Raw genomic sequence first — 229055 nt, forward strand, 5'->3', positions numbered from 1 at the left:
CTTCAAGCGCCACAGCAGCCTTAAAATTGTCTGAAAAGTTCCGTCGCTTTGTCATTCTCGTATCCATTCGCTTGTGTTGGATACATCTTAGCACGCTGTCCGAATTTGCCGGACCACTTCAGTTGGAGCGTTCCTTGGCCTCACACCAAAACGCCATCAATCCGGTGAAGTGGATTGGTCGGGCAAAATATCCAAATGCGGCGATTGTGACATGCGCCGATTATTATACTCGGCGGCATCAACATTGATCAGTTGCACGAGAAAGCCATCTCGTTTGAAAGAATGGGCAACAAGGTTAGCCGAGCGTAAAGGGCACAAGAAAGCAGCCGTCGCCGCCTCTCGGAAAATTGCCGTCATCTTGCATTGCCTCTGGCGAAACGAAACGGTGTTTGAGCCTGGAATGGAGGGTGCCAGCTGAGAAATTGAGATTTTGAATACCTGCCCGAGAGACAAGGGGTAGGTTCGACGTCCTCCGGGACGGAGGCAGATCGAGCCAGCAAAGCGGCTGAGGTGGGCAACTCCCAACCTCGTGAACGACATTTTGGCAGATCAGTCCCGTACGCCATCAGGAGGCAGGATAATCCCTGACCTCGTAGAGAACCACGGACCCGGAAGACACTGAACCTAACACGCTTGACTTAACCACAGACAGAGAGCCGCTCTCGGACTTAGAAAACATTGCACCCGAGCATCAGCCGATGGGCTATATTAGCGGCGAGGGTGATCTTGAAATCATTTTTGCTTTGGAGCGCGCGGCCCTGGTTGAGTTGGTTGCTGATCGAGGCATGACAGGCGGCAAACTCCGTCCCACAGCATCCATTCATGGCTGATTTGGATCCCACCCCGTCTTTTTTAAGGCCTCAACTACAGCTGCTGCACCTAAAGCCATGATATTGTTGGAAGATGACGCCCAGCCTACAATTGATACTCCACTCGCCACATGAACTGCGACGTCAGATTCGAAGCCAAGCGTTTGACCTCCATGTCCCCAGAGACCATCGCCGATCTTTTCCACCAACCCAATACCGTAGTACGGTGCCGTTAGACTACCGGTCCACATGGTGTCCTTCATCAGTTGCAGAGTCTCATTAGATTTATAAAGGTCGCCCGCAACAAGCACTTCTATAAAACGGTGCATGTCTTCGACGGTCGAAATCACGCCACCAGCAGCCCAGCCTTGTGACATATTCCAGTCCGAAGTCTCGTAGTCAAAAGGCGCTTGAAGGTACGCTCTCGCCAAACCAAAATCGGGATCTGGAACATCGTTCCAGAAGAAAGTGTTTTGCATACCCAGCGGAACAAAGATGCGTCTTTCGAAGACTTCAGCGAGGGGCTTTTTTTCGATGCCTTCAATAATCAATCCAATCAAGATGTATCCAGTGTTACTGTATGACCAAGCGCCTTCTGTACCAGGCGCGAAGCTCGGTGTGCCGTGATCAATCGCGAACTGAACCAGTTCCAGCGGGCTGTAACCTGCTCTGAGTGCGGCCGGATCGGTTACGTCGGCTTCCATGATGCCCGGAGTGCCGTCTGGTGCATTGTCTGTATAGCTGAAGATGCCAGAATTATGTTGAGCAAGCTGGCGCAAAGTGATGCTGTCACCATAAGGCAATCGGCCAGAAATTGTCGGCAGATGACTCAAGAGCAGGTCGTCGAGCGACAGCATACCTTCTTCATGTAATTGCAGTAGCACGGCTGCCGTAATCATCTTCGTGTTACTGCCAATCTGGAATGACATCTGACAATCTATTGGAGTGCCTTCGTCCGGGTTAGCCAAACCGATAGATTTCGTGTAGCGCCAGCCAGGTGCGCGGACGGATAGAACTGCGCCCGGAGCAGTACCAAAGACCTTTCCACCTTCAGATTCCGGATCCACAGCCGATGACAGAATTGAATCGAGCGCTTGGGTGATAATTTCGGGTGCTGTCGTCTCGATTTCGCACCGCCCAAAATTATCAGCTTTCGTTTCAGACCCCGCCACCAGGAAAGCGATCATCAGTATTGCCTGCATCAATGGTCTGCAATCTAGCGGTGAACCAGCCCGAATAAACTTAGGGTCCCTTGCCACGATCATATTTTCACCTCCCTTGGGAATGAGACAAATTTTCGAATGTCATCTCAAGATTATCAATTTCTGAAATGTCACATACGGTGCCCCGCTCCACCGTTCATGGCAGGTACCGAAGCATCAACCATCGCAGAAGTGCAATATTCACAATAGGTGCAAGGCCCCCAATCCAGGGCAGGACTGCATCCGGTGCGCCGGTCGAAAAGATCGTCCACGGCAGCCCAAGTGGCACTAGGAACAAGGCGGAGAGCGGATCGCGTTCCTGTCCAAACCATCCCAAAGTGCCCACCGCCCAAATGAACAGGGCGGCGGCATAGAGCGCTATCAGCACCCAGAAGGAGATGTTTAGGAGGCGTGCCATGGTAGAATTAGAGGCTGCCTTCATTTGTCAAAGACATGATGCCTTCGGTAGTTCCGTCTCCGTAGGTGATGCATTGCCAAGGAGCGGCATCGGGTCCAACCCCAACTATGACCAAGATATTGGCCTCGCGCGGCTCGGACGATAGGATGCGAACTTCGCTGTTCCCGGTCGATTGAGCAACTGCGGCTAAACAATCTTGGTTCGCACGACTCGGAGGCGACGTCGCGGAACCAGTATCTTCCACGCAAGCCGTCAGTAGAGTTCCGAGGAGCATGCCGGAAGTCAGTTTAAAAGCTATATTCATGATCATAGTTTCCTTATCTACAGTTGCAATTTAGTTGCCGTACGAGTTGAAGCACGCAAAAGCCTGAAATCGATTTCCCCAACGCAAATATCAATTGCACTGATTGTATTGGTAATCGCCGAACTCGATGTAATTTCTATTGCCGTCCTTGAATATTAGTAATTCCGATCGGTCTTCTCCCAAAAGCGCGACCATAAACCCCAGTGGCGGCTGTGCATTTCCAAAGTAGCTATAGGCAGTCATCGCACGCGTGGTCTCGCCATTGAAGTCACGATCAGCGGTTGGCCAAGCTGAAGAAGGAGAAGCTGTTCGTCTGGGTGATGATTTGCGCTCCCGTCTCTGCCATAAGTGTCTCCATCGCGGAACTGCCCGTCGGACATGATACAAGATCGGCGGCATCATCAAGAAAGTCGATGGTGAACGCGCTTTCGCCAACAAGTTGGCATTCATCAGACAGGCTCCGAAAGCCACGGACGAAAACAAGATCGGGATCCGGTTCACTGACTGCGATCTCAGCAGGCAACTCTACACATCCTGCGACAAAAATCACCGCTGGTAAGAAGGCAAAGAAGACCACTAGCTGCTTCACGCGAATATTTGTTGTCATTTTACTTCTCCCATTCCGCGGCTGTGCTATGCCACATGCCGTCCTCTGCGTTGACATCCCAGACGCTAGCAGTGACGCAGGGGGTTGGATTTATTCCGCCGCATTGCCACCCATGAACGTCCGTTAGAAGGACGCGGTTGGGGCCAAGATCCACAACATCCCATCCTTGGTTAAGCAAAGAGCCAAGGACGTCACCAACAAGGAAATGCGATATGCATCCGCCAGTTCCGCAATAAAGGGACACGGCGGACGAGCAGGCAAGCGAAGCCTCGTTCAGCACCCAGTCAGGCCTCAGATCCCCGTCCAGGTCCACACGTGCAACAGCGCCCCATTCCAATGCGAATTCGCCGTTTTCAAATTCAGAGCAGGCTTGTTCCGCCTGATTGACCTTTTCTTGAAGTTGAGCTGGGAGCTCAGATATCTCTGAAGCAATGGCAGGCCCCAGCAGGATTAGAGCCGTCGCAAGTAATACGCAGGAAAGCACCCTGAAACTCCAAACTGGGACGGATGCGGCTCTCGATTTTAGTATCAGTTGCATTGGTCGTACTGATAATCGCCAAACTCAATCCAGTTTTTAGCGCCATCCTTGAACACCAAAAACTCTGATTGATCCTCTCCCAATAGCGCGACCACAAACCCTTCTGGCGGTACACTGTTATTGAAGTAGCTATAGGCCGTCATTGCTCGGATTGTTTCACCGTTAACCGTTACGTTAGCGTCCCAATCATCTGAGGCGTTTTCAAGGATGAGGTACTCGATCTGGCGTTTAACCTGACCGCCGCCGCAATAGACAATTCCCTCCGGAGCCTCCATCGTGCTACTTTCCATCTGCCCTCCTGATCCGCAAGCGGATTGCAACGAGCTGATAGCCTTACTTGAACCTTTCAGATCAAAAATCCCATAACTCACGTCTTGGTCCGTCATCGAGAGATTAACGATGGCATTGGCTGATATTTGCTCCAGCACAAAACCGTAATCCTCAGCATCTTGGAAAACGACTTCGACCGGAAAATTGTCTACAATCTGAATAGATGCGTTTTCGGGGCCCGCCTGAAAGGCCCCCGTTTCCGTGGACCCATCTTTCATGAAACGAATGGAAAGACCCTGCTGTTTGGCGATATCTTCGCTGTCTTGATATCCTGCGGGAGCAAACCGAATGCGGTCGCACTGCAATTCAAGGGTCATGTCGCCTGATTGAATAAAGGCATTAGGTTGTGGGGCGCCGCTAAAGCCCCAATCTGCCAAAACGGGTCCAGCCGACACACCAAGCAGTAGACATCCAGTTAACAAAGAGTATTTCATGCGTAGCTCCAAGATTTTCTAGTAAGTTTCAGGGATGGTCCCTCTGTAAAACGTCTAGGACCTAGTTTGATGGGACTGGGCCATATTCATTTGGCCCTTCTTGTGAGGGACGCGAAAGCCACCAGATCATCAAAACCGAGAAGACGAGCTGGAGCACGGACATCACGATCATACCAGTTGCGCCAAGAAAGGATGCAGATCCCCTTAAGGCGTCGGGGTCGGCACCACTGGTTTCCAGTACGGAGAACGCTGCCACGCCCGTAAGCAACATAACCATTGTCGCAATACTGAAAGCGAATGGAATGAGGAGATACCAACCGGGACGGCCAGTATCATGTAAGCGACGCCACCCCGCAGCAAGCATCGGGAGAAGCATAGCCAGCTGGAAGATCGAGTTTAGGGCATTAGATCCCTCACCGGTTTCCGGATTAGTGCCAAAAAAAATTGAACCCAATATCGCAAGCCCGATGCTGACGAGGATCACGAACAGAACGAACCACCAGTACTCCGACCTTTGCGCTCGGCCTGAGAAGACAACATACTTGGACAGACAGGTTTTTATCGATTGCGAAAAGCCCATGTTTGAAATTCTTCATTAGGTTCACTGATTTGATTTTGTATTATGCTTTGCTAGAAGCAAAAATTGCAAGTTTTTTCCGAGATCAGGCCTTAACAACTACAAAGTTCACAGGTCGTAATGAACTCGACAGTGTCGAATTTTGAGTTACTAAATGAACTCTAAGCTTTGAATAGTATTTCAGCGAAAGGCCTAGGATGAACAAGCCTGTACGAATAAATCTGGTTTTGGGCGGAAGCGCGGGCGGCAATTTACGCGCAGCATTCGCATCCCATGAAATGACTGAACGGGTTCATGTTTTCGATGATGATCTGAGCCACGGTCCTCTGAACAACCTTGAGGCACGGGAAGCTTACATGAAAGATATCTACATGCATTATGGGCTTGTGGAAGAAAGCCCGATTCCATGTCTGGCTGATTTGGAGCACCTTTCCCGACAATTGAATCTGGATGACACCCAAGAAGTTTGTATATGGGGGGGGGACAATGCGTCTGAACGGGTTTTTCTAGCGATGGCATGCCACGGCCTGCGCCACTTCAATGGGTCCGTCACCCGCGTTGGGTCCACAGGGCTGACGTCGATGCCCTACATCGGAGCGCAAACTCCTGACCTATTGGCCAGCTTAAGGGATGAGCGAGTAACGATTGATCCGCACACAAGAACTGCTCAAGCCAAAACCTTTCTGCACCACCAAAATACAGGAGGTATTCTGCGCAGGTGGGAAGCCAACGAGATTGTCGATGTAGCTCCAGATTACTACGACACTCTACTCACCAAGGGCTGTCCCAAAGATTGGACATCAGCAGCGCGAGTGGTCGGTACAGCAATGGGCGCTTGTGACGAGCAAAATTTATTGAATGATGTTTTCTTATCGGGAAGGCTTCAACACCTGATTGCGTGCGAAATGATTGAGGCATCCGGCCCCCAAACCAGTTTACGAGACTATGTTGTTAGACGCGAACAGGTCAGTTGAATACCACTCAGCCGAACGCTTAGTGTGAAATCAACGAACTCGCGCCGAAAATGCCAAATGAACCGCAATCATTCCAAGACTCTTGGATAAATCAAAATTGAGGACTGATAGTGGAAAGAAAGACATTGAACCGATTTGCGGTCGTGATTTTGATTTGCCTTTCATTCTGGGCGGGAAGCCGCACATCGCCCTGCAAAACTTTGTAGAGATACTTGGTCTACCAAACCAAATGGTAACGGTGATAATAGGCGCAGTGTTTGCCTTTGGAATAGTGCATACTAAATCAAAGGCAGCCAAGCCCGCTATGCCGCAATTGTCCCCTGTTTTTGTTGATATTCCCCGACTAAAAGACTCGGATGATGGCAAAGAGACCGTACTAAGTCACCGACAATGAAGCGTGAAGAAACCGTTTTTTCCACTGAGCTCGACGAGACTAGCTTTGACGTCCAAACTCCACACTATAGGCCCATCTGCTGCGCCGTTGATCGCGTGTTGGCATAACCCGCTCAGAGCAATCGCTCTACCATTTATCTCACCATTTATCGTGCCGAGGTCGAACCATTTTTCACGGGTTTGCTGATAGGTAAGAGCCAGACTGCCGCACCAAACCAGCAGAACGGCAAAACCCAATAGAAATTTCTTAGATTGCTTCATTTTTGAGTTCTTTGCATTGTGGTTACGGAAACCAATGAATTTTGGGCTCGGAAGCTAATAAAAACAAGCAACAAAAAAACAAAAAACGCAAAACCAGTCATTGGTGCGGCTGCGGCGAAAGTTCACTTTGTCCTGCTCAGCGGACCTCTACACAGATCGCAGCGAACGGCGGCTCACCGCCCTCCTTACCAATACGGCAATTGAAATCATCATTCTTGTGCACTTGCAGCAAATTGTCGGTTTGTCCGCAGACCGACCAAACAGGCTCTGATTTTGCTGCGCGACGCATGAAGGGCCGCTTTCTTTGCTGCATCACAGAAATTGAAGCGCTGAGTCGGCAAGAATATTATTCGTTTTAAGATCAACCGGCCAGCGAAATCGAAGGGAAGCTTTGTCCCGCACACTGTGAGTTCAGTTAGGTGCGTATTTCGCAGATGCAGCGAACGGCAGGTTCAACGGGCCGCATTGCAGCATACAACATGTCCGGCGAGAGGCAGCTAAGGGCCGTTCGTGTCGACACCACGTTTGCCCATGGATACAAACGCAGCGAATGTCGGCTTGGCGCGCTATTTGGGCCCGTAGGCGCTGACGTCAGACGCTGCTTCCTATCATAATAAGTGAACGTGTCTGTTTTCGCTACGTTTCACCCCTCCCTTTTCCGGGCCCTCTCGGCGATCAAGTCCTTCGCCCTGAGGAACTCGGGCGTGCCGGGAGAGAGCCTGTGTTCGTGGTAGTCGAGGCAGAGATCCTTGTCGTCAGATGTCATGCTTGATCCCTGACCAATTGTTCGCAGCACGCTTTGTTTCTCGTCATCGGTCAGTTTCGCATAGTTACTCTCTGTTGTTTGTACGTTCGCGTGGCCAAGGTTTTTGGACCATGCTTTTTCCTCCACGCGATTGGTGCAGAGCCTGTTCCCTAGCGCCGTTAACGTGTGGCGTGCGCAATGGGGGGTATAGGACGTACCCGCAACTTGACTTGCCACGGCAAATGCCTTGGTGATTGCGCCCTCAGATTTCAGGGTTGGGACGGCTCGACGGCTCGACGTGAGGCTTGGCTCCTGCGCCGTAAGTTCCCGAACGGCTGGGAACACCGCGTCCTTCGCCTCAAATCCAAGCTGTGTCAGCTCCTCTATCCATGCAACCACGATCCCCTGCAGGGGGTCCGTTGTGGCAAACCAATCGGCCACATAGCTCTTACCGTTTTTGGCGCGCATGAGCGTACCGTCCTGAGTAGCGGTGCGTTCCGTACAATCGATGTGCTCTAGGCGCAGGGTGCTCAACGCACCGGCGCGCAGTCCTGTGACAAATGCCATAGCTACAATGGCTTGATCGCGCCTCTCTTGTAGAGAGGATGCAGGCATGCCGAGCGCCATCTCTATGGCGGCCTCCATGGTCGGATGGCCCTTGGGCTGCGGGGCCAAGGTCTGCGCGTTAAGCGCGCGGCTTAACGTCAAATAATCCGCCAAATCACGTGGCAGCCGGCGATAGCCGCTTTGGTTAAGGAGCCATGCTAAAAACGCCTTCACGTGTGAGGCTTTATGGCGCACGGAAGAGCGGCTCAAAGCGTCCTCCCCGTGGTGTAGATTTGCGCGCTCGGAAAGATGCTGCCGATACGCATCCACGGATTTGATTGTGAGTGTTCTGAAGCCGGCGCCGCCGGTAAATTCCTCAAATTCGCGTATTGCGGCGAGGTGCGCATCGATGGTGGCTGCTGCATACTGTCCCGCAAAGAACTGCCAGTCAAACAGCACTCCATCGTTCAAGGACACTTGGAAATCTGACTCAGAGCCCGCGTTTGTATCAATACCACCCAGAACTGCTCCTATTCTTTCGTCGGAGATGTCTTGGCTCGTATTGGGATCACAGTATTTTTTGAGGGCGTTGCATTCAGTCTCACCAAGTAACTTCATCACGCTCGCGCCACAGTCTGGGCAGAGTGCGCAGCAGAGGCTGGCCGCCTTTTTGGCGGGGTCAAAACTCATCGAGGCTGGCTCTGGAATAACAGCCGTCTTGCAGTGCAGGCACTTGAACTCTCCACACCGCAATTCTCGTTTGCTCTGGGCGCGGCGCTGAAGGTGAAACCTGTTGAGCTCTGCACCGCGGAACAGCTGCGGTGAAGCTTCCGGCGAGGGGCAGAGCCCTTGCTTAACCCAGTTGCTCAGCGTGTTCCGGCTGCTCACTTTGTAAAGCTTGAGCACCTCATCGACACAATAGACGCGGCTCTTCTTCGCGGTAATGCCTCTGTAGGAACGGCTCATGCCTGCGGCCCTCCAGCTTTAGAGGGCTCCATTGGCTTGAGCGACGCTTCATAACGTTGAAGGTCCGCCAAGCGCCAACGCGTTGTGCCCATAGAAATGTTGACTGGCTTTGGAAAGGCCGGATCATTCTTTGACCAGCGCCAAATCGTCTGCCGAGAAACACTATAGCGCTTGCCGACGTCCCTTACGGACAAGAAGCACTCTTTGGCGGGAGCCGCTTGGATCGAAATAACTGGCCGTTCTTGAGGTGTCTTAAGTGCCGCTAGGGTACTGAATGGCGGCTCGGATCGTTCGGCCGGAACAACAGGAGCATCCGGGACGATAGCGAGATCGTCAAAAAGTTCAGCTTGGGTGGATTTGTGTTCGTTTGAAGCAGACATGCGGAGACCCAATGGAGAGGGTTCTGAACACATCATGCGTTTCGAGAACGATTAGTTTAGTGGTCCTCAAAAAGCAGAGCGACCGATTTTAACATCTTGAGGCCAATTGATACGATATAACCACGCTCCGTCAACAGGAAAATTCCATCAAAAGATTATGTGGGGCTAGATGTGGGGCTGAATGGCGCGCGGCGACATTTTTTGCAGTATTTTCAAACACTTATCGCCAAATTGTGGCGGAGAGACAGGGATTCGAACCCTGGGAACCCGTTAAGGCTCAACGGTTTTCGAGACCGCCACGTTCGACCACTCCGCCACCTCTCCGCGTAGGATCCGTGGGCGGTTTAGTCTGGGGCGAAGAAATCTACAAGCTCTTTTTGCACCGTCGTGTCGAATTGCGCTAATCACGGGCGCTGACTGCAAATTGAAGGGGAGGGTGCTTAAATTATTTGTTAGAATACACTATGTCTATATGAGTCGCCAAAAAGGGGTATGTATGCGGTCTGTTATGTTAGCCATTGTGTTTGTGCTTGGGATCGTTGGCCCCGTCGTCGCCGAACGGGAGGCGGATCTGAATCGATTGTCCGAAATTCTGCTTGTGGATGACATGATCGAAATTTTGTCCGACGAGGGGATGCAATATGGCGAGACCCTTGGGATGGAACTTTTTGACGGGCGTGGCGATGCCGATTGGGAGCGCCGCCTAACGGCGATCTATGCGCAGGACAGAATGAAGGCAGAGTTTCGCGCAAGCTTCGACCCGCTTTTGAGTGACGAGACCCTTGCTGCCGCGCTGGCGTTTTTTAATACGCCCTTCGGCGAAAAGCTCGTGCGGTTGGAAATGAGCGCGCGTCTGGCAATAAGTGATCCCGACGTAAATGCGGCAAGCGAGGCGCGTTTAAAGGCAATGATCCGCAACAACGACCCTCTTTTGCCCCGCGTTCGGGAATATATTAAGGTTTACGACCTTATAGATATGAATGTGGCAAGTTCGATGAACGAAACCTTCGAGTTTTTGTCGGCAATGGGCGATATGGGAGCGTTGACAGACGACATGACCGAGAGCGCAATTCTGGCGGATGTCTGGCAGGATGAACCCCAAATTCGGGCGGATACGACAGAGTGGTTGATGACTTATTTAACCATGAGTTATTCGCCGCTATCCGAGGACGAAATGACGAAAAACATTGCGTTTGGGCGCACAGACGCTGGCCGACAATTTAACAATGCGATGTTCAAAGCCTTTGGGGACGTCTATGCGGAGATCTCGCGTAAATTGGGGCGTGCGGCTGCGGGGTACATCCTGAGCGAGGACATTTAGACGGACCTCTTGCGAGGGCGTTTCCGTTAGCAGACATTGAGACATTAAAAACCCGTTCAGAAGGGGATAATTCCCAAAGGTGCCTTGACTTCGCGGGGGTTTACGAGGATAAGCCGCCATCTTAGTGCGGGATTCCTACGAGATTCCTGTCTTGAGAATGATTTTTTTTACCGCCCATAGGGGCGCGCTGTCCGAGGTGCCATTCTGGCGAAACTCCCAAATTTGGGGACCACAAGACGCGGAAATTGCGAAGGAAGACTAAATGTTTGCGGTTCTAAAAACCGGCGGCAAGCAATACCGGGTTCAAAGTGGCGACGTGCTGCGTATTGAACGTATTGCTGCAGATGCGGGCGAAACTGTTCAGTTCAACGAAGTTCTTATGGTTGGTGCCAATGTTGGCGCCCCTTTGATCGAAGATGCTGCTGTGCAAGCCGAAGTGATCGACCAGATCAAAGGCGAAAAGCTTATTCACTTCGTAAAACGTCGTCGTAAGCACGGCTCGCAACGCACAAAAGGTCACCGTCAACGGCTGACCTTGGTTCGGATTACGGATATCCTTGAAAAAGGTGCTGCGAAATCTGGCGTTAAACTTGCACAAGGCACGGGCTCTGTTCCAGCTTCTGTGGTTGCTGCGATGGCTCCAGTTGTGCCAAAAGCGAAAAACGCTCTTTCTGCACGTGCCGCGGCTGCGGCGGCTCCGAAAGCGGAAACTGCTGTGAAAGCTCCTAAAGCAAAAGCGGCGAAAGCTGCCCCTGCTGAAGCGGCTTCCGGCGCAGACGATTTGAAAAAATTGTCCGGTGTTGGACCCGCGCTTGAGAAAAAACTGATCGCGGGTGGTGTTACTTCCTTCGCTCAGATCGCTGCTTGGACAGATGCTGACGTTGCAAAATTTGACGAGGCGCTCTCGTTCAAAGGCCGCATCGAACGCGAGGGCTGGATTGCCCAAGCTCAAGAATTCACTAAAGGCTAAGGAGAGACCAGATGGCACATAAAAAAGCAGGCGGTTCATCCCGTAACGGTCGCGACTCAGCTGGTCGTAGACTTGGTGTAAAAAAATACGGTGGCGAACTCGTTATCCCGGGCAACATTATCGTGCGTCAGCGCGGAACAAGAATGTACCCAGGTGCTGGCGTTGGCATGGGCAAAGATCACACGATTTTTGCAACATCCCTTGGCAACGTAAAGTTCCACAAAGGCCTTAAGGGCCGTACATTTATTTCGGTTCTCCCAGTGGCGGAGGCCGCAGAGTAAGCCGAAACCTAGTGTTTATTTTTAGGGTCGGCGGAAACGCCGGCCCTTTTTTTATTTCTGTAACATGGCTCTGTTAGACGGGCGAAGGTTCAGGAATTTAATAAAATTTTAAGGAACTCGGTTCACACCCTTGGGTGCCAATATCTAAAGATCACATCTTGAAAGGTTTTCGTGGAATCCCTTGTTGGTTGTGGTTCAAGCCCCCATGTAACGGGGGTGAATGTGATGCTTGGCCGGTTATCGGAGCGGACCAGAGAAAAAGCGGCCTTCCATGAGGGCCCAATAAAGACAGGCGGGAATGGCCCCCACGGGCCTCGTGTCTGTTTGTGAGGTTCGGAGGAGCTTAAACATGAGAGTAGAGACAATTGCAGGTCAGCAAGTAATAGAAACAGAACGGTTTATTTTGCGCCCCGTGCAAAAATCCGACGCAGGCCAGTTGCGCATGTATGCAGGCGATCAACGCGTGGCAGAGTTTACGAGTTCCATCCCACATCCATTGCCGCGCGGCGCGACCCAGAGTTTCATTGAGCGCGCTCTTAATCCGGAGCGCAGTGAAGACGTCTGGATTATGGCCTCGACGAAGGATGAGGTTTTGGGCGTTATTAGCCTAAAAACGATGGACCGTGCGCAATCTGAAATCGGTTATTGGGTGGCACCCGCTTTTTGGGGGGCAGGCTATGCGTCCGAAGCGGTGCGTGCGATTCTTGAGGCGAACCCGCAAAAGTGCAAAACAATTTTCGCAGAAGTCTTCCAAGATAACCCAGCCTCGGCACGGGTTTTGACCAATGCGGGGTTTGAGTACCTTGGCGATGCCGAGAAGTTTTCTGTAGCCCGCAACACGAGTGTGGCCACTTGGACCTATCTTTTGAAATACGCTTAAAGGACGTTTAGGACAGTTTCGTTTCGGCCGCCCTTTGCCAAATATTCAGGCCTCTTCTGATGTTATAGGAGGGTTAAATGCTTCGATCCTTTGTTGAAAAGTAGTTTTGAGAGACATACAGTAACAGTGGTTTTACGGATTTTCGGCGTCAGGGTGCTTTTTGCGCAAAATTGACGGCGAAAATTGTGTTTATGGGGCCCGCAAGAGCCTTGCAGGCTTGAGCCTGCGCCTGAACTCCGATAACGCCTGACACAGTCGCAATGGAAGGCCGCCAGACATGAAGTTTCTCGATCTATGTAAAGTTTATATTCGCTCTGGTGGCGGCGGGGGCGGTTGTGTGTCGTTTCGGCGCGAAAAGCATATCGAATACGGTGGCCCCGATGGCGGCGACGGCGGACGTGGCGGCGATGTGATTGCCGAGGCCGTTGACGGCCTCAATACCCTGATCGATTTTCGCTACCAGCAGCACTTTTTGGCGCGCAGTGGCCAACCCGGAATGGGGGCCCAACGCACGGGGCACGATGGCGCGACCGTCATTTTGAAATTGCCTGTCGGCACGGAAGTTTTGGACGAAGACCAAGAGACCGTGATCGCGGATTTGACCGAAGTTGGGCAGCGGATTGTCTTGGCAAAGGGTGGCAACGGCGGTTTCGGCAACCTGCACTTTAAAACCGCGACCAACCAAGCGCCACGACGTGCGAACCCCGGTCAAGAAGGCATTGAACGCACCCTTTGGTTGCGCCTGAAATTGATCGCGGATGCGGGTCTTTTGGGCATGCCAAACGCGGGGAAATCCACATTTTTGGCCGCAACATCCAATGCGCGTCCCAAAATTGCGGACTATCCGTTTACCACAGTTTACCCGAACCTTGGCGTCGTTGGTGTTGACGGTGCGGAATTCGTTATGGCCGATATTCCGGGACTGATTGAGGGCGCAAGCGAAGGGCGGGGCCTTGGCGATTTGTTCCTTGGACACGTCGAACGCTGCTCTGTTCTGTTGCATTTGATCGACGGTACCGCCGAAAATGTGGCCCAAGATTACCGCACGATCATCCACGAATTAGAAGCCTATGGCGGCGAATTGGCCGACAAGCCGCGCATAACCGCGCTCAATAAAATCGACGCGCTGGACGAAGAAGAACGCGCCGAAAAACGCGCCGAACTTGAAGCCGCCGTCGGTGGTCCGGTTATGATGATGTCGGGTGTGGCAAAAGAGGGCCTTACGGATGTTCTTCGGGCTGTCCGCGCTGAAATCACGGCGGACAAATTGCGTCTGACGAAATCACACGAAGTACCCGAGCAATGGCAACCCTAAGAACGTCTGCTGAAATTCTGGGCGCCTCAAAACGCCTCGTTGTTAAAATCGGTTCCGCGCTATTGGTGGACCGCAACACAGGTCAATTGCGCGAGGACTGGCTCGCGGGATTGGCCGCGGATGTTGCTGAAGCTAAGGCGCGCGGCGTTGACGTTATCCTTGTGTCTTCGGGGTCAATCGCATTGGGGCGCAATGTGTTGGGCCTTCCCAAAGGGGATCTGCCACTAGAGCAATCACAGGCCGCCGCCGCCGTCGGGCAAATTCGCCTTGCGCGCGCCTATGAAAATGTTTTGGCTCCGTTGGGGCTTATCACAGCGCAAGTTTTGGTAACCCTCGAAGACAGCAATGATCGGCGACGTTACTTGAATTCTCGCGCGACCATGGGCCAGTTGCTTAGTCTTGGCGCGATCCCCATCGTCAATGAAAACGACACGGTGGCCACCGATGAAATCCGCTTCGGCGACAATGACCGCCTCGCGGCCCAAGTTGCCGTGACAACAGGCGCGGATGTTTTGGTGCTGTTGTCGGACGTTGACGGGTTTTATAGTGCAAATCCGGGCCTTGATCCCACGGCGAAACGCTTCGATTATATTGAGGCGATCACACCGGAAATCGAGGCTATGGCGGGAGACCCCACCTCGGGCCTGTCCAAAGGCGGGATGAAAACCAAAGTGATGGCGGCGAAAACCGCGACGGGCGCGGGTTGCGCCATGGTGATATCCGAAGGCTCTCCTTTGCGGCCCCTGAAGGCGCTGCTGGATGGCGCGAAATGTACTTGGTTCATCGCCCAAGTCGATCCTCAGACAGCGCGAAAACGCTGGATTACGGCGATGAAACCTCAAGGCAGCCTCCTTGTCGATGCAGGGGCCGCACAGGCCTTGGCACGCGGTAAATCGCTGTTGCCCGCAGGGGTAACCGAAGTGCGCGGCAAATTCGGACGCGGAGATCCGGTTCAGATTTTGGGCCCCGACGGGCCTTTGGGCTGTGGCTTGGTGCGTTACACCGCCGCCGAGGCGCAATTGATCAAAGGCCTTGCCTCGGATCAGTTTCCAGACGTACTTGGATATCCGGCCCGCGCCGCTTTGATCCACCGCGATGACATGGTTCTCTAGGCCGTTTGTGATACCGCCTATGCCAAAAAGTGATTGTGAACAGGCTTGGATTTAAGGCCCAAATAACCTTATATGGCGTCAAGATTATGTTTCCATATTTGAAAGTTGCCCCATGAAAGATAGCGAAAATATTCCCGCCCTGATGAAAGACATCGGAACACGCGCCCGCGCGGCTGCACGTGAATTGGGATTTGCATCGGGGCCTCAAAAGGAAGCCGCACTTCTTGCCGCAGCCGATGCCGTTTGGACCCGTCGGGATGAGATCGTCGCAGCCAACGTTTTGGATATGGAATTTGGCCGTGACAAAGGGTTATCGGCCGCGATGCTCGACCGATTGATGTTGGACGAGGCCCGCATTGAGGCGATCGTTACCAGCCTGCGTGCGGTTGCGGGGCAAAACGATCCCGTGGGCGAGATTCTGACGGAATGGGACATGGAGAGCGGCCTCCATATCAAGCGAGTGCGCACACCATTAGGCGTCATTGGCGTTATTTACGAAAGCCGCCCGAATGTGACGGCGGATGCTGGGGCTTTGTGTTTGAAGGCTGGCAATGCGGTCATTCTGCGGGGCGGTTCTGAGAGCTTCCATAGTTCGGGCGTCATTCATGCCTGTCTGCAAGATGGACTTAAATCGGCGGGGCTTCCCGTTGATGCGGTGCAACGTGTCCCTACACGGGATCGCGCTGCGGTCGCAGAAATGTTGCGCGCCACCGAGTTTATCGACGTGATCGTGCCGCGCGGAGGAAAGGGCCTTGTCGGGCTTGTCCAGCGCGAAGCACGGGTTCCGGTTTTTGCGCATCTCGAGGGAATTTGCCACATCTATGTGGACGCCGCCGCCGACCCAGAGAAGGCGTTGACGATTGTCGTGAATTCGAAAACACGGCGCACGGGGATTTGTGGTTCGGCGGAATGTTTGTTGGTACACAAGGATGTGGCGGCGACATTGGGGCAAGCTATCGTTGACGCGCTCATCAAGGCGGGCGTCGAAGTGCGGGCCGAAGGCATGAATGGGTCTGTTGAAGCCTCTGCAGACGATTTTGGCAAAGAGTTCCTTGATATGATTATCGCCGCGAAGGTTGTGGACGATATTGACGGTGCCATCGCGCATATCCAAAACTACGGCTCAAACCACACCGATTGCGTTATCACCGAGGATCAAGCGGTTGCCGACAGGTTCTTTACCCGCCTCGATAGTGCGATCTTGATTCAGAATGCATCGACCCAATTTGCCGATGGTGGCGAGTTTGGAATGGGGGCGGAAATCGGCATTGCTACGGGTAAAATGCACGCGCGTGGCCCCGTCGGTGCGGAACAACTCACCAGCTTCAAATACATCGTTGTTGGCGATGGCACGATTAGAAAATAGCCCCAAAGAGCGCGGCATTGGTCCCAGAACCAGTGCTGCGCGCTAAAACCGAATGGAAATTTCGGTTTCCCGTAATTCCGCGTTCATTTTCTTTTGTGTGGCTTTCAACGCTTCGGGAACCAGCGCAAAATGCACCAAAGCCGGCGTGACTTCTACGGACGTATTTGGGTCCGACATTACGCCCCAAATTTCTGGGTTGATTTTCATTTTCTCGGCCCGCCCCAGCAATTGCCATTGTGCGCCATCATGCTCGACTACAATATTCCCCCCATAGGGCATCGCGGATTCCAGACATTGGATCAACAAGAAAGCCAGCTTGCCTTCGGAGCGGGGTAGGTCACTCAACACGTTCCACTCATAGGACACCCGCCCACCTGCGCCGAAACTCTTTAGGATATCGCGCAATTCTGAATTGCTAGTCTTTTGCCCCTCACGCGCAGCACCATAGGCCACGCGGAAAAAACGAATCCGTGCGTTGGCATTTGCAACACTCTCAACGATGAGGCCCATTTCGGGCCCGTCTATGCTCCCACCCATTTGAAGCAGTTCAACCCCATTGCCGATTGCGCCCAAAGGGCTGATAAGATCATGGCAGATACGGGATCCAAGGAGGGCGGTGAGGTCTCGTTGATGTGTCGGCATGAATAATCCTAGAAAGCGAAAGTGAAAAAATGAATGATCTATTAGAGCCCGGAATGTTTGTTAGGCATCCCGGAAAACCAGAATGGGGTCTTGGGCAAGTACAATCGGTTATTAATGGTAAAATAACCGTTAATTTTGAACAATGTGGAAAAATAACCATCGATGGTCAAAACGTTTTCTTAACCCCGATATATGACATCGACTCTGAACAAAAGTGACGTGGGGAATTCGGGCGCAAAGGTTGCATGATAGCGCCGTTTTGCCTAGAAGTCCCAGAGTTTAGCGGAGCGCTCCCCATCTATGTCGACGTCTGATCCCAAGTTTGAAACACGCCTCGCGGTAACCGAAGCGGATTTGCGGGCCGCACAGCGGTTGCGGTATGAAGTTTTTATCGATGAGCTTGGTGGGGACGGCCCACTTGTGGATCACGAAGAACGGCTTGAGCGCGATGAATTTGATCCGTTTTACGACCATCTGATCCTGATTGACTCGTCAAAAAATAGCGAAAAAGGCGAGCATGTCGTGGGCGTTTATCGTCTGTTGCGCGGTGAAAAGGCCGCGGATGTGGGGCGGTTTTATTCGGAGAGCGAATATGACCTTTCGGCGCTGAAATCCTCTGGTCGCAGGCTGCTGGAATTGGGTCGCAGTTGTGTGCACAAGGATTATCGCGGTGGCACCGCAATGTTCCACCTCTGGAACGGTCTTGCAAGTTATGTCCTTGACCACAATATAGAAATCCTTTTTGGCGTGGCCAGTTTCCATGGCACTAACCTCGAAGAACTGCGCCAACCCTTGGCCTATCTACATGCCAACCACCTTGCGCCGCCCGAGCTTCGTGTGCGCGTGTTGGAAAATCATTTCCAGTCGATGGACCTTGTTAATGTTGCGGATATTGATCGCCGCGCCGCGATGATCAACACGCCCGCATTAATCAAAGCCTATTTGCGGCTGGGCGGTTTTGTGGGCGAGGGGGCCTATATTGACCATGCCTTCAACACCACCGATGTTTGCCTCTTGATGGATACTGAAAAAATGAATGCCAAGCATAAAAGTTTTTACACCAAGAACCGCGCCACATGAATCCGACGTGGACCTCAGAAACGCTCCCAGAGCAGCCCAAAATAACGGCCTCTGGCTATGTTCGTGCGGTTTTTCGGGGGGTGCCGCTTCTGCTGATTACCACGTTTTGTTTGCTCCTTATGCTCGTGTTGCGGCTCGTTGAACGTCCGATTTACGGATTGCGACGCCCGTTTACGCCTTTCATCACGCAATTTGTCTGTCGGAGCGCCTTTTTTCTGTTGGGGGTTAAGTTCTCGACGCGTGGTGAACGTATGCGGCACAAGGGGGCGGTTGTTGCTAACCACTCGTCATGGCTGGATATTTTTGCTTTGAACGCGCGCAAGCGGATCTATTTTGTTGCGAAATCCGAGGTTGCGCTTTGGCCTGGAATTGGCTGGCTCGCGCGCGCTACAGGGACCGTTTTTATCGCGCGCCGCCCGTCAGATGCCAAAAAACAGCGTGAAATTTTTCAGTCGCGCCTCCTAGCAGGGCACAAACTTTTGTTCTTTCCTGAAGGGACGTCAACGGACGGACTGCGGGTTCTTCCTTTTAAATCAACGCTTTTCGCGGCGTTCTTCGCGCCCGAAGTTGTTGAAGAAACATGGGTTCAGCCGGTAACGCTCAATTATACCTCCCCCGAAGGGGAAAGCGCGGGTTTTTACGGCTGGTGGGGGGATATGAGCTTTGGGGCGCATTTCCTCAAAGTCTTAGCGGAAAAGCATCAAGGATCGGTTCAGGTGATCTATCATCCAGCAGTTCCCGCGCGCGATTTTGTTAGCCGAAAAGGCTTGGCAACGTACTGTCAGCAAACTGTTCAGAATGGATTAACGCCACCGTTGGATTAATGCCAAGGTGGCGCTGCCCTTAACCTTTAATTTTCAAAATCATCGCTCTGAGGGTTTCTAGCGGGTCATCTTTGGACCAGATTTCCGTACCTATGCCAAAGAAGTCGACCATAGGTGCTAGAAGTTCAATGTTTTCGAGCGAGAGCGCACCTTCGGCCACCATGGGCACTTCGATCATTTCGCTCCACCACTGAAACAAATCTAGCTCCGCGCGGGTGCCGTCTCCGAGGGGCGTCATGCCGACGGGACCAAAGGCCACATAGTCCGCGCCGTTTTCGGCGGCGGCCATGCCGTCATGATTTGAGGCACCACAAAAGGCACCGATGATTGCGTCTGCGCCGAGTTCTTTGCGGGCGTGGCGCACCGTGCGCGCACCGTCCAGAAGATGGACACCATCTAGCCCCAAACGCTCGACCAATTGGATGTGACGGTCGATAACAATCGCCACGTCGCGGCTCTGACAGACGTCGCGCAAAGCATCCGCGGCACGCGAAATGCGGTCTTCGTCCTGGCTCGCCATAGCAAGACGTACACAAGAGATCGCTTCGCCGTCTAGAACCCGCGCTAATTGATCGGGAAACTGCGATAATTCGAACTCTGGAGGGGAGATAAGATAGAGTTGTGCGGTTTCGGGCGCGGTTTGATCGTCAGCCATTTTATGGTTCCTTGGTGGATTCTGTGCCCGTCATAACGGGGATTTTTGGGCTTGGCTACTTAGGAGGCAGGCTTTTGGCATTTGCCAGCGAAAGTTCTATCCATTTACGCCGTTTTTCGTCGTCTGCAATGGCTTCTTCGCTGGCGTCGATCATTCCGCCCATGGGACGGCCCGTAAAGGAGAGGGGCGCTGCGCCCTCAATTGCCAAGGCTTCGGCTTCGCGGGCCTTGCCGGGGCGAAACATGCCACCGCCTTTATGAACGCCGCAAACCATATGGCCGCGATAGAGAAAACACATCCCGCCAAACATCTTCTTTTCGGTGATCCCGTCAACATCAAGGAAATCTTCGCGCATCATTTGGGCAAGCCCTTCGTCATATGCCACGGTCTTCTCCTTGCGTTGCGGTTTTGGGGAGCGTAACACGTGCAAAAGCATTCGCAAATCCAATCATAAGAAGGCATATCCTGTGAGCGAAGAAAATTGGCGAGGGCCCCAGCCGTCCTTTATATTAGTGCGTCCACAGATGGGCGAAAATATTGGCGGTGCGGCGCGTGCCATGTGGAATTTCGGCCTTGATCGGATGCGCATCATTGAGCCGCGCGACGGTTGGCCAAATCAAAAGGCCGTCGCAATGGCGAGTGGAGCAGGACGGTTGCTTGACGAGGCGCTGATCTATGGAAACGCGCCCGATGCCTTGGCGGATTGCAATTATATATTTGCAACAACCGCGCGTCACCGCGACCTGACCAAACCCGTGATGACGCCCGAACGCGCCATGGAGCACGCCCGTGCGCTGATCTCGCAGGGTCAGAAGGTTGGTGTGATGTTTGGGCCGGAACGGGCAGGGCTTGAGAACGAGGATATCGCGCGCGCCAACGCGATCATTTCGGTGCCCGTTAATCCCGAGTTTGCCTCCCTGAACCTTGCGCAATGTGCGCTCCTAATGGCCTATGAATGGCGTCGTCAAAACTCCAATGTTCCCCCCGAAGTCGTCGCTATGGCCAAAACCGAGTTTGCACCCGATATTGAGATCCAGAAACTCGGCGATCATTATGAGCAACGTCTTGATGAGGCTGGGTTTTTCTATCCTGAACCCAAGGCCATTAGCATGAAGCTGAACCTACGCAATATGTGGGCGCGGATGCCGATGACGCGCGCCGATGTGCAAATGATGCATGGTATGCTGCGACAACTTCTCCGCAAAAAAGACTAGATTTGAGCCAAGATATGGGCCTAGTTTGCTTGGCCTAAAATACGGAGCGATCCCATGAGTAAACCGCGCACTATATTTGAAAACGTCGGCGATGCGTCTGCGCCCGCCATAGCAAATCCGGGCGGTATTGACCGTGCGCCCAAGGGGGCGCGTCGTGGCATTCGGGCGTGGTTGATGCTGATCTTTGTGATGGTGGCCTTGATGGTTGTGATTGGGGGGCTGACGCGTCTCACGGACTCGGGCTTGTCGATCACCGAATGGCGGCCGATCACGGGCGCCATTCCACCTATGGGCGCCGAAGCATGGGGGCTGGAATTTCTCAAATATCAGGCCACACCGCAATATGAAGCGCTCAATCGCGGCATGGAATTGTCGGAATTTCAATTCATCTATTGGTGGGAATGGGGCCATCGCCAACTTGGCCGCACCGTTGGCCTTGTATGGGCGCTCGGGTTCCTTGGTTTTGCCGTGACGCGCTCTATTCCTACAGGTTGGACGCCACGTTTGCTCCTGTTGGGGGCGATGGGCGGGCTTCAAGGCGCGATTGGCTGGTGGATGGTGGCCTCTGGGCTGGAGGATGGCATGACGTCCGTTGCGTCCTATCGCTTGGCTACGCATCTGGGTCTTGCGTTTGTGATCCTTGGGCTTTGCGCGTGGTACATCCTCCTTCTGGGACGCCGCGAAGTTGATTTGATGAAAGCGCGGCGTGAACGCGAGGCGAAGCTGTTCTCCATGTCCACGGGGCTGATGCATTTTGCCTTCCTGCAAATCCTACTGGGCGCGCTTGTGGCGGGCATTGATGCCGGACGCAGCTTTACCGATTGGCCGTTAATGGCGGGCACTTTCCTTCCGGATGGCATGTTCGAACTCACCCCGCTCTGGACCAACTTTTTTGAGAACGCGGGCCTTGTACAATTCGTGCACCGTATGGCGGCGTACCTACTGCTGATCTTTGCCTTTGTCGTCTGGCGGAGGTCGCGCAAAAGCGGCAAGGCGATCACGCGGCGGGCCTTTGATCTAGTGCTTGTCATGATGATTTTACAGGCGATTTTGGGCGTTTTGACCGTTTGGAATGTTGCGGTTTTGCCCATTGCGATTCAGCACCAAATCGGCGCGTTGCTCCTTTGGGTGCTCATCTTGAACGCCCGCTTTAACGCGCAATATCCACGTGAACAATTGATCCGGAGAGCCTAAATGACAGCCTTTAAGATCCTGATGGATTTCACCCGTCAAACCGTCGCCTTGGGGCAAATTTCGGGACGTTTGGGCTGGGATCAAGAAACCATGATGGCCGAAGGCTCTGGCGCGCAACGGGCCGAAGAAACCGCCGCCCTTGAAGGGGTTTTACACGCACGTCGCACCGATCCAAAGGTCACGCAATGGCTAGCGGATATCCACGACGCGACTCTTGATCAAGCAGGCCAAGCCCAGATGCGCCTGATCCGTGAACAACATACCCGCGCAAGCAAAGTCCCTGGAGATTTGGCGGCGGAAATCGCGCGTGTAACCTCCTCGGCGCAAGGGATTTGGGCACAGGCCCGCGCGGCGGAAAACTTCGCGCAATTCGCACCGACCTTGGAGCGCGTCATTGCGTTGAAACGCGAAGAAGCGCAGGCGATTGCAGGAGATGGCGATGTCTACGACGCCATGTTGCAAGATTATGAACCCGGAACTTCGGCCAAAGAAATCAGCGCGATGTTTGACGCATTGCGCCCAAGGTTGGTAGCTTTGCGCGGGAAAATTCTTGGGTCTGAAACCACCCCCAAGGCGCTGGATCGTGACTTTGATCCCGATTTGCAAATGGCCCTGAGCAACAAGCTTGCCCAAGGATTTGGCTATGATTTCAACCGTGGTCGCCTTGATAAAGCTGTGCATCCTTTCTCAAGTGGCTCGGGCAATGACGTGCGGATTACCACCCGCACAGACCCGCGCAATCCGTTCAACTGTATCTATTCGACGATCCACGAGGTGGGCCACGCGTGCTATGAGCAAAACATCTCACAGGACTATCTGCTGACGCCTGTGGGGAATGGTGTTTCGATGGGTGTGCATGAAAGCCAAAGCCGGATTTATGAAAACCAGATCGGCCGTGGCGCGGCTTATTCGGACTATCTGTTCGGTCAAATGACCCAAACATTTGGCGATATTGGTGTGGCGGATGCTGAGGCATTCTTTGCCACAGTTAACCGTGTCTCCTCGGGTTATATCCGCACTGAAGCTGATGAAATTCACTATAACTTGCACGTTTTGTTGCGCTTTGATCTTGAGCGGCAATTGGTGTCAGGCGAACTGGCTGTGGCTGACCTTCCCGAAGCGTGGAACGCGCGTTTTGAGGCTGATTTTGGCGTGAAAGTGGACAAGCCAAGCAACGGTTGTTTGCAGGATGTACATTGGTCCGTTGGGCTATTTGGGTACTTCCCAACCTACACTTTGGGCAATGTGTACGCGGGCTGTTTGAACCAAGCGATGCGCAAGGATCTTGTTGGTCTGGATACAGAGTTCGCGCAGGGGAACACCTCCCGCGCGACACAATGGCTGGCTCAGAACGTGCAACAACATGGCGGCCTTTTTGAGAGCCGCGACGTGATTGCCCGCGCAACGGGCGGCATAGTGAACGAGCAGCCGCTTCTGGCCTATCTCGAAGAAAAATTCGGCCAGATATATAATCTGTAAGCGTTAAAGGGGCCGGATTTTCAGCTTAGAAATCCGGTTCCCGTCCATTTGGAACACTTCAAATTGAAACCCGTGGAAGGCATAGGTTTGGCCTTGGGTCGGGATCAATTGTGCCTCGTGTATCACAAGGCCAGCAATGGTGTTTGCCGTCTCGTCGGAAAACGCCCAATCGGTCGCGCGGTTGAGGTCGCGAATGGTGGTCGCGCCATCCACAAGGAAGCGCCCGTCGTCGCAAATTTCAATGACAGGCATGTCACCGTCGTCAAATTCATCCATAATTTCACCAACGATTTCTTCGAGAATGTCTTCGAGCGTAATCAACCCTTGTAGTGCGCCATACTCATCGACAACCAAGGCGAAATGGGTGCGCCGCCGCAAGAACTCACGCATTTGATCGTCCAGCGTCGCGGTTTCCGGAATGAAGTAGGGTTCGCGGACAACTTCCATAAGATTGAAGTTTTTCATTGCATCCGCAGGGGCTTGGCCGACTTTAAGTGGTGCGTTTAACCCGCGCAACAGATGTTTTGTATGCAGAATTCCGACAACGTTTTCCGGCTCGTCGCGATAAACGGGCAGGCGGGTATGACGGCTGTTGAGTAAGAGGTTCAGGACTTCTTCCGTGGGCATACTCGCGTCGACCATCTCAATTTGGCTGCGGTGAAGCATGATTTCTTCGACGGTACGGTCCGACAAGTCCAACGCGCCCAAAATGCGGTCGCGATCTTCCTTTTCGACAATGCCTTCTGAGTGGCCCAGTGAAATCGCGCCGGCAATTTCTTCGCGTACAGCGAGGACGTTTTGGTCGGGATCCGTTTGGACGCCAAATAGGCCTAGGATCGCACGCACGAGCATTCGCACAAAACTCACGATGGGCGAAAAGACTGTAATCACGACTGAAATCGGCCCGCTTACACCCGCGGCGGCGGTTTCTGCATTGGTAATGGCGTAGGTTTTGGGTAGTACCTCAGCGAAAATCAAAACGAGCAGCGTCATAATAAGGGTGGCCATGGCCACGCCCGACTCGCCAAACATGCGCGTAAACAACGCGGTCGCCAGTGAGGTGGCGAGGATGTTGACAAGATTGTTGCCCAACAGGACCGACCCGATGAGACGTTCGTTGTCTTCGGTGATGTTTAAGGCACGTTGCGCGCCACGCGACCCCTTGTCGGCTTGCATGCTCAGCTTGCCACGAGAAGCGGCTGTGAGCGCGGTTTCCGAACCGGAGAAAAATGCAGAAAGGATTAACAGGGCAACGATTGAGCCTGAGGTGATATAAAATGCGGTGTCGTACACGGCGTTAAAACATCCAATATGAGGGTGAAATGAGAAGTATATCTGTTATGGGGTGCAAATCTGTTGGGTTCAAGAGCGCTTCAAAGGGCAGGGTCTCAAGGTTTGGCGAGTGGATGGTGCTCAAGGACCAGCGCATGCAGGCGTTCCTCTAACACATGGGTATAGATTTCGGTGCTCGAAAGGTCTGCGTGCCCTAAGAGCGTTTGGATGACGCGCAGGTCCGCGCCATTGGCCAAAAGATGGGTTGCGAAGGCGTGTCTCAATCGGTGGGGTGTGACCAAATCGGGGGAGATACCGGCGGTGACGGCGATTTCTTTTATCAATAAATAGAAACGGTTACGGGTCATGTGGCCTTGTTTGGCACGAGAGGCAAAAAGGTAGGGGGACAGAGGTGTTCCATGTTCTCTGAGGGCCAACTCCTGCAAGGAATCCCGATGTTCCAGCCAATCCGCAAGGGCCTCGCGGGCCGGATCAGAGAGCGGAACCATGCGTTCTTTGTTGCCTTTGCCTTTGATCAAAAGCATCCGTGGATCGCCACGCGTCGCAGCAACGGGCAGGCTGACCAACTCGGTGACACGCATTCCGCTGGCATAGAGAATTTCCAGCAAACAGGTGTTGCGCAAACGATCCGAACGATTGCGCCCATGGGCGGCGGCGGCGTTCAGTAGGCGCTCTACGTCTGCTTCGGAAAGTGTTTTGGGGAGGCGTTTGCTGCGCCCAGGGCCGCGAATTTGCAAACCGGGATGGTCGCCCCGCAAGCCGTCTTCAAAGGCATAGCGATAGAAACTTTTGATCGCCGAGAGTCGACGGGCGCGGGTGGCGATCGAAAACCCTTGGGCGTCGCAATGCACAAGGTAGCGCTCAATACGGGCGCGATCCGCCGTCATTAGGGTATCGTTTTGTGATCCCAAATAGGCCTCGAAATCGGTCAAATCGCGCCGATATCCGGCTTGCGTGTTTTCGGAGGCTGCCCGTTCGGCGGCCTGTGCGGTGATGAAATTTTCGATCTCTCGTGACATCACGCACGCTCAAGGAGCATGAGTTCAAGTGACGCCCGTCGTGCGATATCCTCAAGGCCAACGCTGCGCAAAATAGCAATGGCACGGGTTACATTGTTGAGGTCGCCCCGAGCCCCTTCAGCAAACAATGTGATCGCGCGCAGAATGGCGCTACCGAGATTGCCACCGGAGACTTCGACGTCGTCTGGTGAAAACGGGGTGCTGCGCAGGAACCCATCATGAATGGCAATCGCGCGGGAATCCGACAGGCCGTTCAACTCGGGTTTGCCCTGTGCGAGGCTGACGAGGAAGGCCTCCTCTTTGGAGGTGACCCTGTTCTCGGCAACAGCAGTTTGGGCGGCACTTTCGTAGTCGTCGCTCAGCAATGAGAGCCGTAAAACCAAGGCTGCGGTGTCGCCACTCAAGGGAAACTTCGCGAGGTCCGTGGCGTACTGATGCGCAAGGAAGCCTTCGAGTTGCACGGCTTTCAGGGCGTCCCAGACGAGGGGGAGTGAGGACGAAACCGCTCCAGGGTCTCTGGAATTCACAGCCGTATCAAAGCGTTGTACTGCTTCGACGCGATCCCATACGCCACCAGAGGCCGCAGGGGTTCTATCGGTATAGAGGGCCAGAAGCACGTTGTCAGAGACGGCACCTGAATGAACAAGCCGCTCGGCCGCTTCAAGGCGCGCGCGCCAACCGTTGTTCGCGGTGAGATCCGTATGGGCGAAAGCACGAGGTAGCAAAGTCGTGGGAATAGGCTCGCCGATGGCCGCATAGAGGCGAAACATCAGGGGGCTTGGGCGGACGGAAAGGGGAAGCGGTGGCGCGACATCCGCGAACTCGGGATCCAGAAAACGGGCCAAAACGTCGCCCTCTTCTGGCGAGACATATCCTAGGGCGACGCCGGTTTCAAAGATCAAGGCCGCAGCATTCCAGTCGCCTGTGCGGGCGAGGCAAAAAACGCGGGCGGTGATTGTCGGCGCGAGGTCTGCGGCTTGATTGAGCGCGTCACAGGCCGCGTCTTCGTTCTCGGTGAGGAGGGCGATGTCAAAGCTGCGACTAAAGAGGGCGGGTGTACGCACATTTGCGCGGTCCAGAAGCGCGGCGGCCTGCTCAAGGGCACCGATATCAAGCAATTTATCGATCCGCGTTTGAAACAACACATCCTTGTTCGTGGCATCAAACGTCGGGTCCAATTCGGCCAGCAAAAGCGACATGGTCAACTCTTGCAAGACGGGGAGGGTCTCAACGGGGATTGCGACGATCAAACGCGCGAGATCAACGCTTGAGGATTGCCCCCAAAGCGAGAGCGGGAAGCCCGTTACCGAACTGGGTAACAAGCCCACCGCGTCTGCCGTTTGCTGATCGAGAGAGGTTGTCTCGACGGCATGCGGCGTCGCCGAGGACGTCACGTCGCGGTTGGTCGCGTTTGGCGTCACACTCGGAGCGATCAGTGTTGGTGACAGCCAATCAATCACGGAAAGTGGCTCAACTCTGGACGTCGTAGATTGCGCATTCACAGAAACGGTGGACGCGAAAAACGCGCTCAAACAAAGCGCAAAGGGCAGATGTTTACTGGTCACTGATGGATACCGGAATGCGGATTTCCTCTTGTTCAGGTGTCAGATCCCCAATGTAGCCAAATGCCACAACGGCGACAAACGCCAGAACCACGAGTCCGAGTACAACCTTGAGAATTAGCTTCATTGGTACTGCCTTCTATTTGCCTCAACACCAACATTCTCACCTTGTGGGCGAAAAACATTGATATTGCTCATCTTAGTCGCGTTTTCCGCGAATGTTAGGGCAATTATTTGCCCAATTGCTGTATTTATATATGGCCTTTTGCAGAAGATCACGCCATTCAGGGAAAGAAACCTAAATTTAAGCGGATGGCAGCCAGTTTTGAGCTATAGCTTGCAAAAAACAGTCGTACTAGTGGGAATGATGGGCGCGGGAAAAACCGCGATCGGCAAAGCCCTTGCCACAGAACTCAAAGTTCCCTTTCTGGACAGCGATGAAGAAATCACCAAGGCGGCAAACCGTTCAATTGCCGAGATTTTCGAACGTGATGGCGAGGCTTTTTTCCGCGAGCGCGAGACTGAAGTGATCACCCGTTTGCTCAAAGAGGAGCGGGGGGTTTTATCGACGGGTGGCGGCGCATTCCTGTCGGAACGAAATCGGGATGTGATTGCCAAAACTGGATTCTCCCTCTGGCTTCAGGCCGATCTGGATTTGCTGTGGGCCCGCGTGCGGCACAAGAATACACGACCTTTGTTGCGGACGGACAATCCCTATAAGACATTGAAATCGCTTTATGAGTTGCGTGTACCTGCCTATTCCAAGGCGGAAGCGGTGGTGCTTGGACGGGCTGATTTTTCCATCGAAGACATGCGCGACGCCGTGATCGAAACCCTGCTAACTGTACCAGATTTACTAAAGGTGACCCCATGACAGCCTCCCCCTTGCAAACCGTTTCCGTTGACTTGGCGGAGCGCTCCTACGAGATCAAAATAGGTGAGGGATTGTTGGCGCAATCGGGGGCGTTCATCGCGCCGTTTTTACGACGTCCCCATGTAGCGATTGTGACGGATGAAAACGTCGCCAAACTACATCTTAAGGCTTTGCAGGCGGGGCTGGCCGCCGCGGGCATCACGTCCGAAGCTGTGGCGCTTCCTGCGGGAGAGGCCACAAAATCTTGGTCGCATTTCAGTCGCGCGGTCGAATGGCTTTTGGACGCAAAAGTCGAGCGAAACGATGTGGTTATTGCACTTGGCGGTGGTGTTATCGGCGATTTGGCTGGTTTTGCGGCCGCAGTTTTGCGCCGTGGCGTGCGATTTGTGCAAATACCGACCTCCCTTTTGGCGCAGGTCGACAGCTCGGTCGGGGGCAAAACGGGCATAAATGCGCCTCAGGGCAAGAACCTGATTGGTGCGTTTCATCAACCATCACTGGTTTTGGCCGATATCGATGTGCTCGACACTTTAACGCCTCGCGATTTCTTGTCGGGCTATGGCGAAGTGGTCAAATACGGCCTGTTGGGGGATGCCCGCTTTTTTGATTGGCTCGAGAAAAACGGCCCCGCGATGCTGCAAGGGGATAAGGCGGCGCGCGCCTATGCGGTCAATCGTTCTTGTGAAATGAAAGCCGATATCGTGGCACGGGATGAAACCGAGCAAGGCGACCGTGCCCTCCTGAATTTGGGGCATACGTTCTGTCACGCGCTGGAAAATGCGACAGGTTATTCTGATCGTCTTTTGCATGGCGAAGGCGTGGCCATTGGCTGTGTTTTGGCCTTGGAGACTTCGGCGCGTTTGGGGTTGTGTTCCCAAGAAGATCCAAGCCGTTTGCGCGCGCATTTGAGTGAAATGGGTATGAAGGTCAATGTGGCGGACATTGCAGGAGATTTGCCAAACGCCGCAGCTTTGCTTGCCTTAATGGGGCAGGATAAAAAAGTGGTTGATGGCACGATCAAATTCATTTTGACCCACGGCATCGGCAAGGCGTTTGTTTCGGCGGAGACCGACACCGATGTTGTGCTTCAAGTCCTCAAAGACGCGTTGAACGAGCGATAAAAAAACGCCGCTCTGTTAGGAGCGACGCTTTTGATATCTCGATATGAATGAGGTCTAGAACGGGATTTCGTCGTCGATGTTGCCACCGCCCTGATTTCCGCCACCTTGATTGCCACCACCTTGGTTTCCACCTGACGAATATCCGCCACCGCTTGGACCGGAGTCATATCCGCCGCCGCTTGGGCCAGAATCATATCCACCGCCGCCGCCTTCGGAGCGTCCGTCGAGCATGGTCAATGTGCCGCCGAAGCCTTGAAGCACAACCTCGGTTGAATACCGATCTGTGCCGTCTTGGGCTTGGTATTTGCGGGTTTGGAGTTGGCCTTCGATATAAACCTTGGAGCCTTTTTTGAGGTATTGTTCAGCGATCCGAACCAAACCTTCTTGAAAAATGGCGACGCTGTGCCATTCTGTTTTTTCACGGCGCTCACCCGTGTTTTTGTCTTTCCAATTTTCCGACGTGGCGATGCGCAAATTGCAGACCTTGCCGCCATTCGGGAAACTGCGGACTTCGGGGTCGCGACCCAGATTCCCAATGAGAATGACTTTATTGACCGATCCAGCCATGGCGGGCCTCCCTTTTTCGATTCTGTTTTATAGAGGGCAGGTTACACCATTACAGCCTCAAATCAGCAAGCGGAAACATACCAAATGGCGACAGGGGGCTGGAAATGATCTCAGAAATGGATATAGTCGCGCCAACAATATGAGCGGGTGACAGGTTTTGCAGAAAACAACGTTGGCATTCTTGGCAATTTTAGCCACATCACTGACCGTGGAAACAACACGCGCTGAAGGTTTGGTTCTTGGAACCAAGACGAAAAAAAACCTGTTCTCCGCACAGCTTAGGGTGCTCGATACGCGGGCAGCTTCGCAATACAAAAGTTCAGACCGCCTCCGCCCCAAGCAAAAAGCGGGCCTTATTTTGCCGTTTATGGGCAAGTATAGTGGTCCCTATTTGGCGGTCGCGCGGGATGCTGCGCGACGTCACAGTATTCCTGAAGATTTGTTCTTGCGTCTGGTGCAACAAGAGAGTGGCTGGAATGTTTACGCCAAGTCCCACAAGGGCGCGACGGGCCTTGCCCAGTTGATGCCAGATACCGCAAAGGCCCTTGGTGTTAATATCGATGATCCGGCGAAAAATCTAGATGGCGGCGCACGTTACCTCAAGATGCAATACAACCGTTTTGGCTCGTGGCGTCTTGCGCTTGCCGCCTATAACGCAGGTCCAGAGGCCGTCGCGAAATACAACGGTGTCCCGCCGTATAAAGAGACCAAAAACTACGTCAAAGTCATTTTGGGAAGCTAGGTCATTTCGGTTCGGCCAGTTTAATCACGGGTTCCATTTCGGCCAAATCCTCTTGCGAGAGGTGACACTTAATGTGGTGCCCCTCGGCCAGAATTTTGTCCTTTGGCACCTCGATATCACACAGCCCGTTTGGCACCTTATACTTCCAGCGACATCTTGTTTGAAACGGGCATCCGGTGGGCGGGTTGATCGCTGACGGAATGTCGCCTTTCAACACGATTTGCCTTTTCTCGACCGACGTATCGGCAATGGGAACGGCGGATAACAACGCCTCGGTGTAGGGATGATAGGGCGGCGAAAAAATCTGGTCTGTCGTGCCCAGTTCCACCACATGCCCAAGGTACATCACCAACACACGATCACTCAAATACCGCACGATAGACAGGTCGTGACTGATAAACAGGAGCGTCGTCCCATTCTCGCGTTGAAGTTCCATCAAAAGGTCCGCGATGGCGGCTTGGACGCTGACATCCAGCGCGGAAACCGGCTCATCTGCCACCACGATGTTGGCATCGCCCGCAAAGGCCCGCGCGATGCCAACACGTTGCTTTTGGCCCCCCGAAAGCTGGCGCGGTAAACGGTCGGCAAAATCACGGGGGAGTTTCACAAGATCAAGAAGGTCAAGCATTCGGTCTTTGCGCGCTAGGTCACTGTCCCCAATGCCAAAAACTTCGAGCGTACGGATGATCTGTCGCCCGACAGTCATGGAGGGATTAAGCGTATCAAAAGGGTTTTGAAAGATCATTTGCAAACCCGAGACAACCTTGGTCGACCGTTCTTGAATGGGGGTGGCCTGAATTTCTTGGCCCATGAACGTCACTGTGCCTTCCGTCGCTTCCTCAAGCCCCATCAGGATTTTGGCTAGGGTGGATTTTCCGCAGCCACTTTCGCCAACGATGGCCAAGGTCTCCCCTTCGCGGGCTTCAAAACTTAACGATTCATTTGCCTTGACGGTTCGCTTTTTGCCACCAAATCCAGAACTTGCGACCTCATAGTATTTTTTGAGGTTTTCAACTTTTAGAACCGTTTTCCCAAGCGAGGTGCGCGCGGTTTTACCACCCGTTTCCGCAGTGGCGTCCCAATTGATTTCGTTGGTTCGGAGACAGCGACTGCCGTGGCGGTCGTCGTCTGCAATCGACATCATCGGGATCGCGGATTGGTCGCATCTGCCTGCCTCAAAATAGTCGCAGCGCGGGCCGAAATTGCATCCCTTCGGGCGCTCATGAGGCAGCGGAAAGTTTCCCGGAATTGCCACAAGGGGGCGTGAGTTTTTATCCGCACTTGGGAGGGGGATCGAGCGAAAAAGCGCTTGGGTATAGGGGTGTCGCATCTCATCGAAAACATCGGCAATCGATCCTCTTTCGACGGCCTCGCCAGAATACATGACGCAAAGGCGATCACAGGTCTCAAGCACCAATCCGAGGTTATGCGAGATGAACAACATTGAGGTGCCGTATTTTTTGCCCAACCCTTTGACCAACTCAACAATGCCCGCTTCCACCGTCACATCAAGCGCGGTTGTCGGTTCGTCCAGTATGAGCAGGCTTGGCTTGCTCATCAGGGCCATGGCAATGACAATGCGTTGCTGTTGTCCGCCCGAAAGTTGATGCGGGTAGCTTTTGAAAATACGTTTTGGATCAGGGAGTTGTACGTCTTCTATCACCTGAAGTGCGAGGTCCCGCGCTTCCGATTTCGAAACGGTTCCATGCACCATCGGCACTTCCATCAACTGGGCGCCAATTTTCATTGCGGGGTTCAAACTCGCCATTGGTTCTTGATAAATCATCGCGATTTCAGAGCCACGCAAGGCCAGAAGTTCCGCGGGCGAAAATGTCGCCAAATCCCTTCCCTTGAACTTAATGGTGCCGCCCGTGACTGCACCATTTGTGCCCAAATCCTGCATGACACCAAGGGCGACCGTAGATTTGCCACAACCACTTTCGCCGACAAGCCCCATCGCTTCGCCGGGCATTACCGTGCAGGAAAAATCCATCACGGCGGGGATTTCGGCGTCGCGGGTGAAAAAACTGATCGAGAGGTTCTCAATTTCAAGAATTGGCCCCGTATATGACGTGTCGTACATGGCTTAATCCTTAAGGCTTTCTTCGCGCAACCCGTCGGCGAGAAGATTGAGACCCAAAACAAGGCTCATGAGGGCAAAGGCGGGGGCAAGTGCCGCATGTGGATAACGGGTCAGAAGACGACGCCCTTCGTTGATTGTAGATCCCCAGTCGGGGCTTTCGGGTTCAAGCCCCAGACCGAAGAAACCCAATGTTCCCAGAAGGATAGTCGTGTATCCAATCCGCAAACAGAAATCGACAATCAAAGGGCCGCGTGCATTGGGCAGAATTTCCCAGAGCATAATATACCACGGACCTTCGCCCCGTGTTTGCGCAGCGGCCACATAATCGCGGGTTTTGATATCGAGCACCAAGCCACGCACAATCCGAAAAACCGTCGGCGCATTTACAAACACAACAGCGACAAAAACGACGAGTGTGTTGCCTGAGATGGACAAGTAATCGGCGAAACGGGGCATAAAATCGACTTTTGTTCCCGCTTGGCTAAGGATTGAAAGATAGGCCCAGCCGCCAAGAAAAATAACGGCGCCTGCATAGAGATTGCGTTTTTTCGGCACCGTTCGTAGGCGGGAATTTAACAGAACGACGGCGAATATCAGCGGGAAAAGGAACAAAACCGCAGCTAAATAACTAGGAAGGCCCGTTTCAACGATTTCCGGTGTGACGAGGAGGTAAAACAGCAAAATTACAGGAAAGGCGAGCACAAGATTGGCCGCAAACGAAAAGCTCGTATCCAGTTTTCCGCCATAATATCCTGCGGGGAGGCCAAGGGTGACGCCCACCATAAAGGCGAAAACGGTGGCGAGGGGCACGATCTTGAGGACCTCCCAACTACCAACGATCATGCGCGAAAACACGTCGCGCGCAAGGTGGTCGCCGCCAAGGAGAAAATAGGGATACTGGCCCTCTGGGTTTGGCAACGGTGAGCCGGGAACTTTGTTTTTGAGGCCCGAGAATTGGTCAAGGGGGGGATGGGTTACAATGAAATCCAAGGCTCCGAAAATCGCCGTGAAGACCCAAAACATCACAAGAGTGAAGCCAAGCGTGCCAGCGGTACTATCAAAGAGTTTTCCATAAAGCCCCAGACGCTTTTTCGCACGGATGGAAACCGCAAAGAGCACGACGAGCGCGATCCATACGGGAATGAATTGAATGAAGATACGCAAGCTGATTGCGCCCCAACCGAGAATATCCATATCCATCCCTATGACAGCCTGATGCGTGGATTAAGGAAGACATAGCCAACATCAGAGATCAGCTGTGTTAAGAGGACAACGGCAACCGCAACAACGGAGCAGCCCAGTAAAAGGTCGATGTCGTTATTGCTGGCGGCTTGTACAAGAGTCCATCCGAAGCCTTTGTAATTAAACAGAGTTTCCACAATGACGACGCCATTCAAAAGCCACGGGAACTGAAGCATAATCACCGTAAAAGGCGCGATCAGTGCGTTGCGGAGCGCGTGTTTCATCACGATTTTCGGGAAGCTCACGCCTTTGAGGCGGGCGGTTCGAATGTATTGCGCCGTCATGACTTCGGTCATCGAGGCACGGGTCATGCGGGCAATATACCCCATGCCGTAAGCCGCGATGGTGATAACGGGCAAGGTGAAATTGGCGAAGGTCGCCTGTTTCGCGGCGGTGGTTGCAGTACCTTTAAAGAGGGTTCTGGTGTCGATCCAACCCCAGTCTGAAAGGATTGGCGAGAGGCCCGTTGCAGAGGAGGCAAAGAGGGCAATGAGAATGACGCCGGACACATATTCAGGCGTCGCCGTTGAGAGAATTGAGACCGTCGAGAAGGCGCGGTCGGTACGACTTCCTTCGCGCATGCCGGCCATGACGCCGACGAAAAGGGCGGCGGGAACCATCACCAGCATGACAAAAAACATCAGCTTGCCTGTCAGGCCAAGACGTTTTGCCAATAGGGGGCCGACGTCTTCTTTGAACACGCTTGATGTGCCCCAATCGCCCTGTAAAATTCCGCAATACGTGGCGGCCTCCAAGGGGGAATTTGGATCAATGCACCGCCCCGTGGGGCGACCGTCATCCGTGGCGTAAGTCCAGCCGGGCACCACACCCATCCATTCGCCATAGCGCACAACAAGCGGGCGATCGAAGCCGTTTTTACTCAGCCAGCTAACGACTTGCGCGTCTTCCATGCGCACCGATCCCTGACTCTTGGCGAGCTTTTCAAGGTTGGGAGAAAGGTTCGTGAGGGCGAAGACAATGAACGTCAGGCAAAACGCCGTCAGGACCATGATCGCAACACGGCGCAGGATAAAAATACCCATGAGGCTCCCTAATTAGGGGGACGGGGAGGCACAAAAGCGTGCCCGAAAACTGAGGCCACCAACAAGGGGGCAGCCTCAGAATGAAACGGGTTGGATTATGCGGCCCATCCAATGTTTTGGTAATGAATTTCAAAGGTTGGGTGCATTTCATTGCCAATCAAACCAGCAACCGAATGACGGAACAACGCGCGCCAGAAGGTTTGCAAGGTAACGCCTTGGTCTTGCATGATTTCCTCTAGCTGTTTCATCACAACACGGCGCTCGTTAGCATCGGCAATCGCCAAGCTTTGATCCAGCAGCGCGTCAAACTCTGGGTTGTTAAAGCCGGTTTCGTTCCATGCAACCCCGCCTTTATAGGCCAGCACAAGCACTTGAACGCCTAGGGGGCGGTGGGCCCATTCTGTGGAGCTGAACGGAAATTTCGCCCAGTCATTCCAATAGGTTGCGCCCGGAAGCACAACGCGTTTCACCTTGAGGCCCGCATCCCGCAGCTGGGCGGCGATGGCATCTGTCGTGTCTTTGTTGAAACCGTCGTCCAAGGAAACAAGTTCATGCTCAAAATCGGCCATGCCTTCGTCTTGCATGATTTTAAGCGCACCCGCGGGATCATGGATTGGCTTGGGAAGCTGTGCGTATTCCGGATGAATTGGGCAGACATGGTGGTTTTCGGCAACCACACCAAGGTTGTTATATCCGAGTTCCAACACTATGGCATTGTCCACTGCCATAGCCAAAGCGCGACGCACACTGGCTTTCTCATAGGGAACAATGTCGCCTATAGTTGCCTGTTGGTTCGGACGCGTCACAAGGGTTGCCGCCGTGACAACTGTCGACTGCACGAGGCCTAATTCGTCAAGGATATCAATGTAGTCGCCGGTTGTTTGATAGTTAGTGTCCACTTCTTCGGATTCAAACGCAGAGACCCAAGCCACCGGATCGGTGCCGTAATCGATGATTTCGACGCGATCCATATAGGCGCCATTGCCTTCGTTCCACCATGTATGGTTTTCGTTGCGTACCAACACGCATTTTTCGCTAACGGCGTAGCTTTCGGGAATATAGGGGCCCGTGCCAATTGGATTATCAAAGGGGTCGCCGTGGTTGAGCGTTTCATGCGCTATGGCTGCCGGATAATCGGCCATGCTTGGAATGAGCGAGATGTCAGGGCGTGCAAGATGCAGCACAATCGTGTGATCATCGACGATTTCAACGGCGCCTTCGGCCAATGTTTTGGTCTCGGGGTTGATTAACACGTCAAAACGGGTCGCCATGGAATTGCCTTCCACGTTCCCGTCACACCACCATTCAATATTGAGGGCCACGTCGGCGGCGGTGAACGCATCGCCGTTGTTCCACGTCACACCTTTGCGGATGTTCAATTTATATTCGGTCGCGTCGTCGTTGATTTCCCAGCTTTCGAGCAAAACGGGTTCAAACGTGCTTTCGATAGTGTATTTGACCAGATACTCAAGGAAGCCCCGCGTCACGTTTGCATGCTCGGACCAGTCGTAAAGGCGGGGTTCTTTCATCGCGAGAACGTTTTGCTGAATACGTAATGTCCCCCCCATTTTGATCGCGCCCTGCGCCTTGGCGGGCGTGGCAACACCCACGAGTGATAGAGCGGCCGCACTTGTCATTCCGAGCGCTGTGGCACGTCCGAGGAATTCACGCCGACTAAGAGTTCCGGCTTTGAATTCATTCGCGTAGCTCATGGCTGCTGGATGAAGGGGCTTCCCGTTGATCGTATTCTTCATTTTTATCTCCCTGAGAAACATTCTGGCTCAAAAATCGGACGAAAATACTTACTTTATTGAAGTTTTTTATTGTTTTTCCCGTTCAGTGCGTCCCATAGACGCATCAAACCAGTTCAAGGTCAACGGTTCGGTCAAAATTTTTGACGACCCAATGTGACATTATTCTAGTTTGAAACACGACATTTAGCGCGTTTCTACATGAAAAAAGCGGCACCAGAATGAAATCTGATGCCGCTTGGAATGTGGTCGTCGGAGGGTTTTGCGCGTTAGTTTTCTTTGCGCCAACGCGAGGGTGTGCTGCCGATGTGATGTTGGAAGGCGCGGGTGAAATATGCCGCAGAGCGAAACCCGAGATCTTCGGCGACTTTTTGGATCGGCTCTTTGGTTTCAACCAAACGGCGGCGCGCTTCAAAGAGCACGCGGTCGTTCAAAAGCATGTGTGCGGGGCGTCCACAGGCCTTGTTACAGACCCGCGTCAGGTGGGTTGGGGTCACGCCCAAAGCCTCTGCATATTCTGCAACAGTCATGCCTTCAGTGTAATGCGTTTCAATCATTCCAGCAAAGCGAGCGGCCAAGCGTTGACCCGCCGAGGGCGCTTTATCTTCTAGGTCACTGAGCAGCAGTTGACGTTGCAGCCAGACAGAAAGCAAGCCCGTGTGGTGATGCATTGCGGACGATCGCTCAGGGCGATCACCTTCAAGTTCGCGCTGTAGGTTTTCCAAGATGCCTGTGACTTCATTTTGGGGGCCAGAGTCCCGCAACCGCAAATGAACAGGCTCTTTTGGAAACGACAAGTCGTTGGATTTGGGGATGAAAACGGCGGTGCCAAAAACCAGGGCCGAGGCCTCGAACCCGTGCATGGTTCCCGCAGGAATAAAGATGGCGTTATGGGCGCCATATCCAGACGTCACCCCTGCAACCGTGATGCGCCCTTGTCCACGTGTAAACCACAGCAAAACATCGGTGGAATAGCTGCGCATGGCTTCAACACGCCACCGACCGCCCTTTGCGAGGCGGGCAATTTGCGACATCCGTAGTTCGGATGCGTGCGTTTGTGGAAGCGATTCAATGACCGATTTCAGGGCAGCGTTCGGAACAGATTTCGACTCTGTGTCCTTCTTTAAAAAAGGTTTTGGATCCGTCATAAACTTTGGCAGGCTGGGCGTTTTTTGCATCATATCACATCCAATTTTTGCCGCAGGCAGCGGGCATTGTGCCCACATTACATGGAGCAATCACACTGGATAGGCCACGGCCCGATTGGACCGAAACGTACTCATTATTTCTAGGGGTTCGCATGCGCCATACCGGGCTAAGGAAACGCAATTGAATTTAGACAGTGTTCGTTATGTGAAACTTTGGGGCAGATCGAGGCAATTCTAAAGCGAAAATTGTCGAATATTGAAGGAATGGGGGGAGGAGTTAAAAGGCGTTGCGTTAAGGACGCGAACTAATGGGGAACATGCGAATTCCAGTCGCGCATCTTGCTCCGGAACCACGTTCTTTGACGTTTTGCATACTGGCGACTTGAGATAATCGCCGCCTCAATCGCGGCCTCAAGCGAGAGGCGACCTTCTAGATGTGCGATCAATTCTGGCGCACCGATAGCTTTGGACGATTGATGCGCGGGGTTCCACGTGGGCCACATTGCGTGGGCCTCCTCAATCGCACCCGCCTCTATCATTAGGTGAAACCGACGCTCAATACGGGCCGCGAGCCAATCGCGGTCTGCGTCGAGAACAATAGGGTATGTGTTTGCAAGGGGCAAAAGCGGTGGCGGCGTTTGATCTTGCCAATGCGCAAGGCCAAGCCCCGTTGCTTGTTGAACTTCCCACGCCCGTTGCACCCGCATTGGATTAAGCGCGTCGATCCGGGCCTGTGTCTGGGCGTCAAGTTCCGCGAACATCCCGTCATGTCCTTCCGAGAGACGGCGGGCATCAGCGGTTTCGCGCAGAACATCAGGCGTGGCGGGAATGAGTGCAAGGCCTTGGGTTAGCGCTTGAAAATACAACCCCGTTCCGCCCACAATTACGGGACGCTTGCCCGCGAGCAAAGGCGTGATGTCACGCAGCCAATGCCCAACAGAATAGGGCGCGTCATAGGCGACGTGGCCGTACAACTGGTGATCGGCAGCGGCCATATCAGTGGCCGTGGGGCGGGCGGTAAGAATGTTCCAGCCGCCAAACACTTGCAGCGCGTCGGCGTTGAGAATGACACCCCCTTGCGCGGCAACGATTTCCAGCGCCAGCGCCGATTTTCCAGACGCCGTTGGGCCCGCAATTAGGACGGGCAAATCGAGGGGAATGTCGTGGATCTTGAGCATTCTGAACGCTTCCTTACCGGTGTCACATCGTTTTTTGTCAATTTCCTTGGCCGCAAGCGCCGTTTAGCCGTTGAACCTAGGCCCGTTTTGGGACATTTTGGCCGACAAGGCAAACAGTCAGTCATTGGTAAAAGGGGAATTCGGCATGAGCACTTCTGGCGAAGAAAGTCGCACGGGAACACATCCGACATTTAGTCGGGTTATGCTGAAAATTTCTGGAGAGGCCCTGATGGGCGACCGTGGATATGGCCTCAATCCGCCGACCGTGGAGCGGATCGCCCGCGAAGTTAAAGTTGTGCATGACATGGGTGTTGAGATTTGCATGGTCATCGGCGGCGGCAATATTTTCCGCGGCCTTCAGGGCAGTGCCCAAGGGATGGAGCGCACTACCGCCGACTATATGGGCATGCTCGCCACCGTGATGAACGCCCTCGCGATGCAAAGCGCGCTTGAAGGGCAGGGCATCCACACACGCGTGATCTCGGCCATCCCGATGGATCAGGTTTGCGAGCCCTATATTCGCCGCCGCGCCGTGCGCCACCTTGAGAAAAAACGGGTCGTGATCTTTGCTGCAGGTACCGGAAACCCCTATTTTACCACGGATACTGCGGCCACTTTGCGCGCCAATGAAATGTCCTGCGAAGCGATCTTTAAGGGCACCAAGGTTGATGGCGTTTATGACAAGGACCCCGCAAAATTTGACGACGCCGTGCGCTATGACAACGTGACCTTTGATGAAGTTTTGCAAAAACGTCTGGCTGTGATGGACGCGAGCGCCATTGCTTTGGCGCGTGATAACAATCTGCCGATCATTGTTTTCTCCCTAGATGAACCGGGTGGTTTCAAGGGAATTTTGGCAGGTGAAGGGACGTATACACGGGTGCACGGCTAAAAATTAATCAATTCATACCGAATTGGGTTTCTGGCGCGTGCGTCCTGTTGTCTATACAACCGGTACGCCATGCGGTAAGACGTTTTAAAGTACGTGACACCAAAAAGAGAAGAGCAGAACATGTCCGAAGAATTCGAAATTGATCTTGATGACCTTAAACGTCGTATGGACGGGGGGATTGCCTCCCTTCGGGTCGAATTTGCATCCCTACGGACCGGCCGCGCGTCCGCGAGCATGCTGGAACCCATTATGGTCGATGCCTATGGGCAGAAAACCCCGATCAACCAAGTCGGCACGGTAAACGTTCCTGAGTCGCGCATGGTCACGATCAACGTGTGGGACAAAGCTCTTGTTGGCCCCACCGAAAAAGCCATCCGCGAAAGTGGTCTGGGGATTAACCCCCAGTTGAATGGCACAATTATTATGCTGCCAATTCCGGAGCTTAACGAAGAACGTCGCCGCGAGTTGACCCGCGTCGCCGCGCAATATGCCGAACACGCCCGCGTCTCTGTGCGCAATGTGCGTCGCGACGGCATGGACCAGCTCAAGAAAGCCAAAAACGACGGTATGGGCGAAGATGACTTCAAAATCTGGACCGACGAAGTTCAGGATTTGACCAACACATATATCGCCACTGTCGACAAAACGCTTGAAACAAAACAAGCCGAGATCATGCAGGTTTAAGCAGGCAATAGGGAAGGCACCCCGTGGCCCAAGAGAGCGAAAACAACAGCCCGCACCATGTGGCCATCATTATGGATGGCAATGGTCGGTGGGCCAAGTCTCGAGGGCGGCCGCGCTTATTTGGCCATCACGCGGGCGCCAAACGTGTGCGCGAAATCGTTGAGGCCTGTCCCGATTATGGCGTCAAATACCTCACAATTTTTGCGTTTTCGACTGAAAATTGGAAGCGCACGCAAAGCGAAGTTGCTGGCCTGATGAGCCTGTTTCGCCGTTATATCCAGCGGGAAGCCCAAGCGCTTCTTAAGCAAGGCGTGCGGGTTCGTTTTATCGGAGATAGATTAAGACTCGACCCTAAGCTGCAGAAACTTATTGATAATCTAGAAACTTTGACCGCCGAAAACGATGGGGTGCATTTAACGATAGCGCTCAATTACGGCGGACGCGACGAGGTTGCCCGTGCGACCAAACGCATGGCGCGCGAAGTGGCTGCAGGGCGTATCGATCCTGAATCCGTTGACGTGGAAACTTTGGCGCAATTCCTTGACACGCGGTTCCTCCCAGATCCTGATTTGGTGATCCGGACCTCGGGGGAGGCCCGCATTTCCAACTTCCTTTTGTGGCAATCGGCCTACTCGGAATACGAGTTTACCGACATTTTGTGGCCAGATTTTACGCCTGACGTCTTTGGCGAAATCCTTAAACGTTTTGGCGCACGCGATCGCCGCTTCGGAGCCGTCAGCCTATGAGTCGTTTATCTAAGTGGTCGGATTTAATGCCACGCACGATGTCAGCAATTGTTATGGCAGTTGTTGGGGTTACGGCGGTTTATTCCGGTGGAATTCTGTTCAACACCCTGATTATTTTTAGCCTTGCGGCGATGCTGTGGGAATTGTGGCGGATGATGGCCGAAACCCTCAAGGCGGGGCGAGATTGGCCGATTTTTGCCGCCTACGCCCTTGTGATTGTTTCCGCGTCATGGGCCTTTATCTTTCTGCGTGGTACTCCCAATGGCATTTGGACAATTACAGGTTTGTTTGTCATCGTCGTTCTTACGGATATCTTTGGATATTTCGCTGGCAAAATCTTTGGTGGCCCAAAATTTTGGCCCCTGATTAGCCCGAAAAAGACATGGTCGGGTACGGTCGCGGGATGGGTTTTGGCGGGGATATTTGGCGCGATTGCTGCGCTTTATCCCTATGTTCCTGAGTCAGTTCTGCTTGTCAGCCCCTCAGTCATGGCAACGGCGCTTAGTTTTATGCTTTTGTCTTTTGCGTCTCAGATGGGAGATATCGCCGAGAGTGCATTGAAAAGGCGCTATAAAATAAAAGACAGCTCCAACCTAATTCCAGGGCATGGCGGGTTTTTGGACCGGTTTGATGGCATGGTCGGCGTGGGCTGCGTGTCGGCGGTCTATATTCTCATCGTCCTTGGCTTCGGCGTTTAAACATGCGCCGCATTTCAATTTTTGGCGCGACGGGCTCGATTGGCCAATCTACCATCGACCTGATCAAACGGGCGCCCGACGCCTATCATGTTGTCGCCTTAACTGGGGGGCGGAATATTGCGCAACTCGCGCGGGATGCCATTGATCTCAAGGCCGAAATCGCTGTGACAGGGTTCGAAACTTGTCTTTCCGATTTGCAAAAAGCGCTGGCTGGAACGGGCATTGAAGTTGCTGCAGGACCGCAGGCTTTAATCGAGGCGGCGGACCGTCCAACAGATTGGTTCATGAGCGCGATTGTGGGCGCGGCGGGACTTGCGCCGGGGTTGCATGCTTTGCGCCACGGGGGCGTTTTGGCGCTGGCGAACAAAGAGAGTTTGGTGACGGCGGGCCCGTTGTTGAAATCCGAAGCGGCCAAATATGGCGCGACAATCCTGCCCGTCGACAGCGAGCATTCCGCCGTTTTTCAGGCTTTGGTCGGCGAAGATATTTCGCGCGTGGAGCGTATCATTATTACTGCAAGCGGCGGTGCGTTGCGCACGTGGCCGCTGGAAAAACTGGCGACCGCGACAGTGGCGGAGGCTTGCACCCATCCCAATTGGGACATGGGCCAACGTATTACAATTGACTCCGCTTCTATGTTTAACAAAGCGATGGAGTTGATTGAAACAAAAGAGTTTTTCGGTGTTTCGGCGGATCAAATAGAAGTGCTGGTTCATCCTCAAAGCCTCGTGCATGCGTTGGTTGGATTTGTTGATGGTGGCATAATAGCGCATATGGGGCCGCACGATATGCGCCACGCCATTGGCTATGCACTGCATTGGCCACAACGGGAAAAATTACCCGTTGAGCGATTGGATTTGGCCAAAATCGGCAAGCTTGAATTTTCCGCCCCCGACCTTCAACGTTGGCCTGCGTTGCGTTTGGCGGATGAGGTTATCCGCCGTGGTGGCTTGTCTGGTGCGATTTTCAATGCGGCCAAGGAATGCGCGCTTGATCTGTTTCTCGCGGGCGAGATTGGTTTTCAGGAGATGGCGCAGGTGGTTGAATTGGTGTTGAACAGGCATTGGCAGAATTCCGCAGACAGCCATAAAATTGACGTGATCCCCCTTGATGACGTCCTAAAAGCAGATCACACGGCACGGGTATGGGCGCGTGAATGCGCCAAGACTTTGCATAATTAAGGACAGACCTTGGATTTTTCTTCGATATTCTCTTCACTGGGCGGTGGCGTGTTTACGCTTATTGCTTTTGTCGTGGTTATTTCCGTTATCGTGGCGATCCACGAATACGGGCACTATATCGTTGGGCGGTGGTCTGGAATCTATGCCGACGTGTTCTCGCTTGGGTTTGGCAAAGTTTTGTTTTCGCGGGTCGACCGGCACGGTACAAAATGGCAAGTCGCGGCGCTGCCGTTTGGCGGATATGTAAAGTTTCGCGGGGATGCAGATGCGGCCAGTGGCAAAGATGGCGAGGCCATGGTGGGTCTGTCGGATGCCGAATTGCGTCACACAATGCATGGCGCACCTTTGTGGGCACGGACGGCAACCGTTGCTGCGGGGCCGTTGTTTAATTTCGCCCTGTCAATTTTGATCTTCGCTGGTTTGGCCATGTCTGTCGGGGTGGAAAAATCGCCGCTAACGGTTGGCGAAGTTATTGAATTACCAGCAGGAACTGGAGATTTACGTGCCGGAGACGTGTTGCTTTCGGTCGAAGGGCTTTCACTAGACGGGTCCGAAGGCTTGCGCACCACATTTGACGCACTCAAAACAAATTCGGCACTCTTATCTTATGAAATCACCCGTGAGGGACAGGAAATGACCGTTTTGGGGCCTCAACTCCAACCCGCTTTGGTCAGTGCTGTATCCCCCGACAGCGCGGCCTATGAGGCAGGGCTTGAAGAGGGCGATGTCATCCTTTCCATCAACGAGGAGCCGATCTCTTATTTTGGCCAGTTGATCCCCATTGTTGAGGCCTCGGCGGGTGCGCCGCTCAATTTGATGGTCTGGCGCGCAGGGGCGGAAATGCCTTTTGTGCTTAATGCTCAACGCAGGGATTTACCCACCGCAGACGGTGGTTTTGAAACCCGTTGGTTGATGGGAATTAGCGGGCGGTATGCGTTTACACCGCTCAATGAGGCCGTTGGTCCCGTTGAGGGTTTGACGCTTGGATTTAATGCCACCAAACGCGTGATAACCCAGTCGCTTTCAGGGATGTATCACATGGTGGCTGGGAAAATTTCGACCTGTAATATTTCTGGGCCCATTGGTATCGCCAAAGTAAGCGGGCAGGCGGCTCAAGGCGGCATCAGTGATTTTATCAGTTTTATCGCGGTGATTTCCACGGCCATTGGTCTGATGAATCTGTTCCCCATTCCAGTTCTAGATGGCGGACATTTGGTGTTTTATGCCTATGAAGCCATTTTCCGTAAGCCGCCAAATGACACTTGGGTGCGTGGCCTGATGACAATCGGGTTGGGGCTTATTTTGTCGCTCATGGCGTTGGGGTTGTTCACAGATTTGGTCTGTTAATCAACAAAAAGTTAATATAGCCCAATTTGTGCCATATTTCTTGCCTACAGTGGATTGGAATAGTCAATACACGAGGTCTAACATGCAAACGATTAACAACGGATACCGCGGACTTTCCCTTCTTGTGGGGCTCAATATGGATCGCCTGATTGTTTCTGGCGCGATGGTCGCAGCTTTAATGCTCGGGGCGTTTGTATCGGTGAACCTCGCGATTTAAGACGGGGCAAAACAGCGATCAAACGCTGGGTTGTAGCTAAATTTTGTACGAATAGTAGAAAGCGTCCCTTGGGGCGCTTTCTTGCTTTTGACATAGGGGGCTTTTCCCGCTAGTTAGGGCGGACCTAGGGTTTTATACGGATGGAAGTCCATGAGTGATTTCGCCACCGATGCGTTCAAAAGCATCGTGACGCTTAAGAGGGCGCTTTGCCGCGTCTCAGCGTTTCTTTTTCTTTTCATTTCAGCTGTTTGCACGGTTGTTCCCTCTGGTGCGGAGGCGCAGGACTATACGTTCTCGTCCTTTTCCATCGACGGGAATTTACGCGTGGATTCCGCGACAATCATGACCTACATGGGAATCGTCCAAGGCCAAACCCTGTCGGCGGGCGAATTAAACGCAGCCTACCAAAACTTGGTCGGGTCGGGTTTGTTTGAATCCGTCGAAATCAACCCGCGTGGCAATACCTTAGGCGTTAAGGTCGTCGAATACCCAACAATCAACCAAATTTCGATTGAGGGAAATAAGCGTATCAAGGACGACGCGCTCTTTACGGTTGTACGTTCGCAGCCTCGGTTGGTTTTCAATCCAACAGTGGCCGAGCAGGATGCCGCCTCCTTGGTTGAGGCTTATGAAATCGGTGGACGCCTTGCGGCCACTGTCACGCCACGGATCATCCGCCGGTCTGAAAATCGCGTCGATTTGGTGTTTGAAGTTACCGAGGGCCAAACGGTTGATATCGAGCGCCTCACGTTTGTGGGCAACCGCGCCTATAGTGACACGCGATTGCGCCGTTTGCTTGGCACCAAACAGGCTGGTATCTTTCGCACCTTTGTGAAATCGGACACGTTTGTTGCGGATCGTATTGAATTTGATAAGCAAGTCTTAACGGAATTCTATACGGCGCGCGGGTTCGTCGACTTTGAGGCCGTTTCCGTCACCAGCGAACTTTCCCGTGAACGCGACGGTATTTTTGTGACCTTCCGGATCAAAGAGGGCCAGCAGTTTAGTTTTGGTAATTTAACGGTTTCGTCGGAATTCGCCAATATTGACCCGGCAAAGTATCAAAGACTGATCAAAATTAAGTCGGGCAAAGACTTTTCGCCGGCACGCATTGAAGCCGCCATTCTACGGATGGAAAACAAAGCGCTCAAAGATGGCCATGATTTTGTCCGCGTGGACCCACAGATCGTGCGTAATGATCGCACACGGACGCTGGATGTTGAATTTGCTCTGGTGCGAGGACCGCGGATTTTTATCGAGCGTATCGATATCGAGGGCAACACCACGACGCTTGACCGCGTTGTGCGCCAACAGTTCCGCGCCGTAGAGGGCGACCCGTTTAATCCGCGTGAAATCGCCCAATCTGCGGAACGTGTGCGTGCGCTTGGGTATTTCGAAGACGCCGAAGTGAACACACGCGAAGGAAGCACGTCAGACAATGTTATCGTCGATGTTGATGTGGTTGAAACCACCACGGGTTCGTTAAATCTGGGTGTCGCCTATAGTACGAATGACGGTCCCGGATTGAACCTTGGCTATACGCAAACCAACTTGTTGGGCCGTGGGCAAACCTTCAGTTTCGAGATCAGCACTGTTTCCGATGAAAATTCTGTTAATGTTGCTTTCTCGGAGCCATATCTCTATGGGCGGGATTTGCGGTTTGACATTGATCTAGGCCGTATCACGACGAGCAATACAACGCAGCAATATGATACCACGCGGGATACAATCTCTCCTTCGATTGATTTCCCCGTCAGCGAACGCGGGCGTTTGGGGCTGAGATATCGGTTCCTCGATACGTCGCTCTATAACTCAAGCATCGATAACTCGCGCTTGGTGAATGCGGACGTAGGGGAACGCTCGGACAATGTTCTGGGGTATTTCTATACTTTCGACTCGCGGCGCAGCAAAATTGACGAAGATTACAGTTATGTTTTGCGGTTTGGACAAAACTTTGGCTACATAGACGATGATCCCTTTATGCGTGCGACACTTTTAGCAGGGGCCGAAACCAACGCTTTGGACGGTCTCGTAACTTTGCGCGCCATTGTTGAAGCGGGGTCGTATACTGTTTATAATGGTGGGAAATCCCGCATTACCGATCGCTATTCGCAAACAACCCGTAAGATGCGCGGGTTCGAGAACTTTGGCACGGGACCACGTGACCTGAACGCCGTGAACCAAGACTCTCTTGGCGGCAATCTGTTTTCGGTTCTGCGCCTCGAAGCCGATTTCCCGATTGGGCTTCCCGAAGAATACGGGATTTCTGCGGGTCTTTTCTTTGACGTTGGCTCGATTTGGGGTTTGGATGACACGGCGGGTGGCCCGACCGATGCGGCCTGTCCCGTCACAGATTGTACGGTGGATGATGCGTTCCACTTACGGTCCGTGGTTGGATTTGCGGTGTATTGGAATACACCGTTGGGGCCTTTGCGGTTTAACTTCACCAAAGCAATCAAGAAAGAAGTCTATGATGTGGAGCAGCCGTTTGAACTTACTGTTACAACTAGGTTCTAAGTGGGGCATTGGCGGTTTCGGTCAGCGTTTTATGGCGCTCTCTAGGGCGATTTTGGCCGCAATCTGCGTGATTGTATTTTGCGGGTTCCCTGCGTTGGCACAGAGTCCGGACAGGACAACAGGCGGATCACAAGCTGAGGCCGGTGTCGCGGGCGGATTGAATACTCAGGCAATTGTTCAAGGCAGTTTTGTTATTTTGGACCCTGAACGCCTGTACGCGGAATCCGCGTTTGGGTTGCGAATTCAAGAAGAGGTCAAGGCACTCGCCAAAGAAATCCAGTTGGAAAACGGCAAGTTGACTCGGGATTTAGAGACCGAAGAATTGCGCTTACTTGAACGACGCGCGGTTTTGTCTCCAGACGAATTCCGTGTCCTCGCCGATGCTTTTGACGACAAGGTGCAAGGCATTCGTGATGCGCAGGAACGCAAAGGCCAAGAACTCGGTAAGCGGGCAAGTGAGGGGCGGCAAGGGTTCAACGATGCCAGTCTCCCTATTTTGCGGAAAATCCTAAGAGAGCGCAATGCCTTGGGAATTCTGGATTCTCGTGTGATTTTACTGCCCGATCCAGCGATCGATATTACAAACGAAGCCATTTTACGTGTGGATCAGGTTTTGCAAGATGGCAAACCGTAAGGCGTGGTTTTCACGGGGTTAGCGCTATTGAATGCGCAGCCCAGTTTTGGTACTCAAAGAACATAATAAAAACGCGAAGCGACTGGAGCCTCCATGCAATCCAAAGACATAACCCAAGCAGATCTTGACCTTATTCAACGCATTATTCCCCATCGGTATCCGTTTTTATTAGTGGATAAAATGAAAGACATCGATCCGGGCAAAAGCGCGGTTGGTGTTAAGAATGTAACGATGAACGAACCGCATTTTCAGGGTCACTTCCCCGGGGCGCCGATCATGCCAGGCGTGATGATCATCGAAGCCATGGCGCAATCCGCCGCCGTGCTGGTTGGTCTGTGGCTCGAAATGGTCGACAAGCCTCTGTTGGTGTATTTCATGTCCGTGGACAACGGCAAGTTCCGCCAGAAAGTTGTTCCCGGCGATGTCCTTGAGTTGCATGTGACCGTCGTAAAGGCGCGCGGGATGATCTGGAAATTCCACGGTGACGCGAAGGTTGATGGCAAAATCGTCGCTGAAGCGGATTTCACTGCAATGATTGATTTGCAGGGTGAGGGTTAACTTTTGAGTATTGATCCCAGCGCCAATATCCACCCTTCCGCGGTTGTAGAAGACGGTGCGATCATCGGGCCGGCCTGTGTTGTCGGGCCATTTTCGCATATCGGGGCGGATGTGACTTTGGCGCGGGGAGTCGTACTCAAGAGCCATGTCGTGTTGGCGGGAATAACTGAAATCGGCGATGATTGCGAGATTTTCCCCTTTGCTTCGATTGGTGAGGTGCCACAAGACCTCAAATTTGACGGCGAAAAAACCCGCCTGATTGTGGGGGCGCGCAATCGAATTCGTGAAGGCGTCACGATGAATACTGGCACCACTGGCGGCGGCGGCATCACCCGCGTTGGTGACGACTGCCTGTTTATGACAGGCGCCCATGTGGGCCATGACACCACTGTCGGTAACCGCGTGATCCTTGCCAACCAGGCCGCTCTTGCGGGGCATTGTGTGGTGGCGGATGACGTTATTATCGGCGGCTTATCGGGCATTCATCAATTCGTCCGATTGGGGCGCGGTGCTATTATAGGCGCGGTGACTATGGTGACAAATGACGTCATTCCCTTTGGGCTTGTGCAAGGTCCGCGTGGCGAATTGGACGGGCTAAATTTGGTCGGACTTAAACGGCGGGGTGTGTCGCGGGCGGATATTTCCGCGTTGCGCGCAGCGTTTCAGATGTTGCGGCAAGGTGAAGGCCAGTTCCAAGAACGCGCTATGCGCCTTTCGGAAGATTACGACAGCACCTATGTGGATGAAATTACGCAGTTTATTTTAGGGGAAAGCGATCGCGGCTTTCTGACTCCAAGCTAGTGGCGGCCGACGCACCAAACCGCCTTGCGGTGCTTGCAGGGCGCGGGGATTTACCGCTCCAAGTCGCCGCGCGGGAAGCCGACAGTTTTGTTGTGACGTTTCAGAGTGTTGAGACAAATGCACAGCCTGACTATGAAGCCCGCTTTGAAAAACTCGGCGGGTTGTTCAAGGAATTGCACAAGCAGGGCGTCAAACGGGTGTGTTTTGCGGGAGGTCTTCGACGCCCTGCGCTGAATCCGTTGCGTTTTGATGCAACGATGATGCTTTTGGCGCCACGTTTGATTGCAGCCATGAAGGGCGGCGACGATCACATCTTGCGCATTGTCGTGGAGGTCTTTGAGGACGCGGGATTTACCGTTGTTGGTGCTCATGAAATTTGCCCCGAAATTTTAGCCACCGAAGGGCTTATTGCGGGGGAGGCACCCAACGAGCAGGCCTTGCGGGATATGGATCGTGCGCACGCCATTCTCACGGCGCTGTCACCGGTGGATGTGGGGCAGGGCTGTGTTGTTGCCAATGGGCTTTGTTATGGCATTGAAACCATTCAAGGCACGGACGCGATGCTTAGCTTTATCGCGCAAAACACGCTCTCCCGGCAGGGCGTCCTGATGAAGCGTGCAAAAGTCGGCCAAGAGTTGCGGGTGGATATGCCCGCGATTGGGCCTGAAACCTTGCACGGGGCCCATAGCGCGGGTTTGGCGGGGGTTGTAGTGCAGGCGGGGCAGGTAATGATTGTGGATCCGGTTGAAACCTGTGCGTTGGCCAAGGAGCTTGGCCTCTTTATCTATGGCGAGGCCCGCTAATGCGGGTCTTCCTTATTGCGGGCGAGCTTTCGGGGGACAAACTTGGCGCGGCCTTGATGCGGGGGCTAAAGTCGCGGTTGCCTGACGTGGAGTTTCGCGGTGTTGCGGGGCCGATGATGCAGGCCGAAGGAATGCCCTCCTTGTTTGAAATGTCCGAACTTTCGATCATGGGGATTGTCGAAGTTCTGCCGAAATATTTCGCCCTAAAACGTCGTATTCGTGAGACGGCTCAAGCAGCGCTCGACTGGAAAGCGGATGTCGTCATCAGTATTGATAGCCCTGACTTTTGTTTGCGGGTGGCGAAAATCCTCAAGGCGCAAAGTAATATTCCAACGGTGCATTATGTCGCTCCCAGTGTTTGGGCGTGGCGCGAGGGGCGCGGGCCGAAGATGGCGAAGGTGATTGACCACGTCTTGGCGCTGTTGCCATTTGAGCCGCCCTTGATGCAGAAATCGGGCATGACCTGCGACTTTGTCGGCCATCCGATCGTGGCGGAACCAAAAGCAACTCAAGCCGATGCGGATGCGTTTCGCGCCTCGCACGGGCTCTCTGCCGAGACGCCCTTGATCTTGGCGCTTCCGGGGTCGCGACGTGGCGAAGTGAGCCGTTTAGGCGGTATTTTTGGTGCCGCCCTCGCACAAGCCGTCAAGGAAATCCCGAAAGCGCGCGTTGTGTTACCCATCGCCCCCGGTGTCCGCAATCTGGTGCGCGAATTGGTTGAGGGATGGGACATTTCCCCACCCGTCATTCTGTTGGAGACCGACAGCAGCGCGGCTGGGCAGGCCGAAAAACGCGCGGCGTTTGCTGCGGCGGATATTGCCCTCGCGGCATCAGGCACCGTTTCACTTGAGTTGGCACATGCGCGCACGCCGATGGTGATCGCCTATGATATGAATTGGCTCAGCCGGAAAATGATCGCGCGGTTGTTGAAGGTCGACACGGTGACCTTGGTGAACCTCGTGAGTGAACGCCGTGATGTTCCCGAGTTTTTGGGCGAAAATTGCCGGCCCGAAAATATCGCGCCAGCCCTTGTTGATCTTTGGAAATCCCCACAGAGCCAATTGGCCTCAATGGAGATTACGATGGAAAGACTTGGTGAAGGTGGCGAAGATCCTGGTGCGCGTGCCGCAGAGTCCGTGATCGTCGCCCTCGCGCCTTAATTACCGCGCCAAATCCAGCCGCCCCCGAAAATACGACTGCTGTCATTGTCATAGAACACGCAGGCTTGACCGGGCGAGACGCCTTCTTCCGCCGAGAGCAATTCCACCGTTGCTTCGGTTTCGGAAATCGGGCGCAAGATCGCGTCACGTGGCGGGCGGGTCGAGCGCACTTTGACGGAAATATGCCACTCTTCTTTACTCATCAACGGTTCATCATTAAGCCAGTTGATTTCGCGAATGGGAATGATCCGTGTCGAGAGCGCCGATTTTGGCCCCACAACGACCTGTTTCTTTTCGGGATCAAGCTTCACCACATAAATCGGATCGGTTAGGCCGCCAATGCCAAGGCCACGGCGTTGGCCGATGGTATAATGGATCACGCCCTTGTGGCTGCCCACAACATTGCCGTCCAAATCCACAATATCGCCGGGATCGGCGGCTTCGGGGCGCAACTTAAGGATGACGCTGGCGTAATTCCCGTCGGGCACGAAACAAATGTCTTGGCTGTCGGGCTTGTCCGCAACAACGAGGCCATATTTTTGCGCCAGTTTGCGGGTTTCGTCCTTGCTCGCCAAATGGCCCAAGGGAAAGCGCAAATAAGACAGCTGGTCTTCGGTTGTCGAGAACAGAAAATAGCTTTGATCGCGGTTGGCATCGGTTGCACTGTGCAGCTCAGGGCCGTTGTCGCCCATTTTGCGTTGGATATAATGGCCGGTCGCCATGCAATCGGCATCCAAGTCCTTGGCGGTTTCCAAGAGATCCTTGAATTTCACACGCTCGTTGCAGCGAATGCACGGCACGGGCGTCGCACCCGCAAGATAGGCATCGGCGAATTCGTCAATCACGGCATCTTTAAAAACGTTCTCATAATCAAGCACGTAATGTGGGAAGCCCATTTCCTCGGCAACGCGGCGCGCATCATGAATATCCACGCCCGCACAACAGGCGCCTTTTTTGGCCAGCGCAGCACCGTGATCATACAGCTGGAGTGTCACCCCAACCACGTCATAGCCCTCATCTGCGAGCATTGCGGCCACTACAGAGCTGTCCACGCCACCCGACATTGCAACCACAACGCGTGTCTGGGAGGGCGGTTTGGCAAAGCCAAGAGAGTTAACGGGGTGGGTCGAATCCAACGGCATCTTAATTATCCTAAACAAGGTCCTGCAGAATATAAGAAAATGCGAACTACTAACAAGGGGGCGTTTCATTCTCTCTTAAGGCTGTTTAGGCAAATTCACCTCATGGAAATCGAGGGGAATGGTATGTTTTTGAAAAAAGTTGAGGGCCCGCGTGCAGTTACGCTGCCCGATGGGTCCGTATTAACCCGTGCGGATTTGCCGCCGGAGCAGACCCAACGTTGGGTTGCGAGCCGTAAAGCAGCGGTGGTTCGGGGGGTCGCCTATGGGTTGATTCCCTTAAAAGAAGCCTTGGAAAGGTATGGCTTGAGCGAAGAGGAGTTCGAATCATGGGTCGAAGCCATCGAAAAACACGGTGAATCGGCCCTAAAGTCCACAGCATTGCAAAAATATCGACAACTTTAGGTTGTTAATGGTAACGTTTCTCAATTGGTAACTTGTAGTTAACCAATTTTAGCCAGTGTCGAATGAAGAAGAAGGGTTACCAGCGGAGATTAACAAAATGCGAGTCCTCTTAGTAGAAGACGATCCAACTACATCTAAAAGCATCGAACTGATGCTCACTCATGCGAATCTAAATGTCTATTGTACCGATCTTGGGGAAGAAGGTATCGATCTTGCGAAATTGTATGACTACGATTTGATTTTGCTCGATCTTAATTTGCCAGACATGAACGGACACGAAGTGCTTCGACAACTTCGTTTGGCACGTATCGATACGCCTATCCTCATTCTGACGGGCGAAGATGATACCGAGAACAAGATCAAAGGTTTTGGTTTTGGAGCGGATGATTACATGACGAAACCTTTTCATCGTGAAGAATTGGTTGCACGAATTCATGCCATCATTCGTCGCTCAAAAGGCCACTCCCAGTCGGTCATTAGTACCGGCAAGATTTCGGTCAACCTTGATGCGAAAACCGTCGATGTCTCGGGTAAAACGGTGCATTTGACGGGTAAAGAATACCAAATGCTAGAGCTTCTCTCCCTTCGTAAAGGGACAACGCTCACCAAAGAGATGTTCCTTAACCATCTCTATGGCGGCATGGATGAACCAGAGCTTAAAATTATCGACGTGTTTATTTGTAAACTTCGCAAAAAACTCGCCGAAGCAACAACTGGGGATAATTACATCGAAACTGTTTGGGGGCGCGGCTATGTTTTGCGCGATCCACAGCCAATGGAACTTGAGGAACCCCTTGCCGTTGGTGCCTAACTTGCAAACCATGTTCAGTTTTTAGGTGTAAGAAAACTGTACATGCTCTTTCTCTTCCGCTGGACCTCACTTGTCTTGACGCATAGTTTGCTCTCATGGCAAGCGAGGTCCAATGGAACAGAAAAAACCACAAGACATGATCGAATCTGAAGCGAAGATCGAACTCGTGCGCCTTGCAAAAATATTGTCGAAAGCCAATTCTGACTATCATGGCCTAGACGCGCCCACCTTGTCGGATGCTGAGTATGATGCTCTCAAACGCCGAAACAGCGAGATAGAAGCTCGATTTCCCGCTCTAAGGCACTTCGATAGCCCGAGTGAGAAAATTGGTGCCCCTGCGGAATCCGGGTTTGGCAAAATCACCCATACAATTCGAATGCTCTCTCTTGGAAATGCGTTTGAGGAGCCCGATGTCGAAGACTTTGATGCGCGTATTCGAAAGTTTCTGGGCTATTCTACGACCGAGGCTTTGGAATTTACTGCTGAGCCCAAAATTGATGGCCTGTCGCTTTCGCTACGGTATGAAGACGGTCAACTCGTACATGCTGCGACGCGTGGGGACGGCTCAATCGGTGAGAATGTTACCGAAAACGCGCGAACGATATCTGATATCCCACAAGAACTATTCAACGCGCCCTCTATCCTTGAGGTTCGCGGTGAAGTGTACATGTCTCATCAAGACTTTCAGAACTTGAATGAACGCCAGATTGCAAACGGAGAAAAAACCTTTGCCAATCCGCGCAACGCTGCCGCTGGTTCCCTTCGTCAACTGGATTCAAAGATCACCAAAGGCCGACCGTTAAAGTTTTTTGCCTATGCGTGGGGAGAGCTTTCAGAGCCACTGGCAGAAACGCAATTCAATGCGATTTCGCGTTTAAAAGCATTTGGCTTTTCAGTAAACGATCTGACGGAAATATGTCAGGGGCCACAAGAGCTTTTGGCTCATTACAAATCTATCGAGCAGTCCCGAGCCTCGCTTGGTTATGATATTGACGGCGTCGTGTATAAAGTGAACCTCCTGACTTTGCAAAAACGATTGGGATTTCGAAGCACAACGCCTCGCTGGGCGATCGCACATAAGTTCCCTGCCGAACTTGCTTGGACACGCCTCGAAAAAATTGAAATCCAAGTCGGAAGAACAGGGGCGCTTTCTCCCGTGGCAAGGCTTTCGCCGGTTACCGTTGGCGGCGTTGTGGTGAGTAACGCGACTCTTCACAATGAGGACTATATTCAGGGGCGTGGAAACAAAGGTGAATTAATTCGAGACGGCAAAGATATCCGTGAAGGTGACTGGGTCCAAGTCTATCGTGCGGGCGACGTTATTCCAAAAATTTCGGACGTAGATTTATCCAAAAGGCCTGTTGATAGCCAACCGTTTGTTTTCCCAGAAGTTTGTGAAGTTTGTCAGTCTCCGGCCATCCGAGAAGAGGGCGATGCTGTTCGTAGATGCACAGGTGGTATTATTTGTGCCGCACAAGTCGTTGAAAAGTTAAAGCATTTTGTTTCCCGGTCTGCATTCGATATCGAGGGGCTCGGGGCCAAACAAATTGAGCTGTTTTACAAAGATGGATGGATAGAAAGCCCCGCTGATATTTTTACCCTGCGCGAAAGATACGAAAATGGCCTGAATCAGCTTAAAAACCGAGAGGGTTGGGGAGGTAAATCAGCCGCTAACTTGTTTGATGCAATAGATGCAAAGCGCCAGATTCCCCTCGCGAAGCTTATTTTTTCCCTTGGAATTAGGCATGTCGGTGAAAGTTCAGGTGTACTTTTAGCTAAACATTATCAGTCGTGGTCTAAATTTGTAGCGGGCCTCACATCTGTGACCGTTGGCGGTGGCGACGCTTGGGATGATCTTTTGTCAATTGATGGCGTTGGAGTTGTCATGGCAACGTCTCTCGTGGCCGCATTTCAAAACCCGCGAGAACGCGTTGCAATTGACGCACTCATCTCCCAATTAACACCATTGGATGCGGTATTCAAAGAGGTGGAAAGTAGTCCCGTGGTTGGAAAAATAGTTGTATTCACAGGGACTTTGGAGAAGATGAGTCGCGCAGAAGCCAAGGCGCGCGCTGAAGATCTTGGAGCAAAAGTTTCTGGAAGCGTGTCCAAAAAAACTGATTTGCTTGTTGCCGGCCCAGGCGCTGGATCCAAAGCGAAGAAAGCTGAAGATCTAGGAATAGAAGTCATTGATGAAGATGCATGGCTGGCCATGATCGAAGGGCTATGAGTTCACGTCCAGAAGGGCTTTTCCCATTGTTTTCTGATTTGAAAACACTGGACGGCGTCGGCCCAAAAGCGTCGGAAAACTTCGCGCGAATGAGTATTGGTAAACCGCGTGACCTTCTGTTTTTGTTGCCCTTTTCTGGGGTTGATCGACGTCCGATTACGAGTGTTATAGGGGCCGATGCTCCATGCGTTGTTACTGTTGAAGTCGAAATTCTGAATCACAAACCTGCGGTTAGTCGTGGTCGACCGTACCGGATTTATGTTCAGGATGCGCAAACCACGCTCCAACTGGTGTTTTTTCACGCAAGGCAGGACTATCTTGAAAAAATTCTGCCTATAGGTGAGCGCCGAATTGTATCGGGAAAGCTTGAGGTTTTTGATGGCATAGCCCAAATTGTTCATCCGGATCATATAGTTGAATTAGCGGACGCCACGTCGATCCCTGAGTTTGAGCCCGTTTACCCTTCTACAGTGGGAATTACCCAAAAAGTTATCAGCAAAGCTGTCGCCGCGACTCTGGAACGTCTGCCTGAACTCGGGGAATGGATCGATCCATCCTTAAAGGGAGAGCGAGGATGGGGGGGCTGGAAAGAAAGCTTAAATGCGGCACACAATCCACAGAACAACCAAGATTTGTCGCCAGAGAGCATGTCTCGACAAAGGTTAGCCTACGATGAGTTTTTTGCCCATCAATTGACACTTGCGCTTGCTCGGAATGCTGCGCGGAAATTGAAAGGGAAAGAGACAAAGGGGGAAGGCCTCCTATTTGATAGGGTTCTGAAAACACTTCCTTTTGTTCCGACAGAAGCCCAGTATCGCGCAATCGAGGAAATTCGTTTTGATATGGCACAACCGTATCGGATGAACCGGCTTTTGCAGGGGGATGTTGGAGCAGGAAAAACTCTGGTTGCGCTGGCCGTTTTATTAAATGCGGTCGAGTCTGGCGGGCAGGGTGTGATGATGGCCCCAACCGAGATTCTTGCGCGCCAGCATTTAGAGGGGCTGCGTCCGCTTGCGCAAACTGCGGGTGTGAATATTGAGATTCTTACGGGGCGAGACAAAGGCAAAGAGCGTACGAAAAAGCTTGAGGCTTTAGCATGTGGCGCCATTCAGATTTTGGTTGGAACGCATGCAGTGTTCCAAGATGACGTTGTTTTTAATGATTTACGCTTAGCGGTCGTCGACGAACAGCACCGATTTGGCGTGGAGCAACGGGCGCGGTTGGGAGCTAAGGGGAAGCGCGCGGACGTATTAGTTATGACGGCGACGCCGATTCCCCGAAGCCTAGCCTTGGCGCAATTCGGTGATTTAGATGTTTCCATTCTAGATGAAAAACCGGCGGGACGGCAGCCTATTTCAACGGTTATGGTCACAACAGGGCGTATAGACGAGATTGTTAGCAGCCTGCGAAAAGCCGTTTCAAAAGGTAAGCAAGCATATTGGGTTTGCCCCCTTGTGGAAGAGAGCGAGTTGATCGACATGACCGCTGCCGAAGATCGGTTCAAGGCTCTACGAGCCGAATTGGGAGAAAACGTGGTTACTTTGGTGCATGGGCAAATGCCATCACAGGAAAAAGACCAAGCAATGGCGCAGTTTGTTGCGGGTGAACGGTCTGTGTTGGTTGCAACGACGGTCATTGAGGTCGGTGTTGATGTACCAAATGCAACTATTATGGTGATTGAGCGCGCCGAGAGCTTTGGTCTAGCGCAACTTCATCAATTGCGGGGGCGTGTAGGGCGTGGCGCCGGGAAGTCGACATGTGTTCTTCTTTACCAGCCACCGTTAAGTAAAACGGGGCAGCGCCGTCTCGAAATATTACGCGAAAGCGAAGACGGGTTTCGGATTGCGCAGGAAGATTTGGAGATACGGGGGGCTGGGGATGTCATTGGAACCGCGCAATCGGGTATACCGCGCTTTGCAATTGCAGACCTAGAGCGACAAGCCGCGCTTATGGCCATTGCGCAGAAGGATGCGCGTACGCTTTTGACTTTGGACCCCGAGTTGATCAGCCCACGTGGTCAGGCTGCGCGTTCACTTTTGTGGTTAATGGAGCAAGATAAGGCAATTCGTTTAATTTCAGTGGGTTAGTCATATTTTTGACATCGCGTTCTCATTTGTTCACTAATGTTCTCATTTAGTTCTTTACTTCCTGTTCATAAGATGAGAACAAAGAGGCAACTAAAGTGTGAAGGTGGAGATGAAAATGTTTAGCGAACTTAAAAAAATTATAAGCCGCTCTTCGGGAACTCTGTTGCAGGATGCAGCAGGCTTGTCGGCTGTTGTTTTCATGTTGCTTGGAGCACTTTTTCTACCTGGCTTTGCCTAGTTTGCACTGCCTGTCTGACCCCGCCCAGTGAAGTCGATTTTACGCATCTTGTCCCCATTGTGATGCGCAATCTCATGAAACTGCCTGTTCATATCTTTTCTGTAAGTGCCTCTTCCAGAAACGCAACGAACTTTCGCTGGGCATACTCGCCGCCGTTCCTTCCCCAGGGACGGCGGCTTTTTATTTGAAGTTGTAGGCGATCCGAATGCCGCCCCACAGTCTTCCCTGCACAATAATTGGTGCCGACAAATCTTTCATCATCGTGAATTCGCCGCCTCCCATGTCCCGCCGATAGACTTGGAGGAGGAATGGTTCATTGTTGTTTCCGGACTTTAGCCCAACGCGGTCATCGAAAATGCGTCGATTTCGGCAATTGGCTGTATTCCAAGCCGGGTCGTGGCTTGGTTTCTGCGAAAACTTTTTATTGTGGGTCGGCAAATATCCGTTCCGGTCCACACATGCGCAAAACACGATCCGTTCGTCAAATGTTAGAACCTCTTCCTGGATTATCGGCAACACACGGTCCATGAAGGATGTGAATGGTGCCATTTTTTGCACAGGGTTCGTTCCTGCAATGTCAGAATAGGTTTGGTCAAAGAGTTGGCTCATTCCAATAGCACCTTCAATTATACCAGCTTCAAAGGTATTTGAAACCATCGTGGCGCGCTCTTTGACAAGGTTGATAAACGAAATGTCGTCGCTTGTTCCTCCCATTTCTACTGTTGTTTGAACAATGCTTTCCGAGCGATCAATGAGAGCCTGCACGCGGGTAAATGCCTGTGAAATGCCTTCCGCCGCCTCTTCAACCGAGCCTCCAATAAGATTGAAACTGGGTTCAAACTCCTGACCGGCAGCACGCACATTCTCGGCGTCCGCGGCGATCTGGCTTGCCTGCGCCATGGAGAGTTTTACGCTTTCAGAAATACCAGTAAGGGCGGTATCTGTAAGTTCGGCGCCCGTTAGAACGCTGGTTGCCTTTTCGGAAATACCGCCAGCTTCGGTTTTCATCGACCCGATCCATCCCGACAGGGACGTAATATTGTCGGATATCCCCGCCGCAGCGGCAGCTGTCTTATGGGATAACTCGTTAATGGCTTCGGCCACAACGGCAAATCCGCGCCCTGCATCGCCCGCGCGCGCGGCCTCAATCTTGGCATTAATCGCTAGAATATTCACTTGTCTGGCGATTTTTGCGATGGCGTCGTTGTTCTCTTGGACCCCGAGAAGGGTAGCCTCGACGGTTGTCATACGTTCGTCAATGGTTTGAACCCATTCGGCGACGTCTTTCGTCTGGCCAGAGGTCTTGCGGATATCCGCCATCGAGGTTTCAACAGCCCCATTCATTTGAAAGGAAGCATCGCTCACCTTCTTCACGGCCAGAAGCACCGCAGAATTTGCCTCACTTACTCGAGCCGCCCCTTTGCGGACTTCGGCAAGCGTCCCTAATTGGCTATGCGTTTTTTCATTGATGAGGTCGAGAAAACCCGCAATATCAACAATTTCATACCCCAGAGCAGAAGCCGTTCGGGACAAGGCACTGATGCGGCTGTCCACGGCTTGTCCATTTACAAATTCCGGCGCGGGAATCATTGGCGTCTCCATTTTACGTTTGATAACGCTTAAAGGAGCAGCCTTGCGAAAGTGTTAAGCGCAGTTTTGCGCGCGTGTTTTTTCAATCGCATCCAGCGTGGCGTCGAGCGACAAAAGGATAGAGGCGTGCCGGTTTTTGTACTCGCGCGCGGGCAAAAGAACCTCAAACCCCTCAAAGCGCCCCGTCGGCACGGGGCCGTCTTTTTTGAGCATATCGTGCAATGCGGTGCGCGTCGCGTGGACCTCGTTAAAGCTCGCGCCAACGATGTTTTGCGCCAAAATTGAGGCTGCAGCTTGCCCAAGAGCACAGGCCTTTACATCTTGACCAAACGCGGTAATCTTCCCGTCTTCCACCTCAATATCGACAGTTACGGTTGATCCACAAAGAGGCGCCCGTTTTTTCGCCGTGGCATCCGGTAGCTCAAGGCGGTCCGTCAGGCCAATATTCGCCGCAAGCGCCAAAATGCGCGCGGAATAGAGTTTTATGAGATCGGTATCGGGCATCTTAGGTCCTTTGGTGTTTAAATCTGCGCACCTTTGTCTTAGATAAGCGCTGAAGCCCGTAAAACACAAGGTGTTGCCATGAAATTTGATCCAGAGACACTCGTCTTTAATGACCAAGGGTTGATTCCCGCGATTGCGCAGGATGAAACGGGCGCCGTTTTGATGATGGCATGGATGAGTATCGAGGCGGTGAAGCGCACGCTTGAAACCCGCCGCGTGACCTATTGGAGTCGCTCACGGCAGGCGTTTTGGATCAAGGGCGAAACCAGTGGCCACATCCAGCGTTTGATTGATCTGCGCGTGGATTGTGATGCGGATTGCCTGTTGATGATTGTCGAGCAGGAAGGCCCTGCGTGTCATACCAATCGGCGCTCGTGTTTTTACACCTCTGTGCTTGAGGGCGACAATGTCGAACTCATGGCGCCGATGGCCTAAAGGCCCACCATAGCGCGGATATCCTCGGGCGATTTCCCGTCGGCGCGAAACTTGGCAATGGCGCGCGCGTCGTCCCGTTTGGCGAGGCGTTTACCGTCATCATCACGGATCAGTTTATGGTGGTGGTATTTAGGTGAAGGGAGGCCGAGAAGCTTTTGTAAAACCACGTGAATCTTAGTTGCCTCAAAGAGGTCTTGGCCGCGGATTACATGGCTGACCTCCTGTGCTGCATCGTCCAAAACTACCGACAAATGATAACTTGTGCCCATGCCCTTGCGGGCCAAAACGATGTCACCAACCTCTGTAATAAGCTCATCAACGGTAAAGAAAACCTCGCCCGTTTCGCCGTTCGGGCCTTCGCCGGTTTCAATGAAGGAGAACCCCATTCCAGCCGACGTTTTCTCGGCCAATCGCGCCACAGAGCGCATGCGCAACCGTAGAGTTTGCGCCGAGGGGCGCGGTTTTTCGCCGTAATGCGCTTTAGGAAGGTCGGTGCAGGTTCCCGGATAGATCGTGCCATCAGGGCCAAGGCGTTGCGTGCCTTCTTGTGGCGCACTCATGGCGTCTTGGATGTCGCGCCGCGAACAGTGGCAGGGATACAGGCGTTCGGCGCGCCACAGCGTATCGAGGGCCGTTTCATAGCGCGACATTTGCTCGGATTGCAGCACCACAGGGCGCGGCCACCACAGGCCAAGCCAGTCGAGATCTTCATAGATTTGCGTTTCCCAATGCGGACGGGCGCGGGACTGGTCGATATCCTCGATCCGCAGCAGGAATTCGCCCCCATTCATCATCGCCATGTCATAGGCCAAAAGCGCAGAATAGGCGTGGCCCAAATGGAGCGGGCCCGTCGGGGAGGGAGCGAAACGTGTAATCATTCTTGCGGCGCGAGCCAGTCCGTCCACGCGGCTTTTGCGCGGTCGGTATAGGCTTTGTAGCGGTCTTTGCGTCCGCGGCGGCCATTTTTGAGGCCTTCAACGGGTTGAAACAGACCAAAGTTCACATTCATCGGCTGGAAGGTTTTGGCCTCGGCGCCGCCCGTGATATGATGCACCAGCGCACCCATCGCCGTGTCTTGCGGTAACGCACTCACAGGTTTTTCGAGGATTTCGGCGGCGGCAAAACGACCAGCCAGAAGGCCCATCGCGGCGCTTTCCACATAGCCCTCAACCCCTGTAATCTGACCCGCAAATCGAATGTGCGGTTTGGACTTGAGGCGCATCTGATCGTCCAGCAAAGTCGGCGAATTAATGAACGTATTGCGGTGAATACCGCCAAGACGCGCGAAACTTGCCTCTTCCAGACCGGGGATCATTTTGAGAACTTCGGCCTGTGCGCCGTACTTCATTTTGGTTTGGAAACCAACGATATTCATCAATGTTCCCAAAGCGTTATCACGCCTAAGTTGAACCACTGCATAAGGTTTGTTTTCGGGGTCGTGGGCGTTGGTCAGGCCGACGGGTTTCATCGGACCAAAGCGCAACGTTTCGCGTCCACGCTCGGCCATGACTTCAATCGGCAAACACCCGTCGAAATAGCCAGCGGTCTCGCCTTCATGGAATTCGGCTTGCTCGGCCGCGAGAATGGCGTCGATGAAGGCCTCGTATTGGTCCTTGGTCATCGGGCAATTCACATAGGCTTTGCGCTCTTCTTCGGAGTTGCCTTTGTCATAACGCGACTGAAGCCAGGCGACATCCATATTGATGCTTTCGGAATAAACGATCGGCGCGATGGCGTCGAAAAAGGCGAGGGCGTCGGCGCCGGTTTCGGCTTGGATCGCTTCGCCCAAACCTTGCGAGGTCAACGGGCCCGTGGCGATAATCCAATGGCCGTTTTTGGGTAATTCGGTAATCTCACCATACTCAACGCTGATATTCGGGTGCGCCATCAACGCATCGGTCACGGATTGCGCGAAGGGGTCGCGATCAACAGCCAAAGCGCCACCCGCCGGGATTTTGTGCTTGTCCGCGGTGGCCATGATGAGGCCATTCGCTTGGCGCATTTCCCAATGCAACAGGCCCACGGCATTTTGCTCGTCGTCGTCGGAGCGTAGGGAATTGGAGCAGACCATTTCCGCAAAATTCCCCGTGCGATGGGCAAAAGTTTCGACCTTGGGGCGCATTTCGTGGATGACGACCTCAACACCGAGGTTTGCGGCCTGCCAAGCGGCCTCTGATCCGGCCATTCCGCCGCCGATGATATGGAGTTTTTGTGTCATGGGGGCGATATAAGCTTTCTTTGAACAAGTGAAAAGCCCCAGCGCAAAGGTTAGGGCTTTTGAAGGTCAGAATGTCATCCCGTCGTTTGGGATTTATTCGGTGGCGTCATCCGGTGTTTCAACATCGGTTTCGGCCACGATCTCGGCGTCTTCGATCGCGTCGATCTCTTCTTCTTCGGCTTCGGCGATCCAAGCGACCGAAACAACGGTTTCGCCTTTGCCAGTGTTAAAGACTTTCACGCCACCCGCAGAGCGGGACCGGAACGAGATGCCTTGGATCGGACAACGAATGGATTGGCCATTGGAGGTCGCGAGCATGATTTGATCGCCCATTTCCACAGGGAAACACGCCACAAGTTCGCCGCCGCGCATCGCTTTATCCATCGCACCAACGCCCATGCCACCACGTCCACGCACGGGATATCCGTGTGAGGAGCTGATTTTGCCAGCACCTTTGGCCGTGATGGTCAGGATGAGGTCTTCAGCGGCCTGCATTTCGTCAAACCGTTCTGGAGAAATCGCACCGTCGCCATTTTCTTCGTCATCGACATCGTCGTCGGACTCCACAGCCCCCGCCGCCGCACGGCGCATCTTGAGATAGGCGATGCGTTCGTCGCTGGTGGCGTCAAAGTGGCGAACAATCGACATGGAAACGACTTCTTCGCCGTCTTTCAGCCTGATCCCGCGCACACCCGTTGAGGCGCGGCTATGGAAAACCCGCACATCGGTCGCGGGGAAGCGGATCGCGCGGCCAGAGTTGGTCACCAGCATCACATCATCATCCGGCGAGCAAATTCGTGCATTTACGAGGGTTGCATCGGCGAAATCATCCTCAAACTTCATCGCAATTTTGCCGTTTGAGCGCACGTTAGTGAAATCGGAAAGCGCATTGCGCCGCACGGTGCCTTTTGACGTGGCAAACATGATCTGAAGATTGCCCCATTCACTATCGGGCGCATCCACGGGCATGATCGCAGCAATCGAAACACCGACAGGCATTGGCAAAATATTGACGATGGCCTTACCTTTGGAGGTCCGGCTGCCTTGCGGCAAACGCCAAGTTTTCAGCTTGTAAACCATACCATCGTTCGTAAAGAACAACAGTTGCGTGTGGGTATTGGCCACAAACAGGTTGGTCACAACATCTTCCTCTTTGGTCTTCATCCCGCCAACGCCTTTGCCACCGCGACGTTGGGCGCGGAAATCAACAAGGGGGGTGCGTTTGATGTAGCCACCAGAGGTGACGGTGACGACCATTTCTTCTTTTTCGATCAGATCTTCGTCGTCCATATCGCCAGACCAATCAACGATCTGGGTGCGACGTGGAACCGCGAATTTGTCGCGAACTTCAACAAGTTCGTCCCTGATAATGCCCATGATACGTTCACGGCTGCCGAGAATTTCGAGGTATTCGCGAATTTTGATCGCCAATTCTTGCAGCTCATCGGTGACCTCTTTGACCCCAATCGCTGTTAGGCGTTGGAGGCGCAATTCAAGGATCGCACGGGCCTGAATTTCGGACAGGTTATAAGTGCCGTCATCATTGGCCGTATGGGTCGGATCATCAATCAACTTGATGTATTCCATGATCGCCGCAGCGGGCCAGCGCCGTTCCATCAGACGGGTGCGCGCTTCACCCGCATCGGCGGAGCTGCGAATTGTCGCAACGATTTCGTCGATATTGGTGACGGCTGCGGCCAATCCACACAAAATGTGGCTCCGCTCACGGGCTTTGCGCAATTCAAATGCGGTGCGACGGGCCACGACTTCTTCGCGGAAGTCGATGAAGCACGTCAGGAAGCGCCGCAAAGTGAGCGTTTCAGGGCGACCGCCATTCAGCGCAAGCATGTTACAGCCGAAATACGTCTGCATCGGGGTATAACGGAACAACTGGTTTAACACCACTTCGGCAGTTGCGTCGCGTTTGAGTTCGACAACAACCCGCACACCATTCCGGTCGCTTTCGTCCTGAACGTGGGACACGCCTTCGATCTTTTTGTCGCGCACTTGTTCGGCGATCTTCTCGATCATCGACGCTTTATTAACCTGATAGGGGATTTCGTCGACCACAATCGCAAAGCGGTCTTTGCGGATTTCTTCAACGCGTGTTTTGGCGCGAATAATCACTGAGCCGCGGCCCTCTAGATAGGCTTTGCGTGCGCCCGAACGGCCCAACATAATCGCGCCTGTCGGGAAATCAGGGCCCGGAACGTATTCGATCAATTCTTCGGTGGTTAGGTCTGGATTCACAATCAATGCCAAGGTGGCTTCGATCACTTCGCCAAGGTTGTGCGGTGGAATATTCGTGGCCATGCCAACCGCGATCCCCCCAGCGCCATTCACCAACATATTTGGGAAGCGGGACGGAAGAACCGACGGTTCGCGGTCTTTGCCATCATAGTTGTCTTGGAAATCAACGGTGTCTTTGTCGATGTCGGCAAGGATATAGGCGGCGGGTTTGTCCATCCGCACTTCGGTATACCGCATCGCCGCCGCGTTATCGCCATCCATAGAGCCAAAGTTGCCTTGACCATCGAGCAGGGGGAGTGACATCGAGAAATGTTGCGCCATCCGCACAAGGGCATCATAGATCGCGCTGTCGCCGTGGGGGTGGTATTTACCCATCACATCGCCCACAGGACGCGCCGATTTACGATAGGATTTGTCATGCGTGTTGTTGGTCTCGTACATCGCATAAAGGATGCGCCGATGCACCGGTTTAAGCCCGTCACGCAGGTCTGGAATCGCCCGACTTACGATCACGCTCATCGCGTAATCCAAATAGGAGGTTTTCATCTCGCTGGTGATGGAAATTTGAGGTCCATCGTATACGTAGCGTTCTGGACCGTTTTCTTCTTCGTTTACAGGTGTTTCTGGCGTATCGTTCACGTGGATTTACCGCTCTTTTTATTGAACTCTATATCTTGTTGCCCCATGTATACACGTCCCTGCATATAGGGCGCAATGGGGCGAGCGGAATTAGGGCCGGAAATCCACGAATTCCAGCCCTTTTTAGGGATTTATCCCCGATTTGGCTTCGCGCGCAGCACCATCCCGAACAGATCACGCGGATCATCGGGGTCAGCGACCATATCGAGCTGCTGCATAAACGCTGTGCCTTGGATTTGATCGAGCGCATAGCGCAGGGCAGAAAAGTCCTCGATGGCAAAGCCGACACCGTCAAAGAGGGTGATTTGGTTGGCCGAGGTGCGCCCTGTCTCTAGGCCCGCAATCACTTTCCAAATCTCGTTGACAGGGTAGTCTTCAGCAAGGGCTTGGATTTCGCCTTCAACACGGGTTTGCGGCGGGTATTCCACGAAAATATCGCTGCGTTTTAGGATGTCCACATGCAGTTCTGTTTTGCCCGGACAGTCGCCGCCAATCGCGTTGATATGGATACCCGCACCGACCATATTGTCGCTCAGGATGGTCGCGCATTGCTTGTCGGCAGTGCAGGTGGTGATGATGTGTGACCCTTCGATGGCCTCTTCCGGCGAAGTGCAGGACGTCACATCGAGCCCCTGATTTGTGAGGTTACGCACGGCTTTTTTGGTCGCTGCGGGGTCGATATCATAGAGGCGGACGTTTTGGATGCCGCAGATCGCTTTGGCGGCAAGGCATTGAAACTCGCTTTGCGCGCCATTTCCGATCACGGCCATGGTTGTCGCGCCCTTTGGCATCAGGTGTTTACTCACCAAGGCCGAGGTCGCGGCGGTGCGCAGCGCGGTCAGAATGGTCATTTCTGAAAGCAACACAGGATAGCCTGTGTCGACCGTCGCCAGCAGGCCAAAGGCGGTGACGGTTTGCAAGCCTTCATGAGTGTTTTTGGGGTGGCCGTTCACATATTTAAAGCCATAGATTTCGCCATTGCTGGTGGGCATCAACTCGATCACACCCTCGGCGGAATGGCTGGCGACACGCGGTGTTTTGTCGAAATTTTCCCAATTTTTGAAATCTTCTTCGAGGTAAGCCACGAGGCCCTTCATAAAGTCTTCGATCCCGATGCTATGGACCAAAGCCATCATGTTTTGAACCGAGACGAAAGGCACATAGGCGAGGGAGGATGGGGCGAGGTTGGGCTTGTTCATTTTTGGTATCCTTGTGGAAAAGGGCGTTGTTTTTAAGAGTAACGTGTTGTTTCGCGATCAAAGACGCGACGGCCAAAGAGTGAGGCTGTGAGGTCGACCATCAGTTCGGCTGTGCGGCCGCGATCATCCAGAAACGGGTTGAGTTCAACGAGGTCGAGCGAGCGCATCAGGCCACTGTCGCAAAGCATTTCCATCGCCAAATGCGCCTCGCGCACGGTCGCGCCACCCGGAACCGTAGTGCCAACGGCGGGCGCAATTGACGGGTCCAGAAAATCGACATCCAGCGAGACATGCAGCAGGCCATTTGCTGCGCGCACTTGGGCAAGAAACGCCTCCAGAGGGGCGGCAATACCGTGTTCATCAATCGCGCGCATATCAATTGCTGTGGGGCCATGTTTACCGACGGCGGCGCGCTCAGACGCGTCCACTGAACGCAGGCCCAGATAGCAAATGTGTGCGCCGGGGACGGTGGGCATAGGGGCGAACCCTTCGAACCCCGCAAGCCCCATGGCATAGGCGACGGGGGTGCCATGCAAGTTGCCGGAAGTGGTGGTGGCCAAGGTGTGAATATCGGTATGCGCGTCCAACCAGAGCAGGAACAAGGGGCGTTTTTGGCGTTCGGCGTAATCGGCAACACCCGCGACGCTTCCTAATGACATTGCGTGGTCGCCGCCCATAAATATCGGCGTCCCAACCTCCATGGCGCGCGCACCTTCGCGGCGCAGCGCTGTCGCCCAGCCAATTGTCTCGCGTAAACCGTGGACGGCTGGATTGTCACAGGCAACTTCTGGCCCCAAATCAGGTGCGAAATTGCCCCAGTCTTCGACGTTGAATCCAAGCTCGCTCAGGGCGGTTGCGATCCCTGCGGTGCGGAGGGCGTCCGGCCCCATCAAGCATCCCGCGCGGGCTTTACCGCAATCAATGGGCGCGCCGATCAAGACGCAGGTGGAGTTTTGTTTGGTGTCGGTCATGGGGTTCTCGTGGGTTGGGAAAGCGGAGATACCCTAGATTGATCTGCGAAATGGATGGACAGAAGCCCCATATTCGTATGAAATGGAGGCAGTTGTATCAAATCGGAAGTGATTATGGACGAATTGGATAGGAACCTCATCGCTGCCTTGCGCAAGAACGCGCGCAAAACCCTTTCAGAGCTCGCAGCAGAGCTCAAAACGTCCCGCACAACGGCGCGCGCGCGCATGGAGCGCCTTGTGGCGCGCGGCGATATCGTGGATTTCACGGTGCGTCTGCGCGAGGACGTCGCCCAAGCCCCCGTGCGCGGCCTGATGATGCTGGGGATCGAGGGGCGTGGCACCCATAAAGTGCTGCATCAATTGCTGGGGCAAAATTCGGTGCGAGAGGTCCATTCCACCAACGGAAAATGGGATTTGATTGTCGAGATCAATGCCGATAGCCTTGAGGCGTTTGACCGCGTGCTCTCTGATATTCGCCGCATCGAAGGGGTGCAAACCAGCGAGACCAATCTGCTTTTGACGACTCGCTCTATGCGCTCACAGCAGGTGGTTTAGGCGCGGCTGCGCCATGCTGCGATCCAAACGAACGCGAGGATGAGGGAACCAATCGCGTTCCAGCTGGCCATCGAGAGGTCAAACATTTCCCACGCCACTTCGTCACAGCGCACCAAGGGCGCGCTCATGATTTGCGCCATCAGTTCCTCAGGCGTTAGGTTGGCAACGGGGCCAGATGTGCAGGTCGTCGGGCCTTCCCACCAGTTGCGTTCAACGCCGGTATGAAACAGGCCGATCGCGCTTGTGGTGAGGGCGGCGATGGCACCAAGGGCGGCGAGAATACGCGGGCCACCAGCGAGTATAAGTACGCCTAAAATAAAGGCCACGGCATGGGGGTAGCGCTGCCACAGGCACATCGGGCAGGGCGCAAGGCCGCCGATATACTGAAACCCGAAGGCGCCCAAAAGCATCGCCAAAGAGCCAAAACTTGCGATAATTACGAGTGTTTTGTTCATTATAGCACCTTCACAAAGTAAAATCCGCCCAGCAGCAATACGACAAAAACGATAAATACCAAGCCGAGGCGGCGCTCGATAAAGTCGCGGATTGGTTCACCGTAGACCCGCAAAAGGGCCGCGACAACAAAGAACCTTATGGCACGTGCGATGATAGCCGCGACGATAAAAATCGGCAGGCTGAGCCCCGTGGAGCCGGACAGGATCGTGATGACCTTGAACGGGAAGGGTGTAATCCCCGCGATCAAGACCGCCCAAGCGCCCCACTCGTTGTATTTGGTGCTGAACTCCGCGAAATAATGCTCTTTGCCATAGAATTCGAGAACCGGACGGCCCACGGATTCAAACAACCCAGAGCCGATATAATACCCAAGCAATGCGCCCAGTACTGAGCCAACAAGCGCGACGCCTGCGATAAGCCACGCCTTGGACGGGCGGGCGATAATCATCGGGATCATCAGGACATCAGGGGGAATCGGGAAAACTGAGCTTTCGACAAAAGCAATAACCCCAAGGGCCCAAATTGCATACCGACTCTGGGCGAGGGACATCGTCCAGTTATAGAGAGATCGTAGCATAGCTGCTCTTTAAGTTATTGCGCCTGAAGGCCGTTTCTCACGGTCTAATGTTGGTTTGTCTACGCGATGAAGCGCCAATTTTAAAGGCAAAGTTACCCCGTTAGATAAACTATTGCGTGACGACGGCAAAACCCGCAAAAGAACGCCATGATGGACCGTGAAATTTCCTATCCCCCCTTCGTGCGAAAAATGGTGCAGGCCTATGCGCTGTTTGGGGGGGTATTGTTGATTTTGGCAGCACTGGTAACGGTAATTTCGGTGGGCACGCGCGCGGTGGGGCTGGAAGTTATTTCAGGCGATTTTGAGCTGATTGAACTGGCCACAGGGATCGCCGTTTTCTCCTTTCTTCCATGGGGCCATATGACCGGCGCACACGTCCGCGTTGACGTTTTGGCCGCGCGGTTTGGTCCGCGCGTGTTTCGGGTGTTGGGCGGGATTTCCGATGGGTTGGTGGCCCTGATTGCTACCGTTATCCTGTGGCGCTTCTACCTTGGGTTCGCCGAGAAATTCCCCTATGGAAGCGAGGTATTTCGGTCGGTATTCTCGATGGGCAGCAAACCCTTCTATCCAGAAACCACCTATGAGCTTCAGATCCAGATTTGGCTCCCTTTCGGGTTCTGTCTGATTGGGGCCGCGCTGTTTGCCCTCGTAGCGATTTTGAAGTTTACCGCTGATATTAAAGGGACAAAACCATGACCGGAGTGGAAATCGCGCTCATTGGGTTTGCCCTCATGCTTGTGGCTATTTTCCTGCGCGTGCCAGTGGCGGTAGCCATGGGGATCACCGGATTTGTTGGGATTTGGATCATTCGAGGCAGTGCCTCCGCACCGCTAAACCAGCTTAAAACCCTCAGCTATGACACGTTCTCAAGCTACTCTCTGTCGATCGTGCCGCTGTTTCTGTTGATGGGGCAATTCGCCACAAAATCGGGCATGAGTCGGGCACTCTTTCAGGCCGCTGCTGACTGGCTCGGGCATCGGCGCGGTGGGGTGGCCATGGCGACAGTGGGCGCTTGTGCAGGGTTTGGCGCGATTTGTGGAAGTTCGCTTGCGACGGCCAGCACGATGGGGCAGGTGGCCCTCCCGGAGATGCGCCGCGCGGGGTATTCCGATGCCTTGGCGACAGGTGTTTTGGCCGCGGGCGGCACCCTTGGAATACTGATCCCCCCTTCGGTGATATTGGTGATTTACGCCATTCTCGCGGAGCAAAACATCGCCAAGATGTTTGCCGCCGCCATTGTTCCCGGTATTTTGGCCGCCGTGGGGTACATGATTGTTGTGCGCCTGATGGTGTCCCGCGAAAGCGGTGATTTACGCGCGCCAAAAGTGGCCTATGCCAAGCGCCTGAAATCGCTTCTCGCGGTCTGGCCCGTGATCCTGATTTTTGCCCTCGTAATGGGAGGAATCGCGGCGGATTGGAACTGGGTGAAGCCTGGGGTTCAGGCGCTGTTTACCCCCACCGAAGGCGCGGCAATCGGCATGGTTATTACGGGCCTTTATGGTGCTGCAACTGGGGGCTTAACGTGGAGTGGATTCGTGGAAAGCGTTCTCGCTGCGGCGTCCGCGACCGCGATGATTTTCCTAATTCTCTTGGGCGCTCAACTGTTTAACACCTTCTTGGCCTTCACACAGGCCCCACAAACCCTTGCTGAGTGGATAGGGGGACTTGGCGTGCTTCCGATCATTGTATTGCTTGGAATGTTGGTGTTTTACCTCGTGTTTGGCTGTGTGATGGACTCGCTTTCGATGATCCTTCTGACCGTGCCTGTGTTCTTTCCGATCATCGAAACCTTAGACTTTGGTTTGACTGCCGAAGCCACCGCCATCTGGTTTGGTATCCTCGCGCTTGTAACCGTCGAGATCGGCCTGATCACGCCACCCGTAGGATTGAATCTCTTTATTATCAACGGACTCGCCAAGGATGTGCCCATTGGCCAAACCTATCGCGGTGTTTTGCCGTTCATAGCGTCCGACATCCTGCGCGTCGCACTCCTTTTGGCGGTCCCAAGCCTCGCACTTATTTGGATTTAGCGCGCCGCACCGCTTTTTCGTAAAAAAATAGCATCCCGTGCGTTTTTGCTCTTTTCCCCAGCGCCATGACAGGCTACATCCACCTCGTGGCCCGAGTGGCGGAATGGTAGACGCAGGGGATTCAAAATCCCCCGTTGCAAGACGTGGGGGTTCGAGTCCCCCCTTGGGCACCACAAATCTTTTGAAAATGGCGATATATTACTGATTTAGGTGGATACAGAGGTTTTCTATCCGCCCTGCAATCCACCTTGTTGTTTCCAATTGCATTGAAGCTCATCCATCTAGCCAAATATGGTTTTACCGATCAACGATGTGCCGCCACTTTCGTCCCAGAGAAGACCTTGGTGACTTTTGCTACTAACGGCGGCAACGAGCCCAGATCACCATTTTTCTGCTCGGGTGCCAGCGGCTGCTTTGAGGACGTTGGCCCCCAAAGTCGACAATAACCCCAACAACTAATCTCGGATATGATGATCCGAGGATCGCGCCTCCATCGTTGTGCTGCGATAATATAGCCCAGATAACCTAGTATCATTCCCGCGCCCACGCCCCGGCTTATCTGCGGCCGCGCCAGCAAAAGACCAGTCAAAATAAGCGACATAGCAATCATGATCGGCAAATTGAATGTCAGGAAACGAGAAGAATGCGGTCGGCCGTTGTGTTTCAAAAGGGGCGGCCATGATAGGATAGAGGTGGGCACAATGCTGTGAGCCAATCGAGAAGCGCACGCACCGGTTTCGCCATTGTGCCCTTGCGATAAATCGCTTGGTAAACAACCGTCTCATCCAGTGGTGTGTCGACCCAGACAAGCGTCCCGTCGTTCAGATGCTTTCGCACAATGACTTCAGGGGTAAGCATCAGTCCAAACCCCATAAGCGCAGCTTCCATTTCGTACCTTGCATCGCCAGGATCGACGATCCGCATCGTTTCCGGATCGAAACCCGCGCGCCGGACGAATTCGTGCAACTCGGTTTCCTTGAAACCGTGTTCGGCCACCCACGGCAACGTGGACAGGTCCGACTTTCCGCCGCTCAGCAAGCTCGGGGCGGCGCAGATTATTATCGGTGCCTCAAGCAGCGTCTGCGCCGCATACCCTTCCCATGTGACACCCTTTCGAAGGCCGCGAATAGCAATATCAAAGTTTTCGAGATCGATCGGGCTCTGATTCCCATCAGGAACAAACGAAACCTTTGTATTGGGGTTCTGCGACCAGAAATCGCTGAGGTTCGGTAATATGACAGAATTGACAAAATAGTGGGTCGTGGAAACCCGGACTCCTTTATCTTCTTGCATGCGTCGGGCCTCAGAAACGCCACTTGAAATCAAAGCAAAGGCCTCGCGGAGTGACAGGCCAAGATGACGTCCCGCCTCAGTTAGCACCAAGCCTCGGCCTTCGCGTTGAACCAGTGGAGTGCCGAGTTCGACCTCAAGCTTACGCACCTGCTGTGCGATTGCGGCAGGTGTGACGTTCAGCGTTCTTGCTGCGGCAGAATACCCCTGCATCCGCGCCGTCGCCTCAAAGGCACGAAGTGTCGTCAGGGCGGGAAGATAGTGCAAATCAATATTAGACATATGATAGCCTTACTTAAAGATCAGAAACCATTTTTAACTACGGGAAATGCCAAATTCAATTTAATACTTGAAGAATGACGCAGTTATCGGCAGGAGCATACGATACTTAACATGTGACTGGAGATGATGCGAGCAACGCGCGGGTTTGGCGCGCCAGATATCAAAGGAGAATAAAATGCCCAAATTCATCGTTGAAAGAAATATTCCCGGTGCTGAAAAACTTACTGCCGACCAACTTTGCGATATTTCGCAAAAATCCAACGCGGTTGTGGATGGGCTTGGTGTCCCTTACGTCTGGCACCATACATATGCAGCCGGCGACAAGCTCTACTGCGTGCACGAGGCCCAGAATGCTGAGGCAATCTATCGTCATGCAAAAGAAGGTGGCTTTCCTGCTGATCTTGTTGCCGAGATCAAGAACACATTCGGGCCGGAAACAGCAAATCGCTCAGTTTAGTTGAGACCTCGGTGAGGGCCGAATTGGCGCGGCTCTCACGCAAACCACCTCAAGATTAAAAAATATGCCGGTAACACGTCAAAACCTCTCTGGCCGTAGCCTGAACAATAAGCCGTAATCGCTCGAGCCCGGCAACTTGTAGAGCTATGTCTAACGTTAGCTTCGTCCCGTAGAGCGGAGTTGGAAACAAACGCAGCGAACGGTGGGGCTGAGCCCAATAAACATGATGCTGAGTTCTGCGCGAATGTCGGCTTCGTTGCCCGTGACCATGAAAGTGACAAATGAAAACGCTGTTTTGCCAAGGGATTGTGGCCTAAAGTCGCTTTGCGATTTCAGTGACCTTTTAAACTTGGACAAAAACGACGACCGCTTTTTCCGGACAGGTATTGATCCTAGGCTGCTGTCCGTAACGCGGACCAAGTTGTCGCTCAGCCCGAAGATCGTTGATTGCGGCGAGCAAGTGATCTGTCTCAGCTGTAAATGTGTCCCCCAAGGTATTTCATGCCGTTGTCACAAGCAAAAGTCACGACGCGTTTTTCCCGATCCAAGTTCGACTGAGAGGTCTATTGCTGCGCAAACATTCAGGCCAGTCGAACCACCTCCGAAGATACCCTCCTCGCGGGCAAGGCGACGACACATCTCGACTCCCTTGTTTTGATCCACAGTTCGCACATCACTCAAGACGGATCTGTCAAGAAAAGGAGGCTCGGGAAAAACAGCAATGCCTTCGAACCTGTGTCCGCCCGACATTCCCGTAGTTAAAAGTGGTGACTGCGACGGTTCTAGGGAAATGACTTTTGGTTTGGCTCCAAGCTCATGCATTCCGTCAAGCGTTCCCATCATAGCAGCACCTGTTCCGACTGCGGCACATAAAACGTCGAAGTCCCCTTCAAGCGAACGGGTGATTTCCTGCCCCATCGGCATATAGCCCCGTCGAACATCAGGAGAGCCAAATTGATCTGCATAGTAGTGGGATGGTTGCACCGCCAGTGCGAGTGCACGTTGTTTCATACGCTCCGCGAGCTCGTGCGTGATATTGCCATCAACGCTTTTTTCAACCAGAACCCGCGCGCCGAAAGCTTCCATCGCCTACTGTTTTGAATGAGAAAACGCATCCGAAAATAAAGCAATGAACTTCAAGCCCAGCATTCCGCATACGAATGCCAGAGCCGTTCCGGTGCTTCCTCCTGAGAATTCGACAACCGTATCGCTCGGCTTGACGTCACCTCTCGCTAGGGCCGCGGACAGCATCGAAACCGCCATCCTATCTTTTAAGACCCGGTCGCTTTTCCGGCTTTAGCGTTGACCGAATCAAAATCTCTGCGACCAGCAGATTAAACACCCATGCGAAGATCATCAGCCCGTCGCGCAGGGGGCCCATCGCTTCGGAGCCGACAGCAATGATCCAGGTGATGCCCACGACAGTTTGGGTCGACGCACCTTGAGCGATAGCATAAGCCCGCACCATCGACGCGCTATGTTGAAAAATATTGCGGGATCTGATTGCAATCACGGCCCAGATGATGAGTCCGATCATTGACGTGCCCAAGACCATCCGCACCCAATAAAGTGTGGCCCCCTGAAGCGCTTTGGGAAAGTCATAAAAATGCGTCATCCAAACAGCTGTGAGGGCGGAAACACATCCCGCCACCGCAATCACTCGGCCGATTGCGCGATGCGCCGCCGGACGTTGGCGTCGCAGGCTTGGTATGAACTGTAAGGCCCCAAGAACGCAGAAGATAATGCTGCTGAGGATGTGGAGTGTGATAGGGAGTGGAGCAAGCAATGCCCGTGTGTTAGCTGGTGCGATTTGTGGCCCGCCTGCAAGCTCAAGAACCCGTATCAACCCGCCAATGACCGGAATGAACGAATAGACAAAGATTACGCCAAGGGCGACCCATTCGGATTTTCCTAAGCGAAGTTTGGAGGCTTTTAGATTTGAAGTAATCATTGTGGCCGCCGCGCCCAAAAGGCCGTGCTTGCGACGCCAGCACAGGAGCCGAGGTGAACCGGCTGGTGTCCGACATCGACAAGCTGACAATCTTGCAGCCACGCAACGCCCTGTTGTTCTGTGATCGCCCATGTGCGCCACCTGAGTTGGACAAGTGCGCCGAAAAGTGAGGGGCGCGTCATGCAAACGAACACCATCCCGGCTGGTTTTAGAACGCGGATCATCTCTTTGAGCGCGCGTTGTGGATCCGGCAGATGTTCAAGGACATGCGCGGCCATAACCACGTCAAAAGACTGATCATCATATGGCAATGACAGAACATCAGCTTGCTTAAAGTGCGCGCGCAACCCGGCGTGCTGCATCGTGGAGCTGGCCTGCGCCAGCATATCGGCAGAGGTATCAATTCCATGGTATTCGACCGGACCCGTCAGGATACTATCGAGCGCAATCGACAGGCTTCCACTCCCGATCCCGCAATCAAGGATCCGCGCCTGTGGCCCAACCTGCTTAAGAACTGTTGCGACCCGAGAGGTTAAAAGAGGTGCTTGATACGCGGCTTCCAGTTGAAAGTGACGGGCCGTTCGCTGCCAATGACCCGAGACCGCGTCGTACCGGCTGGCAAGGTCCGCAGGGGAGAGCGGCCGCCTATTAATGAGGACTTCCCAAGAGCCAATGCGACGAGAGGTCATGGGGATTGCCTTTTCCACCGCAGGGGGGAGCGAAGGCCTGAGGTTTTTGTTTTCTGGCTGCGTCATATCTTTTGCCTGCCTAAAGTTGGTCGATGGCAAAATATAGAATGCGGATTACAGATACGGAATTGCGTATCGTTCTTGGTTTGGTATACGTAAATGATGGAGTGGAAACGATCAGCTTTCGACTGGAATCAGGCAAGGGCATTTCTTGTGACCGCTGAGGAAGGGTCACTATCCGCGGCCGCGCGTGCGCTTGGGCTGACACAACCAACGTTGAGCCGCCAGGTCGCGGGCCTCGAAGAAGCGCTTGGAGTGACACTCTTTGAACGAACATCGCGCGCGCTTTTACTGACACAATCAGGCGTAGAGTTGCTTGCACATTTTCGGACGATGGGCGATGCAGCAAACAGCATATCCGTTGTCGCAACGGGCCAATCCCAAGCGGTGACCGGACATGTGTTGATTTCAGCCACAAACCTGATGGCGACGCATTTTCTGCCGCCCGTCCTTAAAAATTTGCGCAAAACCGCGCCAGATCTTCAGATCGAGATTATCGCATCAAATGAGTTAAGTGATTTGCGGCGGCGTGAAGCTGACATAGCAATCCGTCATAGTCGACCCAAAGACGAGACCCTGTTTGCAAAGCGGCTTCGGGATACGACGGCACATCTTTTCGCTTCAAAACAATACCTTGACGAAGTAGGGCGCCCAAAGACGCTCACGGATCTTGAAGGGCTGAAGTTTGTCGGTTTCGACCAGCCTGAACTGCGGCTTGGCTTGATGGCGTCACGTGGGCTGAACCTAACGACCGCAAATTTCAATTTTTCCACCTCGAGTGCAACACTTGCCCTCGAACTTGTCCGGCAAGGCTTTGGGATTGGCATTCTTCCAATCGAGATCGGCGAGGTTTATCCGGAGCTCGAAAACCCATACTTGGCGTTTGAGCCAATCAGCATTGAGACTTGGTTGGTGGCCCACCGAGAGCTTAAAACAAATCTGCGTATCCGCTTGGTTTTCGATCTTTTAGCAAAAGGCATTGGAACGAAAAATTAGAACGCATCCCTCGTGTTGGGGGCTTGGCAGGACGTGTGCGACATTTTTCATCTCGCTAGCCTTAGAATGTGCAATCGCATGGAAGTCCGCTGCATACATCAGTCACGGTGTCCGTGTTCGCGGCCCGCGCCGCATCGCCTGCGAGCCGCTTCTTGCCAGCTTCCATGAAGTCCTTGGACCATTTGTAGAAAATGCCTTTGAAGCACTCTTCTCCTTATACGGGGCGTGTATGGAATATTGTTTCAAACACAACAATGAGCCAATCAGTTTTTGGTCTTGCTTTCCATGGGTTCAAGTAAGTTGGCACACTGAGCTGCTTTGATAAATGGCTCGTGCCACCTCTCATTTGGCGATCACTCGTCCGATTAAAACGAAACGCGCAAATCTGTAATCGTCCGACGAAAGGTAACCCGGCAAATGTCTACGAGATCATCCGCGACGGGGACGTGATCTCATTCAGAAGCATGTCGAGCAACGTGTGAGCCGCTACACGACCGGAATTCCCATGGTAGGGTGCAAAAAAATACGCCCTTTCATCGGCATACTGAGACATCTGACGTTCCCATATCGTATCGTCCGCGAGAATTTTCGGGATATCAAACCGCTTATCAGCATCGATGTTGAGCACCCAATCGCGAATTTTCAGATCCAGAGAGTCTTCGCCCATAAGCTTGCTCTGCGCAGCGTCTTCGATATTCAGTAGGAGAAGCTTTTTCCCAGTGTAGATTGCGCCAAAGGGGGATCCGCCATAATCCGCCAAAACATAATCGGTCACATAGAACATTTGCACGTTGTTGATATAGCGATCAGATAACAATGGTATGCCGTTTTTCCGCAGAATTTCCATGCTCTTGGCATCGGCGTACATTCCTGGATGCAGTTTCACTAAAAGATTATAGTCATCCTTTAGTTTTGCGACGGCGTCGGAATAGGTAGCCACGGAAGACAGCGTCGACCATGTTGGAAGCCACGTCACGACCAGTTTTTTCGGGTCGCATCCTAGATCTTGCAAAATCTTGTCACGGTTCAGCGAATTGTCGAAGTAGGAATCAAATCGCGGATAGCCGATCTGTTTTGTTTGAATTTTCGGATATTTCGCTAACATTTCAGCGTGATACGGCCCCCAACACAAGACGGTATGATACATCTTGTTCCACTCTCGGAAATTCCAGCCAGCCTTGCCGAGCGCATACATCAGGCGTACATGGGTGTGTGCAAGATCGACCAGCTTTGGTCTATTCTGGTCCTTAAAAATAAACGGATGATGGCTGACCATGACGGCAAACTTCATTCCGGTCTCATAGGCACGCTTTGGCGAGATGGCTTGGTAGCCATGCTTGCGCGCGAAAGCAATGATGGGGTCTTTTTCTTCTGCCACGTCCCACGACCCAAGAACGCAAGTCGACTCTCGGGGCATATTCAGCAAGATGCCTTTGTAATGATTGAGCATTTCAAGATCGCGGACGGCGAGAGCGACCCGTGGCACGAAGTGCGTAATTGCGCGCTGCCCTTTTACAGGGGCCACTACAGTTTGATCATTTTTTTGCCGAAACAGAGTGCTTCTGAGGTGGGCTAGATCACGTTTGGCCCGACCTCCTATTCTATAAATTAATGACTTAGGTGGCACTTTTAACCTCGCCGGATTTGACATGTTCAATCGCTATGTTTTTAAGCACCGGGTGAATAACATAGAAGGTCTGCCCCTCAGTGTCATCTTGCTCAACAGTTTTCAGGTTCCCATCGGATGCCGCGTAGTTTTTGAGAACCTTCACCAGTAAATCTGCCCTGATCGCGCTGTCGTAAATATAGTCAATATCGATTTCGCGGGTGGGCGGAGCGTAATGTTCCTTCGCGACAATGTCGCCGGTGTCAATGTCGGGGCTTAAGTAGATTGCCGACACGCCGCACCGATTTTCGGCGAGAAGGCTATAGTAACACGTTGTGCTCCCGCGATACTCTGGCAAATACCCCGAATGCAGGTGCAGGAACTTCCAGTTCTTACACAAGTCGCCGGGCACCAATTCGCCTCCAAATCCTGAATAAATAACAAGTTTTGGTTGAAGCTCTGTGAGGCGGTCTCTGATGCTTTGGTCCGAAATACTTTGCGCGCTAAGGTCTTGCACCGATGTGCCGAACTTTTCGCATACTTCTCTTAGTGGCACGCCGAGCGTGGGGGTGAAAACACCCTTGATTTCAGGAGAGCGCGCGAGTTGTTCGGCCTGTCCAAGTCTAGCTTTGGAACCCATTCCAAAAAGAAGGGTGGCTTGAGGACTTAAACCCGAGTTGACCATCGCCTGTGCATACGCACTTGATCTGGCAGTGTCTGCTGCCAGAAACACAACTCCTTGCAATGTCATGAGACCCTCACCGATAGTACCAAAAAACGTCATCACTCGCGCCAATTTTCTCGCGCAGTATCAAAATATTATAGGTGTAGCTGTTTGGATTGGCAATGTATCCAATTATGGTATCTTGGCGGTTAAAAACCTATCATGTGCGACGGGCTCAACCTGAGGTACACATTTTTAAGTCCACTGGCGCAATTCCACCTATGGGGAAACGTCCGCGGTAAACACTGTACGTGCTCTACCAGCCTAAGTGTCCCATAAATTGCGACGCAGAGAAGGTCCGGAATGTTAGAGCAAGATCGGGTTCCTAAGGGAAAGCCATGCCGAAACCCCAAGCATGGAGAATTCAATTACCCCGCCAACTTAGCCGTAATACCTTCTTCGTTTTGAATAAGGCCAGCCAAGCGACGCTGTAGATCAGTCGAAAGTTGGCTTCGAACCGAGCAAAGGGTGTCGATGACCTTCAATAACGCGTTTAGCTTTGGCAATTTTCCGTCAGCTTGGAACGAGATCACTAAAACTTCGGCAAAGCGCACGTAAAGGTCAAGGTCTTCGCGCTTGGTGCGATCGATGGCGCGAAAATTTTTGTCATAGGCGCGGTGCAAATACTTTGTCGTTTCGAACTTGTGAACAAGCCGGTCGAGCCAAAAACCAGCTTTGCCGGATTGATCGGACTTTTGCAGCTCTGCCATGAGTTGCTCAAGGAGGTCTGCGGTCACAACCGCGCCATTCTCTGGAAGCTGCGACGTGCTTGTTACAGGGAATTCGGATGGCTGGGCTGCTGGCTGCGGCAATTCCGCCAAAACCGCGTCACGGGACGCGCGCCACGCTTGCACCATCGGTGCGCCGACCGCAGGTGTATAAAAGTAAGTATTGCGGTCGTTAAGGCGGTTGCCTTCGGCGTAAGGGTAGCCCAATTGACTCATAGTTTAACACCATTTGCCGCGAGGATTTGCCGTGCCACAGCGTCGACATCAAGGCCCGGTTTGGAATTGTCGATGATCAGATCGGCGGTCTCGGGCCGTGGAAACGGAATATCAACGCCAACCACATGGGTGCGTTCCCCGCGCAACGCCTTTGCATAAATATCCTTGATGTCCCGCCGCACCAACTCGTCCATCGGAACGTCTAAAAAGACCTCGAAATACTTCGAAAACTCCCGACGATTGTCTTCGCGCAAATCGGGGAAAATCGACAGGATCGAACACACCACATTGATGTTCTGCCGGTCCAGCCAACGGCAAAGCCGAAAAATCCGCTCTGCGTTGCGCCGCCGTCCAGAAAGCTCGTGTGAATCCGGCTGAATATTCTCGCGCATGATGTCGCGGATTTCGTCGCCGTCGACAAGCACAGTATTGGGGGCCGCATGTGCCCACAGTTCGTGCACACGCCGCGCCACCGTTGTTTTACCCGCACCGGACAGGCCAATCACCCAGATTACCATTGACTACTCCTTGAAAGTCTACGGGCCAAAAGCCGCATATTTACGTTAGGTTTATGCCTCAAGAGTGAGTTGACCTTCGTCAACGATCTCGTGGGCCACGCGCAAATCAGACGTGCTGTCGACCTCGCACCAACCACCAGAAATCGCCGCGCCATGGATTGTATGACCCGCATTAATCAGACGCATCAGAAGCGACGTCATATCCATTTTGGGACGCTCTTCCTCCGTTGTCACCGACAAAATTGCATCGATTGTCTGACGTGAAAACCGCAGCAGTCCCATATACTGCCCTTCGATCTCAGCGAGAGAGTCTGTCTTGCCGCCGATCTCGGTGAGGATGTTGTCGTTTGAGATACGGAATGTTTCGGCATCCGAAAGCGGGTCCTCAAAGCGGCGGTTCCACTGCGTGAGCCAGTCTTTGTCATAGGCCAAGGCGGTATCACCCGGTGCCGCCATAAGTTTTTTCACGATGGAGGGCGCATAAACGATGTCCGAATAGCTAATGATCACGGGCCCGTCAATTTCTGCGGCCGCGCAGATCAGGCTGCTCACCATGTTGGTGTTTGCCCAATCATCGTTCGGGATGGTTCGATCGGCGTAGGGCGCAAACTGCTCGCCGCGATATCCCGTGACGATGACGATGTCGTCGATACCGGCGCTGCGCAACGCGTCGATTTGCCATGCAACCAAGGGCTTAGACGCAAGTTTCACCAACCCTTTGGGTCGGTCATTGGTCATTTCGCGCATCCGACTGCCACGTCCTGCTGCTAGAATAATTGCTTTCTTTGTCATGATGTCACCACGCTCATAGTTTAGATTTCGTTTGGCTGGATCGTTCCAGTCAACGCTCTTTTGATCAGGTCCAGAAAGCACCGTCCGTAAATAGCTTCCTGATGACGGTAAAATCAAATGCAGGCGATCCGCCGTCCCGCTCGGGGTGCCATTGGATCGCGAGCACTGGTTTTGAGCGGTGCGCAAACCCTTCGACGCAATCGCCAGCCGTCGCAAAAACCTCAAACTCGGGTGCCACGCCGCCGGACAGCAACGCCCCCTGATTATGGTAACTGTTCACGGTCAAAACGCCGCTACCGGCAATCTCGCGAAAGGGGGCGGTGCTAATTCCAATGTCATGACGCACGGCGGTGTGCGAATGACCTGTCGCATCAGAAACCGAGGTTTCGATTTCGCCACCCGTCAATTTATGGATGACCTGTAGTCCGCGACAAACCCCAAGCAGAGGCAAATTCGTTTTGAGCGCATGCTCGTATAAGTGTGTTTCGGTCGCGTCGCGCTCAGGGGCGTCGCCCCAGTCATTTCCGTTCGACAAGATTATGCCGTGTGGCCGAACCGCGGCGAGCCATGCGCTGACATCCGGCAGATTGTTAGGGACGGGCACCAGCACGGCCTCGGGAAAGTGCTCGCCGAAGGCCCGAATCCAGTCGTGACCAAGCGCATCGCGCCGATCAGGATAGGACGGATTTTCCACAACCCGCTGTGTTATTGCAATTATCATCTGATACGATTGGTGGTGGTTTTAAGGGTACCTTGGGCACAATTCAGTTCCACCATGCTGCTGGCCAAAACCTGCTCAAATAACTGCTCGCCGGCGCCGATTGTCGCCGGAATTCGGAACTCTGCGCACCGGATTGCCATATGGGAATTTGCGCCGCCGAACTTGGTGATAAGGCCAAGGATATTGCGGGTGAATATCCAGTCAAAACCGGGGTCGGCGCTCTCGATGACGACGATTTTACCATCGATTTTGTCGTCCACTTCGTTCCCAGTCAAATGAACGATCTCACCCTCCACTGACTTCGACGTTATGAAGTTTGGACGGCTGATCAACAGGGGAACGATGTGAAAATCACTGACCTCTTTGATGAGGTAGGGCAGGTGGAGCCCCATGGTGACTTGATAATCCTTCATGTTGGTTTCGGCAGTGCTGCGCAGATACTCTTCGGTAGAGCGGCCCTTGTTCATCGAATTGACGTCGAGGATTGTTTGGATCGGGATGAAGGAAAGCTCGTCCCTGCTCAGGCCATTCCGCTGCCCCCATGCCGCGATACCTTCGAGCGCGTCAGAAAGGTTTCGCGTGAACACAAATTTGGAATATTCACGGGCTTCTGTTGCCTTGCCAATATAGTCAAACAACGTATCGACATTCGTGTCGTACCCAAAATCATCCAGCAACGACTGGATTTTCGCTTTCTTGTCATCAGAAAGCACAAACCCGACTTCCAGCCCCTCTGGATCACTGGTTTCGACCACAGGCGCGTTGCGCATCCGCTCGATCAATTCAGGACGGCTATCATAGCGCATCGACTGAATGTCGTAGGCGCCGGGCCGCAAATGGCCATAGCGATTGAGGAAAATACCAAGATCAAGTTTGCCGTCCGAGAGCTTGCGCATATCGCTAACAAGGTCCCCGGCAACGGTATTGACCGTCCCCATGAAGGCATCCATATCCGCTTGCGTAAGCACATCCAAACTGACCAGCGATTTCAGGAACGACTGGGCAATAAATCCGTGCCGTGCCAGAATAGAGAACGGCACCGTGCCCAGATCGACGCAGTCTTCTAGGAGCGCGGCAACCGACGAAAGATCGATTTGACTGTGGTAACCCGCGCGTTCATCGCATTTGCGCGACAGCGTTTCAATTTTTTCAAGTTCACTTTCAATCGATGCGGTTTGCGACGTTATCAAGGAATGGGTCAGGCGTTGCAGGCAATCCTTGAAAATATCGCGTTCCCCATCATCGAGAAGACCAGCGCACTGCTCCTCAAATCGCTTATCAAAATCAAAAGAAAGCGTGGTGATCGCAACGTCGAACTCGACCTTATCGTGCAACTGCGGATTGTCGGACAGGCGTTGTACCCAACCATCAACGAGCTTGTGACCGATCGCGGGAGGGAGGTCTGCGGGCAGGTAGGAATGGAAGCTCAGACGCGCATCAATATACGGCTGTCCACCGAACATATACATCAATGGGGAGCCTTGCGGTTCGGCATAGCCCATTTGTTTGCGCGCCAAACGCCATGTTCTATCCGTAATCAGGCGCTGGTAAAGTGACACCGCGAGGGGCCGTGGTCGTGAGCCGATCATTTCGACGGGGTTCCAGTCGGGCATCTGCCCGAAGAGAGACCGACTGCCGTAGACACCGCTCAGCGGCTGAAACCTCGTCGCCGCAAACGCTGACATGCTTTTGATGGCATCGCGGATGCGCAGCGCCATGCCGCGGTTCCAGTTTGCTTGGGTTGTGATCTTGCGCACTTGGAACAGAAAGACGCGGTTGTCTTTGTCGACGGCGAATTCGATATCGAGCGCATCAATTTCTGTGACCGCTTCGATTTCAGCCACCGCATCAAGCACGGCCCTAAAACGTGGAGAATTCAGTGTGTGTTGCGAATTGCGATGTACGAAGAGCGTGCGACCGTTCTGTTCGCCCGACGTAACACTGTCTGTTCGTCCTGAAACGTCATCATAGTTAATGACGTAATAGGGGGCACCAGTATTGAGGTCTTGGGTAAAGACCACGCCGCTCATCGAAACATTGTTGACGTAGACTTGAATGAGAACTTGGTGATTGCGCTCACAGAGTTCCAAGCCCCCCGGATAGCTCTCGATAATAGTATCAATCGCCTGAGAGAGGCTGTCTGTGTCGCCGCCGTTAATATCTAGAAGGGACTCAAACTCGCCAGCCATTGTCGATTCATTGCTATCTTCACCCTGCGCAGAGGAGCGAACCGCAACTTTTTTGTGCTTGAAACGACGTGTCAGAGTGTCAATCACACTCTCGTTATTATTGACCCACTCCTCAACCGAAATAAAGCTAAAGTCTGGGATGATCGACTGCTCAAGACTTGGTCCAAGTCCCTGCAGCGTTTCGGCTTTTGTACCGAACCCAAAACGTCCGACCTCAGTAATTCTTGTCATTCGTGGCGGCTCCTCAACTTACGCATGTCACTTTGTTAGGTACGTGTTTACTTCACTTATTCTGATTCAAGTTCGCGACGGCACCGTTAAAGAATCTGTTTTTATAGCTAAAGAAGTAGATTGTCGGTTTCAAGGTGATACGTGCGAGCGACGCTAATCCCAGCCAGACACGCTCATATATAGTCCGGTACGGACCCAATGAAAAATAAACGGGGTGCTTGGTCTGAGGATTTTATGATTTCGGCGAGGAATACTGTGAGAAGCAATGCCAGAACACATGGGAATATCCGCGCACATTAGAAATTTGGGCACAACCAAAGCTCCAGCCTAATTCGGGTTTTATGCTGTGGATCGCCCAATTAAACTGGCGCGGTTCAGTAACGTGATTTGGTCTCATTCAAGCGTCAAGATTGCTCTGCAACATTCAAATAACCTCGGTATTGAGCGGCGCGTTTTCGCTGGTACCCAGAAAAACTTGCTCGTCTCCATCCTTATGGCAAGGAAATATTTTCGTATTAAACTGAGATCGTTAATCTAAATTTACGTCTGTTTGTAAAACAGCGCCCATAGCGGCATGAACTGCGTCGAAAATTTCACAGACATAGGCCTGACTCACCTTATTTAAGGCAGATTCAGTTGGCAGTGACCACGTGGCACGAACCGATCAATTACGCTAAGAGGGACCGGAATTAGGGTCCTAGGGCTATATCACGAATAGCGATTTCCTCTACACTCTCTGGCAGGTGGTTTTTCGTGCGGAAGCTGCTCGGATTGGTTCAATTCTCAAAAATACTATCCTTGTATTACTCAATACTCCGGTGCCAATCTCTTGTGGATATGGCGTTTATTTGAGGTCGCCTCAAAGACTAGATGAGGGCGTGGCGACAGGTATTTATCTTATAAATTCAAAGCGGTATGCAAAAGCCAATTAAGGAAATCCCCTATGCTCAATGACTTGAAAAATGGGCTTCAGGGGGGATAATATCCCGTGTCGCAAGGTTTGAGGAAAACGCCTCCAGAAGTAAATGGCACAAAATATCTCCATATCAATACCTTGTGCCAATAAGTTCATGTATTTCGCGGTAATTTAATGACTTTGACGGCAATCGCATCAGAAGCGCCCTGACCTCCAAAACGCACGATAAATGTATAAAATTCAAGGCAAACCGAAAAGTTTCGCGGATTATTAAGATTCAGTCTGCATGATCCAAAGCGGGTGATTTGGGTTTTTAGGATGGGTTTATGAGCATACACCAAGATATTTCTCAAGGTGGCACAGATGTGTCAAATGGGACAGCAGACGCAAAGAATAAAGTGCAAAAACGTTTTCGAAATGTTGTTGTAAAGCGGGAACGGCTTTTTAACCTGCTTCAAGAGGAGCATTTAAAAGAACGGCTTGCGGCGCAGGAAGAAAACGTTTCCAAAGATACGCCCAGTGCCGGCGTTTTCCGACTTTATGGGACGGGGCCATTGCCCGAAGTCAAACCAATGGCCGCTGAAAACGACGACCCAACATCACAAGGGGTTGTCACATTTCGTTAGAAAACGATAGCACCAGTGTCTTTTTCGGAAACCGCAGTAGGGCGCAATATTTTGGCGGCTGCTGCGGCAGCTCCAAAGCCGTTGTCGATATTTACGGTCAAGACACCAGGTGCGCAACTTGCCAAAGCTGAGGTGAGGGCCGCCTGTCCGCCTTGGGAAACGCCATAGCCGACGGACGTTGGCACAGCAATTACCGGAGCACAGACTAATCCGGCAAGGACCGAAAAAAGCGCACCTTCCATACCTGCAATTGCAACTATCAATGGAAATTCGCGTAATTCCGGTAGACGTTCTTGCAATCGCCACAATCCAGCGACGCCTAGATCGGCGAAGAGCACTGCGTTTAAACCAAAAAACTGCGCTGTTGAAATAACTTCCTGCGCAACCTTATGGTCGGACGTTCCACCCGTCACCACGGCCAGTTTTGGTGCATTCGGCGCGATTTTTGGCGCCCGAAAGACTGCCGTTCGTGCAACCAAATCGCAGAGAACATTGTGAGGAGCCAACGCGTGCAATTGTGCGTCCGTCAGGCGGGTCATCAATAGTGGCGTCTGGGATTGTACATGTGCGTCAAAAATGTCCAATAGATGTTCCACAGACTTATTTTCGGCATAAATTACTTCGGGGAGGGACGTTCTCGCTTTACGATCCCAATCAATATTTGTGTGTGATTTCATGATGATATCGGCATGATGAACGCGCTCCCTCGACTATAGGCTGCATGGCCTACGAAAGGTTTTCCGGCCATTTCGCAAAGCGTTTTGACCGCTTGAAGGGCCGCTTCGCTCGGCTTGGAACTTGTATCCAGTCGCAACCCGTTTGGCGTGAGGCGACACCGAATGTCGTCCGCATCCATCATCGTGGCCGCGGCAGTCTCGATTTTATGGATGAGCGCCAAGTCGCCGGCGGAAATGGCAATGCCGGTCTCAACGCGACTGGCCAAACAGGGTTGTGCGGGCAATGTGGCGATATCCGGCAACCCCAGCAACCGCGCGAAGTTTCGCAACTCCGATTTGTCGATTTTGGCCTCTACAAAAGGATGTAAAACGTTATTCTCTTTCGCAGCAATCAATCCGGGTCTGTATTCGCCAAGGTCGTCCAAATTTGTGCCAGCAGCTAGGTCTCCGTGGCATTCCTGACGGATGCGTGCATAGAGATTACTTTTACAGAAATAGCAGCGATTATGGGGGTTTTTAATGTAATTTGGGTCGTCAAACTCTCGGGCGTTGAGTGTTTTAAGCGTCCAGTTTTCAGTTCGCGCCATGTCTATCACGCGCTGCGTGGCTTCGCTCGGAACGGCAGGTGACAGCGCGTGGGCCACAGTGACCTGCCCATTGATGCGTCCCGCAATCGTGGCAAGCGTTAGGCTATCAACGCCACCACTCACGGCTACTGTCAAGTTTGGGGATTGCATAACAACCTTGCGCAAACGCTGAAATGTGGCGAGTTTCTCAAGGGCTTTCGGAACATCATGCATCACGTAGTCCTTCAGATTCACGCGCTTGCTTGCGCCGCTCAGCAAGGCTCAAAAGGGGGGCCAAAGCGTCGCTCTCGACCTTAACTGTGTTTCCAGTGGGCCTGTTGGCCGTTTTAATTGGCCAGCCTGCATGCGTTTCGGATGTGCGTCGCAGAATTTTTCGGCGAACTGTCGAAAATCGAACTCCAAGCGTTGATGTTTGGATAAAACAGGCGCGTATGACGGAGTCTTGCTGTGCGGGAAGCGCCAAAATGCGAAGTGCCGTGCGATTGCGTCCTTTTTTCCCCAGTTCTTGCCGACATCCGACGTCAATTACCCCTTCCGTCTCGCGTAGGTATTCGACTGAGATAGCCAGTTCTTCGCCTGTCATGTCGTCGATTTCAAACGCGATTTCACTGACCATATCCTGTTGTATATCATCGACGGTCGACGTTGTTTCTAAGACCCTCAAGATATTGGCGACGTTGGGGAAGTCCTTCTGTCCTGCCCCCATGCCTGTGTTGCAAACGGACCCCGGAGGAGCCGCTTTTGCAGGTTCCAAATACTTAAGAATCGCGGCGCCGGTCGGAGTAATTCTTTCGCCGCTAACACCATCATCATAACCCTCAAAGCCGTGCAAGAGGAGGGTCGTCGCAGGGGCAGGAACGGGAATCCAGCCATGCTGTGTTTTCACGCGACCAGAGCCGAGCGGCAGTGCACTCACAGACCAAGTTGCGGCGGCTTGATCAATGATGCTTGCGGCGCCAACAATATCGGCGAGGGAGTCCCAATCGGCGACCTCATGAAAATGGACCGCGTCAATTTTAACGCTATGGCATTGCGCTTCAGCTGAAGCTAAGTAGGTGAAAATGTCGAGGGTAATTACCTTTACTTCATCCCGTAAGTCGCTGCCATTAATAAATTTTTTAATGTCATACCAGTTGTGTGTTGGTGGGGCGTCGGTTTCAATTTTGAAGGTGACCTGCGACGCTCTAAACCCAGCTTTCTTGACCGTAGCAACAGTTAATCCAACCGCGAAATCTAGCCCCGCATCGGAAATATCTTGGCGCAAAATCGGCGCAAAATTCGGAAATGTATCCAACATGGCCGCAAGGAACATATCGCCCGAGATACCGCCCAAAACATCTAGGTGAAGGTGGCGGCTCATGCCTTTTTCCGTGCCTGTGGAACCACATAGGGCCCCTCTGGGATCACAGCGATATCGGCGTCGCCATGCGTTTTGATACTCGCGGCGATGGCTGCAGTGAGGTCTGTGACGCGGGAAATACCCGTGACCGCGAAATCCGCTTCGGGTAAGTGCGATGAATAGAGATGCACATGCCCCGCGCGCATGGGTTTGAGCTGCATTTCGGTCTGCCATTCGTCAACATCAGCAAGAGATTTAGCCAGTAGGGAGTCCAGAAATGCTGTCGGGCCCATTGCAACCAATTTTTCTTGCGCGGCCCGAAAATGTGGCGAGCCAAGCCCTTCGCCGCAATGGGATGCGATGATCAACGTGCCTCCGGGCGCAAGGATATCGAGGGGAGTGACCATGCCTTTCACCGTTTGGTAATAGGTTTGGTCCAACGGATAACCCGCAGCGGAGGTCACGACCGTTTTGAACGTCCGGCCCACGGGGATTTCGGTGAACTCTCGCACAAATTCAACGGCGGAAAGGTGGCTTTGGATGATCTCGCCGAAGCTTGCAAAAACCAGCCTGCGTTTTTCGTCAATAACGGTGTTTAAGGCGTAGGTTTCCCCCAGCATTTGCACGATTTCGAGCTGTTCTTCATGCAGTGGATTGGCCACCAGATTGCATTCCTTAGCGGCGGGGTCTTCCATGAACCGCGCCGAGTGAAACGTGCGAATGGTTTCGTGATGCGCAACACCGGGGGCGACAACTTTGCGCCCACCAGAATAGCCCGCCATAAAGTGCGGCTCCACAAGGCCCGTAGCAATCCGTAGATCAGCGTCGACCAGTCGTTTGTCAAGTTTGACCGGAACGCCGCGTCCTTTAGTGACGCCTAAATCAACGTGATCCTCATCGTTGAGCGCATAGTGGTTTTCAACCTGAACGTTCTCTAATACCCAAGGATCATTGACTAATTCTTCGAGTTCCTCACCCAAATTGGGCCGATGAAGCCCCGTCGCAATGAGGACGGTGATCTTATTTTTAGGAATGCCGGCAGCAATCATTCCCTCGATCATAGGGCGCAGGAAAAGATGGTTTGGAACGGGGCGGGTGATGTCGCAAATCAGGATACATGCGGATCTGCGACCCTGACACAGGGCCTCGAAATTCGCGCTGCCAACGGGGTTGCTTAGGGCATTGGCGATGAGATTTTCTGGCGAGTCCGGCGTGGGAAACGCGGGTTTTGTAATGACGGTCACCTTTGCGCCCTCGGGCAAGGTTAGTTCTAGGCCCTCGCGCCCATATAGAAGGTCAATTTTCATCTGTTGTCTCCACAAAAATCGCTCTGAAATCGTTCACGTTGGTATGGGTCGGTCCGGTTTGAACGAGACCGTCGATCCCTTCGAAAAAACTATAGGCGTCGTGGTTTGCCAGTGCGGTATAGGCCGCATCGCGGGTGGCTTTTGCGTGGGTCTGGGTCGTCCAAATCGCCCCCGCGTTATGTTCTGATCCGTCGCGTCCATCTGTGTCGCAGGCCAATGCCGAGATTGCCCGATTGTCCCAAGCGGCGAGGGCAAAGCCCAACAAAAACTCGCTACAGCGCCCGCCTTTGCCCGGTTTTGCACGCACGGTCACGGTTGTTTCTCCGCCGGAAATCAGGACGGCCGGCCCACGTGCGGGTTGGCCGTGGCGGCTAATTTGTGTCGCGATTCCCGCCATAACTTTTCCGGCCTCGCGGGCCTCACCTTCAATTGCGTCGCCCAAAATTATCGGGGTCACTCCAGCGCGTTTCGCGACAGCGGCGGCGGCCTCAAGGCTTGCTTGGGGGGCGGCGATGATGTGGGTTTGGGCTTTGGTAAAGGCAGGATGGTCGGCGTTCGGTGTTTCGCCATCGGGGCCTTTTAAAACGTCAAGGATGTGGTCGGGAAGGTCGATGGAGAACCGCTCGATGATCGAAAGCGCGTCCGCGACGGTGGAGGCGTCGGGTACAGTTGGGCCAGAGGCAATAATCGATGGCGAGTCGCCGGGAACGTCGCTTATGGCTAAGGTTAGAATTTGCGCAGGAGCGGCTGCTACGGCGAGGCGACCTCCTTTGATGGCCGAGAGGTGTTTGCGCAGCACATTCATTTCGTCTATTGCCGCACCACTTTCCAAAATAAGTTTATTTAACAATTGCTTGTCTTGCAATGTTAAACCTTTCGCGGGAGCAGACATCAGGGCGGAACCACCGCCAGAAATCAGGCAAAGCGCAAGATCCTCTGGCCCCAACTCCTCTAGGAGCGCAAGAATTTTGCGGGCTGCATTAACACCCGCCTCGTCGGGAACGGGATGCCGCGCTTCCACAATTTCGATGCCCTCACAAGGTAATGACGCACCGTGTGGAACGATGACGAGGCCTTCGCACGGCCCCCAATGCGCTTCGACTGCCTGTGCCATGCGCGCGGAGGCCTTTCCAGCGCCGACGACAACCACGCGCCCCTTGGGTTTTTCTGGCAAATAGGGGGGAACCGCTTTGAAGGGGTCCGCTGCTTCAAGAGCCGCGTCAAAAAGGGATTTTAGGAAGTCACTAGGTATCATTTCGGCCTCGGCAGACGTTGGCGTGAATGGGTGTGCTTGCTTTATGTCAGATTGTCAGGCAATCTGTCAATCAATCAAGGAGTAGCCACATGTTCAAGCCCGTTGCACAGGTTCCCAGGTACCGCCTTGTGGCTCAGCAAATCGCTGATCGTATCCTAGAAGGTGCTCTTAAAGCGGGGCAGAAAATGCCTGCGGAGCGGGTGTTGGTGGAGAGTTTAGGCGTTTCTCGCGCCACGATCCGAGAAGCACTTATTGCGTTAGAAATAACGGGCTACGTCGAAAATAGGTTCGGGGCAGGGGTACAAGTTGCGGCCCGTCCTCCGCGGGACAATCAGTTATTGGAACTTGCTGGGCCGGGGCCATTTGAGCTTTTGGAAGCGCGAATTATGATCGAGGGCGAAGTCGCAGCCCTCGCGGCAGAAAACATTGGCCCTGAAGAAATTGCGCGTCTGAAAATGTTGATTGATGCCATGCAAAACGAAAGCGGCAGTGCGTTTTGGGGCGAAAATGCGGACGAAGAGTTCCATCTAACGATTGCGCGGGCGACGGGAAATCTGGCGTTAGTGAATGCTGTTGCCGAATTTTGGCGTCAACGATTGCAGATGCCAATGTGGGTTAAAATCCACAGTCGTGTGAACGTCGATGCAATGAAACCTCAATTAATTCAAGAGCATGTGGAGATCGTTGCCGCTCTGGAGCTAGGAAATGGTCCCAAAGCGCGCGAAGCGATGCGCCGCCATATCGCGTTGTTTGGGGCGCAGATTTTGGACGGGTGGCAGGCTCTGGCGCCTGAAGACCGCCAAGAAGTTTCTCCACCACCAGAACGGTTGCGGCGTCGTGTTGAAACGGAAATCGGAGAATGGGATTTCCCCTCTTGAACCGCTCAAACTCGCGAGATAAAATGTCGGCATGCGGGTGTAGCTCAATGGTAGAGCAGCAGCTTCCCAAGCTGAATACGAGGGTTCGATTCCCTTCACCCGCTCCAAAACACTCCCCTTAAAATCATGACGTTAGCCGCGACGTCTGCGTCGCCGTCCGCCGCCCTCTGTTCCATCACCAGACGTGTTGAAATTCAACGACGGCAAGGTGAGAATCGCGTCGAGATGCGGGAAGCCATCCACGGCATTGGGGATGTTTGATGCATTGACAAAATGCTCCTGAAAGCGGGGTTCAATCGCGGTTTCGATCTTGTGGATGGCACGCACAGTGGCTTCGATCTCGCGCCTTGCGTCAGTGTTCAACAACGCGATCCGTGCGCCTGTGCCCGCCGCATTACCCGCAGAAGTCACTTTTTCAAGGGCGCAGTCGGGGATCATACCCAAAATCATCGCGTGTTTTGGGCTGATGTGCGCGCCAAACGCGCCGCAAAGCACGATGCGATCCACTGTGTCGACCTCGAATTTATCCATCAACAAACGCGCACCGGAATAGAGCGCTGCTTTGGCCATTTGGATTTCACGGATGTCGCGGTTGGTGACGGTGATTTTTGTGCCCCCAAGCGGTGTCGCGTCGTAAACGAGGTAGGAATTGGTCCGCCCATCGGGAAAACAGCGCGGCGTGCCGACTTGCTCGGCTGATCCGATGAGGCCGGGCCCATCGACGATCCCTGCAACGCGCATTTCGGCGACCAATTCGATAATTCCAGAGCCGCAAATGCCCGTGACGCCCGTCGCCAAGGCGACCTCGTGAAACCCTTCTTCGGTCGACCAAAGGTCGCTGCCGATGATTTTAAAGCGTGGTTCCTTGGTCTCGGGGTCGATTTCGACACGTTCAATTGCGCCAGGCGCGGCGCGTTGACCCGCTGAAATCTGCGCGCCTTCAAAGGCAGGTCCTGTGGGAGAAGAGCAGGCTAACACACGAATTGTATTGCCTAAAAGGATTTCCGCGTTGGTGCCGACGTCGACAACAAGCACAAGGTCTTCGGATTTTTCGGGCGCTTCTGACAAGGCAACTGCCGCGGCATCCGCGCCAACGTGACCCGCGATGCACGGCAAAATATAAAGCGCGGCGTTTTCATGCAGGGGCAAACCAACATCGCGTGCTGCCAAATTGAGGGCGTTTGAGGTGGCCAATGCGAAGGGGGCTTGGCCCAATTCATAGGCGTCGATGCCCAAAAACAGGTGGTGCATGACAGGGTTGCACACGACGGTCGCGTCGACGATCTGTGACAACTCGATGTCGGCCTCTTTGGCGACGTCACGACACAATTGCGCCATGCCTTCGCGCACGGCGGCGGTCATTTCAACTGATCCGCCTTCGTTCATCATGCCGTAACTCACGCGGCTCATCAGGTCTTCGCCATAGCGGATTTGGGGGTTCATCAGGCCTGCGCTTGCGACGACTTCTCCCGTTTCCAAGTTACACAAATGGCCGGCAATTGTGGTCGAGCCGAGATCCACCGCCAGCCCGAAGAGTGCGCGTTCGTCAAATCCTGCGAAAATGTCGAGTAGGACGGGTGCGGTTCCCGTGCCCGCGTCGTGGATGATACAAGTGACTGACCAGTCGCCTTTGCGCAAAACCTTTTGCAAACGGGTTAAAACGGGCAGGGAGGCCGTGATGCCCACAATGTCCCATTGGTCAGACAAGCCTTTTGAAAGGCGTTCAAAATCCCCCGTGGGTTCGTGCATGTCTGGTTGTTCTACACTGACCAAAACACGGCGGATAGAGGGGGCGAGGGTAATGTCACGGGCCTCGGCGCGTTTGCGCACGACCTGTTTGTGCACTTGGCTTTCGGGGGGCACGTCGATCACGATATCCGACGAAATCACTGCCTGACACCCCAATCGTCGGCCTGGTTTTAGGCCGCGAATGCGATCATAGCGCTCTTCAACTTCGTTGATTGGGGAAAGCGCGGTTTTCGCTACCGTGAGCCCGTGTTTCGGGAACTCGCCAAAGGAGGGTTCGACCTGACATTTGCTACAAATCCCGCGCCCGCCACAGACGGAATCTAGATCAACGCCCAATTGACGCGCCGCCGTGAGCACAGGGGTGCCCACAGGAAAATGCCCCCGTTTTCCGGAGGGTGTAAAAATCACGAGGGGGTCGATTTTGATGTCACTCACGGGGAAACTCATTTTTTAGGAAGCAAAGGGGGCAAATTTCACCCCCTTTTTGGTGTTTCTTTTAGTTAACGGCGACGGCGGCGTCCACCGCGGCCCGAACTGGCTTCAGCGGATTCTTTTGAGGCGTCCGCAAACGACATTCCGGCGGCGACGGCCTCTAGAACTCGGCTGAATTTAATCCATTCTGTGCCGTGCGGGTCGTTGTTGTTGAGGAAATTCGCGGCGCGAATGGCTTCCATTTCAACGGGGCGCACAGGATTCATGATCGCGCTGGTCATGCCTGCACCAATGGCCATCGGGAGGAAGGCAGCGTTGATGCCGTGACGGCGCGGCAGGCCAAAGGACATGTTTGATGCGCCACAGGTGGTGTTAACGCCCAATTCATCGCGCAAACGCCGCACGAGGGTAAAGACTTGTTGCCCCGCAGTCGCCATCGCGCCGATCGGCATTACCAGCGGATCAACCACGATATCATGGGCGGGAATGCCAAAATCGGCGGCCCGTTCCACGATCTTTTTGGCGACGGCAAAGCGCACATCGGGGTCTTCGGAAATGCCGGTGTCGTCGTTAGAAATCGCCACAACAGGCACGTTGAATTTCTTAACCAGCGGTAAAACCAACTCAAGACGCTCTTCTTCGCCCGTGACGGAATTGAGCAAGGGCCGGCCCTCGGCGGCTTCAAGCCCCGCGAGAAGGGCTGCGGGAACCGAACTGTCGATACATAAAGGTGTGTCCACAACCTTTTGAATACGAAGGATAAGTTCGCGCATCAAAGGTGGCTCAACGAAGTTATTATCGGCATAGCGGGGGTCTTCGGCCATTTTGTTGGAAAACACCGCACCCGAGTTGATGTCCAAAATATTCGCGCCACACAGCATCTGCTCAATTGCATCGCGTTCAACGGTCGAGAAATCACCAAGCTCCAATTCGGCAGCGAGTTTTTTGCGGCCCGTTGGGTTGATCCTTTCGCCGATGACGCAAAACGGTTCGTCGAAGCCTATAATGGAGGTTTTGGTCTTACTTTCAACGACGGTACGGGTCATGGGCTATCCTTTAAGGGTCTTGTGGCGCCAAAGCGGCGATATCGGAATGAGCGGGCGTGGCATTAGAATGTGAAAGAGCCCAGTTTGCGTTCGTTGTAATGCCACCCAATGGGAAGAAATGCAACGATTTCAACAAGCTTTTTGGATTGGCAGCTTTATAGTCGGCGAGGCTTTTTACAAGGTCTGTTGGCTCATAAGGCACAACCAGTTTCGTGACGTCACGGGCGCGTTTTTGCAAAACGCGGAGCGAGGGGCCAACGCCACAGGCAATGGCAAAACGGATGAGGGTTTGCAACTTGGCCGGACCAGCGACGCCCAAATGCACGGGGATCGTAATGCCCGCGGCCTCAAGGGCTTCGATCCATTTGATCACGGGGGCGGCCTCAAAGGCGAATTGCGTCACGATGGCCATTTGCGCATCAGAGCGTTCGTTGAAATCTTGCTTCCAACGCAGGGCGTCCATCACGAGGCGGTCAGTGCCGTCGGTATCAATATCGCGGTTGCCTTCAGGGTGGCCCGCGATGTGCAGACGTTTGAAGCCGTCAAAAAGACCGGTTTCCAACAGCTGCATTGAACTGTGGAAGTCACCGTGGGGTTTCGCGACACCGCCGGCGAGGATCAGGCCTTGCTCAACGCCCGCTTCGCCTTGGTAACGCGCGATCCAGTCGGCCAATGTGGCGCGATCTTGAATAATGCGCGCGGGAAAATGCGGCATGACTTGCATACCGTCACGGGCCAAACGCGCAGCGGTGGCGACCATCTCTTCAATCGGTGTGCCTTCGATATGCGCAACGTATACGCGGGTATTTTGGGGCAGGAGGGCGCGGAAATCGTCAACCTTTTCGGCCGTGCGCGGCATGACCTCAATGGAATAGTCTTCCATCAATGCGGTCACATTGCGGGGCACGATATTCTGGGTGCCAGACTCGCGGCGTTTGAACGATAACAGTGACATACATGCCCTCCAAAAGGAGGATGGGGTTAAGCCCATCCGTTATTGGTAATCAGCGCTTTGAGGCGGTCACGATCATATTCGGCTTCGATTTCAGCAGCTTTGGCCTGTGCGGCCTCCTCGTCACTGCCTTCAACTTCGACCGAAGGGGCTTTGCGCCACTCCGCGAGATACGCGTCGGTGCCTGCGGCCCCCGAAGCCATTGCCGCACGATCAATCGCTTGCTCAAACCGCTCAGAGAGCTGAATTTTCACACTGCGACGGCCACGTCCAACGATGACCTGTGCTGGCATATCTCGCCAATATACGATGGTAACTTGTGCCACTGCTGATTCCCTTCTCTCTTTAGTTTTAGGGTGGCCCGCGCGCAATTAAGGTCGAATTTCGACCTGACATCTCGTTTTCGCGACCCATAGCCCAAAAGGCGTGCTCGGACGTAGCTCTAAAGGTTTGCGCGCGGCAGTGCTACGGGGCAGCATTGGAAAAATCTTCATGTTCATTATGAGGGGCGCAAAGCGCGTATTGCCCGACGAGTGTCCTTGCACCTGTGCACAGAAGGACATAGCTTGGGGATAACTCGAAAATGAAAGGGCGTAAAAATGACGCCCAAGCGTCCCGATGGTGCGGGCGCGATCCCAGTTGCGGTTGATACCCCCGCGCCAATACACACCGATTCCGTGCCGCTGTATGCGGCACTGGATTTGGGTACAAATAGTTGCCGCATGTTAATTGCGCGTCCCAAAGGTGCGCAATTTGAAGTTGTCGACAGTTTTTCCAAGTCGGTTCAGCTTGGATCAGGGCTTGAGGCTTCTGGCCGTTTGTCTCGCGGATCGATCGCGCGCACGGTTCAAGCGATGCGAATTTGCCAAAAGAAACTACGTCGCCACAAAGTGACGCGGATGCGATTGATTGCGACCGAGGCCTGTCGACGGGCCACCAATGCGCATGAGTTGATTTCGCGGGTGAAGCGCGAAACCGGCCTTAAGCTTGAGATTATTCCCGCCCAAGAAGAGGCGCGCCTCGCGGTGATTAGTTGCGCGCCTTTGATGAGCCGTAAAACCGAGCAATTGCTGGTTGTGGATATTGGCGGCGGTAGCACGGAGCTTGTTTGGCTCGATGTTTCCCACCTTCCCAAACGCGACCGAAAAGCCGCGATTATGCAGGTAAAACATGGATTTGACGGCAAGAAGTTGCCCGATACAATGGCGCGGGTTGTGGATTGGATTTCGGTGCCCCTTGGGGTGGCGACGCTGCGCGATCAGTTTATGGATGTGGATAATGACGCGGCGCGTTTTGCCTTGATGAGTTGGTTTTTTGAGGAGAAATTGGCGAATTTCACCCCCTATATCGGCGACCACATTCGGGCTGGATTTCAGATCATTGGCACCTCGGGAACCGTTACGACCGTCGCTGCAAGTCACTTAAATTTGCGTCGCTATGATCGCAACAAGGTCGACGGCTTGCAAATGACCAGCGACCAAATCGATGCGGTCATTCAGGAATACTTGTCGCTTGGTCCAGACGGGCGGCGCAACGATCCACGGATTGGCAAAGATCGGCAGGCGTTGATCATGTCTGGGGCTGCGATTCTTCAGGCCTTGCTGCGGATCTGGCCAACAGATAAACTTTCAGTTGCGGATCGCGGTTTGCGCGAAGGGCTGCTATACGCCCTAATGAGCGCCGATGGCGTGTTAATAGATGAGGCCGATTAAAATGGCAGACGGTTCTGAAAAAGGCGGCGCAGGGCGTCGGGTTGGCGGCAAAGGGGCTGGCGGCCCGGGATCGCGGGGCGGCTCTGGACGTGGATTGCGCGACCTTCGGGTCACGGTAAAAACCGCGCGCGGACGCAAGCTTTCCTCGACACTTTGGCTCGAACGCCAACTCAACGACCCCTATGTCAAACGGGCGGGTTCCGATGGATATCGCGGTCGTGCGGCCTATAAGATTTTGGAATTGGACGATAAGTTTAATTTCTTCACGCCCGGAGCGCGCGTTGTCGATTTGGGCTGTGCACCGGGGGGCTGGTGCCAAGTCGCTGTGCGGCGTGTGAATGCGCTCGGCGAGAAAAAGGGCAAGGCCATTGGCACCGTTTTGGGAGTCGACCTTCAAGAGGTTGAACCCATTCCCGGGGCCGACATCCATGTTCTTGATTTCCTGGAAAACGATGCCGACGAGCAGGTGAAAACTTGGCTTAACGGTCGTGCCAACGTTGTACTGAGCGATATGGCAGCCTCGGCATCAGGACATAAACAGACCGACCACAACCGGATTATGGCGCTATGTGAAGCCGCTGCTTATTTCGCTTTTGATGTACTTGAGCCTGAGGGAACGTTTGTTGCCAAAGTTTTGGCAGGTGGGGCCGAAGATTTCTTGCAAAAGATTTTGCGGATGAAATTCAAGAAGGTGACCTACGTTAAGCCACCAGCCAGTCGTGCAGACAGCTCAGAAAAATTCATTGTCGCCACAGGGTTTCGCGGTGGCACTGCTGCGGATAAATCCAACATCTGATAAACGGCTTTTGCGTGGTCCTTGATTAAGGTTTGCCGCGCAAAATATCGGCGCGGTCGGTGAGGCAAGCCGAAAGCTGAGCCCGAAGCGCACGAATCCTAGGGGTTTGAGCGAGGTCCGAATGGCTCGCAACCCAAATCGGCACTGTCATCTCGGGCGCTTGTGTTTCGAGGCGTTTCAGTTCGGGCGCTGCGTCGCCGATAAAACTCGGTAAAAACGTACATCCAAGCCCTGCAACGGCGAGACGGCACAGCGTTTGAAAGCTGTCTGCGGCCGCAACACATGCGGATTGCGGAATGGACTTGGACATCCAATTGGCAGGCTGGGAGCGAGACAGCGGACCAACTAAGGTGATCCAATCGTTCGATTTTTCGAGCGAGAGTGTGCGGGACATATAGGCGGAAAATCCCATGATGGCCGCTTGTTCCCCGATCAAATCGTCCTCAAGCTTTAGCGCAGGACGCACCGTGATATCGGCCTGTAAGCGGCCCAAATCGACATGGGCATTTGTGGACAGAAGCTCAATGAATAACTGGTTGGTTTGGGACTGCAATTGGGCCGCAATTTCGGGCAATATCGAATGGCAAAACGTGTCGGTTGAGGTCACACGGACCGTTCCGCTCAAGACAGGGCGCGCGTGTCCGCCGAGGTTTTGCACCGCTCGAAGCGCATCCTCTGCCTCACGCGCGGCGGCAAACACGTCGCGTTTATCGGTCAAAACTTGGTAACCATGAGCTGTGCGCTCAAATAGAACCGTACCGAGTTGTTTCTCGTAGCTTGCGACCCGTCGCAAGACGGTCGCGTGATTTACACCCAAATGCTTGGCCGCCTTGGAAACTGACCCTAAATCTGCGACGGCCAAAACAAATCGCAGGTCATCCCAGTTTTCCTTGTGCATAAATAAAGAGGACCTTCTGCAAAATTGGGGACTGTCTATGTATTTTCTAACAGCTAACCTTAGATAAACGACTCTTTGCAAGGAAAATTCATATGAAACGTCTTTCAATTCTTCTCGTTGGTGCTGCCGTTGCTATTTCTGGCGCAACTATTTCATTCGCCAGCACCGATGCCGAACTCAAAGCCGCGGTTGAAGCGCGCCAAGAGAATATGAAGCAACGCGGCAAAGAACTCGGCGCTCTTGGCGCGATGCTCAAAGGCGAAGTGGCCTATGACGCGGCCGCAGCACAGGCCGCGGCCGATGCTTTGCTCGCAACGGTTACCGCCGATCAATCCGGTTTTTGGTTGCCCGGAACCGACAGCGACACATTTCCCGGGTCACGCGCAATGCCAGCAATTTGGGCTGAAGGGTCAAAAGCTGGCGAAGAAGGTGCTGCCCTTGTTGTCGCGGCCGAGGCGATGGTCGCAACCGCAGGGCAGGGTGTTGATGGCATCAAGGCCAGCATGGGGGGCGTCGGTGCCGCCTGTAGTTCTTGCCACAAAGCCTACCGCGCTCCAAAGAAATAGCTTTCTTTAAGGCACTGTTTCTAAAGGGGAACCTATGGCATCCTGGGGAAAGAAAATTGCGAGCGGTGGGGGAATCCTCGCCGTTTGTGTCGTTGCTGGCCTCTATATCACCAAGCCGGAAAGGCTCGCGCCTGATGCGTTGGAGGGAATGATCCCCAACACAGAAAATGGCGCGCGAGTCTTTTCTGCGATGGGCTGTGCTTCCTGCCACTCAGCGCCCTTGGGAGTAGAATATGAAAACGACGCACTCGGAGGCGGAAAGCGCTTTCCAAGCCCCTTTGGAACCTTTGTCGCGCCCAATATTTCATCGCATCCCACGGCAGGTATTGGCACTTGGACAGACCTAGAAATCGCCGACGCCGTTCTAAAAGGGACATCGCCCACGGGGGAACATTACTATCCGGCGTTTCCCTATGCGACCTTCAACAAAGCGAAGTTGCAAGACATTGTAGACCTCATCGCGCATTTGCGCAGCCTTCCCGCAATTGATACGCCGCGAGAAGCACATGATCTTGGGTTTCCGTTCAATATGCGGGTGTCCCTTGGCGGCTGGAAGCTGCTGTTCGTCAATACCGATTGGGTCGTGACCGGCGATTTGACCCCGCAGCAGGAACACGGCCGCTATTTGGTCGAAGCTATGGGGCATTGCGGCGAATGTCATACGCCACGGAATGTGCTTGGAGGCAGCGAGAAGACGTTGTGGCTTGCGGGCGCCCCAAATCCGGTGGGCAAAGGGCGCATTCCAAATATTACGCCGGGGGAATTTAACTGGTCAGAGTCTGATGTGGTCGAATATTTAACGTCGGGCTTTACACCAGAATATGATTCCGCAGGAGGGGAAATGGCCGATGTTATTGAAAACATAGCTAAACTTCCTAGCGCCGACCGCGAAGCCATTGCGGCCTATCTTCAGATCGTTCCAGCCCATTCAAACAAATAAGCCGCCTCAATTAAGAGAGCGGCTTGAATGTAGGGCAGGAATGTTGTGAGTGAAGTCGCTTTTAGCCGCCCCAAGAACGTACAGGGCCGCAATCCATATGGACGAAGTTGGATCGGCTATATTTGCCAACGCCACCGGCACTGCAAGAAGCCGCAGCCTTCGCCATTTGCGAAACAGTGCGCGATTTGAGGCGTAAATCGGCAGCTTGGCCGACCATGTGCAGCGAATTCTTGGCAACGCCGCGTGACCGTGAGCGTAAAAGTTGGTTGGTTTTGGGACTGCGATATCCGGACAAGAGCATGTAGGGCTCTGTGACATCCAAAAGACTGTGGGAGGCCGTGATGATATCAATTGTGCGTGTATCGATATTTTTGGCTTCGTCCTGACGCCAGTCGCGCATAAAATAATTGATCTGTGTAAGGGCAGGTTTGATATATTCGCCATCGATCCAATAGATCATGTCGATATTTTCACCCGTACGTTGGTTGAACATGTTGATACGGCGTATGTCGCCACTTCCGCGCAAAAAACCCGCAGCGCTTGAATATGTGGGCGCTGCTGTGATCGCGGTTGCCGCAAAAGCCGCTAAAAGGCCTCGGCGGGATAAGCCCGCAGGTGTCGCTAGTGTCATTGGTACTGCCCGTTCTCGTTTTTTGGCCACATTTGCGTGCGGCTGCATTGTTCCCCAGATGCACCTTTCTTATGACATAATCGAAAAAAACCGCCAAGGCTTGATTCCAACAAGGAGGGAAATCCGCCGTTTTTGGGCGAAATGTTGCGCATAGGTCTTAGTCAAAGCTTAATTTCCACCTGATATTTAAAGTAAGGAGTAATTCGGGTAAGCTGAGGTTGGAAAGCGGTACCCCGCGAGAACGTGATCGTGCATGCACTTGCTTTTCAAGAAAGATTTACGTATTCCGCGACATTAAATCGTGAACGGAACGAGGATAAAATGGTATTTTTGCGCGCAGGCTTTGCTTCTTTTTTGTTGGTTTTGATGTCTGTGGTGGTGACGCTTTCAGCCTCAAGTTCAGCGCAGGCCGAAATCACAGCCTTTAAACAGGCTGTCGCTGAAGAATCTGCAAAAGACGCAGGAATCGCCGCGTTCTATCGTGGACGGAATTTTGAGCCGATCTGGACCCAGAACCGTGGAAAAGATGCAACCCGTCGCAAGGCGTTTTTGCAAGCGATTTCGATGGCGAGTGTGCATGGACTTCCGGCTGGCCGTTATGACCCAAATGTCTTTATGGCCGACCTTGGACGCGTTAAAAACCAACGTGACTTGGGGCGCATCGAAGTCCAGATGAGCCGCCTGTTTGTACAATATGCCCAAGATATTTCCCGCGGAATTGTGACCCCGTCAAAAGTTGATCCCGGGATGGTCCGCAAGGTTTCCCGCTATAATTCAGAGGATCTGTTGACGGCCTTCACCAAATCGTCCCCTGCTGGTTTTTTGAAAAATCTGGCCCCCAAAAATCCCGAGTATTTGGCATTGACCAAAGAGAAGCTGACGCTCGAGAAACAGCTTGGACGCGGCGGATGGGGCCCCACGGTTAACGCCAAGAAGCTTGAACCCGGCGCGAGTGGCAATGATGTGGTAACGCTTCGTAACCGTTTGATTGTTATGGGATATATGGGGCGTTCCGCCAGCCAAACCTACGATGTTACTCTGCAAAAGGCGGTGCAGCAGTTTCAGCTTACCCACGGGTTAAACCCAGATGGCGTCGCAGGGGCCGCTACAATTTCGGAAATCAACGTTCCCGTCGAGGGACGATTGAAATCTGTTATGGTGGCCATGGAGCGTGAGCGTTGGTTGAACGGCGTTGAGCGCGGCAAACGCCACGTATGGGTGAATATCACCGATTTCCACGTCCGCATTATAGATGACGGTAAAACCACCTTCGAAACACGGTCGGTCGTCGGCAAAAATACGTCCGATCGTCAAACGCCCGAATTTTCCGACGTGATGAGCCATATGGTCATCAACCCGACGTGGAATGTGCCCCGTTCTATTGCGGTGAAAGAATACCTTCCAATGTTGAAAAAGAACCCAAATGCGGTTTCGCATTTACGGTTGATCAACGGTTCAGGACAGATCGTAAGTCGCGAAGGTCAGGACTTTACACAATATTCCGCCCGTAATTTCCCCTTCGATATCAAGCAGCCCCCAAGTCGCGGCAATGCTCTGGGTTTGGTGAAATTTATGTTCCCTAATCGCTATAATATCTACTTGCACGACACACCGGCCAAGGATTTGTTCGGCCGTGAATCGCGCGCCTTTAGCCATGGATGCGTTCGATTGCGCGATCCACAGGATTTCGCGTTTGCTCTTTTGGCCAGACAGCAATCTGCTCCGGAACCTTATTTCAAAAAGATTTTGGCCACGGGGCGCGAAACGACGGTTCCGCTTGATCAACCGATTCCCGTTCATATTGTGTACCGCACCGCCATCACGGACCCAAAAGGACGGACTAATTATCGTCGGGATGTTTACGGACGCGATGCCAAAATATTTGATGCAATGCAAAGGGCTGGGGTTACATTGCAGGCCGTTCAAGGCTAAATCTCCCAGTAGCTTTTGGGGGACTGAATGACACATCGTATTTCAGAGATTGCAGCAGCGCTTGGAGCGGAAGCTTTTGGCGCTGTCGATCTTGAGATTTCCGGCGTTTCTGAACCTGCTACTGCGGGCCCACGGGATCTCGCGTTGGCGATGGATCCCAAATACGCCGACGGCCTCGCGCAAGGGAAAGCACAGGCCGCGATCCTTTGGCAAGGGGCCGATTGGCAGGCACTTGGGTTGAAGGCGGCGCTGTTTGTGCCGCGTCCACGCTATGCCATGTCAGGCGTCACACGTCTCCTTGATCCGGGTCCGCAGATTGTCGGAATTCACCCGACAGCCGTGATTGATCGCAGCGCGAAAATTGGCACAGGGGCGGCCATTGGCCCATTTGTGGTGATCGGGCAAAACGTCGAAATCGGTGTGAACGCGCGGATTGCCAGCCATTGCAGCATTGAAGAAGGCAGCACCATTGGCGATCACGCGCTGTTGCGGGCAGGTGTGCGGATTGCGGCGCGCGTCTCGATTGGGCACAATTTTATTGCTAATCACGGAGCCATTGTTGGCGCCGACGGATTTTCCTTTGTGACCCCCGAAAAATCCGGCGTTGAGAATGCGCGCGAAAGCCTTGGCAATCAGGGTGACGCGCAGGCGCAAAGCTGGACCCGTATTCACAGTCTGGGCGGCGTGACCATCGGCGACAACGTGGAGCTTGGCGCGAATGTCACGATTGATCGCGGCACCATCCGCGACACACGCATCGGCAACGGCACGAAGTTGGACAACCAGGTTCATCTTGGCCATAACGTTCAGGTTGGCGATGATTGCCTATTGTGTGGACAGGTTGGCATCGCAGGATCAACCGTGATCGGCAACCGTGTGGTTATGGGTGGCCAATGTGGCGCGAGCGATAACATTTTTATCGGCGATGACGTGGTTGCGGGCGGGTCGTCCAAATTATTTACCAATGTGCCTGCGGGTCGGGTGGTATTAGGCAGCCCTGCCGTTAAGATGGAAAACCAAGTGGATATGCAAAAAGCGCTCCGCCGTCTGCCTCGAATGATGCAGCAATTTCGGGAGCTTCAAAAAACTGTTTCAAACATCGTGCAAAAAGACTAGATCAGCCCATAGCGGAAAGGGCAATCAATGCCAAACGTACAAGAAAAAATATTCGAAATCGTCGCGGAGCAAGCCGTCCTCGATGTCTCTGATGTAACTCTTGAAAGTACATTGGAGGACCTAGGCATCGACAGTCTCGGACTGGTCGAGTCGATCTTTGCGATTGAAGAAGCCTTTGATATCCAAGTGCCCTTTAATGCCAACGACCCAAGCGAAAGTGACTTTGATATCTCGACGGTGGCGTCAATCGTGAAAGCGGTCCGTGGGCTGGTAAACGAGCCTGCTACGTGAAACGAGTCGTTATTACGGGTCAGGGTGCAATTAACTCCCTTGGCCACACGGCGGTTGCCACTATGGAAGCCATGCGCGAAGGTCGTTGCGGCATTGGCGCGTTGCATTTTCGCGACGTTGAGCGCTTGTCCATCAAGATTGGCGGGCAAGTCACAAATTTTGATCCGGAGAGCCTTTTTAACCGCCAGCAGATTGCCCTTTATGATCGCTACACACAGTTTACGTTGATCGCGACCAAGGAAGCGATGGAGCAATCTGGCATCGTTTTCGACGGCGAATTGGCACATCGTTCTGGCGTGATTTTGGGCACCGCTGGCGGCGGCATGAATACGCAAGACGAAAATTACCGTTCCGTTTACGAAGAAGGTAAAAACCGCGTTCACCCCTTTGTGGTGCCAAAGCTGATGAACAATGCGGCCACCTCGCATGTCTCGATTGAATACAATATCATGGGGCCAAGCTTTACCGTCGCAACCGCCTGCGCCAGTTCCAACCACGCGATGGGACAGGCGTTTAACATGATCCGCTGTGGGATGGCCGATGCGATGCTGACGGGGGGGTCCGAAAGCATGCTGTGTTTTGGCGGCGTCAAGGCTTGGGAAGGCCTCCGAGTTATGTCCCGCGATGCCTGCCGCCCATTTTCAGCAAACCGAAACGGCATGGTTCAGGGCGAAGGGGCTGCTGTTTTCGTGTTTGAGGAATATGAGCACGCCCGCGCACGTGGCGCCGAAATATTGGCGGAAGTCGTTGGTTTTGCAATGACATCGGATGCCTCCGACATTGTTATGCCATCCAAACACGGAGCGGCACGGGCAATTTCGGGCGCGTTGAAGGACGCTAAGCTCGCCCCGTCGCAAGTGGGATATATCAACGCCCACGGCACGGGCACCGCGGCGAATGACAAAACCGAATGCGCCGCTGTTTCCGCCGTCTTTGGCACTGCGGCGGATGATTTGATGATCAGTTCAACCAAATCGATGCATGGGCATTTGATTGGCGGGACGGGGGCTGTGGAGCTTTTGGCCTGCGTAATGGCGCTGCGGGACGGCATTATTGCACCCACCATCGGCTATGAGCAAGAAGATCCAGAATGCGCGTTGGATGTGGTGCCGAATGTGGCGCGCGAGGCGGACGTGGATCATGTCCTCTCAAACGCCTTCGCTTTTGGCGGTTTGAACGCGGTTTTGGCGCTTAAGCGTATATAACGTTTTGTTATTTCATGAAAAAGGCCCGCTATCGATGTGATGCGGGCCTTTTTCTATTCTGGTTTGATCTTATTTTTTGGGTTGCAAGGCGACCAGTTTGTCATAGCCCAGTGTAAATCCTTTAAGGGAAATCGTGGCCGTTGCCGTTTGATCTGGTGCAACTGCGGGTACGATTTGAAGACTGGCGGCGCTGCCCTTTTTATACGCGGCTATGTCTTCAGCAAGCAAACCGATGCGGCCAACGCAGCCGACCGAACCACAGAAAGAATAGGGATAGCGGCGCGCGTCTGTGGAATCCACCGAGATCAAGATACCTGGGGGCAGCATTGTATCGAGGGGCGTAATGATGGTGGCGCCCGCAACTGCTTTGGAATTCGGCTCATTGATCGGAAAAATCGAGATTTCAGCAAAAGGGCCTTCGCCATTTTGCAGTAGCTGATACAGCTGGCAGGGATCAAATTCCTCTTCCGTCTTGGCACATCGAATTTGCCAGTCGCCGGAAACATCAAGCAAGTACTCTTCGCCCACAACAACTTCGTCTTTTGTTGGCAAGCGGGTCTCAACGGGCGTTCCAGTCGAGAGTTGATCCGCAACCGAAGGGGCCGTTTCTGAATCTGGTGTCTCTTCTGTGGCGGGGGCTTGGTCTGGGCTTGTTGTGTCTTGGGCTAACGCGAGGCTAGGAAGTGTCACAAAGCAAGCTGCAAGTATTGATTTCATCGCTAAATTCATGGTCCGTCCGTTCTTGTTGTCGTTTCAACGGATTTAGCACGTCTTTTACGTGCTGTCAGGTTCGAATCGAACAGAAACGAATTGATCCTGTCGAAAATGGTATTCCTAGCTGCATTGGGGGCGGATCACAGGTGAATCACGCGTTTAGACGCCAGTAACCCATCCTGAGGAGCGCGCAAATTAGCCATGGATTGAGAGCAAGGCTTGGTTCTAAACGTAAAAAAGGGCCTTGAAAACAAGGCCCTTTTCGATTTTTCTCCCTGTCGGACTTGCCGACTATATTATTGATTGGAACGCTACGGCCTTCTTGTGAATTGGTCAACAAAAAAAACGGCGAATTTTTGCCGAGGAATGAGAATTTCATGCGCGCCAAAAAAAACCGCGCCCAAGGGCGCGGCAAGTCTGACAGGGAGGAAGTCAATTCAATCAAAAGAAGACTATTGACTGAACTAACCTTACATTAGCGTATAAAGGTTAAGACTAAGTTGCCTAGCCGATAGTTTGTATGAAATGGAGAATAAACTGTATGCCCGATGACCTGAAAAGCGAAATTTTTGTCGGCGGTGGCGGGGAGGATTATGCCGCTCCACAGTTTCTAAAACTCAAGTATGCAAACCGCCACGGGTTGATCGCGGGGGCGACGGGGACGGGTAAAACGGTGACCCTGCAAATCCTCGCCGAGAGTTTCTCCAAGGCCGGCGTTCCGGTATTCCTGTCTGACGTGAAAGGCGATCTCGCAGGTTTGGCGGTCGCTGGGAGCGCTACCGCGAAACCCCACGATTCCTTTACCGCACGAGCAAAACAAATCGGTTTTTCCGACTATGCCTATCGTTCTTTTCCCGTCACGTTTTGGGACCTTTTTGGCGAGCAAGGCCATCCGATCCGCACAACAGTCGCTGAAATGGGGCCGCTCCTTTTGGCACGGATGCTCGAGCTTTCTGAAGCGCAGGAGGGTATTTTAAACATTGCCTTCCGCTTGGCGGATGAGGAGGGGCTCGCGCTTCTTGATCTTAAGGATTTGCAGGCTCTTCTAGTTTGGCTTGGTGAAAACGCGGGCAACATCACTCTGAGATACGGTACAGTTTCCGCGCAATCCATTGGCGTTATTCAGCGTCGTTTGTTGGTGTTGGAAAATCAAGGCGGGGCGGCGATTTTCGGCGAGCCTGCTCTGGCGCTTGAGGACATGATGCAAACCACGCCCGAGGGAGAAGGGCGGATCAATATTCTCGCGTCTGACAAGTTGATGTCCTCGCCGACACTCTATGCGACCTTTCTGCTATGGCTTCTGAGTGAGTTGTTTGAGGAATTGCCCGAGGTTGGCGACCCGGACAAACCTAAACTTGTTTTCTTCTTCGACGAGGCGCATCTGCTCTTTAATGGGGCGAGCAAAGCCCTTGTGGATAAGGTCGAACAGGTCGCGCGGCTTATTCGTTCCAAGGGTGTGGGTATCTATTTTGTGACCCAGAATCCCGACGATGTACCCGATGATATTTTGAGCCAGTTGGGTAATCGTGTTCAACACGCGTTGCGTGCCTTTACGGCCAAAGATCAGAAAGCGCTGCGGCTTGCGGCCGACACATATCGCGACAATCCGCGCTTTTCTACCGAGGAGGCGCTGCGCGAAGTCGGGGTGGGCGAAGCCTTGACCAGTATGTTGCTCAAAAAAGGCATCCCGAGTGTGGTTGAACGGACATTGGTTCGCCCCCCCAGTAGCCAAATGGGGCCAATTGCGGACTCGGTGCGCAAAGCCACGATTGCAGCGTCGCCCCTCGCGGGAAAATATGAAACCGTGACGGATCGCGCGTCGGCCTACGAGATGCTTGCGAAACGGGCGGATGACGCGGCGAAGGCCGCAGAAGCGGATGAGGCAGCCCTTGAGGAGGCAACTCCGATGGAACGCGAATTCAAAACAGCGCGCCGCTATAACGGAAGCCGCGTTGGACGCTCTAGCGCCACCTCGACACGTCGGGCGAAAAAAGCCACTTCGCGTTCGTTTGGGGAAGCCATGACCAATGCCGTCCTCAAAGAGTTGAATGGTACAACAGGACGCCGGATTGTGCGTGGCCTCTTGGGCGGTTTGTTTAAGGGAAGATAGGGTGAGTATGACAATATTAATGGATGTTGAGGCCCTAAACGCCTTTTTGATCGCGGAATTTCCGCAAGTTACGGGCGAATTTAGAGTTCGTTCCGTAACGCCACTGGATGTCGTCGTTGAAATGTTGATGACTGACGCCCATTTGCGCCCCGGCGGTACGGTTTCGGGGCCAACGATGTTCGCGCTTGCGGATGTCTCAGTATTTCTGGCCATCTTAGCGCGCATCGGCCCCGTTGGGTTGGCCGTTACGACCAATGCCAGTATCGATTTCATGCGTAAACCAGTGGCAGGGAAAACGTTGATTGCGACGGCGCGTATCTTGAAATTGGGGCGGGTTTTGGCAGTTGGCGATGTATTGATACAATCCGAGGGGCAAGAGGCCCCCGTGGCCCGTGCCTCAATGACCTATTCCATCCCACCAAACCGGTAAGACAAAAAAAGGCCGGAGCATTGCCCCGGCCAGGAAGAGGTTCTGTCAGGAGGGGATATTATTCCTTCCAGAACGGACGGCGGGCCTCCGTAAGGGCTTCGCCGCGTGAAATACCGATGTCTTTAAGATCGGAATTCGTCATTCTATTAAGGCTACGACGCGTTCGCACCCGTTGATCCCAGAGCGTGATCGTGACCGCGACGCGCAACGCAATCAAACCCAAGGCGGGTATGTTTTTGCGGCTCTGCAAATAGTGCAGGGGCTGTGCGTGACTTGCGGGGGCGATCGTCATGGTCTCAATCCTTTGTGTTGATACAATCCATTTGATATTTCGTAATTAAGTGATACAATCGGTAAAAATCCAAGTCCAACGAAAGATTGTAATGAATACAATTTGGTTTCCCGATCTGTCCGCCTCCGACGGTCCCAAGTATAAAACGCTCACAAGTTCGATCCGTGATGCAGTTGCGATGCGCCATCTTAAAAAGGGGGAGCGCCTCCCTCCGGTGCGGGATTTAGCGTGGGAATTGAAAATCACGCCCGGAACTGTCGCGCGGGCCTATCGCAAACTGGTTGAGGACGGTGTTTTGCAGGCTGCTGTTGGGCGCGGCACATTTGTGGCCGATCGCACATCTGCGCATGTGTTTGAGGGCGACCCTCTTATTAATGCGCTGCAAGAAAGCACCGTTGATTTTCGCGGCTGTCGGGTTTCGGATGTGGGGCAGGGCGAGATCGTAAAGGAGGCCCTGATCCGAGTCGCCTCGCGCGCGGGCAATCGTTATGTCGATTACCCAACCGCTGCGACCGATCGTGCGGCACGCGCGGCGGTGTGCCATTGGATTGGACCTGACCACGTGGGGCGCATTGAGCCGGATGATGTGGTTCTGGGATTGGGGGCGCAAAACTGTAGCATTTTGGCGCTTCAATCCATCCTGCGCGGGGCGCATCCCGTCATTATGACCGAACAATTAACCTACCCCGGTGTGCGCCGCGCCGCGCAGCTTTTGCGGGCTGAAATTGTTGGGCTTAAAATGGACAGTCACGGTATTTGCCCCGATTCCTTTGAGGAAGCCGCGCGAATGCATGGTGGTAAAGTCCTACTTACTTCGGCTGAAGTTCATAGCCCGACAACGATTAATACGCCCTTGGAGCGTAAACTCGAATTGGCCGATATTGCCCGTCGTCACGACATTCAAATTATCGAGGATGACTGCCATCGGATTGATACCCCCAAGGCCCTGAGCTATCGGGCGATCGCGCCTGATTTGGCGTGGTACATTGGATCTTTGACCAAAAGCGTTGCGGCGAGTTTGCGGTTTGGCTTCATTGTGCCGCCCACAGGGGCCGCACCCCTGACGTTACAAGTGGCACAATCATCGTTTTATGGCCTGCCGCAACCCATCCTTGATGTCTGTGAAGAGCTCATTCTTTCTGGCGCGGCCAGTGAGGTGCGCAAAAAAGTGGTACAAAGTTGCCAAGAGCGTGTGCATCAAACCGTGAATGTTTTGGGGCAATGGGATATCCGTTGGCGCCCTGATGCGCCGTTTATCTGGCTTAAAATGCCGCGGGGTTGGCGTGGGTCTAGCTTTGCTGTGGCCTGCAAAAGTCGTGGCATTCGGGTTAAACCCGCCGATGAGTTTGCCCTTCCCGACGGCGATTCCCCAAATGCGGTGCGCTTGGCGGTGAATGCAACGGGGAACGACGAGGCGCGCTTGGCGGCCCTTGGCGAGATTAACCAAATTCTCCAACATCCCGAGCAAGACGCCGAAATTTAGGGAATTGCGTCAAAATGAGTGGGGTATTATTGTACCTAAATAATAAATCGTTGTTTTTAAACGATTTATTGCGTCTTTTAGCACTTGTTTGCGCGCCAAACCCCTTTATAACCCCGACATCAATTAGCGGTATGGGATTCCCCATGCCATCATTCGACCACGATAGGGTATCCTACATGAAAACCTTCTCTGCGACTCCTGCGGATATCGATAAGAAATGGATCATCATCGACGCTGAAGGCGTTGTTTTGGGCCGTCTTGCTTCGATCATCGCAACACGCCTTCGCGGCAAGCATAAACCAACCTTTACGCCTTCGATGGATATGGGTGACAACGTGATTGTTATCAACGCTGACAAAGTTCAGTTGACTGGCAAAAAACGTGACGACAAAATCTACTACTGGCACACTGGCCACCCTGGTGGGATCAAGCAGCGCACTGCACGTCAAATCATCGAGGGTAAATTCCCTGAGCGTGTTTTGACCAAAGCTGTTCAGCGCATGTTGCCTGGCAACCGTTTGAGCCGCACGCTTATGACAAACCTGCGCGTTTATGCGGGCACAGATCACGGCCACGAAGCCCAAGCACCAGAAGTTCTTGACGTTAAAGCCATGAACTCCAAAAACTCACGGGGTGCATAAGCATGTCTGAAGATATCAAATCACTCGACGATCTGAACACAATTGTTGAAGGTGTTGCCGCAGTAGAAGCCGCTCCCCTTCGTGAACAAGTTCGCGATAGCCTTGGCCGCTCCTATGCGACTGGCAAACGTAAAGACGCGGTTGCCCGCGTTTGGATCAAACCAGGTTCCGGTAAAGTAACGGTAAACGGCAAAGACATGCCTGTTTATTTTGCACGCCCCGTGTTCCAAATGATCCTACGTCAGCCTTTCACGGTTGCTGGTGTTGATGGCGAATTCGATGTTGTTGCAACTGTTAAAGGCGGCGGTCTTTCTGGCCAAGCTGGCGCGGTTAAGCACGGTATCTCTAAAGCGCTTCAACTTTATGAACCCTCCTTGCGCGCAGCCCTGAAAGCTGCTGGCTTCCTCACACGCGATAGCCGCGTTGTTGAGCGTAAGAAGTTCGGTAAAGCAAAAGCCCGTAAGAGCTTCCAGTTCTCCAAGCGTTAATTGGCTTCGAGTACTTTACTCTACAAAAAAGAAAAAGGGTTCGCATTTTGCGAGCCCTTTTTCTTTGCCCCGCGGATTATATGTTAAGGCTTTACAACTACAGCTCCCTGATTATTCTAAAGAAAATACAACGGGCGGCTCTATGAAACTGACTGGAAGACTTCTCGCGTTCGTGATTGTCACCGCTTCGGTACTTGTCGCGTGCGATGCGCCGCCGAAACGTTTGACTGACGAAGAGCGCGCAACACGTGAGGTGGCACGTGAAGCTAAAAGATTTGCAGATGGCGAGGCTGCGGTCGAAGCCTGCAAGGCTTCCTATTGCGAACGTTTGGACCTAGATGGAACACGGCTGAACGACTTCACGGTGCTAAATGATATGAGCCATGTCAAAGCGCTGATGATCAGCAGAACGAACTTCGCTAATCTAAGCGACATCGCAAACCTGACAGAGCTTCAAGAGCTTCATATGTCGTATACCGACGTTCCGGACTTGAACGGGCTCAGCGCTTTTTCGAATTTGGATATTCTTCACATGGAAAGTTTACGCGAAAAACCAAGCCTTGAGCCGCTATCGACTCCGGCGCTCACTGGCTTGGTTGAACTGGCGTTGTCTCCCCAAAAGGAAAACAGCATCGCTTTTGTCACCAATATGAAGTCCCTCAAGCGGCTCAGGTTTGGGTATGGTGAAGTCGGCAATCTCAAACCCCTTAGTGGGCATCCTTCATTGGAGAAGTTGTCGTCGAATGCAGATATTCTTCAATGGCAGCGCGGGCTGTTGCAGCTTCCGCGACTGAAAGAGTTTTACGTTGACTATAGTATGAAAAACCTTGATCCCGGTATACGGGACGCCTTGGAAGAAAAAGGGCTGCTCGTCTATGCGCCCCCCATGGTCATGTGTTGAGGTTCTCCTTTGAGGCCTGATTTTTTGCCTTTAGAAGCTAAATTTCAATCGTCCGGATCAACCAACCCGAGGCCGCGCAGATAAATCCCTATACCACTTTCCAAAAGGTCTTCGGGTGGGAAAGGGGCGATGGTGCCCGGTGCGCCGCGGGCAAAAAGCTCAACGACACCATGGCTTAAGGCCAATATATGGGCCGAGAACATGCTCGCGGGCGGGCGTTTGTCTGCGGGAATGTGTTTGGACAATTCGTGGGCCGCGTGTTCCAACGTGCCTTTGGCCTTTCTTGCCGCTGCCGCGAGTTCGGGTGTGCGGTTGACAGAAATTCCGCTCTCAAACATCGCCACATAATGCCCCGGATGGCGACGCGCAAACGCGAGATAGGCGCGACCCGTAGCTTCAAAGCTTGCCAACGCTGAGGGTTGGCCCGTCGCATAGGCGTATTCCATCAATTCTCCAAAGATTTCATACCCTTGGCGCGCCACTTCCGCGATCAAATCCTCGCGTCCCTCAAAATGCCGATACACAGCAGCGGGGGTCACACCCGCCGTTTTAGCAGCTTCAGACAAGGTAAACCCAGTGGGGCCTTTGGTCTCGATAAGGCTCAGAGCCGCTTCGACCAAAGCTTGTTTGAGATTGCCGTGATGATATCCACGTTTTTTAACCATTCCACATTTCCGGTCCGCCACAAATCGAGTAATCAATTTCCGGTATTTCTGATTTCTCTTTATAATCAATGCATTTCAGGATGGACTTAATGGTCTCGAGGCGCGCACGACGTTTGTCATCGGCGCGAATAACGGTCCAAGGTGCGAATTCCGTATGGGTCCGCGTTAGGGTTTCGGTTATGGCTTCGCTATAAGCGTCCCATTTTTTCAGGCCCTCAACGTCAATCCAGCTAAGTTTCCATTGTTTTAGCGGGTCTTGCTCACGTTCAAGAAATCGTCGCAACTGCTCTGCACGACCCACGTTGAGCCAGATTTTAACCAAGTGATAGCCTTCATCCGCCAACAATCGCTCGAAATCGGGAAGCTGGGCAAAGAAATGGGCGCGTTGATCGGGTGTACAGAAGCCAAAAACATGCTCCACAACGCCGCGATTGTACCAGCTGCGATCAAACATCCTGACCTCACCCTTGGTGGGTAAATGATCGACATAGCGTTGAAAATACCACTCGCCAGCTTCGCGTTCAGTTGGTTTAGGTAGGGCGACGTTCTTAGCAATACGCGGATTGAGGTTCTCTCTGAGGCGCGAAATCGCCCCGCCTTTGCCAGCCGCGTCCCGCCCTTCAAACAGCACAACAAGACGTTTGCCACTGGTGATGAAATCGGACTGCAATTTGACCAATTCTAACTGAAGTTGCTCCATTTGCGCGTCATAAGCTTTACGCCCCATCAGTTTTTTATAGGGATAACTCGGCGCAAGAATGTCTTTTGCACCCGCGTTCTCAATCGATTTTCGGATCTCGTCGGGTGCTTCATTTTTGTAGAAATGGGTTATGTCGCCAACAAACGGTAAATCCATCGCGGGGCTCCTCGCTTTTTTCAAGTATGACGTGCAGTTAGCCGCAATTCAATCAGCTTAGGTCCCGATTTCGTCCATATTGTATTTTGTCGTTTGGTAAATTTCGTTTAGCCAGTTGCCATAAAGCAAATGTGCGTGGCTGCGCCAGCGGTTTTGCGGCACTTGGCTTGGGTCATCGTTCGGGTAATAGTTTTGTGGAATATTGATCGCCGTTCCCGTCTCGATATCGCGGTCATATTCCTGTTTAAGCGTGTCTGAATCATACTCAAAATGGTTAAAGATATAGAGCGCGCGATGGTCGGGATCTTCAACCAAACAGGGGCCTGCGTCCTCGCTTCCCAAAAGCGTTGTGAGGTTTTTTGCTGTGTCGATTTCGTCTTGGTGGATTTCGGTCCAGCGACTTACCGGAATGACGCAATCGTCTGAAAAACCACGCAAATACTGGGAGCTGGGGTTAAGGTTTTGGTGGCGAAAACAACCAAATAGCTTGTGATCCAACAGGTGTTTGTTGATTCCGTGGAGATGGTGGATCATGGCCATGCCCCCCCAACAAATCCCAAATGTGGAATGCACGTTGGTTTGTGTCCAGTCCATAATGCGGCACAGTTCGTCCCAATAGGTGACGTCCTCAAAATCCAAATGCTCAATCGGCGCGCCAGTAATCAAGAGGCCGTCAAATTTGCGGTCCTTGATTTCGTCGAACGTGCGATAAAACGTTTCCATATGTTCCGCAGTGGTGTTTTTTGTTTGGTGCTCGCTCATACGGATCAAGGTCAGGTCGATTTGCAACGGCGTCGCCCCGATCAGACGCGCAAACTGGGTTTCGGTCTGAATTTTCTTGGGCATCAGATTAAGAAGACCAATTTGCAACGGGCGAATATCTTGGCGTGCGGCAAGTTGTTCATCCATCACCATCACGCCCTCGCTCGAGAGAACCTCATAAGCGGGAAGGGAGGATGGAATCTTAATCGGCATGGGAAACTCTTTTCTGAGATTGGTCTAATTAGATAGGTCGCTTAGGAGCGGTTCTCAAGGGTATCAGAAACCAAAGCGTTGAAATCGTCAGGCGATTTGAGGCGGGCGACTTCGCTTGCGGGAACGGAAATGCCCCAATTATCGGCCATCGCTTGATACCGTGGTTGGCGCGCAGTCAACGCGGCACGATACGCGGCTCGAATGAAATCATTCGGATTAACATCCTCTTGCTTCACGTTGTTTTCTTTGAGGTATTCATCCCAAAACGGGAGCAGAAAGCTGGCCTGATAGCACATGGGTTTGGGCGATGCATTGAAGCGCGCGATAAGGGCCTCAGTGTGTTCATTCCCGCCCTCAATCCAAATCATCAGGGTGCTGTCAGACAGCGTTTTGAGCGTTGGGTCGAGGGGATTCCACGGGTCAACGACTTCGCAAATAGAACCACCAGAGTCGCAGATGAAATTGTCATAACCATAAAGCTCGGTCGCACGCTTGATGAAATAAGGCGTGTCCATCAGCGCACTCACCTCGGCGATGTGGTGCTGTTTTTGCCGCCGCATATATTCGTCTATCGGCAGGCCGCCCAAGGCGGAGCTGCCCGGTTTTCCGAGGTATGTCGAAAGGGGCGCGAGGTTTTCAAATGTGAGGTTTGAGGCAATGTAAATGCTGTCGCTAAGAAGGAGTTCCGCGAGAAACGGGTCCAGCAACGCATGCGCTTTGAAATTGTCGACGATAAATTCGCCCATGTAGCGCGTGCCGATCCGATAATCGATGGAATAGTGGAACCAGTCGCCGGACGCGCGCAACATATTAGAGATATAAGTTTTTCCAAGACCAGACATCCCAAAAAGCAGGGCGTGTTTATTAGGGTTTTCGGACCATACTTGGGCAGAGGGGATCATAGAGGTGGCTTTCGATTGCTTCCTCTCCGTCCTACCCAGCGCGAGGTGGGCGGTCAATTGCTAGAAACAGAAAAGGGCCCGCCGTTGCCGGTAGGCCCAGTTCATAATCAGGTATTTATCGTGATTAGAGTGCGAAACCAATCCGCAAACCAAAGGCCAGCGCATTGTTGTCTTGGAAGCTCGACGCTGGGCCACCCAAACCAAGGGTGGTTTCCGCATCGCCAATCATGACATATTTCACGCCTGCCGTGATTTTCATGTTTTCGCGCGTATAGGTTCCGCCGAGACCCACCGAGAATTGTCCGTCGGTTGGGTTGAGGTTGGACTGGTAGCCGCCATTGGATTTTTCATAACCCGCAGAGATGGCGCCCGACCAAGAGTCGCTAAATTTACGTCCAACGCCAAGGGTGTAGGTGAAAACGTCGTCCTCGTAGGATACCAGCGAACCGCCACCTGTGAGGGTCGAATAGTCGGTTGGGGAAATGTCATAATCCGACCAGTTAACCCACCGAATGGAGCCGAAAACCAACGTGTCTTCTGCGACACCGGATTGGAATTCGAGGTTCACAGATTGTGGTGAATTCACCTCGGTTACGGAGGTGTTATCCGCGCCCAAGGCTGCCGAGGACTCGGTGGTTTCAAGGTCGTGGGAGATTTTCGAGTTGTAGGTCAATGCGACCCGCAAAGCGATGTCCGGACGCTCATATGCAGCCCCAACCAAGTAGCCGAACGCGCCATTTTTGCTGCCAACGGCGTCATATGATGACACAAACGGGATATTCGCGGTAGCTTCGAGGGTTTCGTAGCGCAGACCGCCGAAAACGCTGTAACCTTCGTTGATATTATATTTCAGGATACCAGTGATGGCCGCCGTGTTAAGTTCGGCAACGGATCCCGTCGCAAAATAGGGAGCCGAGGGATAGGCAACATTGGCACCGAAGGGTTGGTCGATGATGATTGCTGCATCCAGTTTGTCGCTAAAGCTGTGCTTATATGCGCCCGAAAACTGGGTATAAGCAGGAGCCATATCGCCCGACGCACCCCCTGGAGTTGGCGAATATGCTGTGCCGACGCCCGAGATACTTGGGTTTACTGTGCCGACAGAAACTTCAACATAGTTTCCCTCTTCAAAAAGAATGGCAGTGCTTTGATAGGAGCGATCTACACCACCCGCGAGTGCGGCGCTGGTGGTCGTGGCCATGAGGACCGCGGTGGTTGTTATAAGTTTCATTTTCCCCTCCCTGGGAATGTTCAGACATCTATGAGTGAAGTCGGTGTGAAGATGCCGCTCAGGGGGCATCCAAGTCAAATTTGACGCCGCGTAACCATTTTGGGACGTTAAGTTTTGCAGAAAGTACCGCAACGTAATTGTGTTATTTCAGTCACCGGTTTCTTATAACTGAACTGTTGGGTTTAGCTTTGAGCCTCCCGTGAAATCCGCGACTCATGCACAAGATTAAGATAATTTGCACTAAAGATAATAATCGCTCCGATCCATACATAGATGTCGACGGTTTCGTTAAACAAGATAAACCCTAATATTGCGATAACCGGCAGACGGGCAAAATCGATCGGCATAATGGACGCCGCAGGGGCTAAGGATAACGCCCGCGTTAAGCATAAGTGCGCCATCAACCCCATGAGGCCAACGATAATCACCGCAGGTACGAGGGAGAGGCTGGGCAGAGCAATCTCGCCGTCATAGCCCGACATCACAACGCCAAAAACTGCTTGTGTGACGGTGAGGTAGAACATGATCGCCGTGATTGACTGAGTGCGGGTCAGGCGACGTGTCAATAGGCTCGTGAGGGCAAAACAAATGGCAGCCAAGGCCGCGAGGCCTTCGCCCAAGGACAAGTTGCCAAATGTGGGGCGCGTTACAATCAAAATCCCAGCGAAGCCGACCAATGCTGTCAAAGCGCGGCTTCCGGTAAGTTTTTCCCCCAAGATGAACGGAGCGAGAAGCAACACCCAAACGGGCGATGTGAACTCAATGGCAAACACTTTGGCGATTGGAATGAGGAAAAGAGCTGCGAACCAAAGGTTTTGCCCCGTAAAATGAAACAGATTGCGCACCAGATGTTGACGAAAATAGCGCAACGTGATTTCGGAGTGGCGTTTGGACCACAGGATATAGCCGCAAACAATGACCACACCCGTAAAAGAGCGGTACATCATCAACTCAAACGTATCCAATTCCTGCATGACCGCGCGCCCCGCGATGGCCATTGCGCTAAAGGCAAACACGGCCCCACACATCCAAAACGCAGCATGGATAAAATCCGCATGGTCGGTGTTTTTTGACGGAGGGATCATAGGTCAGTCCAAACTAGTTTTAACGTTTTTGAACGAACCAATAAGATTGATAGGGATCGTTGAGGGAGCGGTCTTGCTTCACGATTTTGAGGTCGGGGAATTGCGCGTGGAACCACGCAACGGTCATGGATGTGTCGCCGTAAGTTACATCCCCGTCAACTGTTTCTCGGCTATGGGGAACAAAAGCAAACCCGTCTGCAACGTGTGACGCTTCACAGTGCGCACGCTGTTGGGGGGCGGTTTCTTTGAAATGCTGTGCCCAATACTCGATCTCGCGCGTTGTGATAAGGAGGACGCCATCCGCAGTGAGATATTTTGCTACCGTTGAGATTCCCGCGCGCGTGGCACGTTCAGAAAGGTGCGTAAACACCGAGAAGGCAAAGATAAAATCAAATCGCGCGTCACCGACGGGCAAGTCTGTGGGCAAATAATCAGAGACCGCGAAATTTGTGGTTAGGCCATCGTTTTTACAGATTTCGATGGAGCGATCCCAAGGGTCGACGCCGAAGTAGTTTTCTTCCTCGGTAAAAAAATACATCATGCGGCTGATGCGGCCATAGCCACAACCAAAGTCCAGAATTTTGGCGTCTGACAGGGATTTCCCTGAAATTTCAGAGTAGTTATAGGCCGCAGATCGCACGAAATCGAGCGTCTGGGTCAAAAGGAACGCGCCGCTGTTGCCAGTCCAATTGCGTTGAACCTCGGCCTCGGCCATGCGCGGAAGCAAGGCCGACAACTTGGGGTAAGTCGCATCGGGCAGCGAAATAAGAAACAGTCCGAAATCCGACAGCCCCAACGCCCGAAGACGCGCAAGCGCTTCGCCTCGCGTGGATTGCGCGGTCAGGTCGGACTCAATCTTCGCAAGCAACTCACTGCTTTGGGAAAACAAGACGGGTTCGATGGGCGCAGGAGCCTGTGGAGCTAATCTCGCGCGTAAACGTTGCTTTATTCCCACTCGATCGTACCGGGAGGTTTTGAGGTGATATCATAGGTCACGCGGTTGATACCTTGAACTTCGTTGATGATCCGCGTCGCGGTTTCGCCAAGGAATTCATGGGTAAATGGATAATAATCCGCCGTCATTCCGTCCACCGACGTGACTGCGCGCAAAGCACAGGCGAAATCATAGGTGCGCCCATCGCCCATCACACCGACGGTGCGCACAGGGAGAATGGCGACGAAAGCTTGCCAAATCTCGTCATAAAGACCGTGTTTGCGGATTTGATCGATATAAACGGCATCCGCTTCGCGCAGGATCTCAAGTTTGGCGCGGGTAATCTCACCGGGGCAACGGATCGCAAGGCCAGGCCCTGGGAAGGGATGACGGCCAATAAAGCTCGCGGGAAGGCCAAGTTCGCGGCCCAACGCACGGACCTCATCCTTGAACAATTCGCGAAGTGGTTCCACGAGTTTAAGACCCATCTTCTCAGGCAGGCCGCCCACATTGTGGTGACTTTTGATCGTGACGGAAGGGCCACCGGAAAAGCTGACGGATTCAATCACATCGGGGTACAAAGTGCCCTGTGCGAGGAATTCTGCACCTTCGATTTCATTGGCGTATTTCTGGAACACATCAATAAACAAGCCACCGATGATTTTGCGCTTGGTTTCGGGATCAGATTGCCCGTCGAGCGCGCCCAGAAACAGCTCTTTTTCATCCGCATAGATCAGCTTGATTTTATAATTGTCGCGGAACATTTTTACGACTTCTTCGGCTTCATTCTTGCGCAGCAAACCGTGGTCAACAAACACACAGGTCAGCTGATCACCAATCGCTTCGTGGATCAAAACCGCTGCGACCGAGCTGTCTACGCCGCCCGACAATCCACAGATAACCTGCTTGTCACCGACTTGTTCGCGGATTGCGTCAATCGCTTGTTCGCGGTACGCGCCCATGGTCCAATCGCCTGTAAAGCCTGCCATTTTGACAAAATTTTCGTAGAATTTCGCGCCATTCGGGGTATGGTGAACTTCAGGGTGGAACTGCACCGCATAGAAACCGCGTGCCGTGTCCGCGGTGATCGCGAAAGGAGCGTTTGGCGAGGTGCCATATACTTCAAACCCGGCAGCGATGGCGCTCACGTGGTCGCCGTGGCTCATCCATACCTGCTCTTTGTCTTGTGCAAACCAGCCGTCCAAAAGGTCGATTTTCTCGCCGGTTGGCACAACATAGGCGCGCCCAAATTCGGCCGTTCCGTGGCCGGATTCAACCTTGCCGCCCAGCATATGCATCATAACTTGTTGACCGTAACAAATGCCCAAAATAGGCACGTCGAGGTCAAATACCTCTTTTGGTGGACGGGGCGATCCCTCGTCAATCACGCTGGCGGGGCCGCCTGACAGGATCACCGCTTTTGGCGCAAATTCGGCCAAGAAAGCAGGAGTCACTTTTTGAAACGGATGGATTTCACAATAGACAGAAAGCTCGCGCAGACGACGCGCAATGAGCTGCGTCACTTGGGACCCAAAGTCGATGATTAGCAGGCGCTCATGCGAAGGAATATCATTCATTATTTGGCAATAATGTGCATGGGCGTTCTGTGCAAGTGGTTGCGACCCTCGGGCGGCAATTTGCGTGTAATTTTTAAACTGCACATGGAATTAAACACAAATGTCGCTTTCCGTCCAAAAATGTCTGTTTTTAACACCGCCAAAGGCAGCGGTCATGAGAACAAAAGTAAACATCGGTATAGGAGACGTTTATGACGTTAGAATCAGGTCGCAAACGGGGAGGCGGCGGTTCTGCGCGTCGCGCCGCACGCAGTGCCGTAAGTTTTGATACCGCGCCCGTCATTGATCGCGCGATCCCAAATTACGAAATCCTCAACGAGGAAGCGCTTCAAATAATCGAGCGCAACGCCGAAACGATTTTGGCTGAAACAGGTGTGAATTTCCTCGAAAATCCGGAAGCGTTGGAGCTTTGGCGCGCGGCTGGTGCGCAAATTGAGGATGATCGCGTGCGGATTCCTCGTGGATTGGCGCGGGAATTGTGCAAAACAGCGCCGTCGAGTTTTATCCAGCATGCGCGCAATCCCGAACGGAATGTGGAAATCGGCGGCAAAAAACTGGTGCTCGCGCCTGTTTATGGTCCGCCCTTCGTGCGCGATCTTGAGGGTGGGCGCCGCTATGCCACCATGGCGGATTTCGAGAATTTCGTGCGTTTGGGCTATATGTCCAAATTCTTGCACCACTCCGGCGGAACCGTGTGTGAGCCGACCGATGTACCAGTGAACAAGCGGCATCTCGACATGCTCTTGGCGCATATGACCTTGAGCGATAAGCCGTTTATGGGCTCGGTTACTGAACCTAGCCGCGCTCAAGACAGTGTGGAGATGTGTGAAATTCTGTTCGGCAAGGACTTCGTGCGGGACAATACGGTGATGACGTCGCTCATCAATATCAACTCACCGCTCTCGTTTGACTCGATTATGATGGGGTCGCTTGAGGTCTATGCGCGGGCCAATCAGGCCTGCATTATTTCGCCTTTCGTTGTTGGCGGGGCTATGGCACCTGTTTCCGTCGCGGGGACATTAGCGCAGGTTTTGGCCGAGGTTATGGCGGGCGTTGCCTATAGCCAACTGATCCGCAAAGGCGCTCCGGTGATTTTCGGAACATTTGTGACGTCGATCGACATGAATTCGGGTGCACCGACCTTTGGCACACCAGAAGCTTCACAAATCCTTTACGGTGCGGGCCAGCTCGCGCGCCGCCTTAACCTTCCGTTTAGGTCTGGTGGCGGGCTCTGTGGCTCAAAGCTGCCTGATGCGCAGGCGGGATATGAAACCGCAAATACCCTCAACGCGGCTCTTTTGGGCGGCGTGAACTTCATGCTCCATGCCTGTGGTTGGCTTGAAGGCGGGCTTGTAGCTTCGCTTGAGAAGTTTGTTCTTGATGCGGACCAACTGGGGGCTTTGCACAAGCTCGCTGAGGGCGTTGCGATAGATGAAAACGCCCAAGCCATGGACGCGATCGTTGAAGTTGGGCCGGGGGGGCACTTTTTAGGGTGCGCCCATACCCAAGCGAATTATCAGTCGGCCTTTTGGCGCAGCAATGTCCTCGACTATAAACCCTTCGAGACGTGGGAAGACGAAGGCGCGCGGGATAGCCAATCTTTGGCCGCGACGAAGGTGAAACAACTGCTCTCAGACTACCGTGCTCCAGCACTTGATCCCCTAATCGAGCGAGCCCTTAGGAGCTATGTAGCTGAAAAGAAAGCCTCTGTTCCAGATTCGTTCTTATAGACACAATTTACCTCAAATTGGGGCGGAAACTGGTTTTCCGCCCTTTATGCTGTCCGCACCGCTAATAATTTTGCTTCCCCCATAAGCGCGACAAGCATCTCAATATGCAGCATTACACTGTAACTTGCGTCGCCCAATTTCCGCTTTTCTTCGAGAATCTGTTCCTCACTCATGAGGGTAATTACGGCCTGTCCAGGGCCCGGAAGACGTGCGTCTTTGATTAGGCGTGGAAGGTGACGGTCCCTATTATACTCGCTTAAACCGTGGCGAGCAGCTCGAACGAGGAGGCGAGGGCGGTTCAACATTTTCAGCATTGTTAGGATATCATTCATGGTCTTCTCCGTGAGTTTTTGATGTCTACACAGAATGACTCAACTTACGCGTGTGTTGCGGATGAAAATAATCGCCGAACGTTAGTTTACCGATTGTTTAGCATTTGGAAACAATCATAGCGAAGTCACAAGATTTTAACGAGGGCGTAACCAATTGAAACATCATTCCTTCCTACAAAATCGCCATAAGACCATTGCCAACTCAAGGAGACTGTAATGGGGGAAAATTTGGATAGCAGACCGGTTCGTACGTTGCTGCCCCACTGGGTACCGGATGCCGCTGAACGCTATTTACTTCACACGGAAACGGGTCTGTCCATTCGTGCCGTGGCACGAAACGCTGGATGCCACGCGTCCACTGTTTTGCGTCAAATCCGCCGGTTTGAAAACCGTCGCGATGATATTCTAATCGACAAGGCTCTGCGCGACTTGGGCAAAGCACATTTTCCCAACAGCCCTATAAACAAGGATACCCAGATGGCTGCGCCCAAACGAAACCCAAACCAAACGGCCTCTGATATTGAGCTGCATTCCGAGGCGCAACGGGTGTTGCGACGCCTGTGTGAAACAGGGGCGGTTTTGGTCGTTGCTGGGAATATGGATAAGGCAGTTGTGCTGCGGGATCTTCCCGGTGGGAAATCCGCGCGCACGGCAATTGTTGATCGTCATATTGCCGAGGCGATGGCGCTCAAAGAATGGATAAAATGCAAAAAATCCGGTAAAATCGCCCAGTATGAAGCGACGGTTTCTGGCCGTAGTTTCCTGAAATCCACAATGGACGCCCCAAACCGTATGGGCGGGATGGCACATGGGTTTGCCGAGGCCCCCACGCGTTTTGATGCCGCTCCCACCACATGGTCCAATGATCGTGACGAAGACCGGCCGGTTAAGCGCTATACCTTGGCAGAAAGCCCGCTTATCGCCTTGGCCCGTCGCCGTGACAAAACCGGTAAGCCCTTTTTAAACGACGATTTAGTCGCCGCCGGCGAGCGGCTTCGGGAAGATTTCGAATTGGCTCAAATGGGGCTTCAGGACCAAAAGATTTGGGAGCAATATTTGATGCAAATCGAAGATGGCTCAACGGTTTCGACGCCCACGTTTCGCAATGAAAAACAAAAGGCCGCCCATGATCGCACCCGTGAGGCGCTGCGGGATTTGGGCCCGGGACTTGGGCATGTCGTTTTGCGGTGTTGCTGTTTCCTTGAGGGGATTGAAACCACCGAAAAAGAGATGGATTGGGCCGCGCGGAGTGGCAAAATCGTGCTAAAAATCGCCTTGCAACGGTTAGCTTTTCACACGACGAAGTCCTATGGAAAACACGGACCGATGATTGGTTGATGCGCAAAATATACGAAAACAAAAAAGGGCCTTTCCAATGGAAGGCCCTTTTCGTGTCTATAAAACGTGAAGCCTTAAGCCGCGACTGATTTCTCTGCGCGGAGCCAGTTCAACAGGTTTTCTGGTGAGGACTCGCCATAGGTATCCTCAGTGCCATTGTCGGCAATGCCGGGTTCTGCGAACCAGCCCTCGATCACACCGTCATTCACGATGGCTGCATAGCGCCACGACCGCATGCCAAAGCCTACGTTGGATTTCTCAACCAGCATGCCCATTTTGCGGGTAAATTCGCCGGAACCGTCGGGAATGACGTTGACGTTTTTAAGGTCTTGGCTCTGGGCCCATTTGTTCATCACAAAGCTGTCGTTGACGGACAAACAATAGATACCCTCGATGCCTTCATGTTGGAAGTCAGCAAAGCCTTTTTCAAACCCTGGGAGCTGAAACGTCGAGCAAGTTGGCGTAAACGCACCGGGGAGGGCGAACAAAATAACGCGTTTGCCAGCGAAATAATCGCGGGTTGTTTTGTTTTCCCAGCGGAACGGATTGTCGCCGCCAATAGACTCGTCGCGAACGCGGGTGTGAAATGAAACGTCTGGAAGTTTTGCGCCAATTTGCATGTCTGCTCCTGTCGTGTTTTTGAATTCGAATGCGGTTTATAACGATTCTAAGTAGCGTGCAATGGCGTGGCTTCAAGGCTGAATCCGTTTGGAATTTTAGTTTTCTTACTTAAAGCAGTGCGACAAAAAGGCCGCCCCGAAGGACGGCCTTGTATTGCGCGACTTTGTGCTATGTGGGTTAAGCTGCGTCTGCGCGGGTAATGCCTGCGCCGTAAAGCACGCCTGCCAGCGCACCACCTGCGAGTGGTGCCACGATGAAAACCCAAAGTTGGGCGAGGGCGGTTCCTCCTGCGAACAACGCAGGTGCAATGGAGCGCGCAGGGTTCACCGAAACACCCGTAACGTTGATGCCAACAAGGTGGATGCCCAATAACGTCAAGCCAATTGCCAGACCTGCAAAAGCTGCCGGTGCGCCTTTTTCCGTTGATCCAAGAATGACGGTCACAAAGATAAATGTCGCGACGATCTCGAATATTAGCGCGGCAACGAGGGTATATTCCCCATTATAACCAACTCCATATCCGTTTTGACCAAGGCCATTTGCGGCAACGGAATAGTCCGCTTTTCCCGATGCAATTAAATATACAGCCGTGATGGCAAGGATGGCGCCGACAATTTGCGCCACAGAATAACGGATGAATTCCCCCACATTCATGCGGCCCGACGTGACCATCCCCAACGACACTGCTGGGTTAAGATGCGCGCCAGAAATCGCGCCGATGCCATAGGCGGCAGCCACAATTGAAAGGCCAAACGCCATGGAAATACCAACGTGCCCAATCTCAAAGCCTAGCACTGCTGCGCCGCACCCAAAAAACACCAATACAAAGGTGCCAAATACTTCTGCAATTTCTTTTTTCATAATATATCCCTCCATTGGAAGCTTACGCCCCCCTATTGCAAGCCAGTTATGCATATGTAACTTGGCTCTGGTAGCCACATGAAAAAGCGATATATTGTGGTTAATCAAGGGAAATATTCTATGCGTGATCTAAAAATACCGGCCGAACGTCATCCTGAAAAGGCAAAACGTCCGGACAATCCACAGCCCAAGAAGCCAAGCTGGATCCGCGTAAAGGCGCCCGGCGGCAAAGGCTATGCCGAAACGCATAAGATTATGCGCGAGAATAAGCTGACCACGGTTTGCGAAGAAGCTGGCTGTCCGAACGTTGGCGAATGTTGGTCCCAAGGGCATGCCACGATGATGATTATGGGCGAGGTTTGTACCCGCGCATGCACTTTCTGTAACATCGCGACGGGCAAACCCCCCGAGGATTTGGATGCATTTGAACCGGGCCGTGTTGCCCATGCGGTCAAGAAACTGGGGCTCAATCACGTGGTGATTACCTCTGTGGATCGCGACGATATTGAGGATGGTGGTGCCGAACACTTCGCCCAGACCATCCGCGCCATTCGCAAGCAATCGCCCAATACAACGATCGAAATTCTGACGCCCGACTTTATTCGCTGTGACCCAAAGGTCCTCGAAGTGGTCGTTGAGGCGCGTCCTGATGTGTTCAATCACAATCTCGAAACGGTGCCCGGCCTTTATCCCGAAGTCCGGCCCGGTGCGCGCTATTTCCATTCTCTGCGCCTTTTGCAGAGGGTTAAAGAAATGGACCCGTCGATGTTTACTAAATCGGGTATCATGGTCGGCCTTGGCGAAGACAAGCAAGCCGTGATGCAAGTCATGGAAGACATGCGCGCCGCCGACATCGATTTCCTGACCATAGGTCAATATCTTCAGCCAACGCCCAAGCACCACGCGATTGATCGGTTTGTGACGCCCGAAGAATTCAAAACCTATGAAAAAGCCGCCTATGGCAAAGGGTTCCATATGGTTTCAGCCACGCCGCTCACCCGCAGTTCCTACCACGCTGGGGACGATTTCGCGCGCTTGCGGACGGCGCGTTTACAGAAATTGGGGCGTTGAGCGCGAGCCTCAATTGGGTTCGGGATTTGCGGCACGCATTGCACGTGATTGCGGAAGTTTCAGGCCAAGAACATAAAACTTCGGCGCTAATTGCGCAGGAGTTGAAGCGGTTTGCTCCCGATAAGATTCTAAAATCCGTCGGCGGGCAGGGTGTTATTGCCCTCTTTCATGGTTCGCAAGCTGGCCCGACTATTGGATTTCGCGCCGAGCTTGACGCGTTGCCGATTTATGAGTTGTCAGACATTTCCTACCGATCCGAAAACGACGGTGTTGCGCATCTATGTGGGCATGACGGGCATATGTGCATGGTACTTGCCCTTGCCGAAGAGCTTTCAAAACAGCGGCCCAAGTCAGGCACCGTCGCACTCATTTTCCAACCCGCCGAGGAAACAGGGCAGGGTGCAAAAGCCCTTGTTCAAGATCCGAAATTCGCGGGGTTAAAGCTGGATTACCTGTTTTCGCTCCACAATGCACCCGGACAGGACGTGGGGAAAATTCAAATTCCGGCAACGGCTGCCAATTGCGCTTCTCGGGGTTTGAAAATTATGCTGACGGGAAAAACCAGCCACGCGGCGGCTCCCCATGACGGGCTTTCCCCCATGCCAACCGTTGCCCGTCTGATGCCTGCTTTGGCCGCACTTGCGGACCCTTCCGGCGGCGTCCAATCGCCCGATTTTTCGCTCGTAACCCTGACGCATGCAACGCTCGGAAAACCAACCTTTGGAATCGCGCCCGGTTATGCCGAGATTTGGGCCACCCTGCGCAGTCGCTCGGACGCGGCAATGGTAAACCTGTGCCAACAGGCCGAAACACTTGCGACTCAGGCTGCGGCCGAAGTTGGACTTGAGCTGGAATTTTCCTACCATGACGTTTTTGACGCCTGCGAAAATCACCCTCAGGCGGTAAACCTGTTAAAAAAATCCCTGCGAAAGGCGCAAATTCCTTTTGAAATAGCCCAACAGCCGCAACTTTGGTCCGAGGATTTCGGGCAATATTCACAGTCAGCACACACGGCGATGTTCTGGCTTGGGTCGGGTACAGATCAACCCCAACTCCATACGCCAACCTATGATTTCCCAGATGAGATTTTACCCGTAGGAACGGGCGCTTTTCTGGCGGTAATCCGGGAATACCTAGGATAATCGCCTAATTCTGAACCTTAATTTTGGACGGGCGTTCGCGGCTCAACTCTTGTGGCCAACCAACCCAACGCTCCACAGAATAGATCAGTCCACAGACTAAAATCACTCCAAACACCAATATGATACGCCGCTTTGACGGTGGTTTGTCCGTCCACAAGCGCAGGCGTAACAAATGGCGCGGGTTGAGGCTCAAGATCTACTCCTCGGTGAAACGCACTTTGCCAATATACGGGAGGTTACGATTTCGTTGAGCAAAATCAATGCCATATCCAACAACAAACTCGTCGGGAATCTCAAACCCTGTCCAATCGGCGCGGAAATTAACCTCGCGTCGTTCGGGTTTATCAAGCAAAGCGCAGGTTTTTAGGCGCGCTGGGTTCCGGCTTAACAGCATATGCGTCACATGCGAGAGCGTGTGCCCCGTATCGACAATGTCCTCTACAACTAGGACATCGCGGCCTTCAATCGCACCGCGCAAATCTTTCAAAATGCGCACTTCGCGACTGCTCTCTGTGCTATTCCCATAGGAGGACGCCTCGAGAAAATCGACCTCTACGGGCAAATCCAATTCGCGCACAATGTCGGCGATAAACACAAAGGAGCCGCGCAGAAGGCCGACAACAATCAATTTATCCGTGTCTCGAAACTCGGCTTCAATCTCGTGGGCGAGTATTTCAATCCGAGCCGCAATCGATTTGGCCGAGATCATTTGGTCGATGACATATGGACGCGTTGGCATGAAACCCCCCTTGCATTTGGGCGCGGAGTACACGAAATGGGGGGGCAACGCCATGTAAAAATTGGAAACACAATGTCTAGCCACCAAGAAACGCGCATATTGCCCTATTCCGCCGAGCAGATGTACGATTTGGTCGCTGATGTGGCAAAATACCCTGAGTTCCTACCGTGGTGTAGTGGTGCACGCATTCGTTCCGTGACGCCGATTGACGGCGGCGACGAGGTTCTTGCGGACCTTGTGATCAGCTTCAAAGTGTTTCGCGAGCGTTTTGGCAGTCGCGTGCGTTTGTTTCCCGCGCAAAGCTTGATTGAGACAGAATATCTTGATGGACCATTTAAATACCTCAAAAGCCATTGGAAATTCCGTGACATTGATGCTGGTGGTTGCGAAGTAGAGTTCTATGTGGATTTTGAGTTCAAAAACATCATTCTGCAGAAACTCATCGGTGTCGTTTTTAACGAAGCCATGCATCGCATTGTGAGAGCCTTTGAAATCCGTGCCAAGTATTTATACCCGATGCCTTAAAGGTCCCTATTGGAGTTCCTTTTTGTTTTTTTGACTAGGAAGGATAACAATGTCTGAAAATAGGAAGAAAAAATGAAGGAAGTCATACTACACATCGGAATGCACAAAACAGGATCGTCATCCATTCAGGCGAGCCTCGAAAACTACTCCGATGAAACCACGACTTATGCACGCTTTGAGGAGACTAACCACTCAATGGCGCTCTCCACTATTTTTTCCGATACGCGATATGACTATCATCTCTGGAAGATTGTGGGCCTTTCCAAAGATGAGATTGACGACAAAAAAAGACACTATCTAGAGGTTCTTGAAAAAGATTTAGTTGATCCCAAATTTGAAAGGTTAATTATTTCTGGAGAAGGCATTAGCATGTTGCTCTGGGAGGAAAAACGTTCATTGCTTCGCTTCTTTAAGTCTAGAGGTATTCGGGTCAAGGTTGTCTGTTTTGTGCGTGCGCCCAATGACTTCGCTACATCTGCAATTCAGGAACGTATTAAAGGCGGTGCCCTTAAAACTCTGCCATATATGGACCCTGTCTATAGGCAGCGCTTACTGTACTTTAGTAAAAATCTACCAAAGGAAAGCTTGATCGTAAAAGATTTTGCAGATGTTGTGAGCGAATATGGTGATGTCGTTACGGGCTTTGCAGCTATTTGTGGGTTGGACAGTGAACGCATTGACCGAAAGCGGGTGAATGAATCTTTGTCGGCGACCGCAACGAAGCTTGTGTACCGGCTTAATAAGCTACCTATTACTATTTTCGGTAATCATGACCGCGTTATGGCGAGACAAAAACTAATAAACATTCTATCAATGGCTTTTCCTACTTCAGGTGATGATAAGCTTGATGCTGGCGTCCTGTGCGGGCTTTTGAGTCCTACAGTAGATGATGATGCAAAGTTTCTCCTAGATAGCTTTCACGTGGATTTCACTCAAGTTTCGCATGCGTCAAATTTGGACTCTTGCGAAAAATATCTTTCCGATTTGTCGGACATAACGCCAAAACTATTATTTGATGCCTTGAAAAAACAACAAGTCCGATTGCCGCGCTGCAATACGATTGATGAGATTCTTACGAAATTATATCAAGAATGTTTACAAGAACGCTCTAACGTTTCCAAACTTGAATCTAGTGTCACGCACCTCCGTAATCTTGCATTGAAAACCGGAGAGCAAGGATGGCTCTTTAGGAGCGGAAAGCATGTGTGGAAGTTTTGGCATCGGAGATAGGGTAGATTTAGCATGCTTGTTTCCGGTTATAGCTTAGAAAAGCGGCGGAAAAGTTAGTCGGTGCCTTGCGTTTTTCCAAAAAAATAGGACCGCGCAGCAAAGCACGGCCCCATTATTGTATTCGCTGACTACGAGTTGAATTCGTAAGCGCGCTCACCGTGTTCTTCGAGGTCGAGGCCATTTGCCTCCATTTCCTCTGTCACGCGGAACATCACGACCATGCTGGCCAATTTGACCAAAACCACAGTGACAACCAGTGTAAATCCGCCCACGATTGCCAGCGAGCCGAGTTGCGCTGTCCATGTGCCATAGCCAAACACCGCAATCATAATCGTGCCGAAAATACCGCCAACACCGTGCACCGCAAACACGTCCAATGTGTCGTCTAATTTGATGCCGTTGCGGATGAAATTCACGGCTTCCTGACACAGAATGCCTGCGACGGCGCCGATGATCAGGGCTTCGACGGGGCCAACGAATCCCGAAGCGGGCGTGATCGACGCAAGGCCCGCGATGGTCCCTGTGACAATCCCCACGAGGCTGGCTTTGCCATATTTAACACGTTCCCAGAAGGCCCACGTAAGTGAAGCGGTTGCCGCTGAAATATGTGTGACGGTGATCGCCATAGCTGCGCCGCCGTCTGCTGCGAGCTGTGATCCGCCGTTAAAGCCAAACCATCCAACCCAAAGCATGGACGCGCCGAGCATCACCAATGGCGGCGAGTGGGGCGGCTTGGTCGCCACCCTGCGCGCGCCCAACATCACCGCCAAAACGAGGGCTGCGATCCCTGCCGTTTCATGCACAACGATGCCGCCCGCGAAGTCTTTGACGCCGACCGCGCCAAATATCCCGCCGTCCGACAGGAATCCTCCGCCCCAAATCCAGTGGACCACGGGCGCATAGCACAACAGCATCCACAGGCCCGAAAACAACATTACAAACCCAAAACCGATCCGCTCAACATAAGCCCCAACGATCAACGCGGGTGTGATGATCGCGAAGGTCATTTGGAACGCAAAGAACAATACTTCCGGCAGAGTTCCCGTGAGGCTGTCGACAGTCACCCCATCGAGAAACATTTTGCCCAAGCCGCCCCAATAGGCGTTCCCGTCGCCAAACGCGATGGTATAACCAAAGGCGAACCATAGAACGCTCATTAAACACGCAATTGCATAACAATGCATGAAGACGCTGAGCACATTGCGCGCCCGCACGAGTCCGCCATAAAACAGCGCAAGCCCTGGTATTGTCATAAACAAAACCAAAGCCGTTGCGACCAAAATCCAAGCTGTATCTGCCCCGTTCATATTCCGCTCCGTTCGTTCCAAAAATCCGGTGTTAAGGGGTTGAAGCGACTTGTGCTTGCTGAGGAAAGAGGCAAGGGCCTGCCTTGGGGTCTAAAATACGGGCAGTTCTAAAAGTCGCTAAAATATGCGCAGTATTTTAGCGTCCTGCACAAAAAAACGTCAAATTAAGAAAGTGCGCGTAGCAAAAGTGCGAGGGCGTGGTCTCGGGCTTTTATCCGCACATTGTCGCGCCCTAAAGCGCCAAATTCGACGGTTTCACTATGTGTGTCCTGCCCCAAACCAGCGACTCCAAAACACACGCGCCCCTCGGGTTTAAACTCGCTACCACCGGGGCCGGCGATCCCCGTGATCGACACCGCAAGGGTGGCGTTTGAATGCGCGAGCGCGCCCTCGGCCATCTCACGTGCCACTTCCTTCGAGACAGCGCCGTGGGCCTTAAGAGTAGTGGCGCTGACGTTTAACATGTCCTGTTTTGCTTGATTGGTATAGGTGATGAAACCGCGATCAAACATGGCAGAGCTTCCCGCGGCGTCGGTCAAAGCCGCGCTGACCATGCCGCCCGTGCAGCTTTCAGCTGTCGCAATCAATGTCTGCTTTACCTTAGCCTTTTCAAGAATTTGCGCGGCCAAGCTCATGTCAGGATAATGTGATAAAGCGCAGCAAAGGCGACAACCACAATCGCCGACATCACGCCTGCGATCACGTCGTCGAGCATGACGCCAATTGCATCGTCGCGCTCGTCCGCCCAGCCAACAGGGCCTGGTTTCGTGATGTCAAAAAGCCGGAAAGCGGCAAAGGCGACGATCCAACCCGGATAGAGTGCCAAAATCGACGCCCCCATGATCTGTGCGCCATAAGACACAGGTAAAAGCGCGATCCACATGCCAGCAACTTCATCAATTACGATCTCACTGGGGTCGTGATCTGTCTTGCCGCGCGTTTCCTTTTCAATAGCCCAAACCCCGATAAAAATAACCGCAATGGTGGCCAAAACCGCCCCCGAAAACCCACCATACAGATGTACGAGCAGGAAGACGGGCAGGGCCGCGAGGCTTCCCCATGTGCCCGGAGCGGGTTTAATCAGGCCTGCGCCGAAGAATACCGCGATGTGTTTGCTGGCTTGGGCCGAGAAGTTTGCGAGTTTGCTCATTTTTTCACCAATGTTGCGGTCGCGATCGAGGCAATGCCTTCGCCGCGCCCAGTAAATCCAAGGCGTTCGGATGTTGTTGCTTTCACACTCACACGATTCACCTCCATGTTCATAATTTCGGCCATTACTATTCGCATATTGGCCGCGTGGGGGCCGATTTTGGGGAATTCACAGATCAAAGTGCAATCCACATTCGAGATTGAAAACCCCATTTCCGTCGCCAGTTCCACTGCGTGACGTAAGAAAATATGGCTTTCAGCGCCCTTCCACTGGGGATCACTTGGGGGAAAATGCTGGCCAATATCTCCCTGCGCCAAGGCACCATAAATTGCATCCGTCACTGCGTGCATACCGACATCTGCATCCGAATGTCCTTGGAGGCCGCGCTCGAAGGGGACGCGCACTCCGCATAAGACAACATGGTCACCCGTGCCAAATCTATGCACGTCAAAGCCATTTCCAAGGCGAATATCCATCGGGTCTTCTTTCATCGCTAAGAGTCGTTCCGCGCGGTCAAAATCTGCGGGATAAGTGAGTTTTAGGTTGTCTTCGTGGCCTTGAGTTATGGTTACGTCTATCCCTAAACTAAGGGCGAGTTCCACATCATCTGCGGCAGCTATACCAGAAGCATGCGCCGTACGAATAGTATTTATTTCAAAGCCTTGCGGCGTTTGTGCGCGGTATAATCCATCTCTTGCCTGCGGGGCGGTTACCTGCCCGTCAGCCCCGCGCCAAAGCGCATCTGTTACGGCAAGAGCAGGAGCGGCGGCGGGACCAGTTTTAAGAGCTTCAATCACGCCATCAATGGTCGATTTTGCAACCAAGGGGCGTGCGCCGTCGTGGATTAACACATGGGTGATCGGGGAAGGAATTTGCGCAAGTCCGCGGGCGACCGAGGCGGAGCGACTATCGCCGCCCTCCACATATATCACATCGGTTCGGCCTTTGAGGGCGTCGCGCGCGCACTCCACTCCACCCATTGGCGCAACAATGATTATTTCGGAAATCAACGGGTGGTTGGAAAAGCAATCGACCGTGTGAGCCACAACCGCGCTCCCCGCGAGCATTTGGAACTGTTTCGCACGCCCAGACCTGTCTGCGCCCATGCGAGACCCATTTCCAGCGGCAACAATTAAAGCAGCAATGCGCATAGGGGATTGTTAACTTTCGTTGTTTTCACGCCCCTTGTTTAAGCAATGCGCGCTTTGAGAACAATGGGCGAGTTGCTGCCTAAATTTTATGCAATGCGTGTTTTTCGCGCAGAATGCACCGTCGCGGAATTGCCTTTTGCTTTTGTGGGGCGTAGCACTGAAATGTGCACAAGGATTAGGCGTTTGACCATTAATATTGCAGATATCATTTTGGACCCACCGGTCCTATTGGCGCCATTGGCCGGAATTACGGATTTGCCGTTTCGCAATCTGGTGTCGTCCTTTGGGGCAGGGTTGGTCGTAAGCGAAATGGTTGCCAGTCAAGAAATGTTTCAGGGCAAACCCGGCGTGCGCGAACGGGCCGAACTAGGGTTTGATAGCAGCAATACCTCGGTTCAGATCGCCGGAAAAGACGCCTATTGGATGGGCGAAGCCGCCAAAATGATCCAAGATAACGGCGCGCGTGTGATCGACATTAATATGGGCTGTCCGGCGAAAAAAGTCGTGAACGGCTATTCAGGGTCCGCCCTGATGAAAGATTTGGACCATGCGCTGACGCTGATTGAGGCTGTTGTTGAGGCCGTTTCGGTGCCTGTCACGCTTAAAACGCGTTTGGGTTGGGACGACGCTTTGCTTAACGCGCCCGAACTCGCGGCCCGCGCAGAGGCGGCGGGCATCCGCATGATTACGATCCACGGACGGACTCGCTGCCAGTTTTACAAAGGTCGCGCCGACTGGGAAGCGATTGCCGGTGTCAAAGCCGCCGTTTCCATTCCCGTCGTGGCGAATGGGGACATTATCAATGCCGACACCGCGCGTCAGGCCCTTGCACAATCTGGCGCGGATGGTGTGATGATTGGCCGTGGCGCACAGGGAGTGCCGTGGATTTTGGCACAGGTTGCCGCCGATCTTTTTGGCTCCGCACCCCCCGAAATCCCGCAGGGAAATGCCCTGATCGACATGGTTTCGGGGCACTATGAAGCCATGCTTGAATTCTATCCCGTCCCTCTTGGCGGGCGCGTCGCACGCAAACATCTGGGCTGGTACATGGATGGCGTTCACACCCCAGCCGCCCTGCGCAAAGCCGTTTTAATCGAGAAAAACCCCAAAACTGTGTTGGCGCTACTGCCCGATGCTCTTTCTCCTGACCATTGCCCGATCGAAGGACTAACCGATGATTGAATATGACATTGACCTCTGGGCGTCGCTGCCAATTCCAGCGCTGATCCTTGACGATGCAGACTGCATTCTCGAGAGCAATGCCGTTGCCGAAGCCTTTTTAAACTCCTCCGCAAAAATGCTCATAGGGGCGTCGGTGTGGGACAAAGTTATGATCGACTCGCCGCTCGAAACCAGCTTTCAGCGTGTCCGAAAAGACCATTCCGCGTTATTTATCAATGATGTCGACGTGGGAAGTGGCGAGCGCGCGCCCGTGCTGTGCAACATTCAAATTGCGTCCCTGAGCTCTAGTAAAGGCGAGCGGACGGGTAAAATCCTCCTGCTGATATCGCCGCGCGAAATTGCCGATCGTTTAGGGCGGAGCCATTCGGTCAAAACTTCGGCGAAATCCGCGATCGGGATGGCGGAAATGCTGGCCCATGAGATTAAAAACCCGCTCGCGGGCATTACGGGGGCCGCGCAACTCTTGGCGATGAACCTGTCGAATGATGATCAAGAAATGACCGACCTCATTGTCCAAGAATGCCGTCGGATTGTGAAACTTCTGGAGCAAGTCGAGCAATTTGGCAATGTCCTCAAACCCCAGTGTACCGCCGTGAATATCCATGATGTGCTTGATCGCGCGCGGCGTTCGGCGATGGTGGGTTTTGGCGCACATATGGAAATCATTGAGGATTACGATCCCTCCATGCCACCCACATGGGGTGATATGGACCAGCTCCTACAGGCGTTCCTCAACCTTTTGAAAAACGCCTCGGAGGCCAATAAAAACGGCGGCAAAATCCGTATTCATACCTTCTATGAAAACTCGATGCGCCTACGTCGGACAGACGGGTCTGGCTCGGTCCCGCTTCAAATTGAGATCATTGACGATGGCCCTGGATTGCCGAGCGAAATTGCGGGGGACATCTTTGAACCCTTTGTTTCGGGGCGTGAGAATGGCACGGGGCTTGGCCTTGCGTTGGTGAGTAAAATCATCTCGGAGCACCAAGGCTGGATTGCCGTTGACTCGTCCCCCGGGCGCACCGTGTTTCGGATTTCGCTGCCTGTTGCCCCAAAAGAATCCGCAGTTGATGCGCCCAACACTCAAAATAAAACGGAGATCCTATAATGGACGGTACAGTTCTTGTCGCTGACGACGACCGCACAATTCGCACAGTTCTAACGCAAGCACTGACTCGGGCGGGCTGTAAAGTGCACGCAACCTCGTCGTTAATGACGTTGATGCGATGGGTCGAAGAAGGGAAGGGCGATTTGGTGATTTCCGATGTGATGATGCCCGACGGCAATGGCATAGAGGCCCTGCCACGCATCGGAGAATTGCGCCCCGGATTGCCGGTAATTGTGATTTCCGCCCAAAACACGATTATGACCGCGATCCAAGCTGCCGAAGCCGAGGCCTATGACTATTTGCCTAAGCCGTTTGACCTGCCCGATTTGATGAAACGCGCCGCGCGCGCTCTTGAGATTAAACGCCGCGTCAATCCCTTGTCCCACGAGACCGGCGCGCCGCGAGAATCCACCCAAGATGATCTGCCGTTGGTGGGGCGCACGGCCCAAATGCAAACCCTCTATCGACTGGTAGCGCGAGTGATGAACACCGACTTGACGGTGATGATCTCGGGTGAAAGTGGCACGGGCAAGTCGTTGATCGCGCGAGCAATTCACGACTTTTCTGACCGCCGCACTCAGCCATTCATTGTGGCCTCCGCCAATGATTTGCAGGGCATGGACGGGCCAGCCACCGTTATTTCACGCGCCAAAGGCGGCTCGATCCTGTTTGACGAAGTGGGCGATCTCGACGCCGACGCACAGGCCCGTGTAGTGCGTATGTTGGATAGTTTTGGCGATAATGCACCGCGTATTATGGCGACGAGTCAGTCGAATTTGAGCCTGAAAATGGAGGCAGGGACGTTCCGCCAAGACCTCTATTACCGCCTCTGTGGTGTGACCATCACGGTGCCGTCCCTGCGCGAACGGGTCGATGATATCCCGCTTCTTGCTGAACATTTCCTTGCGAAGGCTGAGCGCGAAGGAGCCTCTTTGCGTCGGATTGGACCGGATGCAATGGAACTCATTCGCGCCTTTAGCTGGCCTGGAAATGTACGCCAGTTGGAGAATTCCGTGCGCCGTTTGGTTTTGACCAGCGTCGGCGAAGAAATTAATCGGGCCGAAGTTGAGCTTGTCCTCGGGAATCAGCCAGTAATCGAACCCGCGAATGGTGGCCGCGAGGGCGAATTGCTCTCGGCCTCGGTGGCAAAACATCTGCGTCGTTATTTTGACCTTCATGGCGGTGCGTTGCCGCCGACAGGCGTTTATCAACGTATTCTGCGTGAAGTTGAGACGCCATTGATCGAGATATCACTTGATGCAACGGGTGGAAATCAGGCGAAATGCGCCGATTTACTTGGGATTAACCGAAATACTCTCAGAAAGAAGATCACAGAGCTCGAAATTAACGTGACACGCCGCCGCAAATTGATGTAAAAGAGCAACATACCCGTTGCAAGAAGGCTGCTACCCTTGTGACAGACGGTATATATTGTGGCGTGCCTATCGAAGGGCACAGTATCTTTGGGGGACGCGGTGCCAAGTTTGGTCCGTAGTGCGACATTCAATAGGCTTATACGTTTAAGGCGCCAAAAGCGTTTTCAAAACTTCGCGACCCTCGGAATGGTGGTTTTGGGGCCTATTCTGGCTGCTGCGACGTTTGTGATTCTTGGGCCACTGGAAGTTTCGACAGGCCCCAATAGTCTGCGGCTGATTCTGCTGGCGGATATGATCTATGCCCTCGTCGTTGCGGCCTTGGTTCTCCAACAAGTCGTGCGCATGGTGTCTGCACGGCGGGCAAAATCCGCGGGTTCAAAACTCCACCTTCGACTGACGGGTGTTTTTGCCCTCGTGACGCTTTTGCCGACCATTTTGGTCGCTGTGTTCGCCATGTTGACGGTGAATGTCGGGATTGAAGGCTGGTTTTCGGACCGTGTGCGACAGGTGGTTTCAAGCTCACTGGATGCCGCCCAAGCCTATGAAGCCGAGCATCGTCGCGATCTTGTTTCCGACGCCGAGCAGCTTGGAAATGACATCGACATTGAGGCCTTGGGGAATTTTCGCATGTCCGACGGCGATTTGCGCGAGATTTTGACCAATGCCCAAGCCAATGTGCAACGCGGCCTGCGCGAAGCTTTTGTCGTTGACGGGGCAGGGACCATTCGGGCCCGCGGGGATCGGTCTTATTTGTTCAACTATGAACAACCCAAATCTTCTGATTTTGACAAAGCCAGCAAGGGCGAAACTGTTGTCATTAAGGACTGGGAAAACAACGAATTTCGCGCCCTTGTCGCGCTTTCAGGGCTAACAGATCGCTACCTGTACCTGTCGCGAGAGGTCGATGGGGATATCCTAAGCCTGTTGGACGAAACAAAACAAAACGTTTCCCTTTATGAACAATTGGAAAAGGATCGCGGTAAAATCCTGTTTGAGTTTGGCCTGCTGTACCTTGGGTTTGCCGTCATTTTGATCCTTGCCGCGATTTGGCTCGGACTTTGGTTTGCGGAGCGTCTTGCGCGACCCGTGGGACGGTTGACCAGTGCGGCGCAACAGGTTGGCGCAGGCAATTTGAACGTGCGCGTATATGAGGAGGCTGGCGACGACGAAATCGCGCTCCTGTCGCAATATTTCAACCAAATGACGGGGCAATTGCGGGAGCAACGGGAGACTTTGCTCCAGAATACACGCCAAATTGAGGATCGCCGCCGCCTTTTTGATTCCGTTTTAAGCTCGGTCACGTCCGGCGTTGTCGGGTTGGATGCGGATGGAGGCGTTGATTTTGTAAACCGTTCGGCACAGGGGTTGTTGAATATAAATGACTCTGGCAATCAAAAGCTGTCGCTTGCGGTGCCAGAATTCGGTGACTTTTTTGCCCGCACACAAGCCAACCGTGCAGAATCCGCGCAGGAAGAAGTTCTTGTCGTGCGGGACGGGAAGCAAGAAAACCTCCTCGTGCGGATCGCCCCACGGCGCGGTTCCGGTGGCGCATTGGAAGGGTACGTTGTGGCCTTTGACGATGTGACCGACCTCGTTTCTGCCCAACGCATGGCCGCTTGGGGCGATGTGGCGCGTCGGATCGCGCATGAAATTAAAAACCCGTTGACGCCAATCCAGCTATCGGCGGAACGCTTAAAGCGAAAATATTCCTCAAAGCTTTCGGAAGAAGATGCAGAAGGCATGGCCTATATGACCGATGTTATTGTGCGTAAAACCAATGACTTGCGGCGTATTGTTGATGAGTTTTCCAAGTTTGCGCGCATGCCAGAACCAGAACTCCGCAGTCATGATCTGACCGAAATTATGCGGGACGCCGTTCATCTGCAAACGGGTGCGCTTGATCCCGTGAAGTTAGTCGCTGAGTTGCCAGAGGAGCCTATATTTGCGGATGTGGATTCAACGATGATCGCACAAGCCTTGACCAACATAATTAAGAACGCGGGCGAAGCGGTTGAAACACATGTCGAAAATGGCGTTCCAGATGGGTTTATTCCTATGGTAAAAATTAATATGGAAGCAGATGACGAGACACTGCGCATTCGTATTTCCGACAATGGCATTGGCTTTCCTATTGATCGCTCACGCTTGTTTGAGCCGTACGTAACAACACGCGATAAGGGCACGGGCCTTGGCCTGCCCATCGTTAAGAAAATCATCGAGGAGCACGGCGGGACGCTGGCGCTTTTGGATGCAGAAATATTTGGAAACACAACACATGCAGGCGCTTGTGTGGCTGTTGCCCTTCCTTTGGGCACGCCAAAAAAACTGAAAGAGGTGAGCTGATGAGTGACATTCTTATTGTTGACGACGAACGTGATATTCGTGAACTAATATCGGATATCCTTAAAGATGAAGGCTTTACAACGCGTCTTGCAAGTAACTCTGACGAGTGTATGGATCAAATAGCTTCTGAGCCTCCGAGTTTGATGATCCTTGATATTTGGCTGAAAGATAGCCAAATGGACGGCATCGACATCCTGAAATCGGTGAAGCGCAGCCATCCCGATGTGCCTATTGTGATTATTTCTGGTCACGGGAATATCGAAATCGCCGTCGCCGCGATAAAACAGGGTGCCTATGATTTCATTGAGAAACCCTTCAATATTGACCAGCTTTTGGTCGTTATTACGCGGGCGATGGAAACGTCGCGCTTGCGCCGTGAGAATAGTGAGTTGCGCCGTCGGGACGTAACGCTCAGTGAAATGATTGGATCTAGTTCCGCCTATAAGGCCTTGAAATCAAACCTTGAAAAAGTCACCAAATCCAATGGCCGCATTATGCTGCGGGGACCTGCTGGGTCGGGCAAGGAAAGCGCTGCGCGGTATATTCACAGCGAAAGTGATCGCGCGTCTGCACCGTTTATCGTGGTTAATTCCGCGTCAATTGAACCCGAGCGGATGGAAGAAGTCCTGTTTGGGCGCGAAAGCCCAGAACGCGGGATTGAAACTGGGTTGCTTGAGGAAGCGCATGGCGGCGTTATCTACTTTGATGAAGTTGCCGATATGCCGATGGGGACGCAGAGCAAGATCCTGCGCGTTTTAGTCGATCAGCAATTTCAACGCGTGGGCGGCGGCGAAAAGGTTCGCGTTGATATTCGCGTTATATCGAGCACAAACAGGAACTTGCAGGCCGAGATTGAAGCTGGAAATTTCCGTCAGGAGCTTTTTCATCGTTTGAATGTCGTGCCGATCACCGTGCCCTCGCTTGAAGACCGTCGGGAAGATATTCCCGAGTTGGCCGTCGCCTTTATCGCAGCCTTTAACAAGGATCAGGGGCTACCTTTGCGACATCTTTCGGAGGAAGCGCAGGCCTTGTTACAGACCATGAGTTGGCCTGGAAACGTGCGCCAGTTGAAAAACGTCATCGAACGCATTCTAATTCTTGGCAATGACAGCGAGATTATTGAGGCAAGCGATTTGCCGCAACAGGGCGAGCCGTCTGGTGGGAGCTCGGGCGTTGTTCTTTCGGCGGGTTTGGCGACCTTGCCGCTTCGTGAAGCGCGTGAATTGTTTGAACGCGAGTATTTAATGACGCAAATCAATCGGTTCGGCGGAAATATAAGCCGCACCGCAACCTTTGTTGGTATGGAACGCAGCGCGCTTCATCGCAAACTTAAGTCGCTTGGGATTGTGACCAGCAATAAGACGGGTGCGCGGGTTGCGCATATTGACGATTTTGAGGGCGAGGACTTGGAATAAGCATCACCAATTGACGCACTCAAGGGCATAGGCCATAGATTGCTACAAATGAGAACCCATTGAAGAAGCACAAAAGGGCAGTTTTATGAAGGTCATCATCTGTGGCGCGGGACAAGTTGGCTGGCAAATCGCCCGCCATCTTTCGGGTGAACGCAACGATGTAACGGTTGTGGATAACAATGCCGAACTGGTGCGGCGCGCTATGGATACCTTGGAAGTTCAAGGGGTTGCAGGGTTTGCGAGCTATCCGGATGTTCTCAAGGCGGCGGGGGCAAGTGATGCGGATATGATCATCGCGGCGACCCATTCGGACGAAGTGAATATGGTGACCTGCCAAATCGCCCACTCGATTTTTTCCGTGCCCCGCAAAGTGGCCCGTTTGCGCAGTAAATCGTATCTCGATGCCATTTATTCCGATCTTTATCGCCGCGATCACATGCCGATCGACGTGGTTATTTCCCCTGAGAAAGAGGTTGCTGCTGCGGCCTTGCAACGCCTCGCGGCGCCTGCTGCCTTTGATACAGAAAGTTTTCTCAACGGCAAAAGCCAGCTTTTGGGGCTTCAACTTGATGCGGATTGTCCGGTTCTAAATACGCCCTTGCGTCAGTTGACGGATTTGTTTTCAACCCTCTCGGCGAACGTGGTTGGTGTGCGTCGCAAAGGGACATTGTTTGCGCCTGTGCCCAATGATCAGCTGTTCGCTGGCGACCAAATTTACGTATTTACTAACAGCGAAGACGTGGCACGTACCTTGGAAGTGTTCGGAAAAGTCCAGCACAAACAAGACCGTGTGGTTATTTTGGGTGGTGGGAATGTGGGGCTTGCCGTGGCCTTGGCGTTGGAAGCAAAAGGCCGCACCGTGCGCACAAAAGTGATTGAGCGCGACCGTGCCATTGCTGAAAAAGCCGCTGACACTTTGGAGCGGACCATCGTTTTGAACGGCGACGGGTTAAGTCCTGAATTGCTTGAAGAGGCCGGAATTGATCGTTCAGACGCTATTTTATGTGTCACCGACGATGATAAAACCAATCTATTGGCCGCGGTGCGCGCCAAGGGTTTGGGCTGTAAAATGGCGATCTGCTTGGTGAATGACCCGTCCTTGGTGCCACTTTTGGCCCCCATGGGGATCGACGCCTATATCAACCCGCGGTCCACAACTGTGAGTTCTATTTTGCGCCATATCCGGCATGGCCGTGTGCGCGAAGTTTACTCCATTGGCGACGCAGAAGCCGAAGTGATCGAGGCGCAAGTGCTCTCGACAAGTCCGATTTCGGGACGGGCGCTGAGGGATATTGAATTCCCTGAGGGTGTTTTGGTGGGCGCCGTTTTGAGCAAGGGCGTCGTGTCGCGGCCCGAAGGCTCCATGCGGATCGAAGAGGGCGATGTGTTAACCATTTTCACCATGGCCGCCGACGTGCCTGAGGTCGAGCGCCTCTTGCAGGTTTCGATCGACTTTTTCTAGCCATGTTAGCCCGTATCCTTGGCCTGCCGTTGTTTGTGATCCTGATGGGGATCGGATCGGTGGCGATGTTTTTGCCCGCGCTTCACGCAGGAGCAACGCGTGATTTTCAAACGGCGAGGGTCTTCTTTTACGGCGGGTTGTTGTTCCTGATTTTCACGTTGATTATCGCGCTGGCAACCGCAAATTATAAGCCGCGTAATGAGACGGGCTCCCATCTCCTGTCGCTTTTTGTGTGTTTTGTGCTGCTGCCGATGATGCTCGCGGTGCCCTTTCATCAAACAGTAACAACATCGACGTTTGGCGAAGCGTATTTCGAGATGGTTTCGTCAATAACGACGACGGGCGCGACGCAATATGCCGACCCAGCGCAACTGCCCCGTTCTGTGCATTTATGGCGGGCTTTGGTGGCGTGGCTGGGTGGGTTTTTCGTTTGGGTAAGTGCCGTGGCCATCCTTGCGCCGTTGAATCTCGGCGGATTTGAGGTCTTGGCTGAGGGGCGGCACGGAACGGGATCGAGCCTGTCCCAGATCTCCCGCGTTGCCGGTGGGTCCGTGCGTTTGCAACGTGCGGCCCTTCGACTCCTCCCGATTTATAGCGGGTTAACGGCGGTATTTTGGGTCTTTTTAATTATCGCGGGTGACCGACCATTTGGGGCGCTTATTCACTCAATGTCGACCTTTGCAACCAGCGGGATTTCGGCCACGGGCGGTATGCAAAACAACTCATCCGCGGGGTTTGGCGAATTTGTCGTCCTGATTGGCATGTGTTTTGCCCTGTCACGCCTGACTTTTTCGTCTGATATGAAGGCCCGTAGCATCAAGGTTCTTAAAACTGATCCTGAAATCCGCATCGCGACCTTTCTTATTATGGCGGTACCGTCGCTGATTTTTATGCGCCATTGGTTTGGTGCCCTCGAAGAACAATCGGTTGAGGATGCGCGCCAAGCACTTTCGGCCCTTTGGGGGAGTATCTTTACGACAGTTTCTTTCCTTTCGACCACAGGTTTTGAGAGCGCCTCTTGGACGCAAGCGAGCCGGTGGTCGGGTCTCGCGACACCAGGGCTTATTCCACTTGGCTTGGCGATGGTTGGTGGCGGTGTGGCCACCACGGCGGGCGGAGTGAAGTTGTTGCGGATTTATGCGCTTTATAAAAACGGGCAGCGCGAAATTGAACGGATTATCCATCCCACAAGTGTCGCGGGATCGGGGCCTGCGGTGCGCCATTTACGGCGGCGTGGGGCTTATGTTGCGTGGATTTTCTTCATGCTGTTTGCCCTCTCGGTGTCCTTCGTGATGCTGCTCTTGGCCTATAACGGTGTTGGTTTCGACAATGCGCTGATTTTGACAATCGCGGCGCTAACGACAACTGGACCCTTGGCAAATGTCGTGACGGAAACACCGATTTCTTATGCGACCTTGTCACCCACGGTAAAGCTGGTTTTAGGGGCGGCAATGGTGGTGGGACGGCTCGAAACCCTTGCCGTTATCGCGCTTTTAAACCCCGACACATGGCGTCGATAGCGGCAAAATTACCATTTCATAAATTTTGATGCTTTTTTTGCACTAGAAACTATACGCATGGATAGTCATACTGACAGATAAGACCGAAACAGCCTTTAGTGCTGGCATATAAAAACAAGAAAAAAGGCTATAAAACAATGGCTGCCGACAAACAGAATTTACAAGACGCCTTTCTGAATCATGTTCGCAAGACAAAGGTTCCAGTTACTATTTTCCTCATTAACGGTGTGAAACTTCAGGGTGTTATCACTTGGTTTGACAATTTCTGCGTGCTTTTGCGTCGCGATGGTCAATCTCAGCTGGTGTATAAACACGCGATTTCAACAATCATGCCGTCTCAGCCGATCAGCCTTTACGACGGCGAAGAATAGGCAAAAATGGGCGAAGAAATTCCCGAGAAGTCCGTAACGCCGGTTTGGGTGCTGCATCCTGATTTGCGTAACGACCGCTTTCGCCGTGATCCAGAATTCGCTTTGCAAGAGGCGGTTTCTCTCGCTGAGGCGATGCCCGAAACCGATGTTGTCGGAGCGACAATTGTACCCGTTCCCAAGATTCGGGCTGGGTGGTTGTTTGGCAAAGGCAAAACCGAAGAGCTTAAACAACAGTTTTTGGAAACCCATGTTGATCTCGTCATCATTGACGGTACGTTAACGCCCGTTCAACAGCGCAACCTCGAAGAAGAGTGGAACGTCAAAATCCTCGACCGCACGGGTTTGATCCTTGAGATTTTCTCGGATCGGGCGCGTACCCGTGAGGGTGTGTTGCAGGTTGAAGTGGCGGCATTGTCGTACCAACGCACCCGCCTTGTGCGGGCATGGACCCACCTTGAGCGCCAACGCGGTGGGCTTGGATTTGTGGGCGGACCGGGCGAAACGCAGGTCGAGGCCGACCGTCGTGCTCTTGATGAACGCATCAACAACCTCAAGCGCCAGCTTGAAAAAGTTGTCCGCACCCGCGCCTTGCATCGGCAATCGCGCGCACGCGTACCGTTCCCTGTGGTCGCCTTGGTTGGCTATACCAATGCTGGGAAATCTACGCTTTTCAATCGCTTAACGGGGGCTAATGTCTTTGCGAAGGACATGTTGTTTGCCACACTAGATCCAACCATGCGTTCGGTTGAATTACCGTCCGGCCGAACGATTATCCTCTCGGATACGGTTGGTTTTATTTCCGAACTTCCCACACAATTGGTCGCCTCGTTTCGCGCCACTTTGGAAGAAGTTCTTGAGGCCGATTTGATTTTGCACGTGCGTGATATTTCGCATCCGTTGACCGATCAGCAATCGCGCGATGTGACAACCATCATGACCGATCTTGGCGTGTCTAAGGAGACGCCGTTGATTGAAGTGTGGAACAAAGTCGATCTTTTGGATGACCAAGAACAAGAGGGTATTCTTGCCAAATCCGAGCGCGAAGAGGCAATTTTTGCCACCTCGTCGATTACAGGCCAAGGCATTGAGGCGCTGCTTGATGCGGTGTCCGAAGCTTTGACCGACCCCAAAACGTACCGTGATCTTGTGCTGCCGTATAGCGACGGTAAAAAACGCGCCTGGCTGTTTTCAGAGGGCTTGGTTGAGGCCGAGACCCAAGGCGAAGACGGGTTCCACCTCAAGGTTCACTGGACTGCACGCCAAGAGAAAAACTTCCGCGATATGTAAAAGGCGCGCCATGGATTTGGCGCGACCTTTCACGTTACTTTGGTTCCGGACTCAAGGTTGCAATCCCAACGGAACCCGCACGCGCGAGGGCGGGATCAAGGCTCATCGGGAGGTATTCCCCGCGGCGCCAAAGCTGCCCCATATCATCATAATGGCGACTTAACGGATGGCCCGATTGCCCCGTTGCGATGATGAAAACAGAACTGTCAGGGTCTGCGAAATCATAAACACCGCGATAGCCCGCCCCTTGAACATTGGAAAACGGTTCGTCTTCCGTGCCAGAGGTGAGGCCCATCATAAGGGTGTTATCACCGCCTGAAGTGCTTTGGCGAATATTGACGAACCATTTGAGAATAGGCGTTTTTCCTAGAACCGCATGGTCGTGGGTTGCCTGATGCGCATCCCCCCAACGCAACGACGTCAACGCGGAACCATAGGTCTGGTCTAGCCATAAAAGCGCATCGTCCAAGGCAATCTGCGCGAGGTCCTTGCAATTCTCGGGCTGGGTGGATTGCACGATGTCACACCACGCGCTTGCGCCGTCGGTATCGCGGTACACGCGGTCGATAAACACGGGATTGACGTGGGTGAACTCATAGGCAAGCGGCCCTAGTTCGTCTTGGATTAACCGTTTTTGCAAGGCCCGCATCCACGCCGCATAGATCAGCGGTTCTGGGAGGTGTTCATTCATTTCCCCGTTCCAATTTGCCAAAAGATCGAGCGCGATTTGGCGGCGGCGTTCGATGGTGCCGTCCGGAGCCTGTGCGCCGGAAAACCATAGATCGGCGGCAATCAACGGCAGAATGCGGCGCGCGGTATAGCTCACGGTATCAAGCTGGCCTTCGATGAAACTCTCGCGGGTGTGGACTTCGCGGTTTTGCATCAGCTTTTTCCAACGCTCAATGCGTTCGGTATCCCCCCAGTAAAAACTTATATGATTGGGGAAGGGACGGTCGATAATCTGGTTGTTGGTATTGCCCAAAATACCCCCCGCAGGTTCACGGAATTCGGGGTTGAAACTATAGGGCATGCGCCCTTGCCAACGGTTGTTTTCCAGCCATCCGGGGGCCGGTGTGCGGCCTTGGGTTTGGTGGTTATAGGCGCGACGCGGGGCCGCGCCGAAGGTCTTGAGAGCAATTTCCTTGCCGTCCACCAACGTCACGTTTTGCGCACTGCCGATATAGGTTTCGCCTGCGGCAATGGCCTCGTCGATGGTTTTGGATTTCATCAGCTTCATCAAGGCGCTCACGGAGGTGTCATGCGCTGAAAGCGCGGTCCAACCAAGGGTGGCGACGTGGCCTTGGGGGGTGATTTTCCCGACATTATAGTGGCTTGGCGGTAGGACAGGGCCATTTTCAGTCCAACGCAAAGTCAGGGTGCGCGGCGCGGCGTCCTTCACATGGACGATGGTTTGGCGAATTTCAAAACGTTTGTATCCGGTGGGCGTCAGGTATTCCTCGGAGTCTTCGGGGTTGAGCTGCTCAATAAACAGGTCTTGATCGTCCATGAACGCTGCCGTCAGCCCCCAACCGATGTAGTCCGAGCGCCCAGAGAGGATCACAGGGACGCCCGGAATTGAGGCGCCAATGATGCCGCCCTGTTGCAACTCGATCCGTGCAAGATACCAGATCGATGGCGCGGAAAAGCCCAAATGCGGATCGTTGGCGAGCAGTGTCGCTCCCGCCGCTGAACGCGATGGCGCGGCGGCCCAAGCGTTCGACGCGCCTGCAAAAGCGCGTTTTTTGAACGGCGTAAGGGCCGCGATCATCGGGTCGAGAGGTTCCGCGAATTGCGCATAGATCGGGTATTCAGACTTGGGGAACAGGCTGGTGTATTCTGGCAACGCGTTGATCGGCATGCCCAAGGGATCGGGCAACAGGTCTTTGACCCGCTCTTTGGGGAGGGCCAAAATCGCCCGCGTGCGCAAAATTTCATCTTCAAGCTGGCCTGAAAATTCCAGCGCCATTATTTTCCCAACGGCGATGGAATCCGCGGGAGTCCACGGGGCAATGGCTGTGGGAAACAGGAAAAATTCCGGCGCGCCACGTCCCAACGCCCCCGTATTGATTTGCGCAAGCCAACTGTTGACGCCCCGCGCATAGGCATTGAGCGCCAGCGTAGTTTCGGGATCTTGGTCGCGCACCGAGCGTTTGGCCAAGTCATAGATATCAAGGCGGCGCATCAGGTCGTCGACTTGCAAAGCGCGTTCACCAAAAAGCTCCGACAAGCGGCCTTCAGCGGTGCGGCGCATCAGAACCATTTGCCATAAGCGATCCTGTGCATGGGCGAATCCAAGGCCGAAATAGACGTCCTCGTCGGTTGCGCCAAAAATATGGGGCACACTGGCGTTGTCACGGATAATTTCGACGTCGCCCGTGATGCCGGTCACAACATAATCGGCGTCATATTCGGGAATGGAACGGCTGGCCAAGTAGTAAACGCTGAAAAAAGCCAATGCGATCAAGGTCGCAAGAGCCAGAAATAGACGGGTAAGCCATTTAACAAAGGTCGACATGACGGCTCCAGGTTGACGCGCGGATTGTATACATTAAGGTCTGCCCCAAAGAGACTCGGCATGGAATTCCGATGGGTTTCCAGTGTCTACGCGAAAAAACTTTGGGAGAAAAGCTATGGCGAAAATCACTTTCTTGGGACTAGGCGTTATGGGCTATCCCATGGCAGGACATCTTGCGGCGGCGGGGCATGAGGTAACGGTTTTCAACCGTACAACCGCTAAAGCCGAGGCTTGGGCGAAGGAACACGGTGGCAATTTTGCGCCGACACCCGCGCTTGCAGCCAAAGGCGCGGACTTTGTGATTTCCTGCGTGGGGAATGACGATGATTTACGCGCAGTTTGCACGGGGCCAGACGGGGCGTTTCAATCTATGGCGGAGGGCGCGATTTTCGTTGACCACACCACGGTTTCGGCGGCCGTCACCCGCGAACTTTACGCGATTGCCGCAGAAACCAGCATTGGATTTGTCGATGCGCCCGTGTCCGGCGGCCAAGCAGGTGCCGAAAACGGCGCACTTTCGGTGATGTGTGGGGGCGATCAGGATAAATATGATGCGGCGGAACCCATCGTGCAGGTCTATGCCAAGGTTTGTCGTCGTTTAGGCGAAAACGGGGCAGGGCAATTGACGAAAATGGTCAATCAAATCTGTATCGCAGGGGTCGTTCAAGGGCTTTCCGAGGCGCTGCATTTTGCCGAAAAAGCGGGCCTGGATGGCGAGGCGGTGATCGAGACGATTTCGGCGGGTGCAGCTGGCAGTTGGCAGATGCAGAACCGTTATAAAACCATGTTAGCCGATGAATATGACCACGGGTTTGCCGTTGATTGGATGCGCAAAGACCTTGGTATTTGCCTTGATACGGCGGATGAGAATGGCGCGAGTTTGCCGATGACCGCGCTTGTCGATCAGTTCTACAAAGACGTGCAGAAACTTGGTGGCAATCGTTGGGACACCTCAAGCTTGTTGAAACGTTTGCGCCATATGGGGTGAATTTTTTCCCTTCGGTCATAAAAAAAGGCGGCTCACATGAGCCGCCTTTTTTATTATATCTCAAACCCTTATGGGATGATGCGCGAGTATTTTGATCCTTCGAGCGTCGCGCCCGCCATCAAGCCCGCTTGGCCAAAGACCACGGCGATCACTGGCGCATTGGAGGTTGTTGTCGCAACCGACAGATTGCTGCCTTTGTCATTTACGGCATATTCGATGTCGGCACCTGCGGCCCAACCGCTTGCGCCGCGGAATTTGTTCAACGCAGGTTCGGTCATAAAGAACAACACATAGGCGAGTTGTTGTGCACCAATTTGAAAGCCAACCGAAGCGGATGTCGCAGAATAGTAGTCAACGGTCGCGTCGTTAATGCGCAGCGCGCCTTTGCCAAACGATCCGCCCACGCCCAAGCCCGCTTTGGTCACCACAGGCATTACCAGCATCCCCGTGGATTTCGCGCCAAGGTCGACCGTTCCAGGATACGTTGCGTACATATGACGTACGGTAGCGTCGACTTGTAGGTCCAATACGGCGGCGCCATCGTTGCCCACGCCATTGCCACAGGCCGCTGTCGTTGCCGCAGCAGCACCTGCTGTCAGCAGAAAGCCGCGACGCGAAAGCCGCTCAAAATGCGTTGGTGTTTTCATTTCTTCGTTCCTCAATTGTTGGTCCCAAACACGTGTTGGAAACCATTTTTAGTGTCGGGTCACACCCGATCTTGTTAAAAACTATAGGGGAGTCCCATAATATTGTCATTATATATAGGTATGTGTTGCGAAAAAATGCGAAAACGTGCCGATTTAACGTCCAGCTAAAAGCCGTGCGGCGCGGGGGGCAAAGTAGGTTAGAATGCCGTCACAACCGGCGCGTTTGAAGGCCATAAGGCTTTCGATCATGGCTTTGTCGCCGTCAATCCAGCCGTTTTGCGACGCCGCCATTTGCATCGCGTATTCGCCGGACACTTGATAAGCAAAGGTCGGCACGCCGAATTCGGATTTTACGCGGTGGCAAATATCTAAATACACCATGCCCGGTTTGACCATGACCATATCCGCGCCCTCGGCCAGATCGCGGGCCACAAGGCGCAGGGCTTCGTCGCTGTTAGCGGGATCCATTTGATAAGTGTTTTTGTCGCCTTTAAGGGCGCCAGAAGCGCCAACTGCATCGCGAAACGGGCCATAAAACGCACTGGCGTATTTCGCAGCATAGGACAGGATCGTTACGTTTTGGTGTCCTGCGGCCTCAAGGGCGGTGCGGATTGCGCCGATGCGACCGTCCATCATATCCGACGGGCCCAGAATATCCGCGCCCGCGTCGGCCTGTGCGAGGGCCATTTTCACCAAGGCCTCAACGGTTGCGTCATTGACGATTTCGCCGTCCACAACATAGCCATCATGGCCGTTGATATTATAGGGATCCAAGGCGATATCCGTCATCACAGCGATTTCTGGAACGGCAGATTTTATAGCGCGGATCGCCCGATTGGTCAAGTTGTCCGGATTCCACGCTTCGGCGCAATCCTCGGTTTTCAGAGACGCATCAGTATAGGGGAACAGGCAGATCGCGGAAATACCCAGATCGGCGGCCTCGCGGGCGGCCTCGACGATTAAATCCACCGAAAGGCGCTCAACGCCGGGCATGCTTTCAATTGGTTGGCGCGTATTTTCGCCAGCGACCACAAAAACTGGCCAAATAAAATCGGCGGGCGACAACGTATTTTCCCGCACCAAAGCCCGCAACGCAGGCGATTTTTTCAAGCGGCGCAGGCGCGCGGTCGGGAAAGGGGCAATAATTGTCGGCATTTTTACGTCCTCATGCAATTCATGTCCTTGGTTGGCATGGATTTTCCCGTCACTCAAGGGTAGGAATCAGCGTAAGCCCGATATAATGTCGCAGTTCTTGCCAAATGGCATGCGACTCTGAAGAAGGAATGCCCCTTGGACTTGTACGCCACAGTTCGTGAACTGATTGATTTACGCTCATTTTCAAACCTTTGGTACTGGATTGGCCTCGCTGTGATTTGGTCCTCGGCCAGCCATTGGGTTTTGGGTGTGCCGCTGGATATGATTCAACGGGCGAAGAAACGCGGCGGCGAGGCGATGGATGATCTTCAGGCCCTCACGCGGATTAGTTGCAATCGCATCCTGTATATCTCCTCGGTGTCCGGACTTTGGCTCCTTGGATTTAGCTGTTTTGTGCTCACAGGCCTTGCCATGTTGGGTTTCTACTACAATGTCGAATTCGCCCAAGCGGTGTTCCTTTTGCTGTTCCCTATGTCGATCGTCGGACTTATTTCGATTTCGACAGCGCGCCTTATTGACGAAAAAAAACCAGAGGGCCTCGCCCTTGTGAAGCAATTGATGCGTCACCGTATTTATGTACAGCTCCTCGGCGTTCTCTCTATCTTTACGACCGCAATGTGGGGCATGGCCCAGAACATGAACTACAGCGTTTTGTTCAACTAATTATAAAATAACCCCTCATGGGGTCGGAGAACGATGTGGCCATTTCAACGCCCAAGCACATAACCCAAAGCGGGGCGCCAGAAGGCTATGACGCGCATCTTTTGTTGGCGGAATTGGCCAAATCCAACGGCGCGGTTATCCATGTGGCACGCGATGCAAAGCGGCTTGCGGCGCTAAAGGCAGCGCTTGCTTTTTTTGCGCCTGACACAGCGGTTTTGAGCTTTCCCGCGTGGGATTGTTTGCCGTTTGATCGTATGTCGCCCAACGCCGATACCTCGGCGGCGCGGATGGCGGTTTTGGCCGCCCTTGTGCATAACATGCCTAAACGCTTTATCCTTTTGACAACGCTTTCTGCGGCCACGCAATTTGTCCCTGCGCGTGATATTTTACGCAAAGCGGCGTTTTCGGCACAGGTTGGCGAGCGCATCAATATCGACCAGTTACGAGCGTTTCTGGTGCGGATGGGCTTCACCCAAGCGCCAACCGTTACTGAACCCGGCGATTATGCGGTGCGCGGTGGCATTATCGACATCTTTCCTCCGGGCGATACTGGCCCCATTCGGATGGATTTCTTTGGTGATACGCTAGACGGTTTGCGCCGTTTTGATGCAGAAACCCAGCGCACCACAGACACCATCAAAAACATCGAACTCGCTCCCGTTTCCGAAGTTATTCTGGACGACGCCGCGATCACCAGTTTTCGCCAGAATTACCGAACAGAATTTGGCGCGGCGGGCACCGATGACCCGCTTTATGAGGCGGTTTCCGCAGGGCGTAAACATCAAGGTGTCGAGCATTGGTTGCCGTTCTTTTACGAACGTCTTGAGACCCTTTTTGATTATATTCCAACAGCTTCTGTGGTGCTTGACGATCAAGTTGGTCCGGCGCGTTTGGCACGTTGGGACGGGATCGTAGATCAATATGAAACGCGCCGCCTCGCGATGTCCGCAAAAATGCGGCTCGATAGTGTGTACAAGCCTTGTCCGCCCGAAAAGCTCTATCTCGATGATGTGGTTTGGGGCAAAGCTGTAGAGAACCACCGCGTTGTCACCCTCGCGATCCTGCCGCAATCCACAGGCCACGGCGTCGTGGATGCGGGGGGTCGTATCGGGCGCAATTTCAGCCCCGAACGTCAACTCGAAAACGCAAACCTGTTCGAAGCACTCGGCCAACATATCAACGAACGCCGCAAGTCCGATCAAGTTGTTGTCGCCAGTTTCTCGGAAGGGGCGCGCGAACGACTAGAGGGGTTGATTGCGGATGAGGGTGTTGAAGGCGCGCAACTGATCAAGGATTTCCGCGATATTCCGGACGGCAAAGGCGGTGTATTTCTGGCAGTTTGGCCGCTGGAACAGGGTTTTTACGCCGAAGGATTGACGGTTATTTCCGAGCAGGACGTGCTGGGCGACCGCCTGATCCGCTCCACCAAACGCCGTCGCCGCGCCGATAATTTCCTGACCGAAACCCAAAGCCTCTCCGCTGGCGACCTTGTTGTCCACGTCGATCACGGGGTTGGGCGCTTCACAGGGCTTGAGACAATCACCGCGATGGGTGCACCCCATGAGTGTTTGCTGTTGGAGTACGCGGGTGGCGATCGTCTGTACTTACCCGTTGAAAATATTGAGCTTTTAAGTCGCTACGGCCATGACGAAGGCATGCTCGACAAGCTTGGTGGCGGCGCGTGGCAGGCCAAGAAAGCCAAACTCAAAGAGCGTATTCGCGCGGTTGCCGAGAAACTTATCCGCATTGCCGCCGAACGCGCCCTACGCCGCGCCCCCATCATGTCGCCGCCCGAAGGTATGTGGGACGCCTTCGCCGCACGCTTCCCCTATACCGAAACCGACGATCAATTGTCGGCCATCCACGACACGTTAGACGACATGGAAAGTGGCCGCCCGATGGACCGTCTGATTTGCGGCGACGTGGGCTTTGGCAAAACCGAAGTTGCAATGCGTGCGGCCTTTGTTGCGGCGATGTCCGGCGCCCAAGTTGCCGTTATTGCGCCCACCACTTTGCTCGCGCGCCAACACTACAAAAGCTTCGCCGAACGCTTCCGTGGCTTCCCGATTGAAGTGCACCAGTTGAGCCGATTTGTCGGCGCAAAAGAAGCCCACAACACCCGCGAATCCATCAAGCGTGGCACCGCCGATATCGTCATCGGCACCCATGCGTTACTCGCTAAAACCGTTCGTTTTCAGAACCTTGGCTTGTTGGTGATTGATGAAGAACAACGTTTCGGCGTCAGCCACAAAGAGCGCCTCAAAGAGATGCGCACCGATATTCACGTGCTCACCCTCACAGCCACGCCCATTCCGCGCACCCTGCAAATGAGCCTTTCTGGCGTGCGGGATTTGTCGATCATCGGCACCCCGCCCGTCGACCGCTTGGCGATTCATACCTATGTCAGCGAGTTTGACAGTGTCACAATTCGCGAAGGTTTTCTGCGCGAACACTATCGCGGTGGCCAGAGTTTTTACGTGGTTCCGCGTATTGCGGACCTGCCCGAAGTCGAGGATTTCTTGCGCACGCAATTGCCCGAAGTCAGCTATGTTGTGGCCCACGGCCAAATGGCAGCCGGCGAGCTTGATGACCGGATGAATGCGTTTTACGACGGGAAATATGATGTGCTCGTCGCGACCACGATTGTCGAAAGCGGCTTGGATATTCCAACGGCCAACACGTTGGTCGTGCATCGCGCCGATATGTTCGGGTTGGCGCAATTGTATCAAATCCGTGGCCGTGTGGGTCGCAGCAAAACCCGTGCCTATGCCTATCTCACCACCAAACCGCGTATGCCCCTGACGCCAACAGCCGAGAAAAGGTTGAGGGTTTTGGGAAGTCTCGACAGTTTGGGCGCGGGCTTCACGCTGGCGAGCCAAGATCTGGACATTCGCGGCGCGGGCAACCTGTTGGGCGAGGCCCAGTCGGGACATGTGCGCGAAGTCGGGTTCGAACTGTACCAAGCGATGTTAGAGGAAGCGATTGCCAATATTCGATCGGGTGCAGGCGAGGGGCTTTCGGATGACAACGATCAATGGGCGCCACAGATCAACCTTGGCGTTCCGGTTCTAATTCCCGAAACCTACGTGCCCGATTTGGATGTGCGTTTGGGTCTGTACCGTCGCCTGTCTGGTCTCACGTTGAAGGTTGAGCTTGAAGGCTTCGCCGCCGAACTCATTGATAGATTTGGGAAATTACCACGCGAAGTAAATACGCTGTTGCTGGTGGTGCGGATCAAAGCCATGTGCAAACGGGCAGGGATCGCCAAGCTGGATGCAGGGCCTAAAGGCGTGACTATCCAATTCCATAACGATAAATTTGCCTCGCCCCAAGGTCTGGTGGAGTTCATATCGGATCAAAAAGGGAATGCCAAAGTGCGCGACAACAAGATCGTTGTGCAACGTGAATGGGCCAATGAAAACGATAAAATTCGTGGCGCCTTTGGGGTTGCAAAAGACCTCGCGGAGAAACTCATCGCCGAGAAAAAGCGGACCAAACCAAAAAGCTAGTCGTGCGCCTTGCCCCTACCGAGCGGAGCGAGGCTTGGCCCAACGGGGGCCAAGCATCTTGATGCGTCGCGCACTCGGCGGGAGCCGTTTTTAGACTGCGCCGGTGTATTCACCGCGCGCTGGATAGCTTTTATCAATCGCGAAATCGACGGCCGCAAGAAGTTCGGAAAAATGCGGACGGGTGAAGGGCATGGACTGCACGGCCAGATAGAACAGGGAGCCGTCCTTGTTGACGAGGAACAACCCTGGTTCTGAAAATAGGGCTGGTTCTTCGATGCCGATGGAGGTTTTTCCGCGCGACGTCGAGATATACAGGCCCCAATCGCGGGCTTCTTGCAGCGGCAAGTCGGAAGCCACGCGCAACGTATCTGCGCTGATTTTTTCTACCATCGACGTGCTGCGCTCCAGCCCATCTGACGAAACTGCGACGGTTTTCACACCACGTTTTGCGAACTCGGGCGTCAGGCGTTCCAACTCTTTGAGGTAGGTCGCGCAAACGGGGCAATGAAGGCCGCGAAAGAAGCAAATCACGGTCCCAAGGTCTGCGCCGTCAGTGGCAAGGTCGAACGTGCCGCCACCAACGAGGGGAAGCGTAAGGTTTGGGGTTTTTTGGCGAGGTATAAGCATTTTGGTTCCTTTGAAAAGCTTGACCTCTTTCTTATACAGGAGTTAATGTCGGATAAATCTCTTTTACCCGATCAGGAATCCTGACTTTGGACAAACTTGCAGCCCTCATCCAAACTTTACAGATCTCGCGGGTACAGCCTCATTTCAACGAGGATGCGGATTTTCACGTCATGAAGGCTGCGGATGGGTTTGTTTTGAAATCGGGTGCAAATCCGTCCTTACCCGTTGCGGCCAGTATCGTTTTGCGCGGGCGCGGGGCCGTGGCCCCCTTGATGGCCTCGGTTGGGTGCTTTGAAATGCACATTCCAAATGACCACGCGCTTCATCCGCTGGTCGCGTTGTTTGTCGGGGAAATCTCTGCGCCCAGATGTGGTCAAGACAGCCTGTTGGCGGGCTATGCACAGGTCCTAATCGTGCATTTCCTGCGTGCGGCACTAGAGACGGGAACCGTGGATAAAGGGGTCTGGGCGGCCCTGTCGGACGCGCGGTTGTCACGAGCTTTGACACAGGTGCATCTCCGCCCAGGGCATGCATGGAGCACGGAGGATTTGGCGCAAGAGGCCGGCATGTCGAGATCGGTTTTTATGGCGCAATTTCGGGAGGTTATGGGCGAAGCACCGATCACCTATCTGCGCAGTTTTCGCATTGCGCGCGCCCGAGAAGCGCTAGAGGAGGGCGGGCGCATAGCGGTGGTCGCCCGCACCTTTGGTTATAGTTCTAGCGATGCGTTTTCGCGGGCTTTTCGGCGCAGCCAAGGGATTGCACCTTCGGAGCTACGCCGCGGACCCTAAGCTTCGACGGATGGACGTGGCCCAAGGTAGATCATCAATCCCAACCCCGCCAAACCGCACAAGAAAGACCCAATGGTGAGGGCAAAGGCGGTTCCGTCGAAGTTCTGAGTGATCGGAATCGCAAGCACCACTCCGAGAACCGTCGAGATCCCCGCCGTAATCGACGAAGCCATCCCCGCGATATGGCCCATCGGTTCAAGCGCGAGGGCGGTAAGGTTCCCCATGCAAAATCCGAGCACGAGGAAATTGACGGTGACAAGCCCAAGATACATCCAAAACGGCATGGCAAAAAACACGATCATGGCGAGGAAAATACTCATCATGATGACGTGGCACGTAAGGGCCGAGGTGATCAGTTTACGCATCCCCAGACGGACCACCAATTTCGCATTAACGACGTTCGATATACCCGCAATCACTGCGATACCGGCGAAATAATAGGGAAAGCTCTCGCCCCGACTATAGGCCATTTCAAAGGTTGGCTGGATGGAGGAAATCGTTGAGAAAAGGAACGTGATCACAAGGGTTTGGACAAACATTGAGATCATAACGATGCGGTTTTTGCAAAGTTCCACAACCGCCGAAAAATAGGATTTCAGCGACAAGGGCCGTTTGTTTTCTGGCGCGAGGGTCTCTGCCTGACGCAGCAAAAGCCACATTCCTCCGACGAAGGAAACAAGGGCAAAAGCGGCGAAAACAGCGCGCCAGCCAAAGGTGAAAATGATCGCTTGACCGATCATCGGGGCGATGGCGGGAACGATCATGAAAATCGTCATCGCAATCGACATCACGCGCGCCATCATGGAGCCTTGATACAGGTCCCGCACCATGGCGAGGGCAGCGATCCGTGGTCCAGAGGCACCAACACCCTGCAGAAAACGCGCCGCGAGAAGCACTTCCAAGGACTGCGACCAATAGGAAATCAACGCACCAAGGAGGTAAATTCCGACCCCAAGCAGGATCACCGTTTTACGGCCAAACGCATCAGAAAGCGCGCCTGCGAAAAACGTCCCGCTGCCCATGCCCAGTACAAAAACAAGGACAACCAGCATGATCCGATTTGGCGCATCGGGGGTCAATTCGAGCCCCATCATCGGCAAACCGGGCAGCATGGCGTCAATCGAAAACGCGATCATGGCAAAGAGCATGGCCACAAGGGACACAAATTCGGGGAGGGCAAGGCGTTTGGAAGCCATGGTGTGTGCTTTCTGAAGGGGTAATCAGCAGGGAGCTAATTTAATAGGAATGCTTCTCGCGCTGGCGTGCGCGAGAAGCTGAAAATACTAGTCTTTGTCCTCTTGGGCGGACTGTGCGTTGATGTCGGCGATGACCTTGGCCCAAACCTCTGGCGGTTGCGCTCCGGGAACGGCGTGTTGCCCTGCTACAATAAAGCAAGGCACGCCCGTGACGCCCATTTCGCGGCTGTGTTTGTCGCGGTCTTGGATGTCTTGGATGTCTTGATCGCCCTCTAACAAGCGGCGCACAACGGCGGCATCCATGCCAACGGAATCCGCGATATCCGCGAGGACATCCGTGTCGCCAATATTGCGGCCGTCAACGAAATACGCCTTAAAAAGCGCAGAAATTACGGCGATTTGACGATCTTCAAGACCAGCCCAGTGAATAAGACGGTGCGCGTTGATGGTATTGGGTGTCGTTTTGATGCTCTCAAGATTAAGCGTCAAGCCAGCCGCTTCGGCGGCTTTTACAAGCGGCGCATAGGCCGTTACCGCGCCTTCTTTACCGCCGAATTTACCCTCTAGATACGCACGCCGATCCATGCCCTCAAGCGGCATATCCGGATTGAGCTGATATGGGTGCCATTCGATGGAAAACGGATGATTTGGGTTTTCAGTTAATGCGCGGTCGAGGTTAGCTTTGCCGACATAGCACCAAGGGCAAATAGGGTCGGAAATAATATCAAGACGGACCATGTGGCCTCCCTAGGATCGGATTTTTGGGGTTTCGGAAGGCGCAAAACATCTGTTCGGCCAGAAATATATCGGCGCAAAATACCAGAGGGTGCCCCAAAGTAAACCGTTGAGTTTGAAAATTACACGGTTGCACAGGGATTGTGCAAATATCCACAGAAGTTGGCAGGTGTGGCGATGGCTTGCGCGTGCGGATTGGCCTGTATAATAGGTGGCTATGGACCCAAACCAAACAAGCATCGTGCGCATTGCTCGCGAAAATGGCGAAGAAGCGCTCGGTGAGCCGCTTAACCTTGGCAATCGAGTGCGCGAGTTGCGCAAATCCCGCAATTGGACGCTGGAGCAAGCGGCCAAACAAGCAGGCCTTGCGCGTTCGACCCTTTCGAAAATCGAAAACGGGCAAATGTCGCCAACCTATGAGGCGCTCAAAAAACTGGCAGAAGGTTTGGAGATTTCGGTGCCGCAGCTGTTTACCGCCCCTTCAAAGGCGCAAGTGAACGGGCGGATGTCGGTAACAAAAGCGGGCAGTGGCGAGGCGCATTTGACCGCTACATATGAGCATGAACTGCTCGCGGGAACCCTGACCCAGAAGAAAATGCTGCCCTATCGTGCCCAAATCCGCGCCCGCAGTATCGAGGAATTTGACGGCTGGGTGCGCCATGATGGCGAGGAGTTTCTCTATGTGATTACGGGGGTGGTGAAGCTCTATACCGAGTTTTACGAACCTGTTGAATTACGTCGCGGAGACAGTGCGTATTACGACGGAACAATGGGCCATAATGTAATTTCGGTCTCGCCGGAGGACGCCGCCATCCTTTGGGTCACCTCGCTCACTTAACCCTCCACACAACAAAAAAGGCAGCCCGAAGGCCGCCTCTTGTCGTTCATCTCTAAACGTTTACAGGTTGCTGACTTTGCGCGCACCCGTAGAGATATCTTGGCCGACGCCGTCAACCGTTGCGCAGGCGGCCAAACTTGCACAGGCCGCGATGATAAATAGGAACTTAGTCATTTTGTCTCCTCTGACCACCACACATCCGGGTGATACATAATCCAGTCGCCATAGATTGGCACATGCTCTGGATACTTGAGGCTGCTGTCATGGGCAATACGTGCGATGTTAGAATACGCAAATGGAATGACATAGCGGCCAGAAATCAACACGCGATCCAAGGCGCGCACGGCGGCTTTGAACTCATCCTGAGACTCGGCGGTGAGCATCACATCAATCATCGCTTCGGCGGCGGGTTCATTCATTCCCATCCAGTTGCGGGTGCCGGGGTTTTCAATGCCTTCGTGGCCCCAATACAACATTTGCTCGTTACCAGGAGAGAGCGACAGGCCAACTTGGTAATAGGCCATTTCAAAATCATAGACCTGTGTGCGTTCCTTAAGTTGCGGCGAGTCTATGCGGGTAAGCGTGGCGTCAATCCCCAGTGGAATAAGGGATTCTACGAACATATTGCCCATGCGAAGGTTCTCGTCCGCGCCTGTATTCACAAGGATTTCAAACGCAAAGGGGGTGCCTTCGGCGTTTTGCATCACATGGTCTTTGATCTCCCAACCCGCCTCTTTAAACAGGGCCACGGCACGACGAATGCCTTTGCGATTGGTGAGCGTGCCGTCAGAAACGGGCAGGGTATAGCCCTCCAGCGTTCCGGGTTTGAGGGTGTCGGCAAAAGGCGCGAGCAATTCGGCAACCCGCCCTTCTGCAGGGCCTGCAAGCATGCCCAAAGGCGAGTTCGAAAAATACGAAGTGATGCGCGGTAAAGCGCCGCCCGTGATTGTGTCGTTGATCGCTTCGAAATTATAAAGCGAAATCAAGGCCTCGCGCACGCGCCAATCCTCAAACAATGGATTGCGGGTATTCATCACAAAGCCTTCGATCCCTGTGGGCCGCTGGTGTGGAATTTCGGATTTGGTGATGTCGCCACGGGTGACCGCGTCAAAGCCGTATTGGGTGTCCCATTTGGCGGAATTGCCTTCGCGGAAACTCGTTAGCAAGCCGGCTTTGAAAGCCTCAAACATTACCGAACCATCAAGGTAAAATTCCATGCGGATTTCATCAAGGTTGGCTTTGCCCTTCATAAACGGCAGATCCTTGCCCCAGTAATCTGGGTTACGGACCAAGGTGACGTATTTTCCAGCGTCAAAATCGCCGATTTGATAGGGCGCGGTTGTGATCGGGATAATATCAAAGCCGCCTTGGTTGAATTCCTGCCCGTCCCATTGCGCTTTCTTGAGGATCGGCCGCATGCCCATAATTAGGGCCAACTCGCGATCATCGATGTTGAAGGTCAGGCGCACGGTCCGCTCGCCCGTCGCTTCGATTTTGTCGACTTTGCTCCACGCGCCCAAGTATCGAGGATGTCCTATGGTGCCCAATGTCTCATAGGACCAGATCACATCTTCAACCGTAACGGGAGTGCCATCGGCGAATTTTGCTTCGGGGCGCAGGGTGAATTCCACCCAGTCGCGCTCGGGGCTGGTCTCCACTGATTCGGCCAAAAGTCCGTAAAGAGTAAAGGGTTCGTCGTAGGAGCGGCCCATCAGGCTCTCATACGCATAAAATCTTAACATCCACGGAACTTGAGATTTTTGCATGTGCGGGTTGAGGCTGGTGAAGCTGCCACTCTCGCCCAAAACGATCCGTCCGCCCTTGGGCGCGTCGGGGTTCACGTAGGGGAGGGACACAAAATCATGTGGTAGCGCGGGCTCACCATACATGGACAAGCCGTGCTTGGGCTCGGCCTGTGCGACTCCTGCCGCAAGAACGATACCGAGTGCACAGATCGATTGCCTCGTTATTTGGAAAATATCTGGTTTCATTCTGGCAACAATCCCCTTCTGCCCTTTGTTATATGTGGCCGACATTACGCAGGCTTTGTAGGTATTTCAAACTTTTAGCTTGGAAGGCGGCGAAGAATTGCGTATAAAGTACTTACTGCTCGATAGGTTTCTTGCCTGTATGAAACCTGCCTCAATAACTTAACGCCAGCTTCGTGCTGGCGTTTTTTTTTGGTCTGAATTTCGGCAAAAGTTAATTTTTTTATCGGCGGAAAAACCCCCCATATACCTTAATTTCTTACGTGCATTTCGCAGTTGCAGCAATTAGGTTTCTTAGAAATTATCGCAAGGAGACCGCATGTTACTTTCTGGAAAAACCGCTGTTATCACAGGATCAAATTCGGGAATCGGTCTGGGAGTCGCTGATTCTCTGGCGGCAGCGGGCGCGGATATTGTGCTCAACTCTTTCACGGATCGCCCCGAAGACCATGAACTCGCTGACGCATTGGCGCGGCGCTACAAGGTTAACGTCCGCTACATCGCTGCGGATATGTCAAAAGCGCAAGATTGCCGCGATTTGATTTCCAAAGCGGGTAAATGCGATATCCTCGTGAATAACGCCGGTATTCAGCATGTCGCCTCGATTGATACCTTCCCGATGGATAAATGGGACGCGATCATCGCGATCAATCTCAGCTCGGCTTTTCACACCACTGCAATGGCCTTACCGATCATGCGGGCCGTAGGGTGGGGACGCATCATTAACATCGCTTCGGCGCATGGGTTAACGGCCTCGCCGTATAAATCGGCCTATGTCGCGGCGAAACACGGAGTTGTTGGCCTGACCAAGACCACAGGGCTTGAGACCGCGCGCGAACAGATCACCTGTAACGCGATTTGTCCGGGCTATGTGCTCACGCCGATTATTGAAGCGCAAATTCCCGATCAAATGGCCACCCATAATATGGATCGCGAAACGGTCATTCAGGATGTCATGCTGGCGCGTCAACCCAGCGGCGAGTTCGCAACGACAGAACAAATCGGCGTCACCGCCGTGTTCCTCTGTTCCGACGCGGCAAGCCAGATGACGGGCACCACGTTGAGCATCGACGGCGGTTGGACGGCGCTTTAGTCTTTCAATTCAGCCTCAACAGAGGCGTCGGATTTCTTTGCCTGAGCGAGCTGCTTTGCGGTGTCGCTCGGGTAGACAAGCCCTGCCGAGATCACAAGTTTCGCCGCATCCTCAACCGTCATGTCCAAAACAATCACATCGGCCGTTGGCACGAACAACAAATAGCCCGATGTCGGGTTTGGCGTGGTCGGAAGGAAAACCGACGTTACAGAATCTTGGTTGGGTACGCGGGTGCGAATTTCGCCTTTGGCTTGGGTCGAAATAAAGCCAATCGACCAGATACCCTTGCGGGGATACTCAATAAGACAGGAATGTTCAAAGCTGGTATCGGTTTGGGCAAAAACAGTTTCTGCTATTTGTTTCAACCCGTTATAGACCGACCTTACCACAGGCATACGATCAACGATCCGCTCGCCCCAGTGTAAAAGTGTGCGTCCCAACAAGCCTTTGGTTAGCCATCCAACAACGACCGTAAAGACTAAGAAAATGACGACGCCAAAGCCCGGGAACTTAGTATTTTCGCCCGTGGGGTAGGGTTGATCAAGCGCTGGTGCATTCCAGTTGACATAATTGCCAAGGTTGAAGTCCGGCACCCAACTATTTGGAACAAAAGGCAAAACCCAGCCATCGATCCAGCCAATGACTGTCCAGATCAACCAAAGTGTTACGGCGATTGGGGCAACCACGACCACTCCGGTCAGGAAGTTAGCGCGCGTTCTGGCAAATGCGCCGCGTTTGCGCGGCTTGCCCGCCGGATCGTGATCTTGGTCTTGCATCGACGCATGTCCTTTGTTTAGGCAATATGTAAAGCCTCGCAGGCCCGCTCACAAGAGAGGCCCGCTGCAAAAGTGTTGGTTTTCAGTTCTAAATACGAAGTGCCTAAGTTTTCGCCATTTCAACAGATATTTCAGCCGCAAGGCGCGCATTGTTGAGCACCAGCGCGATATTTGCCACAAGCGACTTGCCCTCCGTCAACTCAAAAATGCGGCCCAACAGGAACGGAGTGACCTCTTTGGCGGAAATGCCTTGCTCATTGGCCTCAGCAAGTGCCTGCGCGATTACGGGCGCTAAAACCTCGGCGGCGATTTCGGATTCTGCGGGGATGGGATTGGCGATCAACTGCCCCCCCGGAAGGCCCATCAATGTGCGCATTTTCTGGGCGCGGGCGATTTCGGCGGCGGAATCCATCCGCAGGGGCGCTGTCATATGCGAGGTTCTGGACCAGAACGCGGGCAGGGTATCTTGACCGACGGCGATCACAGGAACACCAAGGGTTTCAAGCACTTCGTAGGTTTTCTCAAGGTCAAGAATGGCCTTGGCCCCCGCGGCAACCACGGTTACGGCCGTTTCGGATAATTCGCGAAGGTCAGCGGAGATATCAAAGGTCAATTCCGCGCCCTTGTGGACACCACCGATGCCGCCGGTTGCGAAAACGCTGATGCCTGCGAGGTTGGCGGCGATCATCGTGGCGGCAACCGTCGTCGCGCCATAACCGCCATTCGCAAGCACCACGGCGATATCCGCGCGCGAGACTTTGGCGACGTTCTTGGCGGTGGCCAATTCGGTGAGTTCCGCGTCGGTTAGGCCGATATGCAGCTTGCCGTTCATCACCGCGATTGTCGCTGGGGTTGCGCCGTTTTCGCGCACACAATCCTCAACCAGACGCGCGGTTTCGATGTTTTGCGGATAGGGCATCCCGTGGGTGATAATCGTGCTTTCCAACGCAACAATTGGCGCACCGGCTTTGCGGGCGGCGGCAACATCGGGGGCAAGGACAATGGGTAGGCTCATAAGGGTGTTCCTCCGGAAACATAAATTGCGGCAGCTTGAAGAGCGGCTTTTAGCGCGTCCTCCCGCGGGGTACCACGGGATTCGCGCACGATATGGGCGGCCATAAAGGTATCGCCCGCGCCCGTCACCCGCGTCACGAGGACTTCGGGCGGGCATGCCATCACCAGACCCTCGGCGCTGCCATCACAGGCCTGTTTGCCACCATCGGTTACCAAAACCCGACGCGCACCGCGCGCAAGCAAGCCTTTGGCGGCAAGTTCGGCGGTATCAAAGCTGTGTTGGCACAAAAGCCCCGCTTCTTCGAGGTTCACATAGAGAGTGGCGCGGGTATGGTTGAGGAACGGGTGTAGGCGATCTGCCTTGCCCGGACTGGCAGGCGCAACACGTAGGTCCGCTTGGGCAAAAAGCGCGCTGGTGGCGATATTTTCAAGCAATGTGCGCGTGAGGTTACCATCAAGTGCAATGGAGCCTGTATAAGGAGACTCCATGCTGCCCAAACGCCCGTCGCTTAAAGGCCGCAGAATTTTGTCACCCGCCGCTTCGAGCGAATGTGCGTCAGCAATGGCTGCGATCAACCCGTTCGCGCCCTCAATCGCCATATAGCGGTCGGTGGGCAGGTCGGCGGAGCGATAGACATAGTCGGTATTGATCCCGAGTTGACGCGCAGCTTCCATAAGTTCGCTCCCTTGGCTGTCTTCGCCAATGGCCGTAAGGAGCGCGGGTGTTTGGCCAAACCGTGTTAGGGTCATGGCGATATTCATCGCAACCCCGCCCGGAAGGCGCGTAATGCGGCCCGGAACGTCCGAACCCATACGCATATGCGACGCCGCGCGGCCGATCACATCCCAAAGGACGGAACCAATCGTAAGAATTTCGGGTGTTTTGGAAGGTGCGTTCATAACACTTTGTCGCGTGAAGACGATAAAAGTGCAAGACGTGTTGAATACACCTATTCGGAGTAATTCTCGCTTATTTTGCGCATCCACCTGCTTAAAACGGGAAAATAGGCCTCGGGGACTTGCAGACTCAGGAAAGGTGAGCTAAATGCGCGCTACTTCACAGGCGAAACTAGGGCCGTGCGGGGAGAAATCCCGTACAGTCCACCGGTTGGGCACACGCCCTCAATGGTTTCGCTCAGGATAAACCGGAAAGGATTTATAGCATGGCGCTACCTGATTTTACCATGCGGCAGCTTCTTGAAGCTGGCGTTCACTTTGGCCACCAAACTCCTCGTTGGAACCCACGGATGGGTCCCTACATCTATGGTGCGCGTAACGGCATTCACATTCTCGACCTGACGCAAACTGTTCCTATGTTGGACCAGGCGCTTCAAGTTGTGCGCGATACTACTGCTAAAGGCGGTCGTGTTCTTTTTGTTGGCACAAAACGTCAGGCTCAAAAGCCTGTTGCTGAAGCTGCAGAAAAATGTGCGCAATACTTCATGAATCACCGCTGGCTTGGTGGCACGCTGACAAACTGGAAAACAGTTTCCGCGTCGATCAGCCGTCTGAAAACCTTTGACGAGAAACTCGAAAATGGCGGCGAAGGCCTCACCAAAAAAGAGCGTCTTGGCATGGAACGTCAGCAAGGCAAACTCCAAGCAAGCCTTGGTGGGATCCGCGAAATGGGCGGTGTTCCTGATCTGCTTTTCGTTATCGACGTCAACAAAGAGCAATTGGCCATCGCGGAAGCAAACAAATTGGGTATCCCTGTTGTTGCGATCGTTGACTCCAACTGCTCACCAGACGGTATCGACTATATCATTCCAGGTAACGATGACGCGGCACGCGCTATCGCGCTTTATACTGACCTTGTTGCGCGCGCAGCTTTGGACGGTATGACAGCACAAATGGGCGCTGCTGGCGTTGATTTGGGCGAGTTGGAAGAAGCTCTCGTTGAGGAAGTTGCTGTTGAGGCGTAAGCCCGCAGACTTTCTTTTCAACTGTCATTGAATTGACATAGAACGCGCCATATTTCTGGCGCGTTCTCCTATATAACACATTTTTTTAGGAGAGCCGATATGGCGATCACTGCTGCAATGGTTAAAGAGCTGCGCGACTCCACGGGCGCCGGCATGATGGACGCGAAAAAAGCGCTCGTCGAAACAGATGGCGCTATGGAGGCCGCTGTTGATTGGCTTCGCACCAAAGGTTTGGCGAAAGCTGCAAAGAAATCTGGCCGTACGGCTGCTGAAGGCCTTGTTGTCGTCGCAGTTTCCGGTGGCAAAGGCGTTGCTGTCGAAGTGAATTCTGAGACAGATTTCGTTTCCAAAAACGCAGACTTCCAAGCAATGGTTGCGAGCATTGCGACTGTTGCCCTGACTGTAAATGACGTTGATGCGTTGAATGCGGCCGAATTGAACGGCAAACCCGTCAGCGAAGTTGTACAAGACAAAGTTGCGACCATTGGCGAAAACATGAACGTGCGTCGCATGTCTGTTGTTGAAGGCGCATCTGTCGTGTCCTACGTCCATAACGCTGCAGCCCCGAACATGGGCAGCATCGGTGTTTTGGTTGCGTTGAGCGGCGAGAATGAAGCGTTCGGCAAGCAGGTTGCTATGCACGTAGCGGCCGCAAGCCCCGCATCTTTGGGCGAAGCTGATCTAGACCCAGCCTTCGTTGCACGCGAAAAAGCGATTTTGGTCGAGCAAGCCCGCGAAAGTGGCAAGCCTGAGCAAGTGATCGAAAAAATGATCGTTGGCCGGATGGCGAAATTCATGGGTGAAGTTACACTCTTGGGTCAAAGCTTCGTTGTGAATCCAGACCTCACTGTTGAAGCCGCAGCAAAAGAAGCTGGCGTTGAAATCCTTGGCTTTGTACGTCTCGCTGTTGGCGAAGGCATCGAAAAAGTCGAAGAAGATTTCGCAGCAGAAGTTATGAAAACTGTTAAAGGCTAAGGTTTAGGGCAGGGGGCTTTGTTCCCGTCTTAAGTTTGAAACGCCGGTCCCAATGGGCCGGCGTTTTGCATTGTGATTCAGACACACTTGGACTTTAGACACAAAAAAACAGTGCAATCCGGGCAGGACCACACTGTTTTCTCCGTCAAACCTGGTCCAATTGGGGATAGAACCAGACAATGTCGCAGCTACTCTTTGCGGACTATACGCTCAAGGACATGCAATTCGGTTTCCCGAGATAGTCGGTCATATCCTGTAATTGCAGGTATGACCGACCAATTGCTCCTAGCCAAAAAAGACTTCACTCACGGAACAAACCATTAATCGCCTGTTTGGCGACTGTTTAAAAGTATGGAAAACCATACCAACCTAACTTTATGACATGTTAGGTTGGTACAACAAAAATCTGCTTTTGAAAAGATGCTTTCAAAACGGCCTGTGTTGTTGTTTCTACCTCAAGCGCTTCACGAGCTAAACGGAGGTGTTTTTCTATAGTCTCAGGTTTGAGACCCATGATGGTTGCAATGTCTTGCGTGGTTTTCCCGTCGCCGACCCATTCCAAAACTTCTCTTTGTCTTTTGGTCAACAGATTGCGCGAATAGCTGTGCGGCAGGCTTTGGGCCTTTAGGTGAAAAATGGTACAAAGCGCATTGATAGTGCGGCCATGCGTCTCCCAAAGTGCGTCAACTTCTTCCTGTGTTACGCCCACGTCCGCCGTCAAAATCATAGCGGATTTTTCACGAGAACGGTCGCTCGGAAAGCTAATCGTATATCCCGCAAAAATGTTATGTTCTTTATTGAAATCAAGGGCTTCTTGCTGTTCCTTCGTCAAAGGACTTTGGCCGGTCGGGATTTGGGCACGACTCCAACTGATTGGGCCGGAATGTTGCAAAGCCCATTGCGCGATCGGCGAGCGAGCATAGTGCTCCTCGAAAATGAACCCGTTGGTGTAGGCTTCGGGGTGGTTGCTCAAAACCACTATATCATCTGGATTGCCAAATCGGTTATCGCCCCAAACGCGCGTAAATCCATACAACATTCTCCCAAAGCCAAATTCGGAAATTCGGGCGACATGGAGCTCCCAAAGGTCATCAAGTGTTTGGGCTTCTATGAGACTTTCGAGATAAGAATTCATGCAGTAGAACCCGCCAAATGCTTAACAAGAGCATCAATCGCAAGGATGTATCCGTGAGAGCCAAAACCGCAAATCTGGCCTAACGCCACAGGGGCAATGAAGGATTTATGCCGAAATGTTTCACGGGCGTGAATGTTTGACAGATGCACTTCGACCACGGGCAGGCTAACCGATGCGATGGCATCCATAAGGGCGACGGATGTGTGGGTGTAAGCGCCAGCGTTCAATACAACGCCTTTAAATTTGGATTTGGCGGCATGGAGCGCATCAATAAGGGCACCTTCATGATTGGATTGAAGGCACGAGATATCGATATCAAGCGCTTGCCCGTGGGTTTTACACATTTTCTCAACGTCAGAGAGCGTCTCACTTCCGTAGACTTCTGGCTGGCGGGTGCCCAGAAGATTTAGGTTCGGTCCGTTAAGAATTAGAATAGATGTCATAGCTACAAACCTTTTTTCAGTCCCATAATGAAACTTATATTGAGAAATTGAAAGATTTCCAATCAATTGTCGGCTATCTGTCTAGTTGGGTGGAATTGCAGTTGCATGGTAGGCGTTTCTAACAAGAAAGACACGTTTTAATCAAACGGTGCATATTTGACTGCACATTAATTTAACATAATACCAATTATACGCCTTATGGATGTGCGCGGGTGCGCGCTACCTCCAACTTCGACTTTTGTTAGAAAACAGTATTTTATCTAACAAGAGGAATCGGTGTGGGAACGACTTATGCTCAGTTAAGTCTCACAGAACAAAGCAGGTGTCCTTTTCATTGATTGCATAGCAATCAACTTCTAGGCTGTTGAATGTTGGAAGCACGCTAAAGTTCCTGTTGATGAGATTTCTAGCGTGTTGAAGTGCTGTCGATCAACAATTTACTGGGAACTGCGGCGTGATCGCTTCCTAGATGAATGCTTGCCTAAGAACGCGGCATACTACGGCTCTGTTGAAAACATCAATCCAAGGGCTAGACGTCTGCTGCTCCGCAAACGAGACATCCGAAGAATGTCGGATCACGATATCAAAAAAACAGTGACCGTCTCAAAACAATACTCCGCGTAAATGCCTCGGCTGGAAGACACCAGATGAAAGGGGCCGCGAAAAGATGATGGAGGAATTGCGATGAGCGCCCTACCCTAAAGCCCAACAAGATTCGCTTACACCTTTGCAAAAAAAAACAGGACCATTGAACTTGCTTGCGGCAATGAATTTTAATTTTCCTAATGCTTACTCACCGAATTAGGTCAATTTAATCAGTGTGATGCCATGTCCCGTAAAAAAATATGCAAAATTGAGATAATAAAGGAAACGGCCATTTACCAATCGTTTGGGAAATTCGTTCACTCCTATGGCCACCAAGTTGCACGCCGCGAGTACGGACGTAATCTAATTGCTGGACCTAAGAATGAATGTTGTACAAAGGCGCAGCTTTGCGCAAACACCGCTGTCCCAGAAGCACGCCGCAATCTTTATCGAGATTGCTGAACGCTTGTCTGGTAACCGGATCACGCCTGATCAAGTTGACTTCCTAACGCTGCGCGTGCGCAGACGGATGCGTGTTCATCGGGACGAAAGTTTTGAAGGTTACATCAGACGCGTTCAGGACGATCAAGTTGAAGAACACGCGTTAATGGAGAGCCTCGTAACGCATACTACGGATTTTTTTCGCGAACCTGCGCATTTTAAATGGCTCCGGAATGGGGGGCTAAACCGGCTCTCCGATGGTAAACCCGCCTCTTGTCTCAATGTTTGGAGTGCCGCATGCTCGTTGGGGTCCGAACTTTGGAGTACAGCAATAGAAATCGCGCAGTTTCAAGAGGATGCGGGCGTTCCTTATTGTGCAAATCTCGTTGGAACTGATATTTCCAAGACCATTCTCGCACGCGCAAAAGCTGCAATTTTCAGTGCAGAGGAAATCAGCGGCCTTCCGGCGCAGTATCGGTCAAAATATTTGCAACGGAATTGCACCGAAAATCAAAAATTTCGCATTGCTGCGCCGCTTTTGGAGTCCGCCAGTTTTGTTGCGCATAATTTATTGACTCCGCCGTTGTTTAGCACACCTCAATTCGATTTAGCACTCCTGCGTAACGTATTGTTATATTTCAACAAGGACGACCAGCAGCGCGTTTTTAACCACGTACTTTCTCGCCTACGGCCCGGTGGAATACTGATGATTGGGCACACTGAAGTTCTTTCGATTGAAACCATTGGTACCAAGCGTGTAGGTCCAGCAATTTTTATAAAGGAATAGAGGAAATGAACGTCTCCCTTCCCAAATACCGTGTCCTAATTGTCGATGACAGCGCCTTTTTTCGCAAAGCAATTGAAATGATCCTATCAAAAGACCGACGCCTAGAGGTGGTTGGATGTGCGAAGGATGCCTTCGAGGCCAAACAAATGGTTGATAGTTTACAGCCTGACGTCATTACTTTGGATGTTGAAATGCCAAAAATGGACGGCCTTGAGTTTCTACGCCGCCTGATGGCCCACCGGCCGATTCCTGTCGTGATGTGTTCAACGATTGTCACCAAAGGATCCGATTTACTGATGCAAGCCTTAGAAATGGGCGCTGTGGGGGTGATTGAAAAAGGATTGGTGGGCAATGGGCGTCACGCGGCCGATTTACAAATGCAGATATGTGACACCGTGCGCGGAGCAGCATTGGCAAAGTTGCAAAAAAGATCTCGAAATATTGCTCAAAACCCGGACGCTATAAAAAGCTACGCGCTTGATCCAAAAGAGGTAAAACGTGTTGAAAACTCTCTATCGGTCCTTGGTGTTGGATCTTCGACGGGCGGCCCAGAGGCTCTTAAAACACTTTTAGGAGGGATGCCGTCCAATTGCCCACCGATTGTCATGGTGCAACATATGCCCGAGGTTTTTACCGGGCCATTTGCGAAGCGCCTCAACAAATACGCCCCCATGGACGTGCGTGAAGCCAAGCAGGGAGACGTTCTGCGAAACGGCCTCGCCCTCCTCGCGCCCGGGTCTCATCACATGGAAATTATGTACAACCCTCTGAATTCAAAGGAAATGATCGTTTCTTTGAATGAAGGTGGTCTTGTGTCGCGGCATCGCCCCTCGGTGGACGTGCTTTTCCGCTCTCTGGCTACAAATATTGGCAAACGCGCAACGGGAGTTATTTTGACAGGCATGGGGCAGGATGGCGCTGATGGTCTGCTCGAAATGCGGCAGACCGGATCGCGTACCTATGGCCAAGATCAAGAAAGTTGCGTGGTTTATGGAATGCCTAAAGTTGCGAAGTCTATCGGGGCCGTTGAACGCGAGCTTCCCCTTACCAGCCTTGCGAAAGCAGTGTTAACGCAGGCCGCTCCTTAAGCGCCCTGCCCTAATGCGTTATCCCAATGCATAGCCTGCACCGCGCACGGTTCGGATTAAATCTTCCGAACCTTTGATGCTCAAGGCCTTGCGCAGGCGCCCAATATGAACGTCAACCGTGCGCGTATCAACATAGATATCGCGCCCCCAAACCCGATCCAAAAGCTGCTCGCGGCTGTAAACCCGACCCGGTTTTTCCATGAAGGTCACCAACAAGCGAAACTCTGTCGGACCAAGCTTCAACTCTTGACCGGCACGGAAAACCTTGTGGCTTTCACTATTGAGCACAACGTTTTCAAACTCTAGCGTTTGCCCAACGGCGGCGGGGCGTGTGCGCCTCAGATTGTTGCGCACGCGGGCCATCAGCTCGGCCACCGAATAGGGTTTCACAACATAATCATCGGCGCCATTTTCCAATCCCCGCACGCGGTCAACCTCTTCGCTGCGCGCAGAAAGCATAATGACGGGTACATCACGGGTTTCGGCCCGTGACTTCAACCGGCGACAAATTTCAATGCCAGACACATTCGGTAGCATCCAATCAAGAAGTACCAAATCGGGGTTTTCTTCACGCACCATCAAAAGGGCTTCTTCCCCGTTCACGGCCTTGAATACTTCGTAACCTTCGGCTTCAAGATTATACACGAGGACTTCGCGTTGTGCGGGCTCATCTTCGACAACGAGGACGGATGGTTTGTCTGCGGACATTCAATTAATCCTTTACAAATCAAGATTATAGGACGGCATTGATCCTTTGATGCGCTCTTCAGCGGGCATTTCACCGGTCACAAGATAGATAACCTGTTCTGCAATTGACGTGGTGTGGTCGCCCATGCGTTCGATGTTTTTTGCAATAAAATGCAGGTGCATACAGGCGGTAATGTTGCGTGGGTCTTCCATCATGAAGGTGAGGAATTCGCGAAACAGGGCGTTGTACATTTGGTCAACTTCTTGATCACGGCGGCGCACATCTTCTGCCATTGCGACGTCGCGTTGAACGAAGGCGTCCAAAGCATCGCGCAGCATGTGTTCCACTTCACGCCCCATGCGCCGGATTGCGCCGGATGCGCCGTCAATATCGGGCATTTGAACGAGGGACGACGTACGTTTTCCAAGGTTTTTGGCATAGTCCCCGACCCGCTCAAGGTTCCCCGCGAGTTTCATCACTGTCAGAACCGTGCGCAGGTCCGTTGCCGTGGGCGAGCGCAACGCAATGACACGCGCCGCTTCGGAATTTACCTGATCTTCGAGGGCGTCAATGGCTTTGTCGCGGTGTCGCACTTGCTGTGCAAGCTCCTCGTCACGGTCTTCCAATGCTCTGGTTGCATCGGAAATGGCCACCTCAACAAGGCCGCCCATTTTCATGATAAGTGCTTGAATGCTTTCAAGATCACGGTCGAACGAGGATACGATGTGTTGTTCTTGCATGGGGGTCTCCTAACCGATCCGGCCTGAAATATAGGCCTCCGTACGGGGATCAACGGGGTTGGTGAAAATACTGTCAGTCGCGCCAAATTCAACGAGGTTTCCAAGGTGGAAAAACGCTGTTTTCTGGCTCACACGGGCGGCTTGCTGCATGGAGTGCGTTACGATAACCACAGAAAAGTTGGAGCGCAATTCGTCGATGAGTTCCTCAACCTGCGCGGTTGCAATGGGATCAAGCGCCGAACATGGTTCATCCATCAGGAGCACTTCTGGGCTGGTCGCGATGGCGCGGGCGATGCACAAACGTTGTTGCTGGCCGCCCGAAAGGCCCGTTCCGGGGGCGAGAAGACGGTCTTTGACCTCTTCCCAAAGCGCGGCTTTGCGCAGGCTGTCTTCGACAATCTGGTCAAGCTCGGTTTTGTTTGCGGCCATCCCGTGAATTTTCGGGCCATAGGCCACATTGTCATAGATCGATTTCGGGAAGGGATTTGGCTTTTGAAACACCATGCCGACCTTGGCCCGCAATTGAACAGGGTCCACTTTTGCGTCATAGATGTCTTCATTGTCCAGCAAGATTTTGCCTTCCACCCGACAAATATCAATCGTGTCGTTCATGCGGTTCAAACAGCGCAGGAAGGTGGATTTTCCACACCCCGACGGACCAATAAAGGCCGTAACGGTTTGGGCAGAGATCTCGACGTTTACGTCCTTAAGCGCTTGAGTCTCTCCGTAATAGACCTGCACATTTGCCGCAGAAATCTTGGTTTTTTGATCACTCACGACTCTCTCCATCATTCTCATATCATTCATTTTTGCGCCCTCTCTACCAGCGGCGTTCAAAGCGGCGGCGCAACATAACTGCCCCTGCGTTTATCACAATCAGCATTAACAACAGTACGATAATCGCGCCGGAAGCCCGCTCAAAGAAGGCCGGATCAGCCCGTTGTGTCCAATTATAAACCTGCACAGGAAGCGCCGATGCCGGATCAAACAGGCCTTCTGGCGGCGCACCCGGGAATTCGCGCACAAAGGCGACCATCCCGATGAGCAACAAGGGCGCGGTTTCGCCGAGGGCTTGCGCAAGGCCAATAATCGTACCCGTCAAAATACCCGGTGCCGCGAGGGGCAACACGTGGTGGAAGACGGCCTGCATCTTGCTGGCGCCGACCCCCAACGCCGCGTCGCGGATGCTTGGCGGTACAGATTTCAGGCTGGCGCGGGTCGAGATGATAATCGTGGGAAGCGTCATCAGTGTCAGGACCAAGCCGCCGACAATCGGTGCCGATTGCGGTAGGCCCGCGAAGTTAATGAAAATCGCCAGTCCAAGGATACCGAACACAATCGAGGGGACCGCAGCGAGGTTGCTGATGTTGACCTCAATAAAATCCGTCCAGCGGTTCTTGGGCGCAAATTCTTCCAGATAGATGCTGGCTGTTACCCCGATTGGCAGGGCCAAAAGCAACACAACCCCCATCATATAAAGGCTACCCAAGATCGCGACGCCAAGGCCTGCCGCTTCGGGGCGCTGGTCTGAGGCGTCGGGGGCTGTGATGAAGCCCCAGTTGAAACGGGTTACTATATCGCCAGATTTCTTCAAAGCATCTGCGGCGAGGAGTTGTTCCGGCGTGACGTTTTGATCTAAGGCCGCGCTTTCTAGCGACACGCGGTCCTTGTAATAGCCATCGACCCGACCATCCGCCAAAACGTTGATTGTGATGGTTTGGCCTATGAGGTTTGGGTTGCTCAACACCATATTGCGCACTTGCGCGGGGGCTTCTTTGGAAATCATCCCGCTTGCTTCTTTTTTAGACAGATCGGTGACGCCCGCTGCTGCCAGTTTTTCCAACAAGGCTGTGGTCAGGAGTGGCGCGTAGGTGATCGTTGAAGCTTTTTTCATCACCTCCAAATCACGCACGCCGGATTTGTCGAGCTTGCTTTCGAGAAGGTCCACATTCAGCGTGATAAAGGTCTGGCGAAATGCGCCCGCGCCGTTGCTCACAATCGACGTGACCAAAACAATGAGGGCAAGAAGGCCCACACTGATCGCTGCCATTCCGTAATAGCGAAACCGTCTCTCGGCTGCGTTGCGCTTTTTCACGCGGTCGGTTTGCACATACAGCGAGGCCGATGGACGGTTGGTTGAAAAATCGCTCATTCGTACTGTTCCCGATATTTGCGCACGATATAGAGGGCGATAACATTCAGCCCCAACGTGATGGTAAAGAGGGTAAGGCCAAGCGCAAAAGCGACGAGCGTTTCTGGGCTGGCAAAGTCGGTATCGCCTGTCAATTGGCTGACGATTTTAACGGTCACGGTTGTCATGGCCTCAAAGGGATTGAGCGACAAGCGGGCCGCGGCCCCTGCCCCCATCACCACGATCATGGTTTCGCCAATGGCGCGACTGGCCGCGAGCAAAACCGCGCCCACAATGCCCGGAAGCGCTGCTGGCACCACAACTTGGCGGATGGTTTCGGACTTTGTGGCGCCGAGGCCAAGCGAGGCATCGCGCATGGTTTGAGGTACCGCGTTGATGATGTCATCCGACAGCGAACTCACGAAGGGAATAAGCATGATCCCCATCACAAGCCCCGCCGTCATCACCGACGCACTGCTTTCACCAAGACCCAAAGGTTGCGCGAAATGATCCCGCAGCATCGGGCCAACTGTCACCAGAGCAAACAGGCCGTAAACAATCGTCGGAATACCCGCGAGAACTTCGATCAGAGGTTTGGCAATGGCGCGGGTTTTAGGGCCTGCATATTCAGACATATAGATCGCGGCGAACAACCCCACAGGCACCGCGAAAAGGAGCGCGATGAAGCTGATATAAAGCGTGCCCCAGAGGAGCGGCAGGATACCAAGGTCGCTGTCCCCCCGAAAATTCGGTGCCCAGTTGGTTCCAAAGAAGAACTGAACGAACGGGTACTGAAAGAAGAAATTGCGCGTTTCAAACAACATGGAAAGCACGATGCCCGCTGTGGTGAAGATCGCGATGGAGGCTGAAAAAATCAACATCAGTTTGATGGCGGCTTCTACACGATTACGGGCGCGGAAATCCTTGGTGATCTTGCTGAGTGCATAAATCAGCCCTGCAATGGTCGCCCCAATACTCGCGAGAGACAACCAAAACCGGCCAGTTGCACTTAGCTTGCGCATCTCTTGTGCGGCCTCAAGAATCGCAGGTTCGACCGCTTGCCCGACCGCCACGCCGTATGATCCGAGTGTGTCTTTGAGCGCTTCTGGCGTGCCAGAAAGCGTATGCGACGCCTCCCAATCCAACACGCCGCGTGCAACGGCTGAATCAAGCCCGTCAGCAATGCGGTGCACGTCGCTTAGGACCAAGCTGCTCGCGGCACCCGCATCAAGGAGTTGAGTTTCTAGGGAGGATTTAACTGCGTTTTCGACAAAGAATGGCTGGATGAAAAGCCACACCAGCAAAACAAAAATCCCCGAGAGAAACGCCGTGCCTGCTGCGAAACTCCCGTAATAGATCGGGAGCGAATGGAGGAGCTTTGAACTCCCGTTGGCGGACGCGAGGGCGCGTTTGCGACCCAACATGTAGCCAAGGGCCGAGAGCGCAAGGATCGTGATGATTATCCAAAATACCGGCATATTCATTCCGTCAAATAAGAAAGGAGCCGCCCACGATTGGGCAGCTCCTAAGGGGGATTACATCCCCAATGTGCCTTCAGTGGCGATCAATTCTTGAGTTGTGGCAAGATCAGGATCGGCTACAAGACCGTACTCGGAGAGGGGTCCGTCGGAGCCCGCGATCTCGTCTGATACGAAGAATTCAGCGTATTCTTTGAGGCCAGGGATTACGCCGATGTGCGCTTTTTTGATGTAGAAGTACAAAGGACGCGACACAGGGTATTCGCCAGTCGAGATGGTTTCTGTTGAAGGGGCAACGCCGGACATTGTTGCAACTTGCAGCTTGTCTGTGTTGTTTTCATAGAATGCGAGGCCGAACACGCCGATGCCGTCTTTGTTGCTTTCGATGCGTGCGAGGGTCTCGGTGTAATCACCGTCGATGTCTACGGACACACCGTCGGTACGGATCGCCATACAAGCTTTTTCAGCGGCTTTTTTGTCGTCGCCGTTGGCAGCTTTGAGAACCTCAAATGCGCCAGTTTCTTCACAACCAGCAAGGATCACTTTCTCCTCAAAGACTTCGCGGGTACCGTGCTTTGTACCTGGGATGAAGGCTGCGAGTTTTTGCGCGGGGAAAGCCGCGTTAACGTCTGTCCAAGTCGTGTTTGGGTTCGCAACCATTGCGCCATCAACCAAGATGGTGTCGGACAAAGCGTTGTACCAATCGGCAGGGGTGAATTCGAAGGTTTCGCCGTCGATGTCGGAAGCAAATACAATGCCATCATAGCCGATACGTACTTCGATGATGTCGGTTACGCCAGCTTCGGCACAGGCTTTGATCTCGGCGTCTTTGATTGGGCGACTGGCGTTTGCCACGTCAATTGTGTCTTCGCCAAGACCTTGGCAGAATTTTTTGAGGCCAGCAGAAGAGCCACCGGATTCAACAACAGGTGTCGGGAAGTCTGTGTTTTCACCAAAAGCTTCAGCCACGATGGCAGCGTAAGGCAATACAGTTGAGGAACCGGCAATCTGTACTTGATCGCGAGCGGATGCAGATGTCGTAGCGGCAGCAAGTGCCAAAGCAGATACGCTGAATTTCACAAATGACATGGGAACTCCTTAATGTCAGTTATGGGCCTTCCTTGTGCAAGACCCTCAACGCGCTGTTTAAGAGCGCTCGTTAATGGTTTTGTGACATCAACGTAACGGTTTTATGACAAGTGCCGGCCTTTGGCGTGTTTCTCTAAGAAATGGGCAAAATAACGATGAATTGGCTGCCTTTTCCCTCGTCACTTTGAATCCTCAGACGTCCGCGATGACGATTCACGATGTGTTTAACAATCGCAAGCCCAAGTCCGGTTCCGCCCAATTCGCGGCTGCGATGGCCATCAACACGGTAAAACCGCTCGGTCAGACGTGGCAAATGGTGGCTTTTAATCCCGTCGCCTTCGTCGCTTACGGTCGCAAGGACGGCGGGGCAACGCAGGCTTGGTTCAAACGCAACGCAGGCTAGAGTAATCGTGACAACACCGCCCTTTTTGCCATATTTAATGCTGTTTTCGATCAGATTGCTAAACACCTGCTGGAGTTGATCACTGTCCCCCGTCAGGTGAATTGGCTCTGTCGGCATGTCAAAGGCAACCATTACGTCGGAGGCCTCCGCTAAGGGACGCAGCGCCACAATGACGGCATCGATGACGGAAGCAATATCGAGTTGCACGTCAGGTCGGATTCGCTCTTGGGATTCTACTCGAGAAAGCGACAGAAGATCCCGCACAAGGCGATTCATGCGGGCGGCTTCTTGATCCATAATCCCAAGGAAACGCTCGCGCGCCACCGAATCGTTCTTTGCCGATCCTCGTAAGGTTTCTATGAACCCTGCGAGGGCTGTGAGCGGAGTTCTCAACTCGTGCGACACATTGGCAACAAAATCGCGGCGCATTTGACCCGCTTCCTCAAACGAAGAAATGTCTTGAAATGTCAGGAGGACACCCTGCCCCTCGGCCATTTCAACGGGCCGACAAACGACCTCGAAAATAGTCTCATGCGTGGTCGTGGTCTTGACGAATTTGGCGCGCGTTTCACGTGTGTTTTCCAAGCACCTTTCAACGCAATCGAGTAAGATAGGTTGCCGCAAAGCGGTAATATAATGCCTCCCCTCCAGTCCCGCTCCAAAGAGTTCAACGGCCAGTGGGTTGATAACACGCGCTATATGTTGGGTATCGATTAGCACCGCTGGGAGAGGTACGCCGGCGAGAAGAGCTGCGGAATGTTGGTCTGTCATTTTTGGGTCCTGCGGTCTCGTTGTCGCAACGATGATTCAAGTTTTGTTAAAAGTAAATCTAACGACACCGATTATGCGATTTACCTGTTGAAAGTTTTGCCTATACTTCTTGTTAATCAATGAACTAATTGTGACAAACGGCCATTTAAGCGAGTGAATCTCCATGAATTACGGTGCCAACCTCAGTAAGTTAAGAATGTGACACGAGATAGGTCTGACATCTCCAACAATGAAAAAGAACCCGTAACATTGATTGTCGGGGACGCTGCTGCTTGGCTTTCTGCTGGGCGCAGTTTGCCGGATGATCCGAGTCTGCATTACGTAAGTTTCGACGAAATGTCGCAGCGGTTACTTGAGTCCTTTGAGCCCGATATTATCCTGACCCCGCTTCTGGGACAGGGGTTTGATGCCCTTGATTTGGCTGTCATACTTGAGCAATATAAATACAAAGGCCGTTTTCGTGCGCTATGTCCGAAGCTTCCAAATCCCGATTTGGTGATGCGCGAAATTCAGTCCCTGTGCCCGAGTGTAGATTTTGACCTTTTTGTCGTCGACGACAGTGATCCGCGCCGCCTCAATTGACCTGTGCCGCCGCATGAATGGCCGTTGTGAATTCGTCAATAAGAACGCGAATATCCTCAACACCAACCGACACGCGAAAGAACCCTTCACTCATACCGAGGGCCGCACGCGCCTCTGGCTTCAGCGCCCGATGGGACGAGCTGGCGGGGTGCGAGAGGGTTGTGCCGATATCGCCAAGAGTGGGCGCAAATGCGATGTTTGGGGCCGCTAGAGTCATGGCATTCGCCGCAGCTCGCCCGCCCTCGATCTCGAAACTCACCATGTTTGAGCCATATTCCCCAAGGATTGCCGTGGCGCGATTATGGTCGGGATGGTCCTGTCGTGTAGGATAAAGAACTCGTTTCACATTTGGCAGGGTCGCAAGGTGATCCGCAAGCGCACGGGCGTTTTCTTGGGCGCGGTCAAAACGCAGGTTGAACGAATAAAGGCCCCGCTCCGCCAACCAACAATCAAAGGGGCTCGCCGTAAACCCGAAAGTAACGGACGTGTCGTAAATCTTCTTCTGCAAGGCGGGATCGTGGGCGACGGCATAACCAAGAGTGACATCCGAGTGCCCCGCCAAAAGCTTAGTCACCGAATGCACAACCACATCCGCGCCATGTTCAAACGGGCGATACGCGCGCGGCGTTGTAAAGGTATTGTCGACCACCAAAAGCGCGCCAATCTCTTGCGCGAGGGCGGCAATCCCTTCCATATCGGCAATCCGCAACGTTGGATTCGAGACAACCTCAACAAGGATCATTTTCGTCGCGGGCGTCACGGCCTTGCGCATCGCGGCAACATTTGTGGGATCGGCCAACGTCGCGGTGACCCCAAAACGTGGCATATCTTGCGTCAACATCCGCATGGAACGCCCATAAAGCTGATCCGCGGCGACAACATGATCGCCACTTTGCAATAGGCCCAGCAGCACTGCCGAAACCGCAGACATTCCCGAACTCGTGATAATGCCGCCGCGCACGCCTTCCATCTGGTCGATTTTCTGCGCCAAAACATCGGCGTTCGGGTGGCCTTCGCGGGCATAAGTATAGCCCTTGGCGCGGCCTTCGTATTGGTCGTCCAAACGGTCCGGCGACGGCGACGCATAGACCACTGAGGGCTGGAGCGGCGTGACAACCGCGCGCGAAATTGTCTCGGGCCAAGGGGTGCGGCGCACGAGGTTTTCAGTCGGTGTATTGGAATCAGACATGGAAAATCCTAAATTTCAGTCAAAGTCGCCCGAAATCGGCGCATGTTGTTTTGATAGCTAAGGGCGCTGGCACGCAGCCCCGCAATCGCTTTCTCATCAAGGTCACGGATGATTTTCCCCGGCGCGCCCATCACAAGGCTACCGTCCGGAATCACTTTGCCTTCGGTGATCAAGGCCCCTGCCCCAATCAAACAATTGCGGCCGATTTTAGCCCCGTTCAAAACGATGGCGCCCATGCCGACTAACGTGTTTTCGCCGATGGTACAGCCATGCAACATGGCCTTGTGCCCGATTGTACATCCCGCCCCGATGACCAAAGGAAAGCCCATATCTGTATGTAAAACACAGTTTTCTTGGATATTGCTGCCCTCGCCGAGGGTTATGTCCTCGTTGTCACCGCGCAGTGTCGTGCCAAACCAGACCGATGCCCCCGCGCGGATTATGACTCCGCCGATAATATTTGCATCGGGTGCAATCCAGCTGTCGGGATCAATTTGTGGTGCGCGGTCTGCGAGGGCATAAAGTGTCACGGGCGTTCCTCAAATTCAGTGTTTAGATTGCGTACTAGATCCACCAGCCCAATCTGGCGACTCCGTCGCAAACGTTCGGCGGTGACAATGGCGCGCACGTCGTTTTCGGCCTGATCGACATCGCGATTAACCAAAACGTAATCGTATTCGGCCCAATGGCTTATCTCGTCCTTACTGCGTTTCATGCGGACATCAATCACCTCAGCACTGTCCTGCTCGCGCGCAATTAAGCGCCTTTCAAGCTCGGCAATGGACGGGGGCAGCACGAAAATCGACACCACATCCTCGGCGCGAACCGAATTTCGGACCTGCTGACCACCCTGCCAATCAATATCAAACAAAACATCGCGACCAGATTGCAAAGCGGCAATCACGGGAGCCTTGGGGGAGCCGTAGAAATTGTCAAAGACCTGCGCATGTTCAAGCATTTCGTTATTTGCAACAGAGGCTTGGAAATCATCCTTCGAGTGAAAGTAATACTCGCGGCCATGTTCTTCGCCCGCGCGTGGTGCGCGTGTTGTTGCAGAAACGGAGAACTTAATCGACGAATCCCATGCCATCAATCGTTTCGAAAGCGTTGATTTTCCGGCACCCGAAGGGGACGACAGTATAATCAGGATTCCACGGCGGTCTTTAGCGAGGTCTTCGGTCATGTTTACTCCACGTTCTGTACTTGCTCGCGCATCTGATCGATGACAGCCTTCAGGTCAAGCCCGATCCGCGTGAGGGACACCGCTTGGGCCTTGGCGCACAGCGTATTTGCCTCGCGGTTAAATTCCTGTGACAGGAAATCGAGCTTGCGGCCAATAGGTTGATCGGAGGCCAAAAGATCGCGCGCCGCCCCGACATGGGCGTGAAGGCGGTCAATTTCTTCGGTCACATCGGCCTTAACAGCCAACATCGCGAGTTCTTGTGCCACGCGATCGGGCTCCGCGCCATCTACATTGTTGAGGATATGGCGCAAATTCTCGGTCAAAGTCGTGGCAACCACATCTTTGCGTTTTTCGGCTTCGGTGGCGGCGGCAATCGTCAGGGCTTCGATGCGATCCATCTGTTCAGAAAGCACTTTAAGCAATGCCTCCCCTTCAACGGCCCGCATTTGCGCGAAACTTTCGAGCACAGTATCAAAGTCAGTCAGAATCACTGCCTTTAATTCTTCGGGATTATCGGCCTCTTGCGTGACCTCTTGCACGCCTTTCTGGGTTAACAGATCCAGCGCCGAAACCCCCGAAAGGGTTAATTTTTGTGCCGCGGCCACCGCTTCAACCGCCTGAACAGCCAAGATCACGCGTTCGAGCACCTCTTGGTTTATGGTTAATTCGGATGGCGAAGCAATTCGATTTAGTTTCAGGGATATCTGAATGGATCCGCGTGAAAACCTTGATGAAGTTTTGGCCTTAACTTCTTGTTCTAGGCCATTAATCCAGTCCGGAACTCTTGGGCGAACATCAAGCCCTCGGGCATTGACGCCTCGCATGTCCCATGTCCATTCGTATAGGCCTACACCCCCCGTTTGGGCAGAAAAGCTCGTCATTGAGTTAACCATATTTACTGAATTCTCTCCCAAATCGGGTCAAAGGGGCTATATTAACTTTTGAGTAATCATTGCGGACATAAGGTTAACAGAGGCCACCGCATGGAACAATAACCCCAGTTTGTCACAAAGCAATTTGTTTGGATGATGGGACGTTTTGTAAAAGGTGTAGTGGTATGAAAATGAGATCAGAAAATAACGTTATTAGGCTTAAGGAGTTTCAACGGACCGTGTCTTTTCCAGCCATAAACGAAGTTGTAGCCTATTGGGAAGGTCTACGCGGGGGACGACCCGTGCCAATGCGCAGCGAAGTCAATCCACGCGGCATTGAAAGTGCCCTCTCGAATGCGTTTATTCTTGAACGGATCGCGCCGGGCATGGCGCGTTTTCGCCTTGCGGGTGCGCATCTTTCTGATCTTATGGGGATGGAAGTGCGCGGCATGCCGTTCACATCTTTTTTCACACCAGACGCGCGCAAAGAGGTTGGTGCTGCGCTGGAAGCTGTCTTTCAAAGCCCTGAAATCGTTGAGATTATGGTGACTGCGGATACGGGGATTGGCAAACCAGACCTGTACGGAAAAGTTGTTCTGCTGCCGTTAAAAAGTGACTTGGGAGATATTACCCGCGCGCTTGGCTGTTTTGTGACCGAGGGTGAAATCGGTCGGTCGCCACGACGCTTTGGGGTTACGGACCGCAAGGTCACCCAAATTGCGACCGCCCTTGTGACACCTCCTTCCGCGCGGGAAAAAACCGCCGAAATGGAGGTCACTCAACCCAGTTTCACAAGCGACGTTATTCCCGGTTTTGAAGAGGCGAAGTCCACCTTCACTGCCGGGCCAAAAGAGGATGTCGGGCGTCCAAATCTGCGTCTTATTTCCTTTGACGACTGAGTATGTCTACAATGGCTGCCCTAAAATGCCTTGCAATTTTGCGAGACTATTTGGGGATTTAACACGTAAAAAAGCCCCGCATTCAAAACGAGTGCGAGGCTTTTCTTTTTACTTTTAAGCGCTTAGATCGCTTTCGCGGCCGCCAGTTTGCTGCTGCGTTCCGCAAGTTTTTCGGACACAAGAAACGCAAGTTCCAAAGACTGGCTCGCGTTTAGACGTGGATCACAAGCGGTGTGGTAACGATCCGAAAGGTCCTCGTCCGTTACCGCGCGCACACCACCGGTACATTCGGTCACGTCTTGGCCCGTCATTTCGAAATGCACGCCACCTGGAACTGTGCCAGAAGCCTGGTGAATGGCAAAGAATTCCTGCACTTCGCGCAGAACGCTTTCAAACGGACGGGTTTTATAGCCCGTGGTCGATTTGATCGTGTTGCCATGCATCGGATCACAGGTCCAAAGCACATTGGCGCCCTCTTCCTCAACCGTTTTGATCAAACGCGGCAAGTGATCGCCAACGCTGCCTGCCCCGAAACGCGCGATGAGGGTCAAACGGCCCGCTTCGTTTTTCGGGTTCAGTTTTTCCATCAAGACTTTGAGGTCTTCGGCAGTTGTGGTCGGGCCACATTTCAAGCCAATCGGGTTTTGAACCCCGCGACAGAATTCAACATGCGCCCCGTCAGGTTGACGGGTGCGATCGCCGATCCAGATCATGTGACCAGAGCCCGCAATCGGCAAGCCTGTGGTGGAATCGATCCGGCAAAGCGCTTCTTCATATTCAAGAAGCAGCCCCTCGTGGGAGGTATAAAAATCCACCGAATGTAGCGTATGCGCGGTTTCTGTGGTAATGCCAGCGGCGCGCATGAAGTCCAACGCGTCGGTGATACGGGCCGCCAAATCACGATAGCGTGCAGCGTTATCCGCCTCGGTAAAGCCCAAAGTCCATGCGTGGACCTGATGCATGTCCGCATAGCCGCCTTGGCTAAAGGCCCGCACCAGATTCAAGGTCGCGGCGGCCTGAGTATAGGCCTGCAACATCTTGTTCGGGTTCGGAGTTCGCGCTTCTGCGGTGAACGGCAAATCGTTGATGATATCGCCACGGTAGCTTGGCAATTCGACGCCGTTAATCGTTTCGGTTAGGGCGGAACGAGGCTTGGCGAATTGGCCAGCCATCCGGCCCACCTTCACAACCGGCACTTTCGCGCCGTAGGTCAACACCATCGCCATTTGCAACATCACTTTGAATGTGTCGCGAATACCGTCCGCCGAGAATTGCTCAAAGCTTTCGGCACAATCGCCGCCTTGCAGCAAAAACGCCTCTCCACGGCTCGCGGCTGCCAATTGATGTTTCAAGGTGCGCACTTCGCCAGCAAAGACGAGTGGTGGATATTTCGCCAGCTGGGCCTCCGCAGCCTCCAGCGCGGCCTGATCCGTATACTCGGGCATCTGAATCCGTGGTTTTGCACGCCAGTCAGATTTTTGCCAATTTGTCATCGTCTTTGCTCCAAAAAAGTAAGGTGCAACAGTTATGGCGGCCTGAATTGGAAATGCCAACAGGCCAAAGCCCCCGAAAACCGCAAAATAGGACATTTTTTATGCTCAAGGGGTGCCTCTATGCTTGCGTCGCTCAATTAAAGCTGTTTCGGTCGAGGATGCTTTTTATGTGCGGTGTTAGATGACAATGAGTCGCCAAGGAGAAATAATCGAAACAAAGGACGCGAAACCACGCCGTTTCGTGTTCGTTTTGATGAACGAATTTACAATGATGTGCTTTGCCAGTGCGGTTGAAGCCCTTAGGATTGCAAATCGTATGGCAGACAAAAATCTCTACGAATGGCGCGTTGTTAGTGTGGACGGGCAGCCTGTCATCAGCTCTGCGGGTGTTGTTTTCAAGGTTGATGCCGGACTTGAGGACCTTTGCCGCGATGACTCGGTTATGTTGTGTGGTGGATTGAATATTCGCGCGGCAAGCTCGCCAAAACTGGTTAATTGGATCCGCAAGGAAAGTCGGCGTGGCTCTTCCGTGACGGGTTTGTGCACGGCTGCCTATACGATGGCAAAAGCGGGGTTATTGGACGGGAAACGGGCGACGATCCACTGGGAACACCACGATGGGCTGGTTGAAGATTTCCCAGATATCGCAGTTTTGAATTCGGTTTTTGTTGTTGACGGTAAAATGATCACCACGGCGGGCGGCACCAGTTCGATTGATCTCATGCTAAAATTTATTGCCGATGGGCACGGTGAACATTTGGCGAATGCGGTCGCGGACCAGCTTATCTATACCTCAATCCGTACCGAAAAAGATTCGCCGCGCCTGTCTATTCCTAGTCGGATTGGGGTGCGGCATCTGAAACTGTCCAACGTCATCCAGACGATGGAACTCAACCTCGAAGACCCCATAAGTCCTGCCGTTTTGGCCAAAGATGTCGGTATGAGCACGCGCCAACTGGAACGTTTATTTCAACGCTATCTAAATCGGTCTCCCAAGCGATTTTACATGGAAATTCGCCTGCAAAAAGCGCGTAACCTGTTGATGCAAACAGATATGAGCGTGATCAATGTGGCCCTTGCAAGTGGGTTTTCCTCGCCCAGTCATTTCTCAAAATGCTATCGCGCACAATACGCCACGACGCCCTACCGAGAACGCGGCGTGAAGGCCGAGTTGCCTGCGACCTAGTTTTTTTTCGCGATCTGAAATTATTACGGGCATGTTGTGGACCGTTGATTCTGAGATTCCGTCTTGAGAAACCCCTATTATTATGACTATTTCCTGAATTTTGGCAAAAAAACAGGATATTTCTCTTCCCTATTTAGAAATGGGTGAATAACCTCACTCTATTAACTGGGCGAACGATCCAGTCCAATAAGGGAGAATAATATGAAAAAACTACTGATGGCGACAACCGCTGCTGTACTCGTAGGTGCTGGTGCATCTGCTGAAGAAATTAAACTCGGCGTGTTCCTTGGTTTCACAGGTCCAATCGAATCCATGGTTGCAGAGATGGGCCCCGCGGCCGAACTTGCAATCAAAGAAGTTTCAGACTCCGGTCTCTTGCTTGATGGCACAACCGTTATTGGCGTGCGCGGCGACACGACTTGTATCGACGCTGGCGCGGCCACGGCTGCTGCAGAACGTTTGATCACAAGTGAAGGCGTAAAAGCTCTCATCGGTGGTGACTGTTCTGGTGTAACCGGCGCGGCTCTTGCCAACGTTGCGGTTCCAAACGGGATCGTTATGGTTTCCCCTTCCGCCACATCCCCTGGCTTGTCCACAGCAGAAGACAACGGTCTTTTCTTCCGCACGTCGCCTTCTGACGCGCGCCAAGGCGTTGTAATGACAAACGTTATTATGGATCGCGGCATCAACGAAGTAGCGGTGACCTATACCAACAATGACTATGGTAAAGGTCTTGCGGATGCGTTCGCAGCTGCCTTTGAAGAAGCTGGCGGCACAGTAACAATCAACACAGCCCACGAAGATGGCAAAGCTGACTATTCTGCTGAGGTTGGTGCTTTGGCATCCGCTGGCGGCGCGGCGCTTGTGATCGCGGGTTATGTTGACCAAGGCGGTTCCGGTATCATCCAAGCGGCCATGGACACGGGCGCGTTCGACACATTCGTCTTCCCTGACGGCATGGTTTCGGACACGTTGATCAAAAACTTTGGCTCCAAAATCAACGGCTCTTTCGGTCAACACCCAGGCACAGACAGCCCAGGTGCAGCAGTTATGCAGGAACTTGGCGCGGCAAACGGCTTTGACGGCACGGGCGCTTTCGCTGGCGAAAGCTATGACGCGGCAGCTTTGATCTTGTTGGCGATGCAATCCGCAGGCTCCACGGAATCTGCTGATTTCAAAGACCACATCTTGACGGTTGCCAATGCTCCAGGCGAAAAAATCTACCCTGGTGAATTGGGCAAAGCGTTGGAAATTCTCGCTGCTGGCGGCGAGATTGATTATGTAGGTGCCTCCGCTGTTGAACTCATCGGACCAGGCGAAAGCGCTGGTAACTACCGTGAAATCGAGATCAAAGACGGCGCAATCACAACTGCAAAATACCGTTAATCACGTCTAGAAACTATGAACAGCTCGGATTGATTTCCGAGCTGTTTCAACATGATGCCGCCCATTCTTAAGGTGCGACACAGATGGGGATATATATGATTGAGGTGAAAGATCTGCGCAAGCAGTTCGGGGGCTTTCATGCTGTGGACGGTGCAAGTCTGTCGATAAACGAAGGGTCGATCACGGGGCTCATTGGACCGAACGGCGCCGGAAAAACAACACTTTTCAATGTTATAGCGGGTGTTCTTCCACCAACGTCTGGCCAAGTGACGATGGGGGGCGAAGACATAACCGGGCTACCGCCGCACGAATTATTCGAAAAAGGCCTGCTGCGAACCTTCCAAATCGCGCATGAATTCTCGTCGATGACCGTCCGAGAAAACCTAATGATGGTTCCGGGCGCTCAATCGGGCGAAAGCCTTTGGAACACGTGGTTTCATCGCGGCCAGATCGCACAAGAGGAAGCGGCCACCCTTAAGAAGGCCGACGAAGTCCTTGAATTCCTTACCATTGATCATTTGAAAAACGAAAAAGCGGGCAACCTCTCTGGCGGCCAAAAAAAGCTCCTTGAGCTTGGTCGCACGATGATGGTGGACGCGAAAATCGTGTTTCTCGACGAAGTGGGCGCGGGTGTCAACCGCACGCTCCTCAATACCATTGGCGATGCGATCATCCGCCTCAACAAAGAGCGCGGCTATACCTTTGTGGTTATTGAGCACGACATGGATTTCATCGCGCGTCTTTGTGAGCCGGTGATCTGTATGGCCGAGGGCAAGGTTTTGGCGCAAGGCACGTTGGACGAGATAAAAGCCAACGAGCATGTGATCGAAGCCTACCTCGGGACGGGCCTTAAAAATAAGACTGTGGGGGCCAAAAAATGAGTGAACCATACTTAAATGCCGCTGGAATGACGGGCGGGTACGGCACGGGTGCCGATATTCTGCATGACTGTACGTTGACCGTGAATAAGGGCGAAATCGTTGTGATTGTGGGGCCAAATGGCGCTGGAAAATCCACCGCGATGAAGGCCGTTTTCGGGATGCTCAATATTCACACGGGCTCTGTTACCCTTGACGGGCAGGACATTACAAGTATGTCACCGCAGGCGCGGGTCAGCATTGGCATGGGGTTTGTTCCGCAAACCCAGAACGTTTTTACCTCAATGACCGTTGAGGAAAACCTAGAAATGGGCGCGTTTATTCGCCACGATGACTTCCGTGAGACGATGGAACAGGTCTATGAGCTGTTCCCCATTCTGCGCGATAAGCGCAATCAATCGGCCGGTGAACTTTCGGGTGGGCAACGCCAACAGGTGGCTGTTGGACGCGCATTGATGACGAAACCCAAGCTTTTGATGCTCGATGAGCCAACTGCGGGTGTGTCACCGATTGTGATGGACGAGCTGTTTGATCGCATCATTGAGGTTGCCAGAACGGGCATTTCCATCCTGATGGTGGAACAGAATGCGCGCCAAGCTCTTGAAATCGCGGACAAAGGATATGTCCTCGTGCAAGGCCGCAATCGCTTCACCGACACGGGACAGGCGCTGCTTGCTGATCCTGAAGTCCGCAAATCATTCTTGGGGGGCTGAATATGGATATTCTAAACGCACTCGTCGCGCTGGCAAATTATGTCTTGGTGCCAGCCGTTGCCTATGGCAGTCAACTTGCGCTTGGCGCTCTTGGGGTGACCCTCATTTACGGTATTCTGCGCTTCTCAAACTTCGCCCATGGCGACACGATGGCCTTCGGGACCATGGCGACCATCCTGTTTACGTGGTGGTTTCAATCGATGGGGATTAGTTTTGGCCCCCTGCCAACGGCGCTTCTCGCCCTGCCCTTTGGTATCGCGGTCTCGGCCCTGTTCCTGTTGGGAACGGATCGCGTGGTCTATAGGTTCTATCGCAAACAAAAGGCCGCGCCGGTGATCCTTGTGATTGTGTCGCTTGGGGTGATGTTTGTGATGAATGGTGTCGTGCGCTTTATCATTGGCACCGATGATCAACGCTTCGCCGATGGCGCTCGTTTCATCATTTCCGCAAGTGATTTCAAAGAGATGACGGGCCTTGAAGAGGGTTTGGCGATCAGAGTGTCCCAAGGGATAACCTTGGTCACCGCCATCATTGTTGTGGCTTTGTTGTTCTATTTCCTTAACAAAACGCGCACCGGAAAATCCATGCGCGCCTTTAGTGACAACGAAGACCTCGCGCTTTTGTCTGGGATCAATCCAGAACGGGTGGTGATGGTGACATGGATCATCGTGGCCGCCCTCGCAACGATCGCGGGTGTGCTCTATGGTCTTGATAAGTCCTTCAAACCTTTCACTTATTTCCAACTCCTCTTGCCAATTTTCGCCAGTGCGATTGTCGGCGGACTTGGTAATCCGATTGGGGCCATCGCGGGCGGTTTTGTCATCGCATTTTCGGAAGTGACAGTGACCTATGCCTTTAAAAAGGTGCTCGGGCATCTTCTTCCGGACAGTCTTGCGCCGGATGGATTGGTGCAACTTCTCTCAACCGATTACAAATTTGCCGTCAGCTTCGTGATCCTCATCATTGTCCTCCTGTTTCGTCCAACGGGTTTGTTTAAAGGGAAATCGGTATGAAACATTCCATGCGTGCCCCCGCCCTCACCCTTGTTGTTGCGATTTTAATCACCGGGACAGGATTTTTCCAAAGCTGGAACTCCGCGCTTGGCATTCTCAATATGGGGATCATTTCGGCGATTATGGCGCTTGGGGTGAACCTGCAATGGGGGTTTGCCGGCCTGTTTAACGTCGGGATTATGGGGTTTGTGGCCCTCGGCGGATTGGCCACGGTGCTGATCGCAACCCCTGCGACCAAAGACGCATGGCAAGCGGGCGGCATTGGTATTATCGCCGCCCTTATCCTCGGTGCGATGACGATTATCGCCACCATTTACGCCAACAAAAACCTTCCCAAGGGGAAATACCGCATCTTGGGTGTCTCTTCGATCCTCGTCATCGGGTTCTTTGTGTTTCGGGCTGTTTTCGATCCTGCAGTCTCCTCAATTGAGGCGATCAACCCTGCGGTGACGGGCAATATCGGTGGGTTAAACTTGCCTGTGTTACTGGCTTGGCCTGCGGGTGGTGTTCTGGCGGCCGGTGTTGCTTGGCTGATCGGGAAAACCGCACTTGGGTTGCGCTCCGACTATCTTGCGATTGCCACTTTGGGGATTGCGGAAATTGTCATCGCGATAATGAAAAACGAAGACTGGCTGGCGCGGGGCGTGAAAAACGTCATCGGTATTCCACGGCCCGTGGCCTATGAAGTGGACCTGCAGGTCAACGCGGGTTTCATCGAAGGTGCTGCCAAATTGGGCCTCGATCCGGTCACGGCATCGACGCTTTATGTGAAGCTCAGCTATAGTATCCTGTTCACAGCCGTCCTTGTTTTACTACTTGTTTTGGCGCAATTGGCGCTTCATTCGCCATGGGGTCGCATGATGCGGTCTATCCGTGACAATGAGGTCGCCGCCGAAGCAATGGGCAAGAATGTTACCAAACGGCATCTGCAAATCTTCGTGCTTGGCTCGGCCATTTGCGGTATCGCAGGCGCCATGATGGTGACGTTGGACTCGCAATTGACGCCCAGTTCCTACCAACCCTTGCGCTTCACTTTCCTGATTTGGGTGATGGTAATTGTGGGCGGTTCGGGCAACAATTATGGCGCTGTTTTGGGCGGTTTCTTGATTTGGTTTCTGTGGGTTCAAGTGGAACCTGCGGGCAACTTCATCATGGAGACGATCACGACGGGCATGTCCGATGGCGACCTGAAATCACATCTTATCGCCAGTGCGGCGCATATGCGCTTGATGACGATGGGGATTGTCCTCCTGTTGGTCCTCAGGTTTAGTCCGCGTGGTTTGGTTCCCGAAACCTAGACCACAGCAAAAAGAACAAGAAACAAGCCCGAAGCCCCGTGTTTCGGGCTTGTTGTTTTTGAAGCGCTACGACAAGGTTCCCGCATGAATAATTTCGCCATTCTCATTCCCGCCGCCGGTTCGTCTACCCGTATGAAGGGGCGCGATAAGCTCCTTGAGGACGTTGGCGGCGAGCCCCTTTTGCGCCGCGTGGTTAAACGAGCGATTGCAACGGGCGCGCAGGTTTTTGTGACGCTTCCTGTTGGATCGCCCCGCCTTGAGGTGCTTGCCGATCTTGCCGCGACCACTGTTTTGGTTGCCGATCCTGAAATGGGAATGTCCGCAAGCTTTCGCGCGATTGCGCCGAAACTCGCGAAATCGATCAAAGCCCTGCTGGTCGCCCTGCCCGACATGCCGGAGATCACCGGCCAAGACATGGCGCTCTTGTTGTCGGCTTACGCAATGTTTCCCGACACGCCGATTTTGCGTGCGGCAACGCCAGACGGCACGGCAGGCCATCCTGTGGTTTTGCCACAATGGACCTTCAAAGACTTGCCGAAGCTTCAAGGCGATATGGGACCACGCGACATTCTGAAAAAACACGCCGATAAAGTCGCGCTCATCCCGCTTACAGATGATCGCGCAATTTTGGACCTCGATACCCCTGCGGATTGGGCGAAATGGCGTGCCCGCGCCTAAAGCAAAACCCGCGCTGATTTCTCAGAGCGGGTTAAGGCTGCATAAACTTTGGGTCGCCTCAGTCTGGCAGGACCGAGGCGGGCACTCAGCGCACGAGCAGTTGCGCCTCATGTTTCACAAGTGTTTTACGGGCCGACGGGTACGCGTCAAGGCCTTCTGATGTTTTCAATTCAGGGAAAATCTCAAGAATTTCCGTGCGTTGCGCATTGCCGATGCCTTCCAAGGATTTATCCCCTGGTTGGAAACTTTCTGTCCATGCGCCATTGCCCAAGACAACTTCGTGGTTGTCGAACATGAAGTGGATATAGGTCATTCCAGCAGTTGCGACCGCCGTAATCCCCTTGTTGTTTACAATGTGTTTTGCCGAGGCAAGCACTTCGCGCTCCTCGAAATATAGCGCCGTTTGGTCATTGGCGACCAGCATCCGGTGATTGGGCGAAACCAGCATATCACGCTCTGGAAGGCCGTTGCCCATCGCGCCCGCGCGGATCAAAACAGGTCGCAAATGCACGTTGTTTGTCAGGGCACGTTCATCGAGATATTTCTTCCCGAACCAACGGATTTCTTGAATGCCATTGTCGCGCGTAATCACCTTGTCTCCCACAACAAGGTCCTCAACCAAACGCTCCCCACGAGGCGTTGCGATGACCGTCCCAGGCGTGAAACACGGAACAACTTCGTCCATGTTTGTAAATTCAACCGTCCCAATGGAATTCCCAAAACGGTCAAAGGTTTCGACCGAGCCGGAGGCTTCAGATTGCGTTTGTGGCGTTAAAATAGTTGAATCTTGTTGGTCGAATGTAAGCAGTTTACTCGGCATGATCTTCTCCTATGAACGCTCTGTAAGGGGCCGCAGCAGCCTGGCTCCAGAGTGTTCGGCAGTTTCCTTTGGGTTCGCTCCAGACACCGGATAGATCTTCGTCCCCACGATGATCCCGGGCTGGCACCCTGCCCATTCGACAACAGATTGATATCTATACGAAAAAACCAAACGCGCGAGAGTACCGCGGGGTTTTACCTTAACCACGCCATATGCGTTAAAATGGTTCATCAAAAATCCAAACGTCGAAAAAAGACATCCCTCAGAGAAGCGACATCACGTCCTACGGCGGAACCCAAATAAACGTTCACAATGAGGGGGAGCATGCATAAATCGTCCTGCCAAATCATGGCAGCCACAGCGCGCAAACGCTCTTCAACGATTTTCGTAGATGTAAGACACACCCCGACAGCACTAAAACACCCCTACGCACCGCGTAGTTTATGTGCGTCCACCCCCGTAGACTAGTAGATATCGCCCCCCAGTTGGGCATGTTCTTTCTAGCCAATTGATTGCTTCAAACAAAGGGAAAAATGTCCGAAATGTGGCAACAATTTGTTAACGATAATTTCGATTTGATTAGGAAATAGACTGAATAGGAAAGTCAGCCCGCTCATTGTCTCAGAAAAATCTTGTGGATTCGCAAAGTATCTCTGCTAAGGTCATAAAAATTAAATATATATTTCAACGGATTGCGTTGGTTTGTTCATGTGTGAAGGGTGTCAATTATCACCATAGTCGTTTTACCACGGCGTGAAAGAAAGCCCCTAAAATTTGAAAGATTGCTACTTCTAGGGCTGCCACAATCTTGGCCGTATTTCCTCGGCTTTGTTCACGGAACGCTACCAATACAAGCATTTGGGTAAGATAGTACCGAATATAGGCGCTCCGACCCCAGTTCGAGAGCCGAATCGCATAGGAATTATGCCCGGTTGAATACAGCAATGAGGCGAAAGTATAGGATTGACCTAGTCGATTGATTTTCCACGGGTACTTGCGCATTTAAATGCGGAAGATCTACACGGTTTCCCCCGCATGTTATGCTCCCATCGCGCCCCACAATCGCTGGAATTTTGACGAAGCCTTTGGGGGCGATAACGTCCTCCCCCGCGAGGAACGATTGGCCCGTACTCCCCTGTAATGTGATCGGCGTGTCCCGCGTGAACTGTGGGAGGGACACGGTCTTGGGCAAGGTAATCGTCTCGCCGCCCACCATGATTTTCCCACCCTGAGAAGAGTCTCTTTGCCATGTGGCCGAAATTTGTGGACCAGCGGCTTTTGGCGCATTTGTGGTGAAGGTCCGCGAGCTGTCCTGAGTATTTTGGGACGTTCCAGACGGTGAAATTTCGATGTATTGCGCACACAGATGGCCGACGTCATCGGCATCGTGGGACACAAATACCGCAGGGATATTTGCCAAATCAATAGCCCGCGCAAGCACTAGTAAAATGCGGGATTTTTGAGCTGGATCAAGGCCAGTTAGGGGTTCATCGAGCAGTAAAATGCGAGGCGCTTGGGCCAAGGCGCGTGCGAGGGCGGCGCGACGTGCTTCGCCGCCTGAAAGCTTATTTGGTAGGCGATCAAGGATGTCAGACAGTTCCAATGCAGCGATCAAATCAGCCGCGAGGGGGGATGTGCCTCCCCATTTAGCCGCGAGATCAAGGTTCTCTCGGATTGTAAGATGCGCAAATAGACGCATGTCCTGAAACACCATGCCCACTCGGCGCTGTGACGCTGGTACGGGTTTGCGCATGCCATCAAACCAAGTTTCAGAGCCACATTGCACTCGCCCACTAGATGGTGTCTCAAGTCCCGCAATCACCCGCAGAAGGCTGGTTTTTCCACTGCCACTCGGCCCCACAAGGCCTGTAATTCCTTGGTTTGGAAGGGAAATATCGGCATTCAAGTGGTAAGCGTTTCGGTCTATCGATATTTTTAGATCAATCATGATTTTCCCCCGCAATTCCGGAGCGGGCCGCACGACCGTTGAGGCTGTAAATCAGGAAAAGCGCGAGAAAAGAAAACACGAGTAATCCCCCTGCAAGCACATGGGCCGCACGATAATCGAGGACTTCAACGCGGTTGAAAATCTCGATGGAAATGACCCGTGTTTTGCCCGGAAGATTGCCTCCAACCATCAAAACCACCCCGAATTCCCCGATTGTATGCGCAAAGCTCAGAACCGTGGCCGTTAGCACACCGCGCCGTGATAGGGGCAATATCACCCGCAGAAACAGGGACATACGCGAGGCCCCCATGGTTTGCGCCGCCTCTATCGTGCCGCGTCCTATCGCTTGAAATCCCGTGTGAAGCGGTTGAACCGCGAAGGGCAGCGAATATAAGACAGACGCCACCAACAAGCCCGCAAAAGAGAAGGTTAACGTGTCGCCCGTCAGTGTGATCCAAAGCCGCCCAATGGGGGTCGTCGGCGCGAACATAACCAACAAATAAAAGCCCAAAACCGTGGGAGGAACGACGAGTGGCAAGGCGGTAATTGTCTCGACCACGGGCCGCATCCGCGACTGCGTGATCGTGAGCCACCATGCGATCGGAATACCAATTGCCAGTAAAATCAGTGTGGTCGCGCTGGCAAGAAGGAGAGACAGGCGAATGGAAGGCCACAGGGTAACGGACGAATGCTCAACGGGTTCAATATAGGTTTCCTCGCCGTTTGGGGCTAAATACCCCAAATCCGGCAGTGCAGTTCGAACGGAGTCAGATTGCATATAAGCAAAAAGCGCAATCGCAGCGGGGGTTTGCGACAGAAGGACCATGTCCTGCGTCAGTCTAATATCCCTTACAATTTCAGTCGTAAAACGGGCATTTGGGAAGTGTTGCGACGCAGCAAGAAAGCCGATGTCGATGTTGCCCGAGTGCAAATAACTCGCCACATTCGCTACGTTTTGCCCATTCACAATATTCAACGCAGCGGGCTCAAATCCGAGGGTCTTGAGTGTCCGAAGGGCTGCTGCGCCATAGGGAGCGGTCGCGGGATCTGCGATGCCAATCCGCGCTTCGGCAAGCGGCGGTGCATTGACCCGTGAAACGATGGTTAATTGACCCTGAGCGTAGGACGCGCGCTCATAAGCTGGGTTACCCGCTACCAGCGCCCTTGGTCGATCCTGATCCGCCGCAAGAAACAGGTCAAATGGCGCACCCTGTTGAATTTGCGCGAATATTTTCCCTGTTGAGCCTGTGGCTGTCTCGACTTTATGCCCTGATTTGGCCTCAAAATCTTGGGCTATCACCTCGAATGCGCTGGCGAAATTGGAGGCAACTGCAACGGTGATTTTATCGGCAAGGGCACTGGGGGCAAACATCAAAAGCGCCAGTTGAATGCCAATTATTTTGCTGAACCACCGTGTCAAACTCAGCACGCCGCCCCTCCTTTTAGGTTGCGTTGCATTTGACGTGGATGGCCCTCGGGATGCAAGCGCATTAGCAAAATATTCGTTCGGCTAGCCCGTTTTACCCGCGCGTTCTAGCCATATGTCGCGCTGTGCAAATCCTTGACGGTGAAAATGGGCACTTCTCCCGAAGTTTTAGGGATAAACTGAATTTTGGCAGGGGTTTTGGGCGTTATCGTCATGACATTTTGGCTAAACCGTCCGGCAATACTGGCTTCAAGCGCGACATAAAGCGCTAGCGACGAGGATGTTACCAAAATCTCGTACCCCTCCTCATTTGGGACAACCTCAAGCTTCAAATCCGCCGTCACAAGATCGTAGGACTTATACGGACGCAACATAAAGTGGTCATTGGCCTTTGTGCCGTCTGACCCCGTCCAGTTATATGTCAAAATCTCATCTACAGCCAATTCACTGGCCGCGATTTCAGCCAGAGATTTTGCCACGTCTGGGCTGACTTCAGCGTCGACCTCCACCAGAATACGAGACGATCCATCTGGTTTTGTCGCGGCTATTTTGACAGCAATATCAACGGGTTCACGGAGGTCATTCACAGCTTTAAGCACAAGAATCTCGCTCTCAGGCACGATCGTCACAAACACGGGTTGAAAGAATTCCCCGATCATATAGTGCGGCAGTTTCCAGCTGCCGCCATAGTTAAGAGAGGCCCAGCTGGCGACAGGCCATGTGTCATTGAGCTGCCAAATGAGCGCGCCCATACAATGTGGTTTGAGGCTGCGCCAATAGGAAACGGCAGTTTTGAGGGCCAAGCCATGCTGGATTTGCGACAGATAGACAAAATCCTCAAACCCCGTCGGGAAACGGAAATATCGGAACATGGTTTCTGCAATCCGCGCATTCCCGCCTTCATTTTTCTGATGGCTTTCGAGGGTTGGCGCGGCGATATTGCGGTCGTTTTCAGTGGTAAAACTGCGGATCACGTCCATTGAGGCATAGGATTGGAAGCCAAATTCGGAACAGAACCGTGGGTTGATATCGCGGTAATGCTCAAAATCCTTGCCTTCGTGCCAAACCGACCAAAAATGCATGTCGCCCGCCGTATCGTCGTGCCACGCGTCGCCAAAATTCATCGGCCCTGCGGAGGGGCTGGAGGCCCACCAATTTGCCTCCGGCACAACCGCGCGCAATGCGCGTTCGATTTGCGTATTCAGGCGGTCGTAGGCCACCAGATAAAGGTCGCGATTTTCCTTTGATTCCTCGTACCATGTAAGCGCCCCGACGAGCTCGTTATCGCCACACCAAAGGGCCAGTGACGCGTGGTGATTAAGCCGTGTGACCGTTTCGCGCACTTCGCAATCCACCTCGGCCAAGAAGGCTGCATCGGCGGGGTAAAGGTTGCAGGCAAACATGAAGTCCTGCCATACCATCAGTCCCATTTCGTCGCAGAAATCATAGAACCAATCCGGCTCATAACGCCCGCCGCCCCATACGCGGATCATGTTCATGTTGGCGTCGACGGCGGATTGCAAAAGGTCGCGCACGCCCGCCTGTGTGATCCGCCCAGAGAGTGCGTCGGCAGGGATCCAATTGGCACCTTTTGCATAGGTGTCCACGCCATTCACGCGGAATTTAAAGCCGACGTCGACCGCGTCTTTTTGCGCCATAAACGCCATATCCCGTAGGCCAATGCGTCGGGTTTGCGTACTGTCCCCGAGGGTCACATCCAGATCGTGCAACGCCTGCTCTCCCATACCAACGGGCCACCAAAGCGCGGGCGATACGAGGGTAATCGCGGCCTCAAGAACGCCGTTTTGCGCCGCAACTACGCCTGTGATGCTCTGGCCGCAGAGCGCGATTTCAAATGGAATATCGCGTGTTTCGCAGCTCTCAAATGGCGTGCGCACCGTGACGGTCACATTCTGCCCGTCGTGAGCCTGATCCACAATCACACCGGTGATCCGCGTCTGGCTCTGGGGGCAGAGTTCGATGTCGCCGATCACCCCGAATGGCGCGAGGGCAATATTCCAGTCCCAACCAAAATCGCACTGGGCTTTGCGGATCATATTGCCATGCGGAATGGGGCAATTTATGTGCAAATACGGCACGGGATAGGGATGCTCAGCGTAGCGCTTTGCTGCCTCTATGGTGTTTGAATGGAAGTACAGCTCAATGGTGTTTTCGCCCACATGCGCAACTTCAGACAGGTCAACGCGATAGGTTCGAAATACGTTTTGCGCGCTCAAAACCTTTGTGCCATTGATCAAAATATTGACGATGGTGTCCGGCCCCGTCAGGACCAAATCGCAATCGGTCGCCGTAAGGGTAAAGCTACGGGTGGCGCGCCAATCTCGGTCTGCAATCCACCTCAGATCGTGCTCATTGCGACCAAAATAAGGGTCGGGAATTTCTCCAGCGGCGAAAAGGGCTGATATTCCATCGCCTGGAAGAATCATTTCAACACGATAATCGCCCTGAGCATCCTCAAGCGCCCAAACCCCATTTAACATCATCGCAATTTCCTCCCACTGACTTGTTGAAGGCACTATGGCGGCAATGCAATCGATTACAAGGGGGTAAAATGCAGTGGTTGTCGATTTTTCGAGTGTCCCAAAAAAATTGGGGAAAATCTCAAACGTCTATGTCTTTTGCGATATTTGCTCCGTGGAGCGCGCATCGAGCGTCCAATTCACAAACGCATTTAGGGCTGGCACTTTGTTGAGGTCTGGGATCTTTTTCATGATCAGATAATAGAAAAAATCATCCAAAATCGTGACATCTGAGACTTTTGACAGGCGACCGGCGGCGAGATCTTCGTGGATCAACGCAAGCGGGCAAAGCGCGGCGCCCTGTCCGGAAAAGGCTGCGGTTCGGAGCATATTGATATCTTCGAAGATAGGGCCCTTTAGGGCGTGTGGCGTTTGGCCTCCAGCGGCCTTGAACCATTGCGACCAACCGTTTGTATCCGTGTCATGCAACAGTCCAATGCCCAAAATATCGTCTAGAGTCGGATGGGCACGGCCAAGCGATTGAAACACCCATTTGCTGCAAACGGGCGCGCTCTCACCAGACAAAAAGGGAATGGATTTGAGGTTGCTCGCAAGTGTCGGAGTCGGACCGAAGGTAAACGCAAGATCGACCTCATCGAAATCAATGCCCTGCCCGTGCAGCGCGTAAACAACCTGAATATCAATTTCGGGATGTGCGGTGCGAAAAGCAGACAGCCGCGGAATGAGCCAACTTGTGGCGATGGACGGAATGGCCGCAATCACGAGCGGTTTTGTGCCTTCTGGTGCGCGAAGCCGTTTGCACGCGGCGGCAATATCACCAAAAGAGAGTGTCACAGCGCGCGCAAGATCCTCAGACTGCGGCGTCAGGATTGGCCGACGGCCCGTGCGTTCAAAAAGAGCAACCCCAAGCCAGTCTTCGAGATTACGCACCTGATGACTGACGGCGGATTGAGTGACGCACAGCTCGTCTGCGGCCTTCTGAAAGCTGCCAAGGCGGGCAACCGCTTCGAAGGTCTTGAGTGCGTTCAAAGGAAGATGCGTCATTTATAAGCTCGCTTTAACATGAATATAATTCATGTACGGTGAAAACTTCTCCTTTGACAAGTGTGGGTCTCGGGCAGAGGAAGGGTGGCAACGGATCGTCGCCACCGACGGACTTTTACACACAAAGGATGCAAAAATGGATCGCGAAGTCTTTCAAGATTACACAGGTAATGGCCCGAAAGCTGCGCCGACCTTTTCCGCGCCCGAAATGCAACGGCGTCTCACGGCAATTCGCACCTATATGGCGTCTGAGAACATAGATGCCGCGCTGTTCACATCCTACCACAACATTAATTATTACGCCGATTTTCTGTTTTGCTCCTTTGGCCGGCGCTATGGGCTGGTGGTTGATCACACGACCGCAACCTCGATCAGCGCGGGGATTGATGGGGGGCAGCCGTGGCGGCGGACCTTTGGCAATAACGTTACCTACACCGATTGGAACAAGGACAATTATTTTCATGCCGTCGACAAACTCGCAGGAACGGCAAATCGGGTGGGCATCGAATTTGATCACGTCAACATTGAGCTGCTAAGGCAGTTGGAGGCCTTTTTCCCAGAGATGGAATTTGTTGATATTTCCAAACCCGCCATGCGTCTGCGGATGATCAAATCGGCGGAGGAAATTGCGCATATCACCCAAATGACACGGATCGCGGATTTGGGCGGTGCGGCCTGTGCCGAAGCGGCGCGTGTGGGTGTTTCCGAGCGCGAGGTCGCCTTGCATTCCACCGCGACGATGGTGCGCGAAATCGCCAAAACATGGCCGCAGGGCGAATTGCTCGACACTTGGACTTGGTTTCAATCGGGCCTCAATACTGACGGCGCCCACAATCCAGTCACCAGTCGCATGATTGAAGCGGGTGATATCCTGTCACTCAATTGTTTTCCGATGGTTGCGGGCTATTACGTCGCTTTGGAACGGACGCTTTTTGCCGAACATGTCTCTGATGCGCATTTGCGGATGTGGGAAGTGAATTGCCGCGTACACGATCGCGGCAAGGAACTTTTGGTGCCCGGTGCGCGGTGTTCGGATATCGCAAAGGAGTTGAACGAGATCTACGCCTCCGAAGACCTGCTCCAATATCGCAGCTTTGGGTACGGTCATTCCTTTGGTGTCTTGAGCCATTATTACGGTCGTGAAGCTGGCCTCGAATTGCGAGAAGACTGCGACACGGTGCTCGAATCAGGCATGGTCATTTCAATGGAACCGATGATCACGATTCCCGACCATTTGCCTGGTGCTGGAGGGTATCGCGAGCATGATATTCTGGTGATTTCGGACGAAAACAATCAAGGGAATCATAACATTACAGCCTTTCCCTATGGCCCCAAACACTTGATCCTCAAGTGAACCTGTTGATAATAAAGTGAAAACTATTTTACTAATCGTTTAAATCCCTGTTAGGGTGGCTGACATGCCCGCTCGTTTGAAAACAACAGAAAGTTAAGCATGGCCAGTCCCAACAACGATTCGGCTTTTGTCGAATTTGACCGCGTTCAGAAGAGTTACGACGGTGAAAACCTTGTCGTAAAAGATTTAAACCTGTCGATGCCTAAGGGCGAGTTTCTGACGATGCTTGGGCCTTCAGGGTCTGGCAAAACCACTTGCCTGATGATGCTTGCAGGGTTTGAAACGGCTACCCACGGCGATATCCGCCTTGGTGGCAAGCCGATCAACGATATTCCGCCACACAAGCGCGGTATTGGCATGGTCTTTCAAAACTACGCGCTCTTTCCGCATATGACGGTCGCCGAAAACCTGTCGTTCCCGCTAGAAGTACGCAAATTTGGTAAATCCGAACGCGAAGCTAAGGTGATGCGCGCACTCGATATGGTGCAGATGGGGGAATTCGGCAATCGCCGTCCCGCACAGCTTTCTGGCGGCCAACAACAACGTGTCGCCCTCGCACGCGCGCTTGTATTTGAACCCGAGTTGGTTCTGATGGATGAGCCTCTGGGCGCCTTGGATAAACAACTGCGCGAAACGTTACAGTTTGAAATTACCAAACTCGCGCACAACCTTGGTATTACGGTGGTTTATGTGACCCATGACCAAACCGAAGCCCTCACCATGTCGGATCGGGTTGCCGTGTTTGAAAACGGACGCATTCAACAACTTGCGCCGCCGGACGAGCTTTATGAGCGGCCAGCAAACAGCTTTGTGGCCCAGTTCATTGGCGAGAACAACACACTCGAAGGCGTGATCACGCAAATGGGCAAAACCCAATGTCGTGTGCGTCTGGATAACGGCGACGAAATCGACGCTGTTCCAATTAATGTGAAAAAAGTAGGCGAACGCACGCGGGTCTCTATTCGCCCCGAGCGTGTTGAGTTTGACAAACAGCGCCTTCACGAAGACGCCCATATGCTCAAGGCCGAAGTGTTGGAATTCATCTATATGGGTGATATATTCCGCACACGCCTTCGGGTTGCGGGCAATGATGATTTCGTCATCAAGTCCCGGAATGCACCCGACCAAGTGCGCCTCGTTCCGGGGAGCCAAGTCGAAATTGGCTGGCTGACGGAAGACTGCCGAGCGCTCGACGTTATCTAAAGATATCTTACAGCCATCGCGCTCGGGGCTGTCGGAAAAACGATAAAAAAAGACCAACTAGGAGAGTACTATGAAACTTAGACATTTGTTTGGGGCCACGGCCCTTGTGATGTCGCCTCTAGCCGCAACAACGGTTTTTGCTGCGGACCTACCTGCCTGTGAAAACTGTTCTGACAGCATGACCATCATGTCATGGGGCGGCGCATATCAAGCATCCCAAATCGCTGCCTATTCCGATCCTTATGCAGCGTTAACCGGCATCACTGTCGTTTATGACGAAAGCTCCAATGAATCGATCGCGAAAATGCGTGCGGGTGCCGAAGCTGGCAACAGCGCGTATGACCTGATTGATGCGGAAGGCCCTGACTCACAACGTGCGTGCGACGAGGGTTTGGCCATTGAAATCGATGCCGACGCTTCCCTTGCTGCGGGCGATGATGGCTCCACACCAACAGAAGACTTTGGTCCAAGCCTGATCAACGAATGCTTCATTCCGCAAATCGTGTTTTCGACAACATTTGGCTATCGCAATGATGTCGCCGAATGGAATGGCGCAACACCAGACAGCCTTTGCGCGATTTTCGATACCGAAACTTTCCCAGGCAAACGTGCTTTGGAAAAACGTCCTAAGAAAAACCTCGAATGGGCTTTGATTTGTGACGACGTTGCAAAAGAAGATCTCTATGACGTTCTGTCTTCGGACGGCGGCGTTGAGCGGGCTTTGGCCAAACTTGATACCATCAAAGGCGATGTTGTTTGGTGGTCTGCGGGTGCGGAAACACCACAACTTTTGGCAGATGCCGAAGTTGTAATTGGTTCCACATATAACGGTCGCCTGTTCTCGGTTATCGAAGAGCAAAAGCAGCCAGTTTCCATGCTTTGGGATTGGCAAGTATTTGACTTTGACGGTTGGGTTGTTCCAGCTGGCTTGGACGAAAAACGCTTGAACCGTACGATGCACTTCCTGAAATTTGCCACAGACACACAGCGTCTGGCAGATCAGGCCGCGTATATCTCTTACGGTCCAGCACGTGCGTCTTCGCAGCCTTTGGTTGGGGATCACGCCACGTTGGGTATTGATATGGGTCAGCACATGCCGACCAACCCAGCAAACCAAACCAACTATTTGGTGAACAACATCGAATGGTGGGCAGACAACAACGATGAAGTTGATATCAAGTTCCAAAACTGGTTGGCTCAATAAGCTATCCGTTTGATATAACTAGATAAAACAACTTGCGCAGGGGCTTAGATCCCTGCGCATCCCGACCCAAGAAAAACAACCACGGGACAGGACATGACGCAAACAATGACCGATGACCAAGACGCTTCGAAACCCGTATTGGCTGCTGACGGCACCCCATTAAAGCAAAGCCTGAACCGCGCCCTACGGCGGCAAAAACTCCGCGCGCTGGCTCTGATTGCCCCGCTGCTTTTGTTCATCCTCGTCAGTTTTGTCGCCCCGATTGGCGATATGTTGTTCCGCTCTGTGGAAAACAGCATTGTGATGGAAACCATCCCACGCACCGTGCGCGCCATGCGCAACTGGGAGCCTGATGGCGAAACCCTCCCTCCAGATGAAATTTACGCAGCCTTTTACACCGATTTTGTCCTCGCCGAAGAGAACAAATTGCACACGCGCCTTGGCTCACGTTTGAATTATGAAGCCAGTGGCATGTCCTCGCTGTTCCGCTCTACGGGGCGTAGCATCAGCAAGTTTGACACCACAATTTACGGCACCCAGTTCATCGAAGCGGACGCCGCCTATGGCGACCCTGCGATGTGGGCCACATGGATGGCAGAAAAAGACAACCGGAAAGCCCTGCCGCTTACCGCCAGCGCTTATGAGGGTTGGGCCGAAATGATCGAAGACGTCAAAGACGCCGATCCTGCAACGAAAAAACTCAGCCCGATTGTTTACACAGCACTTTACAATGATTTCGCCTCGGGGGCCGTGGCGCCTTCGATGCCTGCCGTGGATGTGTCTGGTTTTGAGACCGTCTCCCTGCGCGAGCAATTCGGCGCCGCAAAGGCCGATTGGCTCGATCCAACCACATGGACGGTGATTAAAACCTTCGCGGGTCCACTGACCGATGGGTATTTCCTGAACGCCGTTGACATGTTGAGAGGTCCTGACGGGATCGAAGCGCGACCAGAAAGCCAACGGATTTATTTGCGGCTGTTGTGGCGCACGATTGTACTGTCGGTAACGATTACCGCCACCTGTATTATGCTGGGCTATCCAGTGGCTTGGCTCATGGCCAACTTGCCCAACCGTTCCGCGAACGTGCTGATGATCTTGGTTTTGCTGCCATTCTGGACCTCGCTTTTGGTGCGGACCTCCGCTTGGAAGGTGTTGTTGCAAGAACAAGGCGTGATCAATGATCTGTTGGTCTGGATTGGCCTTGTGGGCGATCTTGACCGATTACAACTGATCCAAAACGCCACGGGCACGACCATTGCCATGACGCATATTCTTTTGCCTTTCATGGTGCTGCCCCTGTATTCGGTGATGAAAACCATCCCGCCAAGCTATTTGAGGGCCGCAAAATCCCTCGGTGCGAACGATTGGACAGCCTTCTGGCGGGTCTATTTCCCCCAATCCCTCCCAGGGATTGGCGCGGGATCGATCTTGGTCTTTATCTTGTCCATCGGCTATTACATCACGCCCGAACTCGTCGGCGGCACCAAAGGTGTCTTCATCTCAAACCGGATTGCCTACCATATCTCAAGCTCACTGAATTGGGGCCTCGCCGCCGCTCTGGGCTCGATCCTACTGGTCATCGTACTCATCTTATATTGGGTTTATGATCGCTTGGTTGGTATTGATAACGTTAAATTGGGGGGCTAAAAAATGTCTTCACTTCCACCCTATGCCTCGCCTGTTCAACGCGCATGGTTCTATAGTTTTCGCGTCATCTGCGGGCTGATCTTCTTCTTTCTGATCGCGCCAATTATCGTGATTATTCCGCTGAGTTTTAATGCCGAAGACTTCTTTACCTTTACGCCGGAAATGCTGGCGCTGAACCCTGAGGGGTTCTCGCTCAAACACTACAAAGATTTCTTCAACAGTTCCGATTGGCAATTGGCCATGAAGAACTCCCTCCAGATCGCGCCGGTTGCCACAATCATCTCTGTGACCTTGGGAACGATTGCCGCGATTGGCCTGTCGCAAACCCACGTGCCGTTTCGCCGCTCTATCATGGCGATCCTGATTTCACCGATGATTGTGCCGTTGATTATCTCGGCGACGGGGATGTATTTCTTCTATTCCAACCCCTATATTCCGATCCCTTTCTACGGCAAGCTTGAGATCCCAATCACCCTCACGGGGACCTATGTCGGAGTCGTCTTGGCGCATGCGGCGCTTGGTATTCCCTTTGTCATTATCACTGTTACCGCCACGCTTGTGGGCTTTGACCGCTCCCTCACTCAGGCTGCGGCAAGCATGGGCGCCTCGCCCGTGCGCGCCTTCTTTAAGGTGCAAATGCCTCTGATTTTACCCGGCGTGATTTCAGGTGCCCTTTTTGCCTTTATTACCTCCTTTGACGAGGTGGTCGTGGTCTTGTTCGTGGGGTCGGCCAATCAGAAAACGCTGCCATGGCAGATGTTTATCGGCCTGCGTGAGCAAGTGAGCCCGACAATTCTGGCGGTTGCGACCATATTGGTTTTCCTTTCGGTCTTGCTCCTCGCCACGTTGGAACTTTTGCGTCGCCGCTCTGAACGCTTGCGCGGGATGTCACCCGGCTAATCGCAGAATGTTTCCCAGCTAATAAAGGGCCGTTTTCCCCTTTCCTGTCTAATAAATAAGGTTCTGGCTCACGCTGGAACCTTAAAACTTGTATCGTTCTGAATTTTGAACAGGCTATTTCGCCTATTGGAACGCACTTTATTGCGCCAATCAAAAACTTAAGCTACGGTCACATATTGAACGTTTTTGAACCTTGGTAAAAACGCACTAAAATTTTGACAAAGGAAACCTTAGAATGAAAACCGTGAACTTATTATTTTCGGCAAGTATTTTAGCTGTGGCCAGCCTTGCCGCGCATGCGCAAGACAAGCCGAATATCCTCGTTATTTGGGGCGATGACATCGGCCAGTTTAACATCAGCGCCTACAACAATGGCATGATGGGCTATCGGACGCCCAACATCGACCGCATCGCCGCAGAAGGCGCCTTGTTTACCGATTGGTACGGTCAACAGAGCTGTACCGCGGGGCGCGCAGCGTTCATTACCGGACAGTCACCCATGCGCACTGGCTTGACCAAAGTTGGCCTTCCCGGTGCTCCTGAAGGGATGATGATCGACGATCCAACCATCGCAGGCCTGCTCAAACCCTTGGGTTATATGACCGGTCAGTTCGGTAAAAATCACCTCGGCGACCGCGATGAAATGCTGCCGACCAACAATGGTTTTGATGAATTCTACGGCAACCTTTACCACCTGAATGCCGAAGAAGAACCCGAGAACGTCGATTATCCCAAAGACGCGGAATTCCGGGAAAAATTTGGCCCACGTGGGGTGATTAAATCCTCTGCGGATGGCACAATCGAAGATACCGGCCCCCTCTCCAAAAAACGTATGGAGACCGTGGACGAGGAAATAACCGCCGCTGCGATCGACTTTATGGACCGTGCCGTTGCACAGGACAAACCGTTCTTCTTGTGGTGGAACGCGACACGCATGCATATTTTCACCCACCTCAAGGAGTCCTCTGTTGGAGTGACCGGACTTGGCGTCTATGCGGACGGTATGGTTGAGCATGACGGAATGGTTGGCGAACTTCTTGATAAGGTTGACGAACTCGGCATCGCCGACAATACAATCGTCATGTATTCCACCGATAATGGCGCCGAAACATTCACGTGGCCCGATGGCGGCACAACAATGTTCAAAGGCGAGAAAAACACACAATGGGAAGGCGGCTACCGCGTTCCAACTGTGATCCGCTGGCCTGGCGTGATTGAACCCGGCACAGTAATCAACGACATCGTAGCCCACGAAGACATGCTGCCAACCTTCCTTGCGGCAGCGGGCAACCCAACTGTTGTAGAAGACCTGCTTGCGGGCGGCGTACAAGCCATTGGCCGCGAGTATAAAGTCCATATTGATGGGTATAACCTGATCCCTGGCCTTAAGGGCGAAGGCGAATGGCCACGGGATAATTTCCTTTACTGGACCGATGATGGTTCGGTTGCGGCGTTGCGCTACAACAACTGGAAAATCACCTTCCTGCGTCAAAATGCCGAAGGGTTTAAAGTTTGGACATCCCCATTTGAAGTGCTTCGTGCACCTTCAATTACCAATCTTCGCATGGATCCGTTTGAACGCGCAGAAGCCGAAGATGCGATGGGCTACCAACGCTGGTGGGTCGAGCATATGTATATTATTGCGCCCGCTGCGGCCTATGTTGGCGAATGGCTGCAAAGCTTTGCAGAGTTCCCACCGCGCCAAAAACCGGGAAGCTTCAGTCTTGAACGTGTGATGGAAGCAGTGACTGCGGGTTCTCCTGGAAGCCAATAGTCCACATCTTTCTAAGTGACACGACAGCAGGCCTCGCAAAACGGGGCCTGCTTTTTTGTGGCGTAGTTAGATTGATTTCGCGCCGCAACGCGCTGTATTTATTAGGAAAAATATGAGTTTGCGCCGGCTTGTTTTGGTTGCTTACCGTTACGCTCAGATGCAGCTAAAACGATACTCAATTGAATGCGCGTAAATCTCCCCTGCAGCAAGTTGGGCCGATGGGAACGCGGGCTGATTTGGGCTGTCTGGAAAAAACTGTGGCTCAAGGCATATACCAGAGCGCGGCCCGTATTTTTGCCCGTTGAGGCCGACAATTGGCACATTGAGTTGGTGTCCATCATAAACCTGTAATCCAGGCTTTGTGGTGTAGATTTGCATTGTGAGGCCTGTTTTTTGAGTTTCAAGGATCGCCGCCAGCGACCCTTGAGTAACAGGGAGATTTTCTGGTCGTGTAAGGATGAAATTGTGGTCTAAATCCATTGGACATTGTGGCGCACTAACTGGCCTTGGCGTCATAAAATCAAAGGGTGTTCCTTGGACATTCAGGGACTCTCCAGATGGGATGAGCGCACTGTCGACAGGGGTAATTCGATCGGCAAAAACGGTTAGGCGGTGATCGGAAATGCTGCCAGAACCGTCGAGGTTGAAATAGCTATGCTGGGATAGGTTCACAATAGTGCTCTGTGTCGATACGGCATTGAATTCAAGCGATAAAATAGCAGATTCTGATAGAGTATATGTGCATTTTACGTCCAGCGCTCCGGGGAATCCTTGATCGCCATCAGGCGAGTGGAGACCCAGTGTAACGCTCTCTTTGCTGTACGCGTCAATTGTCCAGACCCGTTGGGAGAGGCCTCCAGCGCCGCCATGCAAACAGGTGTTAGGACCTTCGTTTTGATCGAGTGTGTAGCGTTGACCGTCGAGGGTAAACCCGCCGCCGGAAATACGATTTGCGTATCTTCCGACAACGGCCCCAAAATAGGGCGAATACTTTGGATAATCTTCAAATTTCTCGAAGCCAAGAACAACAGATTGCAGCGGTCCATCTGGCATTTTGACACGCAAATCCGCGATTACGGCACCCCATGTTAAAATGCGGCAGGACGATCCGTCTGGCCCCGTTAGAGTGATTTCGTGAACAAGTTCCCCGTTAAACTCCCCTACCAGTTTTGGTTGGGGCAATGCGCATGCTCGCGTGTTTATCTGATCCATTGAAGTCGCCCTTTCACGCCGCTGACACGGTGGCACCCACAGACCTTTTTCGGGCCAAACGCGCTTGCAACATGATAACGACGAGGAGAAAAAGCCCCCGCACAACCGACTGCCAATAGGCCGAAAGGGAAATCCAGCCTTTGCCGTTTTCAAAATTCAGGATCGTGAATAAAACCCCCATCAACAAAACCCCCGCGAGCGTTGCGCCGACAGAACCCGCGCCGCCGGTGAGCAATGTGCCCCCAACAACGACGGCGGCGATTGCGAAAAGCTCCCAGCCCTTGCCCTCAATAGGTTGTCCCGCGCCGAATTGTGCTGCCAAAATGACCCCCGCGAGGCCTGCCAAAGCACCACAGGCGACATAGGTCAGCATCAGGATTTTGTTGACCGGAAGCCCCATAAGTTGCGCGGCATCTTCGTTGCCACCAATGGCCAAAACGGTGCGCCCTGCACTGGTGAAATTCAGCACATATGATCCTGCAATAAACGCGAGGACGGCAATGAGGGCGGGCACAGGAAACCCAAGAATGTTGCCCTGTCCGAGCCACGTAAAACTGGTGGCATAGGACGCGGGGATTGATTGATTTCCCGCCAGCAAAAGCGCCATACCACCTGTGGCCAGCATTGTCGCAAGTGTCGCCACGAATGGCATGATTTGCAGCCGCGTCACGATCAGCCCGTTAATCACCCCAACGATTACTCCCGCGCCAAAACCCGCCAAAAGCCCCGGCATAAGGCCGTAATGACTGGCGTGGGCGGCTACGACGCTCGACATCGCGGCCGTTGCCCCTACCGAAAGGTCAATGCCGCCCGTCATAATGACAAAGCACATGCCCAAAGAAATCAATGCAAACATGGAGTTATACCGCAGTACGCTCATCACATTGAAGGTTCCCAAAAAATTATCATAGCGCAGCCAGCCGAAAAGGATAATCACCGCAAGGGCCAAAACAACACCGTAATTGTTCATTAACCCGCTTAAAATTGACTTGTTTCTCATGATGTCCGTGCCTTTCTTTGGAGCCAGACAGCTGCAATAATAATCGCCGCTTTAACCACCATCGCTGCGGCATCCGGAACGCCATTTGCAAGTAGTGTGTATCGTACAATTTGAATTGTCATCGCGCCCAGCAACGTGCCCCAGATGCTCGCGCGGCCCCCACTCAGGAGAGTCCCGCCCACGGCAACTGCAGCAATTGCGTCAAGCTCCATGCCCATTCCAACGAGGTTGGCATCTGATGCCGAATTGATGGCGATGACAATGAGGCCCGCTATTCCAGAGAGAAGGCCACTGATTGTATAGACCGCGATTTTCACACGGCTCACGGGCACACCCGAAAGCACAGCAGCATTTTGGTTGCCGCCGACGGCCAGAATTTGCCGACCAAACACCGTGCGGCGAAACATCCAAGCGGCCCCAATCACAATCACAGCCATGATGATTGCCTGAAATGGCAGACCAAACACACGCCCAAGGCCAATGAATTGAAATTCTGGCACATGGAAAACTTGTAGGTTTCCGTTGGTCATCACTTGCGCAATTCCGCGGCCTGCAATGAACAAAACCAGTGTTGCCACAATGGGTTGAATGTCGAATTTGGCAATAAGCCAGCCGTTAAACGCGCCAAGCAAACCTGCGACCCCGACCGAGATAATAATCGCCACGGTGACCGCGAGCCATACGGGTTCAATTCCTAGTATTGTACCCATGAAAATCATCGGCGCGAGCGCGCCAGAGATCGCCATGAGTGACCCCACAGAAAGGTCAATCCCGCCCGTTGCGATCACAAGCGTCATCCCGACGGCGACGATTACAATGGTGCAAACCTGTGTCAGGTTCACGTTTAAGGTTTGTAGCGAGAGGAAATTGGGCGTGATCGCGATGTTCAAAAGGATCAAGAATCCCAGAATAATTAGCGTCGCGTAGCGATCCAAAAAGGCATAGACTTGGCGTTCAGACATTGGCCGTGGCCCTTTCAGACGTGCCATGCGCCATCGCGGCGAGGACTCGATCTTCATTGATTTCTCCGTTGGTAAGCTCGGCAACTGACAGGCCTTCCCGCAAAACGTAAACGCGGTCGGCGCCTTCGGTAACCTCTTCTAATTCCGAAGAAATCATCAACACAGCCAGCCCATCGTCTGCCAGTTTGTTTACCAGTTTTTGTATTTCCGCTTTCGCGCCGACATCAATGCCGCGCGTTGGTTCATCGAGAATAAGGAGGCGTGGCGACATGGCCAACCAGCGACCAAGGAGAACTTTTTGCTGGTTCCCACCCGACAGTTCGCGAATTTTTTGGTGTGGCCCTGCGCATTTGATCCCAAGGCTTTTGATCAACCCATCGACGATTTGCGCCTGCTTTTTCTCATCCACAATGCCCGCTCGCGCAAGCTTTGGCATGAGGGCAAGCATCATGTTTTCGGCAATGCTTAAATCCGGCACAATCCCTTCGATTTTGCGATCTTCGGTGCAAAACCCAATACCTGCGGCAATGGCTTCGGCGGGCGAGTTGGGGGCGAAGCTTTTGCCATCAAATTCCATGTGTCCTGTGGAAGGGGGATGTGCGCCAAAAATTAGCTTGGCCGTCTCTGTGCGCCCTGCCCCAAGCAAGCCTGCAAATCCTACGATTTCGCCACTGCGCACGCAGAAACTAACGTCGCGAACGTGAAGGCCATCACTCAAGCCCTGCGCTTCCAGAAGTTTGTTTCCCGCCAAATGCGCGTGCTCATTATCAAATGCTGTAATCCGCCCGCTGCTGCGACTTATTTCTTTACCGAGCATTGTGGAGACAAGCTCAAGTTTGTCTATTTCATCCAAGTTACAGGCGCGGATTGTTTTACCATCGCGCATGATCGTCACGCGGTCACACACCTCGTAAAGTTCGTCGAGTTTATGGCTCACAAAGACAACCGAGACGCCCTCGGCTTTGAGGCTTCGGATCACATCAAACAGCACCGCCGCTTCGCGTTCGTCCAAGGAAGAGGTCGGCTCATCCATAATGACCAACTGGGCAGAAAACCCAATCGCCCGCGCAATCGCGATCATTTGTTGTGACGCCGTGCTGAAATCCGACAACTGCCGCCGCACATCAACCTTCATTGAAAAACGGGCCAATAAGCGCTCGGCCTCTTTATGCATTGCGGGCCAATCAAGGGCACCATAGCGGCGCATTTCGCGCCCAAGACATATATTTTCAGTTACGGAAAGGGATGGCACCAGATTAATTTCTTGATAAATCGTACTGATTCCAGCGATCTGCGCCGCCTTGGGCGCATTCACTTCAAACGGTTTACCCGCGAAATGCACGTCCCCTTCGTCTTTTGCAATATAGCCCGTCAGGATCTTAATGAGGGTCGATTTTCCGGCGCCATTTTGGCCAATTAGGGCATGAACCTCACCCGCGCCGACCTGAAGGGATGCGCCATTTAGCGCGATCGTGCCGCCAAACCTTTTATGCAGGTTTTCAATCGATAAAAGAGGTGTCTCTTTCATTCTTTGCCAATCTATTTTTGATTGCAATTCGTCGCAAACCTCAGAACGGCGGACGGCGAAAAGTAATTTGGATATTGCCCGAGGCAGACGTCCATAATAGCCCAGAAAATCCGGGCTATTATGTAGACACGTCTGCTATGAGAGGACCTCTAGTAGGCCGTGTCGATCAGTTCAGCAGCATTCGAAATGTCATAAAAATTATCGGGATTGATGATTTTTACCGGAATATCCGCCCCCTGTGCAAAGGCGACGGCCGTGTCGAAGGCTGTTGGACCAAATCGTGGGTTACACTCGCAACAGGCCGCTACTTTTCCGTCGATGATCAGCTGGATGATTTCACGTCCACCATCAATCGAAAGGATCATAACATCCTTGCCCGCCACTTTGCCTGCGGCCTCAATGGCCGAGATCGCCCCAATGGCCATCTCATCGTTATGCGCATAAATAACATTGGCATCCGGATTGGCTTGAAGCAGCGTTTCGGCAACTTGGCGACCTTTGTCGCGCGCAAAATCGCCTGTTTGAGATGCGACGATTTCAAAGTCTGGATGCTCGGCAATATAGGTGTCGAACCCGAATTTACGATCATTTGCGGGGGACGAACCAGCGGTCCCTTCCAGCTCGATAATTTTGGTTTTTCCATCGTTGTTGGCGACGAGCCATTCTGCAACGCGGCGACCTTCTTCAATGAAGTCTGAGCCAATGAATGTCACATAGTCATCGCCTGCGATAGCGAGCGACTGGTCAACATTGCGATCCAACAGGATCACAGGGATACCAGCATTTTTGGCTGACATGATTGCCGGAATGAGGGGGATTTCCTCACGTGGGGCGAGGAAAATAAGGTCAACGCCCTGTGCGATCATGGAATTAACATCGGACACCTGCTTGGCCGCAGACCCTGCCGCATCCGTATAAACCAATTGCCAGCCACGCGCCTCCGCTTCGGCTTTCATCGAGTTGGTTTGCGCCAAACGCCATGGGTTATTGCTTTCCGTTTGGGCAAAACCAACCTTGTATGTGTCTTTAACTGCCAATGTAGGACCTGCTGCGATGGCGGCGCGCGAGAACGCCGCTGCAGCGGCTGCGGCCGATGAAGCAAGCAGAAGTTTTCTGCGTGAAATAATCATAATGAGTCTCCTCCCGAGATTGCGTGGCAAGGCCACTGGCGGTAATTTGTGTCATTAATAATTATTAGTCAACAATAATTTATAAATATTTATTGCGTTCCATTGAATCATCGGTAAAGGTTGTGTAACCAGCATGACAACTAATAATATGCACGCCAATTTTGGAATGGAAATAGTATGGCTAAGGCGGGAAATATCGGGAAAGACCAACCGGCGCAGCATATCACCCCCACTCCAAAAACTGCGCGCCGCCTCACCATGACGGATGTCGCAAATGAGGCGGGCTGTTCGCAGGCAACGGTTTCTTTTGTTCTTAAAAACGCACCGGGTGTAAAAATTTCCGCAGACACACGCAAACGCGTCATCGAGGCGGCAATCAGGCTGGGCTATTCCTCGACAAAGTTTGTCCATCAGAAATCGGACTCGAATGTGGCCCAAAGCGCGACTCTGGCCGTTGGTTTTATTGTCGATCAGCTCGCAACCAGCCCAGAAGCTGTCATTGCCATTGATGCCGCCCGACAGGCCTGTTGGAACAATGGTCAAATTCTGTTGTCTGGCCAAACTATGCACGATCAAGAACTTGAGGAAAAAACCGTTCGTACCCTCGTCGATACGGGAATTTCCGGTCTGATCTACATGACCATTTTCACGCGGAAAATCGAAATACCAGCGTGTTTACTCGATCTGCCTATCCCAGTCGTTCTGTTGAATTGCTACTCCCAAGATCACCGACTTCCCGCCGTTATTCCCGACGAATCCATTGGCGGTTTCCGCGCGACTCGCCACCTGCTTGAACATGGGCACAGGCGCATCGGAATGATTGCCGGTGAGGTGTGGATGGAAGCCACGCGAGACCGGCAAAAGGGCTATAAACGTGCCCTTGCTGAGGAAAATATTCCGTTCGACAAAAGCCTCATCGTGCATGGAAACTGGACGCCCAGTTCTGGCTATGCCGCGACGATGCAGCTTCTTGCACGCAAAGATCGCCCTACCGCCATTTTCTGTCAAAATGATCGGATGGCGATCGGATGTTATGAGGCCTTGAAGGAAGAGGGGCTTAAAATCCCACAGGACATTTCCGTTATGGGATATGACGACGAGGAAATCGCACGTCACCTCCACCCCCCTCTCAGCACCGTCATTCTCCCCCATCGCACCATGGGCGCTTGGGCCGTGGAATATATTGAAGCCAATAAAAAGGTAAGGCCGCCCAAAAACACCATCATGCGGATGGATTGCGCCTTGGTTGAGCGCGAGTCCGTTGAGCGGATCTAATCCGCGGAGCAGCGCGCCGTCACGCGGCCCCATATTCTTATGTTTTGCCCGAAGGGTTACGAGCGCGTTTCGGCCAAGATCATCTGCGCGGCTTTTTCCGCAATCATCACAACCGGAGACGCGGTATTTCCCGACACGATTTTCGGCATAATGGACGCATCAATCACCCGCAGCCCTTGCAATCCGTGGACGCGAAGGTCGGCGCCGACAACAGCCATCGGGTCGCTTCCCATTTTACAGGTGCCAACCGGATGGAAAATCGTGGTCGCAATATTTCCCGCCTGTTCCAACAATTCAGCGTCGCTTTGATACGCAGGTCCCGGCAAAATCTCGTTGGGTTTATAAGGCTCAAGCGCTGTCGCTGTCATGATTTCGCGCGCTTGTCGGATCGAGGTGATCGCCACGCGTTTGTCCTGATCGGCGGAGAGATAATTGGGGCGGATATCAGGGTGCAGTTCGGTGTCAGAGGTCGTAATATGACAACTTCCCACGCTTTCGGGGCGCAAATTACAGACCGACATGGTGATCGCGGGGAACGGGTGTAACGGGTCGCCGAGCTTGTCCGTCGACAGGGGTTGCACGTGATACTCCAAGTCTGGCGTTTCGAGCGACGTCGAGGATTTGCTGAACATGCCAAACTGGCTGGGGGCCATAGACAAGGGGCCCGTTTGGGTAGCTAAATATTGAATCCCCATCTTGGCTTTTCCGACGAGGGAATTGGCCATAGTGTTCAATGTTTTGGCATTTTTGACTTTATAAACGGTGCGGATTTGCAAGTGATCTTGCAGGTTTTCACCGACACCATTGCTTTCGTGTTGTGGCGTGATCCCGAGATCCATGAGGCGCTCTGGCTGGCCAATCCCCGAATGTTCAAGGATTTTGGGCGAGTTGATTGCGCCTGCTGCAATCAGAACCTCCACTGTGCATCGTGCTTCATAGGTTTTGCCCTTGCACGTAAAGCGAATACCTTTGACCGACTTGCCCTCAAGAATGAGATGTTCGGTATGCGCATGAGTCATCAACCGCAAATTCGGGCGCTTCATCGCAGGCCGCAAAAAACCGCGCGCCGTACTCCAGCGCACGCCGTTCTTTTGATTGACCTCAAAGAACCCAGACCCCTCGTTATTGCCATCGTTGAAATCGTCCCGCGGCATGATCCCAAACTGTTTTGCCCCTTCTTGGACTGCGTTCAATATGTCCCAACTTAGGCGTTGCTTGGAGACTTTCCACTCGCCGCCAGAGGTATGAACATTCGTCGTGCCCGCATGGTGATCTTCGGATTTTTTAAACAGCGGCAGGACGTCATCCCAGCCCCAACCGACATTGCCAAGCTGTCGCCAATGATCGTAATCTGCCGCCTGCCCGCGCATGTAAATCATGCCGTTAACGGAGGTACAGCCGCCCAAAACCTTGCCGCGCGGATAGACCAGCGACCGGCCGTTCAAGCCCGCCTCGTTTGCGGTTTTCATCATCCAATCGGTGCGCGGATTACCAATACAATACAGATACCCAACAGGTATTTTCACCCAGTGGTAATTGTCATTTCCACCAGCCTCAATCAACAAAACGCGCGTTTTCGGGTTTTCTGTCAATCGGTTTGCCAATACGCATCCCGCCGTTCCCGCCCCGACGATAATGTAGTCATAGGTGCCGTCTAAGGTCTCAACTTGCGTCATTAAGATTGCTCCAAAATCCACGCATGCGCTCGGTCAGATCAAGCCATGCCGCATAGCGTTTTTCGTAAAAATCCCGTTTGCTTGGGTCGGGTTTGTAGTTTCTGGCAGGCCGAGTCATTGCGCTCACCGCGGCCTCATAATCGGGGAAATTTCCAGTGGCTACGCCCGCGCCGATAGCCGCGCCTAAAGCGCCTGTTTCTTGTGCTTGGGCAACGGTAATCGGCACATTTAGACAGTCGGAAAACATCTGTGGCCAATGGGGGCTGCGTGCGCCGCCGCCAGACAAAACCGCGTGATTAAAGCTGGCACCGGCCTTTTTAAGCACGGAAATGTGGCGTTTATGTTCAAACATCACACCCTCAAACAAGGCGCGCAGCATGTTGCCTTCGGTGTGCCATCCTGCAAGGCCGTAAAATCCTGCACGGTAATCCGCGCCCAAGCGCGCGCCGTATAAAAAGGGATGATAAAACGGATCATCAAGGCGCGGTGTGACCTCGCCCAAGCGATCGTTACAAAAATCAAAGGGGGCGTCATGGTGCCCACCACGTTCCACAAATTCGCGCACATACCATTCCAAATTCGCCGCCGAGGTGGCGCTGGACTCGATATTAACAAAGCGTTCTGGCCCAAATCCCGTCACCATGAAAACACTGTCGTCACGAACGGGTTCCTTGGAGAATACCTGATTAACGCCCCACGTTCCCACGATGATCGAGGCCTCGCCTGCCGTTACAACTCCTGATCCCAGCGCGCTCGAAACCACATCGAAATACCCTGCAATCACCGGAGTCCCCGCCGCCAATCCGGTGGTGCTGGCGGCGGCGTCCGAAAGGCCGCCAACGATGTCCGAGGATTCCAACAGGTCCGGCAGTAAATCGCGTGCATCCGAAAGACCATAAAGCGCAAGCAAGTCATCGTCGTAGCAGCATTCTGGCATCCGCGTGAGGCCTGCGCCACTCATGTCGGATTGATCGCTCACCCGCCGTCCAGTTAATTTGTAGGTGATGAAATCTTTACACAGCAAAACGGTGCCAATACGTGCATAAACATCTGGCTGGTTCTGCTTCACCCACGCCAACAATGTGGGCGTTTGCGACGGCCAAGGTTTCTGCAAACACAACGCGTGCAATTGCGCCCCAACCTGTTGCGATAATTCCGTCGCCAAACCTGCGGCCCGCGTATCGAGGGACTGAATCCCAATCAGGGGCGCGCCTTCTTGATCCAAAAGATAAAGCCCGTTGCCATGCCCCGCACAGCCAACCCCGACAATTTGCTCAGGCGAAATCCCAGCCTTGTCAATGCAGCCCCGAATGGCCTGCTGTGCATTGGCCCAGAGTTCGTTCAAATCACGCTCGACATGTCCTGGCTCTGGTGTGGTCGAATGCCCGTCCAGCGCACAAAGCGCGATTTGATTGCCCTTCAGGTCAAACAAAACCGCCTTGATCACCGTGTTCCCAGCGTCCAGTCCCAGCACATATTTTGATGTCTCAGCCATTGTTATACACATCCCAGGCTTCTTCGCCGCTCGCACTATTGTGGATGATTGCCATCAAGGCCGCAACCACGGCTTTTGGGTTGTCATGTTGATAAATATTGCGGCCATAGACCATGCCTTTGGCCCCCTGCGCCACGATGGCCGCCGATTTTTCCAGAACCTTTTTGAGGTCCTCTTTGCCGCCGCCGCGCACCAATACCGGAACCCGTGCTGCTTCAACAACGCGATGGAAATCTTCGGGGTTTGCCGTTGGATCGGCCTTGATGATGTCCGCCCCCATCTCAGAGGCAAGTCGCGTCAAGGTCACGATTTTTTCCGCATCGCCATCCACTTGATAGCCGCCGCGTACGTCGTTGGGCAACATCACCAAGGGTTCAATCATCAGAGGCATGCCGTATTTTTCGCAGGAGGCCCGAACACGGCTAATGTTTTCAATGCATTGGCGGAACAATTCCGGCTCATCGGGCAACATAAACAAATTAACCACAACTGCTGCGGCGTCCATCTGCAACGCGCCAATGATCGGCTCGTCGGCATTCTGAAGCATCGACCACATGACACTGTGGCGTTGATCGTTATAGGGGTTGCCCATGTCAATCCGCATCACCAATGCGGGTTTGTCTTTTTCCGGACGCGCTTGCAGCAAATCGGCCTGCCCATAAGCGCATTGGATCGCATCGGGTTTGGCGGCGATCAGGGCATTCATAACCGCAGGCATATCCTCAAGCCCAACCATAAAACTGGGCTCATTGCACACGCCGTGATCAATGGCCACGTCTAGGCATCCACCATGGGTGAACAAACGGTTCATGCGGGCTTTTGTATTTGGTCTCATGTTCATTTCCTTATGTTGTTTCGGTTGTCCAGCACGAGTGGCGACACATCGTGAAAGTCGTCTAGCTCCGTGAGGAGCGCCGCGCGCTGGAGGGATGTTTCTTTGGGCGACCACTCAAGGTGCTGCGCCAAAATTTCACTAATTTGGTCGATAATCTCCGAACTGATCTGTCCTGTGATTGCCAAAACCGTACGCCGCAATACGACATCGGCCAATGTGACCACGAACTCATGTTCCGCGAGATAGGCAATTTCGCCGTGGGTGTAATTTGAGCCTACGACAAGGGGTGCGTCGTTCGGATATTGGTCACAGTATTCCAGTATTTTGCGCGCCCCCGTCCCATAAGAGGCCGCCAAATGTGCGGCACGTTCGGGTGTTATTTTATATTCCCCGACAAGGGTTTTTCGTGCCAAGGCCTGCGCGGGTTCGTCCTGTGCATCGGCACAACCTTTGCCCCCACCAATGGCTAAATTACGGGTTGAAACTGTGCGCGTGGCTCCGAGTTCCGTAAGAACGTCATCGGTTGTCTGCTCGGCAAACGCGCGAAAGGTTGTCCATTTTCCACCCACCATACAGAATTGCGGAATGAGGCCATCCAAACGTTTCGTCGCATGGCCACGCGAAATGCGTCCGGTGAAATCTTGGGTGCTTTTTGGCAATGGGCGTATGCCGCTATAACTAAAGGCGATTTGGTCTTTGGAGACATTAAGATGGGGGAAAACCCGCGCGAGGGAAGCCAGAATATAGTCGCGTTCCTTGGGCGAACATCGCACGCGTACGGGTTCATCCACACGAATATCAGTCGATCCCGCAAGGACTTTGCCAAGGTAGGGAAACACGATGCAAACCCGACCATCTTCGTTCTCAAAATAGATCATATGGCCATCAAGAGCTGTCATAAGATCTGGATTATCGAGGATTAAATGCGACCCTTTGGTGCCTGAAACCAGCGGCTCTTTGGTGCGTGCCTCTGGATCGAGAGCGGCGATTGTCTGATCGAGCCATGCTCCCGTGGCGTTCACCAAAGCACGGCCCGTGATTTGAAAACGCTCGGAGCCCAAATTATCTTTGACCGTAAATCCACCCTCTGACGGGGATAATTCCGCGTAATTGAGTGCGATGGCGTTCGGGTTTGCCGCACGGGCGTCTTGGATCAACTCCAAACCAAGCCGTTCCGGATGGCTTATCCATGCATCATAAAATGTGGCCGAACACCGCAAACCCTGCATCAACCACGGGCGCTCTTTGCGGGTGGTTTTAGCGCTGTGAAATTGATGCTTCGGCAGCGTACGGTTTTTGCGCGTCACCCAATCATAGAGCGACAGGCCAAGTTTGATCGGCAAGGCGCCGCGCCGTGAGGGTTGGCCAGAACCGCCCAGAAATGAGGTCGCGGCGTTCATCGTTCCGGTGAACCACGACGTGATCGGAATGGTGGTGGGTAACGGCCGCACGTAATGCGGCGCGTTGCGCAGTAAGGCATCCCGTTCCGTGATGGATTCCTGAACGAGGTTGAATTCTCCGTTTTCAAGATAGCGCAAGCCGCCGTGGATCATCCGCGACGGCGCCGCACTGCACCCCGAGCAAAAATCGTTCCGCTCAACCAAAAGCACCCGAAGCCCCTGCAACGCAAGATCGCGAAAAACTCCGATGCCATTGATACCACCACCCAGAATAATGACGTCAAAATCCGGGTTTTGGGCCAATGCGTTTTTGCTATCTTGGCGTTGAAAAGACATAACTTCTCCGTTTACCGAAACAGGTTCCGGCATCATTTAGTTTGCACGTAGCAGGCGGTTTATGCGTCTAGGTTTTGTAAATGTTGGTCAGCGGCAGTATTAATGGTTGTTAAATCCGACGCACTTAGGCGCAGGCGTCCGGCGTTTGCATTTTCACGGGCTTGTTCGACATTTCGTGCGCCGCAAAGAGAGAACGTGATGCCGGGCTGTTGGAGCGTCCAAGCAATCACGGTTTGGGCAAGCGTGGCGTCGTGGTGCTCTGCAATCGGTGTAATGTCATCCATCAATGCTTTGATTTTCTTGCGGTTATCTTGCGAGAACCGTGGATTGTCCTTGCGCTGGTCATCGCCTTCAAACTGACGATCCGGCGTCATTTTTCCCGACAAAAGCCCCAAGGCGAGCGACGAGTAACTCAAAACCGATACGCCATTCTCGCGCGCAATCGGCAACAGGGTTTTTTCGATGCCACGTTGCACCATGCTGTATTCTTCTTGGATGCTATCAAGCTGCCCCGCCGCAATATAAGCGTTTACGTCTTCTGGGCTGGTGTTGCTCGCACCAATAGAGCGAATTTTGCCCTGTTTTTTCAAGAGTTCCAGCGCTTCCATCGTCTCGTCAATAGGCGTTGTCGGATCTTGCCAATGGGTGATGTAATGGTCGATATAATCGGTGCGCAAACGCGTAAGGCTTTGTTCTACCTCATAGATAATGGCATCTTTGCCCAAGTAACGATGTACCGGCGTGCCGTCGATATCAAAGAAATGGTTGCCCTTTTGCGTGTGCCAAACGAGGCCGCATTTGGTAACAAGAACGACTTTGTCGCGCCGTGTTTCGATGGCCTTTCCAACGATATCTTCGGCCACGCCCTGCCCGTAAGCGGGGGCCGTGTCGATCAGGCTTACGCCCTCGTCAATCGACGCATGAATGGCTGCAATGGATTTGGCTTCGTCCGTTCCGCCCCACATCCAGCCACCAATCGCCCACGTGCCAAGGCCAATCGCCGAGGCCTCAATGCCACTTTTCCCAAGGGTTCGCGTTAGCATATCATGCAACATTGTCTGATCTCTTTTCATTATTTAAAACTGTTAAAGCGGTTTCTTCATCCATGACCAAAGCATCGAGATAACCACCGTTTAGCGCCGCGCGAATAGGCCGCGCTTTTTCCTGTCCCGAGGCGACACCGATCGTGCGGCCACATCCTGCGAGATCGTTTGGGTTGAGCGCCACGAGGCGGTTATTGAGCGGGTAATCGGCAACTTCGCCGTTGTCGCGAATGAGATGCGCCATCAATTCCGCCGCGACTCCAACGCCGACAAGCATTTTTCGATCTGATTCGGGAACCGGGTTCAAGTCATAGTAGCTCGATCCAGCAGGCTCCATGGAACCGACCCCTAAAAGGGCCACATCTGCCCTGCGTGCCAGATCAAAAACATCCTTCACAGGGCCAATTTCCAAGATCATATCCCGCTGGCCACGGGTCTCGGCAAACAAGGGTGCGTGCACCAACATGGCCTTGCCGCCAAGTCGTTCGGCCATTTTCGTCGCAAGGTGGTTCACGTCGGTGAAATACTTACCCTGCACGCCACCCGTCAGCGGCACAACCGTCACATCGCGCAACGTATCCGGCAATAGATTGTTGATAACCGCACTCACGGCCTTCCCACCTGTAATCGCAATCACATCGCCATCACGCACGGTTTCAAGCAAGAGATTGGCCGCTGCACGCCCCACTTGTTGCAAGGTCGTGTCGGGATTTCCCGAGGCTGTGGGGGTGATCACAGCGCCCGTCAAACAGGTCGAGGCAATCAAGCGATTTTCATAGTCAATCAAATGTTGAAACCGGCTTTCGATGTCGATTTTAACCATACCCATTTTGCGGCCCTGCGCGATCAATCGGTTCACTTTTGACGTCGAAAGATTGAAGCGCGCTGCAATTTCAGATTGCTTGAGCCCTTCGATAAAATGAAGCACAAGGACCGCTTGGATTTGGCGCGCAGTTTCATAATTGGGACTAGAGGCATTCATAATCTACGCTCCTAATGTTTGCGGTTTTTGTTCATATAGAGATCGAGGGTGACTGCGACCAACAGGATCGAGCCGCGAATAATGTCCTGCCAATAGACCGACACATCCAAAAGCGCCAGGGAACTGGACACGACCGAAAGCAAGACCACCCCCAGAATAGCGCCCAAAATGGAGCCCGTGCCGCCGTTAAGACTGGCCCCCCCGATGACAGCAGCAGCGATCACATTCAGCTCCATTCCAAGTCCGAATGTGGGCTGGGCCGACCCAAAGCGCGACATATAAATGATACCCGCAACACCACATAGGGCGGAACAAAGGGTCGTTGTCAGGAACACCACTTTCTTGGTGCGAATGCCCGAATAGGCGGCTGCGCGTTCGTTGCTTCCGGTGTAAAACACCTTGCGAAACAAAGTTGTGCGCCGCAAAAGATAATCAAACACAATCACTGTGATAACGAAGATAATGATCACTAACGGTATCGGTCCAATAGACCCCTGCCCGATGAATTTGAACTCTGGCGGCAAGGTGAACAAGCCAAGCGGACGCCCCCCCGTGCCCAGCAAACACACGCCGCGCGCAATCACCATAACCGCAAGCGAAACAATAAAATGGTGCAGGCCAACGCGGGTCACAAAGAACCCCATGATCGCACCAATGCCCGTGCAAACCGCAATCGCAATCGCCGAGGCAACCCAAGGATCAACCCCCGCCAAGAACAGCCAGCCCGCAACAACCATCGCCAGCGCCGTGACCGATCCGACCGAAAGATCGATACCGCCGGAAATCAACAGAATGGTCATACCGATGACCACAATCCCCTCAACGGCGAAGGCCATCACCATGGCCCGCATGTTAATCCACGTCAGGAAATAGGGCGACGCAAAGGACATCACCACGAACATAACCAGGATGATTCCGATCAGGCCGGTTTCCCGCATGCGCAACATCCGACCCAAAAAACCATGGGAAATGGGGGCATCTGTTTCTGTTAATGTGGAAGTTTTCACCGTCATATTCCCTTATTTTCGTTCAAGCTGCTTGCGTCTAAAACAGAGGCCAAGCGCATGATATTTTTTTCCGTCAATTCGTCGCCCGTGACTTCGCCGCTGATACGGCCCTCGCGCACAACCATCACCCGATCACAAAGGCCAATCAGCTCCGGCAGTTCCGATGAAATGACAACAATCCCGACGCCCGACCGCGCCAAACCGCGCAGAATGGCGTGTATCTCTACTTTTGCGCCCACATCCACGCCGCGCGTTGGCTCGTCTAAAAAGATCAGGCGCGGGTCGACGGACAGCATTTTGGCGATGGCCACTTTTTGTTGATTTCCCCCCGAAAGCGAGGAAACTGGATCGCTCAATCGGCCGTATTTCAGGTTGAGTTTCTTGCCCAAGGCGGCTGCTTGTTTTTCTTCTGCGGGCACACTGATGATACCAGCTGGCGTGGCCACTTGCGTCAAATTGAGTGCCGAGACATTGGCCGAGATCGCCATATCAAGGAAAATTCCGTCGCCTTTGCGGTCTTCAGAAAGATAGACCACACCCGCCTCGATACTCTCGCGATAATCCTTTGGTTTAAGCGGCGCAGATTTGAGCGTCGTTTCGCCCGTCACATTGGTTTCCAAGCGACAAACGCCCTTGGCAATTTCGCTGCGCCCTGCCCCAATCAGCCCGCCGATCCCGAGGATCTCACCCTTTTTGAGTTGGAAGTTCACATCAAAAAAGCGCTTCCCATCCGAGAGGTTTTGCACATCAAGAATGATCTCGTCGGTGGCCTCCTCGGGGGTTAACTTCTCTGGATAGAGCGTGTCAATCACCCGTCCAACCATGGCATTCACCACGTCTCCGGGTGTGATTTCGGCGACATTTCGGGTCTCAATGAACTCCCCGTCGCGAAAGACAGTGACGCGGTCGCAATTATCGAAAATTTCGACCATGCGATGCGAGATATAGACAATCGCAATGCCCTGATCGGCGAGTTTACGCATTATTCCAAACAGAATTTGCGCTTCTTTTTCGGTCAACGCTGCGGTGGGTTCATCCAAAATTAAAACCCGACAGTCCAGTGTCAGCGCCTTGGCAATTTCCACCAGCTGTTGGTTTGAAATCGACAAATCCCGCACCATTGTCGAGGGCGATATCGTACAAAGTTGTGAAAGAACTTTGTCAGCTTTGTCGTGCAACTCTTTGTAATTCATCAAAAAAGACGAACTCATATTCGTGGCAGACATGAAGATATTCTCGGCGACATTTACATCGGGACAGAGGGCAATTTCCTGATGTACAAACCCGATGCCAAGTTGCTGCGCACGCGTTGGCGACGTAATTATTTCGGCTTTTCCGTCAATCAGAATTTCGCCGCTGTCTGGCTGTAGTATTCCATCGATGATGTTCATCAATGTCGACTTCCCCGCGCCGTTCTCGCCCGCTAATGCATGAATTTCACCTTTGCGCAGGTCGAAATTCACCCCCTTCAAAGCCCGTACTGGCCCGAAAGACTTGGTGACATTTGAGATTTTAAGAAGCAGTTCTTCGGTCATGGAATTTGCTACTACCTGAGTTGAATTTAAAGGGGTGGCGCCAAAGGCCCGTTGTTTTCCGGCGCCACCAATAGAAAGTGCAGTCCGATTACTTCGGATCGCGACCTTCCATGTAGACATTCAAGTCAAAGCTGTCGGCGTTTTCTTGGGTGATCACAGCAAATCCGTTGTCAACGAAGGGAATTTGCACGGGATTGAAGCCCGACGTTTTGTAATCGTTGAACGGATCGAAAACACCGTCATGTGCGGCCAAAAATACACCCATAAAGCCCATGAAACCCTGCATGCCTTGATTTGGGTTGAGCGCCATGTGGATGTTGCCCGCTTTGATGTGTTCCAGCGTGGCTGGGGTAACATCGGCATGCATAATCAAGACATCGGCTTTGGCTTCTAGGATCGCCGCAACTGCGCCTTCTGCGGAACCCGCTTCAGGGATCCAGATCGCGCCGAGATTTGGGTTTGCTTGCACGATGGACGCCGTGGCACGATAGGCCGCGTTGCTGTCCTGATTGGTTGCCTGACGACCGACCAATTTCATGTCGGGATAATGCTCTTCCATATAGGAAATAAGCGCTGTTACTCGCAAATCGTGGTTGGATTGGCCTGGATTTTCAAGCACTGCATATTCAGCCTCGGCACCAATTTGGCTGACGATTTCTTCTGCCGCGAATTTGGCTTCGGCAAGGTTGTCAGACGTAATATAGGCGGTGCGGTTTGATTTGGGTGAATCCGCGGCGAATGTCGCAACTTGAGTGCCGTTTTCGATCGCACGGTTGATAGGTTCGATGAACGGGTCAGACTGCATGGGATGCACAAGAATACCGGCGGGAGCCTTTACCATATCCTGCTCAAACGACGCGATTTGTTTGGCGATATCGTAGTCTGGCGTGCCTGAGAAAACCGTATCACAACCAAAAGCTGCGGCGGCTTGTTTGAAGCCTTGATAGACAGGGACCCAATAAGGGTGGCTCGAAACCATCACGTTCATGATATAGGTTTCGCCGGGTTCGCAGGCCAATGTACCTTCTGCTGACACAGACGATGTAGAGGCACAGAGCGCCATTACACCTGAAACGATCAAACCTTTTGTACTCATTCTCTTCATATTATCCCCTCCCAAGGCAAAATGGCCAAATGACCACTAGGTTGACATGAAATACACCGTGTCGGCAAGAAATTTCATGTACCAAAATTTATTTCGGTAAGCCATTTGCCCGCCCGCACCTCGATTCGTCAACGAAGGGTGGGAATAAACGCGTAAACTGAAATTTATTTCATCACGTCGATTGCTCACCGTTGTTAAGCTGTGACAATTCACCCGATTTCGGGTATATAGGGCGCAATTGCGGCCTCGATGATTTTGAATTCCTGATTTGTTT

The 229055-nt window shown here is 53.1% G+C and carries 218 protein-coding genes, 3 tRNA genes and 1 pseudogene; 103 read left to right on the plus strand and 119 right to left on the minus strand.

Annotated features, from left to right (window positions below):
- The first annotated feature begins 169 nt into the window (after positions 1-169).
- Complete coding sequence (locus tag AB9F27_RS08070) at positions 170-418, plus strand: hypothetical protein (RefSeq protein WP_369757645.1); 249 nt, start codon at positions 170-172, stop codon at positions 416-418.
- 280 nt (positions 419-698) lie between these two features.
- Positions 699-830 carry a hypothetical protein gene (locus AB9F27_RS08075; RefSeq protein WP_335585958.1) on the plus strand — a complete coding sequence of 44 codons (132 nt, stop codon included), beginning with the start codon at positions 699-701 and terminating at the stop codon, positions 828-830.
- Here AB9F27_RS08075 and AB9F27_RS08080 read toward each other — a convergent pair.
- From AB9F27_RS08080 to AB9F27_RS08110, 7 genes are all read right to left on the minus strand, one after another.
- Positions 821-1996 carry a serine hydrolase domain-containing protein gene (locus AB9F27_RS08080; protein WP_335585957.1) on the minus strand — a complete coding sequence of 392 codons (1176 nt, stop codon included), beginning with the start codon at positions 1994-1996 and terminating at the stop codon, positions 821-823. The two genes, AB9F27_RS08075 and AB9F27_RS08080, sit on opposite strands and share 10 nt — an antisense overlap.
- A 172-nt stretch (positions 1997-2168) precedes the next feature.
- On the minus strand, positions 2169-2429 hold the full coding sequence (locus AB9F27_RS08085) for a hypothetical protein (RefSeq protein WP_335585956.1): 261 nt from the start codon (positions 2427-2429) through the stop codon (positions 2169-2171).
- A 7-nt stretch (positions 2430-2436) separates the two neighbouring features.
- Positions 2437-2733, minus strand: coding sequence for a hypothetical protein (locus AB9F27_RS08090; protein WP_335585955.1), 297 nt, complete (start codon positions 2731-2733; stop codon positions 2437-2439).
- A 274-nt stretch (positions 2734-3007) separates the two neighbouring features.
- Positions 3008-3340: a hypothetical protein gene (locus AB9F27_RS08095; RefSeq protein WP_335585954.1), complete on the minus strand. Its 333-nt coding sequence runs from the start codon at positions 3338-3340 to the stop codon at positions 3008-3010.
- A 1-nt stretch (position 3341) separates the two neighbouring features.
- Complete coding sequence (locus AB9F27_RS08100; RefSeq protein ID WP_335585953.1) at positions 3342-3824, minus strand: hypothetical protein; 483 nt, start codon at positions 3822-3824, stop codon at positions 3342-3344.
- A gap of 44 nt (positions 3825-3868) precedes the next feature.
- Positions 3869-4642, minus strand: coding sequence for a hypothetical protein (locus tag AB9F27_RS08105; protein ID WP_335585952.1), 774 nt, complete (start codon positions 4640-4642; stop codon positions 3869-3871).
- Between the two features lie 61 nt (positions 4643-4703).
- The gene (locus AB9F27_RS08110; protein WP_335585951.1) at positions 4704-5222 is read right to left on the minus strand and encodes a DUF805 domain-containing protein; all 519 of its coding nucleotides are present in this window, start codon (positions 5220-5222) and stop codon (positions 4704-4706) included.
- Between the two features lie 194 nt (positions 5223-5416).
- Here AB9F27_RS08110 and AB9F27_RS08115 point away from each other — a divergent pair, with 194 nt between their 5' ends.
- Together AB9F27_RS08115 and AB9F27_RS08120 are read left to right on the plus strand one after the other, a co-directional pair.
- Positions 5417-6193, plus strand: a complete 777-nt coding sequence (locus tag AB9F27_RS08115) for a DUF3658 domain-containing protein (protein ID WP_335585950.1) — start codon at positions 5417-5419, stop codon at positions 6191-6193.
- A 97-nt stretch (positions 6194-6290) separates the two neighbouring features.
- A complete protein-coding gene (locus AB9F27_RS08120; RefSeq protein WP_335585949.1) occupies positions 6291-6587 on the plus strand; it encodes a hypothetical protein in 297 nt (98 codons plus the stop codon).
- Here the strand turns inward: AB9F27_RS08120 and AB9F27_RS08125 are convergent.
- The 4 genes from AB9F27_RS08125 to AB9F27_RS08140 all read right to left on the minus strand — a co-directional run bounded on the left by AB9F27_RS08125 (position 6575) and on the right by AB9F27_RS08140 (position 9808).
- Positions 6575-6847 (minus strand): hypothetical protein, encoded by a 273-nt coding sequence (locus tag AB9F27_RS08125; protein WP_335585948.1) that lies wholly within the window; start codon positions 6845-6847, stop codon positions 6575-6577. The two genes, AB9F27_RS08120 and AB9F27_RS08125, sit on opposite strands and share 13 nt — an antisense overlap.
- Positions 6848-7490: 643 nt before the next feature.
- Positions 7491-9104: a tyrosine-type recombinase/integrase gene (locus AB9F27_RS08130; protein WP_369757646.1), complete on the minus strand. Its 1614-nt coding sequence runs from the start codon at positions 9102-9104 to the stop codon at positions 7491-7493.
- Complete coding sequence (locus tag AB9F27_RS08135; RefSeq protein WP_369757647.1) at positions 9101-9484, minus strand: helix-turn-helix transcriptional regulator; 384 nt, start codon at positions 9482-9484, stop codon at positions 9101-9103. The genes AB9F27_RS08130 and AB9F27_RS08135 overlap by 4 nt, the downstream gene beginning before the upstream one ends.
- 234 nt (positions 9485-9718) lie before the next feature.
- Positions 9719-9808, minus strand: a tRNA-Ser gene (locus tag AB9F27_RS08140).
- 172 nt (positions 9809-9980) lie between these two features.
- On the opposite strand from AB9F27_RS08140, the gene AB9F27_RS08145 reads away from it, so the two are divergent.
- The 7 genes from AB9F27_RS08145 to AB9F27_RS08175 all read left to right on the plus strand — a co-directional run bounded on the left by AB9F27_RS08145 (position 9981) and on the right by AB9F27_RS08175 (position 16729).
- On the plus strand, positions 9981-10805 hold the full coding sequence (locus AB9F27_RS08145) for a DUF2059 domain-containing protein (RefSeq protein WP_335584319.1): 825 nt from the start codon (positions 9981-9983) through the stop codon (positions 10803-10805).
- 262 nt (positions 10806-11067) lie between these two features.
- Positions 11068-11775, plus strand: coding sequence for a 50S ribosomal protein L21 (locus AB9F27_RS08150; protein WP_039000633.1), 708 nt, complete (start codon positions 11068-11070; stop codon positions 11773-11775).
- 11 nt (positions 11776-11786) lie between these two features.
- Complete coding sequence (gene rpmA, locus AB9F27_RS08155) at positions 11787-12056, plus strand: 50S ribosomal protein L27 (RefSeq protein WP_039000634.1); 270 nt, start codon at positions 11787-11789, stop codon at positions 12054-12056.
- 349 nt (positions 12057-12405) lie between these two features.
- A complete protein-coding gene (locus tag AB9F27_RS08160) occupies positions 12406-12936 on the plus strand; it encodes a GNAT family N-acetyltransferase (RefSeq protein WP_052274637.1) in 531 nt (176 codons plus the stop codon).
- Between the two features lie 277 nt (positions 12937-13213).
- Positions 13214-14251, plus strand: a complete 1038-nt coding sequence (gene obgE, locus AB9F27_RS08165) for a GTPase ObgE (RefSeq protein WP_039000635.1) — start codon at positions 13214-13216, stop codon at positions 14249-14251.
- A complete protein-coding gene (gene proB / locus AB9F27_RS08170; protein WP_335584320.1) occupies positions 14239-15363 on the plus strand; it encodes a glutamate 5-kinase in 1125 nt (374 codons plus the stop codon). The genes obgE and proB overlap by 13 nt, the downstream gene beginning before the upstream one ends.
- Before the next feature lie 112 nt (positions 15364-15475).
- Positions 15476-16729, plus strand: coding sequence for a glutamate-5-semialdehyde dehydrogenase (locus AB9F27_RS08175; protein WP_335584321.1), 1254 nt, complete (start codon positions 15476-15478; stop codon positions 16727-16729).
- A gap of 42 nt (positions 16730-16771) precedes the next feature.
- On the opposite strand, the gene AB9F27_RS08180 is transcribed toward AB9F27_RS08175, so the two are convergent.
- Positions 16772-17371 carry a histidine phosphotransferase family protein gene (locus AB9F27_RS08180; RefSeq protein ID WP_335584322.1) on the minus strand — a complete coding sequence of 200 codons (600 nt, stop codon included), beginning with the start codon at positions 17369-17371 and terminating at the stop codon, positions 16772-16774.
- A 53-nt stretch (positions 17372-17424) separates the two neighbouring features.
- Here AB9F27_RS08180 and AB9F27_RS08185 point away from each other — a divergent pair, with 53 nt between their 5' ends.
- The 3 genes from AB9F27_RS08185 (at position 17425) to AB9F27_RS08195 (ending at position 19275) form a co-directional block, all read left to right on the plus strand.
- On the plus strand, positions 17425-17589 hold the full coding sequence (locus AB9F27_RS08185; RefSeq protein ID WP_369757676.1) for a DUF3553 domain-containing protein: 165 nt from the start codon (positions 17425-17427) through the stop codon (positions 17587-17589).
- An 82-nt stretch (positions 17590-17671) separates the two neighbouring features.
- Complete coding sequence (locus AB9F27_RS08190; RefSeq protein WP_335584324.1) at positions 17672-18451, plus strand: GNAT family N-acyltransferase; 780 nt, start codon at positions 17672-17674, stop codon at positions 18449-18451.
- On the plus strand, positions 18448-19275 hold the full coding sequence (locus AB9F27_RS08195; protein ID WP_335584325.1) for a lysophospholipid acyltransferase family protein: 828 nt from the start codon (positions 18448-18450) through the stop codon (positions 19273-19275). Before AB9F27_RS08190 ends, AB9F27_RS08195 begins: the two co-directional genes overlap by 4 nt.
- A 19-nt stretch (positions 19276-19294) precedes the next feature.
- Here the strand turns inward: AB9F27_RS08195 and AB9F27_RS08200 are convergent, their stop codons facing one another.
- Both AB9F27_RS08200 and AB9F27_RS08205 read right to left on the minus strand, forming a co-directional pair.
- The gene (locus tag AB9F27_RS08200; protein ID WP_335584326.1) at positions 19295-19930 is read right to left on the minus strand and encodes a thiamine phosphate synthase; all 636 of its coding nucleotides are present in this window, start codon (positions 19928-19930) and stop codon (positions 19295-19297) included.
- 55 nt (positions 19931-19985) lie between these two features.
- Positions 19986-20315, minus strand: coding sequence for a TfoX/Sxy family protein (locus tag AB9F27_RS08205; protein ID WP_335584327.1), 330 nt, complete (start codon positions 20313-20315; stop codon positions 19986-19988).
- An 82-nt stretch (positions 20316-20397) separates the two neighbouring features.
- Here AB9F27_RS08205 and AB9F27_RS08210 point away from each other — a divergent pair, with 82 nt between their 5' ends.
- Genes AB9F27_RS08210 through AB9F27_RS08220 form a run of 3 tightly spaced genes read left to right on the plus strand, consistent with a single transcriptional unit; the run spans position 20398 to position 23817 of the window.
- On the plus strand, positions 20398-21144 hold the full coding sequence (locus AB9F27_RS08210; RefSeq protein ID WP_335584328.1) for an RNA methyltransferase: 747 nt from the start codon (positions 20398-20400) through the stop codon (positions 21142-21144).
- A 54-nt stretch (positions 21145-21198) separates the two neighbouring features.
- Positions 21199-22338 (plus strand): heme A synthase, encoded by a 1140-nt coding sequence (gene ctaA / locus AB9F27_RS08215; RefSeq protein WP_335584329.1) that lies wholly within the window; start codon positions 21199-21201, stop codon positions 22336-22338.
- Positions 22339-23817 carry a carboxypeptidase M32 gene (locus tag AB9F27_RS08220; RefSeq protein ID WP_335584330.1) on the plus strand — a complete coding sequence of 493 codons (1479 nt, stop codon included), beginning with the start codon at positions 22339-22341 and terminating at the stop codon, positions 23815-23817.
- A gap of 3 nt (positions 23818-23820) precedes the next feature.
- Here AB9F27_RS08220 and AB9F27_RS08225 read toward each other — a convergent pair whose 3' ends face one another.
- The 4 genes from AB9F27_RS08225 to AB9F27_RS08240 all read right to left on the minus strand — a co-directional run bounded on the left by AB9F27_RS08225 (position 23821) and on the right by AB9F27_RS08240 (position 27818).
- Positions 23821-25110, minus strand: coding sequence for an HlyC/CorC family transporter (locus AB9F27_RS08225; protein ID WP_335584331.1), 1290 nt, complete (start codon positions 25108-25110; stop codon positions 23821-23823).
- Between the two features lie 95 nt (positions 25111-25205).
- Entirely contained in the window at positions 25206-26129 is a 924-nt protein-coding gene (locus AB9F27_RS08230; protein ID WP_335584332.1) for a site-specific tyrosine recombinase XerD, read from the minus strand.
- Positions 26129-27694, minus strand: coding sequence for a hypothetical protein (locus AB9F27_RS08235; protein ID WP_335584333.1), 1566 nt, complete (start codon positions 27692-27694; stop codon positions 26129-26131). Before AB9F27_RS08235 ends, AB9F27_RS08230 begins: the two co-directional genes overlap by 1 nt.
- Entirely contained in the window at positions 27684-27818 is a 135-nt protein-coding gene (locus AB9F27_RS08240) for a hypothetical protein (RefSeq protein WP_257722127.1), read from the minus strand. Before AB9F27_RS08240 ends, AB9F27_RS08235 begins: the two co-directional genes overlap by 11 nt.
- 210 nt (positions 27819-28028) lie before the next feature.
- On the opposite strand from AB9F27_RS08240, the gene AB9F27_RS08245 reads away from it, so the two are divergent.
- Both AB9F27_RS08245 and aroB read left to right on the plus strand, forming a co-directional pair.
- The gene (locus AB9F27_RS08245; RefSeq protein WP_335584334.1) at positions 28029-28565 is read left to right on the plus strand and encodes a shikimate kinase; all 537 of its coding nucleotides are present in this window, start codon (positions 28029-28031) and stop codon (positions 28563-28565) included.
- Positions 28562-29686 carry a 3-dehydroquinate synthase gene (aroB, locus tag AB9F27_RS08250; protein WP_369757648.1) on the plus strand — a complete coding sequence of 375 codons (1125 nt, stop codon included), beginning with the start codon at positions 28562-28564 and terminating at the stop codon, positions 29684-29686. The genes AB9F27_RS08245 and aroB overlap by 4 nt, the downstream gene beginning before the upstream one ends.
- Positions 29687-29740: 54 nt before the next feature.
- Here the strand turns inward: aroB and ssb are convergent, their stop codons facing one another.
- Positions 29741-30253: a single-stranded DNA-binding protein gene (ssb, locus tag AB9F27_RS08255; RefSeq protein ID WP_039000655.1), complete on the minus strand. Its 513-nt coding sequence runs from the start codon at positions 30251-30253 to the stop codon at positions 29741-29743.
- A gap of 208 nt (positions 30254-30461) precedes the next feature.
- Here ssb and AB9F27_RS08260 point away from each other — a divergent pair, with 208 nt between their 5' ends.
- Positions 30462-30995, plus strand: a complete 534-nt coding sequence (locus AB9F27_RS08260) for a lytic transglycosylase domain-containing protein (protein WP_369756547.1) — start codon at positions 30462-30464, stop codon at positions 30993-30995.
- 1 nt (position 30996) lies between these two features.
- Here the strand turns inward: AB9F27_RS08260 and AB9F27_RS08265 are convergent, their stop codons facing one another.
- The 6 genes from AB9F27_RS08265 to miaA form a co-directional block, all read right to left on the minus strand.
- On the minus strand, positions 30997-33078 hold the full coding sequence (locus tag AB9F27_RS08265) for an ABC transporter ATP-binding protein (RefSeq protein WP_335584336.1): 2082 nt from the start codon (positions 33076-33078) through the stop codon (positions 30997-30999).
- A gap of 3 nt (positions 33079-33081) precedes the next feature.
- Positions 33082-34272 (minus strand): ABC transporter permease, encoded by a 1191-nt coding sequence (locus AB9F27_RS08270; protein WP_335584337.1) that lies wholly within the window; start codon positions 34270-34272, stop codon positions 33082-33084.
- Positions 34273-34280: 8 nt separating this feature from the next.
- The gene (locus tag AB9F27_RS08275; protein WP_335584338.1) at positions 34281-35363 is read right to left on the minus strand and encodes an ABC transporter permease; all 1083 of its coding nucleotides are present in this window, start codon (positions 35361-35363) and stop codon (positions 34281-34283) included.
- 95 nt (positions 35364-35458) lie between these two features.
- The gene (locus AB9F27_RS08280; protein WP_335584339.1) at positions 35459-37117 is read right to left on the minus strand and encodes an ABC transporter substrate-binding protein; all 1659 of its coding nucleotides are present in this window, start codon (positions 37115-37117) and stop codon (positions 35459-35461) included.
- 266 nt (positions 37118-37383) lie between these two features.
- Positions 37384-38295 carry an AraC family transcriptional regulator gene (locus AB9F27_RS08285; RefSeq protein ID WP_335584340.1) on the minus strand — a complete coding sequence of 304 codons (912 nt, stop codon included), beginning with the start codon at positions 38293-38295 and terminating at the stop codon, positions 37384-37386.
- 272 nt (positions 38296-38567) lie between these two features.
- The gene (gene miaA, locus AB9F27_RS08290; RefSeq protein WP_335584341.1) at positions 38568-39440 is read right to left on the minus strand and encodes a tRNA (adenosine(37)-N6)-dimethylallyltransferase MiaA; all 873 of its coding nucleotides are present in this window, start codon (positions 39438-39440) and stop codon (positions 38568-38570) included.
- Positions 39441-39585: 145 nt separating this feature from the next.
- On the opposite strand from miaA, the gene pyrH reads away from it, so the two are divergent.
- The 13 genes from pyrH to lpxB all read left to right on the plus strand — a co-directional run bounded on the left by pyrH (position 39586) and on the right by lpxB (position 51678).
- Positions 39586-40332 carry a UMP kinase gene (gene pyrH / locus AB9F27_RS08295; protein ID WP_039000661.1) on the plus strand — a complete coding sequence of 249 codons (747 nt, stop codon included), beginning with the start codon at positions 39586-39588 and terminating at the stop codon, positions 40330-40332.
- A 120-nt stretch (positions 40333-40452) separates the two neighbouring features.
- Positions 40453-41016 carry a ribosome recycling factor gene (gene frr, locus AB9F27_RS08300; RefSeq protein WP_335584342.1) on the plus strand — a complete coding sequence of 188 codons (564 nt, stop codon included), beginning with the start codon at positions 40453-40455 and terminating at the stop codon, positions 41014-41016.
- A gap of 71 nt (positions 41017-41087) precedes the next feature.
- A complete protein-coding gene (gene uppS / locus AB9F27_RS08305; RefSeq protein ID WP_236940086.1) occupies positions 41088-41762 on the plus strand; it encodes a polyprenyl diphosphate synthase in 675 nt (224 codons plus the stop codon).
- Positions 41759-42460, plus strand: a complete 702-nt coding sequence (locus AB9F27_RS08310) for a CDP-archaeol synthase (protein WP_335584343.1) — start codon at positions 41759-41761, stop codon at positions 42458-42460. The genes uppS and AB9F27_RS08310 overlap by 4 nt, the downstream gene beginning before the upstream one ends.
- Positions 42461-42462: 2 nt before the next feature.
- Positions 42463-43641, plus strand: a complete 1179-nt coding sequence (gene dxr / locus AB9F27_RS08315) for a 1-deoxy-D-xylulose-5-phosphate reductoisomerase (protein WP_335584344.1) — start codon at positions 42463-42465, stop codon at positions 43639-43641.
- A gap of 48 nt (positions 43642-43689) precedes the next feature.
- The gene (gene rseP, locus AB9F27_RS08320) at positions 43690-44988 is read left to right on the plus strand and encodes an RIP metalloprotease RseP (protein ID WP_335584345.1); all 1299 of its coding nucleotides are present in this window, start codon (positions 43690-43692) and stop codon (positions 44986-44988) included.
- 82 nt (positions 44989-45070) lie between these two features.
- Positions 45071-45205 carry a hypothetical protein gene (locus AB9F27_RS08325; RefSeq protein WP_335584346.1) on the plus strand — a complete coding sequence of 45 codons (135 nt, stop codon included), beginning with the start codon at positions 45071-45073 and terminating at the stop codon, positions 45203-45205.
- Between the two features lie 150 nt (positions 45206-45355).
- Positions 45356-47722, plus strand: coding sequence for an outer membrane protein assembly factor BamA (gene bamA / locus AB9F27_RS08330; RefSeq protein ID WP_335584347.1), 2367 nt, complete (start codon positions 45356-45358; stop codon positions 47720-47722).
- A gap of 31 nt (positions 47723-47753) precedes the next feature.
- Entirely contained in the window at positions 47754-48356 is a 603-nt protein-coding gene (locus tag AB9F27_RS08335) for an OmpH family outer membrane protein (RefSeq protein WP_369757649.1), read from the plus strand.
- 93 nt (positions 48357-48449) lie between these two features.
- Positions 48450-48914, plus strand: coding sequence for a 3-hydroxyacyl-ACP dehydratase FabZ (fabZ, locus tag AB9F27_RS08340; RefSeq protein WP_369757650.1), 465 nt, complete (start codon positions 48450-48452; stop codon positions 48912-48914).
- Between the two features lie 3 nt (positions 48915-48917).
- Complete coding sequence (lpxA, locus tag AB9F27_RS08345) at positions 48918-49715, plus strand: acyl-ACP--UDP-N-acetylglucosamine O-acyltransferase (RefSeq protein ID WP_335584350.1); 798 nt, start codon at positions 48918-48920, stop codon at positions 49713-49715.
- Positions 49715-50518, plus strand: coding sequence for a UDP-2,3-diacylglucosamine diphosphatase LpxI domain-containing protein (locus AB9F27_RS08350; protein WP_335584351.1), 804 nt, complete (start codon positions 49715-49717; stop codon positions 50516-50518). The genes lpxA and AB9F27_RS08350 overlap by 1 nt, the downstream gene beginning before the upstream one ends.
- Positions 50518-51678: a lipid-A-disaccharide synthase gene (gene lpxB, locus AB9F27_RS08355; RefSeq protein ID WP_335584352.1), complete on the plus strand. Its 1161-nt coding sequence runs from the start codon at positions 50518-50520 to the stop codon at positions 51676-51678. The genes AB9F27_RS08350 and lpxB overlap by 1 nt, the downstream gene beginning before the upstream one ends.
- Here lpxB and mnmA read toward each other — a convergent pair.
- Complete coding sequence (gene mnmA / locus AB9F27_RS08360; protein WP_335584353.1) at positions 51675-52820, minus strand: tRNA 2-thiouridine(34) synthase MnmA; 1146 nt, start codon at positions 52818-52820, stop codon at positions 51675-51677. The two genes, lpxB and mnmA, sit on opposite strands and share 4 nt — an antisense overlap.
- A gap of 123 nt (positions 52821-52943) precedes the next feature.
- Between mnmA and AB9F27_RS08365 the strand changes: the two genes are divergently transcribed.
- The 5 genes from AB9F27_RS08365 to AB9F27_RS08385 all read left to right on the plus strand — a co-directional run bounded on the left by AB9F27_RS08365 (position 52944) and on the right by AB9F27_RS08385 (position 58588).
- On the plus strand, positions 52944-53222 hold the full coding sequence (locus tag AB9F27_RS08365) for a DUF1153 domain-containing protein (RefSeq protein WP_335584354.1): 279 nt from the start codon (positions 52944-52946) through the stop codon (positions 53220-53222).
- A gap of 97 nt (positions 53223-53319) precedes the next feature.
- Complete coding sequence (gene ctrA / locus AB9F27_RS08370; RefSeq protein ID WP_335584355.1) at positions 53320-54033, plus strand: response regulator transcription factor CtrA; 714 nt, start codon at positions 53320-53322, stop codon at positions 54031-54033.
- Positions 54034-54145: 112 nt separating this feature from the next.
- Positions 54146-56263, plus strand: a complete 2118-nt coding sequence (gene ligA / locus AB9F27_RS08375) for an NAD-dependent DNA ligase LigA (protein ID WP_335584356.1) — start codon at positions 54146-54148, stop codon at positions 56261-56263.
- Positions 56260-58350: an ATP-dependent DNA helicase RecG gene (recG, locus tag AB9F27_RS08380; RefSeq protein WP_335584357.1), complete on the plus strand. Its 2091-nt coding sequence runs from the start codon at positions 56260-56262 to the stop codon at positions 58348-58350. Before ligA ends, recG begins: the two co-directional genes overlap by 4 nt.
- Positions 58351-58465: 115 nt before the next feature.
- Positions 58466-58588, plus strand: a complete 123-nt coding sequence (locus AB9F27_RS08385; protein WP_257722125.1) for a hypothetical protein — start codon at positions 58466-58468, stop codon at positions 58586-58588.
- 180 nt (positions 58589-58768) lie between these two features.
- Here AB9F27_RS08385 and AB9F27_RS08390 read toward each other — a convergent pair whose 3' ends face one another.
- Positions 58769-60178: a methyl-accepting chemotaxis protein gene (locus tag AB9F27_RS08390; RefSeq protein WP_335584358.1), complete on the minus strand. Its 1410-nt coding sequence runs from the start codon at positions 60176-60178 to the stop codon at positions 58769-58771.
- A 54-nt stretch (positions 60179-60232) separates the two neighbouring features.
- Entirely contained in the window at positions 60233-60682 is a 450-nt protein-coding gene (locus tag AB9F27_RS08395) for an iron-sulfur cluster assembly scaffold protein (protein ID WP_335584359.1), read from the minus strand.
- A gap of 78 nt (positions 60683-60760) precedes the next feature.
- Between AB9F27_RS08395 and hisI the strand changes: the two genes are divergently transcribed.
- Positions 60761-61117: a phosphoribosyl-AMP cyclohydrolase gene (gene hisI / locus AB9F27_RS08400; protein WP_335584360.1), complete on the plus strand. Its 357-nt coding sequence runs from the start codon at positions 60761-60763 to the stop codon at positions 61115-61117.
- Here the strand turns inward: hisI and gluQRS are convergent.
- The 5 genes from gluQRS to rocF all read right to left on the minus strand — a co-directional run bounded on the left by gluQRS (position 61114) and on the right by rocF (position 68394).
- Positions 61114-61995, minus strand: coding sequence for a tRNA glutamyl-Q(34) synthetase GluQRS (gene gluQRS, locus AB9F27_RS08405; protein ID WP_335584361.1), 882 nt, complete (start codon positions 61993-61995; stop codon positions 61114-61116). The genes hisI and gluQRS overlap by 4 nt on opposite strands.
- Positions 61992-63335, minus strand: a complete 1344-nt coding sequence (gene trmFO, locus AB9F27_RS08410; RefSeq protein WP_335584362.1) for a methylenetetrahydrofolate--tRNA-(uracil(54)-C(5))-methyltransferase (FADH(2)-oxidizing) TrmFO — start codon at positions 63333-63335, stop codon at positions 61992-61994. Before trmFO ends, gluQRS begins: the two co-directional genes overlap by 4 nt.
- Positions 63336-63428: 93 nt before the next feature.
- Positions 63429-66224: a DNA gyrase subunit A gene (gene gyrA / locus AB9F27_RS08415; RefSeq protein ID WP_335584363.1), complete on the minus strand. Its 2796-nt coding sequence runs from the start codon at positions 66222-66224 to the stop codon at positions 63429-63431.
- A 131-nt stretch (positions 66225-66355) separates the two neighbouring features.
- A complete protein-coding gene (locus AB9F27_RS08420) occupies positions 66356-67423 on the minus strand; it encodes an ornithine cyclodeaminase (protein WP_335584364.1) in 1068 nt (355 codons plus the stop codon).
- Between the two features lie 32 nt (positions 67424-67455).
- On the minus strand, positions 67456-68394 hold the full coding sequence (rocF, locus tag AB9F27_RS08425; RefSeq protein WP_335584365.1) for an arginase: 939 nt from the start codon (positions 68392-68394) through the stop codon (positions 67456-67458).
- Positions 68395-68508: 114 nt separating this feature from the next.
- Between rocF and AB9F27_RS08430 the strand changes: the two genes are divergently transcribed.
- A complete protein-coding gene (locus tag AB9F27_RS08430) occupies positions 68509-68949 on the plus strand; it encodes an Lrp/AsnC family transcriptional regulator (RefSeq protein ID WP_039003594.1) in 441 nt (146 codons plus the stop codon).
- Here the strand turns inward: AB9F27_RS08430 and AB9F27_RS08435 are convergent.
- Positions 68946-69404, minus strand: coding sequence for a disulfide bond formation protein B (locus AB9F27_RS08435; RefSeq protein ID WP_335584366.1), 459 nt, complete (start codon positions 69402-69404; stop codon positions 68946-68948). The genes AB9F27_RS08430 and AB9F27_RS08435 overlap by 4 nt on opposite strands.
- Positions 69404-69982, minus strand: coding sequence for a YqaA family protein (locus AB9F27_RS08440; RefSeq protein WP_335584367.1), 579 nt, complete (start codon positions 69980-69982; stop codon positions 69404-69406). Before AB9F27_RS08440 ends, AB9F27_RS08435 begins: the two co-directional genes overlap by 1 nt.
- Positions 69983-70129: 147 nt before the next feature.
- Between AB9F27_RS08440 and AB9F27_RS08445 the strand changes: the two genes are divergently transcribed.
- The 3 genes from AB9F27_RS08445 to AB9F27_RS08455 all read left to right on the plus strand — a co-directional run bounded on the left by AB9F27_RS08445 (position 70130) and on the right by AB9F27_RS08455 (position 72185).
- Entirely contained in the window at positions 70130-70678 is a 549-nt protein-coding gene (locus AB9F27_RS08445) for a TRAP transporter small permease (protein WP_335584368.1), read from the plus strand.
- Positions 70675-72012: a TRAP transporter large permease gene (locus AB9F27_RS08450; RefSeq protein ID WP_335584369.1), complete on the plus strand. Its 1338-nt coding sequence runs from the start codon at positions 70675-70677 to the stop codon at positions 72010-72012. Before AB9F27_RS08445 ends, AB9F27_RS08450 begins: the two co-directional genes overlap by 4 nt.
- An 89-nt stretch (positions 72013-72101) precedes the next feature.
- Positions 72102-72185: transfer RNA gene (locus AB9F27_RS08455), tRNA-Leu, on the plus strand.
- A 490-nt stretch (positions 72186-72675) separates the two neighbouring features.
- Here AB9F27_RS08455 and AB9F27_RS08460 read toward each other — a convergent pair.
- Positions 72676-73584: a LysR substrate-binding domain-containing protein gene (locus tag AB9F27_RS08460; RefSeq protein WP_335584416.1), complete on the minus strand. Its 909-nt coding sequence runs from the start codon at positions 73582-73584 to the stop codon at positions 72676-72678.
- A 175-nt stretch (positions 73585-73759) separates the two neighbouring features.
- On the opposite strand from AB9F27_RS08460, the gene AB9F27_RS08465 reads away from it, so the two are divergent.
- The gene (locus AB9F27_RS08465; RefSeq protein WP_335584417.1) at positions 73760-74041 is read left to right on the plus strand and encodes a DUF4242 domain-containing protein; all 282 of its coding nucleotides are present in this window, start codon (positions 73760-73762) and stop codon (positions 74039-74041) included.
- A gap of 510 nt (positions 74042-74551) precedes the next feature.
- Here the strand turns inward: AB9F27_RS08465 and AB9F27_RS08470 are convergent.
- From AB9F27_RS08470 to AB9F27_RS08480, 3 genes and pseudogenes are all read right to left on the minus strand, one after another.
- Positions 74552-75304: pseudogene (locus AB9F27_RS08470) on the minus strand (PLP-dependent cysteine synthase family protein).
- A gap of 1 nt (position 75305) precedes the next feature.
- Complete coding sequence (locus AB9F27_RS08475) at positions 75306-75992, minus strand: DUF2306 domain-containing protein (protein WP_335584418.1); 687 nt, start codon at positions 75990-75992, stop codon at positions 75306-75308.
- Complete coding sequence (locus AB9F27_RS08480) at positions 75989-76681, minus strand: class I SAM-dependent methyltransferase (RefSeq protein WP_335584419.1); 693 nt, start codon at positions 76679-76681, stop codon at positions 75989-75991. The genes AB9F27_RS08475 and AB9F27_RS08480 overlap by 4 nt, the downstream gene beginning before the upstream one ends.
- 162 nt (positions 76682-76843) lie before the next feature.
- Here AB9F27_RS08480 and AB9F27_RS08485 point away from each other — a divergent pair, with 162 nt between their 5' ends.
- On the plus strand, positions 76844-77737 hold the full coding sequence (locus AB9F27_RS08485) for a LysR family transcriptional regulator (RefSeq protein ID WP_335584443.1): 894 nt from the start codon (positions 76844-76846) through the stop codon (positions 77735-77737).
- A 421-nt stretch (positions 77738-78158) separates the two neighbouring features.
- Here the strand turns inward: AB9F27_RS08485 and AB9F27_RS08490 are convergent, their stop codons facing one another.
- The 7 genes from AB9F27_RS08490 to AB9F27_RS08520 all read right to left on the minus strand — a co-directional run bounded on the left by AB9F27_RS08490 (position 78159) and on the right by AB9F27_RS08520 (position 85462).
- Positions 78159-79262 carry a CDP-glycerol glycerophosphotransferase family protein gene (locus tag AB9F27_RS08490; protein ID WP_335584420.1) on the minus strand — a complete coding sequence of 368 codons (1104 nt, stop codon included), beginning with the start codon at positions 79260-79262 and terminating at the stop codon, positions 78159-78161.
- A 91-nt stretch (positions 79263-79353) separates the two neighbouring features.
- Positions 79354-80094 carry a formyltransferase family protein gene (locus AB9F27_RS08495; RefSeq protein WP_335584421.1) on the minus strand — a complete coding sequence of 247 codons (741 nt, stop codon included), beginning with the start codon at positions 80092-80094 and terminating at the stop codon, positions 79354-79356.
- Between the two features lie 341 nt (positions 80095-80435).
- On the minus strand, positions 80436-81011 hold the full coding sequence (locus AB9F27_RS08500) for a hypothetical protein (protein ID WP_335584422.1): 576 nt from the start codon (positions 81009-81011) through the stop codon (positions 80436-80438).
- Positions 81008-81529 carry an adenylyl-sulfate kinase gene (locus AB9F27_RS08505; RefSeq protein WP_335584423.1) on the minus strand — a complete coding sequence of 174 codons (522 nt, stop codon included), beginning with the start codon at positions 81527-81529 and terminating at the stop codon, positions 81008-81010. The genes AB9F27_RS08500 and AB9F27_RS08505 overlap by 4 nt, the downstream gene beginning before the upstream one ends.
- Before the next feature lie 51 nt (positions 81530-81580).
- Positions 81581-82321, minus strand: coding sequence for a phosphocholine cytidylyltransferase family protein (locus tag AB9F27_RS08510; RefSeq protein WP_335584424.1), 741 nt, complete (start codon positions 82319-82321; stop codon positions 81581-81583).
- A gap of 64 nt (positions 82322-82385) precedes the next feature.
- Complete coding sequence (locus AB9F27_RS08515) at positions 82386-83042, minus strand: gamma-glutamyl-gamma-aminobutyrate hydrolase family protein (protein WP_335584425.1); 657 nt, start codon at positions 83040-83042, stop codon at positions 82386-82388.
- The gene (locus AB9F27_RS08520) at positions 83039-85462 is read right to left on the minus strand and encodes a PEP/pyruvate-binding domain-containing protein (protein WP_335584426.1); all 2424 of its coding nucleotides are present in this window, start codon (positions 85460-85462) and stop codon (positions 83039-83041) included. Before AB9F27_RS08520 ends, AB9F27_RS08515 begins: the two co-directional genes overlap by 4 nt.
- Before the next feature lie 1242 nt (positions 85463-86704).
- Here AB9F27_RS08520 and AB9F27_RS08525 point away from each other — a divergent pair.
- The gene (locus tag AB9F27_RS08525) at positions 86705-87004 is read left to right on the plus strand and encodes a hypothetical protein (RefSeq protein WP_335584427.1); all 300 of its coding nucleotides are present in this window, start codon (positions 86705-86707) and stop codon (positions 87002-87004) included.
- Here the strand turns inward: AB9F27_RS08525 and larB are convergent.
- From larB to AB9F27_RS08550, 5 genes are read right to left on the minus strand one after another with little or no spacing between them, the layout of a single operon-like run.
- Positions 87001-87681 (minus strand): nickel pincer cofactor biosynthesis protein LarB, encoded by a 681-nt coding sequence (gene larB / locus AB9F27_RS08530; RefSeq protein ID WP_335584428.1) that lies wholly within the window; start codon positions 87679-87681, stop codon positions 87001-87003. The two genes, AB9F27_RS08525 and larB, sit on opposite strands and share 4 nt — an antisense overlap.
- On the minus strand, positions 87678-88481 hold the full coding sequence (locus AB9F27_RS08535) for an adenine nucleotide alpha hydrolase (RefSeq protein ID WP_335584429.1): 804 nt from the start codon (positions 88479-88481) through the stop codon (positions 87678-87680). Before AB9F27_RS08535 ends, larB begins: the two co-directional genes overlap by 4 nt.
- On the minus strand, positions 88474-89628 hold the full coding sequence (locus tag AB9F27_RS08540) for a LarC family nickel insertion protein (RefSeq protein ID WP_335584430.1): 1155 nt from the start codon (positions 89626-89628) through the stop codon (positions 88474-88476). The genes AB9F27_RS08535 and AB9F27_RS08540 overlap by 8 nt, the downstream gene beginning before the upstream one ends.
- The gene (gene larA / locus AB9F27_RS08545) at positions 89625-90914 is read right to left on the minus strand and encodes a nickel-dependent lactate racemase (RefSeq protein WP_369757651.1); all 1290 of its coding nucleotides are present in this window, start codon (positions 90912-90914) and stop codon (positions 89625-89627) included. Before larA ends, AB9F27_RS08540 begins: the two co-directional genes overlap by 4 nt.
- Positions 90904-92169 carry a glycerate kinase gene (locus tag AB9F27_RS08550; protein WP_335584432.1) on the minus strand — a complete coding sequence of 422 codons (1266 nt, stop codon included), beginning with the start codon at positions 92167-92169 and terminating at the stop codon, positions 90904-90906. Before AB9F27_RS08550 ends, larA begins: the two co-directional genes overlap by 11 nt.
- Positions 92170-92258: 89 nt before the next feature.
- Here AB9F27_RS08550 and AB9F27_RS08555 point away from each other — a divergent pair, with 89 nt between their 5' ends.
- Both AB9F27_RS08555 and AB9F27_RS08560 read left to right on the plus strand, forming a co-directional pair.
- Positions 92259-93047, plus strand: a complete 789-nt coding sequence (locus AB9F27_RS08555; protein WP_335584433.1) for a FadR/GntR family transcriptional regulator — start codon at positions 92259-92261, stop codon at positions 93045-93047.
- Positions 93048-93080: 33 nt separating this feature from the next.
- A tRNA-Gly gene (locus tag AB9F27_RS08560) sits at positions 93081-93154 on the plus strand.
- Positions 93155-93179: 25 nt separating this feature from the next.
- Here the strand turns inward: AB9F27_RS08560 and AB9F27_RS08565 are convergent.
- The 4 genes from AB9F27_RS08565 to AB9F27_RS08580 form a co-directional block, all read right to left on the minus strand.
- Complete coding sequence (locus AB9F27_RS08565) at positions 93180-95222, minus strand: ASKHA domain-containing protein (protein ID WP_335584444.1); 2043 nt, start codon at positions 95220-95222, stop codon at positions 93180-93182.
- 74 nt (positions 95223-95296) lie between these two features.
- Positions 95297-96274 carry a methyltetrahydrofolate cobalamin methyltransferase gene (locus AB9F27_RS08570; protein ID WP_335584434.1) on the minus strand — a complete coding sequence of 326 codons (978 nt, stop codon included), beginning with the start codon at positions 96272-96274 and terminating at the stop codon, positions 95297-95299.
- 10 nt (positions 96275-96284) lie between these two features.
- Positions 96285-97229, minus strand: coding sequence for a methylenetetrahydrofolate reductase (locus tag AB9F27_RS08575; protein ID WP_335584435.1), 945 nt, complete (start codon positions 97227-97229; stop codon positions 96285-96287).
- A 26-nt stretch (positions 97230-97255) separates the two neighbouring features.
- On the minus strand, positions 97256-97552 hold the full coding sequence (locus AB9F27_RS08580; RefSeq protein WP_335584436.1) for a virulence factor: 297 nt from the start codon (positions 97550-97552) through the stop codon (positions 97256-97258).
- 273 nt (positions 97553-97825) lie between these two features.
- On the opposite strand from AB9F27_RS08580, the gene AB9F27_RS08585 reads away from it, so the two are divergent.
- Positions 97826-98938, plus strand: a complete 1113-nt coding sequence (locus AB9F27_RS08585) for a Ppx/GppA phosphatase family protein (protein ID WP_335584437.1) — start codon at positions 97826-97828, stop codon at positions 98936-98938.
- A gap of 1 nt (position 98939) precedes the next feature.
- Positions 98940-99734, plus strand: coding sequence for an RlmE family RNA methyltransferase (locus AB9F27_RS08590; protein WP_039003520.1), 795 nt, complete (start codon positions 98940-98942; stop codon positions 99732-99734).
- A gap of 25 nt (positions 99735-99759) precedes the next feature.
- On the opposite strand, the gene AB9F27_RS08595 is transcribed toward AB9F27_RS08590, so the two are convergent.
- A complete protein-coding gene (locus tag AB9F27_RS08595) occupies positions 99760-100632 on the minus strand; it encodes a LysR family transcriptional regulator (protein WP_335584438.1) in 873 nt (290 codons plus the stop codon).
- A gap of 92 nt (positions 100633-100724) precedes the next feature.
- Between AB9F27_RS08595 and AB9F27_RS08600 the strand changes: the two genes are divergently transcribed.
- Positions 100725-101198: a cytochrome c gene (locus tag AB9F27_RS08600; protein ID WP_335584439.1), complete on the plus strand. Its 474-nt coding sequence runs from the start codon at positions 100725-100727 to the stop codon at positions 101196-101198.
- Between the two features lie 34 nt (positions 101199-101232).
- Complete coding sequence (locus AB9F27_RS08605; protein WP_335584440.1) at positions 101233-102138, plus strand: cytochrome c; 906 nt, start codon at positions 101233-101235, stop codon at positions 102136-102138.
- Between the two features lie 61 nt (positions 102139-102199).
- Here AB9F27_RS08605 and AB9F27_RS08610 read toward each other — a convergent pair whose 3' ends face one another.
- Positions 102200-102769 carry a DUF882 domain-containing protein gene (locus AB9F27_RS08610; protein ID WP_039003576.1) on the minus strand — a complete coding sequence of 190 codons (570 nt, stop codon included), beginning with the start codon at positions 102767-102769 and terminating at the stop codon, positions 102200-102202.
- A 321-nt stretch (positions 102770-103090) separates the two neighbouring features.
- Here AB9F27_RS08610 and AB9F27_RS08615 point away from each other — a divergent pair, with 321 nt between their 5' ends.
- From AB9F27_RS08615 to AB9F27_RS08630, 4 genes are read left to right on the plus strand one after another with little or no spacing between them, the layout of a single operon-like run.
- Positions 103091-104701, plus strand: a complete 1611-nt coding sequence (locus tag AB9F27_RS08615) for a L,D-transpeptidase family protein (RefSeq protein WP_335586682.1) — start codon at positions 103091-103093, stop codon at positions 104699-104701.
- Positions 104702-104728: 27 nt separating this feature from the next.
- Complete coding sequence (lpxD, locus tag AB9F27_RS08620) at positions 104729-105817, plus strand: UDP-3-O-(3-hydroxymyristoyl)glucosamine N-acyltransferase (RefSeq protein ID WP_335586683.1); 1089 nt, start codon at positions 104729-104731, stop codon at positions 105815-105817.
- 27 nt (positions 105818-105844) lie between these two features.
- Positions 105845-106108, plus strand: a complete 264-nt coding sequence (locus AB9F27_RS08625) for a phosphopantetheine-binding protein (protein WP_335586684.1) — start codon at positions 105845-105847, stop codon at positions 106106-106108.
- Positions 106105-107313 (plus strand): beta-ketoacyl-[acyl-carrier-protein] synthase family protein, encoded by a 1209-nt coding sequence (locus tag AB9F27_RS08630; RefSeq protein ID WP_335586685.1) that lies wholly within the window; start codon positions 106105-106107, stop codon positions 107311-107313. Before AB9F27_RS08625 ends, AB9F27_RS08630 begins: the two co-directional genes overlap by 4 nt.
- A 69-nt stretch (positions 107314-107382) precedes the next feature.
- On the opposite strand, the gene AB9F27_RS08635 is transcribed toward AB9F27_RS08630, so the two are convergent.
- Positions 107383-108030, minus strand: coding sequence for an invasion associated locus B family protein (locus tag AB9F27_RS08635; protein WP_335586686.1), 648 nt, complete (start codon positions 108028-108030; stop codon positions 107383-107385).
- Between the two features lie 538 nt (positions 108031-108568).
- Here AB9F27_RS08635 and AB9F27_RS08640 point away from each other — a divergent pair.
- A complete protein-coding gene (locus tag AB9F27_RS08640; protein WP_369757652.1) occupies positions 108569-110137 on the plus strand; it encodes a helicase HerA-like domain-containing protein in 1569 nt (522 codons plus the stop codon).
- A 7-nt stretch (positions 110138-110144) separates the two neighbouring features.
- The gene (locus tag AB9F27_RS08645; protein WP_335586687.1) at positions 110145-110567 is read left to right on the plus strand and encodes a PaaI family thioesterase; all 423 of its coding nucleotides are present in this window, start codon (positions 110145-110147) and stop codon (positions 110565-110567) included.
- A 58-nt stretch (positions 110568-110625) separates the two neighbouring features.
- Here the strand turns inward: AB9F27_RS08645 and AB9F27_RS08650 are convergent, their stop codons facing one another.
- Positions 110626-110859, minus strand: a complete 234-nt coding sequence (locus AB9F27_RS08650) for a DUF1127 domain-containing protein (protein ID WP_335586688.1) — start codon at positions 110857-110859, stop codon at positions 110626-110628.
- Positions 110860-110950: 91 nt separating this feature from the next.
- Between AB9F27_RS08650 and AB9F27_RS08655 the strand changes: the two genes are divergently transcribed.
- The 4 genes from AB9F27_RS08655 to AB9F27_RS08670 all read left to right on the plus strand — a co-directional run bounded on the left by AB9F27_RS08655 (position 110951) and on the right by AB9F27_RS08670 (position 114372).
- Positions 110951-112342: a PLP-dependent aminotransferase family protein gene (locus AB9F27_RS08655; protein ID WP_335586689.1), complete on the plus strand. Its 1392-nt coding sequence runs from the start codon at positions 110951-110953 to the stop codon at positions 112340-112342.
- A 176-nt stretch (positions 112343-112518) separates the two neighbouring features.
- Positions 112519-112983, plus strand: a complete 465-nt coding sequence (gene rplM, locus AB9F27_RS08660; protein WP_039003529.1) for a 50S ribosomal protein L13 — start codon at positions 112519-112521, stop codon at positions 112981-112983.
- A 2-nt stretch (positions 112984-112985) separates the two neighbouring features.
- A complete protein-coding gene (gene rpsI, locus AB9F27_RS08665; protein WP_039003530.1) occupies positions 112986-113471 on the plus strand; it encodes a 30S ribosomal protein S9 in 486 nt (161 codons plus the stop codon).
- 142 nt (positions 113472-113613) lie between these two features.
- Positions 113614-114372, plus strand: coding sequence for a hypothetical protein (locus AB9F27_RS08670; RefSeq protein ID WP_335586690.1), 759 nt, complete (start codon positions 113614-113616; stop codon positions 114370-114372).
- Between the two features lie 44 nt (positions 114373-114416).
- On the opposite strand, the gene AB9F27_RS08675 is transcribed toward AB9F27_RS08670, so the two are convergent.
- The 8 genes from AB9F27_RS08675 to guaA form a co-directional block, all read right to left on the minus strand.
- Complete coding sequence (locus AB9F27_RS08675; RefSeq protein WP_335586691.1) at positions 114417-115037, minus strand: TetR/AcrR family transcriptional regulator; 621 nt, start codon at positions 115035-115037, stop codon at positions 114417-114419.
- Positions 115030-115893, minus strand: a complete 864-nt coding sequence (gene ppk2, locus AB9F27_RS08680) for a polyphosphate kinase 2 (RefSeq protein ID WP_039003532.1) — start codon at positions 115891-115893, stop codon at positions 115030-115032. Before ppk2 ends, AB9F27_RS08675 begins: the two co-directional genes overlap by 8 nt.
- A 57-nt stretch (positions 115894-115950) precedes the next feature.
- Entirely contained in the window at positions 115951-116868 is a 918-nt protein-coding gene (gene metA / locus AB9F27_RS08685; protein ID WP_335586692.1) for a homoserine O-succinyltransferase, read from the minus strand.
- A gap of 41 nt (positions 116869-116909) precedes the next feature.
- Complete coding sequence (locus tag AB9F27_RS08690) at positions 116910-117770, minus strand: ATPase (RefSeq protein ID WP_335586693.1); 861 nt, start codon at positions 117768-117770, stop codon at positions 116910-116912.
- A 124-nt stretch (positions 117771-117894) separates the two neighbouring features.
- Entirely contained in the window at positions 117895-119001 is a 1107-nt protein-coding gene (locus tag AB9F27_RS08695; protein ID WP_335586694.1) for an outer membrane protein transport protein, read from the minus strand.
- Between the two features lie 182 nt (positions 119002-119183).
- The gene (locus AB9F27_RS08700) at positions 119184-120086 is read right to left on the minus strand and encodes a DMT family transporter (RefSeq protein ID WP_335586695.1); all 903 of its coding nucleotides are present in this window, start codon (positions 120084-120086) and stop codon (positions 119184-119186) included.
- A 19-nt stretch (positions 120087-120105) separates the two neighbouring features.
- The gene (locus AB9F27_RS08705; RefSeq protein ID WP_369757653.1) at positions 120106-121041 is read right to left on the minus strand and encodes a class I SAM-dependent methyltransferase; all 936 of its coding nucleotides are present in this window, start codon (positions 121039-121041) and stop codon (positions 120106-120108) included.
- Positions 121032-122597 carry a glutamine-hydrolyzing GMP synthase gene (gene guaA / locus AB9F27_RS08710; RefSeq protein WP_369757654.1) on the minus strand — a complete coding sequence of 522 codons (1566 nt, stop codon included), beginning with the start codon at positions 122595-122597 and terminating at the stop codon, positions 121032-121034. Before guaA ends, AB9F27_RS08705 begins: the two co-directional genes overlap by 10 nt.
- A 191-nt stretch (positions 122598-122788) precedes the next feature.
- On the opposite strand from guaA, the gene AB9F27_RS08715 reads away from it, so the two are divergent.
- Complete coding sequence (locus AB9F27_RS08715; RefSeq protein ID WP_039003538.1) at positions 122789-124327, plus strand: trimethylamine methyltransferase family protein; 1539 nt, start codon at positions 122789-122791, stop codon at positions 124325-124327.
- A 44-nt stretch (positions 124328-124371) separates the two neighbouring features.
- Here the strand turns inward: AB9F27_RS08715 and AB9F27_RS08720 are convergent, their stop codons facing one another.
- A complete protein-coding gene (locus AB9F27_RS08720; RefSeq protein ID WP_039003539.1) occupies positions 124372-124659 on the minus strand; it encodes a DUF6477 family protein in 288 nt (95 codons plus the stop codon).
- 216 nt (positions 124660-124875) lie between these two features.
- On the opposite strand from AB9F27_RS08720, the gene AB9F27_RS08725 reads away from it, so the two are divergent.
- Positions 124876-125997, plus strand: coding sequence for a DUF6456 domain-containing protein (locus AB9F27_RS08725; protein ID WP_335585522.1), 1122 nt, complete (start codon positions 124876-124878; stop codon positions 125995-125997).
- 74 nt (positions 125998-126071) lie between these two features.
- Here AB9F27_RS08725 and AB9F27_RS08730 read toward each other — a convergent pair whose 3' ends face one another.
- A complete protein-coding gene (locus AB9F27_RS08730) occupies positions 126072-126617 on the minus strand; it encodes a peroxiredoxin (RefSeq protein WP_335585523.1) in 546 nt (181 codons plus the stop codon).
- Between the two features lie 178 nt (positions 126618-126795).
- On the minus strand, positions 126796-127482 hold the full coding sequence (locus AB9F27_RS08735) for an aquaporin (protein ID WP_335585591.1): 687 nt from the start codon (positions 127480-127482) through the stop codon (positions 126796-126798).
- A gap of 117 nt (positions 127483-127599) precedes the next feature.
- Here AB9F27_RS08735 and lipA point away from each other — a divergent pair, with 117 nt between their 5' ends.
- The gene (gene lipA, locus AB9F27_RS08740; protein WP_335585524.1) at positions 127600-128550 is read left to right on the plus strand and encodes a lipoyl synthase; all 951 of its coding nucleotides are present in this window, start codon (positions 127600-127602) and stop codon (positions 128548-128550) included.
- The gene (locus AB9F27_RS08745; protein WP_335585525.1) at positions 128547-129692 is read left to right on the plus strand and encodes an amidohydrolase; all 1146 of its coding nucleotides are present in this window, start codon (positions 128547-128549) and stop codon (positions 129690-129692) included. The genes lipA and AB9F27_RS08745 overlap by 4 nt, the downstream gene beginning before the upstream one ends.
- A gap of 196 nt (positions 129693-129888) precedes the next feature.
- Here the strand turns inward: AB9F27_RS08745 and hpt are convergent, their stop codons facing one another.
- Entirely contained in the window at positions 129889-130431 is a 543-nt protein-coding gene (gene hpt, locus AB9F27_RS08750) for a hypoxanthine phosphoribosyltransferase (protein ID WP_335585526.1), read from the minus strand.
- Between the two features lie 72 nt (positions 130432-130503).
- Here hpt and AB9F27_RS08755 point away from each other — a divergent pair, with 72 nt between their 5' ends.
- The gene (locus AB9F27_RS08755) at positions 130504-130956 is read left to right on the plus strand and encodes a type II toxin-antitoxin system RatA family toxin (RefSeq protein WP_039003581.1); all 453 of its coding nucleotides are present in this window, start codon (positions 130504-130506) and stop codon (positions 130954-130956) included.
- A gap of 72 nt (positions 130957-131028) precedes the next feature.
- Entirely contained in the window at positions 131029-132186 is a 1158-nt protein-coding gene (locus AB9F27_RS08760) for a hypothetical protein (RefSeq protein WP_335585527.1), read from the plus strand.
- 128 nt (positions 132187-132314) lie between these two features.
- Here the strand turns inward: AB9F27_RS08760 and AB9F27_RS08765 are convergent, their stop codons facing one another.
- The 4 genes from AB9F27_RS08765 to AB9F27_RS08780 form a co-directional block, all read right to left on the minus strand.
- Positions 132315-133493, minus strand: a complete 1179-nt coding sequence (locus AB9F27_RS08765; RefSeq protein ID WP_335585528.1) for an ammonium transporter — start codon at positions 133491-133493, stop codon at positions 132315-132317.
- 164 nt (positions 133494-133657) lie between these two features.
- Positions 133658-134122: a CinA family protein gene (locus AB9F27_RS08770; protein ID WP_369757655.1), complete on the minus strand. Its 465-nt coding sequence runs from the start codon at positions 134120-134122 to the stop codon at positions 133658-133660.
- Positions 134123-134124: 2 nt separating this feature from the next.
- Positions 134125-134643: a phosphatidylglycerophosphatase A gene (locus tag AB9F27_RS08775; RefSeq protein ID WP_335585530.1), complete on the minus strand. Its 519-nt coding sequence runs from the start codon at positions 134641-134643 to the stop codon at positions 134125-134127.
- Positions 134640-135794, minus strand: a complete 1155-nt coding sequence (locus tag AB9F27_RS08780) for a bifunctional 2-C-methyl-D-erythritol 4-phosphate cytidylyltransferase/2-C-methyl-D-erythritol 2,4-cyclodiphosphate synthase (RefSeq protein ID WP_335585531.1) — start codon at positions 135792-135794, stop codon at positions 134640-134642. The genes AB9F27_RS08775 and AB9F27_RS08780 overlap by 4 nt, the downstream gene beginning before the upstream one ends.
- Positions 135795-135977: 183 nt before the next feature.
- On the opposite strand from AB9F27_RS08780, the gene dusB reads away from it, so the two are divergent.
- From dusB to hflX, 9 genes are all read left to right on the plus strand, one after another.
- Positions 135978-136976 carry a tRNA dihydrouridine synthase DusB gene (dusB, locus tag AB9F27_RS08785; RefSeq protein ID WP_335585532.1) on the plus strand — a complete coding sequence of 333 codons (999 nt, stop codon included), beginning with the start codon at positions 135978-135980 and terminating at the stop codon, positions 136974-136976.
- Positions 136969-138084: a nitrogen regulation protein NR(II) gene (locus AB9F27_RS08790; protein WP_052274989.1), complete on the plus strand. Its 1116-nt coding sequence runs from the start codon at positions 136969-136971 to the stop codon at positions 138082-138084. Before dusB ends, AB9F27_RS08790 begins: the two co-directional genes overlap by 8 nt.
- Positions 138084-139460, plus strand: a complete 1377-nt coding sequence (locus tag AB9F27_RS08795) for a sigma-54-dependent Fis family transcriptional regulator (RefSeq protein ID WP_039003549.1) — start codon at positions 138084-138086, stop codon at positions 139458-139460. The genes AB9F27_RS08790 and AB9F27_RS08795 overlap by 1 nt, the downstream gene beginning before the upstream one ends.
- Before the next feature lie 99 nt (positions 139461-139559).
- Positions 139560-141803: an ATP-binding protein gene (locus AB9F27_RS08800; RefSeq protein ID WP_407067048.1), complete on the plus strand. Its 2244-nt coding sequence runs from the start codon at positions 139560-139562 to the stop codon at positions 141801-141803.
- Positions 141803-143218 (plus strand): sigma-54 dependent transcriptional regulator, encoded by a 1416-nt coding sequence (locus AB9F27_RS08805; protein ID WP_335585534.1) that lies wholly within the window; start codon positions 141803-141805, stop codon positions 143216-143218. Before AB9F27_RS08800 ends, AB9F27_RS08805 begins: the two co-directional genes overlap by 1 nt.
- Before the next feature lie 85 nt (positions 143219-143303).
- Complete coding sequence (gene trkA / locus AB9F27_RS08810) at positions 143304-144680, plus strand: Trk system potassium transporter TrkA (protein ID WP_335585535.1); 1377 nt, start codon at positions 143304-143306, stop codon at positions 144678-144680.
- 2 nt (positions 144681-144682) lie between these two features.
- A complete protein-coding gene (locus tag AB9F27_RS08815) occupies positions 144683-146200 on the plus strand; it encodes a potassium transporter TrkG (protein WP_335585536.1) in 1518 nt (505 codons plus the stop codon).
- Between the two features lie 137 nt (positions 146201-146337).
- Positions 146338-146571, plus strand: coding sequence for an RNA chaperone Hfq (hfq, locus tag AB9F27_RS08820; RefSeq protein ID WP_039003554.1), 234 nt, complete (start codon positions 146338-146340; stop codon positions 146569-146571).
- 6 nt (positions 146572-146577) lie between these two features.
- Positions 146578-147858: a GTPase HflX gene (gene hflX, locus AB9F27_RS08825; RefSeq protein WP_335585537.1), complete on the plus strand. Its 1281-nt coding sequence runs from the start codon at positions 146578-146580 to the stop codon at positions 147856-147858.
- A gap of 34 nt (positions 147859-147892) precedes the next feature.
- Here hflX and AB9F27_RS08830 read toward each other — a convergent pair whose 3' ends face one another.
- A complete protein-coding gene (locus AB9F27_RS08830; RefSeq protein ID WP_335585538.1) occupies positions 147893-150373 on the minus strand; it encodes a penicillin acylase family protein in 2481 nt (826 codons plus the stop codon).
- An 82-nt stretch (positions 150374-150455) separates the two neighbouring features.
- On the opposite strand from AB9F27_RS08830, the gene AB9F27_RS08835 reads away from it, so the two are divergent.
- Positions 150456-151361 carry an NAD(P)-dependent oxidoreductase gene (locus AB9F27_RS08835; RefSeq protein WP_335585539.1) on the plus strand — a complete coding sequence of 302 codons (906 nt, stop codon included), beginning with the start codon at positions 150456-150458 and terminating at the stop codon, positions 151359-151361.
- Between the two features lie 68 nt (positions 151362-151429).
- Here AB9F27_RS08835 and AB9F27_RS08840 read toward each other — a convergent pair whose 3' ends face one another.
- Together AB9F27_RS08840 and hemB are read right to left on the minus strand one after the other, a co-directional pair.
- Positions 151430-152008 (minus strand): YSC84-related protein, encoded by a 579-nt coding sequence (locus AB9F27_RS08840; RefSeq protein WP_039003558.1) that lies wholly within the window; start codon positions 152006-152008, stop codon positions 151430-151432.
- A 153-nt stretch (positions 152009-152161) separates the two neighbouring features.
- On the minus strand, positions 152162-153163 hold the full coding sequence (gene hemB / locus AB9F27_RS08845; RefSeq protein WP_335585540.1) for a porphobilinogen synthase: 1002 nt from the start codon (positions 153161-153163) through the stop codon (positions 152162-152164).
- Between the two features lie 135 nt (positions 153164-153298).
- Here hemB and AB9F27_RS08850 point away from each other — a divergent pair, with 135 nt between their 5' ends.
- Both AB9F27_RS08850 and mfd read left to right on the plus strand, forming a co-directional pair.
- Positions 153299-153826: a component of SufBCD complex gene (locus tag AB9F27_RS08850; protein WP_335585541.1), complete on the plus strand. Its 528-nt coding sequence runs from the start codon at positions 153299-153301 to the stop codon at positions 153824-153826.
- A 17-nt stretch (positions 153827-153843) separates the two neighbouring features.
- Entirely contained in the window at positions 153844-157335 is a 3492-nt protein-coding gene (gene mfd / locus AB9F27_RS08855) for a transcription-repair coupling factor (RefSeq protein ID WP_369757656.1), read from the plus strand.
- 90 nt (positions 157336-157425) lie between these two features.
- Here mfd and AB9F27_RS08860 read toward each other — a convergent pair whose 3' ends face one another.
- The gene (locus AB9F27_RS08860; protein ID WP_335585543.1) at positions 157426-157962 is read right to left on the minus strand and encodes a peroxiredoxin-like family protein; all 537 of its coding nucleotides are present in this window, start codon (positions 157960-157962) and stop codon (positions 157426-157428) included.
- Positions 157963-158048: 86 nt separating this feature from the next.
- Here AB9F27_RS08860 and AB9F27_RS08865 point away from each other — a divergent pair, with 86 nt between their 5' ends.
- The gene (locus AB9F27_RS08865; RefSeq protein ID WP_335585544.1) at positions 158049-158753 is read left to right on the plus strand and encodes an AraC family transcriptional regulator; all 705 of its coding nucleotides are present in this window, start codon (positions 158049-158051) and stop codon (positions 158751-158753) included.
- On the opposite strand, the gene AB9F27_RS08870 is transcribed toward AB9F27_RS08865, so the two are convergent.
- Positions 158750-159949 carry an MFS transporter gene (locus AB9F27_RS08870; protein WP_335585545.1) on the minus strand — a complete coding sequence of 400 codons (1200 nt, stop codon included), beginning with the start codon at positions 159947-159949 and terminating at the stop codon, positions 158750-158752. The genes AB9F27_RS08865 and AB9F27_RS08870 overlap by 4 nt on opposite strands.
- An 87-nt stretch (positions 159950-160036) precedes the next feature.
- Positions 160037-160687 carry a DsbA family oxidoreductase gene (locus AB9F27_RS08875; RefSeq protein ID WP_335585546.1) on the minus strand — a complete coding sequence of 217 codons (651 nt, stop codon included), beginning with the start codon at positions 160685-160687 and terminating at the stop codon, positions 160037-160039.
- A 214-nt stretch (positions 160688-160901) separates the two neighbouring features.
- Between AB9F27_RS08875 and AB9F27_RS08880 the strand changes: the two genes are divergently transcribed.
- Entirely contained in the window at positions 160902-161522 is a 621-nt protein-coding gene (locus tag AB9F27_RS08880) for an XRE family transcriptional regulator (RefSeq protein WP_335585547.1), read from the plus strand.
- Positions 161523-161582: 60 nt separating this feature from the next.
- Here the strand turns inward: AB9F27_RS08880 and AB9F27_RS08885 are convergent, their stop codons facing one another.
- Positions 161583-161696 carry a hypothetical protein gene (locus tag AB9F27_RS08885; RefSeq protein ID WP_062628328.1) on the minus strand — a complete coding sequence of 38 codons (114 nt, stop codon included), beginning with the start codon at positions 161694-161696 and terminating at the stop codon, positions 161583-161585.
- Complete coding sequence (locus AB9F27_RS08890) at positions 161693-163513, minus strand: extracellular solute-binding protein (RefSeq protein WP_335585548.1); 1821 nt, start codon at positions 163511-163513, stop codon at positions 161693-161695. The genes AB9F27_RS08885 and AB9F27_RS08890 overlap by 4 nt, the downstream gene beginning before the upstream one ends.
- Before the next feature lie 316 nt (positions 163514-163829).
- Between AB9F27_RS08890 and AB9F27_RS08895 the strand changes: the two genes are divergently transcribed.
- A complete protein-coding gene (locus AB9F27_RS08895; RefSeq protein WP_335585549.1) occupies positions 163830-164603 on the plus strand; it encodes a 3-hydroxybutyrate dehydrogenase in 774 nt (257 codons plus the stop codon).
- Here AB9F27_RS08895 and AB9F27_RS08900 read toward each other — a convergent pair.
- The 3 genes from AB9F27_RS08900 to AB9F27_RS08910 form a co-directional block, all read right to left on the minus strand.
- A complete protein-coding gene (locus AB9F27_RS08900; RefSeq protein WP_335585550.1) occupies positions 164600-165379 on the minus strand; it encodes a DUF502 domain-containing protein in 780 nt (259 codons plus the stop codon). The two genes, AB9F27_RS08895 and AB9F27_RS08900, sit on opposite strands and share 4 nt — an antisense overlap.
- A gap of 103 nt (positions 165380-165482) precedes the next feature.
- Positions 165483-166394 carry a pseudouridine-5'-phosphate glycosidase gene (locus tag AB9F27_RS08905; protein ID WP_335585551.1) on the minus strand — a complete coding sequence of 304 codons (912 nt, stop codon included), beginning with the start codon at positions 166392-166394 and terminating at the stop codon, positions 165483-165485.
- On the minus strand, positions 166391-167293 hold the full coding sequence (locus tag AB9F27_RS08910) for a PfkB family carbohydrate kinase (protein ID WP_335585552.1): 903 nt from the start codon (positions 167291-167293) through the stop codon (positions 166391-166393). The genes AB9F27_RS08905 and AB9F27_RS08910 overlap by 4 nt, the downstream gene beginning before the upstream one ends.
- A gap of 263 nt (positions 167294-167556) precedes the next feature.
- On the opposite strand from AB9F27_RS08910, the gene rpsB reads away from it, so the two are divergent.
- On the plus strand, positions 167557-168315 hold the full coding sequence (gene rpsB / locus AB9F27_RS08915) for a 30S ribosomal protein S2 (protein ID WP_039003567.1): 759 nt from the start codon (positions 167557-167559) through the stop codon (positions 168313-168315).
- Between the two features lie 99 nt (positions 168316-168414).
- Positions 168415-169290 (plus strand): translation elongation factor Ts, encoded by an 876-nt coding sequence (gene tsf / locus AB9F27_RS08920; protein ID WP_039003568.1) that lies wholly within the window; start codon positions 168415-168417, stop codon positions 169288-169290.
- Positions 169291-169675: 385 nt separating this feature from the next.
- Here the strand turns inward: tsf and AB9F27_RS08925 are convergent, their stop codons facing one another.
- On the minus strand, positions 169676-170425 hold the full coding sequence (locus AB9F27_RS08925; RefSeq protein ID WP_335585553.1) for a LuxR family transcriptional regulator: 750 nt from the start codon (positions 170423-170425) through the stop codon (positions 169676-169678).
- Complete coding sequence (gene aroQ, locus AB9F27_RS08930; RefSeq protein WP_335585554.1) at positions 170422-170868, minus strand: type II 3-dehydroquinate dehydratase; 447 nt, start codon at positions 170866-170868, stop codon at positions 170422-170424. The genes AB9F27_RS08925 and aroQ overlap by 4 nt, the downstream gene beginning before the upstream one ends.
- Before the next feature lie 1114 nt (positions 170869-171982).
- Here aroQ and AB9F27_RS08935 point away from each other — a divergent pair.
- Positions 171983-172681 carry a CheR family methyltransferase gene (locus AB9F27_RS08935; protein ID WP_335585555.1) on the plus strand — a complete coding sequence of 233 codons (699 nt, stop codon included), beginning with the start codon at positions 171983-171985 and terminating at the stop codon, positions 172679-172681.
- A gap of 5 nt (positions 172682-172686) precedes the next feature.
- A complete protein-coding gene (locus tag AB9F27_RS08940; protein WP_335585556.1) occupies positions 172687-173769 on the plus strand; it encodes a chemotaxis response regulator protein-glutamate methylesterase in 1083 nt (360 codons plus the stop codon).
- A gap of 18 nt (positions 173770-173787) precedes the next feature.
- On the opposite strand, the gene phoB is transcribed toward AB9F27_RS08940, so the two are convergent.
- The 7 genes from phoB to AB9F27_RS08975 form a co-directional block, all read right to left on the minus strand.
- The gene (gene phoB, locus AB9F27_RS08945; protein ID WP_335585557.1) at positions 173788-174477 is read right to left on the minus strand and encodes a phosphate regulon transcriptional regulator PhoB; all 690 of its coding nucleotides are present in this window, start codon (positions 174475-174477) and stop codon (positions 173788-173790) included.
- Positions 174478-174489: 12 nt separating this feature from the next.
- Positions 174490-175197: a phosphate signaling complex protein PhoU gene (gene phoU / locus AB9F27_RS08950; protein ID WP_335585558.1), complete on the minus strand. Its 708-nt coding sequence runs from the start codon at positions 175195-175197 to the stop codon at positions 174490-174492.
- A 9-nt stretch (positions 175198-175206) separates the two neighbouring features.
- Entirely contained in the window at positions 175207-176004 is a 798-nt protein-coding gene (gene pstB, locus AB9F27_RS08955) for a phosphate ABC transporter ATP-binding protein PstB (protein WP_039003401.1), read from the minus strand.
- A gap of 13 nt (positions 176005-176017) precedes the next feature.
- Positions 176018-177349 carry a phosphate ABC transporter permease PstA gene (pstA, locus tag AB9F27_RS08960; RefSeq protein ID WP_335585559.1) on the minus strand — a complete coding sequence of 444 codons (1332 nt, stop codon included), beginning with the start codon at positions 177347-177349 and terminating at the stop codon, positions 176018-176020.
- Entirely contained in the window at positions 177346-178806 is a 1461-nt protein-coding gene (pstC, locus tag AB9F27_RS08965; RefSeq protein ID WP_335585560.1) for a phosphate ABC transporter permease subunit PstC, read from the minus strand. Before pstC ends, pstA begins: the two co-directional genes overlap by 4 nt.
- 57 nt (positions 178807-178863) lie before the next feature.
- The gene (locus AB9F27_RS08970) at positions 178864-179895 is read right to left on the minus strand and encodes a substrate-binding domain-containing protein (protein ID WP_335585561.1); all 1032 of its coding nucleotides are present in this window, start codon (positions 179893-179895) and stop codon (positions 178864-178866) included.
- 133 nt (positions 179896-180028) lie between these two features.
- A complete protein-coding gene (locus tag AB9F27_RS08975) occupies positions 180029-181069 on the minus strand; it encodes an ATP-binding protein (RefSeq protein WP_335585562.1) in 1041 nt (346 codons plus the stop codon).
- A 198-nt stretch (positions 181070-181267) separates the two neighbouring features.
- On the opposite strand from AB9F27_RS08975, the gene AB9F27_RS08980 reads away from it, so the two are divergent.
- Positions 181268-181651: a hypothetical protein gene (locus AB9F27_RS08980; protein WP_335585563.1), complete on the plus strand. Its 384-nt coding sequence runs from the start codon at positions 181268-181270 to the stop codon at positions 181649-181651.
- On the opposite strand, the gene AB9F27_RS08985 is transcribed toward AB9F27_RS08980, so the two are convergent.
- Genes AB9F27_RS08985 through AB9F27_RS09000 form a run of 4 tightly spaced genes read right to left on the minus strand, consistent with a single transcriptional unit; the run spans position 181644 to position 184904 of the window.
- Entirely contained in the window at positions 181644-182840 is a 1197-nt protein-coding gene (locus AB9F27_RS08985; RefSeq protein ID WP_335585564.1) for an aminotransferase class I/II-fold pyridoxal phosphate-dependent enzyme, read from the minus strand. The genes AB9F27_RS08980 and AB9F27_RS08985 overlap by 8 nt on opposite strands.
- An 8-nt stretch (positions 182841-182848) precedes the next feature.
- Complete coding sequence (locus AB9F27_RS08990) at positions 182849-183370, minus strand: gamma carbonic anhydrase family protein (RefSeq protein ID WP_335585565.1); 522 nt, start codon at positions 183368-183370, stop codon at positions 182849-182851.
- Positions 183367-184023, minus strand: a complete 657-nt coding sequence (gmk, locus tag AB9F27_RS08995) for a guanylate kinase (RefSeq protein WP_335585566.1) — start codon at positions 184021-184023, stop codon at positions 183367-183369. The genes AB9F27_RS08990 and gmk overlap by 4 nt, the downstream gene beginning before the upstream one ends.
- Positions 184024-184025: 2 nt before the next feature.
- Positions 184026-184904, minus strand: a complete 879-nt coding sequence (locus tag AB9F27_RS09000) for a YicC/YloC family endoribonuclease (RefSeq protein ID WP_335585567.1) — start codon at positions 184902-184904, stop codon at positions 184026-184028.
- Between the two features lie 176 nt (positions 184905-185080).
- Here AB9F27_RS09000 and AB9F27_RS09005 point away from each other — a divergent pair, with 176 nt between their 5' ends.
- Positions 185081-185794: a PAS domain-containing protein gene (locus AB9F27_RS09005; RefSeq protein WP_335585568.1), complete on the plus strand. Its 714-nt coding sequence runs from the start codon at positions 185081-185083 to the stop codon at positions 185792-185794.
- A 122-nt stretch (positions 185795-185916) separates the two neighbouring features.
- Here the strand turns inward: AB9F27_RS09005 and AB9F27_RS09010 are convergent, their stop codons facing one another.
- Complete coding sequence (locus AB9F27_RS09010) at positions 185917-187287, minus strand: class II 3-deoxy-7-phosphoheptulonate synthase (RefSeq protein ID WP_335585569.1); 1371 nt, start codon at positions 187285-187287, stop codon at positions 185917-185919.
- Positions 187288-187474: 187 nt separating this feature from the next.
- Here AB9F27_RS09010 and AB9F27_RS09015 point away from each other — a divergent pair, with 187 nt between their 5' ends.
- The 7 genes from AB9F27_RS09015 (at position 187475) to AB9F27_RS09045 (ending at position 194439) form a co-directional block, all read left to right on the plus strand.
- Entirely contained in the window at positions 187475-188473 is a 999-nt protein-coding gene (locus AB9F27_RS09015; RefSeq protein WP_039003425.1) for a GlxA family transcriptional regulator, read from the plus strand.
- Between the two features lie 201 nt (positions 188474-188674).
- Positions 188675-189859 (plus strand): ABC transporter substrate-binding protein, encoded by a 1185-nt coding sequence (locus tag AB9F27_RS09020; protein WP_335585570.1) that lies wholly within the window; start codon positions 188675-188677, stop codon positions 189857-189859.
- Positions 189860-189954: 95 nt separating this feature from the next.
- Positions 189955-190740 carry an ABC transporter ATP-binding protein gene (locus tag AB9F27_RS09025; protein WP_335585571.1) on the plus strand — a complete coding sequence of 262 codons (786 nt, stop codon included), beginning with the start codon at positions 189955-189957 and terminating at the stop codon, positions 190738-190740.
- Positions 190737-191450, plus strand: coding sequence for an ABC transporter ATP-binding protein (locus tag AB9F27_RS09030; protein WP_039003414.1), 714 nt, complete (start codon positions 190737-190739; stop codon positions 191448-191450). The genes AB9F27_RS09025 and AB9F27_RS09030 overlap by 4 nt, the downstream gene beginning before the upstream one ends.
- Positions 191451-191452: 2 nt before the next feature.
- Positions 191453-192463: a branched-chain amino acid ABC transporter permease gene (locus tag AB9F27_RS09035; RefSeq protein ID WP_335585572.1), complete on the plus strand. Its 1011-nt coding sequence runs from the start codon at positions 191453-191455 to the stop codon at positions 192461-192463.
- A complete protein-coding gene (locus tag AB9F27_RS09040; protein WP_335585573.1) occupies positions 192460-193761 on the plus strand; it encodes a branched-chain amino acid ABC transporter permease in 1302 nt (433 codons plus the stop codon). The genes AB9F27_RS09035 and AB9F27_RS09040 overlap by 4 nt, the downstream gene beginning before the upstream one ends.
- Positions 193762-193845: 84 nt before the next feature.
- On the plus strand, positions 193846-194439 hold the full coding sequence (locus AB9F27_RS09045) for a nucleotidyltransferase family protein (protein ID WP_335585574.1): 594 nt from the start codon (positions 193846-193848) through the stop codon (positions 194437-194439).
- Positions 194440-194524: 85 nt separating this feature from the next.
- Here AB9F27_RS09045 and AB9F27_RS09050 read toward each other — a convergent pair whose 3' ends face one another.
- The 5 genes from AB9F27_RS09050 to AB9F27_RS09070 form a co-directional block, all read right to left on the minus strand.
- Positions 194525-195259: a Hint domain-containing protein gene (locus AB9F27_RS09050; protein ID WP_369755681.1), complete on the minus strand. Its 735-nt coding sequence runs from the start codon at positions 195257-195259 to the stop codon at positions 194525-194527.
- A gap of 922 nt (positions 195260-196181) precedes the next feature.
- Positions 196182-197207 carry an ATP-binding cassette domain-containing protein gene (locus AB9F27_RS09055; protein WP_369757657.1) on the minus strand — a complete coding sequence of 342 codons (1026 nt, stop codon included), beginning with the start codon at positions 197205-197207 and terminating at the stop codon, positions 196182-196184.
- Complete coding sequence (modB, locus tag AB9F27_RS09060; protein ID WP_335585576.1) at positions 197200-198636, minus strand: molybdate ABC transporter permease subunit; 1437 nt, start codon at positions 198634-198636, stop codon at positions 197200-197202. The genes AB9F27_RS09055 and modB overlap by 8 nt, the downstream gene beginning before the upstream one ends.
- A 104-nt stretch (positions 198637-198740) precedes the next feature.
- Positions 198741-201137, minus strand: coding sequence for a glycosyl hydrolase 2 galactose-binding domain-containing protein (locus tag AB9F27_RS09065; protein ID WP_335585577.1), 2397 nt, complete (start codon positions 201135-201137; stop codon positions 198741-198743).
- A 126-nt stretch (positions 201138-201263) separates the two neighbouring features.
- Positions 201264-202178 (minus strand): LysR family transcriptional regulator, encoded by a 915-nt coding sequence (locus tag AB9F27_RS09070; protein WP_369757658.1) that lies wholly within the window; start codon positions 202176-202178, stop codon positions 201264-201266.
- Positions 202179-202314: 136 nt separating this feature from the next.
- Here AB9F27_RS09070 and AB9F27_RS09075 point away from each other — a divergent pair, with 136 nt between their 5' ends.
- From AB9F27_RS09075 to AB9F27_RS09100, 6 genes are all read left to right on the plus strand, one after another.
- Complete coding sequence (locus AB9F27_RS09075; RefSeq protein ID WP_335585579.1) at positions 202315-203532, plus strand: aminopeptidase P family protein; 1218 nt, start codon at positions 202315-202317, stop codon at positions 203530-203532.
- Positions 203533-203631: 99 nt separating this feature from the next.
- Positions 203632-204735 carry an ABC transporter ATP-binding protein gene (locus AB9F27_RS09080; protein WP_335585580.1) on the plus strand — a complete coding sequence of 368 codons (1104 nt, stop codon included), beginning with the start codon at positions 203632-203634 and terminating at the stop codon, positions 204733-204735.
- Between the two features lie 70 nt (positions 204736-204805).
- Entirely contained in the window at positions 204806-205939 is a 1134-nt protein-coding gene (locus tag AB9F27_RS09085; RefSeq protein WP_335585581.1) for an extracellular solute-binding protein, read from the plus strand.
- Between the two features lie 105 nt (positions 205940-206044).
- On the plus strand, positions 206045-207586 hold the full coding sequence (locus AB9F27_RS09090; RefSeq protein WP_369755755.1) for an ABC transporter permease: 1542 nt from the start codon (positions 206045-206047) through the stop codon (positions 207584-207586).
- Positions 207587-207589: 3 nt separating this feature from the next.
- The gene (locus tag AB9F27_RS09095; protein ID WP_335585583.1) at positions 207590-208486 is read left to right on the plus strand and encodes an ABC transporter permease; all 897 of its coding nucleotides are present in this window, start codon (positions 207590-207592) and stop codon (positions 208484-208486) included.
- A gap of 235 nt (positions 208487-208721) precedes the next feature.
- Positions 208722-210260 (plus strand): arylsulfatase, encoded by a 1539-nt coding sequence (locus tag AB9F27_RS09100; protein WP_335585584.1) that lies wholly within the window; start codon positions 208722-208724, stop codon positions 210258-210260.
- 153 nt (positions 210261-210413) lie between these two features.
- On the opposite strand, the gene AB9F27_RS09105 is transcribed toward AB9F27_RS09100, so the two are convergent.
- From AB9F27_RS09105 to AB9F27_RS09125, 5 genes are all read right to left on the minus strand, one after another.
- Positions 210414-211472, minus strand: a complete 1059-nt coding sequence (locus AB9F27_RS09105; RefSeq protein ID WP_335585585.1) for an aldose epimerase family protein — start codon at positions 211470-211472, stop codon at positions 210414-210416.
- Between the two features lie 13 nt (positions 211473-211485).
- On the minus strand, positions 211486-212442 hold the full coding sequence (locus tag AB9F27_RS09110) for an ABC transporter permease (RefSeq protein ID WP_369757659.1): 957 nt from the start codon (positions 212440-212442) through the stop codon (positions 211486-211488).
- 26 nt (positions 212443-212468) lie between these two features.
- Entirely contained in the window at positions 212469-213434 is a 966-nt protein-coding gene (locus AB9F27_RS09115; RefSeq protein ID WP_335585587.1) for an ABC transporter permease, read from the minus strand.
- Positions 213427-214962, minus strand: a complete 1536-nt coding sequence (locus AB9F27_RS09120) for a sugar ABC transporter ATP-binding protein (RefSeq protein WP_335585588.1) — start codon at positions 214960-214962, stop codon at positions 213427-213429. The genes AB9F27_RS09115 and AB9F27_RS09120 overlap by 8 nt, the downstream gene beginning before the upstream one ends.
- A gap of 149 nt (positions 214963-215111) precedes the next feature.
- Positions 215112-216092: an ABC transporter substrate-binding protein gene (locus tag AB9F27_RS09125; RefSeq protein WP_335585589.1), complete on the minus strand. Its 981-nt coding sequence runs from the start codon at positions 216090-216092 to the stop codon at positions 215112-215114.
- A gap of 177 nt (positions 216093-216269) precedes the next feature.
- Here AB9F27_RS09125 and AB9F27_RS09130 point away from each other — a divergent pair, with 177 nt between their 5' ends.
- Positions 216270-217367, plus strand: a complete 1098-nt coding sequence (locus AB9F27_RS09130; RefSeq protein WP_369757660.1) for a LacI family DNA-binding transcriptional regulator — start codon at positions 216270-216272, stop codon at positions 217365-217367.
- Positions 217368-217423: 56 nt separating this feature from the next.
- Here the strand turns inward: AB9F27_RS09130 and AB9F27_RS09135 are convergent, their stop codons facing one another.
- The 9 genes from AB9F27_RS09135 to AB9F27_RS09175 all read right to left on the minus strand — a co-directional run bounded on the left by AB9F27_RS09135 (position 217424) and on the right by AB9F27_RS09175 (position 228781).
- Positions 217424-219043 (minus strand): GMC family oxidoreductase, encoded by a 1620-nt coding sequence (locus AB9F27_RS09135; protein ID WP_369757661.1) that lies wholly within the window; start codon positions 219041-219043, stop codon positions 217424-217426.
- Positions 219030-220538 (minus strand): FGGY-family carbohydrate kinase, encoded by a 1509-nt coding sequence (locus AB9F27_RS09140; RefSeq protein WP_335586071.1) that lies wholly within the window; start codon positions 220536-220538, stop codon positions 219030-219032. The genes AB9F27_RS09135 and AB9F27_RS09140 overlap by 14 nt, the downstream gene beginning before the upstream one ends.
- Positions 220531-221373 (minus strand): class I fructose-bisphosphate aldolase, encoded by an 843-nt coding sequence (locus AB9F27_RS09145; RefSeq protein ID WP_039003654.1) that lies wholly within the window; start codon positions 221371-221373, stop codon positions 220531-220533. The genes AB9F27_RS09140 and AB9F27_RS09145 overlap by 8 nt, the downstream gene beginning before the upstream one ends.
- 2 nt (positions 221374-221375) lie before the next feature.
- On the minus strand, positions 221376-223109 hold the full coding sequence (locus AB9F27_RS09150; RefSeq protein WP_335586070.1) for a glycerol-3-phosphate dehydrogenase/oxidase: 1734 nt from the start codon (positions 223107-223109) through the stop codon (positions 221376-221378).
- Between the two features lie 59 nt (positions 223110-223168).
- A complete protein-coding gene (locus tag AB9F27_RS09155) occupies positions 223169-224164 on the minus strand; it encodes an aldo/keto reductase (protein WP_335586069.1) in 996 nt (331 codons plus the stop codon).
- Positions 224154-225134: a sugar-binding transcriptional regulator gene (locus AB9F27_RS09160; RefSeq protein ID WP_335586068.1), complete on the minus strand. Its 981-nt coding sequence runs from the start codon at positions 225132-225134 to the stop codon at positions 224154-224156. The genes AB9F27_RS09155 and AB9F27_RS09160 overlap by 11 nt, the downstream gene beginning before the upstream one ends.
- A gap of 11 nt (positions 225135-225145) precedes the next feature.
- Complete coding sequence (locus AB9F27_RS09165; RefSeq protein ID WP_369757662.1) at positions 225146-226141, minus strand: ABC transporter permease; 996 nt, start codon at positions 226139-226141, stop codon at positions 225146-225148.
- A gap of 2 nt (positions 226142-226143) precedes the next feature.
- Positions 226144-227676 (minus strand): sugar ABC transporter ATP-binding protein, encoded by a 1533-nt coding sequence (locus AB9F27_RS09170; RefSeq protein WP_335586066.1) that lies wholly within the window; start codon positions 227674-227676, stop codon positions 226144-226146.
- A gap of 88 nt (positions 227677-227764) precedes the next feature.
- Positions 227765-228781 (minus strand): substrate-binding domain-containing protein, encoded by a 1017-nt coding sequence (locus AB9F27_RS09175; protein WP_039003648.1) that lies wholly within the window; start codon positions 228779-228781, stop codon positions 227765-227767.
- Positions 228782-229055 lie beyond the last annotated feature (274 nt).

It is taken from the genome of Falsihalocynthiibacter sp. CO-5D18 (genome assembly GCF_041205445.1).
GTDB lineage: Bacteria > Pseudomonadota > Alphaproteobacteria > Rhodobacterales > Rhodobacteraceae > Falsihalocynthiibacter > Falsihalocynthiibacter arcticus.

Excerpts from the sequence above, each read along its gene's own strand:
- AB9F27_RS09085 (WP_335585581.1), top strand. The coding sequence starts at position 204,806 with ATGAAACTTAGACATTTGTTTGGGGCCACGGCCCTTGTGATGTCGCCT.
- AB9F27_RS08160 (WP_052274637.1), top strand. The coding sequence starts at position 12,406 with ATGAGAGTAGAGACAATTGCAGGTCAGCAAGTAATAGAAACAGAACGG.
- uppS (WP_236940086.1), top strand. The coding sequence starts at position 41,088 with ATGGATGGCAATGGTCGGTGGGCCAAGTCTCGAGGGCGGCCGCGCTTA.
- rpsB (WP_039003567.1), top strand. The coding sequence starts at position 167,557 with ATGGCGCTACCTGATTTTACCATGCGGCAGCTTCTTGAAGCTGGCGTT.
- recG (WP_335584357.1), top strand. The coding sequence starts at position 56,260 with ATGAGTTCACGTCCAGAAGGGCTTTTCCCATTGTTTTCTGATTTGAAA.
- AB9F27_RS08815 (WP_335585536.1), top strand. The coding sequence starts at position 144,683 with ATGTTAGCCCGTATCCTTGGCCTGCCGTTGTTTGTGATCCTGATGGGG.
- AB9F27_RS08520 (WP_335584426.1), bottom strand. The coding sequence starts at position 85,462 with ATGACAAGAATTACTGAGGTCGGACGTTTTGGGTTCGGTACAAAAGCC.
- AB9F27_RS08925 (WP_335585553.1), bottom strand. The coding sequence starts at position 170,425 with ATGAATTCTTATCTCGAAAGTCTCATAGAAGCCCAAACACTTGATGAC.
- AB9F27_RS08135 (WP_369757647.1), bottom strand. The coding sequence starts at position 9,484 with ATGTCTGCTTCAAACGAACACAAATCCACCCAAGCTGAACTTTTTGAC.
- AB9F27_RS08550 (WP_335584432.1), bottom strand. The coding sequence starts at position 92,169 with ATGATACCTAGTGACTTCCTAAAATCCCTTTTTGACGCGGCTCTTGAA.
- AB9F27_RS08875 (WP_335585546.1), bottom strand. The coding sequence starts at position 160,687 with ATGGTCCGTCTTGATATTATTTCCGACCCTATTTGCCCTTGGTGCTAT.
- AB9F27_RS08335 (WP_369757649.1), top strand. The coding sequence starts at position 47,754 with ATGGCGCTCTCTAGGGCGATTTTGGCCGCAATCTGCGTGATTGTATTT.
- AB9F27_RS08780 (WP_335585531.1), bottom strand. The coding sequence starts at position 135,794 with ATGCGCATTGCTGCTTTAATTGTTGCCGCTGGAAATGGGTCTCGCATG.
- AB9F27_RS09095 (WP_335585583.1), top strand. The coding sequence starts at position 207,590 with ATGTCTTCACTTCCACCCTATGCCTCGCCTGTTCAACGCGCATGGTTC.
- AB9F27_RS09155 (WP_335586069.1), bottom strand. The coding sequence starts at position 224,164 with ATGTTGCATGATATGCTAACGCGAACCCTTGGGAAAAGTGGCATTGAG.
- hflX (WP_335585537.1), top strand. The coding sequence starts at position 146,578 with ATGGGCGAAGAAATTCCCGAGAAGTCCGTAACGCCGGTTTGGGTGCTG.
- AB9F27_RS09055 (WP_369757657.1), bottom strand. The coding sequence starts at position 197,207 with ATGATTGATCTAAAAATATCGATAGACCGAAACGCTTACCACTTGAAT.
- frr (WP_335584342.1), top strand. The coding sequence starts at position 40,453 with ATGTCCGAAGAATTCGAAATTGATCTTGATGACCTTAAACGTCGTATG.
- hpt (WP_335585526.1), bottom strand. The coding sequence starts at position 130,431 with ATGCCAACGCGTCCATATGTCATCGACCAAATGATCTCGGCCAAATCG.
- phoB (WP_335585557.1), bottom strand. The coding sequence starts at position 174,477 with ATGTCCGCAGACAAACCATCCGTCCTCGTTGTCGAAGATGAGCCCGCA.
- AB9F27_RS08270 (WP_335584337.1), bottom strand. The coding sequence starts at position 34,272 with ATGGATATTCTCGGTTGGGGCGCAATCAGCTTGCGTATCTTCATTCAA.
- AB9F27_RS08775 (WP_335585530.1), bottom strand. The coding sequence starts at position 134,643 with ATGAGCAAACTCGCAAACTTCTCGGCCCAAGCCAGCAAACACATCGCG.
- AB9F27_RS08085 (WP_335585956.1), bottom strand. The coding sequence starts at position 2,429 with ATGGCACGCCTCCTAAACATCTCCTTCTGGGTGCTGATAGCGCTCTAT.
- proB (WP_335584320.1), top strand. The coding sequence starts at position 14,239 with ATGGCAACCCTAAGAACGTCTGCTGAAATTCTGGGCGCCTCAAAACGC.
- AB9F27_RS09090 (WP_369755755.1), top strand. The coding sequence starts at position 206,045 with ATGACCGATGACCAAGACGCTTCGAAACCCGTATTGGCTGCTGACGGC.
- AB9F27_RS08480 (WP_335584419.1), bottom strand. The coding sequence starts at position 76,681 with ATGACCTCTCGTCGCATTGGCTCTTGGGAAGTCCTCATTAATAGGCGG.
- hemB (WP_335585540.1), bottom strand. The coding sequence starts at position 153,163 with ATGCCGACAATTATTGCCCCTTTCCCGACCGCGCGCCTGCGCCGCTTG.
- AB9F27_RS08670 (WP_335586690.1), top strand. The coding sequence starts at position 113,614 with ATGAAACTGACTGGAAGACTTCTCGCGTTCGTGATTGTCACCGCTTCG.
- AB9F27_RS08640 (WP_369757652.1), top strand. The coding sequence starts at position 108,569 with ATGCCCGATGACCTGAAAAGCGAAATTTTTGTCGGCGGTGGCGGGGAG.
- AB9F27_RS08880 (WP_335585547.1), top strand. The coding sequence starts at position 160,902 with ATGGACCCAAACCAAACAAGCATCGTGCGCATTGCTCGCGAAAATGGC.
- AB9F27_RS08730 (WP_335585523.1), bottom strand. The coding sequence starts at position 126,617 with ATGCAAATTGGCGCAAAACTTCCAGACGTTTCATTTCACACCCGCGTT.
- bamA (WP_335584347.1), top strand. The coding sequence starts at position 45,356 with ATGAGTGATTTCGCCACCGATGCGTTCAAAAGCATCGTGACGCTTAAG.
- trmFO (WP_335584362.1), bottom strand. The coding sequence starts at position 63,335 with ATGACACAAAAACTCCATATCATCGGCGGCGGAATGGCCGGATCAGAG.
- mnmA (WP_335584353.1), bottom strand. The coding sequence starts at position 52,820 with ATGCCGTTGGATTCGACCCACCCCGTTAACTCTCTTGGCTTTGCCAAA.
- AB9F27_RS08440 (WP_335584367.1), bottom strand. The coding sequence starts at position 69,982 with ATGCTACGATCTCTCTATAACTGGACGATGTCCCTCGCCCAGAGTCGG.
- AB9F27_RS08130 (WP_369757646.1), bottom strand. The coding sequence starts at position 9,104 with ATGAGCCGTTCCTACAGAGGCATTACCGCGAAGAAGAGCCGCGTCTAT.
- AB9F27_RS08280 (WP_335584339.1), bottom strand. The coding sequence starts at position 37,117 with ATGAAGAATACGATCAACGGGAAGCCCCTTCATCCAGCAGCCATGAGC.
- AB9F27_RS08675 (WP_335586691.1), bottom strand. The coding sequence starts at position 115,037 with ATGGTTAAAAAACGTGGATATCATCACGGCAATCTCAAACAAGCTTTG.
- AB9F27_RS08975 (WP_335585562.1), bottom strand. The coding sequence starts at position 181,069 with ATGACAGACCAACATTCCGCAGCTCTTCTCGCCGGCGTACCTCTCCCA.
- AB9F27_RS08285 (WP_335584340.1), bottom strand. The coding sequence starts at position 38,295 with ATGATGCAAAAAACGCCCAGCCTGCCAAAGTTTATGACGGATCCAAAA.
- AB9F27_RS08610 (WP_039003576.1), bottom strand. The coding sequence starts at position 102,769 with ATGACACTAGCGACACCTGCGGGCTTATCCCGCCGAGGCCTTTTAGCG.
- AB9F27_RS09010 (WP_335585569.1), bottom strand. The coding sequence starts at position 187,287 with ATGACAAATTGGCAAAAATCTGACTGGCGTGCAAAACCACGGATTCAG.
- ligA (WP_335584356.1), top strand. The coding sequence starts at position 54,146 with ATGGAACAGAAAAAACCACAAGACATGATCGAATCTGAAGCGAAGATC.
- AB9F27_RS09160 (WP_335586068.1), bottom strand. The coding sequence starts at position 225,134 with ATGAATGCCTCTAGTCCCAATTATGAAACTGCGCGCCAAATCCAAGCG.
- AB9F27_RS08720 (WP_039003539.1), bottom strand. The coding sequence starts at position 124,659 with ATGAATGATATCCTAACAATGCTGAAAATGTTGAACCGCCCTCGCCTC.
- fabZ (WP_369757650.1), top strand. The coding sequence starts at position 48,450 with ATGCAATCCAAAGACATAACCCAAGCAGATCTTGACCTTATTCAACGC.
- hisI (WP_335584360.1), top strand. The coding sequence starts at position 60,761 with ATGAAATTTGATCCAGAGACACTCGTCTTTAATGACCAAGGGTTGATT.
- AB9F27_RS08695 (WP_335586694.1), bottom strand. The coding sequence starts at position 119,001 with ATGAAACTTATAACAACCACCGCGGTCCTCATGGCCACGACCACCAGC.
- AB9F27_RS08985 (WP_335585564.1), bottom strand. The coding sequence starts at position 182,840 with ATGTCTGATTCCAATACACCGACTGAAAACCTCGTGCGCCGCACCCCT.
- AB9F27_RS08940 (WP_335585556.1), top strand. The coding sequence starts at position 172,687 with ATGAACGTCTCCCTTCCCAAATACCGTGTCCTAATTGTCGATGACAGC.
- AB9F27_RS08585 (WP_335584437.1), top strand. The coding sequence starts at position 97,826 with ATGACGCCCAAGCGTCCCGATGGTGCGGGCGCGATCCCAGTTGCGGTT.
- AB9F27_RS09015 (WP_039003425.1), top strand. The coding sequence starts at position 187,475 with ATGAGTCGCCAAGGAGAAATAATCGAAACAAAGGACGCGAAACCACGC.
- AB9F27_RS08715 (WP_039003538.1), top strand. The coding sequence starts at position 122,789 with ATGACGTTAGAATCAGGTCGCAAACGGGGAGGCGGCGGTTCTGCGCGT.
- AB9F27_RS08525 (WP_335584427.1), top strand. The coding sequence starts at position 86,705 with ATGAGCATACACCAAGATATTTCTCAAGGTGGCACAGATGTGTCAAAT.
- AB9F27_RS08650 (WP_335586688.1), bottom strand. The coding sequence starts at position 110,859 with ATGACGATCGCCCCCGCAAGTCACGCACAGCCCCTGCACTATTTGCAG.
- pyrH (WP_039000661.1), top strand. The coding sequence starts at position 39,586 with ATGAGCACTTCTGGCGAAGAAAGTCGCACGGGAACACATCCGACATTT.
- AB9F27_RS08910 (WP_335585552.1), bottom strand. The coding sequence starts at position 167,293 with ATGAACGCACCTTCCAAAACACCCGAAATTCTTACGATTGGTTCCGTC.
- AB9F27_RS09080 (WP_335585580.1), top strand. The coding sequence starts at position 203,632 with ATGGCCAGTCCCAACAACGATTCGGCTTTTGTCGAATTTGACCGCGTT.
- AB9F27_RS08885 (WP_062628328.1), bottom strand. The coding sequence starts at position 161,696 with ATGACTAAGTTCCTATTTATCATCGCGGCCTGTGCAAGTTTGGCCGCC.
- AB9F27_RS08075 (WP_335585958.1), top strand. The coding sequence starts at position 699 with ATGGGCTATATTAGCGGCGAGGGTGATCTTGAAATCATTTTTGCTTTG.
- AB9F27_RS09145 (WP_039003654.1), bottom strand. The coding sequence starts at position 221,373 with ATGAGACCAAATACAAAAGCCCGCATGAACCGTTTGTTCACCCATGGT.
- AB9F27_RS09105 (WP_335585585.1), bottom strand. The coding sequence starts at position 211,472 with ATGGATCAGATAAACACGCGAGCATGCGCATTGCCCCAACCAAAACTG.
- AB9F27_RS08430 (WP_039003594.1), top strand. The coding sequence starts at position 68,509 with ATGGACGAATTGGATAGGAACCTCATCGCTGCCTTGCGCAAGAACGCG.
- AB9F27_RS08125 (WP_335585948.1), bottom strand. The coding sequence starts at position 6,847 with ATGAAGCAATCTAAGAAATTTCTATTGGGTTTTGCCGTTCTGCTGGTT.
- AB9F27_RS08265 (WP_335584336.1), bottom strand. The coding sequence starts at position 33,078 with ATGTACGACACGTCATATACGGGGCCAATTCTTGAAATTGAGAACCTC.
- AB9F27_RS08765 (WP_335585528.1), bottom strand. The coding sequence starts at position 133,493 with ATGAACGGGGCAGATACAGCTTGGATTTTGGTCGCAACGGCTTTGGTT.
- AB9F27_RS08275 (WP_335584338.1), bottom strand. The coding sequence starts at position 35,363 with ATGGGTATTTTTATCCTGCGCCGTGTTGCGATCATGGTCCTGACGGCG.
- AB9F27_RS09135 (WP_369757661.1), bottom strand. The coding sequence starts at position 219,043 with ATGACGCAAGTTGAGACCTTAGACGGCACCTATGACTACATTATCGTC.
- ctaA (WP_335584329.1), top strand. The coding sequence starts at position 21,199 with ATGAGTAAACCGCGCACTATATTTGAAAACGTCGGCGATGCGTCTGCG.
- pstB (WP_039003401.1), bottom strand. The coding sequence starts at position 176,004 with ATGAATGATATGAGAATGATGGAGAGAGTCGTGAGTGATCAAAAAACC.
- rplM (WP_039003529.1), top strand. The coding sequence starts at position 112,519 with ATGAAAACCTTCTCTGCGACTCCTGCGGATATCGATAAGAAATGGATC.
- pstC (WP_335585560.1), bottom strand. The coding sequence starts at position 178,806 with ATGCCGGTATTTTGGATAATCATCACGATCCTTGCGCTCTCGGCCCTT.
- ppk2 (WP_039003532.1), bottom strand. The coding sequence starts at position 115,893 with ATGGATTTACCGTTTGTTGGCGACATAACCCATTTCTACAAAAATGAA.
- AB9F27_RS08110 (WP_335585951.1), bottom strand. The coding sequence starts at position 5,222 with ATGGGCTTTTCGCAATCGATAAAAACCTGTCTGTCCAAGTATGTTGTC.
- AB9F27_RS09120 (WP_335585588.1), bottom strand. The coding sequence starts at position 214,962 with ATGAAAGAGACACCTCTTTTATCGATTGAAAACCTGCATAAAAGGTTT.
- AB9F27_RS09020 (WP_335585570.1), top strand. The coding sequence starts at position 188,675 with ATGAAAAAACTACTGATGGCGACAACCGCTGCTGTACTCGTAGGTGCT.
- dxr (WP_335584344.1), top strand. The coding sequence starts at position 42,463 with ATGCGCCGCATTTCAATTTTTGGCGCGACGGGCTCGATTGGCCAATCT.
- AB9F27_RS08645 (WP_335586687.1), top strand. The coding sequence starts at position 110,145 with ATGACAATATTAATGGATGTTGAGGCCCTAAACGCCTTTTTGATCGCG.
- AB9F27_RS09175 (WP_039003648.1), bottom strand. The coding sequence starts at position 228,781 with ATGAAGAGAATGAGTACAAAAGGTTTGATCGTTTCAGGTGTAATGGCG.
- AB9F27_RS08500 (WP_335584422.1), bottom strand. The coding sequence starts at position 81,011 with ATGAGTCAATTGGGCTACCCTTACGCCGAAGGCAACCGCCTTAACGAC.
- AB9F27_RS08605 (WP_335584440.1), top strand. The coding sequence starts at position 101,233 with ATGGCATCCTGGGGAAAGAAAATTGCGAGCGGTGGGGGAATCCTCGCC.
- lpxB (WP_335584352.1), top strand. The coding sequence starts at position 50,518 with ATGCGGGTCTTCCTTATTGCGGGCGAGCTTTCGGGGGACAAACTTGGC.
- AB9F27_RS08390 (WP_335584358.1), bottom strand. The coding sequence starts at position 60,178 with ATGATTCCCGCGCCGGAATTTGTAAATGGACAAGCCGTGGACAGCCGC.
- AB9F27_RS08840 (WP_039003558.1), bottom strand. The coding sequence starts at position 152,008 with ATGAAAACACCAACGCATTTTGAGCGGCTTTCGCGTCGCGGCTTTCTG.
- AB9F27_RS09030 (WP_039003414.1), top strand. The coding sequence starts at position 190,737 with ATGAGTGAACCATACTTAAATGCCGCTGGAATGACGGGCGGGTACGGC.
- AB9F27_RS09125 (WP_335585589.1), bottom strand. The coding sequence starts at position 216,092 with ATGATTATTTCACGCAGAAAACTTCTGCTTGCTTCATCGGCCGCAGCC.
- AB9F27_RS08755 (WP_039003581.1), top strand. The coding sequence starts at position 130,504 with ATGTCTAGCCACCAAGAAACGCGCATATTGCCCTATTCCGCCGAGCAG.
- hfq (WP_039003554.1), top strand. The coding sequence starts at position 146,338 with ATGGCTGCCGACAAACAGAATTTACAAGACGCCTTTCTGAATCATGTT.
- AB9F27_RS09000 (WP_335585567.1), bottom strand. The coding sequence starts at position 184,904 with ATGACGAGCTTTTCTGCCCAAACGGGGGGTGTAGGCCTATACGAATGG.
- larA (WP_369757651.1), bottom strand. The coding sequence starts at position 90,914 with ATGAAAATTGACCTTCTATATGGGCGCGAGGGCCTAGAACTAACCTTG.
- obgE (WP_039000635.1), top strand. The coding sequence starts at position 13,214 with ATGAAGTTTCTCGATCTATGTAAAGTTTATATTCGCTCTGGTGGCGGC.
- AB9F27_RS08970 (WP_335585561.1), bottom strand. The coding sequence starts at position 179,895 with ATGTCATTTGTGAAATTCAGCGTATCTGCTTTGGCACTTGCTGCCGCT.
- AB9F27_RS09130 (WP_369757660.1), top strand. The coding sequence starts at position 216,270 with ATGGCTAAGGCGGGAAATATCGGGAAAGACCAACCGGCGCAGCATATC.
- larB (WP_335584428.1), bottom strand. The coding sequence starts at position 87,681 with ATGAAATCACACACAAATATTGATTGGGATCGTAAAGCGAGAACGTCC.
- AB9F27_RS08365 (WP_335584354.1), top strand. The coding sequence starts at position 52,944 with ATGTTTTTGAAAAAAGTTGAGGGCCCGCGTGCAGTTACGCTGCCCGAT.
- gluQRS (WP_335584361.1), bottom strand. The coding sequence starts at position 61,995 with ATGATTACACGTTTCGCTCCCTCCCCGACGGGCCCGCTCCATTTGGGC.
- AB9F27_RS08890 (WP_335585548.1), bottom strand. The coding sequence starts at position 163,513 with ATGAAACCAGATATTTTCCAAATAACGAGGCAATCGATCTGTGCACTC.
- AB9F27_RS08900 (WP_335585550.1), bottom strand. The coding sequence starts at position 165,379 with ATGCAAGACCAAGATCACGATCCGGCGGGCAAGCCGCGCAAACGCGGC.
- miaA (WP_335584341.1), bottom strand. The coding sequence starts at position 39,440 with ATGCTCAAGATCCACGACATTCCCCTCGATTTGCCCGTCCTAATTGCG.
- AB9F27_RS08095 (WP_335585954.1), bottom strand. The coding sequence starts at position 3,340 with ATGACAACAAATATTCGCGTGAAGCAGCTAGTGGTCTTCTTTGCCTTC.
- AB9F27_RS08475 (WP_335584418.1), bottom strand. The coding sequence starts at position 75,992 with ATGATTACTTCAAATCTAAAAGCCTCCAAACTTCGCTTAGGAAAATCC.
- AB9F27_RS08485 (WP_335584443.1), top strand. The coding sequence starts at position 76,844 with ATGGAGTGGAAACGATCAGCTTTCGACTGGAATCAGGCAAGGGCATTT.
- AB9F27_RS09140 (WP_335586071.1), bottom strand. The coding sequence starts at position 220,538 with ATGGCTGAGACATCAAAATATGTGCTGGGACTGGACGCTGGGAACACG.
- AB9F27_RS08600 (WP_335584439.1), top strand. The coding sequence starts at position 100,725 with ATGAAACGTCTTTCAATTCTTCTCGTTGGTGCTGCCGTTGCTATTTCT.
- AB9F27_RS08325 (WP_335584346.1), top strand. The coding sequence starts at position 45,071 with ATGCAAACGATTAACAACGGATACCGCGGACTTTCCCTTCTTGTGGGG.
- aroB (WP_369757648.1), top strand. The coding sequence starts at position 28,562 with ATGACAGCCTCCCCCTTGCAAACCGTTTCCGTTGACTTGGCGGAGCGC.
- AB9F27_RS08200 (WP_335584326.1), bottom strand. The coding sequence starts at position 19,930 with ATGGCTGACGATCAAACCGCGCCCGAAACCGCACAACTCTATCTTATC.
- AB9F27_RS09040 (WP_335585573.1), top strand. The coding sequence starts at position 192,460 with ATGAAACATTCCATGCGTGCCCCCGCCCTCACCCTTGTTGTTGCGATT.
- AB9F27_RS08760 (WP_335585527.1), top strand. The coding sequence starts at position 131,029 with ATGAAGGAAGTCATACTACACATCGGAATGCACAAAACAGGATCGTCA.
- AB9F27_RS08615 (WP_335586682.1), top strand. The coding sequence starts at position 103,091 with ATGGTATTTTTGCGCGCAGGCTTTGCTTCTTTTTTGTTGGTTTTGATG.
- ctrA (WP_335584355.1), top strand. The coding sequence starts at position 53,320 with ATGCGAGTCCTCTTAGTAGAAGACGATCCAACTACATCTAAAAGCATC.
- AB9F27_RS08190 (WP_335584324.1), top strand. The coding sequence starts at position 17,672 with ATGTCGACGTCTGATCCCAAGTTTGAAACACGCCTCGCGGTAACCGAA.
- AB9F27_RS08230 (WP_335584332.1), bottom strand. The coding sequence starts at position 26,129 with ATGTCACGAGAGATCGAAAATTTCATCACCGCACAGGCCGCCGAACGG.
- AB9F27_RS08090 (WP_335585955.1), bottom strand. The coding sequence starts at position 2,733 with ATGAATATAGCTTTTAAACTGACTTCCGGCATGCTCCTCGGAACTCTA.
- AB9F27_RS09110 (WP_369757659.1), bottom strand. The coding sequence starts at position 212,442 with ATGAACAATTACGGTGTTGTTTTGGCCCTTGCGGTGATTATCCTTTTC.
- AB9F27_RS08080 (WP_335585957.1), bottom strand. The coding sequence starts at position 1,996 with ATGATCGCTTTCCTGGTGGCGGGGTCTGAAACGAAAGCTGATAATTTT.
- AB9F27_RS08870 (WP_335585545.1), bottom strand. The coding sequence starts at position 159,949 with ATGGCTTCCAAACGCCTTGCCCTCCCCGAATTTGTGTCCCTTGTGGCC.
- rocF (WP_335584365.1), bottom strand. The coding sequence starts at position 68,394 with ATGACCGACACCAAACAAAACTCCACCTGCGTCTTGATCGGCGCGCCC.
- AB9F27_RS08860 (WP_335585543.1), bottom strand. The coding sequence starts at position 157,962 with ATGCTTATACCTCGCCAAAAAACCCCAAACCTTACGCTTCCCCTCGTT.
- AB9F27_RS08570 (WP_335584434.1), bottom strand. The coding sequence starts at position 96,274 with ATGACCCGTACCGTCGTTGAAAGTAAGACCAAAACCTCCATTATAGGC.
- AB9F27_RS08505 (WP_335584423.1), bottom strand. The coding sequence starts at position 81,529 with ATGGTAATCTGGGTGATTGGCCTGTCCGGTGCGGGTAAAACAACGGTG.
- AB9F27_RS09065 (WP_335585577.1), bottom strand. The coding sequence starts at position 201,137 with ATGATGTTAAATGGGGTTTGGGCGCTTGAGGATGCTCAGGGCGATTAT.
- AB9F27_RS09100 (WP_335585584.1), top strand. The coding sequence starts at position 208,722 with ATGAAAACCGTGAACTTATTATTTTCGGCAAGTATTTTAGCTGTGGCC.
- AB9F27_RS08795 (WP_039003549.1), top strand. The coding sequence starts at position 138,084 with ATGGACGGTACAGTTCTTGTCGCTGACGACGACCGCACAATTCGCACA.
- phoU (WP_335585558.1), bottom strand. The coding sequence starts at position 175,197 with ATGCAAGAACAACACATCGTATCCTCGTTCGACCGTGATCTTGAAAGC.
- AB9F27_RS08465 (WP_335584417.1), top strand. The coding sequence starts at position 73,760 with ATGCCCAAATTCATCGTTGAAAGAAATATTCCCGGTGCTGAAAAACTT.
- AB9F27_RS08195 (WP_335584325.1), top strand. The coding sequence starts at position 18,448 with ATGAATCCGACGTGGACCTCAGAAACGCTCCCAGAGCAGCCCAAAATA.
- AB9F27_RS08435 (WP_335584366.1), bottom strand. The coding sequence starts at position 69,404 with ATGAACAAAACACTCGTAATTATCGCAAGTTTTGGCTCTTTGGCGATG.
- AB9F27_RS08690 (WP_335586693.1), bottom strand. The coding sequence starts at position 117,770 with ATGATCCCCTCTGCCCAAGTATGGTCCGAAAACCCTAATAAACACGCC.
- AB9F27_RS09115 (WP_335585587.1), bottom strand. The coding sequence starts at position 213,434 with ATGTCTGAACGCCAAGTCTATGCCTTTTTGGATCGCTACGCGACGCTA.
- lpxD (WP_335586683.1), top strand. The coding sequence starts at position 104,729 with ATGACACATCGTATTTCAGAGATTGCAGCAGCGCTTGGAGCGGAAGCT.
- AB9F27_RS08725 (WP_335585522.1), top strand. The coding sequence starts at position 124,876 with ATGGGGGAAAATTTGGATAGCAGACCGGTTCGTACGTTGCTGCCCCAC.
- lipA (WP_335585524.1), top strand. The coding sequence starts at position 127,600 with ATGCGTGATCTAAAAATACCGGCCGAACGTCATCCTGAAAAGGCAAAA.
- AB9F27_RS08445 (WP_335584368.1), top strand. The coding sequence starts at position 70,130 with ATGATGGACCGTGAAATTTCCTATCCCCCCTTCGTGCGAAAAATGGTG.
- rpsI (WP_039003530.1), top strand. The coding sequence starts at position 112,986 with ATGTCTGAAGATATCAAATCACTCGACGATCTGAACACAATTGTTGAA.
- AB9F27_RS08805 (WP_335585534.1), top strand. The coding sequence starts at position 141,803 with ATGAGTGACATTCTTATTGTTGACGACGAACGTGATATTCGTGAACTA.
- AB9F27_RS08385 (WP_257722125.1), top strand. The coding sequence starts at position 58,466 with ATGTTTAGCGAACTTAAAAAAATTATAAGCCGCTCTTCGGGAACTCTG.
- AB9F27_RS08395 (WP_335584359.1), bottom strand. The coding sequence starts at position 60,682 with ATGCCCGATACCGATCTCATAAAACTCTATTCCGCGCGCATTTTGGCG.
- AB9F27_RS08635 (WP_335586686.1), bottom strand. The coding sequence starts at position 108,030 with ATGAAATCAATACTTGCAGCTTGCTTTGTGACACTTCCTAGCCTCGCG.
- AB9F27_RS09050 (WP_369755681.1), bottom strand. The coding sequence starts at position 195,259 with ATGCCGAGTAAACTGCTTACATTCGACCAACAAGATTCAACTATTTTA.
- AB9F27_RS08895 (WP_335585549.1), top strand. The coding sequence starts at position 163,830 with ATGTTACTTTCTGGAAAAACCGCTGTTATCACAGGATCAAATTCGGGA.
- mfd (WP_369757656.1), top strand. The coding sequence starts at position 153,844 with ATGGGGTCGGAGAACGATGTGGCCATTTCAACGCCCAAGCACATAACC.
- AB9F27_RS08105 (WP_335585952.1), bottom strand. The coding sequence starts at position 4,642 with ATGAAATACTCTTTGTTAACTGGATGTCTACTGCTTGGTGTGTCGGCT.
- AB9F27_RS09045 (WP_335585574.1), top strand. The coding sequence starts at position 193,846 with ATGAATAATTTCGCCATTCTCATTCCCGCCGCCGGTTCGTCTACCCGT.
- AB9F27_RS08535 (WP_335584429.1), bottom strand. The coding sequence starts at position 88,481 with ATGCATGATGTTCCGAAAGCCCTTGAGAAACTCGCCACATTTCAGCGT.
- AB9F27_RS09035 (WP_335585572.1), top strand. The coding sequence starts at position 191,453 with ATGGATATTCTAAACGCACTCGTCGCGCTGGCAAATTATGTCTTGGTG.
- AB9F27_RS08240 (WP_257722127.1), bottom strand. The coding sequence starts at position 27,818 with ATGAAGCTAATTCTCAAGGTTGTACTCGGACTCGTGGTTCTGGCGTTT.
- AB9F27_RS08145 (WP_335584319.1), top strand. The coding sequence starts at position 9,981 with ATGCGGTCTGTTATGTTAGCCATTGTGTTTGTGCTTGGGATCGTTGGC.
- AB9F27_RS08935 (WP_335585555.1), top strand. The coding sequence starts at position 171,983 with ATGCGTGTTCATCGGGACGAAAGTTTTGAAGGTTACATCAGACGCGTT.
- AB9F27_RS08575 (WP_335584435.1), bottom strand. The coding sequence starts at position 97,229 with ATGTCACTGTTATCGTTCAAACGCCGCGAGTCTGGCACCCAGAATATC.
- AB9F27_RS08625 (WP_335586684.1), top strand. The coding sequence starts at position 105,845 with ATGCCAAACGTACAAGAAAAAATATTCGAAATCGTCGCGGAGCAAGCC.
- tsf (WP_039003568.1), top strand. The coding sequence starts at position 168,415 with ATGGCGATCACTGCTGCAATGGTTAAAGAGCTGCGCGACTCCACGGGC.
- guaA (WP_369757654.1), bottom strand. The coding sequence starts at position 122,597 with ATGAATGATATTCCTTCGCATGAGCGCCTGCTAATCATCGACTTTGGG.
- AB9F27_RS08540 (WP_335584430.1), bottom strand. The coding sequence starts at position 89,628 with ATGAGCCGCCACCTTCACCTAGATGTTTTGGGCGGTATCTCGGGCGAT.
- AB9F27_RS09070 (WP_369757658.1), bottom strand. The coding sequence starts at position 202,178 with ATGACGCATCTTCCTTTGAACGCACTCAAGACCTTCGAAGCGGTTGCC.
- AB9F27_RS08555 (WP_335584433.1), top strand. The coding sequence starts at position 92,259 with ATGTTCAAGCCCGTTGCACAGGTTCCCAGGTACCGCCTTGTGGCTCAG.
- AB9F27_RS08495 (WP_335584421.1), bottom strand. The coding sequence starts at position 80,094 with ATGACATTGCAAGGAGTTGTGTTTCTGGCAGCAGACACTGCCAGATCA.
- pstA (WP_335585559.1), bottom strand. The coding sequence starts at position 177,349 with ATGAGCGATTTTTCAACCAACCGTCCATCGGCCTCGCTGTATGTGCAA.
- metA (WP_335586692.1), bottom strand. The coding sequence starts at position 116,868 with ATGCCGATTAAGATTCCATCCTCCCTTCCCGCTTATGAGGTTCTCTCG.
- AB9F27_RS08175 (WP_335584321.1), top strand. The coding sequence starts at position 15,476 with ATGAAAGATAGCGAAAATATTCCCGCCCTGATGAAAGACATCGGAACA.
- rpmA (WP_039000634.1), top strand. The coding sequence starts at position 11,787 with ATGGCACATAAAAAAGCAGGCGGTTCATCCCGTAACGGTCGCGACTCA.
- AB9F27_RS08510 (WP_335584424.1), bottom strand. The coding sequence starts at position 82,321 with ATGACAAAGAAAGCAATTATTCTAGCAGCAGGACGTGGCAGTCGGATG.
- gmk (WP_335585566.1), bottom strand. The coding sequence starts at position 184,023 with ATGACCGAAGACCTCGCTAAAGACCGCCGTGGAATCCTGATTATACTG.
- aroQ (WP_335585554.1), bottom strand. The coding sequence starts at position 170,868 with ATGACATCTATTCTAATTCTTAACGGACCGAACCTAAATCTTCTGGGC.
- AB9F27_RS08595 (WP_335584438.1), bottom strand. The coding sequence starts at position 100,632 with ATGCACAAGGAAAACTGGGATGACCTGCGATTTGTTTTGGCCGTCGCA.
- ssb (WP_039000655.1), bottom strand. The coding sequence starts at position 30,253 with ATGGCTGGATCGGTCAATAAAGTCATTCTCATTGGGAATCTGGGTCGC.
- AB9F27_RS08905 (WP_335585551.1), bottom strand. The coding sequence starts at position 166,394 with ATGAGCCTACCCATTGTCCTTGCCCCCGATGTTGCCGCCGCCCGCAAA.
- AB9F27_RS08450 (WP_335584369.1), top strand. The coding sequence starts at position 70,675 with ATGACCGGAGTGGAAATCGCGCTCATTGGGTTTGCCCTCATGCTTGTG.
- AB9F27_RS09170 (WP_335586066.1), bottom strand. The coding sequence starts at position 227,676 with ATGACCGAAGAACTGCTTCTTAAAATCTCAAATGTCACCAAGTCTTTC.
- AB9F27_RS08515 (WP_335584425.1), bottom strand. The coding sequence starts at position 83,042 with ATGATAATTGCAATAACACAGCGGGTTGTGGAAAATCCGTCCTATCCT.
- AB9F27_RS08310 (WP_335584343.1), top strand. The coding sequence starts at position 41,759 with ATGAGTCGTTTATCTAAGTGGTCGGATTTAATGCCACGCACGATGTCA.
- AB9F27_RS09075 (WP_335585579.1), top strand. The coding sequence starts at position 202,315 with ATGGATCGCGAAGTCTTTCAAGATTACACAGGTAATGGCCCGAAAGCT.
- AB9F27_RS08180 (WP_335584322.1), bottom strand. The coding sequence starts at position 17,371 with ATGCCGACACATCAACGAGACCTCACCGCCCTCCTTGGATCCCGTATC.
- AB9F27_RS08655 (WP_335586689.1), top strand. The coding sequence starts at position 110,951 with ATGAATACAATTTGGTTTCCCGATCTGTCCGCCTCCGACGGTCCCAAG.
- AB9F27_RS08220 (WP_335584330.1), top strand. The coding sequence starts at position 22,339 with ATGACAGCCTTTAAGATCCTGATGGATTTCACCCGTCAAACCGTCGCC.
- AB9F27_RS09025 (WP_335585571.1), top strand. The coding sequence starts at position 189,955 with ATGATTGAGGTGAAAGATCTGCGCAAGCAGTTCGGGGGCTTTCATGCT.
- AB9F27_RS08460 (WP_335584416.1), bottom strand. The coding sequence starts at position 73,584 with ATGTCTAATATTGATTTGCACTATCTTCCCGCCCTGACGACACTTCGT.
- AB9F27_RS08830 (WP_335585538.1), bottom strand. The coding sequence starts at position 150,373 with ATGTCGACCTTTGTTAAATGGCTTACCCGTCTATTTCTGGCTCTTGCG.
- trkA (WP_335585535.1), top strand. The coding sequence starts at position 143,304 with ATGAAGGTCATCATCTGTGGCGCGGGACAAGTTGGCTGGCAAATCGCC.
- AB9F27_RS08590 (WP_039003520.1), top strand. The coding sequence starts at position 98,940 with ATGGCAGACGGTTCTGAAAAAGGCGGCGCAGGGCGTCGGGTTGGCGGC.
- AB9F27_RS08115 (WP_335585950.1), top strand. The coding sequence starts at position 5,417 with ATGAACAAGCCTGTACGAATAAATCTGGTTTTGGGCGGAAGCGCGGGC.
- AB9F27_RS08700 (WP_335586695.1), bottom strand. The coding sequence starts at position 120,086 with ATGATCCCTCCGTCAAAAAACACCGACCATGCGGATTTTATCCATGCT.
- AB9F27_RS09005 (WP_335585568.1), top strand. The coding sequence starts at position 185,081 with ATGAAAATGAGATCAGAAAATAACGTTATTAGGCTTAAGGAGTTTCAA.
- AB9F27_RS09150 (WP_335586070.1), bottom strand. The coding sequence starts at position 223,109 with ATGTCTTTTCAACGCCAAGATAGCAAAAACGCATTGGCCCAAAACCCG.
- AB9F27_RS08790 (WP_052274989.1), top strand. The coding sequence starts at position 136,969 with ATGATTGAATATGACATTGACCTCTGGGCGTCGCTGCCAATTCCAGCG.
- AB9F27_RS08420 (WP_335584364.1), bottom strand. The coding sequence starts at position 67,423 with ATGAACAAGCCCAACCTCGCCCCATCCTCCCTCGCCTATGTGCCTTTC.
- AB9F27_RS08185 (WP_369757676.1), top strand. The coding sequence starts at position 17,425 with ATGTTTGTTAGGCATCCCGGAAAACCAGAATGGGGTCTTGGGCAAGTA.
- AB9F27_RS08150 (WP_039000633.1), top strand. The coding sequence starts at position 11,068 with ATGTTTGCGGTTCTAAAAACCGGCGGCAAGCAATACCGGGTTCAAAGT.